The sequence below is a fragment of the Bradyrhizobium sp. CSA112 genome (assembly GCF_029051645.1).
Taxonomy (GTDB): Bacteria; Pseudomonadota; Alphaproteobacteria; order Rhizobiales; family Xanthobacteraceae; genus Bradyrhizobium.
Genome location: NZ_JAACFS010000001.1, coordinates 335,840 through 566,525, shown reverse-complemented (window position 1 = coordinate 566,525; position 230,686 = coordinate 335,840). Strand labels below are relative to the sequence as shown.

201 protein-coding genes and 6 pseudogenes (2 of these 207 cut by a window edge) are annotated in these 230,686 nt (G+C 61.6%); 87 read left to right on the top strand and 120 right to left on the bottom strand.

The annotated features are described in order from the left end of the window. The 7 genes from GWE18_RS02825 to GWE18_RS02795 all read left to right on the top strand — a co-directional run. Nucleotides 1-1,353, top strand: the 3' portion of a protein-coding gene (locus tag GWE18_RS02825) for a formate dehydrogenase subunit alpha (RefSeq protein WP_275184268.1). Its footprint begins 1,608 nt before the window's first position; the window shows 1,353 of its 2,961 coding nt (coding positions 1,609-2,961); its start codon lies off the left edge, out of view; its stop codon occupies nt 1,351-1,353. A 12-nt stretch (nt 1,354-1,365) separates the two neighbouring features. Then, the gene (fdh3B, locus tag GWE18_RS02820) at nt 1,366-1,962 is read left to right on the top strand and encodes a formate dehydrogenase FDH3 subunit beta (protein WP_275184267.1); all 597 of its coding nucleotides are present in this window, start codon (nt 1,366-1,368) and stop codon (nt 1,960-1,962) included. 33 nt (nt 1,963-1,995) lie between these two features. Continuing rightward, nucleotides 1,996-3,015, top strand: a complete 1,020-nt coding sequence (locus GWE18_RS02815; protein WP_275184266.1) for a formate dehydrogenase subunit gamma — start codon at nt 1,996-1,998, stop codon at nt 3,013-3,015. 77 nt (nt 3,016-3,092) lie between these two features. After that, on the top strand, nt 3,093-4,328 hold the full coding sequence (locus GWE18_RS02810) for a cupin domain-containing protein (protein WP_275184265.1): 1,236 nt from the start codon (nt 3,093-3,095) through the stop codon (nt 4,326-4,328). 47 nt (nt 4,329-4,375) lie between these two features. Then, nucleotides 4,376-4,897 carry a DUF3305 domain-containing protein gene (locus tag GWE18_RS02805; protein ID WP_275184264.1) on the top strand — a complete coding sequence of 174 codons (522 nt, stop codon included), beginning with the start codon at nt 4,376-4,378 and terminating at the stop codon, nt 4,895-4,897. Continuing rightward, on the top strand, nt 4,894-5,991 hold the full coding sequence (locus tag GWE18_RS02800) for a DUF3306 domain-containing protein (RefSeq protein ID WP_275184263.1): 1,098 nt from the start codon (nt 4,894-4,896) through the stop codon (nt 5,989-5,991). Before GWE18_RS02805 ends, GWE18_RS02800 begins: the two co-directional genes overlap by 4 nt. Nucleotides 5,992-6,314: 323 nt before the next feature. After that, nucleotides 6,315-7,814 (top strand): porin, encoded by a 1,500-nt coding sequence (locus GWE18_RS02795; RefSeq protein ID WP_275184262.1) that lies wholly within the window; start codon nt 6,315-6,317, stop codon nt 7,812-7,814. Between the two features lie 466 nt (nt 7,815-8,280). On the opposite strand, the gene GWE18_RS02790 is transcribed toward GWE18_RS02795, so the two are convergent. The 3 genes from GWE18_RS02790 to GWE18_RS02780 form a co-directional block, all read right to left on the bottom strand. Further along, on the bottom strand, nt 8,281-9,633 hold the full coding sequence (locus tag GWE18_RS02790) for an ATP-binding protein (protein WP_275184261.1): 1,353 nt from the start codon (nt 9,631-9,633) through the stop codon (nt 8,281-8,283). A gap of 561 nt (nt 9,634-10,194) precedes the next feature. Then, nucleotides 10,195-10,398 (bottom strand): hypothetical protein, encoded by a 204-nt coding sequence (locus GWE18_RS02785; protein ID WP_275184260.1) that lies wholly within the window; start codon nt 10,396-10,398, stop codon nt 10,195-10,197. Nucleotides 10,399-10,620: 222 nt separating this feature from the next. Beyond that, the gene (locus tag GWE18_RS02780) at nt 10,621-10,929 is read right to left on the bottom strand and encodes a BA14K family protein (protein WP_275184259.1); all 309 of its coding nucleotides are present in this window, start codon (nt 10,927-10,929) and stop codon (nt 10,621-10,623) included. A gap of 267 nt (nt 10,930-11,196) precedes the next feature. Between GWE18_RS02780 and GWE18_RS02775 the strand changes: the two genes are divergently transcribed. Continuing rightward, complete coding sequence (locus tag GWE18_RS02775) at nt 11,197-11,448, top strand: hypothetical protein (RefSeq protein WP_275184258.1); 252 nt, start codon at nt 11,197-11,199, stop codon at nt 11,446-11,448. Between the two features lie 241 nt (nt 11,449-11,689). Continuing rightward, the gene (locus tag GWE18_RS02770) at nt 11,690-11,869 is read left to right on the top strand and encodes a hypothetical protein (RefSeq protein ID WP_275184257.1); all 180 of its coding nucleotides are present in this window, start codon (nt 11,690-11,692) and stop codon (nt 11,867-11,869) included. Between the two features lie 292 nt (nt 11,870-12,161). Here the strand turns inward: GWE18_RS02770 and GWE18_RS02765 are convergent, their stop codons facing one another. Then, nucleotides 12,162-12,839, bottom strand: a complete 678-nt coding sequence (locus GWE18_RS02765; RefSeq protein WP_275184256.1) for a response regulator transcription factor — start codon at nt 12,837-12,839, stop codon at nt 12,162-12,164. A 393-nt stretch (nt 12,840-13,232) separates the two neighbouring features. Here GWE18_RS02765 and GWE18_RS02760 point away from each other — a divergent pair, with 393 nt between their 5' ends. After that, nucleotides 13,233-13,736: a hypothetical protein gene (locus GWE18_RS02760; protein ID WP_275184255.1), complete on the top strand. Its 504-nt coding sequence runs from the start codon at nt 13,233-13,235 to the stop codon at nt 13,734-13,736. 60 nt (nt 13,737-13,796) lie between these two features. After that, nucleotides 13,797-13,970, top strand: a complete 174-nt coding sequence (locus GWE18_RS02755; protein WP_275184254.1) for a hypothetical protein — start codon at nt 13,797-13,799, stop codon at nt 13,968-13,970. A 276-nt stretch (nt 13,971-14,246) separates the two neighbouring features. Here the strand turns inward: GWE18_RS02755 and GWE18_RS02750 are convergent, their stop codons facing one another. The 5 genes from GWE18_RS02750 to GWE18_RS02730 form a co-directional block, all read right to left on the bottom strand. Further along, nucleotides 14,247-15,521 (bottom strand): efflux RND transporter periplasmic adaptor subunit, encoded by a 1,275-nt coding sequence (locus GWE18_RS02750; RefSeq protein ID WP_275184253.1) that lies wholly within the window; start codon nt 15,519-15,521, stop codon nt 14,247-14,249. Further along, nucleotides 15,518-18,700, bottom strand: a complete 3,183-nt coding sequence (locus GWE18_RS02745; protein ID WP_275184252.1) for an efflux RND transporter permease subunit — start codon at nt 18,698-18,700, stop codon at nt 15,518-15,520. The genes GWE18_RS02750 and GWE18_RS02745 overlap by 4 nt, the downstream gene beginning before the upstream one ends. Nucleotides 18,701-18,851: 151 nt before the next feature. Then, entirely contained in the window at nt 18,852-19,715 is an 864-nt protein-coding gene (locus GWE18_RS02740; RefSeq protein WP_275184659.1) for an RNA polymerase factor sigma-32, read from the bottom strand. A gap of 481 nt (nt 19,716-20,196) precedes the next feature. Further along, on the bottom strand, nt 20,197-23,055 hold the full coding sequence (locus GWE18_RS02735; RefSeq protein WP_275184251.1) for a winged helix-turn-helix domain-containing protein: 2,859 nt from the start codon (nt 23,053-23,055) through the stop codon (nt 20,197-20,199). Nucleotides 23,056-23,471: 416 nt separating this feature from the next. Further along, nucleotides 23,472-23,642 (bottom strand): hypothetical protein, encoded by a 171-nt coding sequence (locus GWE18_RS02730; protein ID WP_275184250.1) that lies wholly within the window; start codon nt 23,640-23,642, stop codon nt 23,472-23,474. Between the two features lie 568 nt (nt 23,643-24,210). On the opposite strand from GWE18_RS02730, the gene GWE18_RS02725 reads away from it, so the two are divergent. Beyond that, entirely contained in the window at nt 24,211-25,221 is a 1,011-nt protein-coding gene (locus tag GWE18_RS02725; protein ID WP_275184249.1) for an AraC family transcriptional regulator, read from the top strand. 204 nt (nt 25,222-25,425) lie between these two features. Here the strand turns inward: GWE18_RS02725 and GWE18_RS02720 are convergent, their stop codons facing one another. From GWE18_RS02720 to GWE18_RS02680, 9 genes are all read right to left on the bottom strand, one after another. Then, on the bottom strand, nt 25,426-26,394 hold the full coding sequence (locus tag GWE18_RS02720) for an acyltransferase domain-containing protein (RefSeq protein ID WP_275184248.1): 969 nt from the start codon (nt 26,392-26,394) through the stop codon (nt 25,426-25,428). A 9-nt stretch (nt 26,395-26,403) separates the two neighbouring features. Beyond that, nucleotides 26,404-27,354, bottom strand: a complete 951-nt coding sequence (locus GWE18_RS02715) for an AEC family transporter (RefSeq protein ID WP_275184247.1) — start codon at nt 27,352-27,354, stop codon at nt 26,404-26,406. Further along, nucleotides 27,351-28,232 carry a triphosphoribosyl-dephospho-CoA synthase MdcB gene (mdcB, locus tag GWE18_RS02710; RefSeq protein WP_275184246.1) on the bottom strand — a complete coding sequence of 294 codons (882 nt, stop codon included), beginning with the start codon at nt 28,230-28,232 and terminating at the stop codon, nt 27,351-27,353. Before mdcB ends, GWE18_RS02715 begins: the two co-directional genes overlap by 4 nt. After that, entirely contained in the window at nt 28,229-28,909 is a 681-nt protein-coding gene (gene mdcG / locus GWE18_RS02705; protein WP_275184245.1) for a malonate decarboxylase holo-[acyl-carrier-protein] synthase, read from the bottom strand. Before mdcG ends, mdcB begins: the two co-directional genes overlap by 4 nt. Beyond that, complete coding sequence (gene mdcE / locus GWE18_RS02700; protein WP_275184244.1) at nt 28,884-29,606, bottom strand: biotin-independent malonate decarboxylase subunit gamma; 723 nt, start codon at nt 29,604-29,606, stop codon at nt 28,884-28,886. The genes mdcG and mdcE overlap by 26 nt, the downstream gene beginning before the upstream one ends. Continuing rightward, nucleotides 29,593-30,531, bottom strand: coding sequence for a biotin-independent malonate decarboxylase subunit beta (locus tag GWE18_RS02695; RefSeq protein ID WP_275184243.1), 939 nt, complete (start codon nt 30,529-30,531; stop codon nt 29,593-29,595). Before GWE18_RS02695 ends, mdcE begins: the two co-directional genes overlap by 14 nt. Further along, nucleotides 30,528-30,845 carry a malonate decarboxylase acyl carrier protein gene (gene mdcC / locus GWE18_RS02690; protein ID WP_275184242.1) on the bottom strand — a complete coding sequence of 106 codons (318 nt, stop codon included), beginning with the start codon at nt 30,843-30,845 and terminating at the stop codon, nt 30,528-30,530. Before mdcC ends, GWE18_RS02695 begins: the two co-directional genes overlap by 4 nt. A gap of 12 nt (nt 30,846-30,857) precedes the next feature. After that, a complete protein-coding gene (gene mdcA / locus GWE18_RS02685) occupies nt 30,858-32,528 on the bottom strand; it encodes a malonate decarboxylase subunit alpha (protein WP_275184658.1) in 1,671 nt (556 codons plus the stop codon). Between the two features lie 94 nt (nt 32,529-32,622). Beyond that, complete coding sequence (locus GWE18_RS02680; protein WP_275184241.1) at nt 32,623-33,408, bottom strand: alpha/beta hydrolase; 786 nt, start codon at nt 33,406-33,408, stop codon at nt 32,623-32,625. A 406-nt stretch (nt 33,409-33,814) separates the two neighbouring features. Between GWE18_RS02680 and GWE18_RS02675 the strand changes: the two genes are divergently transcribed. Continuing rightward, nucleotides 33,815-34,603, top strand: a complete 789-nt coding sequence (locus tag GWE18_RS02675; protein WP_275184240.1) for an SDR family oxidoreductase — start codon at nt 33,815-33,817, stop codon at nt 34,601-34,603. Nucleotides 34,604-34,751: 148 nt separating this feature from the next. Here GWE18_RS02675 and GWE18_RS02670 read toward each other — a convergent pair whose 3' ends face one another. From GWE18_RS02670 to GWE18_RS02655, 4 genes are all read right to left on the bottom strand, one after another. Then, the gene (locus tag GWE18_RS02670) at nt 34,752-35,489 is read right to left on the bottom strand and encodes a YoaK family protein (protein ID WP_275184239.1); all 738 of its coding nucleotides are present in this window, start codon (nt 35,487-35,489) and stop codon (nt 34,752-34,754) included. A gap of 36 nt (nt 35,490-35,525) precedes the next feature. Further along, nucleotides 35,526-36,026, bottom strand: a complete 501-nt coding sequence (locus GWE18_RS02665; RefSeq protein ID WP_275184657.1) for a DNA starvation/stationary phase protection protein — start codon at nt 36,024-36,026, stop codon at nt 35,526-35,528. Nucleotides 36,027-36,144: 118 nt separating this feature from the next. Continuing rightward, entirely contained in the window at nt 36,145-36,708 is a 564-nt protein-coding gene (locus GWE18_RS02660) for a cytochrome b/b6 domain-containing protein (RefSeq protein WP_275184238.1), read from the bottom strand. Next, complete coding sequence (locus GWE18_RS02655; RefSeq protein WP_275184237.1) at nt 36,705-37,760, bottom strand: catalase family peroxidase; 1,056 nt, start codon at nt 37,758-37,760, stop codon at nt 36,705-36,707. The genes GWE18_RS02660 and GWE18_RS02655 overlap by 4 nt, the downstream gene beginning before the upstream one ends. Nucleotides 37,761-38,218: 458 nt before the next feature. Between GWE18_RS02655 and GWE18_RS02650 the strand changes: the two genes are divergently transcribed. From GWE18_RS02650 to GWE18_RS02640, 3 genes are all read left to right on the top strand, one after another. Next, nucleotides 38,219-39,112: an SDR family oxidoreductase gene (locus GWE18_RS02650; protein WP_275184656.1), complete on the top strand. Its 894-nt coding sequence runs from the start codon at nt 38,219-38,221 to the stop codon at nt 39,110-39,112. Nucleotides 39,113-39,224: 112 nt separating this feature from the next. Continuing rightward, a complete protein-coding gene (locus GWE18_RS02645; RefSeq protein WP_275184236.1) occupies nt 39,225-39,566 on the top strand; it encodes an AraC family transcriptional regulator in 342 nt (113 codons plus the stop codon). A 159-nt stretch (nt 39,567-39,725) separates the two neighbouring features. Next, entirely contained in the window at nt 39,726-42,800 is a 3,075-nt protein-coding gene (locus GWE18_RS02640) for a winged helix-turn-helix domain-containing protein (protein ID WP_275184235.1), read from the top strand. Nucleotides 42,801-42,890: 90 nt separating this feature from the next. Here the strand turns inward: GWE18_RS02640 and GWE18_RS02635 are convergent, their stop codons facing one another. From GWE18_RS02635 to GWE18_RS02600, 8 genes are all read right to left on the bottom strand, one after another. Then, nucleotides 42,891-43,886 carry a tripartite tricarboxylate transporter substrate binding protein gene (locus GWE18_RS02635; RefSeq protein ID WP_275184234.1) on the bottom strand — a complete coding sequence of 332 codons (996 nt, stop codon included), beginning with the start codon at nt 43,884-43,886 and terminating at the stop codon, nt 42,891-42,893. 215 nt (nt 43,887-44,101) lie between these two features. Continuing rightward, nucleotides 44,102-46,876: a winged helix-turn-helix domain-containing protein gene (locus tag GWE18_RS02630; RefSeq protein ID WP_275184233.1), complete on the bottom strand. Its 2,775-nt coding sequence runs from the start codon at nt 46,874-46,876 to the stop codon at nt 44,102-44,104. Between the two features lie 357 nt (nt 46,877-47,233). Further along, complete coding sequence (locus tag GWE18_RS02625) at nt 47,234-47,515, bottom strand: hypothetical protein (protein ID WP_275184232.1); 282 nt, start codon at nt 47,513-47,515, stop codon at nt 47,234-47,236. A 449-nt stretch (nt 47,516-47,964) separates the two neighbouring features. Beyond that, complete coding sequence (locus GWE18_RS02620) at nt 47,965-49,530, bottom strand: ABC transporter substrate-binding protein (protein ID WP_275184231.1); 1,566 nt, start codon at nt 49,528-49,530, stop codon at nt 47,965-47,967. A gap of 18 nt (nt 49,531-49,548) precedes the next feature. After that, on the bottom strand, nt 49,549-50,583 hold the full coding sequence (locus tag GWE18_RS02615; protein WP_275184230.1) for an ABC transporter ATP-binding protein: 1,035 nt from the start codon (nt 50,581-50,583) through the stop codon (nt 49,549-49,551). After that, nucleotides 50,580-51,569, bottom strand: a complete 990-nt coding sequence (locus GWE18_RS02610) for an ABC transporter ATP-binding protein (RefSeq protein WP_275184229.1) — start codon at nt 51,567-51,569, stop codon at nt 50,580-50,582. Before GWE18_RS02610 ends, GWE18_RS02615 begins: the two co-directional genes overlap by 4 nt. Continuing rightward, the gene (locus GWE18_RS02605) at nt 51,566-52,459 is read right to left on the bottom strand and encodes an ABC transporter permease (protein WP_275184228.1); all 894 of its coding nucleotides are present in this window, start codon (nt 52,457-52,459) and stop codon (nt 51,566-51,568) included. The genes GWE18_RS02610 and GWE18_RS02605 overlap by 4 nt, the downstream gene beginning before the upstream one ends. Nucleotides 52,460-52,473: 14 nt before the next feature. Then, nucleotides 52,474-53,415, bottom strand: a complete 942-nt coding sequence (locus tag GWE18_RS02600; protein WP_275184227.1) for an ABC transporter permease — start codon at nt 53,413-53,415, stop codon at nt 52,474-52,476. A gap of 203 nt (nt 53,416-53,618) precedes the next feature. Here GWE18_RS02600 and GWE18_RS02595 point away from each other — a divergent pair, with 203 nt between their 5' ends. Genes GWE18_RS02595 through GWE18_RS02585 form a run of 3 tightly spaced genes read left to right on the top strand, consistent with a single transcriptional unit; the run spans nt 53,619 to nt 56,330 of the window. Beyond that, nucleotides 53,619-54,665, top strand: a complete 1,047-nt coding sequence (locus GWE18_RS02595) for a LacI family DNA-binding transcriptional regulator (RefSeq protein WP_275184226.1) — start codon at nt 53,619-53,621, stop codon at nt 54,663-54,665. Then, nucleotides 54,662-56,077 carry an amidase family protein gene (locus tag GWE18_RS02590; RefSeq protein ID WP_275184225.1) on the top strand — a complete coding sequence of 472 codons (1,416 nt, stop codon included), beginning with the start codon at nt 54,662-54,664 and terminating at the stop codon, nt 56,075-56,077. Before GWE18_RS02595 ends, GWE18_RS02590 begins: the two co-directional genes overlap by 4 nt. Before the next feature lie 43 nt (nt 56,078-56,120). Next, nucleotides 56,121-56,330, top strand: a complete 210-nt coding sequence (locus tag GWE18_RS02585) for an FGGY family carbohydrate kinase (RefSeq protein WP_275184224.1) — start codon at nt 56,121-56,123, stop codon at nt 56,328-56,330. A gap of 20 nt (nt 56,331-56,350) precedes the next feature. Here the strand turns inward: GWE18_RS02585 and GWE18_RS02580 are convergent, their stop codons facing one another. Further along, the gene (locus GWE18_RS02580; RefSeq protein WP_275184223.1) at nt 56,351-57,232 is read right to left on the bottom strand and encodes a LysR substrate-binding domain-containing protein; all 882 of its coding nucleotides are present in this window, start codon (nt 57,230-57,232) and stop codon (nt 56,351-56,353) included. 227 nt (nt 57,233-57,459) lie between these two features. Here GWE18_RS02580 and GWE18_RS02575 point away from each other — a divergent pair, with 227 nt between their 5' ends. From GWE18_RS02575 to GWE18_RS02565, 3 genes and pseudogenes are all read left to right on the top strand, one after another. Further along, the gene (locus GWE18_RS02575) at nt 57,460-57,987 is read left to right on the top strand and encodes a nuclear transport factor 2 family protein (protein WP_275184222.1); all 528 of its coding nucleotides are present in this window, start codon (nt 57,460-57,462) and stop codon (nt 57,985-57,987) included. Between the two features lie 51 nt (nt 57,988-58,038). Then, the gene (locus GWE18_RS02570; RefSeq protein WP_275184221.1) at nt 58,039-58,848 is read left to right on the top strand and encodes an MBL fold metallo-hydrolase; all 810 of its coding nucleotides are present in this window, start codon (nt 58,039-58,041) and stop codon (nt 58,846-58,848) included. A 525-nt stretch (nt 58,849-59,373) separates the two neighbouring features. Then, nucleotides 59,374-60,204, top strand: a pseudogene (locus tag GWE18_RS02565) (LysR substrate-binding domain-containing protein); the annotation flags it as partial. A gap of 87 nt (nt 60,205-60,291) precedes the next feature. On the opposite strand, the gene GWE18_RS02560 reads toward GWE18_RS02565, so the two are convergent. The 8 genes from GWE18_RS02560 to GWE18_RS02525 all read right to left on the bottom strand — a co-directional run bounded on the left by GWE18_RS02560 (nt 60,292) and on the right by GWE18_RS02525 (nt 69,771). Then, nucleotides 60,292-61,749, bottom strand: a complete 1,458-nt coding sequence (locus GWE18_RS02560; protein ID WP_275184220.1) for an amidase family protein — start codon at nt 61,747-61,749, stop codon at nt 60,292-60,294. An 8-nt stretch (nt 61,750-61,757) separates the two neighbouring features. Continuing rightward, nucleotides 61,758-62,561 (bottom strand): xanthine dehydrogenase family protein subunit M, encoded by an 804-nt coding sequence (locus GWE18_RS02555; protein ID WP_275184219.1) that lies wholly within the window; start codon nt 62,559-62,561, stop codon nt 61,758-61,760. Between the two features lie 12 nt (nt 62,562-62,573). Beyond that, nucleotides 62,574-64,961, bottom strand: a complete 2,388-nt coding sequence (locus GWE18_RS02550) for a xanthine dehydrogenase family protein molybdopterin-binding subunit (RefSeq protein ID WP_275184218.1) — start codon at nt 64,959-64,961, stop codon at nt 62,574-62,576. A 2-nt stretch (nt 64,962-64,963) separates the two neighbouring features. Continuing rightward, nucleotides 64,964-65,452, bottom strand: coding sequence for a (2Fe-2S)-binding protein (locus GWE18_RS02545; protein ID WP_275184217.1), 489 nt, complete (start codon nt 65,450-65,452; stop codon nt 64,964-64,966). Nucleotides 65,453-65,477: 25 nt separating this feature from the next. Then, entirely contained in the window at nt 65,478-66,584 is a 1,107-nt protein-coding gene (locus GWE18_RS02540; RefSeq protein WP_275184216.1) for an ABC transporter ATP-binding protein, read from the bottom strand. Between the two features lie 9 nt (nt 66,585-66,593). Next, on the bottom strand, nt 66,594-67,487 hold the full coding sequence (locus tag GWE18_RS02535; RefSeq protein WP_275184215.1) for an ABC transporter permease: 894 nt from the start codon (nt 67,485-67,487) through the stop codon (nt 66,594-66,596). Continuing rightward, complete coding sequence (locus GWE18_RS02530) at nt 67,484-68,344, bottom strand: ABC transporter permease (protein WP_275184214.1); 861 nt, start codon at nt 68,342-68,344, stop codon at nt 67,484-67,486. Before GWE18_RS02530 ends, GWE18_RS02535 begins: the two co-directional genes overlap by 4 nt. A gap of 80 nt (nt 68,345-68,424) precedes the next feature. After that, entirely contained in the window at nt 68,425-69,771 is a 1,347-nt protein-coding gene (locus tag GWE18_RS02525; protein WP_275184213.1) for a PotD/PotF family extracellular solute-binding protein, read from the bottom strand. Between the two features lie 283 nt (nt 69,772-70,054). Here GWE18_RS02525 and GWE18_RS02520 point away from each other — a divergent pair. Then, a pseudogene (locus tag GWE18_RS02520) lies at nt 70,055-70,156 on the top strand (uracil phosphoribosyltransferase); the annotation flags it as partial. Nucleotides 70,157-70,182: 26 nt separating this feature from the next. On the opposite strand, the gene GWE18_RS02515 reads toward GWE18_RS02520, so the two are convergent. The 14 genes from GWE18_RS02515 to GWE18_RS02450 all read right to left on the bottom strand — a co-directional run bounded on the left by GWE18_RS02515 (nt 70,183) and on the right by GWE18_RS02450 (nt 85,259). After that, a complete protein-coding gene (locus GWE18_RS02515; protein ID WP_275184212.1) occupies nt 70,183-71,181 on the bottom strand; it encodes an oligopeptide/dipeptide ABC transporter ATP-binding protein in 999 nt (332 codons plus the stop codon). Then, nucleotides 71,178-72,167 carry an ABC transporter ATP-binding protein gene (locus GWE18_RS02510; RefSeq protein WP_275184211.1) on the bottom strand — a complete coding sequence of 330 codons (990 nt, stop codon included), beginning with the start codon at nt 72,165-72,167 and terminating at the stop codon, nt 71,178-71,180. Before GWE18_RS02510 ends, GWE18_RS02515 begins: the two co-directional genes overlap by 4 nt. A gap of 50 nt (nt 72,168-72,217) precedes the next feature. Then, entirely contained in the window at nt 72,218-73,138 is a 921-nt protein-coding gene (locus GWE18_RS02505; RefSeq protein WP_275184655.1) for an ABC transporter permease, read from the bottom strand. Further along, entirely contained in the window at nt 73,138-74,079 is a 942-nt protein-coding gene (locus tag GWE18_RS02500; protein WP_275184210.1) for an ABC transporter permease, read from the bottom strand. The genes GWE18_RS02505 and GWE18_RS02500 overlap by 1 nt, the downstream gene beginning before the upstream one ends. Nucleotides 74,080-74,095: 16 nt before the next feature. Then, a complete protein-coding gene (locus GWE18_RS02495) occupies nt 74,096-75,700 on the bottom strand; it encodes an ABC transporter substrate-binding protein (RefSeq protein WP_275184209.1) in 1,605 nt (534 codons plus the stop codon). 193 nt (nt 75,701-75,893) lie between these two features. Next, on the bottom strand, nt 75,894-77,063 hold the full coding sequence (locus GWE18_RS02490; RefSeq protein ID WP_275184208.1) for an amidohydrolase/deacetylase family metallohydrolase: 1,170 nt from the start codon (nt 77,061-77,063) through the stop codon (nt 75,894-75,896). A 75-nt stretch (nt 77,064-77,138) separates the two neighbouring features. Next, the gene (locus GWE18_RS02485) at nt 77,139-78,512 is read right to left on the bottom strand and encodes an amidohydrolase family protein (RefSeq protein WP_275184207.1); all 1,374 of its coding nucleotides are present in this window, start codon (nt 78,510-78,512) and stop codon (nt 77,139-77,141) included. After that, nucleotides 78,509-80,092: an ABC transporter substrate-binding protein gene (locus GWE18_RS02480; RefSeq protein WP_275184206.1), complete on the bottom strand. Its 1,584-nt coding sequence runs from the start codon at nt 80,090-80,092 to the stop codon at nt 78,509-78,511. The genes GWE18_RS02485 and GWE18_RS02480 overlap by 4 nt, the downstream gene beginning before the upstream one ends. A 34-nt stretch (nt 80,093-80,126) precedes the next feature. Further along, complete coding sequence (locus tag GWE18_RS02475; protein WP_275184205.1) at nt 80,127-81,008, bottom strand: polysaccharide deacetylase; 882 nt, start codon at nt 81,006-81,008, stop codon at nt 80,127-80,129. Beyond that, a complete protein-coding gene (locus tag GWE18_RS02470) occupies nt 80,995-81,810 on the bottom strand; it encodes an ABC transporter substrate-binding protein (RefSeq protein WP_275184204.1) in 816 nt (271 codons plus the stop codon). The genes GWE18_RS02475 and GWE18_RS02470 overlap by 14 nt, the downstream gene beginning before the upstream one ends. A gap of 14 nt (nt 81,811-81,824) precedes the next feature. Beyond that, on the bottom strand, nt 81,825-82,589 hold the full coding sequence (locus GWE18_RS02465) for an amino acid ABC transporter ATP-binding protein (protein WP_275184203.1): 765 nt from the start codon (nt 82,587-82,589) through the stop codon (nt 81,825-81,827). After that, the gene (locus GWE18_RS02460; protein ID WP_275184202.1) at nt 82,586-83,443 is read right to left on the bottom strand and encodes an amino acid ABC transporter permease; all 858 of its coding nucleotides are present in this window, start codon (nt 83,441-83,443) and stop codon (nt 82,586-82,588) included. Before GWE18_RS02460 ends, GWE18_RS02465 begins: the two co-directional genes overlap by 4 nt. Continuing rightward, complete coding sequence (locus GWE18_RS02455) at nt 83,440-84,264, bottom strand: ABC transporter substrate-binding protein (RefSeq protein ID WP_275184201.1); 825 nt, start codon at nt 84,262-84,264, stop codon at nt 83,440-83,442. The genes GWE18_RS02460 and GWE18_RS02455 overlap by 4 nt, the downstream gene beginning before the upstream one ends. Beyond that, nucleotides 84,261-85,259 (bottom strand): N-carbamoyl-D-amino-acid hydrolase, encoded by a 999-nt coding sequence (locus tag GWE18_RS02450; protein ID WP_275184200.1) that lies wholly within the window; start codon nt 85,257-85,259, stop codon nt 84,261-84,263. Before GWE18_RS02450 ends, GWE18_RS02455 begins: the two co-directional genes overlap by 4 nt. Before the next feature lie 149 nt (nt 85,260-85,408). Here GWE18_RS02450 and GWE18_RS02445 point away from each other — a divergent pair, with 149 nt between their 5' ends. Beyond that, nucleotides 85,409-86,308, top strand: a complete 900-nt coding sequence (locus tag GWE18_RS02445) for a LysR family transcriptional regulator (RefSeq protein WP_275184199.1) — start codon at nt 85,409-85,411, stop codon at nt 86,306-86,308. 121 nt (nt 86,309-86,429) lie between these two features. Here GWE18_RS02445 and GWE18_RS02440 read toward each other — a convergent pair whose 3' ends face one another. The 6 genes from GWE18_RS02440 to GWE18_RS02415 are packed head-to-tail and all read right to left on the bottom strand — an operon-like array spanning nt 86,430 to nt 92,551. Further along, nucleotides 86,430-87,434 carry a nitronate monooxygenase family protein gene (locus GWE18_RS02440; protein ID WP_275184198.1) on the bottom strand — a complete coding sequence of 335 codons (1,005 nt, stop codon included), beginning with the start codon at nt 87,432-87,434 and terminating at the stop codon, nt 86,430-86,432. A 50-nt stretch (nt 87,435-87,484) separates the two neighbouring features. Further along, nucleotides 87,485-88,672: an acetyl-CoA C-acyltransferase gene (locus GWE18_RS02435; protein WP_275184197.1), complete on the bottom strand. Its 1,188-nt coding sequence runs from the start codon at nt 88,670-88,672 to the stop codon at nt 87,485-87,487. A 50-nt stretch (nt 88,673-88,722) separates the two neighbouring features. Continuing rightward, complete coding sequence (locus GWE18_RS02430) at nt 88,723-89,853, bottom strand: acyl-CoA dehydrogenase family protein (protein WP_275184196.1); 1,131 nt, start codon at nt 89,851-89,853, stop codon at nt 88,723-88,725. Nucleotides 89,854-89,874: 21 nt separating this feature from the next. Then, nucleotides 89,875-91,056, bottom strand: coding sequence for an acyl-CoA dehydrogenase family protein (locus GWE18_RS02425; RefSeq protein ID WP_275184195.1), 1,182 nt, complete (start codon nt 91,054-91,056; stop codon nt 89,875-89,877). 14 nt (nt 91,057-91,070) lie between these two features. Next, complete coding sequence (locus GWE18_RS02420; RefSeq protein WP_212423389.1) at nt 91,071-91,808, bottom strand: SDR family oxidoreductase; 738 nt, start codon at nt 91,806-91,808, stop codon at nt 91,071-91,073. A gap of 14 nt (nt 91,809-91,822) precedes the next feature. Beyond that, nucleotides 91,823-92,551 carry an AMP-binding protein gene (locus tag GWE18_RS02415; RefSeq protein WP_275184194.1) on the bottom strand — a complete coding sequence of 243 codons (729 nt, stop codon included), beginning with the start codon at nt 92,549-92,551 and terminating at the stop codon, nt 91,823-91,825. Nucleotides 92,552-92,786: 235 nt separating this feature from the next. Here GWE18_RS02415 and GWE18_RS02410 point away from each other — a divergent pair, with 235 nt between their 5' ends. Both GWE18_RS02410 and GWE18_RS02405 read left to right on the top strand, forming a co-directional pair. Then, on the top strand, nt 92,787-93,530 hold the full coding sequence (locus GWE18_RS02410) for an SDR family NAD(P)-dependent oxidoreductase (RefSeq protein ID WP_275184193.1): 744 nt from the start codon (nt 92,787-92,789) through the stop codon (nt 93,528-93,530). Nucleotide 93,531: 1 nt separating this feature from the next. Then, a complete protein-coding gene (locus GWE18_RS02405; protein ID WP_275184192.1) occupies nt 93,532-94,206 on the top strand; it encodes a glutathione S-transferase family protein in 675 nt (224 codons plus the stop codon). Between the two features lie 32 nt (nt 94,207-94,238). Here the strand turns inward: GWE18_RS02405 and GWE18_RS02400 are convergent, their stop codons facing one another. Both GWE18_RS02400 and GWE18_RS02395 read right to left on the bottom strand, forming a co-directional pair. After that, complete coding sequence (locus GWE18_RS02400) at nt 94,239-95,438, bottom strand: CaiB/BaiF CoA-transferase family protein (RefSeq protein WP_275184191.1); 1,200 nt, start codon at nt 95,436-95,438, stop codon at nt 94,239-94,241. 77 nt (nt 95,439-95,515) lie between these two features. After that, on the bottom strand, nt 95,516-96,148 hold the full coding sequence (locus tag GWE18_RS02395) for a 2-hydroxychromene-2-carboxylate isomerase (protein WP_275184190.1): 633 nt from the start codon (nt 96,146-96,148) through the stop codon (nt 95,516-95,518). A gap of 242 nt (nt 96,149-96,390) precedes the next feature. On the opposite strand from GWE18_RS02395, the gene GWE18_RS02390 reads away from it, so the two are divergent. Further along, nucleotides 96,391-96,903, top strand: coding sequence for a helix-turn-helix domain-containing protein (locus GWE18_RS02390; RefSeq protein ID WP_057852115.1), 513 nt, complete (start codon nt 96,391-96,393; stop codon nt 96,901-96,903). 49 nt (nt 96,904-96,952) lie between these two features. On the opposite strand, the gene GWE18_RS02385 is transcribed toward GWE18_RS02390, so the two are convergent. From GWE18_RS02385 to GWE18_RS02360, 6 genes are all read right to left on the bottom strand, one after another. Further along, on the bottom strand, nt 96,953-98,755 hold the full coding sequence (locus GWE18_RS02385; protein WP_275184189.1) for an AMP-binding protein: 1,803 nt from the start codon (nt 98,753-98,755) through the stop codon (nt 96,953-96,955). A gap of 104 nt (nt 98,756-98,859) precedes the next feature. After that, entirely contained in the window at nt 98,860-100,059 is a 1,200-nt protein-coding gene (locus tag GWE18_RS02380; RefSeq protein WP_275184188.1) for an ABC transporter substrate-binding protein, read from the bottom strand. Between the two features lie 449 nt (nt 100,060-100,508). Next, nucleotides 100,509-101,105: a TetR family transcriptional regulator gene (locus GWE18_RS02375; RefSeq protein ID WP_275184654.1), complete on the bottom strand. Its 597-nt coding sequence runs from the start codon at nt 101,103-101,105 to the stop codon at nt 100,509-100,511. 14 nt (nt 101,106-101,119) lie between these two features. After that, nucleotides 101,120-104,230, bottom strand: a complete 3,111-nt coding sequence (locus GWE18_RS02370) for an efflux RND transporter permease subunit (RefSeq protein ID WP_275184187.1) — start codon at nt 104,228-104,230, stop codon at nt 101,120-101,122. Nucleotides 104,231-104,340: 110 nt separating this feature from the next. Next, nucleotides 104,341-104,799 carry a nuclear transport factor 2 family protein gene (locus tag GWE18_RS02365; RefSeq protein ID WP_275184186.1) on the bottom strand — a complete coding sequence of 153 codons (459 nt, stop codon included), beginning with the start codon at nt 104,797-104,799 and terminating at the stop codon, nt 104,341-104,343. 41 nt (nt 104,800-104,840) lie between these two features. After that, on the bottom strand, nt 104,841-105,950 hold the full coding sequence (locus tag GWE18_RS02360; RefSeq protein ID WP_275184185.1) for an efflux RND transporter periplasmic adaptor subunit: 1,110 nt from the start codon (nt 105,948-105,950) through the stop codon (nt 104,841-104,843). Nucleotides 105,951-106,035: 85 nt separating this feature from the next. On the opposite strand from GWE18_RS02360, the gene GWE18_RS02355 reads away from it, so the two are divergent. From GWE18_RS02355 to GWE18_RS02340, 4 genes are all read left to right on the top strand, one after another. Beyond that, complete coding sequence (locus GWE18_RS02355) at nt 106,036-106,614, top strand: TetR/AcrR family transcriptional regulator (RefSeq protein ID WP_275184184.1); 579 nt, start codon at nt 106,036-106,038, stop codon at nt 106,612-106,614. Nucleotides 106,615-106,648: 34 nt separating this feature from the next. Continuing rightward, nucleotides 106,649-107,464, top strand: coding sequence for an alpha/beta hydrolase (locus GWE18_RS02350; protein ID WP_275184183.1), 816 nt, complete (start codon nt 106,649-106,651; stop codon nt 107,462-107,464). 371 nt (nt 107,465-107,835) lie between these two features. Next, the gene (locus tag GWE18_RS02345) at nt 107,836-108,024 is read left to right on the top strand and encodes a hypothetical protein (RefSeq protein ID WP_275184182.1); all 189 of its coding nucleotides are present in this window, start codon (nt 107,836-107,838) and stop codon (nt 108,022-108,024) included. 88 nt (nt 108,025-108,112) lie between these two features. Beyond that, nucleotides 108,113-109,273 (top strand): iron-containing alcohol dehydrogenase, encoded by a 1,161-nt coding sequence (locus GWE18_RS02340; protein WP_275184181.1) that lies wholly within the window; start codon nt 108,113-108,115, stop codon nt 109,271-109,273. Nucleotides 109,274-109,372: 99 nt separating this feature from the next. Here the strand turns inward: GWE18_RS02340 and GWE18_RS02335 are convergent, their stop codons facing one another. Next, nucleotides 109,373-109,975, bottom strand: a complete 603-nt coding sequence (locus tag GWE18_RS02335) for a TetR/AcrR family transcriptional regulator (protein ID WP_275184180.1) — start codon at nt 109,973-109,975, stop codon at nt 109,373-109,375. Nucleotides 109,976-110,122: 147 nt separating this feature from the next. Here GWE18_RS02335 and GWE18_RS02330 point away from each other — a divergent pair, with 147 nt between their 5' ends. The 4 genes from GWE18_RS02330 to fabF all read left to right on the top strand — a co-directional run bounded on the left by GWE18_RS02330 (nt 110,123) and on the right by fabF (nt 113,581). Beyond that, the gene (locus GWE18_RS02330; RefSeq protein WP_275184179.1) at nt 110,123-110,563 is read left to right on the top strand and encodes a tautomerase family protein; all 441 of its coding nucleotides are present in this window, start codon (nt 110,123-110,125) and stop codon (nt 110,561-110,563) included. A gap of 31 nt (nt 110,564-110,594) precedes the next feature. Beyond that, nucleotides 110,595-111,398: an SDR family oxidoreductase gene (locus GWE18_RS02325; RefSeq protein WP_275184178.1), complete on the top strand. Its 804-nt coding sequence runs from the start codon at nt 110,595-110,597 to the stop codon at nt 111,396-111,398. 70 nt (nt 111,399-111,468) lie between these two features. Beyond that, entirely contained in the window at nt 111,469-112,281 is an 813-nt protein-coding gene (locus tag GWE18_RS02320; protein ID WP_275184177.1) for an oxidoreductase, read from the top strand. A 37-nt stretch (nt 112,282-112,318) separates the two neighbouring features. Beyond that, nucleotides 112,319-113,581 (top strand): beta-ketoacyl-ACP synthase II, encoded by a 1,263-nt coding sequence (gene fabF, locus GWE18_RS02315; protein WP_275184176.1) that lies wholly within the window; start codon nt 112,319-112,321, stop codon nt 113,579-113,581. A 166-nt stretch (nt 113,582-113,747) separates the two neighbouring features. Here fabF and GWE18_RS02310 read toward each other — a convergent pair. Further along, nucleotides 113,748-113,915: pseudogene (locus tag GWE18_RS02310) on the bottom strand (HlyD family type I secretion periplasmic adaptor subunit); the annotation flags it as partial. A gap of 136 nt (nt 113,916-114,051) precedes the next feature. Between GWE18_RS02310 and GWE18_RS02305 the strand changes: the two are divergent. The 3 genes from GWE18_RS02305 to GWE18_RS02295 all read left to right on the top strand — a co-directional run bounded on the left by GWE18_RS02305 (nt 114,052) and on the right by GWE18_RS02295 (nt 116,713). After that, complete coding sequence (locus tag GWE18_RS02305; protein ID WP_275184175.1) at nt 114,052-115,527, top strand: PLP-dependent aminotransferase family protein; 1,476 nt, start codon at nt 114,052-114,054, stop codon at nt 115,525-115,527. Between the two features lie 326 nt (nt 115,528-115,853). After that, a complete protein-coding gene (locus tag GWE18_RS02300; protein ID WP_275184174.1) occupies nt 115,854-116,087 on the top strand; it encodes a DUF1127 domain-containing protein in 234 nt (77 codons plus the stop codon). A 17-nt stretch (nt 116,088-116,104) separates the two neighbouring features. Continuing rightward, nucleotides 116,105-116,713: a LysE family transporter gene (locus GWE18_RS02295; RefSeq protein ID WP_275184173.1), complete on the top strand. Its 609-nt coding sequence runs from the start codon at nt 116,105-116,107 to the stop codon at nt 116,711-116,713. A gap of 409 nt (nt 116,714-117,122) precedes the next feature. Here GWE18_RS02295 and GWE18_RS02290 read toward each other — a convergent pair whose 3' ends face one another. After that, a complete protein-coding gene (locus tag GWE18_RS02290) occupies nt 117,123-118,286 on the bottom strand; it encodes a trypsin-like peptidase domain-containing protein (protein ID WP_275184172.1) in 1,164 nt (387 codons plus the stop codon). Between the two features lie 396 nt (nt 118,287-118,682). Between GWE18_RS02290 and GWE18_RS02285 the strand changes: the two genes are divergently transcribed. Continuing rightward, complete coding sequence (locus tag GWE18_RS02285) at nt 118,683-118,967, top strand: hypothetical protein (RefSeq protein ID WP_275184171.1); 285 nt, start codon at nt 118,683-118,685, stop codon at nt 118,965-118,967. 176 nt (nt 118,968-119,143) lie between these two features. After that, nucleotides 119,144-119,701: a DUF892 family protein gene (locus GWE18_RS02280; protein WP_275184170.1), complete on the top strand. Its 558-nt coding sequence runs from the start codon at nt 119,144-119,146 to the stop codon at nt 119,699-119,701. Between the two features lie 250 nt (nt 119,702-119,951). On the opposite strand, the gene GWE18_RS02275 is transcribed toward GWE18_RS02280, so the two are convergent. Continuing rightward, nucleotides 119,952-120,389: a CBS domain-containing protein gene (locus GWE18_RS02275; RefSeq protein WP_275184169.1), complete on the bottom strand. Its 438-nt coding sequence runs from the start codon at nt 120,387-120,389 to the stop codon at nt 119,952-119,954. A 393-nt stretch (nt 120,390-120,782) separates the two neighbouring features. Between GWE18_RS02275 and GWE18_RS02270 the strand changes: the two genes are divergently transcribed. Further along, the gene (locus tag GWE18_RS02270; RefSeq protein ID WP_275184168.1) at nt 120,783-121,172 is read left to right on the top strand and encodes an HIT domain-containing protein; all 390 of its coding nucleotides are present in this window, start codon (nt 120,783-120,785) and stop codon (nt 121,170-121,172) included. Nucleotides 121,173-121,267: 95 nt separating this feature from the next. Here GWE18_RS02270 and GWE18_RS02265 read toward each other — a convergent pair whose 3' ends face one another. The 5 genes from GWE18_RS02265 to GWE18_RS02245 all read right to left on the bottom strand — a co-directional run bounded on the left by GWE18_RS02265 (nt 121,268) and on the right by GWE18_RS02245 (nt 126,286). After that, nucleotides 121,268-122,908, bottom strand: coding sequence for an acetolactate synthase large subunit (locus GWE18_RS02265; protein ID WP_275184167.1), 1,641 nt, complete (start codon nt 122,906-122,908; stop codon nt 121,268-121,270). After that, on the bottom strand, nt 122,905-123,450 hold the full coding sequence (msrA, locus tag GWE18_RS02260; protein ID WP_275184166.1) for a peptide-methionine (S)-S-oxide reductase MsrA: 546 nt from the start codon (nt 123,448-123,450) through the stop codon (nt 122,905-122,907). The genes GWE18_RS02265 and msrA overlap by 4 nt, the downstream gene beginning before the upstream one ends. 172 nt (nt 123,451-123,622) lie before the next feature. After that, on the bottom strand, nt 123,623-124,780 hold the full coding sequence (locus GWE18_RS02255) for an MFS transporter (protein WP_275184165.1): 1,158 nt from the start codon (nt 124,778-124,780) through the stop codon (nt 123,623-123,625). A gap of 6 nt (nt 124,781-124,786) precedes the next feature. Beyond that, the gene (locus tag GWE18_RS02250; RefSeq protein WP_275184164.1) at nt 124,787-125,698 is read right to left on the bottom strand and encodes an alpha/beta fold hydrolase; all 912 of its coding nucleotides are present in this window, start codon (nt 125,696-125,698) and stop codon (nt 124,787-124,789) included. A gap of 183 nt (nt 125,699-125,881) precedes the next feature. Further along, on the bottom strand, nt 125,882-126,286 hold the full coding sequence (locus tag GWE18_RS02245) for a hypothetical protein (RefSeq protein WP_275184163.1): 405 nt from the start codon (nt 126,284-126,286) through the stop codon (nt 125,882-125,884). A gap of 301 nt (nt 126,287-126,587) precedes the next feature. On the opposite strand from GWE18_RS02245, the gene GWE18_RS02240 reads away from it, so the two are divergent. The 3 genes and pseudogenes from GWE18_RS02240 (at nt 126,588) to GWE18_RS02230 (ending at nt 129,558) form a co-directional block, all read left to right on the top strand. Beyond that, entirely contained in the window at nt 126,588-127,061 is a 474-nt protein-coding gene (locus GWE18_RS02240; protein WP_275184162.1) for a VOC family protein, read from the top strand. Nucleotides 127,062-127,336: 275 nt separating this feature from the next. Next, nucleotides 127,337-128,620 carry a cystathionine gamma-synthase family protein gene (locus tag GWE18_RS02235; protein ID WP_275184161.1) on the top strand — a complete coding sequence of 428 codons (1,284 nt, stop codon included), beginning with the start codon at nt 127,337-127,339 and terminating at the stop codon, nt 128,618-128,620. An 84-nt stretch (nt 128,621-128,704) separates the two neighbouring features. Beyond that, nucleotides 128,705-129,558, top strand: a pseudogene (locus GWE18_RS02230) (alpha/beta hydrolase). Here the strand turns inward: GWE18_RS02230 and GWE18_RS02225 are convergent. From GWE18_RS02225 to GWE18_RS02180, 10 genes are all read right to left on the bottom strand, one after another. Beyond that, a complete protein-coding gene (locus GWE18_RS02225) occupies nt 129,555-129,926 on the bottom strand; it encodes a Rieske (2Fe-2S) protein (RefSeq protein ID WP_275184160.1) in 372 nt (123 codons plus the stop codon). The pseudogene GWE18_RS02230 and the gene GWE18_RS02225 sit on opposite strands and share 4 nt — an antisense overlap. Then, nucleotides 129,916-130,620, bottom strand: a complete 705-nt coding sequence (locus GWE18_RS02220; RefSeq protein ID WP_275184159.1) for an ABC transporter ATP-binding protein — start codon at nt 130,618-130,620, stop codon at nt 129,916-129,918. Before GWE18_RS02220 ends, GWE18_RS02225 begins: the two co-directional genes overlap by 11 nt. Then, nucleotides 130,613-131,389: an ABC transporter ATP-binding protein gene (locus tag GWE18_RS02215; RefSeq protein ID WP_275184158.1), complete on the bottom strand. Its 777-nt coding sequence runs from the start codon at nt 131,387-131,389 to the stop codon at nt 130,613-130,615. The genes GWE18_RS02220 and GWE18_RS02215 overlap by 8 nt, the downstream gene beginning before the upstream one ends. Then, nucleotides 131,389-132,435 (bottom strand): branched-chain amino acid ABC transporter permease, encoded by a 1,047-nt coding sequence (locus tag GWE18_RS02210; RefSeq protein WP_275184157.1) that lies wholly within the window; start codon nt 132,433-132,435, stop codon nt 131,389-131,391. Before GWE18_RS02210 ends, GWE18_RS02215 begins: the two co-directional genes overlap by 1 nt. After that, nucleotides 132,432-133,304: a branched-chain amino acid ABC transporter permease gene (locus GWE18_RS02205; RefSeq protein WP_275184156.1), complete on the bottom strand. Its 873-nt coding sequence runs from the start codon at nt 133,302-133,304 to the stop codon at nt 132,432-132,434. The genes GWE18_RS02210 and GWE18_RS02205 overlap by 4 nt, the downstream gene beginning before the upstream one ends. A gap of 72 nt (nt 133,305-133,376) precedes the next feature. Beyond that, nucleotides 133,377-134,531 (bottom strand): ABC transporter substrate-binding protein, encoded by a 1,155-nt coding sequence (locus GWE18_RS02200; protein ID WP_275184155.1) that lies wholly within the window; start codon nt 134,529-134,531, stop codon nt 133,377-133,379. An 80-nt stretch (nt 134,532-134,611) separates the two neighbouring features. Continuing rightward, entirely contained in the window at nt 134,612-135,817 is a 1,206-nt protein-coding gene (locus GWE18_RS02195; RefSeq protein WP_275184154.1) for a 2Fe-2S iron-sulfur cluster-binding protein, read from the bottom strand. Beyond that, nucleotides 135,814-136,662, bottom strand: a complete 849-nt coding sequence (locus GWE18_RS02190) for an FAD binding domain-containing protein (protein WP_275184153.1) — start codon at nt 136,660-136,662, stop codon at nt 135,814-135,816. Before GWE18_RS02190 ends, GWE18_RS02195 begins: the two co-directional genes overlap by 4 nt. Further along, the gene (locus GWE18_RS02185) at nt 136,659-138,950 is read right to left on the bottom strand and encodes a xanthine dehydrogenase family protein molybdopterin-binding subunit (protein ID WP_275184653.1); all 2,292 of its coding nucleotides are present in this window, start codon (nt 138,948-138,950) and stop codon (nt 136,659-136,661) included. Before GWE18_RS02185 ends, GWE18_RS02190 begins: the two co-directional genes overlap by 4 nt. 130 nt (nt 138,951-139,080) lie before the next feature. Continuing rightward, a complete protein-coding gene (locus GWE18_RS02180) occupies nt 139,081-140,358 on the bottom strand; it encodes an amidohydrolase/deacetylase family metallohydrolase (RefSeq protein ID WP_275184152.1) in 1,278 nt (425 codons plus the stop codon). A 309-nt stretch (nt 140,359-140,667) separates the two neighbouring features. On the opposite strand from GWE18_RS02180, the gene GWE18_RS02175 reads away from it, so the two are divergent. Beyond that, nucleotides 140,668-141,018 carry a MarR family transcriptional regulator gene (locus tag GWE18_RS02175; RefSeq protein WP_156438564.1) on the top strand — a complete coding sequence of 117 codons (351 nt, stop codon included), beginning with the start codon at nt 140,668-140,670 and terminating at the stop codon, nt 141,016-141,018. Between the two features lie 107 nt (nt 141,019-141,125). Here the strand turns inward: GWE18_RS02175 and GWE18_RS02170 are convergent, their stop codons facing one another. From GWE18_RS02170 to GWE18_RS02155, 4 genes are read right to left on the bottom strand one after another with little or no spacing between them, the layout of a single operon-like run. Then, nucleotides 141,126-142,793 (bottom strand): ABC transporter ATP-binding protein, encoded by a 1,668-nt coding sequence (locus GWE18_RS02170; protein WP_275184151.1) that lies wholly within the window; start codon nt 142,791-142,793, stop codon nt 141,126-141,128. Then, nucleotides 142,790-143,638 (bottom strand): ABC transporter permease, encoded by an 849-nt coding sequence (locus GWE18_RS02165; RefSeq protein WP_057852157.1) that lies wholly within the window; start codon nt 143,636-143,638, stop codon nt 142,790-142,792. The genes GWE18_RS02170 and GWE18_RS02165 overlap by 4 nt, the downstream gene beginning before the upstream one ends. Then, nucleotides 143,635-144,666: an ABC transporter permease gene (locus GWE18_RS02160; RefSeq protein ID WP_275184150.1), complete on the bottom strand. Its 1,032-nt coding sequence runs from the start codon at nt 144,664-144,666 to the stop codon at nt 143,635-143,637. The genes GWE18_RS02165 and GWE18_RS02160 overlap by 4 nt, the downstream gene beginning before the upstream one ends. A gap of 12 nt (nt 144,667-144,678) precedes the next feature. After that, nucleotides 144,679-146,265, bottom strand: a complete 1,587-nt coding sequence (locus GWE18_RS02155) for an ABC transporter substrate-binding protein (RefSeq protein WP_275184652.1) — start codon at nt 146,263-146,265, stop codon at nt 144,679-144,681. Nucleotides 146,266-146,588: 323 nt separating this feature from the next. On the opposite strand from GWE18_RS02155, the gene GWE18_RS02150 reads away from it, so the two are divergent. From GWE18_RS02150 to GWE18_RS02125, 6 genes are all read left to right on the top strand, one after another. Further along, the gene (locus tag GWE18_RS02150) at nt 146,589-147,176 is read left to right on the top strand and encodes a cupin domain-containing protein (RefSeq protein WP_275184149.1); all 588 of its coding nucleotides are present in this window, start codon (nt 146,589-146,591) and stop codon (nt 147,174-147,176) included. 314 nt (nt 147,177-147,490) lie between these two features. Next, nucleotides 147,491-148,798, top strand: a complete 1,308-nt coding sequence (locus GWE18_RS02145; RefSeq protein ID WP_275184148.1) for an MFS transporter — start codon at nt 147,491-147,493, stop codon at nt 148,796-148,798. A gap of 17 nt (nt 148,799-148,815) precedes the next feature. Beyond that, complete coding sequence (locus GWE18_RS02140) at nt 148,816-149,457, top strand: DJ-1/PfpI family protein (RefSeq protein ID WP_275184147.1); 642 nt, start codon at nt 148,816-148,818, stop codon at nt 149,455-149,457. Nucleotides 149,458-149,465: 8 nt separating this feature from the next. Next, entirely contained in the window at nt 149,466-149,855 is a 390-nt protein-coding gene (locus tag GWE18_RS02135) for a Rid family detoxifying hydrolase (RefSeq protein WP_275184146.1), read from the top strand. A gap of 40 nt (nt 149,856-149,895) precedes the next feature. After that, entirely contained in the window at nt 149,896-150,444 is a 549-nt protein-coding gene (locus tag GWE18_RS02130) for an MOSC domain-containing protein (protein ID WP_275184651.1), read from the top strand. Then, entirely contained in the window at nt 150,441-151,382 is a 942-nt protein-coding gene (locus GWE18_RS02125; protein ID WP_275184145.1) for a PDR/VanB family oxidoreductase, read from the top strand. The genes GWE18_RS02130 and GWE18_RS02125 overlap by 4 nt, the downstream gene beginning before the upstream one ends. A 19-nt stretch (nt 151,383-151,401) precedes the next feature. On the opposite strand, the gene GWE18_RS02120 is transcribed toward GWE18_RS02125, so the two are convergent. Genes GWE18_RS02120 through hydA form a run of 4 tightly spaced genes read right to left on the bottom strand, consistent with a single transcriptional unit; the run spans nt 151,402 to nt 156,049 of the window. Beyond that, nucleotides 151,402-152,814 carry an NAD(P)/FAD-dependent oxidoreductase gene (locus tag GWE18_RS02120; RefSeq protein ID WP_275184144.1) on the bottom strand — a complete coding sequence of 471 codons (1,413 nt, stop codon included), beginning with the start codon at nt 152,812-152,814 and terminating at the stop codon, nt 151,402-151,404. Continuing rightward, nucleotides 152,811-153,572, bottom strand: a complete 762-nt coding sequence (locus tag GWE18_RS02115) for an SDR family oxidoreductase (protein WP_275184143.1) — start codon at nt 153,570-153,572, stop codon at nt 152,811-152,813. The genes GWE18_RS02120 and GWE18_RS02115 overlap by 4 nt, the downstream gene beginning before the upstream one ends. 1 nt (nt 153,573) lies before the next feature. After that, nucleotides 153,574-154,551, bottom strand: a complete 978-nt coding sequence (locus GWE18_RS02110; protein ID WP_275184142.1) for an NAD(P)-dependent oxidoreductase — start codon at nt 154,549-154,551, stop codon at nt 153,574-153,576. Between the two features lie 28 nt (nt 154,552-154,579). Then, nucleotides 154,580-156,049: a dihydropyrimidinase gene (gene hydA, locus GWE18_RS02105; RefSeq protein ID WP_275184141.1), complete on the bottom strand. Its 1,470-nt coding sequence runs from the start codon at nt 156,047-156,049 to the stop codon at nt 154,580-154,582. 206 nt (nt 156,050-156,255) lie between these two features. Here hydA and GWE18_RS02100 point away from each other — a divergent pair, with 206 nt between their 5' ends. After that, nucleotides 156,256-156,918: an aspartate/glutamate racemase family protein gene (locus GWE18_RS02100; RefSeq protein ID WP_275184140.1), complete on the top strand. Its 663-nt coding sequence runs from the start codon at nt 156,256-156,258 to the stop codon at nt 156,916-156,918. On the opposite strand, the gene GWE18_RS02095 is transcribed toward GWE18_RS02100, so the two are convergent. Beyond that, nucleotides 156,912-157,862, bottom strand: coding sequence for an N-carbamoyl-D-amino-acid hydrolase (locus tag GWE18_RS02095; RefSeq protein ID WP_275184139.1), 951 nt, complete (start codon nt 157,860-157,862; stop codon nt 156,912-156,914). The two genes, GWE18_RS02100 and GWE18_RS02095, sit on opposite strands and share 7 nt — an antisense overlap. Nucleotides 157,863-158,379: 517 nt before the next feature. On the opposite strand from GWE18_RS02095, the gene GWE18_RS02090 reads away from it, so the two are divergent. Genes GWE18_RS02090 through upp form a run of 3 tightly spaced genes read left to right on the top strand, consistent with a single transcriptional unit; the run spans nt 158,380 to nt 161,539 of the window. After that, nucleotides 158,380-159,633 carry a GTP cyclohydrolase II gene (locus tag GWE18_RS02090; protein ID WP_275184138.1) on the top strand — a complete coding sequence of 418 codons (1,254 nt, stop codon included), beginning with the start codon at nt 158,380-158,382 and terminating at the stop codon, nt 159,631-159,633. Nucleotides 159,634-159,647: 14 nt separating this feature from the next. Beyond that, nucleotides 159,648-160,892 carry a URC4/urg3 family protein gene (locus tag GWE18_RS02085; RefSeq protein ID WP_275184137.1) on the top strand — a complete coding sequence of 415 codons (1,245 nt, stop codon included), beginning with the start codon at nt 159,648-159,650 and terminating at the stop codon, nt 160,890-160,892. 17 nt (nt 160,893-160,909) lie between these two features. Then, a complete protein-coding gene (gene upp / locus GWE18_RS02080; RefSeq protein WP_275184136.1) occupies nt 160,910-161,539 on the top strand; it encodes a uracil phosphoribosyltransferase in 630 nt (209 codons plus the stop codon). Between the two features lie 9 nt (nt 161,540-161,548). Here the strand turns inward: upp and hutU are convergent, their stop codons facing one another. From hutU to hutI, 3 genes and pseudogenes are all read right to left on the bottom strand, one after another. Further along, the gene (gene hutU, locus GWE18_RS02075) at nt 161,549-163,219 is read right to left on the bottom strand and encodes a urocanate hydratase (protein WP_275184135.1); all 1,671 of its coding nucleotides are present in this window, start codon (nt 163,217-163,219) and stop codon (nt 161,549-161,551) included. Between the two features lie 65 nt (nt 163,220-163,284). Beyond that, nucleotides 163,285-164,838: pseudogene (gene hutH, locus GWE18_RS02070) on the bottom strand (histidine ammonia-lyase); the annotation flags it as partial. After that, nucleotides 164,835-166,049, bottom strand: a complete 1,215-nt coding sequence (gene hutI / locus GWE18_RS02065; protein ID WP_275184133.1) for an imidazolonepropionase — start codon at nt 166,047-166,049, stop codon at nt 164,835-164,837. The gene hutI and the pseudogene hutH, both read right to left, overlap by 4 nt. A 94-nt stretch (nt 166,050-166,143) precedes the next feature. Between hutI and GWE18_RS02060 the strand changes: the two genes are divergently transcribed. The 5 genes from GWE18_RS02060 (at nt 166,144) to GWE18_RS02040 (ending at nt 170,940) form a co-directional block, all read left to right on the top strand. Beyond that, the gene (locus tag GWE18_RS02060) at nt 166,144-167,502 is read left to right on the top strand and encodes a formimidoylglutamate deiminase (protein ID WP_275184132.1); all 1,359 of its coding nucleotides are present in this window, start codon (nt 166,144-166,146) and stop codon (nt 167,500-167,502) included. Beyond that, nucleotides 167,499-168,242 (top strand): histidine utilization repressor, encoded by a 744-nt coding sequence (gene hutC, locus GWE18_RS02055; protein WP_275184131.1) that lies wholly within the window; start codon nt 167,499-167,501, stop codon nt 168,240-168,242. The genes GWE18_RS02060 and hutC overlap by 4 nt, the downstream gene beginning before the upstream one ends. A 108-nt stretch (nt 168,243-168,350) precedes the next feature. Further along, nucleotides 168,351-169,295: an ABC transporter substrate-binding protein gene (locus tag GWE18_RS02050; RefSeq protein ID WP_342804217.1), complete on the top strand. Its 945-nt coding sequence runs from the start codon at nt 168,351-168,353 to the stop codon at nt 169,293-169,295. An 89-nt stretch (nt 169,296-169,384) separates the two neighbouring features. Further along, the gene (locus GWE18_RS02045; RefSeq protein WP_275184649.1) at nt 169,385-170,158 is read left to right on the top strand and encodes an ABC transporter permease; all 774 of its coding nucleotides are present in this window, start codon (nt 169,385-169,387) and stop codon (nt 170,156-170,158) included. Further along, nucleotides 170,155-170,940 (top strand): ABC transporter ATP-binding protein, encoded by a 786-nt coding sequence (locus GWE18_RS02040; RefSeq protein ID WP_275184130.1) that lies wholly within the window; start codon nt 170,155-170,157, stop codon nt 170,938-170,940. The genes GWE18_RS02045 and GWE18_RS02040 overlap by 4 nt, the downstream gene beginning before the upstream one ends. A 56-nt stretch (nt 170,941-170,996) precedes the next feature. On the opposite strand, the gene GWE18_RS02035 is transcribed toward GWE18_RS02040, so the two are convergent. Then, nucleotides 170,997-171,686: a sigma-70 family RNA polymerase sigma factor gene (locus tag GWE18_RS02035; RefSeq protein ID WP_275184129.1), complete on the bottom strand. Its 690-nt coding sequence runs from the start codon at nt 171,684-171,686 to the stop codon at nt 170,997-170,999. Between the two features lie 439 nt (nt 171,687-172,125). On the opposite strand from GWE18_RS02035, the gene GWE18_RS02030 reads away from it, so the two are divergent. Beyond that, nucleotides 172,126-173,052: a catalase family peroxidase gene (locus GWE18_RS02030; RefSeq protein ID WP_275184128.1), complete on the top strand. Its 927-nt coding sequence runs from the start codon at nt 172,126-172,128 to the stop codon at nt 173,050-173,052. Nucleotides 173,053-173,088: 36 nt separating this feature from the next. On the opposite strand, the gene GWE18_RS02025 is transcribed toward GWE18_RS02030, so the two are convergent. Then, complete coding sequence (locus tag GWE18_RS02025; RefSeq protein WP_275184127.1) at nt 173,089-174,021, bottom strand: AraC family transcriptional regulator; 933 nt, start codon at nt 174,019-174,021, stop codon at nt 173,089-173,091. Between the two features lie 444 nt (nt 174,022-174,465). Between GWE18_RS02025 and GWE18_RS02020 the strand changes: the two genes are divergently transcribed. The 17 genes and pseudogenes from GWE18_RS02020 to GWE18_RS01940 all read left to right on the top strand — a co-directional run bounded on the left by GWE18_RS02020 (nt 174,466) and on the right by GWE18_RS01940 (nt 194,745). Continuing rightward, a complete protein-coding gene (locus tag GWE18_RS02020) occupies nt 174,466-175,116 on the top strand; it encodes a response regulator transcription factor (protein WP_275184648.1) in 651 nt (216 codons plus the stop codon). A gap of 136 nt (nt 175,117-175,252) precedes the next feature. Then, complete coding sequence (locus GWE18_RS02015) at nt 175,253-178,171, top strand: winged helix-turn-helix domain-containing protein (protein ID WP_275184126.1); 2,919 nt, start codon at nt 175,253-175,255, stop codon at nt 178,169-178,171. Between the two features lie 180 nt (nt 178,172-178,351). Beyond that, entirely contained in the window at nt 178,352-179,326 is a 975-nt protein-coding gene (locus tag GWE18_RS02010) for an alpha/beta hydrolase (protein ID WP_275184125.1), read from the top strand. 153 nt (nt 179,327-179,479) lie between these two features. Beyond that, nucleotides 179,480-180,130, top strand: coding sequence for a response regulator transcription factor (locus GWE18_RS02005; RefSeq protein WP_275184647.1), 651 nt, complete (start codon nt 179,480-179,482; stop codon nt 180,128-180,130). 61 nt (nt 180,131-180,191) lie between these two features. Continuing rightward, the gene (locus GWE18_RS02000; protein ID WP_275184124.1) at nt 180,192-180,629 is read left to right on the top strand and encodes a response regulator; all 438 of its coding nucleotides are present in this window, start codon (nt 180,192-180,194) and stop codon (nt 180,627-180,629) included. Nucleotides 180,630-180,693: 64 nt separating this feature from the next. Continuing rightward, nucleotides 180,694-182,733: an ATP-binding protein gene (locus GWE18_RS01995; RefSeq protein ID WP_275184123.1), complete on the top strand. Its 2,040-nt coding sequence runs from the start codon at nt 180,694-180,696 to the stop codon at nt 182,731-182,733. 230 nt (nt 182,734-182,963) lie between these two features. After that, a complete protein-coding gene (locus GWE18_RS01990) occupies nt 182,964-183,917 on the top strand; it encodes an AraC family transcriptional regulator (protein ID WP_275184122.1) in 954 nt (317 codons plus the stop codon). Nucleotides 183,918-184,467: 550 nt separating this feature from the next. Then, nucleotides 184,468-185,685, top strand: a complete 1,218-nt coding sequence (locus GWE18_RS01985; protein ID WP_275184121.1) for an NAD(P)/FAD-dependent oxidoreductase — start codon at nt 184,468-184,470, stop codon at nt 185,683-185,685. 77 nt (nt 185,686-185,762) lie between these two features. Beyond that, a complete protein-coding gene (locus GWE18_RS01980; RefSeq protein WP_275184120.1) occupies nt 185,763-186,710 on the top strand; it encodes an MBL fold metallo-hydrolase in 948 nt (315 codons plus the stop codon). A gap of 111 nt (nt 186,711-186,821) precedes the next feature. Continuing rightward, the gene (locus tag GWE18_RS01975) at nt 186,822-187,622 is read left to right on the top strand and encodes an acetoacetate decarboxylase (protein ID WP_275184119.1); all 801 of its coding nucleotides are present in this window, start codon (nt 186,822-186,824) and stop codon (nt 187,620-187,622) included. Between the two features lie 32 nt (nt 187,623-187,654). Beyond that, nucleotides 187,655-188,830 (top strand): patatin-like phospholipase family protein, encoded by a 1,176-nt coding sequence (locus GWE18_RS01970; RefSeq protein WP_275184118.1) that lies wholly within the window; start codon nt 187,655-187,657, stop codon nt 188,828-188,830. 39 nt (nt 188,831-188,869) lie between these two features. Continuing rightward, on the top strand, nt 188,870-189,652 hold the full coding sequence (locus GWE18_RS01965) for a 3-hydroxybutyrate dehydrogenase (RefSeq protein ID WP_275184117.1): 783 nt from the start codon (nt 188,870-188,872) through the stop codon (nt 189,650-189,652). Between the two features lie 72 nt (nt 189,653-189,724). Continuing rightward, on the top strand, nt 189,725-190,732 hold the full coding sequence (locus GWE18_RS01960) for an HlyD family secretion protein (RefSeq protein ID WP_275184646.1): 1,008 nt from the start codon (nt 189,725-189,727) through the stop codon (nt 190,730-190,732). Beyond that, nucleotides 190,729-192,306 (top strand): annotated as a pseudogene (locus GWE18_RS01955) (DHA2 family efflux MFS transporter permease subunit); the annotation flags it as partial. The gene GWE18_RS01960 and the pseudogene GWE18_RS01955, both read left to right, overlap by 4 nt. Beyond that, nucleotides 192,298-192,993 carry a TetR/AcrR family transcriptional regulator C-terminal domain-containing protein gene (locus GWE18_RS01950; protein WP_342804223.1) on the top strand — a complete coding sequence of 232 codons (696 nt, stop codon included), beginning with the start codon at nt 192,298-192,300 and terminating at the stop codon, nt 192,991-192,993. The pseudogene GWE18_RS01955 and the gene GWE18_RS01950, both read left to right, overlap by 9 nt. Further along, a complete protein-coding gene (locus tag GWE18_RS01945) occupies nt 192,990-194,009 on the top strand; it encodes a TetR/AcrR family transcriptional regulator C-terminal domain-containing protein (RefSeq protein WP_275184116.1) in 1,020 nt (339 codons plus the stop codon). Before GWE18_RS01950 ends, GWE18_RS01945 begins: the two co-directional genes overlap by 4 nt. Continuing rightward, nucleotides 193,999-194,745, top strand: a complete 747-nt coding sequence (locus GWE18_RS01940) for an SDR family oxidoreductase (RefSeq protein WP_275184115.1) — start codon at nt 193,999-194,001, stop codon at nt 194,743-194,745. The genes GWE18_RS01945 and GWE18_RS01940 overlap by 11 nt, the downstream gene beginning before the upstream one ends. 63 nt (nt 194,746-194,808) lie before the next feature. On the opposite strand, the gene GWE18_RS01935 is transcribed toward GWE18_RS01940, so the two are convergent. From GWE18_RS01935 to GWE18_RS01920, 4 genes are all read right to left on the bottom strand, one after another. After that, nucleotides 194,809-195,660, bottom strand: coding sequence for an amidohydrolase family protein (locus GWE18_RS01935; RefSeq protein WP_275184114.1), 852 nt, complete (start codon nt 195,658-195,660; stop codon nt 194,809-194,811). Further along, nucleotides 195,660-196,697, bottom strand: a complete 1,038-nt coding sequence (locus tag GWE18_RS01930; RefSeq protein ID WP_275184113.1) for an aldo/keto reductase — start codon at nt 196,695-196,697, stop codon at nt 195,660-195,662. Before GWE18_RS01930 ends, GWE18_RS01935 begins: the two co-directional genes overlap by 1 nt. 231 nt (nt 196,698-196,928) lie before the next feature. After that, a complete protein-coding gene (locus GWE18_RS01925; RefSeq protein WP_275184112.1) occupies nt 196,929-198,650 on the bottom strand; it encodes a methanol/ethanol family PQQ-dependent dehydrogenase in 1,722 nt (573 codons plus the stop codon). A 72-nt stretch (nt 198,651-198,722) separates the two neighbouring features. Then, nucleotides 198,723-199,310, bottom strand: a complete 588-nt coding sequence (locus GWE18_RS01920) for a Rieske 2Fe-2S domain-containing protein (protein WP_275184111.1) — start codon at nt 199,308-199,310, stop codon at nt 198,723-198,725. 701 nt (nt 199,311-200,011) lie between these two features. On the opposite strand from GWE18_RS01920, the gene GWE18_RS01915 reads away from it, so the two are divergent. Together GWE18_RS01915 and GWE18_RS01910 are read left to right on the top strand one after the other, a co-directional pair. Continuing rightward, nucleotides 200,012-200,464: a (2Fe-2S)-binding protein gene (locus GWE18_RS01915; RefSeq protein ID WP_275184110.1), complete on the top strand. Its 453-nt coding sequence runs from the start codon at nt 200,012-200,014 to the stop codon at nt 200,462-200,464. A gap of 2 nt (nt 200,465-200,466) precedes the next feature. Further along, on the top strand, nt 200,467-202,785 hold the full coding sequence (locus GWE18_RS01910; RefSeq protein ID WP_275184109.1) for a molybdopterin cofactor-binding domain-containing protein: 2,319 nt from the start codon (nt 200,467-200,469) through the stop codon (nt 202,783-202,785). Between the two features lie 162 nt (nt 202,786-202,947). On the opposite strand, the gene ald is transcribed toward GWE18_RS01910, so the two are convergent. After that, nucleotides 202,948-204,063, bottom strand: coding sequence for an alanine dehydrogenase (ald, locus tag GWE18_RS01905; protein WP_275184108.1), 1,116 nt, complete (start codon nt 204,061-204,063; stop codon nt 202,948-202,950). Between the two features lie 145 nt (nt 204,064-204,208). Here ald and GWE18_RS01900 point away from each other — a divergent pair, with 145 nt between their 5' ends. Further along, nucleotides 204,209-204,682, top strand: coding sequence for an Lrp/AsnC family transcriptional regulator (locus GWE18_RS01900; RefSeq protein WP_082646043.1), 474 nt, complete (start codon nt 204,209-204,211; stop codon nt 204,680-204,682). Nucleotides 204,683-204,726: 44 nt separating this feature from the next. Here GWE18_RS01900 and cbbX read toward each other — a convergent pair whose 3' ends face one another. The 7 genes from cbbX to GWE18_RS01865 form a co-directional block, all read right to left on the bottom strand. Beyond that, a complete protein-coding gene (gene cbbX, locus GWE18_RS01895) occupies nt 204,727-205,620 on the bottom strand; it encodes a CbbX protein (RefSeq protein WP_275184107.1) in 894 nt (297 codons plus the stop codon). A gap of 150 nt (nt 205,621-205,770) precedes the next feature. Next, nucleotides 205,771-206,190: a ribulose bisphosphate carboxylase small subunit gene (locus tag GWE18_RS01890; RefSeq protein ID WP_275184106.1), complete on the bottom strand. Its 420-nt coding sequence runs from the start codon at nt 206,188-206,190 to the stop codon at nt 205,771-205,773. A 12-nt stretch (nt 206,191-206,202) separates the two neighbouring features. Then, nucleotides 206,203-207,663, bottom strand: a complete 1,461-nt coding sequence (locus GWE18_RS01885) for a form I ribulose bisphosphate carboxylase large subunit (protein ID WP_275184644.1) — start codon at nt 207,661-207,663, stop codon at nt 206,203-206,205. A gap of 55 nt (nt 207,664-207,718) precedes the next feature. After that, nucleotides 207,719-208,804 carry a class II fructose-bisphosphate aldolase gene (gene fba / locus GWE18_RS01880; RefSeq protein ID WP_275184105.1) on the bottom strand — a complete coding sequence of 362 codons (1,086 nt, stop codon included), beginning with the start codon at nt 208,802-208,804 and terminating at the stop codon, nt 207,719-207,721. A gap of 37 nt (nt 208,805-208,841) precedes the next feature. Beyond that, on the bottom strand, nt 208,842-210,881 hold the full coding sequence (gene tkt / locus GWE18_RS01875) for a transketolase (RefSeq protein ID WP_275184104.1): 2,040 nt from the start codon (nt 210,879-210,881) through the stop codon (nt 208,842-208,844). Next, on the bottom strand, nt 210,878-211,753 hold the full coding sequence (locus GWE18_RS01870) for a phosphoribulokinase (RefSeq protein ID WP_275184103.1): 876 nt from the start codon (nt 211,751-211,753) through the stop codon (nt 210,878-210,880). The genes tkt and GWE18_RS01870 overlap by 4 nt, the downstream gene beginning before the upstream one ends. Before the next feature lie 11 nt (nt 211,754-211,764). After that, a complete protein-coding gene (locus GWE18_RS01865; RefSeq protein WP_275184102.1) occupies nt 211,765-212,802 on the bottom strand; it encodes a class 1 fructose-bisphosphatase in 1,038 nt (345 codons plus the stop codon). Nucleotides 212,803-212,948: 146 nt separating this feature from the next. Here GWE18_RS01865 and GWE18_RS01860 point away from each other — a divergent pair, with 146 nt between their 5' ends. Then, nucleotides 212,949-213,920 (top strand): LysR family transcriptional regulator, encoded by a 972-nt coding sequence (locus GWE18_RS01860; RefSeq protein ID WP_057902031.1) that lies wholly within the window; start codon nt 212,949-212,951, stop codon nt 213,918-213,920. A gap of 123 nt (nt 213,921-214,043) precedes the next feature. After that, nucleotides 214,044-215,354, top strand: coding sequence for an ABC transporter substrate-binding protein (locus tag GWE18_RS01855; RefSeq protein ID WP_275184101.1), 1,311 nt, complete (start codon nt 214,044-214,046; stop codon nt 215,352-215,354). A 166-nt stretch (nt 215,355-215,520) separates the two neighbouring features. Here GWE18_RS01855 and GWE18_RS01850 read toward each other — a convergent pair whose 3' ends face one another. The 6 genes from GWE18_RS01850 to xoxF5 all read right to left on the bottom strand — a co-directional run bounded on the left by GWE18_RS01850 (nt 215,521) and on the right by xoxF5 (nt 222,526). Further along, nucleotides 215,521-216,690, bottom strand: coding sequence for a Gfo/Idh/MocA family oxidoreductase (locus GWE18_RS01850; protein WP_275184100.1), 1,170 nt, complete (start codon nt 216,688-216,690; stop codon nt 215,521-215,523). 34 nt (nt 216,691-216,724) lie between these two features. Further along, nucleotides 216,725-217,915 (bottom strand): fumarylacetoacetate hydrolase family protein, encoded by a 1,191-nt coding sequence (locus GWE18_RS01845; protein WP_275184099.1) that lies wholly within the window; start codon nt 217,913-217,915, stop codon nt 216,725-216,727. A gap of 441 nt (nt 217,916-218,356) precedes the next feature. After that, on the bottom strand, nt 218,357-218,926 hold the full coding sequence (gfa, locus tag GWE18_RS01840) for an S-(hydroxymethyl)glutathione synthase (protein ID WP_275184098.1): 570 nt from the start codon (nt 218,924-218,926) through the stop codon (nt 218,357-218,359). A 33-nt stretch (nt 218,927-218,959) separates the two neighbouring features. Continuing rightward, nucleotides 218,960-220,066, bottom strand: coding sequence for an S-(hydroxymethyl)glutathione dehydrogenase/class III alcohol dehydrogenase (locus GWE18_RS01835; RefSeq protein WP_275184097.1), 1,107 nt, complete (start codon nt 220,064-220,066; stop codon nt 218,960-218,962). Nucleotides 220,067-220,139: 73 nt separating this feature from the next. Next, nucleotides 220,140-220,607 (bottom strand): c-type cytochrome, methanol metabolism-related, encoded by a 468-nt coding sequence (locus GWE18_RS01830; RefSeq protein WP_275184643.1) that lies wholly within the window; start codon nt 220,605-220,607, stop codon nt 220,140-220,142. A gap of 113 nt (nt 220,608-220,720) precedes the next feature. Continuing rightward, nucleotides 220,721-222,526 (bottom strand): lanthanide-dependent methanol dehydrogenase XoxF5, encoded by a 1,806-nt coding sequence (xoxF5, locus tag GWE18_RS01825; protein WP_275184096.1) that lies wholly within the window; start codon nt 222,524-222,526, stop codon nt 220,721-220,723. A 416-nt stretch (nt 222,527-222,942) separates the two neighbouring features. Here xoxF5 and GWE18_RS01820 point away from each other — a divergent pair, with 416 nt between their 5' ends. Further along, nucleotides 222,943-223,911 carry a helix-turn-helix domain-containing protein gene (locus tag GWE18_RS01820; RefSeq protein ID WP_275184095.1) on the top strand — a complete coding sequence of 323 codons (969 nt, stop codon included), beginning with the start codon at nt 222,943-222,945 and terminating at the stop codon, nt 223,909-223,911. A 68-nt stretch (nt 223,912-223,979) separates the two neighbouring features. Here the strand turns inward: GWE18_RS01820 and GWE18_RS01815 are convergent, their stop codons facing one another. Together GWE18_RS01815 and GWE18_RS01810 are read right to left on the bottom strand one after the other, a co-directional pair. Further along, a complete protein-coding gene (locus GWE18_RS01815) occupies nt 223,980-226,421 on the bottom strand; it encodes a TonB-dependent receptor (protein ID WP_275184094.1) in 2,442 nt (813 codons plus the stop codon). A gap of 164 nt (nt 226,422-226,585) precedes the next feature. Next, the gene (locus GWE18_RS01810; protein ID WP_275184093.1) at nt 226,586-227,938 is read right to left on the bottom strand and encodes an ATP-binding protein; all 1,353 of its coding nucleotides are present in this window, start codon (nt 227,936-227,938) and stop codon (nt 226,586-226,588) included. A gap of 187 nt (nt 227,939-228,125) precedes the next feature. Here GWE18_RS01810 and GWE18_RS01805 point away from each other — a divergent pair, with 187 nt between their 5' ends. The 3 genes from GWE18_RS01805 to GWE18_RS01795 form a co-directional block, all read left to right on the top strand. After that, nucleotides 228,126-228,746 (top strand): response regulator transcription factor, encoded by a 621-nt coding sequence (locus tag GWE18_RS01805; protein WP_275184092.1) that lies wholly within the window; start codon nt 228,126-228,128, stop codon nt 228,744-228,746. 33 nt (nt 228,747-228,779) lie between these two features. Beyond that, nucleotides 228,780-229,625: an S-formylglutathione hydrolase gene (gene fghA, locus GWE18_RS01800; protein WP_275184091.1), complete on the top strand. Its 846-nt coding sequence runs from the start codon at nt 228,780-228,782 to the stop codon at nt 229,623-229,625. 113 nt (nt 229,626-229,738) lie between these two features. Then, nucleotides 229,739-230,686: the 5' portion of an ABC transporter substrate-binding protein gene (locus GWE18_RS01795; RefSeq protein WP_275184090.1), read on the top strand. Its footprint extends 234 nt past the window's final position; 948 of the gene's 1,182 nt are visible here — the first part of the coding sequence; the start codon lies at nt 229,739-229,741; its stop codon lies beyond the right edge, outside the window.

Below are 230,686 nucleotides of genomic sequence, written 5' to 3'. Positions count from 1 at the left end.
ATGGATGGCTCCCGCACGGCATCCAACCGCTCTCTCCAGTGGGGCGAGCAGATTGTGCCGCCCGTCTTCGAATCGAAGAATGACTACGACGTGATGTACATGCTCGCGAAGAAACTGGGTTTCGCCGACAAGATGTTCAAGAACATCAAGGTGGAGAGCGGCGCGGTGTCAGCTGAAGACATTCTGCGCGAGATCAATCGCGGCGGATGGTCGACCGGGTATTGCGGCCAGTCGCCTGAGCGCCTCAAAGCCCACATGAAGAACCAGGCAAGATTCGATCTGGTCACGCTCCGCGCGCCAAAGGACGATCCCGAAGTTGGCGGCGATTATTACGGTTTGCCGTGGCCGTGCTGGGGCACGCCGGAATTCAGGCATCCCGGAACTGCGATTCTCTACAATACCAATCTGCCAGTAAAGGAAGGCGGCGGGACCTTTCGCGCGCGTTTCGGCGTCGAGCGCCTGGTTAAGCGCAAGGTCTTGGAAAACGGGCAGGAAGTCGAAAAGGAAGTGCACGACAATCTGCTCTCCGAAGGGTCCTACTCAGTCGGCTCGGTAATCAAGGATGGTTATCCGGAATTCACGCTCGGCGTTCTCAAGAAACTCGGCTGGGACAAGGACCTCACCGCCTCGGAGAGGGAAATCATCCAGAGGGTGAATGCAACCAGTCCCGATGCGGTTTCCTGGTCGCTCGATCTTTCCGGCGGCATCCAGCGCGTGGCGATCGAGCACGGCTGCAGCCCCTGCGGCAACGGCAAGGCGCGGATGATCGCCTGGAACCTGCCGGACCCGATCCCGGTGCACCGCGAAGTGATCTACACGTCGCGGCCTGACCTTGTCGGCAAGTATCCGACACGTCCGGACGCCCAACAATTTCGGGTACCGAACATCGGTTTCACCGTTCAGAAGTCCGCCGTCGACAGAGGCCTCATCAAACAATTTCCGCTTATTCTGAGTTCGGGCCGGCTGGTCGAATACGAAGGCGGCGGCGAAGAGACGCGCTCCAACAAGTGGCTCGCCGAACTGAAGCAGGACATGTACGTCGAGATCAATCCGGCGGACGCCAGCGAACGCGGCATTGAGGACGGCGGCTGGGTCTGGGTCACCGGAGCCGAGAGCAATTCTAAAACACGGATGAAAGCATGGGTGACCGAGCGTGTAGGCAAAGGTGTCGCCTGGATGCCCTACCACTTTGCTGGCTGGTACGAAGGCGCCGATCTGCGCAGCAAGTATCCGAAGGGCGCAGATCCGATCGTGCTCGGCGAGAGCGTCAACACGCTCACGACCTACGGCTACGATCCAGCGACGGGCATGCAGGAACCCAAGGCAACGCTCTGTCAGATCAGAGCTGCGTGAGGGAGAACGGCCATGGCTCGCGTCAAATTTCTTTGTGATGCCGACCGTTGCATCGAGTGCAACGCCTGCGTGACGGCCTGCAAGAACGAACATGAAGTGCCGTGGGGCATCAATCGCCGCCGCGTCGTCACCATCAATGACGGCAAGCCCGGCGAGCGCTCGGTCTCCATGGCCTGCATGCACTGCACGGACGCGCCGTGCGCCGCAGTCTGCCCGGTGTCGTGCTTCTACACCACCGCCGACGGCGTCGTGCTGCACTCCAAGGACCTCTGCATCGGCTGCGGTTACTGCTTCTACGCCTGTCCGTTCGGCGCCCCGCAATATCCGAAGGTCGGCAACTTCGGTTCGCGCGGCAAGATGGACAAGTGCACCTATTGCGCCGGCGGACCGGAAGCCGACTCCACGCCGGCCGAATACGCCAAATACGGCGCCAACCGTCTGGCCGAGGGCAAGCTGCCGATCTGCGCCGAGATGTGCTCGACCAAGTCGCTGCTGGCCGGCGACGGCGCGATCATCGCCGAGATCTACAAGGAGCGGGTGATGAAGCGCGGTTACGGGTCGGGCGCATGGGGTTGGACCACCGCCTATCACGAGGGAATTGCTGTTTGAGCGGCCCTGCGGGCGCCACCACGGAGAATCACCATGACGATGTGTCCTGCCTACATTCGCTACATCATCATTGCGTTGGCATTCCTGACGATGACCGCGGCAATGCCGGTGTTCGCACAAGAGCTCGGACCGGATGGCGCACCTAATCCCACTGCGAGCGTCGAGAGCGAGTCAAAGCTGCTCCAGCAATTGCCGCGGATCGAGGGGCGAATCGATATCCCAAACCAGAGGGAGCACGTCCTTCAGCAGCCCGCTGGTCGGCTATGGGATCATTTCCACGAAGTCACACTGCATTGGCTCGGCGCGATCGTGATTCTGGGCATGATCGCGGCTCTGGGCGCCGCCTATCTGATCATGGGGCGGATTCGGATTTCGAAGGGCCGTTCCGGGCAGAGGGTGCTTCGCTTCAATTCCTTCGAGCGCTTCTCGCACTGGTTAACCGCCATATCCTTCGTGGTCCTCGGCTTGACAGGACTGAACATCACGTTCGGCAAACTCGTGCTGCTGCCGGTGATCGGCCCCGAGTCGTTCAGCAGCGTGGCGCAATACGCCAAGTACGTGCACAATTACGTTAGCGGCGCATTCGTTATCGGCCTCGCACTCATTGTCGTGCTCTGGATAAGGGACAACCTGCCGCGAAAGGTCGACATCGACTGGATCAAGCAAGGTGGCGGCTTCATCAAATCGAAGCACGCGCCGTCGGGGCGTTTCAATGCCGGCGAGAAGCTGGTGTTCTGGTTTGCCCTTGGCGCCGGAGCGGCCGTCATCGTTTCAGGATACCTGCTGATCTTCCCGTTCTACGGGACAAATATCGCAGGGATGCAGATCGCGCAGGTCGTGCACGCCGTGATCGCGGTTCTGTTCGTCGCGGTTATCATCGCTCATATCTACATCGGCACGCTCGGTATGGAGGGCGCCTTCGAGGCCATGGCGACGGGCGAGGTCGATCTCAACTGGGCGAAGGAGCATCACGACCGCTGGCTCGAGGAGCAGTTGAGCAGGAAGCGCCTCGCCGCTCGATCCGGACAAACAACAGCGGCCCCGGCGGAATAACCATGCTGCTCCCGGATGCTCCGTATGCGCCGCCAGGTACGAATTTTCAAATAAACCATCAGACAAGGATTTTACCAATGAACCGCCAACTCACCCGCAGAGATATGCTTGCAACGGCAGCCGTTGCCGGCGGAATGCTGACCAGCGCATCGGTCGCGATGGCCCAGACGAGCGACCGGATACTCCAGCCAAGCAGAGCGCCCGGAATTGGGGGTAACGATCCCGTTCCTGGCAACCCAATCCGCGAGCGTCAAAACCCGGACATGCTCAATCCACCTGCCACGGATTCCGGCACGACGCCGAATCTCCGCTTCTCTTTTGCCGATGCGCATGTGCGGCAGACCAGCGGCGGCTGGACCCGTCAAGTGACGGCACGGGAACTCAGTGTTTCGAAAGCGATCGCAGGCGTGCAGATGCGACTGAACGCGGGCGCCGTGCGCGAACTGCATTGGCACAAGCAGGCCGAATGGGCCTACATGCTTTATGGGACCGCCCGCATCACGGCTATTGACCCCGAGGGACGAAATTTTGTCGACGACGTCGGCGTCGGCGATCTCTGGTATTTCCCCGGCGGCATTCCGCATTCGATCCAGGGGCTCGGTCCGGACGGGTGTGAATTCCTGCTGGTCTTCGACGATGGCAACTTCGACGAGGACGACACATTCCTATTGAGCGACTGGTTCAAGCACGTGCCTGCCGAAGTATTGAGCAAGAACTTTGGCGCGCCTGCATCGCTGTTCGGACATACGCCTGATCCGAGCGAACTCTATATCTTCAAGGCGCCTGTTCCTGGTCCGCTGGGTCCAGACAGACTGCTAGGTGCGTCGCCCGTGCCGCAAAGCTTCAGCCATCGCATGATGGCTCAGGACCCGATCCGCACGAAAAGCGGAACGGTCCGGATCACCGACTCCAGTGTGTTCCCGGCCTCCAAAGATATCGCAGCAGCTCTGGTAGAAATCGAGCCCGGCGGGCTTCGCGAACTGCACTGGCATCCCAACGCCGATGAATGGCAATACTACATCAGCGGTCAGGCACGCATGGGCGTGTTTGCGGCGTCGGGCCAAGCACGAACATTCGACTTTCAGGCCGGAGACGTCGGTTTCGTTCCCTTCGCCACGGGTCATTACGTGGAGAATACCGGCACCACCACTCTGCGCTTCCTGGAGATGTTCAAGAGCAGTTACTTCGCTGATGTGTCGTTGAACCAGTGGATGGCCTTGACCCCACCGGAGCTTCTGAAGGTGCATCTCAAGCTGGATCAACAGGTCACGATGGCACTGAACAAAACAAAGATCCCGGTCCGGCCGGCATAGCCGACACAATCCCGACAGGCGCACGAAGCCGGCGATGGAGATGAAGCATGAGATCAACCGCGCTCGCGACGATTGCCGTTGGTGTGGTAGTCGAACGACGCAAAGCAAGGAGCCCGTGGCTCGATTTCCTCTGGCGACCGGTTTCGGTTCTGGTTGGGACGCCATCGGCGCCAGCCTGGACGCAGATCCGTGAGGAAGACGACACGATCACATTCTATGTGGGTGAGGCTGCGATCGAATTGCATCGAACCGAGACGGCGAACTATCGGCAGAATCTCTCTTCGGGGATACCCGCGCTGTGGGTCGTTCTGCGACCTCGGCCCGCGCGTTCTGCGAGCCCTGCGTTCGACATCCTTACGGTCACGGCCGACCCCTCGGAGGGGGAGGCAATGACCGATGCCGGCAATGATCTGGTCGCGGCCGTCCCGATGCCGGCCGCGATTATCGATGCAATCGATTGTTTTGTCGCCGAGCATCACGTCGAGCGACCTTTTGGCAAACGGCAACGGGACCGGGGTGATCAGCAGATGCCGCAGCACCGCGGAGAGGACACCGGGAGCGGAAAATGACCGAGCCAGAAAATATCATGTCGCGCTGGTCGCGGATGAAACAGGAAGCCGCCAAGCAGGTCGAGCCCGACGTTCTATCCCCGGAACCCAAACCGGCCGACGCAGAGCCTGGCGACTTGAAAGCAACGGTTGCGACTGCCGCAGCCGGCACGCCCACCTCTCCGAGCTTCGATCCAGCGAGCTTGCCGCCGCTTCAATCGATCACTGCGGGCACCGACATCCGATCGTTTCTTGGATCAGGCGTCCCGGTCGAACTCACAAAGGCCGGGCTGCGCCGCGCCTGGGTCACCGATCCGGCAATCCGCGATTTTATCGGGATCGCTGAGAGCCAATGGGATTTCAACGACCCAGCCGCGATGCCCGGCTTTGGACCGCTGATCGCCGGCAACGATATCCAGGCTCTTGCCGGCCTCGGAGACACCGGGCAAACCAGCGTACTGACGACCGAAGATGTCCGCGTCGAGGCCATCTCAGCCACACGACAAATCGACGAGATCGATCATGCACGGGCGCTGGAGTATTCGCTGCTCGCAGCACTGCTGTCGCACAGTCCCGATCCGCAAACGATCAAGGATTTGGCTGGCCTCAGCGGCGATGCAACGCCGTTGGGCGCCGCTCACGCGACCCTCGCTGCTGCAGCCGCGAGTGAGAGCCCGGAAAGGATCGAGCGCGAGTATTTCGATCTGTTCGTCGGGTTTGGCCGTGGTGAACTTTTCCCCTACGCGTCATATTATCTGACTGGTTATCTCTATGGTCGTCCCCTCGCCCGGGTCCGCGAAACCCTGAAGCAACTTGGTATTGAGAGGACTGAGGGACGATCCGAACCCGAGGATCACGTTGCGGTGCTTTTCGAAGTCATGGCCGGTCTCGCCAGCGGCCGGATCGTTGCACCCGCCGGGACCGAACGTAACACCTTCGAGAACCATCTGAAGCCGTGGATCGCGCGGTTTTTTTCTGACCTCGAGCGCGCCGAGTCCGCGACATTCTATGCTCGCGTCGGAACGCTCGGCCGCACTTTCATGGAAATCGAGACCGAAGCGTTCTCGCTTTCGAATGCAGCCGGTTCGGCAAATGTCGCCGACACACGCGCATAAATCCTTATTTAATCGAACTTCTGCCAAGGCAACGCTATCTAGATCGCAAGCCATCGAACACGGTGGCGCGCTAGATCGGTCGCGCCGCCATGAGCAGGAGTTGAACAATGAGCTGCATTCAATGCGCCGGCAGCGCAGCGTCGGCGCCGAATGATCGAGGATCGCTGCAGCGGTCGCCGCTCGACCTGCTTCCTCTTGAGACTGTGGCTAACCGGCCACTCGGATCGGAATCTTCTGACATCGCTGCATATGGAGCTGACTCGGTCTTGCCGACCAACTTTGTCCCGGGTCATAATCGTGGCTGCTGAGCCAGGGAGGCTCGTGTGGCAAAGCTAGGCATTCCGACGGCAATAGTTCTCGCTGTTGCTGGCGCCCCGTGTGCGGTAGATGCATGGGCGGCCGACATCATTCCCAAGAAGAGCCCGGCGGCTTCGGCGCCCAAGCAGTGCACGGACGCTTGGGACTTTATTTCCACAGACTGCCAGCTGACTTGGCAAGGCATTACGGTCTACGGCACGCTTGACGCGGGCGTCGGCTGGCAGAGCCACGGCGCGCCGTTTGACCCACGATCCGCTGTCGGAGCTTCATACTTAATCCAGAAACAGAACAGGTCGCCGCTTTGGAGTCTTGCGCCCAACGCGTTGAGCAATTCAACCATCGGAATCAAGGGAACCAGGCCGATCGCTGAGGACGTCTCTGTCGTCTTTGCTCTGGACGCGGGCTTCGATCCGTATTCCCTGCGGTTTTCCAACGGACCGGGATCGCTGGCCGCGAACGCCGGCATCCCCCAAAATCAGCAAACCGCCTTCTCCGATTCAAGCCGCGCGGGCCAGTGGTACAATGGCGTAGGTTATGTCGGCGTCAGTTCTCCGACCTACGGCACGCTGACCGTTTTCCGACAGAACTCGCTGACCCTGGACGCGGTCTTGGACTACGATCCGTTCGGCGCCTCTTACGCCTTCTCGCCGATCGGCTTTCAGGGAATAACCTGCGGTGGCGGCAACACCGAAAACTGCAGAAACTCGACGTCCTTGAAATACCGGGTCGACGTCGGCCAGTTCCGGGCAGCGGCGCTGTGGCAGTTCGGTGGCTACGCCCAGAACAATGCCTCCAATGGAGCATACCAGCTACAAGCCGGTGCCGATATCAAAACGGGAGGCAAAGGTGTGTTCTCGGTCGACGCTATTTACAGCCATGTCAGAGATTCCGTATCACTCGGACTTGCACCGGGAAGCAATGATGCCAATGGGGTGCCGATCCCCCCGTTCTTGCCGCAGACGCTGACGGCGACGATCTCCAACAATAGCGCCGTGATGCTTGTGGCCAAATACACCAACGGCCCGCTCAAACTATACGCCGGCTACGAACATATTCGATACATGGCGCCGAGCGATCCGCAGAGCGCGTTTACCGACATCGCGGGAAATTTTCTTTGCCAGGGCTGTGAGGCCTTCAACAACACGAATATTACCAATACGGCCTTCGGCATGAACGGTCTCGGCAACAAGACTTTGCAAGTCATGTGGATCGGGACCAAATACGCGGTTACCGAAAATCTGGATGTGATCGCCGCTTATTACCACTATATCCAAAACTCCTTCTTCGGCACCGCCGCCGGCGGACGCGCCCCGTGCTTCGGCACCGAACATGCGCAATGCGCCGGGACATTCGACGGGATTTCTGCCGCTATCGATTGGCGGTTTGCACCAAAGTGGGATCTCTATTCCGGGGTCATGTTCACTCAAGTGAACGGCGGACTGGCGTCGGGCTTTCTTCGGCGCAACAATATCGCTCCCACGGTCGGGCTACGGTTCCGCTTCTGAAAAGCGGGATACCGATCGGTGGGCTGTAGTTCGGACGGCGGCGCTCACCCAAAATACTCAGCGAACCAAGCATGACGGCCAAGAAGGCTTGTGCCGATCCGGGCCGCAGCGGGATTGACGGTGAACCAAGAACGGGACCGACAGCACCCGCAGTGGCGGCTGGAGCAAGTATGAGTCGGCGGTTGGCAAATTTTTTTGCGAGGTGCCGCCGAACGTGGCACTCGTTTCCGGCATGACGGTGACGGTCCGCAGCGACCAATCACCGAAGCCGCGGCAACAGCGGCGGCGTCGCTCAATGCCAACTTCATCTTGGTCTCCTTGGATGATGTAGGCGGGCGCAGGCTCCATCGGAATGGAGTTGTTATTCGCCAGTAACTTCTGTTTGAGAAAGCTTCGGGCGTACGTTTTGCACGTTGATCTCATTCAAACGATTTAACGATCTCGAGGGTCACGCCAGCGTCGGCGCCTATGAGCATGCAATCTCAACGACGCACCCGGCCCCTGGATGGATCGTGAATCGAAAACCGTGCAACTTAACAATGGCCGCTACCAGGTTAAGGCCAAGACCCAAGCCCGACGTATGTCTTACTTTATCCGACCGGTAGAAACGTCTTAGGACCGCGTCACGCTCGTGTTCGCTTATGCCGGAACCGGTATCGCTCACGCGCACAATATCCTGGCCGTTGCAGCGAAATATTCCAATCTCCACCTGCCCGCCGACCGGTGTAAATTTGATGGCGTTGTCGACGAGGTTGGCGACCGCCTCGATCAGCAAGTCCCGGTCACCCTGCACGTTCAGTTCGTGCAGCGAGTGGATCACGAGAGCAATTCCTTTGTCTTCCGCTATCGGTTGGTACATATCCGCCACTTCGCGTATCAGATCCGCAAACGCGACGTTGCCAAATCCTGATAATCGCTGGCTTCTCTCGATTTCTGCAAGCCGCAAAATAGCGGTGACTATCGAAAGCCCCTGATCGAGTGCCTCTATGGTTTTGTCTGCAACCGCCTGCAGTTGCTCGAGCGTCTGGGCGCCCGTGCGCCCGCGCTCAAGCATCAGCCGCGCCCGAGTGAGTGGTGTACGCAAATCATGCGCTATGTCATTGCCGATGCCTGCGAGGGATTGGATAAGGGCTTCCATCTCGTCGAGCATGCCGTTGACTACTATGGCAAGTCTGGAGAAGGGATCGTCGGTCTTGCGATGAGGGAGTCGTTCACGCAGGTTGCCGGCAACGATGCGCTCGACCCGCTCGTTGACCTCAACGATACGACGCCGGGCGCGAGCGTTCAGCGCCACACCGACGGCAAGGCAAAGAAGCACGGCGGGAAGCAGACCAAGCGCGATCGCTATACCCTCCACGAGGGCGATCTCCCCGACTTCATCGACGTTTCGCCCGATCACCAGTACGTCGCCGTTCGGCAAGTTTCGCGCGATCAGGCGGACGGCCTGTTTCTCCCGGCCAGCTTCGTCGACCCTGTCGACGATGACGCCTTGTACTTCATCATCGATCTTCAGGATAGGCGGCAGCGCGTCGAGGTTGCCCGCCAACCTGCGGCGGTCTGAATCAAACAATCCTGCGAGCCGAACGCGGCCCGGATCCTGCTTCAGAAGCTCATCAATCGCCTCCAATCTCCGCGCGGGCGACAAGTCCGCAAAAAGGCTCAGTTGCGAGGCAATCATACGATCCGATCGCGTCGTCAGATCATGCTTTGTTTTCAGGTAGACGAACCCGAGCATCGCAATCGTAAGAGTGGTGAATATGGCGGCCACCAGCACGGCCCACCGCAGCGTGGTCGAGCGCGCGAAGTCAGGCAATCGCATAAGATTCGTCCCCCGAGAGACCACAGCGGCATTCCGGTTTTCTGCTTGCCTTGGGGAGTACCTGCGAGGCTTGGAATGAAGCGCCCACGTTCCATCAATATGACTGGCTTGCATTCGTCGGTAACTGACGTCGTTCAGCGAGTTGCCATTTTCTCGACCTTGCGGGCGGCGTTTGTAATCACGGACGCCCCCTCTTTCGGATGAGACTCGAACAAGGAGTGGCTGGCACCCTTGATCGCGGCCCTCGCGGCTCGGCACCGGCCGGGGCCAATGTCGAGGCAAGAGAAAGAGCGGCCGCAAAGGTCAAGTAGGCTTTGGTGTATTTCATGGGAGATTACTCCAGGTTAGGTTTTGCAACCCTAAGCCCCGGAGGAACTTGCGTATTCCTTCGATCATGTGCGTTTTCAACTTCGCACGCCGTCGAGAGATCAGCGACACGAGCCCCCTGTTGCCTCGCGGTCGACCGTCTTCGACAAGTTGCGAGGTTCCGGCCGTGCATTCGTGGAAGACGGCGGACATTGGCTCTGCCACTCAGCGGTCCACGCCAAACTCGGCCGCACGTCAGCGTTGCAGGATCAGCCCATGAACTAAGTTCTGAGACTCCAAGTCGCGATGCTCGCGCTTATCGGCGCAGCATCGCCTGCTTCCGCAAGCCCCTGCACGCATTTGGTTGCTCGCGTACAGGTTCAGGTTGACGCGGCGGTCGAAAGACGGGCGGGCTTTGATTCTTGGAAACCGGAAAGCCTCGATGCGTTGCGTGGTCATCAGCCGACTCCCCGTTCGATCGCGGCAGCCGAGACTGGCGCCGCTTGCCGGGCATCGCTGCGCCTGTTTCAAAGCTTGCCAATCCAGGGCCCTTGACTGGATCCCGTCCGCCAAGGTCATCGCTTGAGGAGCAGCTCATGGAGAAGGCCGCATCGTTGCCGATACGACCTCTTCCATCTGTCGCTGCCGGTCCCGGCCGCCAGCATTGATGCTGCATGCCAGTTACTGGCAGACGTGCCGTCGACCGTCATGTCCAAGGAACGTCCCGGAAGCCGGATCGAACGAACGGTACCGCTCGCACGATGAGCCGTTCGCGCTACTGTTCATGAGCGGGCCACCGCTTTCGAATATCTCCGGTGTCAGAGCGTTCGGGCCCGCCGCCGGCGTGGGGCGGCCGCCGTTGAGGACGTCATTGTTGGGGTAGTAGAACGCGAAGGCACCCGGCTCCTGGATCGCGGCCTGCGCGAATACCGGTGTTGCGAACGCCAGCGACAGAAGGGCTGCCGCGCTAAATATCCTGAATTTGGTCATGACCTGTCTTCTCCGTGAATGTGGGCGAACTTCTGAATTCTCGCCTTCGCCCTGAATGTTCAGATGCGTCATCACGGAGGTAGGCCGAAGCTCGACCAGTCCCACTAAATTCGGCTTCAGCAAGCTAAAACGATTTTTACATGATCGCTTGCACTTCGATTTGCGAGAACGCTGATCCCGGGCTGCATTAAGCTCGAATTTAGTGGTGCGCACGGACGGACAGACCTATGTCTCATTCAGGGCTCTCAAGAAGTAGGAGTTTCGTCCATGTCCAGAACCTCGACCAAGATCATTGGTGCACTGCTCGTGCTGTTGGTGGCGCCTGCGGCTGCGTATGCGAGAATGGCGGGTGAAGCGGGCATGGGAAACATACCCATCAGTGGAATCCCTCCGGGGCCCGCAAATCTCGGTGGAATGAACAATGTGTTTGCCGATCCAAGCGGCATCGCCAACGCTTCAAGGATGGCTCCGCTGCCGCCGCCGCGCATAACCATCCCGACAATTCCGCAGTTCAAGTGACAGAAGCAACCGCGCTACGTCCCAACAAAGCCCTGGCCTGGTCGGGGCTTTGCTGCGCTCCTTGTCTGGCGCGAACGCACCCGGTATCCAATTCGGATGACTGAACGCGAATTTAGTCGAGAGCATGAGTAAGCATCCCCATCTCGCACCTATCGCGACGTTGGCGGTTGGCCCTACTCGTACATGCCAGCGTCTGACCAGGCTCTGCAACGGAAAGCCCGCCGATCCCAAGGAGAATGTCATGAGAGGACGAGTAATGATGATTTTGGCAAGCGCGGTACTGGCCGGCAGCCTTCTCGCCACCGGTGCACAAGCACGCGGCGGCGGTGGCGGCCATATGGGCGGCGGCTTCGGCGGGGGCCACATGGATGGCGGCTTCGGTGGCGGTCACATGGGCGGCAGCTGGCGAATGCGCGGATGACGCGAGTATCCCGTCCTGTCGGAAGCATCCGAACGACCGACACGTCATGGACGATATCATTCGTCCTGAGTTCGGACGGAAGCTGCTCCATGTTGCCTGGTTATCCTACGGCCGTCCGCACCCAACAAACCGGCGTGCTTTACCCCGACGAAAACGGCGAGTACGCCCACCACCGCCAGGGTCCACTGAAAAGTACTCGAACGTATGAATTTCGGTTGCCCGCATTAGATCTCGCCACCCGGATATCCCGCTAGACGTCAACGACGGCACATTGCTCCCGGCCATTAGACGCTTATGGTCCAGTGCGAAGAATAAAGCCGGCGCCGCGGACATTGTGGATCATAGGGACGTCGCCAGGCCCGTCCACCTTATGGCGCAAGCGGCCCATATGCACGTCGACAAGATTGGTCGCTGGAACGAACTTGTAATTCCAGACTTCCTCCAGAAGCATGGCGCGTGTCAGAAGCTGGTCGCTACGTTGCATCATATATTCGAGCAGACGAAACTCGCGCGGCAACAAATCGATGACGCGATCACCGCGTTTGGCGGTGCGTTCGATCAGGTCGAGCTCGAGCGGCCCTGCCCGCAGTGTCGTTTCGCGCGATTCCGCCGGACGGCGTAGCAACGCCTCCAGCCTCGCTACAAGTTCGACGATCGCAAAGGGTTTGGTGAGATAATCATCGCCACCCATCCGCAGTCCACGCACGCGGTCGTCCACAGCGCCGAGCGCGCTCAGCACGAGCACCGGGGAACGCACCTGGTCCTTCCGCAGCGCCTCGATCACCGTAAGTCCATCCATTCCGGGCAACAGTCGATCGACGATCATGGCGTCCGGCCGCGACGATCGCGCCTTGTCGAGGCCATCAATGCCGTTAGCCGACCATTCGACTTCAAAACCGCGGTCGGCCAGCTCGGCGGTGATTTCCTCGGCCGTCTCGCTATCATCCTCGATCAACAGCACTTTTGTCATCAATCGATTCCCAATTGCAGCGAAAGCTTTCGCAGATCCCAAAGTTTCGGCCGCCACGACCGCACGCTTGCCGAGACCAGTGCCATGTCAACGACCTGCAAATGCCATAGGTTTCTCCTCAAGAGAGCCGGACAACGCCGCCACGCCTCATTCGTGGCAAAAGGCGTGGCGTGCGTCGCCCGGTCGGCGGCCATCTGCCCACCGCTTGAGGGGACAATCGCGGTGGGGCCGCTGTTAGTGAATCTAGGTCGGGTTGATCGGGTTTACCATTAAACTGGGTTTTAGAGTTCGGTACTGTCGCGTGGCGCGCGGGCGTCAGGACTTCCGTGATTTCCCTGGCCGGCTCTGCGGCTTACTGCCTTCGGCCATCGTCGGCCGATGCGCGAAGGCTAATTGCCCTCTCAGCAGCCTGACGGCCACGAAGACGATACGCCCGGCGTGGCGGCGGCACCCGTGGCATTGGCCGGGGCCATCGTGGCAGGTGTCATCAAATTCATCGTCGTGCTCTCGGCGCAGACCGACGTGTTCGGCGTCGGCACCACCGCCGTCGTCGGATCGAGGCTGGTGGTGGCAAGCGGCGTCATGTCGGGCTGGATCGTACCGGGCGGCGGACTTGCCGTAATTTCCGGCGTCGAGAGGGGCAAGGCGGCACCGTTGGTCGGGGGACCTCCCGGCGAAGAGCTGCATAGGATGGTCGACGAGCTGCCTAGCGGCGGCACCGGCGATATCGTTCCGGTCGTGCTGGCGACGAGGGACGTGGGAATGGTTCCCAAGGCGCTGGATGACGTCGTCGCCGCCGACGGCGTCATCGCATTTGTGCCCCGCGCCATGGCTGTGGAAACCGTGCCTGAAGCCCTCGATAGAATCGGTACCGGCGGAGCGACGATGGAAGGCTGAGGCAGAGCCGGCACCGTGGGCGGCTGCGGCGCCGGTATTGTCGAGCCGAAAATATCCGTCATGAACGACGTAGCCGGTTGTGCGGACAACGGCAGCAATGGCGCAAGACCGTCAGCCGTTGTGGATGCGGAAGGCTCCGCTGGTATCGTCGGCACCGATAGCAGCGATCCGGTTACGCCGCCGGTTGTCGGCATCGATGTAACCGGCACCGCCGGGGTCCCGGGCGCGATCTGACCTATTGGTATGGCGCAGGCCACGACCGTCCCGGGCGTTGTGGGGTCGGATGCCAACGGCACCGGCGCCAGCGTCGTGCCGGGAGTGCCCGGCTGTGTGACCGCCGAGAACGGGCCGGGGCCATTGAGTGGAGAAATAAGGATAGTCCCCGGCGTCGTTGCAAGACCCATGGCCGTGGTGCCCATGGTGGAGACCTGTGCGAAGCCGGCGTTGCAGCCCAACAGCAAAATGCCCGCCGTGAACAGCAAGCATCGCGTCTGCTTCCCCGGCATCATTCTAGCCTGTCTTCGTTTCATGGCGCACCGCGACCTTGCTGCCTTCCGTTAGATTCACCATCGGATTGAGAACGACTTGATCACCCGGATTTACGCCATCGTGCACCTCGACTGCCGTACCGAAGTCGCGCGCGATCGTGATCTTCTGCAAATGCACGGCACCATTGCGGACCACGGCGACATGCAGGCCATTTTGATCGAATACGACAGCGTCGGCCGGTATGATCATCGCCGGCGTCTTGCGCGGGATGAACAGCTCGACGGTGCAGTAGATTCCAGGACTCAGCGCGCTGTCCGGATTGGGAACATCGATCTCGGTCAGAAGCGTCCGGCTTCCGGGCTGCAACGCGTCCGCGATCCGCGTCACTTTGCCCGGAAAATTGCGATCCGGAATCTCGGGAACACGAACCACCGCGTCAACGCCGGGTCCAAGCCCAAACGCCTCATCCTGCGGCACGAACACCTGGGTGCGGATAACGTTGGAATGCATCAACGTGAACATGAAGGTCGACCCAGATGTCACCAGGCTGCCGTTGTCGATATTGCGCTGTGTGATAACGCCGTCGAACGGCGCCACGACGCGCTGATAGGCCTTCTCCTGCTCGAGTATTCGAATTTGGGCTTCCTGGGCTGCAATATTCGCCTGAGCCACTTCAACCGCAGCCTTCTGTGCCTCCAGGGTGAGACGGTCGTTGTCGCCTTGCTGAAGCGTGAGCCATCCCTGCTTGACCAGGTTGCTGTCGCGCGCATTGGTGACCTGGGCCAGATCGCGGCTTGCTTGTGTCTGCTGCAATGTGGCCCGGTTCTGAGCCAGTGTCGCCTTGGCTTGGGTAATCTGATGGTCGAGTTCAGGAGCGACAATGCTGGCCAGCAGGTCTCCCGCCTTGACGTGATCGCCGATATCGACATAGCGCTTTTCGATGTAGCCGCTGGTGCGCGCGAAAATATTCGCGGCCTCAAACGCCGTTGTGGTCGCCGGCAATGTGACGGTGGTCGTGCTACCGGCGGCACGCACTGCGGCGACGCGAACGTTCGGGACAAACGCCGTGCTCTGTTGCGAAGTGGCCGCCACCCCGAGGTCGGCCTCGTGGTGGCGCCAGGCGCCCTCTGCAAGGCCGCCCACGAGCAGTAACAGCGCCGTTCCGCCGAGTAGCGCCGCTCCGTAACGACGACCTCGCTTCCGCGGTAGCGCCACACGATCGGACCCGGCATCGAGCCGATCCTCGACATTCTCATTCCTAGGCTCATTTTCGGGTCGGACACCAATGTCGGTCATGCCGGTACTTCCTCAAATACGCCATGGTGGGGTTTTCCGTCGTTGCCCTTGCGCAGCATGGCGAACAGGTAGGGCACGATCAGCAGCGTTGTCGGGGTTGCAAACAGCAGTCCGCCGATGACGGCGCGTGCGAGCGCAGCATTCTGTTCCTCGCCTGCGCCGCCGATCGCCATCGGGATCATGCCGACGATCATCGCTGCCGCCGTCATCAGCACCGGACGGATCCGGGTGTAGCCGGCGCTCAGCGCGGCCTCCAGGGCCGAGTGCCCTTTCAGTTGTTGCTCGCGCGCGAACGTCACGAGCAGGATGGAGTTCGCCGAAGCGACACCAACCGCCATGATGGCTCCCATCAACGACGGAACGTTCAGCGTGGTCCCGGTGATGAACAGCATCGTGACGATGCCGCACAGTGTCGCCGGCAGCGCCAGGATCACGACGAATGGATCGCCGAAGTTCTGATAGTTCACCACCATCAGCAGATAGACGAAGACCGCGGCGAACAGCAGCCCGATACCCAGGTTTCGGAACGAGTCGTTCATGCTCTGGATCTGTCCGACCACCTGAATCGAGTTGCCGGGTTTGAGCTGCTTCTGCAACTCGGCCGTGACCTTGTTGATGTCGGCCGCGACGCTGCCGAGATCGCGGCCTTGCACGCTGGCGTACACGTCAAAGACAGGCTGGATGTTGCTCTGGTTCGTGTTGGTCGCGACTTTATCGCGCTTGAACGTCGCGACATTGCTGAGCATGCCCGGGATCGTCTGGCCGCTCACCGCCAGCAAGGTGGAGACCGGTGTATTCTGCAGCGCATTCAGCGAGTTGACTTTGTACTCCGGCGTCTGCACGGCCAGATAATACGGGATCCCAGACTTCGGATCGGTCCAGAAATTGGGCGATACCTGCGCGGACGAGCTCAGGCTGACATTGATGTTGGTCGCGATCGTGCTGGCATTGAGGCCAAGCTGCGCGGCACGGGTCCGGTCGATCTGGGCGTAGAAGGCCGGCGCATCGACTTCCTGCTGCAGATGCGCGTCCACGATGCCGGGAATCGCGGCCAGGCGCTGACGGAGTTGCTTTGCGACCGCAAGGTTTCCCGGATCAACGCCCACGGTTCGGACATCGATCTGCGCCGGCAGTCCGAAGTTCAAGATCTGCGTGACGATATCGGCCGCCTGGAAATAGAAGACATCCTCCGGGAATGCGGCGGGCAGCACCTGGCGCAATTTCTTGACATAGTCTGCCGTCGGCTTGTGACCCTCCTTGAGCGCCACCTGGATCACGCCATCGTTGACTCCGATCGTCGACCCGTCAGCAAATGCCAGATTGTAGGACCGAGCGGGTAATCCGATATTGTCGACAATCAAAGAGCGGTCCTTTTCGGGAATGACTTCCCGGATCTTGTCCTCGACCGCCTGGAAGATCGCCTCCGTGGCTTCGATGCGCGTTCCCGCAGGCGCGCGAACGTGAAGCTGGATCTGCCCGCCGTCGATCAGCGGGAAAAAGTCGCGCCCGACAAACGTGGCCATCACCGCGCCAAGGCCGAGTATCAACACGGCGACGAAGGGAATGATGGCCTTCCGCCGAAGCAGCGTCGTCAGGAGATTCGAGTATCCATCGCGCAGCCGCTCGAAGCTGCGATTGAATGCGGCGGAGAGCCGCGAGAACAGACCTGCAGGCGTCCCTTTGTCTGTGTGACGGCGTTCGCCCTTGAGCAGCAAGCCGATCGTGATCGGCGTCAGCGTCCGCGACAATCCGTAGGAAGCCAGCATCGCGAACACGACGGCCAGTCCCAGCGGCGTGAACAGGTACTTGGCTGGCCCATCGAGGAACAGGACCGATGTGAAGACGCAGCTGATGGCAAGCGTCGACACCAGCGTGGGCCCCGCGATTTCGGCGGCGCCATGCAACGTCGCCTCGGAGAGCGGCATACCCTCTTCGGTCCACAGCCGGTGGGTATTCTCGATCGTCACCGTCGAATCATCGACCAGTATGCCGACCGCCAAAGCAAGGCCGCCGAGCGTCATCGTGTTCAGCGTTTCGCCGAGGAAATACAGCACGGTGAGCGATGACAGGATCGCCAGCGGGATTGAAATCATAACGACCAGCGTTGATCGCCAGGAGCCAAGAAAGATCAGAATCATCAGTGCCGTGAGGCCAGCCGCGATCGCGCCTTCGCGCAATACGCCATTGACGGAGTTTGTCACGAACACCGACTGATCGAACAACTCGTTGACCTTGAGTCCCGCCGGCGCGGCCGCCCGGATGGCCGTCAGCGCATGCTTCACGCTGTTGACGACCGCGAGCGTAGAAGCATTGCCGTTCTTGATTACGCTGAGCATAACCGATCGGCGGCCGTCTTGACGCACGATATTCTGCTGCACCAGCGAGCCGTCGCGGACCTGAGCCACGTCCTTCAAAAAGACGGTGGCGCCGTTGACGAACTTGACCGGCATCATGTTGAGATCGTCGATCGACGCCGGGGTCGCGTTGGTTCGCACCGTGTATTGCGTGTCTCCGATCTTCGCAGTTCCCGACGGCAGCGTCAGGTTCTGCGTATTGACCGCATTCACGATGTCGAGCGGCGTCAATCCCCGGGACAGAAGCTTGTCCGGGTCGATATCCACCATGATCTGACGATATTTGCCGCCGGCCGGCGTCGGCAGCGTGACGCCGGCAACCGGCGCCAATTCCTGCCGGACCCGATAGATACCGAAATCATAGAGCTGCTGCTCATTCAGGCTCTCCGAATTGAGGCTGAGCTGCAGCACAGGAACGCTCGACGCATTGAACTGCACGACGACGGGCGGCTGAATGCCGGGTGGCATCAGGGCGCGAATGGAATTGGTGGCCGAGACGATCTGCGCGATGGCGAGGTCGAGGTTGACGTCTGGCTGGAAGTAGATCTTCTGGATCGACAGACCGTTGAGGGTCTGCGCTTCCATGCTCTTGATGCCGTTGACGTTCGCGCTGATGGAATATTGGCTGTAGGTGGTGACGCGCTGCTCCATTTCCGGCGTCGTGAGGCCGGTGTATTGCCAGATCACGGTGACCACCGGGATGCGGATTTCCGGAAATATGTCGGTCGGCATCGACCAAATGGCGGCGACACCGAGAAACAGGATCAGGGCTGCCACCACGTAGAAGGTGTGCGGAAACCTTAGCGCAAATCGAACGATCCCCATCGTCTGTCCTTACTGCGTTCCGCGCCGACGGCGTTGCAAGCCGGCCAACAAATCTACGGGAGGTAGCCAACACATGACGACAGGACGCAGTGTTCTCAATTAAAAACCGATTTAGAATTTGCATTGGTCCTGACGTGCAGCTCGCCGCCTCTCACGCCAAGAGGAGAGCAGGTCTCAAATTCCTGGTGGCAGCGCGCCTGACCTTTTCGAAGGCCACGGTTTCGATCTGCCGAACGCGCTCGCCGGAAATGGACAGCTCACGCCCGAGCTCCTCCAGGCTCGGCGGATCCTCGCTGAGCCGCCGCGCCTCGAACACACGTCGCTCCCGCGCCGTCAGTACATCAAGGGCCGAACGAAGCGCTTTCGCCTTTTGCGCACTCTCATCCTGTTCGACGGCGATCGCCTCGGCGTTCGGCGAATGATCGACCAGCATCGCTTCCCATTCGGTCGGCCCGTCATCGCTGACGGTCGCATTGAGGGAAACGTCTCCCGTCAGACGGCTGCTCATCTCGATCACCTCGCGAAGCGGAACCACGAGCTCCCGCGCGACGGCCTCGGCGACCTCCTGCGTGAGCCCTACCCTGTCGCCTCCGAACTTGCTCATGGCGCGCCGGAAGCCAAAGAACAGCTTTCGTTGTGCGGCCGTCGTCCCGATCTTGACCAGCGACCGCGACCGCAGAATGTAATCGTGGATGGCGGCCTTGATCCACCACAGGGCATAGGTAGAAAACCGTGCGCCGCGGCCGGGCTCAAAATGCGAAGCCGCGATGACGAGGCCGAGATTGGCTTCGCCGATCAGATCGGCAAGCGGAAGGTCGTATCTCTGGTAGCGCCGCGCGACCTTTGCTGCGAGCCTGAGATGGCTGGTGACGAGCGCATCGGTCGCCCTGCGGTCCCGATGCTCCTGCCAGCGCCGCGCAAGCTGCTGCTCCCGCGCCGGTTCAAGCAAACCGTATCGCTTGATGAGAGTAGCGTATTCGCCGACGAGATCCCGCGACCTGTCTCCGGTCAACATCTCTCGCCTATCTATGGTCGTGCTGTGCGCGTTCATTGGTGGCTCCAATCATCAGGTCCGGCAGGCAAACCCTAGGAGGGGACACCACAGCGCATCTATTAAATTGGAATTGAGGAATCTAAATTCGCCGTTAGCGTTGCGCAAATTCCGATATCGAATTTCAAGAGCGCACGATCCGCTCTGGACGGTGACCTCGAAGGCACTTGTTTCTCGTGCGACGCTTCTAGACAAGGCTTAAGATTAGCTGAGCCTTGTAAAGGGCGGCACGATGGGTCCGCGCTGCTCGATGTCGTCAGTGCTCGCCGGGAACTCGTGATGCCACGACAACCTTCGACGAGGTGCTCGAGTTAGGCAAGGCATGATCAGGCAGTCCTCTATGGACGAGCCCTTTGATCTGGCCGACGTCAACTTGCGGCGTTAACCGCACTCGGTAGATGTCTCGTCAGGCAATAGAAATGGCCCGAAGCAACGGCAGGCGAGGTCACTCAGCCGCCGTCTGGAGATGCTCAATTTCGTCGAGTAGCGACCTGGCCGCCCTCAGATCGCAACTACCGAAGCCTTCGGTGAACCTGTCGTAGACGTGTGTCAGAAGGCTCCGCGCCTCGTCGAGCCGGTTCTGCCGGACGCGGGATCGAGCCAGGCTTGTTGCAGCACGCAGCTCCCACGACAGAACGCCTTGCCGGCTTGCCTCCTCGATCGCATGAAGGAAACAGCCATCTGCCGCTGATACGTTCGAGGCTGATGCTGACAGGAGGATTTCTCCCTTGATGCGCCAGAACTCCGCAAGGCTGAAGAACGATTCCTTGTTTTGCTCAGCCTTGGCGATCGCTTCGTCGATGATAGCCAACGCTTCATCGAAGCGTTTCGACATCGCCAGGCCTTCCGCCAAACCGCCCAACAGCACCGGAACTTGCAATTCCTGGCGATTGGCACGCAATGCTTCCACGCCTCTCCGCAGAGTCGCAATACCCGCCTCAACCTGGCCGCGGCTAATCGACAGCATGCCGCTGAAGCCGATACCGGCGGCCTCATAGGGTGCAAACGAATAGCTCCTCGCATTGGCGATCAGGCGCTCTATCACCTCCTCCGCATCGGATCTGTTTCCGATCCGCAGAAGGGTGGCCCCGGCAAACAGGAGACAGATGCAGAGCGTAGACGGATCCTTGAAAGTAGCTCCTTCCGCCATCGCCTCTTTGGCAATCTTCGTGGCCTGCTCCGGAAAACCGCGGAGCCAGCGGATCGCCGCGAACCCACAACGCGCACGCGCGCGCGTATCGCGGTCCACGCTTCGGCTATCCGGATCGACGCCGGACAGGGAGCTTTCAGGCAGGCAGGCCTTCCAGTTCTCCTCGGCAGTGAGCAAATCTCCACTATAATAGTTGAAGAAACCGAGATTCCAGTTTGCCTCGGCGATACATGCCGGATCGCCTATCCGCACAGCCACGGCCGCACTGCGCGTCGCAAGCAGGAACGCGTTGGAAATGTCTCCGGTTCTGTGGTCGAACAAGCCCAACCTTCCGAGAAGTCGTAGCTGGGTGCGCAGGTCTTGGAGGTCCTCGGCAAGTTTGAGACCTCTCGCAAGCGAGCGTCGGGCACGGTCGTCATTTCCTCTGGCGAACATCAGCGATTGCCCAAGCGCAGCCTGGAGTTTCATCTCTCGCCAGCTGCCGTGGTCAACTTCCTCAAACGCCGAAATAGCTCGTTCAGCCCATTGCTGGCACTCGGCCAATAATAACATTTCAAGAAAAAGCAGGCTCGAGGCTGCGGCAAGGGCGATGCCGATCCTGGTATCGCCGCACTCGGAAAAGCTCCATTCCAGCGCAGCGCGCACGTTGTCGAGATGGTCGGCACATCCCGCGGAGCCGGCATCGAACAACTCACGATAACAGTCCGCGTGGCGGCGTCTAATGAAGCCCGCTTCTCCACTTTCGGCGAGCTTGGTCGCGGCATAGTGGCGGGTCGTGTCAAGCAACCGGTATGGAGAACGTGACGTCGCGCTCTCGGTGCTGACGGCAAGCAGCGACTTCTCGACCAGGCTTGCAAGCCCGTTCATCGCTTGTGCGCGGTCAATCTGATCGTCCACCACCACTGAAAGGGCGACTTCCAGTCCGAAAGGGCCTGCAAAAACGGCGAGGCGGCGCAGGATCAGCCGCTCCGCCGGGGAAAGAAGGTCATAACTCCAGTCCAGCGTGGCGCGAAGGGTTTGGTGGCGGGGCAGCGCAGTACGCCGGCCTCCCTGTATGACGTTGAATCGGTCGGCAAGAAGATCCAGGGTTCCTTGCAGGCCGTAGGTATTGACGTGGCCGGCGGCAAGCTCAATGGCCAGGGCCAGGCCGTCGAGCCGGTGGCAGATTTCACAGACGATGGCGGCACCGCTATTGTTCAATTCGATAGGGCGACCGCCCGCACTTATGCGATCCACGAATAGTCGTACCGCCGGAAAGTCCAATGCGCTTGCTGCCGAGTATGCGGTCGAAGTCGGGGCGCTCAACGGCGGCAATCGATAGACCTGTTCGCCGCCGACGCGCAGTGACTCTCGGCTCGTTGCGAGGATGTGTACGGTCGGCGCTTCGGCGTAGATGCGTTCGGCCAATGCCGCCGTTACATCGATAACGTGCTCGCAGCTATCCAGGACCAGCAGTGCCCGCCGGTCTTGCAGAAAACTGATGATGGCCGGCACCGGATCGCTTGATCGAACCGAGAGACCCAGTGTCGAAGCCACCACGCTGGGTACGAGCATAGGGTCGTTTAGCGGCCCGAGATCGAAGAAACAGGCGGCGCCCGCAAAGTTTTCGAGCAGATGACGAGCCACTGCGACAGCGACGGTGGTCTTGCCAATCCCGCCCGGTCCGGCGACGGTGACGAAACGGTCGGATTCCAGCCGCTGCGATATCTCGTGGACAATTTCATCGCGACCCACCATTCGCGTCAAACAGGCCGGTAGCTTCTGGAGTTGTTCGGGCATTTGAACAGCCCGGGCCACCGGCTCGGACTCGTTCGAGAGAAAAACCGGCGCAACAAAGGAATAGCCCCGTCCTGTCAGCGTCGTCAGATATCTCGCGTCCCCCTCCCCATCCCCGAGCGCCTTGCGAAGGGCAGCAACGTGAACCCGGAGAGATCCCTCACCGACGTTTATGTTCGGCCAGACACGGTTGAGCAGTTCGTCCTTGGTCACGATCTCATTTGCGTGCTCAACCAGAACGATGAGAATATCGAGGGCCCGACCACCCAAAGGAATCGGGGTACCGTCGCGCTCAAGCAGCCGCTGCGCCATGGACAATTTGAAAGGACCAAACGACACGACAGCGTTGGGCTGACGACCTCCTTCGGCAGGCATCATGATCGGAGTCAGCTATCCAGTTACGCCAATTCGGAGCAATTACGAGCAAGTTCACCTTGGCTGTCCGCCTGAAGAACGCTCCGGTCTTGAGCTGGGATACTAGAAAGCCTGCTCGGACTCCAGTCTAAGTTGATCACAGGCGCGTCAGCCAGGCCTGCCGTTAAGCGCCCTGCTCTAAGCTGATGAAAACTCGGAACGACGCGCTGGTCGCCCCTCACTGCCGCAAACGGGAGCATCCCCATGACTGACGACGGATAAGCCCGTTGCGCCTGCGCATGACAGAAACATGACAAAGACATGACAGTCCGCAAGTTCGCGCTGAAGCGGCCAGCGCGCGACTCAATGGCCGCCTTGCGCCAAGGCGGCCATTGCTCTGCGAGAGATCGTCCGTTTCTGATTCAATACCGATGCGTCCGTCACCAGCTCGCATCTAATGGGCGTGGCGTTTCTTCAAGGATGGGTTGCACGCCGGAGCAGCCACGATACGAATTGCCGAAAATACGGAGGAGCTCGAGTGCCCCCGCAAGTTCACTATGTGTCAGCGTCGAACCAGCGGCAGCAACAAAGTCTGGAGCAGGATCGATCATGACGGGTCTCCCCTGCGCGCGCCAGCGGCGTGGATTGCGCGAGATAAGCGTTCCTTCACTGATGGGGCGTGTCGCCCGCGAAACGCTTGAAATCCCATATCCGATTTGTTGAGAGAATCCGCCGCGTCCGAACTGCCTGCAGGACACACCTACAGCGCCCTGAAGCTGAAGTGCTCCCCATTCGCGCGAGCCTGCGGTCCCTCCGGCGGAGAAAGTCGAGCCAGACCTCACCCTCGGCATCGACGCCTCTCCGCTCATCCGCCTAAATCCGGCGCGATCAGATGAGAGGCGCCGCGCTCTGCCTGTCATCGTATTTGCGTCATGCCGCATTTTAACAACCCGGCAAGGGCGGATCTAGAGCCGCAAGCATCTGATTCATTTGATCTAATTGTCAATTTTTGACATGCGGCCACGCCCTGTGCATTTGCAAAATCTAACAGTCCTTTAGCATCGATAACGAGCTTTGCGGCGGGGCCAGACATATCGTCCAGACATCGACTTGTTGCATTCGGCAGTTCGGCAGTCGTCACGACGGCAGCAGGACTCAAGAAAAAAGGACGAACAAATAATGCTCACCGACATGCAAACGGCCGGCGCCTGGGTGGACTATCACGCCAGCCGCTGCGAACCGGATTCCGCCCAGGAGACGTACGCGTTTCCCCAGGAACGAAAATGGCGCCGGCTGGAGCAAAGCGTCGGCGCGGCGGCCGAGGACATCACGATCTCGCGCTGGAGCTATGCGGGAACTACCGTCCGGCAGGAGGAAGCGACAACGCCTCCCGACCGATACTTCTTCTCGGTCGCCTTGAAGACGACACGCCTCAAGCTGACCAGAGGCAATCAAACCGTTTTCGACGGCATCATGCCGGCGGGCACGCTATATGTCGGCGCACCGTCGAAGCAGCTCAGTGCTCAGTTCCATGCGCCGTGCGATTTCCTGCACTTTCATGTGCCTGCCAATTGCTTTCCATCGGCGCAATCGGGAACGGAGTCTCCCACGGCCGAAGGCCTGAACGACCTTGTCCTGTTGCGCGATCCGTTCGCCGATCAGCTTGCAAAGGCGCTGACTGAATACGGCAACTCGGCTGACCAGGAATTTGCGCGTTGCATCGGTCAGACACTCGCAATGCATGTTGCCCGGCGCGAATTACCGCTCACGAAAGTCAATGCGTTGCCGAAATGGCGGCTCCGGCGCGTCGAGGAGTATGTCAAGACGCATTTCGACCGCTGCATCAGCCTTTCCGATCTTGCCAAGGTCGCGGGACTGTCCCGCATGCACTTTGCGGCGCAGTTTCGCGCTGCGACGGGATATCGGCCGCGCGAATATCTCCTCCATCAGCGCATCGAACACGCGAAATCGCTGTTGTCGAATACCGAGACGCCTTTGGCCGAGGTCGCGCTCGCCGTGGGCTTCTGCACGCAGGCGCATTTCTCGACCGTCTTCAAGCGCATCACGGGCGATACGCCCGCGCGCTGGCGATGCGCCAAGCGGAACGAACTGCCTTCGGTCCCGAACCTTCCGCGACCAGGCTTCGGCAAGCAAAGCGTCGACTCGTACGGTGCCGGCAGACCGACGTGAATCATGCGAAATGAGAAACAAGCTCCGTTCGTGAAATACTTTGTCCGCCCGATCGGCGATACTGCAGATGTAAGCGATTGAGACCACCGGTTACGGCTCCAGCCTCCCCCCTCCCGGGCATGCGAGCCTCTTGGGGCCGTCCTCCCCCGAAGGACGGCCCCTTTTTTGCGACAGGGTTGCACGCGATCGACAGCAGCCCGGCTTTCAAGATCGGAACAGATCTGTCGCGCGGCCCTGTCTGCTGAGATGATGCGCAAGCCAGGAGCGCACGCCCTGAAGGCTCCTGAAATCGTCCAGCGATCGCGCCGGAAGGTCGCGCCAGGTGTCCGCGACCATCGCGCTCAGCGCATGCCCCGGCCCCAGCTCCAGGAAGACCGTGGCGCCTGCTTCGACGCAGCCTTGCAGGCAATTTGCCCACTGCACCGTTTGCGATATCTGCGCTGCCAGTTTGTCGAGGCCGGCCTCAACCGAGATGACCGGCGCGCCGTCGATGCCGCTTAGGATGCGTGCACCGGCGGCCGGTGGGAATGTCGGAGATACCAGGCGCAAGCTCTTCCGAAACGCCGCCGACGCGGCAGCGAGTTGCCTGGTATGGGAGGCAACCTCGACCGACAAATGGACGACCCTCGCAGCGCGCACCGATCTGGCTTCTCCAGCGATCGCCTGCAGCGCCTCACGGCCTCCGCCGATCACAAAAGCATCGCCCGGATTGACGATGGCGACCGCTGCGCCGTAGTGCTCGCACAGGCGATCGACGTCGTCACGGGAGAGCCCGCGGACGAATATCAGCCCGTCGCCGGCTCGCGTGGTGGCATCCATGGCCTCCGCCCGCCTTGCCACGAGATCGAGGGTGTCGGTCGCTTCGAAAAGCCCTCCGACGCCCCAGGCCGCGACCTCGCCGACGCTGTAGCCGGCGACGATGGCACCGCGAGGCAAGGCAACTCCCAGCGCGGCGGCAGCGGCCAGCGCCTGCAAGGTGCACAGAATCTGGCCGGCACGGTTGCGATGCAGGGCCTCATCGGATCCGCTGCGAACCAAATCGCGGGGATCCTTGCCACCAAGCAATTTCGTCGCATGTGCAAACAGGCCCGCAGCCTCGGGCGCATCGGCCGTCAGCGCGAACATGTCCGCATGTTGCCGGCCTTGCCCCGAGCACAGGATTGCAAGCGCCATTGACGTTGCCTAGTGGGAAAAGAGGACGGCGATGGCGATCGCCATGGTCACGATGCTGAATCCGGTGCTCGCGATGACCATGGAACCCACCGTCGCCGAATCCAGCCGGTAGTTGACAGCAAACAGAATGCCGAAGAAGCCCGACGGCACCGCGGCGAGCAGAATTGTCGTCTTCGCCGTATCCGGGGCGATTCGAAGGACGTAGACGACCACAACGGCCAGCAGCGGCCGAATGAGGTCCGACGCCGCCGTTGCGGCGACGACTTTCCAATCGAGCCGGAACGATTGCGCCGACCGAATCAAGCCGGTCAGGAACAGAGCTACACCGGCGGCCGCGTTCCCGATCAGCGCGAGGCACGCATGTGCAAGTGCGTCAGGGTTCAAGTCCGACAACGAAAGCAGAATCCCGAGCGCGGGCGCCAGAACGACAGGCTTGGTGAGCGCGCGCCGGACTGCCGTCAGAACTTGCCGTCCCGATACTTCCGCGCCATGCGCCTTGCTGGCGTTCATCTCCACCATGATCAAGGTGAGCGGACTAATGAGGATGGAGCCTGAGGCCAGTGCGACGGCAACCGGGACGGTGCCGCCCGGCCCCAGTATGGCCGACAGGACCGGCAGACCGACACCGGCAAGGTTTGGGAAGCCGATCGTCAGAGCCTGTAGCGACGCATTGGACCTGGACACGCCGGAGAAGCTGCGCACCAACCAGTACCAGGCGACATAGAGCAGCAGCATCGTCAGACCGAACGCCAGAAAGAGCGGGGCCTGCTCAATCATCTGACTGCGCGAAGCCGACGCGGTCGCGGCGAACAGGGATGCTGGCAGCGCAAAATCCATCACGAGCGCGTTGAGACCATCGACATGATAGCCGTCGACGATACGGAATCTGCCGGCGGCAAATCCAAGCAACAGGACAAAGAAGACCGGCACCAGTGCCATCACGATTGCATTGGACATCACGGACTTGATCTTTCATGAACATCGACGAAGAGCGTCATGGCAAGAAGGTCGGCTGACCCGCCCGGGCTGAGACGCCGGGCGATGAATCTTTCGTGGACCGATTGCGCCCGTGGGCGCCAGCCAGGCCTGCGCACACCGCCGCTGTCGAGGAAGTGCCGGGTGGCGCTGCGCGCAAAGCGAAGGCCCTCGAGGCCGCCGCGGTGAAGCAGATTTGTATCCTCGACCGCGGCAATCAGGGCGAAGCACGCTTCGACGCGGGCGGCTTCCGCGTCGTCGGGATTGACGCGCGCCGCCCTCCGCAGGGCCGGCAAGCCGATCCGATAAACGCTTGGAAATCCTTTGACAGCCTCGAGGCGTGCACCGCCCGCATGAAAACGGCGACGGGCCTCGCTGCCATGGCTGCGCAGCAACACCGGACCATCGAGTATGCTGGCGCCCCAGAGCTGTACGACGACATCGCCCAGCGGCAGTTCGGGATTGACCAGTCCGCCCGCTCTCGCACCGGCCGCTGCGCACAACAAGCCGAGCCCGAAGATCGCGCCGCGATGCGTGTTGACCCCGGACGTCGCTGCGAGCATGGCACCTTCGGCCTCGAGGCCGATGATCCTCAGCCGCCCCATGCCGCAACCATGCGCAGCCGCATCGGCGAGAAGCTGGAAATAGGGCTTGATGGCCGCGGCGCTGCGGCGAAACGTGCCGGCAACCATGTCATCATGGCTGCCGCTATCGACATGGCTGACGAGCCCCGGCTTCGGCCAGGTTTCCAATTCCATGACAAGGCATCGGGCAGCGCCGTCGCCGATCGTGGAGACATCGCAAGGTATTTGCGCCTGGCGCAGAAGAGCCCGCTCCATGCCTCGCGCGAGCGCGGTGGTCATGGTCTCGTCCTTCCCGAAATGAACAGTTCCCTGTCCTGCAGGCGGATGCCTTCGATGTCCTTGACCAGGACCTCTCCGGCACCAGAGTGGAACTCGCGCCAGTTCACCGCAGCGCCATCCTCGCGCATCAGCTCGCCGTCGAGCCGCATCGGCGCGTCGGTCTCAATCGCCGCCACATTGGTAACGAGGCGATCGAGATCGGTATCACGATCGACAGCCAGCAAGAGATCGAGGTCGGACCGGTCGGTCAGGTAGTCGAGTCCGGTCAGCGCCCGCCACGCCAGGCTTCCAAATACCCGCGCTTCCACCGAATGGCACGAGCCGAGTTCGTCGAGACGATCAAGCGCAGGCCACCAGGCGCGCGGCGCCGACGCACGTGCGTCATTCAGCAAGGGAGGCCTCGCAATCGAAGTGATATCGTCGGACTGCAGGAGAAGGCAGAGCCGCTTCTTGCCGGCAGAGGGCGGCAACGGCAGGCCCAAGGCCACGCCGGATGCCTCGCCTGGCACGGCGCGCCGCCTGATCGTAGGCCATCCCCTGTCCGACCAGCGCGCGACGAGAGGATCGGCTGCGAGATCGCCGCGCGTGGCGAGCATCGCGCGCCAGCCCCCCGGACTGACGAAGACCAGGTCGTGACGACCGATCGGACGTTCACCGGGTTTGCAGGGCCAGCTCACGAACGCGCTCCGCGATATCGGCGGCCTTCAAGCGGCCGCCACGCTCCTTGCCGAGCGCATCCCGCCGATCGTGCACAGCCGGCATGTCGGCCAACAGCGCCTCCATCTGGTCGGCGAGTGGGGCGGCATTGTTCCAGACCACGTGAACGGCGCCCATCCGGGCGAGATTGGACAGGCCCGGGGCGAACACCGGTGTCGACTTCGCCTTCTCTTGCAGTGTCTCTATCGACAGCTTGGTAACCTTCGCCATCGACGGCAAATCCATCACCGCAGGATCGGCGCCAGGCAGCCCCACCAGCACGCGCGTTGCGAGCCCGGTCGCAAGCAGAGCGCCAGCAGCCGAGTGCCCGTACAGTAGGCCGATGGTCGGGCGGCCATTAATATCCGCATAGATCAACACCTTCGCGAGATGCGACAGGAATTCGTTCAAGCCGAGCAACTCGTCACGCTTGCTCATCCGCTGGCTGTCGCTATCCACGAGGATCAGGATCGGCCCGCTTCCCTGATCGAGGGAATCCAGCACGTGTCCGGAAAGTCTGATGGCCTCGTCGACGCCGACGGCGGTCCGATCCGCAACGCCAATGACCAGCGTCCTGGCGCCGGATCGCAACATCGCCGAGCCGAAAATGACACCGTTAACGTTTCTGACGTCATGACCGTCGGGGAAGAGCGAGGCGAGAATGTTATCGAGCGTCACGGCTGGTCCTCCCGATCCTGTTGGCGAGCGCGATAAACTGGTCGGCCGACAATTCAGGAACCGTTTCTGCATGGGCAATGCCATCCGCCGTCCAGATGTCGACGGCATCTTCGCAAGCGCCGAAGCGTCGCAACCTGTCGCCAAGGCGCATCTGCTCGGCCTTCAGTTTGTCGAGACCAAACGTCCCGACGAGGCCGAGCAGGTCGAGCGCAGCCTCGCGAAAATCCTGCATGGTATCGTCGGTGAAGACGTCGGCGGCACCGAGGAGTCGACGGTGCTTGCCTCCCATGGTGCGCCAAACCAGGGCGCGATCGCGGGAGTCGAATTCCTCGACGCCGCGATTGGTCTCGATGACCTCGGGGCCCGACACCGCGATGCGCCCGGGCTCGGACACCGCGAGCGCGGAGCAACAGCCCGCGATCAAGCCGCCGCCGCCGTAGCATCCGGAGCGCCCGCCGATCAGGCCGATAACCTTCACGCCGGCGGTGCGCGCTTCCATCAACGCGCGCATGATCTCGGCGATGGCAAGTTCGCCGGCATTGGCTTCTTGCAATCGGACGCCACCGGTATCGAACAGGACCAATACCGGGGTTGACCTGATCTGGCGCGCAGCGCGCAGCAGCCCTGTCAACTTGGCGCCGTGCACCTCGCCGAAGGCGCCGCCCATGAAACGCCCTTCCTGTGCGGCGATGAAAACCGGCGAACCGTCGAGGCGGCCATGCCCGACGACGATGCCGTCATCGAATTGCTCGGGAAGATCGAATATCCTCAGGTGCGGACTGATTTCGCGCTTTTCCGGCCCGATGAACTCGACAAAGCTGCCGGGATCGAGCAGCAGTTCCACCCTTGTGCGCGCCGATGCTTCACTGAAGCTGGTTGAGCTGATACGTTCGGCCGGAGCAACGTGCCTGAGCAGAGCGGTCATTGGCCGTCCTCCTCGATCAACCGAACTGCCTGCGCCAGGCGAAGCGACACCGTGTCCGGGCGCGCACCGCCGTCATTGATCGAGAACCGGAGACCGCCGGGCGAATAGCGCTCGACGAAATCGCCGATGACGGCGGTCCAGACCTCTCCGAACCCCACGGCCGCAGTCTTGATTTCCAGCCGGCATTCCGCATCCGGCAAGGTGCGCTCGACAAGCACTTCGAGATTTCCCGAGGCGACCACGCCGACAAGCGCATTCTGCCTGCTGCCGCCGGCACGTCCGCGAACCCGGTGTTGAAAACTGAGATCTTCCATGGCGCTCCGTCCTCACCAGTTCCTGAATTTCGACGGCGGCGCATAGAGCCCGCCCGACCAGCGCACGAGATCCTTGATCGAGCGCGCCGCCAGCATGCTGCGATCCGCATCGAGCGGGTTGATGCCGAGATCCTCGGGGCGACGGATCACGCCGCGCTGGCGCAGGCGCTCGACCATGTTTCGGTCTCGCCCGCGGCCGACCTCGGTGTAGCCGGCCACGCCACGGATCGCCTGCTCGCGCTCCCCGGCATTGCGGCACAACAGCAGATTCGCAACGCCTTCTTCGGTAACGATGTGCGTGACGTCGTCGCCGTAGATCATGATGGGCGCGAGTTCGAGGTTCAGCTTCTCCGCGAGTTCGATCGCGTCGAGCTTCTCGACGAACAGCGGCACGTTCCTATCGCCGAAGGTCTCGCCGATCTGCACGACCAGCTTGCGGCCGCGGCGCAACAGGGCCGGACTGTCCGGGTCGGCCTCTCCCCCGGCCTTCAGCCAAGGCTCGCTCGGATGACGCCGCCCGCGGGCATCCGCCCCCATGTTCGGCGCGCCGCCGAAACCGGCGATACGCGAGGTGGTGACGGTCGATGAATTTCCCTGCAAGTCGATCTGCAGCGTGGAGCCGATGAACATGTCGCAGGCATAAAGCCCCGCGGTCTGGCAGAACGCGCGATTGGACCGGAGCGAGCCGTCCGGCCCGGTGAAATAGACGTCGGACCGGGCCCGAATGTACTCCTCCATGCCGACCTCGGAGCCGAAGGAATGGATCTGCTGCACCCAGCCGGATTCGATCGCGGGGATCAGCGCTGGATGCGGGTTCAATGCGAAATGGGTGGCAATTCTGCCCTTCAGGCCCAGCCTGTCGCCGAACGTCGGCAACAGAAGCTCAATCGCGGCCGTGCTGAAGCCGATCCCATGATTGAGCCGCCGCACGCCATAGGGCGCATAGATGCCCTTGATCGCAAGCATCGCGGTCAGGATCTGCCCTTCGGTGATCGCGGCAGGATCACGCGTGAAGAGAGGCTCGACGAAGAACGGCTTGTCAGCCTTGACGACGAAATGGACGCGGTCCGCTGGAATGTCGACGCGCGGCACTTGGTCGACAATCTCATTGACCTGGGCGATCAACACCCCGTCCTTGAACGCGGTCGCCTCCACCACGGTGGGCGTGTCCTCGGTGTTCGGGCCGGTGTAGAGATTTCCTTCGCGGTCGGCGCTGACCGCAGCGATCAGCGCGACGTGCGGAGTCAGGTCGATGAAGTAGCGGGCGAACAGTTCGAGATAGGTGTGGACCGCCCCCAGCTCGATCTTGCCGCCGAACAGCATATGCGCAATGCGCGCCGATTGCGGGCCCGAATAGGCATAGTCCAGCTTCCTGGCGACACCGCGGTCGAACAGATCGAGATGCTCGGGCAGCACGACGCCCGACTGCACCATGTGCAGATCGTTCACCTTGGAAAGATCGACAGCAAGAAGAGCACGGCTGAGCAGATCCGCCTGTTTTTGGTTGTCGCCTTCCAGGCAGACGCGGTCACCCGGCCGAATGACGGCCTCCAGCAGACGGGTCGCATCCCGCGCTTCCACGGTCTTGCCGCGCGCCAGCCTGGCACCGGCCTCGAGCCTGCTATCGCGCGCCTCGCGGTGATGCTGCCAGGTCGTCGTACTTTTTTCAGCGTTCGTCGACATCAACATGTGGAGTATCCTGGTCTGGCAGATTTGGTCATTCTGGCGGACGAGCCCTTCAGCAGATCCGCCAGAACTCGCGCATCGGTCCGATGCGTCAGCGGGCCGCCAATTTCTCGACGTTGCGGGCGGCGTTGGTGATGACGGCCGCGACTTCCTTGGGATGCGACTCGTAGACCGAGTGGCTGGCGCCCGGGACGACGGTTGTGTGGCTCTTGGCGCGCTCGTAGTACCAGCGCTCGAGATCGGGATTGATGATCTGGTCACCGCCGGCGACGATGCCCCAGCTCGGCTTTGTCTTCCATGCAGCCGCGGTCAGCGGCGTGCTGAACACTTGAGCGGCGGCGAGAACCTGGGACCGCGCGACGAACTCCGCCCGCTCGCGCGGCAGATCCGGCGCGAACAGCTTCGGGAATTCGACCGGGTTGAGATAGGTGAACTTGTCCGGCGTGACCTTGATAGCGCCCTCGGTCTTCGCGAGCACACTCGGCGTCTTCTTGCCCAGCGTCGATTCATCTTCACCGACATCGGGCGCGTGCGCGGCGACGTAGACGAGGCCTACGACTTTGGGGTGGACCCCGGCCTCGGTGATGATCGATCCGCCATAGCTGTGCCCGACCAGGAGCGTGGGACCGTCCTGGAGATCCAGAACCCGCTTCGCTGCCGTGACATCATCGGCAAACGACGTCTCCGGCTCCTGCACCATGCTGACGTGGAAGCCTTCCCTGGTCAGGATTTCGTAGACCGGCTTCCATCCGGATGCGTCCACCCAGGCGCCGTGCACCAGAACGATATTCTTCAGGGGCTCCGCGCTCGCCGGGACAGCGGCCGAGAGCAACGAAAAGGCGGCCGCAAAGGCCAGGCAGGCGGTGAGGCGTTTCATGTCAGATCACTCCAGGTTGGAATGATGCGACCCTAGTTTCGACGGTTGCCGGCGTATTTCCTCAAACAACCGTTCTTGCCACTTCGCACGCCCGCAAACGCTGGCGACGTGGATGGCTACTCGCGCCTCTTCCTCTCCTGCTCTATCTAAGGCGTGCACTTCAACGGATCGAGAGCCCACCATGCACACAGATAGTCACGACGTCCCGAAAGCCCGGATCGCTATCGTCACCGGCGGCAGCCGGCACGCCGACGATGATTCTGCATATGGAGATGGCTGCGGCAGTGTCGGGATGATGGTCATCCCGAAGTAGCAATGGCTTGAGTGCTGATCAGTCTTGCTTGTCAAGCAGCGTTCCCGTTGATCCAATGAGCGTCTGCCAACACCCTCATATATGGAGAGACGCATGAAGATCGATCTTTCGGGCAAAACGGCGCTAGTGACAGGTTCAACGTCCGGCATCGGATACGCCATTGCCAAAGGGTTGGCGGCGTCTGGCGCGAACGTCTTTATCAACGGGCGCAACCAGGACACGGTCGATGTATCCGTCCGCAAGCTGGACGGTGTCGGCGGCAAGGTGTGCGGCATTGCCGCCGATGTATCGACCGCGGGCGGCTGCAAGGCACTGGTGGCTGCGCTTCCCGAGGTGGACATCCTCATCAACAATGCCGGCATATTCGAGCCGAAAGGCTTTTTCGACATCCCTGACGAGGACTGGACCCGCTTCTTCGAGGTCAACGTCATGTCCGGCGTGCGCCTATCTCGCGCCTACCTGCGGAGCATGATGACACGCAACTGGGGACGCATCATCTTCATCTCGTCCGAGTCGGCGCTGAATATCCCAACCGAGATGATCCACTACGGCATGACCAAGACAGCGCAACTCGCGGTCGCGCGCGGCCTCGCGCAGATCGCCTGCGGCACCGGCGTCACCGTCAACTCCGTCCTGCCCGGACCGACCATGTCCGAGGGCGTCGAGACCTTCGTGAAAGATCTCGCCAGGCAGAACGGCCAATCGGTAGATGAGGCGGCGGCAAACTTCGTCAAGCAGCACCGCCCAAGTTCGCTGCTGCAGCGCTTCGCCAGCGTCGAGGAGATCGCCAACATGGTTGTCTATGTTGCTTCAAAGGAGGCTTCTGCTACTGACGGCGCGGCACTGCGGGCTGAAGGCGGCATTGTCAGCACCATCGCCTGAACCGTTGCGGCCGGCGGACGGCCCCGTTGCGCCGCGATCGACAAGGATCACGGCGCGGCGTCATGCGTTTTCATTGACGAGCCGCCGAATGCTTCAGGCCTCCTGAAACGAATGCCCGGGTCCGAATGCGTATGATCTGGGAGATGACTCAGCTCTGGCGGCGGCCGCGATACCGGCAGCAGAACCAGAGCACGGACGCCAACAAGCCAATCGGAACGGCAAGACCGCTTGCCCCCAGCCGTGTTGTCACCAGCCCGCCGACAGTGGCACCCAGCAGAAACATCAGGCAAATTGCAAGCATGGTTCTCGCGCCATGCAAGGCCTCGCGATCCGGCGCCGGAGCCAGTTGGTCGATGGCACGAAGCATGTTTCCGGTTACGGTGACCGAGAGGTACTTCCAGCGTTCGACCTGTCTGAAGCTCGCCGTTTGCAGCGCGACCCCAAAGGAGATCGCCACGATCGGAAGCGGTTCGGCAAATCGATGCAGCAACAGCGTCACCAGCGCCAGGCAGGCGATCTCGCCTACCAGACAAAGCAGTGGCGCCCGAATAAAAGTTGCTGCCGATGCGCCCGCGAGAAAGGCCAGTATCGGAGGAAAGTGATGCGCGGCCTGGTGCCATTGTCCCGACGCCGCATATAGTCCGAGGAACACGACATTTCCGGTCTGCGAATTCGCAAAGACGCCGCCGAGCGAAAGCCAGGTGAAGGCATCGAGGAAGCCCCCCGACATGCTTAGAAGGCATGCGACCGGAAGCGACTGTTCTGGCGCATAGGTGCCGGCCTGTCCTTCGGACAATCCCGAAGATGTCGCTTCCACAGCCATTTGCGCGATCTCACGCCGATCCACGATGTCGTCATCAGCTCGATCGATGTGGCCGTTGGCCACACCTCTCATTCCCCTGCCGGATGGCGCGCCTTGCACTCACGAATTCGGGCCCGTTCGGCCAGACTCGTACAGGAACCAGATGCGCCGTTCCGCCTCGTCTATCCAGTTCTCCAGGAGGCTTGCCGTTGCGACGTCGTCATATTCATCGCAGAGTTCGTGGACCCGCCGCATTTCCCGCGTCAGCTGCTGATTGTCGCTGCGCAGTTCCGCCAGCATGTCCTGTGGGTCGACGTATTCCGCATCGTTGTCGAGAATACGCTGTTCGCGTGCAATATGGCCTATCGACCGGATCGTTGTCCCGCCGATCTTGCGCGCGCGCTCGGCAATGTCGTCAGTCATGGCAAATATCTGGTCGGACTGCTCGTCCATCATGAGATGATAGTCGCGAAAGTGGCTGCCCGACACATGCCAGTGGAAATTCTTGGTTTTCAGATACAGCGCGAAAACGTCGGCCAGCAGCGCTCTCAGCGCGGCCGGGATGTCCCGATTCGCATTGGCTCCAAGATCTGTCGGGCTTTGGAGTTCTACTCTGCTCATCGTCGGTATCCTTGTTGCAGGTTGGGAAGTTCTGGTAGCGCGCCACACGATGTGGTCTTTCTGGCCCAAACGCGTTTTCAAATTACGTGCGCGCGATGCCGCCGAGCGCGCAGCGCCTTCACTCTGCGGGCGTCGTCCTGTCCAGGAGCGGCAGGGGTGCGATCGTCTCGAATACGCCGTCGCGCCGGATCAATGCGTGGAACAGCCCTGCGGCCAGATGCAGCAGCGCCAGTGCGAAGAATGCAAATCCCAGATAGACGTGGGCATTCCAGAGCAGCGTGTGCATGCCATCGCTCCGCGGCAGCAGCGCCGGAATTTGAACCCCGCCATACAGGACGATCGGATAGTCCGCTGCCCAAAGCATCCCGAGGCCCAGCAGCGGCATGACGATCATCAGCGCATACAGCATCTGGTGCGACAATCTTGCGCCGAGCTTCATTACTTTCGGCAGATCGGCCGGCAAGGGCGGTGCGCCATAGTACAGCCGCAGCGCCAGCCGGATCAGAACCAGCGCCAGGAGAACGAGGCCCAGCGTCTTGTGGATGAGGACGAGCGCCAGATATTTCGGCGTAACCGTAGACACCATGCCCACGCCGATGAAAAGCATGGCGAAGATGCAAGCCGCCATCAGCCAGTGCAGCAGCCGTTGAAGCAGGGCAAAACGATGGGGAGGATTGGTCATGGCTTGCCGCCCTCGGTTCGCGGATAGTCCTTGGCTTCGGCCGCGCGCAAATCATAGGATTTGCGATAGACCGATGAGCGCGCGGCGGGGAAAGGATCGTCCGAGACTCGGATGCCCGGCGGCAGGACAGTCGGATCGAAGTTGATGTCACGGCAAGGACCATCCCGCTCCGGCTCGATCCGGTGCACGACCAGGGTTCCGACCTGAACCGTGCGACGGCCCTTCGGCCAGGCCTTGCTCGGATCGGCAGTGGGATCGCCCGGATCGGCCACGGTGATGACCAGGGTCCACGTTTGCGGACCGGCGGCCCAAACCCGTTCCTTGATCTCTTGCTCGAGAAAATCCGGGCCGCGCTTGTCGAGGTCGGCTTGTGAAATCAGAATCGGCTGTGCCGACGGCAGGAGCGACCATCGCACCGCGTGATCGCTGCCGTTCGCATCCGTGAAGATGAAGCTGTTAAGGCTGTTGTACGCCTCTTCCGCATAACTGTCGGTCCAGGGCGCCGTCTTGGCCCAGGCCGCGAACGCTGCAAACTCCGGATTTGCACTGGCAAATGCCTTCACCGCCTCAGGATCCTTGCTGGCCGATGCAAGCAGCATTTCGTGAAATGCCTGGGGCGTGGAAACCGGGAAGACCGGCAGGTTGATCATCGCGGTGCGCCACTCCTCGCCGTCCGCCGTCGAGATCAGCAGCCCCATGCCGCGGACGCGCACGGTCGCATCCACCGCATTCGGATCGGCCGTGCCAAGATTGAAGCGGCCCATGGCGGGGTATCTACCTTGCGCGAGGACATTGGCTTTAGAGAGCTCTACGCCGTTGCCGTTCGCCTCGAACACGCCGGTGAAACAGATTCCCTTGGCATGGTTTCGCCGGTGCCCTAGCGGCGCGCCGCTCGGTGGCGTCAGCGCCTCGATCATCCGCTCCGGCGTGAGACGTCCGGGCGAGAGCCAGCCTGCGGTGTATGCGAAGGCGGCGGCGACGCCTCCGAGAAGGGCCGCGATCAGGACGAGCGATCCAAGGCCCGAGCGCGGTAGTTTGCCTGGCTGGTTCATTCCGTCTCCTTGTGATGCGCGAGCCGCTTTGGTGATTGGATGTCTGCGATCCGTCTGTCGAAAGGCATGGCTTCCTTGTAGCGGGCCACCGCAGCATCGATCTTCTCAACCGCACCTGCAATTTCGAGAAGGCACGTCGGGCAGACTCGGGATCTGCATCCCATCATGTGGGTTTGTCGGATCGCGCGGGGCGTGCCCAATTCAGTGGACAAGCGCCACATCGACGAATCTGCCTGGATAACCCTCCATCGAGACTGTCCCGTCACCGGAGCCGGGCCTTTTCGAAAACTTTCGTGCTTTTTGGGAATCGCTCTCAACGATCGAAAGACCCACCCAGCGCGGCACTCTATTTCCAGATGCTCTTCGCTCAAAAGGCGGCGAGTCGCATCACGAAACGATACGGCTATGCCTTGAGGGGGCTGCCTATGGCGGAGACTTTGGATGCGATTGGGGATCGAATGAGTAAAGTGATCATCATCACGGGAGCCGCAAACGAAATCGGAAGAAGCATCTGCGAGGAGCTGGCGCAGGCGGGGCACACGGTCTATGTTTCAACGCGAGAAACCAACGACCGCAACGCACGTCGCGCTGAGGAAATCAGAGCAGACGCCCGCCAGCATGGCGTCGATTTACGCACGATCGAGTTCGACGTTTCTTCGGAAGCCTCCGTGAGTTTGGCCATCGAGACCATCATTGCCGAAAATGGCCGCCTGGACGTCATCGTGCACAACGCCGGGCAAGTGGTTTACGGACCGGCGGAGTCCTTCACGCCGGAGCAACTCGCCGAGCTTTACGATGCCAACGTGCTGAGCACGCAGCGTGTCAATCGAGCGGCATTGCCTCAATTGCGTAAACAGGGACAGGGCCTGCTCATATGGATCACGTCGAGTAGCGCGCGAGGCGGCTCGGTGCCTTTCCTCGGTGCCTATGCTTCGTCAAAAGCGGCGCTGGATGCGCTGGCATTGGGCTACGCCGGCGAGCTCGCACGTTGGGGCATCGAGACGACGATCGTCGTTCCCGGCGCGCTCGGGCCCGGCCACTATGTGCGCTCTGGCAGGCCGGCCGACACCATTCGGGCGGAAGAGTACGCGGATGGTCCGACCGCCGACGTGAGCGAAATCGCACTTTCCGGCCTCGCAGAGCTTTCGCCCAGGGATACGGCCCCGCAAGACGTCGCGAGTGCAATCGTGAACGTCGTCGACACGCCGTTCGGACAGCGTCCGCTTCGGATTCATTTCGGGCTGGACGATGATGGGGCTGCTGTCGTCGACGCAGTCGCCGATCGCATTCGGGCAGAACTGCTTCGCCGGATCGGTCTTCCAGACATTCTCAAGCCGACGATTATCGGATAGACTAAGCCTGTCTCTCAAATATGCGGCGTCGGCCTGGATGAGCAACCCGTCTGGAGCATCGAGATCGCGGCGATCTCGCGCATATGGCGCGGAGTTTTCCGATTGCTTTGGGATGCCCTCTCCGCCGACACATCAACGAACCCTGCGCCGCGGGCTTCTTGCCGTCACCGAACTGCAGTTCGACAAACCGATCGAGCAGAGCGCCTCGCTGGGATATGATGACGCGTTCCTCGTGTCGGTGTTTCTCAAGGACATCGTTGATCACGAGTGCTGGTATAACGGCCGCCCCGTCCCTGTCGAGACCTGGGATGCGGGCAAGACCTACGTTTTCGATCTGAGCAAGGCGAAGGAGCTCCTCGAACGATCGAACCTCACATTGGCGGAAGTCGCCGCACTCTGCGGCTTCTCGAGCCAGAGCCATCTCAACGCTGCGCTCAAGCAGTACGCCGGCTGAGCCCCGGACGCTGGCGCCGCACATTCAGCCATCGTCCGATGATCCCGGGAATTAGCCGCCAGGCTCGACGTCTCGCGAACATTGAATGGCGGCGGTTTTGGTCCTTTTCCGTAATCCGGGACTGTTTTCTGAAAAATTGGGACATTTGTCCGAACTGGCATGTCCACCGGGGCGAAAGTGACGCACGAGTCATGCGCTAGCGATCCTTTACCCAGATACTGTCGGATGTTACGTTTGAGGCTGCCGCTACGTTCACAAGCCTTGGTGCGCTCCCAGGCTTTGGTCGCTCCCAAGTCATGGAACGTAACAAGTCGGCTGTCGGGTCGAGATCCCCCAAAAATGGACTCCCGCTGGCGAAGCAGTAACACGACGACCATTGCTGGACATTCGGCCCAAGATATCTTCGTCTTTGGGCCGTTTCGCCTGCATGCCGCACAGAGGCGGATCGAAAGAGATGGCAGCCCGATCCAGCTGTCGGATCGTGCGTTCGACATTCTGCTGACGCTGGTCCTCCAGGCAGGCACCGTCGTCAGCAAGAGCGATCTGATGGCCAAGGCGTGGCCTGACGCCAGCGTTGATGAAGGCAGCCTGCGCGTCCACGTCGCGGCACTTCGCAAGGCGCTCGGGGACGGCAACGCCGGCGCCAAATATCTGAGCACGGTCTCCGGACAGGGCTACTGCTTCGTCGGCCCGGTGTCGCGCACGGAAAGCGCAGAGCCCGCGCCGGTCAAGTCCACCCTCGCTCACGGCCACAACCTGCCAGCACATTCGCGACGGATGACCGGACGGGAGCAGGCCATCGGAGACATATCCGAAAAGCTGAAGACCCAGCGTTTCGTTACCATCGTTGGCCCTGGCGGCATCGGCAAGACGACGGTCGCTGTTTCCACAGGCCATGCCCTGCTCGCGGAGTTTGCCGGTCAGGTCCACTTTCTCAGCCTCGGCGAGATCGGCGACGCCGCTCTCGTACCCAGCATCGCCGCATCCGCGCTTGGGCTGCCGGCTCAATCAAACGATCTCTCCGGCAGCCTGGCGGCATTCCTGCGCGACAGGCGAATGCTGCTGATTCTGGACTGCTGTGAGCATGTCATCGAGACGGCGGCGGCACTGGCCGAACGGCTTTACAAAGAGGCGCCGGAGCTGCACATCCTGGCCACGAGCCGCGAGTTGCTGCGTGTCGAAGGCGAGCACCTACATCGTCTGCCGCCCCTGACAAGCCCGCCGGAAGACGCCGGTCTGACGGCTGCGAACGCGCTCGCCTACCCTGCCGTCGAACTCTTCGTGGAGCGCGCGACTGCCGGGGGTGGCGAGTTCGAGTTGACAGATGCGAATGCGTCGGATGTCGGCAACCTCTGCCGCCGGCTCGACGGCATCCCGCTTGCAATCGAGCTCACCGCAGGTCACGTCTGCACATACGGCGTCAAATCCATGCTCGAACTGCTCGACAAGCATTTCAATCTGCTGTGGGAGGGCCGACGCACCGCACTGCCCCGACACCGGACGCTGCGGGCAACGATCGAATGGAGTTACAATCTCCTCTCCGAGCCGGAGCGTGTGATCCTCAGCCGGCTGTCCGTGTTCGTCGGCAACTTTACCCTGGAAGCCGCCCGATCGATCGCCGCCTCCGAAGAGACCGACGATGACGCGATCATGGCAACCCTCCCCAGCCTGGTCGCCAAGTCGATGCTGGCGCTGAACACAGGCGCGCCATCGACGCGCTACAGGCTTCTGGACACGACCCGGGCCTACGCGCAGGAGAAACTTGCCGCCGGGGCGGACGGCCGGATGATGTCGCAACGCCACGCCTCCTACTTTCTTGGTCTGCTTGAAAGCATAGGTGGCGAGACGGACCAACATCTATCGACGATCGCTGATCAGGTCGCCAACATACGCGGCGCGCTGACATGGTGCTTCTCGGATCAAGGAGACCGCAGAACCGGCGTGGCCCTCGCTGCGGCATCGATACCTCTGTTCTTCAAGCTGTCGCTTTTGGCTGAATGCCAGCTCTGGGTCATGCGCGCCATTGAAGCGCTCGATGAAACGGCCGGGAACGTCAGGCAAGACCTCGCACTTCACGCCGCGCTGGGATCGGCCCGCCTGCTCACGGGACAGATCGACGATTTCGGTGTTGCCTGCCTCAACCGGGCGCTTGGGCTGGCCGAGAAGACCGGCGACGTGCCCAGTCAGATCGGCCTGATCGACCGGCTCCATCTGCTCCAATTGTTCGCCGGCAACTTCGACGACTCATTGAAGACCGCCAAACGAGGCGAGGTCGTTGCCATCGCCAGCGAAGACCCCGCCGCCGTGGCGCGCATGCGCGTATCGCTGAGCATTTCCTGCCACTATCTTGGCGACGTTGCCGCCTCGCGCTCGTACATCGAAGCCGCCTTGTCGCATCCGAGCCTGGAAGCCAAAATCCATGGCGGCCTGCCTCTCGACTATACCGGGCGTGCTCACATCACCCTTGCCCGCATTCTCTGGCTTCAGGGATATCCCGATCAGGCCACGGAAACGGCGCGCAGAACCATCTCCCACGTGATCACCATGAACCATCCGATCATGCTCTGCAGAGCGCTGCTCTCGGCATTCGATGTCTTCTATTGGAACGAGGAGCTGGAGAACTACGAAGAGCACATTGACAGGATCGTTGTTGAGACCCGCAGACACAGCCTCCTTACCCTCCAAATCGTCGGCGAGGCCATGAAAGGAATCGCGCTGTTGGCGCGGGGCGAGGCCGGTCTTGGGCTCGCCATGCTGAAAGATTCGGTCGAGAAGCTGCAGAGCCAACGTTTCGGCGCAGTAGCCGGGCTTTGCGTACCGCTCGCGGCAGCTTTGGCGGCGACCGATCACGACAATGAAGCACTGGACACGATTGATCGGGCGATTGCCCAGGCCCGACATTGTAACTTCATGATGGAAATGCCCGACATGATGCGGGCAAGGGCGGAAGTGCTGATGCGCAAGCGCAACCCGGATTTCCCGCAAGCGGAGCGGAGCCTGAAGCAATCGCTTGAGCTGGCCCGATGTCAGGGTACGCTGGGTTATGAACTGCGTACCGCGATCAGCCTCGCGAGGCTGTGGCTGCGGCAAGGCCGCCGCGAAGAAGCGCTGGACATGCTCGCGCCGATCCATGGGCGATTTACCGAGGGATTCCACACACGCGGCCTGAGGGCGGCCGGCGAATTGCTCGCGGAACTGGGCTCTCCACGTTCGGGCTCGTTCGCGGCCCATTGATCCGCGGCAGGCGCGCATGCGGCACCTTCGCCGTCGACGATTACACCGGCGCACGTTCGATCGTCGCACACGGCGCAAACCATTCCTGCCTCAATCCCGTTTGAGCCCGATCGATTTGATGACGGGAGCCAAACGGCCCAGCTCGTCTTCGACCAACTGCTGAAATTTGTCCGGGCTTGAATTGATGTCCGGCTCCAATCCTTGCGAACGGTAGGTTTCCTGCAGAGCCGGAGCGGCCATAGCCGTGCGGGTTGCCGCGGCGATCCGATCCACGATTGCATCCGGAGTTGCTTTGGGCGCAAATAAGCCAAACCAGCCGGCATATTTGAGGTCCGGCATGCCGGATTCGATGACAGTCGGAATCTCCGGCGCGCTGTTCAACCGCTCCTCGCTCGTCACGGCGAGTATTCGCAGCGTGCCCGCCTCGTGCAATTGCAGGAGCTGGCTCGAGACAACGGCGATGATCGACGAGATCTGGCCACCGATCAGGTCGTTGGTTGCGGGCCCCATGCCCCGATAGGGGACATGGACGAAGTCCGCCGCGATACCGAACTGTAGTTTGAACATCTCGCCGACAAGATGATTGCCGGTGCCGACTCCCGGCGTCCCATAGGAAAGTTTGCCGGGATTGGCCTTCGCGTAAGCGACCAGCTCCTGCAGGTTCTTGACCGGCAGTGAAGGATGAACTGCGACAGCAAGCGTGCTGGTGATCAGGCGATAAATCGCCCGGAAATCGCGGACCGTGTCGTAGGCAGGATGCGCCGAGGACAACGGAATCATCACCTGGGTGCTGCCGTTGCCAAGCAGAAGCGAATAGCCGTCGGCCGCACTTTGCGCCACGACGGACGAACCGATCGCGCCGCCGGCGCCGCCAATATTCTCGATGTAGGTTGGGCCCAGCAACGGCGCGATCGCGTTGGCCCACGGCCGGCCGATCTGGTCACCAGCGGCGCCGGCCGTATAAGGGATTACCAGCCTGATAGGGCGAGAGGGGTAATCATCGGCGGTTGCGCAGCCCGGCCATGCGACCAACGCGGCGACACACGCAGCCGTTTCAAGGAGTTCTCGCCGTGACAAAAGGTACATTCTTCCCTTCAGAGACCTGCGTTGATCACCTTACAATAGCGAAGCACGAGAAAACACCGCTCATGGAGTCCGCTGCCCTGCATCGACAACATGGCAAGCGCCGCTGAGAGACGGCTCGCGTGTCGCCACGGCTGCCGTGGGATGCGGCGCTCCGCGAAGCCTCACGCACCCGATTGTATAGGTCGGGCGCTGCCTCCGGGCACCGCCGTTCGAACCTACCCGGTCGAAAGCTGCCCCATCATCGTTCTCGCGCATCTCATATCCGATGTCTCGAAACCCTCGGTGAATTTCCCGTATGCGGAAGCGAGAATGTGACGTGCGTCGGCGGGACGGTCCTGACTGATCCTCAATCGCGCAAGGCTGATCGCCGTTCTTAGCTCCCAAAACAGCGCGCCCTGGCTGCGTGCCACCGCGAACGCTTTGTCGAAGGCCTGTTCGGCCGAAGCAACAGAGCGATACTCGCCAGCGTGCAGCAATAGTTCACCTCTGATGCGCAGGAGCTCGGCCTCGTACCACCGTTCGTCCCTCGCCTCGCATCGCGCAAGCGCCTCGTCGACCGTGACAAGCCCCTGCGACACCTCGCCGGCCTCGCCAAGGCATGCCGCCAGTTCGCCCAGCGGAAGCAGGAAGCGCGGCAAGAATCGTGCATCGCCCGCCAGCTCAAGCGCCTTGCGCAGCACAGGCAGTCCGGCAGTGACGGAGCCGCGTCGCGCCATCACCACGCCTCTGAAGGCACGCGCCCACACGTTCCACAGGCGGATCGGGTGACGTTCGGTGTGCTCGATCAGCAATGTGCAGTAGCGCTCCGCAGCGTCGAGATCACCGGCAAAGAAAGTGATTGGGCAGGCGCCCTGCCCCAGCACGCTGCAGAATGTCAGGGCGTGACCGCTCGCACGGCCTTCCTCGATGTTGTGCTCGACGACGCTCAATGCCTGATCCGCCAATCCAAGCAGCCACAGGATGCGGGCGTGGAAATAGTGCGCCGAGGCCCGCAGGTCGAACCGAAAACGGATGAGCTGCGGCTTCGGCGACAGATCCGCAAGGGACGACAAGGTCCGCGTAATGTGGTGATGCGCCAGCCTCTGATCACCGAGATAATGAAGCGTGGTGGCGAAAAGCCGGTCGGCCATCATCCGGTCGACGGAATTGCTGGAATCCGCCACGACCGCAGCGAAGCGGTGCGCGAATTCAAGCGCCTTGCGAAACTCGCCATTGTTGAATTGATCGATGCACAGCCCCCAAAGAGCACGCAACCGATAATCGCTGTCACCGAGTTGCTCGGCGAGTTGCAGGGTCGCAGCCCAGGCAGGACCGGCTTCCCGAGCCCTTCCAACACCGTACATCAGCGACCAGCCACGTGCGGCCGACAATTGCATGCGCAGCCGCATTGCGTTCGTGGCGGTCTCATCAAGGTTTGCCAGCGCCAGCTCGGTCCACTCGCGGCATTCTGCGAGCAGCGACAATTGCGCCCATAGCGGCACCGCCGCGGCGGTCAACGCCGCGCCGATCTGCGCGCCTCCGCCGCGCGAGAATGCCCAATCAAGACTGGTGCGTACGTTGTCGATGTGCCGGCCATAGATAGCAAGCCACTCCGCCTGCGGTTTCAGCTCGCTATCGGCTTCTGCACTGGCGAAGAAACCGCAATAATATTCCGCGTGACGGCGGGCCGCGTCGGGATATTCGCCGCTCGCATGCAGCTTCTCCAACGCATAAGCGCGCGTCGAATCCAGCAGGCGATAATAAGGGTGGTCCCCGCGAATGTCGGCAACAACGAGCGACTTGGCCACCAGATTGGTAAGCTGACCGGTGACATCACTCCTGTGATCGCCGGCGACCGCAATCACCGCATCGAGCAGGAAATCTCCGGCGAATATGCCGAGCTGCCGCAGAACCCACGCCTCGGCTTCCGGGAGCAGGTCGTAACTCCAGTCGAGCGTCGCGCGAAGCGTCTGCTGTCTGGGCACCGCAGTGCGCCGACCGGTCGTCAGGAATTTGAACCTGTCGTCGAGAAGTGCCGCGATTTTCGGCGGACTGAGCATCACGGTACGCGCGGCGGCAAACTCGATCGCGAGCGGAATGCCGTCCAGCCGCCGGCAAATCGCCGCGACGGCCCCCAGGTTTTCTTCGTTGCGCGCGAAATTGGAACCGAGCGCTTGCGCCCTGGTCATGAACAATTCTACCGCGGTGTGCTCAAATACGGCGTCGGGCGCAAGCCGGGCTTCGGGCGGCACGCCCAGCGCAGGAACGCGATAGACGTGCTCGCCATCGATACGCAGCGCTTCGCGGCTGGTTGCAATGATGGTCGTCTCGGGACAGCGGCCGACGATCGTTTCCGTCAGCCTGGCCACAGCATCGACGACATGCTCGCAATTGTCGAGGATAAGCAGCAGTTGCCGGGCGCCGATGGCGCGCGCGACGGATTCCGGTGAAATCTCCTCGCCTTCCAGTTTGATGCCGAGCACACCGGCGGCGGCCGACGGAACGAGTTCGGGATTGGACAGGGAGGCCAGTTCGATCAGCAATCGATCAGCCGCAAAGTCGGCCGGCGGCGATCTGGCGGCCTGTAGCGCTAGCGCTGTCTTGCCGATTCCCCCCGGCCCGACGAGGCTCACGATCCGATAGGCTGACAGTAGCTCCCACAGATGCGCGATCGCGGCGGTGCGGCCGATGAGATCGAACCTCGCCATGGGAATGTTGGTCGACGGCGGCAACTCGGGCGCGGCAGATTGAAGCGGCGCCTCCACATGGCGGATCCGCCATGCCCCCAGCAGGCGATAGCCACGGCCGACCATCGTGCCCAGCATGTCGCGATCGGGGCCGAAGGCCTTGCGGATCGCCGCGATATGCACCCGAAGCGCGCTCTCCTCGACGAAGACCCCCCGCCACACCCGCTCCGCCAGGTCGTTCTTGGATACCAGATCGCCCCCCGCCTGGACTAATTCCGCAAGAATTTCAAAGGCCCGTCCTCCCAACGGAACGGGCTTCCCCATGGAGCGCAATTCTCGTCTGGCAAGATCGATTGCCCATTCCGCGCATACGTAGACAGGGCGCTGGCCTTGCCCAGCCATCATTGGGATAACCCTAAGCAATTTCTAAGTTTCTGCCCGTACCATCAGCCCTCAAACAGAAAAAGCAATTCGCCCAAAGACAGAGGTGACCTGCAATCCGGCACCGATTTGCCGGACGACATGCCGAGCCAAGAAGTGTGGCCAAGAGCCGAGCCAGTAACCACCCTGCAGGCCTTCGCTTCGCGCCCACGATGCGCAGCGACAGCGCTGCATTCATGATCGATAGCTGGAAGGTCGCCCAGCGTCGAGCCCCGGTCAACGCGGCACAATCCGCTTCCCTCAACAGCCGCGGCAGATAGATCCTTCGAGCATCTTCTCAAGCCGTGCGTCGTCCTTGTCGATGGTAGGATCCGTGCCGAGCAGCGGCCCCTTCATGGCGTGACCGCCGAAGCCGGATGACGGCAGTGCGGTGCCCAGGGAATTCGTTCCCGGCGCAGCGGCGCTCGTACCGAGCGCACCGCCGCTCGCCATCGACATATGCGATCCCCCGCCACCGCGGGCAGACGCCGCGCCCGAGAGCGCAAGGCAGGCGACGATGCAAAGAAACGAAAGCGGTCTCACGGGCCATACTCCATGTGTTGCAGTTACCTGGACCTTGAGTTGGGTGCCGCGCGCGGTTTGACCATGCACGATCACGCGAGCGGATCATTACAACGGAGACAGGATTCCGTTTTCACCGTCGATGACGACAACTATTGGTGCGATCCTGAAGAAGATCGTCTCACGGTCTCAGGGTCTTTCATGCGGAAGGAAGGAAGAATGAGCTTCTCTGGGCCGGTCTCGACGGATAGGCGCGTGATCCGGTTGTCGGAAATCGTGTACATGAAGCTGCCGTTGCCATCCGAACCTACGGCCGCGGTGGGTACGGTAAGCGCATGGGGTGCCGGTTCATCTCGAGTGAGACCTCCGCATACATACCCGGATAAAGCCGCTCCTTGGGATTGGCGCGCAAAGGCGACGAAGCCGAGCAAGCTGAGCGTCGCGAAACTCGACGCTCAGGTCCGCAAGCATCACTTCTTGGCGATGTTCCAATAGACCGGGACGGCCGCCTTCACGATGCCGTCGACGTTGCTGCGCACGGCCCGCACCAGGTAAAGCTGCGCCGCCGGCCAGTAGGGCACATACTCCACCGCCCGGAGTTGGAGCTCGGTCGCGATCTTCTTCTTCTGCTCGGCGTCGGTCGCCAGCGCGAAGTCGCTGCGCAGCTTCTCGATCTTCTCGTCGCAGGGCCAGCCGAACCATGCCTTCGCACAGTTAGCGCGAAGGCCGAGATGTCCCACCGGCTCGAACATGTCCGCGCCCGTCGGCCCTGACATGAAAACCGACCAGCCTCCCTTGTCGACAGTCTCCTTCGAGGCGCGGCGTCCGACCAGCGTGCCCCAGTCCATCGCCTGCGGTTCGACCTTGAGACCAATCTGCCGCATCAATTGCTCGGCGACGAGGCTGAACGTGTTGGTCGGGCCGCTTTCGGTGGCATGCAGCACCACGACCGGCGTACCATCATATCCACTCTCGGCGATCAGCTTCTTGGCCCTTTCGATATCCGGCTTCACCCAGCCGTCTGCCGTGAAGTAGGGTGAGGAGCACATGAAGAAGCTCGGGCAGTTCTTGTAGAGTTTTGGATCGCTGACGTAGGCGCGCGCGAACTTCTCCTGATCGATCATGTAGCTGATCGCCTGACGGACCTTCTGGTTGTTGAAGGGCGGCACCGCCGTATTCATGCGGAATACCATCTGCATGCCCAGGGTATCCTGCGGCATCGTCTTGATGTCGGGGTTGCCCGCGAGCGTCGGCAAGAAGTCCGGCGGAACTTCCTCGAAGAGGTCGATCTCACCGGCCTGCAGTGCGTTGAGCGCGGTCTGCGCATCCGGAATATAGTGCCATTCGACGCGATCGACCTTGGCTATCTTGCCACCGGCCAGGCCGCTCGCCGGCTCCTGACGCGGCTTGTAAGTCGGGTTCTTCACATAGACCACCTTGGAGCCCGGGACCCACTCGTCCTTCTTCATGATGAAGGGACCTGAGCCGGTCGCATCGGTGATCGCGGTATCAGCCGGCGTTGCGGCGATTGCTTTCGGCATGATGAACGGCACGTTGGAGCTCGGCTTGCTGAGCGCCTCGATCACCAGGCCCCACGGACGCTTGAGATTCAGCTCGAAAGTCTTGTCGTTCTTGACGGTCAGGCTGTCGCTGACGGAGGCAAGCTGCTGGCCAAGGCCGTCGCGCTGCCACCAACGCTTCAACGAAGCGACCGCATCTTCCGACGTCACCGGCTGACCGTTGCTGAAGGTCAAGCCACCGCGTAGCGTGAATATGTAGGTGAGCTGATCATTGCTGACTGACCAGGCTTCAAGCATCTGCGGCTGTGCGGCGAGTTGCTCGTCCAGCGAGAATAGCGTGTCGTAGACCATGTAGCCGTGGTTGCGGACCATGTAGTCGGACGTGATGACGGGATCGATCTGCTTGAGATCACCGAACGGCCGGATCTTCAGAACCGTCTCGGCAAAGGCGGGTGACACGGCACCCAACAAGCCTGCCGCAACAACGACGGCAAACAGTCTATTCGACGGTTTCATTTTGGTACTCCTCCCGTTTCACTGTTTTTTAACGACTGCGATGTCTTCGGCCGCGCCGGAGCGCGTGACGTTCGGTGGCGGCAGTGATTGCGAATGATGGCAGGCGACGAAGTGGTTGGCCGCGATCTCGGTCATCGGCGGCGCCTGCTGCGCGCAGATGTCCGTGGCGAAGGGACAGCGCGTCCGGAAACGGCAGCCCGAAGGCAACGCAGCAGCGCTCGGTACCTCCCCTTCGAGCGGCGAACGGCGGCGGCGATTGCGCGGATGGGTCACAGGTACTGAGTCGATCAGTGCGCGCGTATAAGGATGCGCGGGAGCACCGAACATCGCCTCTGCCGGCGCCTGCTCAACGATGGCGCCGAGATACATTACCGCGACGTCGTCGGCGAGATAACGCACCACGGACAGATCGTGCGAGATGAAGAGATAGGAAATTCCGATCTCCCGCTGCACCTCCTTCAACAGATTGAGGATCTGCGAGCGGATCGACACGTCGAGCGCGGCGACGGCCTCGTCGGCGACGATCAGCGACGGCTCTGCCGCAAGCGCCCGGGCGATGCCGAGGCGCTGGCGTTGCCCGCCCGATAGATGATGGGGCAGACGGGAATGGAAATACTGCGGCAGACCGACCCGATCGAACAGGCGCAAGACCTTGCGTTGGCGCGAGGCGGCATCGCCAATGCCGAAGTTCAGGAGCGGCTCCTCGACGATCTCGGCGGCCGTCATGCGCGAATTGAGACAGGCGAGCGGATCCTGGAATACCATCTGGATCTGCTGGCGTTTGCGCCGCAGCGTCTCGCCGGCCAAGTTACCAAAATCCTCCCCGTTGACGCGGACAGAGCCGGCGGTCGGTTTCAAGAGACGCACGACCATCCGGCCGATCGTCGTCTTGCCGCAGCCGCTCTCACCGACGAGACAGAACGTGCGGCCGCGTTCGACCCCGAAGCTGACGTCGTCGACAGCCCGCAGTTCGCGTCGGCCGAAGAGTCCGAACGGACCTTTCTGCGATGTGAAGACCTGCGTCAGGCCGGAGACTTCCAGCACCGCGCTCATACCGTCATCTCCTCCTCGATCCTGCCAAGCCAGCAGGCCGCTTGATGCGGGCCTGCGCCAGACAGCGGCGGCATTTCGGAATGACAGACCGGCATGGCCGAGGCGCAGCGTTGGCGGAAGGAGCAACCCGTTCCAAGCGACGCCGGGCTCGGGACATTGCCCGGAATTTCCGCGAGACGATCCCGACTGCCGCTGTTGAGCTGCCGGATCGCGCCGAGCAGGCCGCGCGTATAGGGATGCGCCGCGCTGTCGAAGAGATCGTTGACGCTTGCCTGCTCCACGATGCTGCCGGCGTAAAGCACGACGACCCGATCGGCCATTTCCGCAACCACGCCCAGATCGTGCGTAATTAGCAGCACCGACGTACCGAACTCGCGCCGAAGATCGTCGATCAGCGTCAGGACCTGCGCCTGGATGGTGACGTCGAGCGCTGTCGTGGGTTCGTCGGCGATCAGCAAGGCCGGACGAAGCGCGAGCGCCATGGCGATCATTACCCGCTGTCGCATGCCGCCGGAGAGCTGGTGTGGGAACTCCTCCGCCCGCCGCCGCGCATCCGGAATGCGTACGAGGTCGAGGAGCTGCAGCGCCTGCCGCAGCCCGTGGGCTTCGGAGACGCCGCGGTGTTCGACGATCACCTCGGCGATCTGCTGACCTATCCGCTGTAGCGGATTGAGCGATGTCATAGGCTCCTGGAACACCATGGCGACGCGGTCACCACGCAGCCGCCGCATTTCTTCGGCGCGAAGCGAGACGAGATCACGCCCCTCGAAAAGGATTCGGCCGGAGGAGATCTGCATGACTTTGCGGTTGAGCAGGCCGATGATGGACAGCGCCGTTAGACTTTTGCCACAGCCGCTTTCACCGACCAGGCATAGCGTTTCGCCCGGATCGATTGAGAAGGAGACATTGCGGACCAATGAAATCGGAATGGCTCCCGCATTGAGTGTGACCCCGAGATCCTCGACGGAGAGAAGCGGAGCGCTCATCGCACCTCACCTCCCTGCAGGCTCGGGTCAAGCAGGTCGCGTAGCGCGTCGCCAAGCAGATTGGCGGCAAGCACGGTGGCGGCAAGCATCAGTGCGGGAAAGCCGAGGATCCATGGCGCAATCTGCAGGAACTGCCGACCCTCCGACATCATGTTGCCCCAGCTCGGCACATCAGGCGGCGTGCCCGCGCCGAGGAAGGACAGGATCGATTCCAGGATCATCGCGGACGCAAAGACGTAGGTCGTCTGCACCATGATCGGCCCCGCGGCACCGGGCAGGATGTGCCGGCGAAGGATCGTCGTCGTGCGCCCGCCGCAGGTGATCGCTGCCTCGACAAAGACGCGTTCGCGCAATGTCAGGACGCTCGCGCGTACCACGCGCGCCATGCGCGGGATTTCCGGCACGCTGATCGCGGTAATGATCACGAACGGCGAGGCTCCGATCAATGCGACGAGCGCGATTGCGAGCAGGATCGCAGGGATCGCCATGACGGCATCCATGGCCCGCATAGCGACCGTATCAACCGCGCGGAAATAGCCGGCGATGACGCCGATGGTTACGCCGACGAGGGTCGCGACCACGGCAACGGCAATCCCGATCCAAAGCGACACGCGCGTTCCCCACAGCGCGCGGGCGATGACCGAGCGGCCGACCTGGTCGGTGCCGAACGGCTGATCGAGCGATGGGGGGGTCAGCCGATTCAGCGGATCGAGCGCGGCCGGATCCGGAGATATCCAGGGGCTTGCCAGGGCGAGCACGCCGAATGCGAGAAGCAGGCCGCAGCTCGCGGTCAGCATCGGCTGGCGCAGCGGGAAGCTTGCGATGCGGCCGAGCCGGTTGCCGCCGAGATCCGGCTTCTCGAGCCCGCCTGCCGTCGAGGTGATCGTCATCGGCCGCGGCTCCATCAGTACCGGATCCGTGGATCGACGACGGCATAGAGGATGTCGACCGCGAGATTCACGACGACATAGACCCCGGCGAAAAGCAGGATGAGCGCCTGCACCACAGGATAGTCGCGCCGAAGGATCGAGTCGGCTGTAAGCCGGCCGAGGCCCGGAATGCTGAACACCGTTTCAGTGACGACGACGCCGCCGAGCAGCGCCGCGAACCCGATGCCTACGACGGTGATGATCGGCACGGCAGCGTTGCTGAGCACGTACCGTGAAATGATCTTGCGTCCCGCGAGCCCTTTGGCATGTGCGGTGCGCACATAGTCCTCGCGCAGCACTTCCAGCACCGCCGCGCGTGTAACCCGCGCGATCAACGCGATATAGAGGAAAGACAGGGAGATCGCCGGCAGCACGAGCGAGTGGAGCGAACCCAGGACGCCGTGGGACAGCGGCTTGTAACCCTGCACCGGAAACCAGTGCAGGCCGAGTGCCAGCGTGTAGACGAGAGCAAACGCGACCACAAAGACGGGCACCGAGAAGCCGAGCACCGCGCCGGCCATTGTCAAGCGTGCAACAAAACCCCTGGGACGATAGGCAGCTACCAGACCGAGCGGGACCGCGACGAAAACCGCGATCGTGATCGTCATCAGCGAGAGGATCAGCGTCGGCTCGACGCGCTGTGCGATGAGCTGCGAAACCGGGATGCGGCTGAACAGCGACAGGCCGAAATCACCGCTCAGCATGCGCCCCATCCAGGTCAGGAACCGCGGCAGCAACGGCAAATTGAGCCCGAGCGCCTGGCGCACCGCCTCCACCTGCTGCGGCGAGGCGAAGTCACCGGCGATAAGCACGGCCGGGTCGCCGGGCGCCAGACTCAGCAACAGGAAGACGAACACCGCGACCGCGAGCAGCACGGGAGCGGCTGCGAGCAGGCGGCCCAGGACATAACTTGTCATGCGGTCCCCTCAGGCCCGCAAGTACGGCCGAGCCGCCTCAAGACGCAGAGCCCGCTCCCCACCCTTTCCTCCGCTGTTAAACGTTTTTTCTAGTAAGCACGATCTCATATTATTCGCAATACCCCTCAAAGCAACCTACAAGATCAGACTTGTCCGCCATGGCTCGACTCGCTAAGAAAACGTTTAACAAATGAGAGGGACCGATGTCTGCAGGGCCTTTGCCCACCATCCACGAGGTCGCGCGGCTGGCCGGCGTTTCAGTCGCCACAGTATCGAAGACGCTTAACCGTTCGGGCAAAGTCAGCGAAGTTCTGCAGGAACGCGTCAACGCCGCGGCGCAGAAGCTCGGCTATGCACCGCATGCCAGTGCGCGCAGCTTGCGGAGCGGCGCAACGCGCATCCTCGGCCTGCTCGTTGCAGACCTCACCAATCCCTACTTCCTGAGGCTGGTCGAGAATATCGAACGGCTTTCGAGTGCCGCCGGTTATTCGGTCATTCTCTGCAACAGCGCCGAAGATCCGGAACGGGAGGAGCGGCATCTGGCGATGCTGCTGTCGCAGCGTGCTGATGGCGCCATCGTCATTCCGACGCGCCGTGGCTGGAGCGGCCGCCTCGCTGCGCTATCCAGCCTGCCGATGCCCGGCATCCTGGTCGACCGGCGGATCGAAGGCCTCGATCTTGATTCCGTCACCACGGACAATCTGACGCTCGGGCGGCTGGCGGCGGAACATCTCGACGATCTCGGCCATCGGCGCGTCGGCGTGATCATGGGTTCACCCGAGCATCAGATCGCACGCCATCGGTTGGATGGCTTTCGGACAGGGTTCGCCGAACGCGGCGTGACGCTTGACGAACGGCTGATCGAGAAGAACAACTTTTCGGAAATGGCTGGTCATGCGGCTGCTCTTCGGCTGCTGTCGCGCTCCACACGGCCGACGGCGATCTTCGCGACGAACAACCATCTGGCTCTCGGGCTGCTGCGCGCCGTCGGCGAACGCGGCCTGTCCATTCCCGACGAGCTCTCCGTCATCGCTGTCGATGAGTTGCCGTGGGCCGGCCTCGTGCGCCCCGGCATGACCGTCGTGACCCAGCCGTCCGAGGCAATCGCCGAGACAACCGTTTCAACCCTCCTGAGACGCATCTCCGAAGGCCGGTCCGGCATGGACGAGGATGACAACGAGCGATCCATCCAGTTGCCGCCGGCGCTCGTGGTGCGCGGCTCCACCGCCGCCATCCGGAAGCAGCCATGAACGATCTGTCTATTCCCGCGCCGTCCGCCGGCATTCTCGAACTGTCAGCCGTCGAGGCGATCTCAGAGATCCGCAAGCGCCATCTGTCGCCGCTCGACGTCGTCGATGCCGCTATCGACAGGATCGAGGCGACGGATGCTGCGATCAACGCGATCCCCGTCCGCTGCTTCGACGCTGCCCGCAGCGCGGCGCGCCGCCTGATGGACAGGGCGGCTGTCGGCGAAGGCTGGCCTCTGCTTTGCGGCCTGCCGCTTGCGGTCAAGGACAATACGGATGTTGCAGGCGTGCCTACCAGCGGCGGCAGCGCACTGACCGCAGGTCGCGTGCCCGACGTCTCGGATCCGACCATCAGCCGCCTGCAGCGCAACGGCGCGATCGTCATCGGCAAGAGCAATCTGTCCGAACTCGGCGGCGCCAACACGACCAACGCCCTGTTCGGCGCGACCCGCAATCCGTTTTTTCCCGCGCTGACGTCGGGTGGTTCCTCCGGCGGCTCGGCGGCAGCACTTGCGGCACATCAGGTTTATCTCGGCCACGGCAATGATGTCGGCGGCAGCCTGCGCACGCCGGCCGCCTTCTGCGGTGTGGCAGGTCTGAGGCCCACGCCCGGCCTTGTAGCGCGCAAGCCGCTGTCCGATCCCTTCGATACCGTCTTCGTCGAGGGACCGATGGCCCGGACGATCCCCGATCTCGCATTGATGCTGGATGCGATGACCGGCTTCCATGCCGCCGACCTCATATCGCGCGAGAAGAAGCCTATGTCGTTCCAGAACGCGGCAGCGCGGCCTAACTGGACCACACGGGTCGCGGTCTCCGAGGACCTTGACCTCCTCCCTGTCGCCGGTGGCATCCGTTCCGGCTTCGGCCGTGCGATCGACCGGCTGCGACGCGGCGGTTGTGCGATGATCGAGGCGGCTCCCGATCTCTCCGGTGTGCCCGCTGTCATCCGCGCGCTCCGCGGCCTCGCCTATCTTGCGACCTGGGGCAAGCACTGGCCGCAATCGCGCGAGCGCTTCACGCCTGAAGTTGCCGGCGACATCGGCTATGGCGAAAACCTCTCCGCCGCTGACATCGCAGGCGCGATGGCGCACCGGGCGGCGCTGTATCGCCGCGCCATGAGCTTCTTTGCGGATTTCGATATCCTGATCTGTCCGACCACGCAGGTCACGCCATTTCCCGTCGACGTCCGCTGGCCGACCGAGATCGATGGCCAGGCATCCGACACTTATATCGACTGGATCATGATCACTTACGTCTGGTCTATCCTCGGTTGCCCCGCGCTTGCAGTTCCGGCCGGCCGCGACCTGGATGGCATGCCGGTTTCGTTGCAGATCGTCGGACCTCCGCACAGCGAGGAGCGACTTCTCTCCTTTGCCGCTCGCATCGAGCAGGAGTTCGGCGCTCGATCATGACGATGACGATCGTTTTCCGCCATCTATTTCAGATGCGGCGAGCATGACCTGTTTCATAGGGGTTGACGTCGGTACGGGAAGTGCGCGGGCTGGCATTTTCGATGCAGCCGGACGATTGCTGGCTTCGGCATCGAAGCCGATCGCGACGCTGAAGCCAAAAGAGGATTTCGCCGAACAGTCGTCGCGGGATATCTGGGACGCGGTCTGCGACTGCGTGCGGCGCGCCGGTCGGGAGGCCGCTATCGATGTGTGAGTGCCGTCGCGGATATCGGCTTAGGAGGCTCGCAGCGCGTTCATTAGTGCAGACAGCGCAGCCGGCTGATGCTGGCGACTGGGATAATACATGAAGAATCCAGGAATTGGCGGCGTCCAGTCCTCCAGCACACGAATAAGGCGACGCTTCGCAACATACTCTGCGACCTGCTCTTCGAATGCGAGTCCTAGGCCGGCGCCAGCGAGTGCCGCCTGAATCACGAGGTGGGTATCATCGATTATAAGCGGACCATTCACACCGACCGTGACCGCCTTTCGTCCTTTCTCGAATTCCCACCGATAAGGACCGCCCGGAAGACGCAGTCCTATGCATCGATGATCATTTAGATCCTTGGGCTTCCGAGGAATGTTTCGCGATGCAAAATAACCAGGAGATCCGACCACCGCCAATCGCAGCTCCTGGGTGACCCGCACCGCGATCATGTCCTTTTGAATGTACTCACCGAGTTGAATACCGGCGTCGAACTCGCCCGCAACGAGGTCTACAGGGCCAGTGACAGTAACAACGTCAAGAACGATGTCAGGGTAGGCTTCCGCGAATGCCGTGAGCCGCGGCAACAATACCATCACAGCAGCCGACCGGGACATTACAATTCGAAGGCGCCCTGCAGGTCGGTGCCGAACGCTTCGGGCTTCATTGATAGCACGAGCAATTTGCTCAAGTGCCGGAGCCAATTCTTTCAAGAGAGCGGCCCCTGCAGCGGTTGGTGCGACGCTCTTGGTTGTTCGAGCAAGAAGCTGCAACTCGAGCCGCTGCTCAAGTCCCCGGATCGTGTGGCTCAGGGCAGACTGAGACACACCAATCTTTGCCGCAGCCCGCGTAAAGCTTCGTTCTGTGGCAACGACTGCAAACGTCGCAAGTTCGTTCAGTTCGTTTCTCATGATTTATGAATATCACTCATAACCCCATATTGTGCAACATGCCTAGTCTCATAAGTTGCTTTGTCCTATGTTCGGCTAACAAGGAGACTTGAGGCAACCTTCCGCAGGTTTCGGCCGGCTTGACGCTCAGCACGTGTAGCTGGGCCTATGAAAATTTGGGATGGCTATACCCGGCGATTTTAATCTCATAACGCAACTTAAACCCACAGGGACTTTTGGAGGGCAGAATGTTCAAAATGGATCGACGAGCATTTCTGAGTCGATCTGCCAGCGCAGCTTTTGGCGCCGCGCTCGTCAGCGCTCCTGGTTTGATGCCTGGAGATCGGTCGATCAGCTATGCGCAATCTCCTACCGTTCCAAATAACAATCTCATGGATAACAACCTTATGGATACCGATGCTCGTGCCTTGCGCGCTCTAGCGCAGACCTATTTCGACGGGGCCTATGAAATGGATGCAGACAAATTTGCTACGATATTTCACCCATCCAGTTCCGTGACCAAGGTCGGCGACGACGGCAATGTGAGCGTGACGGCAATTGCGACCTGGCTGGCAGCCGTCCGCAATATGAAGGCTCCGAAACAACAGGGCCTGGAGCGCCAAGATCAGATCCTGTCAATAGACGTTGAAGGAGAGCTCGCGCTTTTGAAGCTGAAATTGCAGATTCCGCCGCGTTACTTCACCGACATGTTGTCATGCTTGAAGGTCAACGGAACCTGGAAGATCGCTCAGAAAGTGATGACTTCGAAAACTTGACGGCTTCGGCGCCGTTTTTAGAAAGTGAATCGTACGCTTGGCAGGTTATCCGTGGAATTTCTGTCACAAAGCCCCAATGCCCTGGGCTGCGCTTCGGGATCATGGAAGATTTGGTCACTCTCTGATGGACATGTCGACCTGCCCGCCGAATCCCTCAGATATCCGAACAACAAAATATGCAGTCAGACCGAAGCGCCTCAGCGGGAAGATTCGCTGGTTCGATTGTCGGTCAACTGCTTCCTATTTGATCGCTCTGGCATCGACCGCGTTTTGATTGATTGTGGAGCGGGCGGGAGTTGGGAGCCCTCCATGGGCCATCTCGGGGAGGCGATGGCGGAGGCAGGCATCGACACGTCATCAATCACGGTGGTCGCCCTCACTCATGCTCATGGCGACCACATCAATGGTCTTCTGACGCCTGACGGTCGACGAGTATTTAACAACCTGAGCAAGATCGTGATAGGGGAGGACGCCGTTGAGGGGTTCCTTGCCGAGCCAAATCTAGCTGAGTTTCGTCCGCTCCTTGCCCCAATCAACGGAGGAGACCGGCTGGCCGATCATTTGCTGGCGGTGGCAATACCTGGGCATGCTCCGGGCCATATGGGTTATCTCCTCAGCACTGACGAGGACGAGATCTTATTCTGCGGCGACCTGATCCACGTTCCTGGTGCACAGTTTGCCCGTCCCGAGCTCACTTGGGCCTATGACGATGACGAGTCTATAGCGAGAGCTAGCCGGATCAAGCTGCTCCAAAACGCAGCGGATGCACATACGTGGCTAGCCGGCGCTCACCTAGATCGACCAGGCATCGGTAGAATTGTCAAAGATGGGCAAGGATATGCGTTTATTCCGGCCGCGTAGCCACCAGTGAGCCGTCACTTATGCGGATTCGACAACGGCCCTTGCCGCCATGTGCATGATCAGGCCGGATTTGACTTTTGTGGCCGAAGGGGCTGGGCCGCAGGTACCGGGACTTCCGCGCGGTGCACCTGCGCACTCTGCCGACGTTACGCATTCCCTTGAGCCGAAACCTTCAACTGAAGCGGTGGTTGCCCCCGGTAGAGGCCTTCCGAAACATGCCGGACCATGGGAGGAGTTACGACGCCGCCGTCCTCGAGGTAGGCAACGAGGCCCGTCGTCGTCAGCCGCGCCGCACGTGAAACGTTCACGGGGCTCAGGCAGCTGTGTCAAGATCTTATTGACGAAGGCTCCTGGTTGCCAAACCGTCTCGCTGACGAATTAAACCCTTAGGACAAATACGCGGTTTGCGGAAAATCCCACGCCGGTCGCGGACGCCGCGCCTCTTTTTTTGGCACCGGCGCCGCACTCACGTTTCCAAGCACGAAAATTGCATAGTACCGGTTTGCCTACACAGCGAGCAACATCATGAACCTGATCAATTTGGACATCCGCATGCTGCGCTCGCTGATGTCGGTCGTCGAAACCGGAAGCATCACCGAGACCGCGCGGCGGCTTGGTCGTACCCAACCTGCGATTACCCTTCAGCTACAGCGCTTGGAGGAACTCACTGGAAAAGCGATCTTCATCCACGAGGGCCGCCGGTTGTTTCTGACGGCGGAAGGCGAGACAGTTCTGAGTTACGCGCGATCGATCGTCGGATTTCACGACGAAATGTTGTCGCAACTAGCTTCTCCGGACATCGAAGGTCACGTCGTGCTCGGCACCCCCGACCTCTATGCCGCCTTCATGCTGCCGTCGATCCTCAGGATCTTTCGCAAGGCCTTTCCGCGCGTTCAGCTCGAGCTGAACTGCTCGCTTTCAACGCCGCTGGTCGGATGCGTGAAGCGCGGCGAGGTCGATATCGCGCTGGTGACCCGCATGAACGACTTCACCGGCGGACAGGTGGTGCGACAGGAGCAATTGATCTGGATGACCGGGGAGCAATCCACGGCGCATAACGAAAAGCCGATCCCCCTGGCGCTGCTGCCGCCGGGCAATATCTTTCGCGATCATGCGATCGAGCGGCTGGAAGCCTCAAGGCTCCGATGGCGCATTGCCTGCGTCAGTCCGAGCGTCGGTGGTTTGCAGGCCGCCGCTTTCGCCGGCATGGCGGTCACCGTCCTCGGTCGCTCCGCACTGGTACGCAACATGCGCGAGATCGGCGACAACGAGGGGCTGCCGCCGCTGCCGAAGGTCGATCTTCTGCTGTACAAATCGCCGACGGCGACATCAAAGGCCGCGAGCGCCCTGCACGACTATCTTGCGCACTATCTCAATCTGGATGACGAACTCCTGCTGGGCAAGGAACTGCCTTTGTCCACCGTTGACAGCGACGAGCCGCGGTCAGGACATGCGGGGACGAAACTGGCTCCAGGGCCGCGCGCACTCGAACGCGGCAGCGATACGCACAATCAAGCCCTCGTCGAGCCACGGCGCAATAATCTGAAGCCCGATCGGAAGCCCATCGGCGTCGAAGCCACAGGGAATCGTGGCAGCCGGCAACCCGGTCAGATTTATCGGCCAAGAGAACGGCGACCAACCTAGATGGCGGTCGACGGTGACGCCGTCGATTTCGTCAACGCCCAGGGCGCCCGCAGGAAACGCCGTCACCGCAACCGTTGGGGTGACGATCGCATCGACCTTCCCGAATATTTCCAGGAACGACATGCGCAGGCTGTTTCGGCGATAGCCGGCCTCGACATATTGGATGCCGCTGTAGGAAGCGCCCTTCGCCACCACGTCACGGTAGTCGCTGTCGGAGGCCATCAGTGCATCGGCACCGCGGGCCGCGACGGCTGCCGCCTGCTCGGTATAGGCGATCGGCTTCAGTATCCGCTCGAGCATATCAGGTTCAAATTGAACGCAGTCGGGAACGATGCTGGCGCCGAGTGAACCTAGCGTCTCAAGCGCCGACCGAAATGCCTTGTGAATATCGGGCGCCACCGCCGCATAGCCGAAGTCGGCACTGCTGCCAATCCTGATCCCGTCGAGCTTCACCGGTGTCGCGTCAAAGCTCCGCGCCGGCACCGGCAGACTGGCGGCATCGCGCAGATCGTGGACTGCAACCGCTTCCAGAAGAAGGGCGGCGTCGGCAACCGTACGCGCGATTGGGCCGGTATGCGCCAGCGACGCCCACGACGGCGGCGCAAAGCCGGGCGATCTCGGGACCAGTCCAAAGGTCGGCTTGATACCAACCACGCCACAGAACGCGGACGGGACGCGGATCGAGCCGACACCATCGGTGCCGATCGCAAGCGGGCCACATCCGGCGGCAATCGAAGCCGCGGCACCTCCGCTCGATCCGCCGCTGGTCCGATCGCGGTTCCAGGGGTTGCGGGTGATGCCGGACACCGGGCTGTCGGCGGTCAATTTGTAACCGGACTCGCAGGTGGTGGTCTTGCATGTGACGATCGCGCCGGCCGATCTGAGCGCCGAAACCACCGCCGCATCGACACTCGGCACCAGATCCTTGTTGGCGGGCGCGCCGCCCAGCGCCGGTAGCCCGGCGACGTAGACGAGATCCTTGATGCTGACGGGCACTCCGGTCAATTTGCGCTGCGGTTGTCCGGAGGACCAGGCCAGCGTGGCGCGGTCGGCGTCGGCGCGCGCCTGTTCATATGCCGGCGTCACGACCACATTGCAGGCGGCATTGGTCACTTCCAGCGCTGATATCACGTCCTCGATGACGTCGCGCGGCGTGAACCGTTTCGTGCGATAGCCTTCCAGCAATTCAACGGCCGAGAGTCTGGCCAACTCATTCGCCTCAACGACACCATCGGCGCGGACGCTTTCTGCTTTCACCGCGCCCCTCACGATGTTTGAAGGGCGGACATCACGGCCTTTTTCGCCATGACGGTCACGAGATGGGCGCGGTATTCCGCATCCGCGTGGATATCGGAACTCAGATTTTCGGCGTCCAGCTTGATCGCCGCGATCGCTTCAGGCGTAAACGTGCGCTCCAGCGCGGCTTCCATTGCGGCGACACGAAATACGCCTGGTCCAGCCCCGGTTACCGCGACCCGAACCTTTCCGGCTTTCTTCGCCACACACACACCGACCACCGCATAGCGTGACGCCGGCGATTTGAATTTGGCGTAGCCCCCGGCGGACGGCACCGGAAAGCGCAAGGCGGTGATGATCTCGCCCGGGTCGAGCGCCGTTTCGAACAGCCCCCGGAAGAACGCGTCGGCGGCGATCTCCCGACGGTCGGTCACAACCATCGCATCGAGCGCGAGCACCGCGGCCGGATAGTCGGCCGAAGGATCGTTATTGGCAACCGAGCCACCGATCGTGCCGCGGTTGCGAACCGCAGGATCACCGATGCCGGCCGCGAGGCTGGCAAGCAGCGGTATCTTGCTGCGAGCCAGTTCCGACTCCGCGACATCGACATGGCGGGTCATCGCACCGACCGTCAGGACGTCGGCTTGAGCCGAAATCCCGGATAGCTGCGGGATCTTCGATAGGTCGATCAGCGCCGCGGGCGCCGCCAACCGCTGCTTGATGGTCGGCAGCAACGTCATCCCGCCGGCCAGCGGCATGCTGTCGGCAACACCGCCAAGCAGCGCCGACATTTCATAGAGGGTGGTCGGCCTGTGAAACGCAAATGACCTCATTTTCGCCTCCTCCTACTCTGCGGCGAGCGGCATCGTGGCGTTCTGAATGATCCGCCAGATCCGGTTCGGCGTCGCCGGCATGTCGACGTGAAGAACGCCGAGATGCGACAGCGCATCGACGACGGAGTTGATAACGGCCGCAGGCGATCCGATGGTGCCGACCTCGCCACATCCTTTCACGCCCATCGGTGTGTGCGTGCAGAGCGTGGAGTGGGTCTTGATCGTCATATTCGGCAGGTGATCGGCACGCGGCATGGTGTAATCCATAAACGACCCCGACAGCAGTTGCCCCGAGACGTCGTCATAGACGGCGTTTTCATACAAAGCCTGGCCCACGCCCTGAACGATGCCGCCATGCAACTGTCCTTCGACAATCATCGGGTTGATGACGGTGCCGACGTCGTCGACCGCGGTGTATTTCTCCAGCGCCACGATCCCCGTCTCGGGATCGATTTCAACTTCGGCGATGTGGCAGCCGCCAGGATAGGTGAAATTGACCGGATCGTAATAGGCCTGCTCCTCCAGTCCAGGCTCGAGGATTTCAAGCGGATAGTCGTGCGGCACATAGGCGGCGCCGGCGATTTCCTGGAATGTCTTGCTGCGGTCAGTACCCGCAACCGAAAAGACCCCGGCCTCGAACTGAATATCGTGTTCGCTGGCCTCGAGCAGGTGCGCCGCGATCTTCTTGCCCTTCAGGACCACCTTATCACTCGCCTTCGAGAGCGCAGCGCCGCCGACAACCAGCGATCGCGAGCCGTAGGTGCCCATGCCGAACTGCACGCGGTCGGTATCGCCGAACACGATGTCGACGTTGTCGAAAGCGACACCGAGCTTCTCCGACACGATCTGCGCGAAGGTGGTTTCGTGCCCCTGCCCGTGATTGTGGGTACCGATCAGCACCGTCACCTGTCCGGTCGGATGCACCCGGACAGTGGCGCTTTCGTAGAGGCCGCCGCGGGCGCCGAGGCGCCCGGCAAAGCGCGACGGCGCGAGGCCGCAGGCTTCGACGTAGGTCGAATAGCCGAGGCCGCGGAACTTGCCGTCGCGTTCCGACGCCGCCTTGCGTTCCGCGAAGCCTGCGACATCCGCTTCTGCAAGCGCGCCCTCGAGGCAGCCCATCGGATCGCCGGAATCATATTCGACGAGCACCGGCGTCTGATACGGATAGGATTCCTTGGCAATGATATTGCGACGGCGCAATTCGACGCGATCGATGCCCATTTCTTTGGCCGCCACATCCACCAGCCGTTCGACCACGAACGTCGCCTCCGGCCGCCCGGCGCCGCGATAGGCATCGACCGGCACCGTGTTGGTGAAGACCACCTTCACGTTGCAATAGATCGCAGGCGTCGTGTAGACGCCACTCAACAATGGCCCATAGAGATTGGTCGGGATGTTGGGGCCGAAGGTGGAGAGATAGCCGCCCATATTGGCCAATGTGACGACCTTCAGCGCAAGGAATTTTCCATTCTGGTCCAGCGCCAGTTCGGCCTCAGTGACGTGATCCCGGCCGTGCCGGTCGGAGATGAACCCCTCCGAACGGTCCGCCACCCATTTAATCGGACGGCCGACCCGCTTCGCCGCCCAAGTGATCACGGCCTCCTCGCCGTAGTGGAATTGCTTGACACCGAAGCCACCGCCCACATCGGGCGCCACCACGCGCATTTTCTGCTCGGGAATCTTGAGCACCAGGGCGCTCATCAGGAACCGCACCACATGCGGAAACTGGCTCGTGGTCCACAGCGTATAATGGCCGGTCCCGCCATTAGACTCGGCGACTGCCGCGCGCGGCTCCATCGGATTGCCGATCAGCCGATTGTTGACGAGGCTGAGACGCGCCACATGCGCGGCCTTCTTGAACGCCGTCGCGACGGCGACCTTGTCGCCGAGCTCCCAGTCGCAGCAGAGATTGTTCGGCACGTCGTCGAACAGTTGCGGCGCGCCCGGACGAACGGCCTCGAGCACGCCGACGACGGATGGCAGCACTTCATAATCGATTACCACCGCTTCTGCGGCCGCGCGCGCGAGCTCCAGCGTATCGGCAATCACAAAGGCCACCATGTCGCCGACGAAGCGCACCTTGCCCTGCGCCAGCATCGGGAACGGCGGCTCCTTCATCGGCAGGCCATCCGAGCCATGAATGCCCCAGCCGCAAGGCAGCGAACCAAGCCCGTCGGCCGCGACGTCGTCACCGGTCAGCACGGCATGGACGCCCGGCAGCGCCAGCGCGGGCACCTTGTCGATGCCACGGATCACCGCGTGGCCATGCTGAGAGCGAATGAACACGCCGAACGTCATGTCGACCCGCTTGATGTCGGCGACGTAATTGCCCCGGCCGGTCAGAAAGCGGAAGTCTTCCTTGCGGCGCGGTGCAGCGCCAATCCCGATCACGTTCGACATGACTATTCTCCGCTTCCCGGCGCATGCATGGCGGCTGCACCGGCCAACACTGACGCCACGATGTTCTGATAGCCGGTACACCGGCAGATATTACCCTCGAGGCCGCGGCGGACCTCGGCTTCGGTGGGCGTCGGATTTTTCGTCGCCAGCGCCACCGCTGTCATCAACATGCCCGGGGTACAGAAGCCACATTGCAGGCCGTGATTTTGATGAAACGCTTCCTGCATCGGGTGCAGCGCGTTGGAACCACCCGGCCCGGACAGGCCTTCGATCGTCGTCAGCGTGCCCCCGTCGAGTATCGGCGCGAGCAAGGTGCAGCTCTTGACCGCCTCACCATCGAACAGCACGACACAGGCACCGCACTGGCTGGTATCGCACCCGACATGGGTCCCCGTCAGGTTTAGGTTCTCGCGCAGCAGATCGGCGACCAGCGTCGATGGCTCGATCTCAACCGTCCGCGACCGGCCGTTGAGTGTGAAACTGACTATCATGGGTGACCTCCCGTCATGAACGACATCAGGCGAGAACACGGGCGCGGCCCGCCGACCAGGTGGCCAGCAGGACGTCGCCAACATTGAAGGGATCGCGGAAAAAGATTCGTTCCGGAACGTAGGCGACAAAATCCTCGTCCGGCACCGTGTCGAGCATCACCTTGACGAACGAGCCCTGATATTCGATCGCTGTGACCCGACTCGGCAGCGCTGTCGCGCCGTCGTCGGGGCTGCCAGCATCGGCGCGCACCAATTCAATATCGTCGCGCCGCACCGCCAGGTCGATGCGGTCGCCCACGGCCACTCGTGCCTCGGTGCCCAACCGGACCTGGATTCCGCTGCGGTTCGGCTGAGAGAGCACGACAAACCTGTCGCCGACCTTCTCGACCTTACCCGAAAGCACATTCTGCCCGCCCAAAAATTCCGCAACATAGCGATCGCGCGGATAGGCATAGACATCGCGTGCCGGCCCCGATTGTTTGATCTTGCCTTTTTCCATCACCACGACGATGTCGGCGAGCGCAATCGCCTCGAGCTGAGTGTGAGTGACGTGAATGAAGGTGATCCCGAGCTCGCGCTGCATGCGCCGCAGCTCCTGCCGCATCTGCACCCGAAGCTGCTCGTCCAATGCAGACAGCGGCTCGTCCAGCAGCAGCACCCGCGGCTCGGTGATCGCCGCGCGCGCGAGCGCGACGCGCTGCTGCTGGCCGCCCGATAGATTGGCCGGCAAGCGATCCGCCAGCTCAGTCAGGCGCACCTTCTCCATCATCACGTCGGCGGCCTTGTAGCGCTCGGCCTTCGACTGCCCGCGCACCCGCAGCGCAAATGCGATGTTGTCGCGGACGGTGAGATGCGGAAACAGCGCGTATGACTGGAACATCATCGCGGTGCGCCGCTCGACCGGCGCCAGTCCGGCGACATTCCCGCCGCCGATCACGATCTCGCCTGCGGTAGGCTCCTCGTGCCCGGCAATCATCCGCAGAATCGTCGTCTTGCCGCAGCCGGAAGGCCCGAGAAAGCAGCAATAGGCGCCGTCGGGAATCCTGAGATTGACGCCGTCGACCACGTTGGTGACGCCGTCATAGCTCTTGCAGAGACCTGCCAATTCGATATCGCCGGCGCCTGCGCGCATTCCAAGACCTCAATGACCTGTCGCGCGTACACCACGGCGCTTGTTGATGACGATGATGGCGCCGATGCAAGCGCCGATGATCACGAACGATACAATCGTAGTGACGGTACCGAGCGCGTATAGCGACGGCGAAGTCACGTTGAGCGTCATGCTCCATATCTCGAGCGGCAGGGTATTGAGCGAGCCGGAGGTCTGCAGCGTGCGGGCGAATTCGTCGTAGGAGAGCGTGAAGCCGAACAGCGCGACCGCGACGAGGCCCGGCGCCAGTACGGGAATCACCACCAACCTGATGGTTTGCCAGCGGCTGGCGCCTAGATCCCGCGCTGCCTCTTCCCACACGCTGTTGAAGCGGGACATTACGGCGAACATCACCAGCACGCCAAACGGCAGCGTCCAGGACAGCTGCGCGCCGAGCGCCGACGTGTACCAGCTCGGGCTGATGCCGACCCACTGGAACAACAGGCCTATGCCGAGGCCGAGCACCAGCCCGGGCGCCACAAGGCTGCCGATCATCAGGTAGAACACCGCCGTGTCGCCGAAAAAGCGGCGGCGAAACGCCAGTCCCGCCATTAGTGAAACAACGAGCGTGATTACCGTTACCAGCGCCGCAAGCTTGATCGAGCGATCGAACGACCCCTTGACGTCGCCGGTGCGGACCTGCGTGAACAGATCGATGAACCAGTGTAGCGAATGACCCTTCATCGGAAATACCAGGCCGCCGCGGATATCCTGAAACGACAGGATATAGATGCAGATCATCGGCCCGTAGAGGGCGGCGACGTAGAGCGTGAAAACAACCGCGAGTGCGTAGAAGGTCCAGGGGCGGCGGTCGCCGCGCGCGACAGCGGAAATGCGCCGGGTTCTGATCATGGGCAAATCAGCCTCGCCTAGAGCGACCGTCATTGCGTGATCTCCCGGCGGATATCGACGACGCGCAGGATCAGGGCGATCATGGCAATGAGAACCAGGGTCAGCAACATGGCGCTCGCCGCCGCAATCGGATACTGCAGCACGCCGACATTTTCGTAGAACGCGCTGACAACCGAGGCGGAACCGCCGCCGGACATCACCTTGACCACGAAGAAGTCGCCCATCACGATGGAGATAACGAAGGTCGATCCGAGCGCGATGCCGCTCTTCGACATCGGAATGATGATGTATCGCATCACGTCGAGCCGGCTGGCACCGGCGTCGAGCGCCGCCTCCACCACCCGCTTGTCGATGCGCGCCAGCGAATTGAAGATCGGCACCACCATGAAGATTGTTAGCTGGTGCACATAGGCGATCACGACCGCGAGCCCGGAATAGAGCAATACTTCAAAGGGCTCACGGATCACGCCGATTCCGAGCAGCGTCGAGTTGACCAGCCCTTCCTTTCCCAGCAGCGGAATCCAGGAAATCATCCGGATGATGTTCGAGGTCCAGAACGGGATCGTGCAGACCAGAAACAGGCCGATCGCGAGCAGCTGGTTCTTGACGTGGAAGACGAGAAAATATGCGACCAGGAAGCCGATGATCAGCGTGAAAAGCCAGGTCAGGATCGCAAATTTTAGCGTCGTCACATACAGCAGGAATGTCTGCGCCGATGTGAGCACGTCGACGTAGTTCGCTAGCGTAAACGCCGGAAGCAATCCACCGAAGCCATCGGTCTCGAAGAAGCTCGCGACCAGCACGACAAGTGTCGGTAGCAGGAAAAACGGGACCAGCACCAGCATCAGCGGCGTCACGTACAGCCATGCACTCAAATTTGGTCGCTGCATTACCTGGCCTGACTGGACTTCATTCTGGATCTTTCGGAACGGCAGTTTGCGGCCTGCCGACGCCGGCAGGCCAGTTCGCCTCAGGCGATCTTGAAGTCGTTCCAGCGCTTGTTCATGTAGGCCGCTTCATCCATCAGCGTGTTCCAGCAAGAGATGTTCTTGACCCGATCGAGGAATGAACCACCGTCACGTCTGGTGCCGGCCTTTTCCATCGGCACGCCATAGGGATCGTTGATGACCGAGGGCGCAGGCTTGCCGTCGTACCAGAAGTCCCACTCCGCCGCGGTCAGGAACTTCCTGGCTGTCGACGGCACCGGGCTGTAATAGCCGTAACGACCGACGAAGCCGCCCTGCCAGCCTGACAGGTACCAGTTGAGATATTCGTAGGCCGCATCGAGCTTCTTGCCCGACAGGTGCTTCATCAGGCCCATGCCGTTGCACCAGCCGCGATAGCCTTCCTTGCCGTTCTTGACGTTGACCGGCGCGTAGACGCAGGGAATTTCCTTGACGCGGACGGCAGCGACGGCTGGTGACCACATCGACTGGATCACGACCTCGCCTGCGGCCATCAACTGCACCGACTGGTCGAAGGTGGTCCAGGTCGCGCGGAACTGGCCCGCCTTCTTAAGTTCGATCAGCTTGTCGCAGGTGAAATCGATCTCCTGCTTGGTCATGTTGCCCTTGTTGCCGTACTTGATCAGGCCGGCGCTTTCGAAGCAGAGCGCGGCGTCCATGATGCCGATCGCCGGGACATCGAGGATCGCCGCCTTGCCCTTGAACTTAGGATCGATCAGATCCTTCCATTCGGTCACCTCGTGACCGACGAGATCGGGGCGATAGCCGATCGAGTCTGCATTGTAGACTTGTGGCAGGAAGGTCGCCCATTCGGTGACGCCATCATGCAGCTCGGTTGCGTTGGGCTTTGCGATATACATCGCCTCATACGGAGAAATGCCCTGCCGCGGAATTTTGTGGCCGTCGATCTCGCCCTTGGTGAAGATCGGCAGGATGTTGTCGAATTCCTTGATCTTCTTGACCTCGATACCCTGGATCACGCCGCGCTTGGCAGCGAGCTTGGCCTGCCATCCCTCGAGGTCGGCGATATCGACCGAGTCGGGCTGGCTGATGAAGCGGTTGATTGCGGCCGACGTGTCGAGGTTCTGCATAGTGACCTTAAAGCCGAGGTCCTTTGCGGCCTGGTCTCCGATCGCCTTGACCACCGAGTATGAAACGCCGACATGCCTCAATTCGATGTTCTTGATTTCCTGCGCCCAGATGGTCGGAAATCCGCTGATTGCCTCGGAGCCGATTGCTGCTCCGGTTACCGCCGCGCCAGCCTTGAGAACGGCGCGTCTTGAAATGCCGTTATTCTTCGCCGGAGGCCCGGGCAAAGCGCCTTTCGCATCACCATTGTCATCACTAGACATCGTTCTCTCCGTCCGCGGGTTGATGGACCAGCCTGCTCATCCAACCGGCTCGTTTCGCGGCCGTGTTGATGATGAAACGTAGCGACGGAGAAATCGGATTGTAAAATCGGAAGTTAAAATGCCACGTATAAGGCCGACTAATGGAAATAGCGGCCTGCTCAATGTGGCAGCACGCCCATCTACAATTTGATCTTTACTTTGGAAGAACGACCGACGGCAAGCTCCCACCTGACTGCCGTCTGCCCGCCACTCGTTGAATATCTGGAGGCGCTCTTAGTCGCTCGTTCCGATCTGGCTCGCGGCGATCGACCAGGGGCTGGACGGCAACGCCTATATTCTGCCGGGTCTCGGCGAAGCAGGCGACCGTGATAACGGCATCAAGTAGGTCGGCGAGCGCCGCGAGCCAGGGGATCAGTGAGAGGGTCCGCGCGCTTCCGGCAGGGCCTTGAGATGGCATGCCACCCATTGACCGTCTTCCGTCGACCGCAGCTCCGGCTCTTCCGTCCGGCAGCGATCGAACACGAATGGACACCTGGTGTGGAAGCGGCAACCGCTGGGCGGATTGATCGGGCTCGGCACGTCGCCTTTCAGGATGATCGGATTACGAATGGCACCGGGCTCCGGCACCGGAACGGCTGACAGCAGAGCTTTGGTGTAGGGATGCCTCGGCGCGGTAAAGATTTGCTGCCTTCCCGCCATCTCGACGATCTTGCCGAGATACATGACGGCAACGCGGTGTGTCATGTGCTCGACAACAGCCAGATCGTGGCTGATGAAGAGCAGTGCGAGACCGAACTCCCGCTGCAGATCCTGCAACAGATTGACGATCTGCGCCTTGACGGAGACGTCGAGCGCCGAGACCGCCTCGTCGCAGACGATCAGTTCGGGTTCCGCGGCGAGTGCCCTAGCGATGCCGATGCGCTGGCGCTGGCCGCCTGAGAATTCGTGAGGCCGGCGGCCCAGCGCGTCGCGCGGCAGGCGCACGATGTCAACCAACGCCGCGACCTTCGCATCGAGTTCGGCGGCAGATTTGGCGAGCCCGAAATTGCGGATCGGCTCGGCCAGGATATCGCGGACACGCATCCGCGGATTGAGGCTGGAGAACGGATCCTGGAACACCACCTGCACGCGGCGGCGCATGCCGCGCAAGCCCCCAGGCGAAAGATCGTCGATCCGCTGGCCAGCCAGCACTACCTGGCCGGCGGTGATGTCGAACAGCCGGAGGATCGCCCGGCCGACCGTCGACTTGCCGCAGCCGGATTCGCCGACGAGAGACAGGGTCTCACCACGCTCGACCTCAAAGGACACGCCATCCACGGCGTAGACCCAGTTGGACTTGCGGCTGAGCAAGCCGCCGCGGACCGGAAAATGCTTCTTGAGGTCGTTGACCTGGAGCAGTGGGGCCCTCATGCCGCGGCCGCCTCCTTGCGCGCATAGTGGCAGGCCGCGATGTGACGGGGTCCCTTCTCTTCGAGACCCGGCGCAAACTGCCGACAGAGATCGGTCGCCAGCGAACATCGCCCGGCGAAGACGCAGCCCTCGATCCGCCCCTTGAGACTGGGTACCTGGCCGGGGATTTCGGCGAGCCGCCGCGCCGCGCCTGTCAGTGAGGAGCCGAGCTTGGGCACCGCGCCGAGCAGGCCTTGCGTATAGGGATGACGGGGCGAACGGAACAGCTCGGCCACCGGCGCTTCCTCAACCTTGCGGCCGGCATACATCACCATGACGCGCTCGGCGATCTCAGCGACCACGCCGAGATCGTGGGTGATCAGAACGATCGCCGCGCCGACACGGCGCTTGAGGTCCAGCATCAGTTGCAGGATCTGCGCCTGGATCGTGACGTCAAGCGCTGTGGTCGGCTCGTCGGCAATCAGCAGTTTGGGATTGCAGGCGAGCGCCATGGCGATCATCACCCGCTGCCGCATGCCGCCGGAGAGCTGATGCGGATATTCGCGCACGCGACGCACAGGCTCGGGGATGCCGACCAATGTCAGCATCTCGATGGCGCGCGCCTCGGCGGCCTGCTTGTCCAGCCCCTGATGCATCCGCAGCGTCTCGCCGATCTGACGGCCGACCGTCAGCACCGGGTTCAGGCTTGTCATCGGCTCCTGGAAAATCATCGAAATGTCGTTGCCGCGAATGGCGCGCATCTCTCGTTCGGAGAGTTGCAGCAGCTCCTTGCCCTGGAAACGGATAGAACCGGCGATCTTGCCGGGGGGCTCCGCGATGAGCCGCATTAGCGACATCGAGGTAACCGACTTGCCGCAGCCGGATTCGCCGACGATGGCCAGCGTCTCGCCTTCGTTGACATGGAAGGAGACGCCGTCGACCGCCCGGTTGATACCCTCGGGGGTGCGAAAATGGGTCTGCAGATCATGCACTTCGAGCAGCGCCATCAGGTCAAAACCTCATCGGAAAGCCGGTACGCACTTTTCCGGATCATGCTCTACAAGCTCTTGGCCATTCGCGGATCTAGCGCATCACGCAGGCCGTCGCCGAGCAGGTTGACGGCGAGCACGGTGACGGACAGAAACACGGCGGGAAAGAACACGATGTAGGGCTTGACCTGCCACAGCGCCCTGCCCTCGGCCATGATGTTGCCCCACGACGGAATGGTAGGCGGCGTGCCGGCACCGATGAAGGAGAGGATCGACTCTACGATCATGGCGCTGGCGCAGATATAGGTTGCCTGGACCAGCATCGGCGCCAGCGTGTTGGGCAGGATGTGGCGCAGGATGACCATCGGCGTTCGCGTTCCGGAGGCCGTGGCGGCATCCACATAGGGCTGCTCGCGCAGCGACAACACGACACTGCGCACCAGCCGCGAGACGCGCGGGACTTCGGCAATCGTGATGGCCAGGATAACGTTGCCGACGCTCGCGCGTGTCAGCGCCATCAACGCGACGGCGAGCAGGATCGGCGGGATCGACATCAGCCCGTCCATGAACCGCATCAAAATGCTGTCCGCCCATCGCACGAAGCCCGAGACGAGACCGATGGCCAGACCGGCGAGCGAGGCCAGTACCGCGACCGACAGGCCCACGGTGAGCGAGACCCGTGCGCCGTAAAGCACGCGCGAATAGATGTCGCGGCCCAGCAGGTCGGTGCCGAACCAAAAATCCGCGGAAGGCAGGCGCGTACGCTTGGCGGGCGCGAGCGCAGTCGGGTCGACGGTTCCGAGCCAGGGCGCGAAGATCCCGACCAGGACGAGGCTGAGCAGCAAGGCGCCGCCGATCGCAACCGTTGGATGACTGCGCAGGAAGCCGAATATACCGCGTCGGATGGCCACCGGCAGCAGTAGGTCTGGCAGTTGCGGCGCAATGACAAGGCCCGGCGGCACCGGTGCCGTGCTTGAGGTGGAAATGATCAATAGCGGATCCTCGGATCGACCAGGGTGTAGGTGACGTCGACCATCAGGTTGACGAGCACATAGAGGAAGCTGAACAGCAGGACGATGCCCTGGATGACCGGGTAATCGCGGCGCAGGATCGCGTCGATCGTGAGCCGGCCAAGGCCCGGAATGGCGAATACACTTTCGGTCACCACCGCGCCCCCGATCAAAAGGGCGATGCCGATACCGATCACCGTCACGATCGGAACGGCCGCGTTTTTCAGCGCGTGAACGAACAGAATGTTGCGCTGGCCGAGACCTTTGGCGCGGGCGGTGCGGACATAATCCTGCTGCAGAACCTCGAGCATGGAGGCGCGGGTAATGCGCGCGATCAGCGCAATGTAGACGGAGCCGAGAGCCAGGGCGGGAAGAATGAGGTTCTGCAGCCACGGCCAAAGGCCTGCTGCCAACGGCGTGTAGCCTTGAACGGGAAGCCATTCGAACTGCAGCGCGAACACGTAAGCAAGAACGTATCCGACGACAAAGACCGGAAGCGAGAAGGCGAACACGGCGAACGCCATGATGGTGCGGTCCACCCAACTTCCTGCCTTCCACGCTGCCGCCACGCCAAGCGGCACCGCGACAAGGATGGTCAGGACGAGCGTAATCGCCATCAGCGAGAACGTCGGCTCGATGCGTTGCGCGATCATCGAGGCGACCGGCAGGTTGGTGAAGATCGAGGTGCCGAGATCGCCATGCAGGATATGCCAGAGCCAAGTCCCGAACTGGACCAGAAACGGCCGGTCGAGGCCGAGGCCCTGGCGAATGCGCTCGACGTCGGCGGGGCTCGCCTGGTCGCCTGCGATCACCGCCGCCGGATCGCCCGGTGCGATGTAGAGAAGACTGAAGACGAACAGCGCGACGATCCCCATCACGGGCAAGGTCGAGAGAATGCGCCGGAGGATATACGAGACCATGTGGGTTACTGCACCGTCATGCGGTCTTCGATACGCCCCAGAAGAAGGGCAGCGGTCCCTTTGCGATACCGGCGACGTTCTTGCGCCACGCCGTGTAGCTCAGGAAGAAGCCGGTCGGCGCATAGACAACATCCTCCATCGCCGCTTTGTTGAGGCGCTTGGCCGCAGCCTTCTCCTCGTCGAGATTTTTGGCATCGAACCATGCCGTGACTTCCTTTTCCACGACCTCGCTCGTGGGCCAGCCAAACCATGCCTTGTCGCCATTGGCGCGAATGGCGTTGTAGGCGGCGGGACTGATACAGTCCGCGCCGGCGTGCCAGGTGTGAAACATCCCCCAGCCGCCCTGGCCCGGCGGCGTCTTCTGGGCGCGGCGAGAACCGACCGTGCCCCAATCGGTCGCAACGAAGTCGACATTCATTCCGATTTGCTTCAACAGATCAGCGGTGACATCGCCCTGCGCCTTGGTGATCGGTTGATCCTGCGCCACGACGCAGGTGACCGGCTGGCCTGAATAGCCGCTCTCGGCCAGCAGCTTCTTGGCCATTGCGAGATCGCGTTTACCCTTCAGGATCTCGCCACCCTCCTCCGTGTAAAGCGGCGTCTCCGGCGTAAAGAAGCCCGGCAGCGGCTTCCAGAGCGCGGTATCGTCACCGACCAGCGCGCGCATGTAGTCTTCCTGGCTCAGCGCCGCGAGCACGGCACGTCGCACTTTCACATCGTTGAAGGGCGGATGCAGATGGTTCATCCGGAATGAGCCGATGTTGCCGAGCGGATCGGCGATGTCGACGTTGATGTTGCGGTTCTTCTTGAGCGACGGCACGAGATCGGTGATGGGACTCTCCCACCAATCGACCTCGCCATTCTGAAGTGCTGCCGCCGCCGTGGCAGGATCCGGGATCACCACCCACTCGATGCGGTCAACCAGCATCTGCTTGCCGCCGGCGAGCCAGGACGTCTTCTCCTGCCGCGGCGTGTAATCGGCAAACTTCTCGAACACTGCCTTGGCGCCGGGCACCCACTCTCCCTTTGCGAACTTCATGGGGCCCGAGCCGATATATTCGGGGATCTGCTTGAACGGGTCGGTCTGGGCGATGCGCTCCGGCATGATGAACGCGCAGGGCGTGCTGTTCTTACCCAATGCCAGCAGCATCTTCGGATAAGGCGCCTTCAACGCCCATTTGAAGGTCCGATCGTCGACGGCGGTCAGTTCGTTCTGGATTGCCTTAAGCATCAGGCCCATCGGATCGCGGGCCGACCAGCGTGCGAGGCTCGCGACCACATCCTTGCTGCGCACCGGCTCGCCGTCGTGAAACTTGAGCCCCGGCCGGAGCCGAAAGGTCCAGACCAGCCCGTCGTCGGACACCTCCTCGGACTCAACCATCTGGCGCTGCGGCTGCAGCGTGGCGTCGAGGCCATAGAGGGTGTCCCAGACCAACGCGGCGGCGTTGCGCACCACGTACTGGGTCCCCCAGATCGGATCGAAATTCGCGAGGTTGGCCTGCGGCACAAAGCGCAGGGTGCGCGCGGCGGCACCTTGGGCAAGCGCCGGCATCGAAAGGCCGCCCGTCGCCGCCAGGCTGCCTACCCCGGCCAATCCCTTCAACACAGTCCTGCGATCCATGGAGTTCTCCCAGTCTCGGGTTGTCATGGCGGTTCCGGCCAATTCATTGGCCGATGGTTCGATGCCGCGTGAGGTGAAACGGGCCAGTCAAACCGATGCCAATCAGTCTCCTGTTTCTTGCAAGCCGTATGCCAGCACGGCCCGCTCGCGCGGCTGCCAATTTCCGGCTGCCCACATTCATTTGCGGCTCTGCCTAGCCTGCAAGCCGTTCGAACTTCGACGATTGCTTCGGGTGCCACCAACGGCCGGCAATCACGACGCCGTCGGACACGATCTTGCGGTCGCCGATCATCTGCTCGCCAACGGCGTCGACATAATCGAACTGGCCCTGCTGAACCGAGATGAGCGTGGCGTCTCCCGCGCTTCCCGGCTTGAGGCTGCCGAGTTCGGGACGCCGCAGCGCCATAGCCGCATTCACCGTCGACGCCGCGACCACATCGGAGAGCGGCATGCCCATGCACAGAAATTTGGACATGGTCGTCGCCTGATCAAAGGCCGGCCCGTCGATGCACAGGGTGTGGACATCAGATGAAATGGTGTCGGGATAGAAGCCGTTGGCAAGCATCGCGCGGGCGGTCTTGAAGGCGAATGAGCCTTTACCGTGGCCGATGTCGAACAGCACGCCGCGTTCGCGCGCCTCCAGCACCACCCGCTTCACCGTGCCCTGGGCGGTGGCGGGCGTATTGGGAAACGGCCGGAACGCGTGCGTGAGAACGTCGCCCGGACGCAGGCGGGCAAGCACCTCCTCGTAGCTCGGGGGCGGATGGTCGATATGCGCCATCAGCGGCATGCCGACCTCTTCGGCGACCTCGAGCGCAATGTCGAGCGGCACGATCCCCGAGGTGCCCGAAGCATGGAGCCCGACCCGCACCTTGATGCCGACGATGAGGTCGCGGTTGGCCTCCGCCACCTTGACGGCGTCGACCGGATTCATCAGGCGCATCTCCTCGCTCTCGCCGACCATGACCCGGTGCGAGAAGCCATAGATGCCGGCGTGGGAGACATGTAGATAGGCCAGAATGCGGACCTGGCTCTGCTCGATCACATGCTTTCGGAAGCCCGCGAAATTACCCGGCCCGGCGCTGCCGGTGTCGACCGCCGTGGTGACGCCGGAGGTGCGGCAGAACTCCTCGGCGTCGATACCGAGCGAGGTGCCGCCCCAATAGACGTGAGTGTGCAGATCGATCAGGCCGGGGGTGACGATGTAGTCAGACACATCGCGCACATCGGTTCCTGGATCGGCCTTGAGTTCGTTTCCAATCATGGCCACCTTGCCGCCCGCGAAGGCAACGTCCGTCCTGGCGTCGAGCTTCTGGGACGGGTCGATCACCCGGCCGCCGCGCAGGATCAAATCGAAAGGCATTGTTATCTCCTGAAATGAAGGAAGCAGCGCGAGGCCGCCTCGCCCATCCACGAAAGCGTGGGCACCGATGAGCCGTCAACCATTGAAGGCCGCCTGGGCTTCCGGCAAATCCCAGATCTTGCCGATCGCGGCTGACGCAGCCGACATCATTGCGGTCTCGTCGCCGTGAATGTATCGGCCCGCATCGATCAGCATACGCCCGTCGACGATGACCTGATCGATGTTGGCGCGGTTGCCGAGCGCGACCAGCCCGCGCCGCGGATCGAACAGCGGCTGCAAATGGGGATGGGTCAGGTCGACGACGGTGAGGTCGGCGGTTGCGCCCGGCGCGATCGTCCCGAGGTCCGGCCGCTTGATGACCGCCGCCGCAGTTGCGGTGACTGACTCGATCAGGTCAGGTGCGTTGGCTACATCAGCGCGAGCGGACGCAATCTTCGAAATCATCGACGCGGCGTTGAGTTCGCCGAGCAGGTCCATGTTGTAGCCGTCGGTTCCGATCACCGTCCGGACGCCGTGCTCTGCGAACCGGCTGAACGCCGCGGTAACGCCTGAGCGCGCAAAGACGCGCGGACAGTTCAGCACCGTAGCGCCCCTCGCCGCCATCAGCTTCAGATCGCCATCGGTGCTCGCGATGCAGTGCGCGGCCATGAGATCAGGCGCCAGAAGGCCAAGCCAGTCGAGATATTCGGCCGGCGTGCGACCGCCGTGACGGCTCCCGATGGTTGCGACTTCGGCCTGGCTTTGTGCGAGATGGGTGGTGATGGGAATGTCGAGTTCGCGCGCACGGGTGGCACACGCCCGCAGCAAATCCGGCCCGCAGGTGTCGGTCGCGTGCGGGCTCATCGCAAGGCCAATCCGGCCGTCGCCACGCCCGTTCCAGCGCTGATAGAGTGCGTTCCAGGTGTCCATATCGGCTTGGCCGTCATCGCCCGCGTAATGCACCTCGCCGTCCGGCCCCGCCTTGGCATCCGAGGTCGAAAACAAATACGGCGCGCCAAAGAAGCGGATGCCCATTTCCTCGGCGGCGTCGAACATCTCAGGGATGGTGTTGCGGAACGGTTCCATCACCGTGGTCGCGCCGCCCTTCAGCAATTGCAGAATGCCGAGCCGCGCGACCGCGAGCCGTTCTTGCGGTGACAGCAGGTCGGCGCCGCGCTTGGTTAGCGGCAGCAATACTGTATAGACGATGCTCTGATTGTTCCTCCGACCATTGCCGTCCTCGGTGTGCGTCCGGGCGACAGCTTCGCTGAAGCAGTGATTATGCAAGTTCATGAGGCCGGGCAGCACGAAACGGCCCGGTCTGTCGAAGACCTCCGCGGCGGACGGCCGGTCGTGCGTGACGGCGGCGATCCGCCTGCCCTCCAGCAGTACCCAATGATCGCGCAGCACCTCCTGCGCGCCATCCCTGCGCGACAACACATAGCTGCCAAAGATCGCAATGGTGCTCATGCTGGCTTCACATTCCAGAACACGGCCGTACCGTCGAGGATGCCGGTGATGTTCGAGCGGTACGCGGTCGGCTGTTTGTATTGACCGATCGGGAAGTAAGGAATCTCCTCGAACGACAACGCCTGGATATCGCGGCAGATACTCTGTTGTTCGGCAAGGTTGACGGCGGCGAGCCACTGGCTTCGCAGTGCGCCCATCTTCTCACTTTTATACCAGCCGGCCGTCTTGCTGTCGCCGCGCAGGTTAGAATTGCCGGCGGGGTTCAGCCAATCGATGCCTTGCCAGTTGCCGACGCCGGCGCTCCAGCCGCCCTGGGCGACGGGATCCTTTTTCAACTGCCGCTGCAACACTACGCCGAAATCCATTCCGGCATATTCGACATTCATGCCGGCCTGCTGCAGCATGTCGGCTGCGATATCGCCGAGCGGCTTTTGTGCAACCGAGTTGGTGGGAACGAGCAGCACCACCTTCTCGCCATTGTAACCGGCGGCTTTCAGATCGGCCTTGACCTTGGCCATGTCGCGCGGCCCGCGGAACACATTGAGGCCGACATCGCTCGCCATCGGCGTACCCGGCGCAAAGAAGCCGATCGGCGAGGACTGATGGGCGGGATCGTCGCCCGCGACCGCCGTCATGAAAGCGGACTGGTCGATTGCACCCAACACCGCGCGGCGAATGGCGGGATTATCGAACGGAGGCTGCAGATGGTTCACGCGCAGCATGCAGGTGTAACCCCGTGGATCGAGAATCCGCGTGGTGATGCCGCTGGTACGCTTCAGCACCGGCAGCAAATCGTGCGGCGTTGTTTCCTGCCAATCCTGCTCGCGGGTTTGCAGCGCAGCCACCCCTGTCGCCGCATCCGGCATCGTCGTCCAGACCACGCGGTCGTAATGAACGATCTTGGGACCGGCAGTCCAATCGGGCTTGCCGTCCTGCCTGGGCAGATAGCGATCGAAGCGGGCGTACACGTTGCGCGCGCCCTGCACGCGCTCATCCGCCACAAAGCGGAACGGACCGCTGCCCACGACCTCGGCCAGCGGCTTGAACGGATCCTGGCTCGCCAGCCGCTCCGGCATCATGAACGGTGCCTGGATCGCGGCCTTGCCGAGCGCTGCAGACAGCAGAGGGAAAGGCCTGCTCAGCCGAAAGCGGATGGTGCGGTCATCAGGCGCCGACAGTTCGTCCGCTGCGGCCATCAACTCGGCGCCAAAGCCGTCGCGAGCCGCCCAGCGGCGAATGCTCGCGACGCAATCGCGCGCCAGCACCCGCTCGCCGTCATGCCATAGCAGACCGTCGCGCAGCGTAAGATCCCACTGCCGCTCATCGTTGGACACGACATGACCGGACACCATCTGAGGCGAGACCTCGAGTGCCGAATTCATGCCATAGAGCGTGTCGTAGACCATGAACCCGTGATTCCGGGAAACCTGCGCCGTTGAGTAGATCGGGTCGACAAAGGTCAGATCGATCACCGGAATAAAGCGCAGCGTGGTCTGCGACTGCGCCCGCAGGATTCCCGGCAGCGACAACGCCGGCGCTGCGGCGGCAGCCTTCAACAGTGAACGACGGGAAACGAGCATCGATGGCTCCTGGGATATTTGATCGGCGCGGTTCTCAGAGGGCAGCTTCGTGACTGCTGAAATTCGCCGCGATCGCCTCTCCGGTCGTGATCCACAGATCGGGGCAGGATTTGGCATAGGTGAGAAATTCCCGCAGCAGCCGAAGCCGCATCGGACGGCCGCTGCATTGCGGATGCAGTACGGTCGTCACCATCGCGCCCCAATCCCTGACCTCATCGAGCTCATCCTTCCAGATCGAGAGCACATGCTCCTTCGGAAAGATCGGCCGCGGGCTGAATCGGGCGGACAATCCGTGCATCCAGTCGTCGTAGCTTGCGGTCACCGGAAGCTCGATCGTGCCCGGCCGGCCATCTGCGAGGCGATGGCGGTAAGGTCGCACGTCGTCGCGAAATGACGAGGTGTAGACGATACCGTGGCGCACCAGCGCCACCCGCAACTCTTCGGTGAATTCGCCGTAAGGTGCCCGATAGCCGGTCGGCTTGACGCCAAGCCTCCGCTTCAGCGCCTCAAAGCCCCGCTCCAGTTCCTCCTCGATCCAGGGATCGCCCGGATCCGGCAGCAAATGGTGGTAGCCATGATGGCCGATTTCATGGCCCGCCTTGAGGATGGCCTCCGCCATGGCGGGATGCGCATCCACCGACCAGCCGGTGACGAAGAACGTCGCCTTCAGGTCAAGCTGATCGAGCAACTCAAGGAGTTTCGGCGTGCCGACGCGCGCCTCGTAGCCGCCATAGCTCATCGTGATGAGACGCTGGGCGTGAGCTGCGTCCTTGCTGGTCCAGGCGCTCTCCGCGTCCACGTCGAAGGAGAGGAACATCGCTGATGTATAGGGCTTGGGCCACGGATAGTCCGGGGCCGGCGGCGCGGTGTTCGCCGGAATGAGCGGAATGCTCGCAAGCGCTTTACTGTCCAGCATTGATGGTCGCCTTCTCTACGCCGTAGTCGGTCAATTTCCATTTCGCCAGCAAAGCACGGTAGGTGCCGTCCGAGATCAAGGAGTCCAGCGCCTCTACGACCGCTTGCTGCAGCACCTTCTCCTTCACGCCCAACGCAAGCCCGGTGAACTGGGCGGCGAAGACGTCGCCGACCGGGAGATAGACGCCCGGTTCGAGGTCCATCATGTAGGGAAGCGTCTCGCCACCCTGGACGGCCGCGTCGATCCGTCCCTGCCTTAGCTGGGTCCGGGCATCGGCCGATCCTTCAGTGCCAACGAATTGAATAGGATTGCCGCCGCAATGGACATCGCTCCAGGCAGCGATCAGCTTCGGAAAGGACGTGCGCCGGCTGGCACCGACCTTTTTTCCGCAAAATGCGAGCATGTCCTTGAACTCGGCGGCGCGCGATTGCTGCACGAAGAATCGGGGCCCATTGCGAAGGTAGTCGACAAAAGTCGCCGTGTCCTGCCGGCTCGCCATATCCGTCATGCCGGACAGGATCGCATCCACCCTCCCCGTCGAAATCGCAGGCATCATCTGGTCGAAACTGGTTTGCTGCCAGTCGATCTTGACACCGAGCTTCTTGCCGAGCGCTTCGCCAAGCTCGACGTCGAAACCGGTCAGCGTGTTGGTAGCGGGATCGCGGAATTCCATCGGCGGATAGTTCGGCACGACGGCGACCTTGATACTGCCCTGTTTGGCGATTTCCGGAGGCAGTTCGATCGCCATCGCCGAAGTGATAGCGGCGCTGGTGAGCGCGGCAGCGAGAAACAGTTTCATCATTAAAATCACCCTCATCAGATCACCGCGGAAAGAAAGGATTGAGTGCGGACTTCACGGGGCTTGCCCAAAACCTCCGCCGCAGGCCCGGACTCCACGATTGCGCCATGGTCCATATAGACGACCGTATCCGCCACCTCGCGTGCAAAGCCGAGTTCGTGCGTCACCACCATCATCGTCATGCCGCTGCGGGCGAGCTCCTTCATGACGGTGAGCACCTCGCCGACCAGTTCGGGATCGAGGGCACTCGTCGGCTCGTCGAACAGCATCAGCATCGGTTTCATGGCGAGCGCGCGGGCAATCGCCACGCGCTGCTGCTGCCCGCCGGAAAGCTGTGAGGGATAGGCATCGGCTTTCGCCGCCAGCCCGACACGTGCGAGAAGCTCCATGGCCTCCTCCCGCGCATCCTCGCGGCTGCGGCGCTGCACCTGCACCGGGCCTTCGGTGATATTTTCAAGCGCGGTCCTGTGCGGGAACAAATTGAAACGCTGAAACACCATGCCGGTCTTCAGGCGCTGCCGTGCGATATGCCGCTCGGTGAGACGATGCAATCGCCCACCCTCTTCCCGCACGCCCAGCAACTCGCCATCCAGCCAGATGCCGCCGCTGTCGACCTGCGTAAGCTGATTGATGCAACGCAGGAGCGTCGTCTTGCCCGATCCCGACGCTCCGATCAGGCAAAGCACCTCGCCGGCCCAAACGTCCAGCGAGACATGATTCAGGGCCTGAAACTCCCCGAAATTCTTGCTGACCGAACGGATAGCGACGAGGGGCTGGGTCATCGGGTGATCTGCAACGTGCCACGCGCGAAACGTCGCTCGAGAAGCATTTGCAGCGGCGTCAGGATCGACACGACGAGCAGATACCAGGAGCCGGCGACGATCAGGAGTTCGATTACACGTGAGTTCGCGTAATAGATATTCTCGGCGTTATGCAGCACCTCCGGATACTGGATGACGCTGGCCAGCGACGTGGCCTTCACCATGCCGATGAACTCGTTGCCAAGCGGTGGGATCACCACCCGCATCGCCTGCGGCAGGATGATCCTGCGCAGCGCGCGCAACCGTCCCATCCCTATCGCCTGCGCAGCCTCATATTGTCCAACGTCGACCGACAGCATGCCCGCCCGCATCACTTCGGACGTGTAGGCGCCCTGATTGATGCCCAGGCCGAGCAGTGCGGACAGAAACGGTGTCATGACATCGACAGCCCGGGCCGACCACAGGCCCGGAATGCCGATCGTTGGAAACACCAGCGCGAGGTTGAACCACAGCAGTAACTGCAGGATCAGCGGCGTGCCGCGGAACAGCCAAGTATAGCCGGCGGCGACGGACGCCAGAACCGGATTGGACGAGAGTCTCATGATTGCGACAACGACGCCCAGGACGATCCCGAGCGCCATCGCGAGTACCGCCATCACCATGGTGTTGGTGATGCCCTCGAGGATCACCTTCGCGGTGAGGAAGCGGCTGACATAAGTCCATTCGATCTGGCCGTTGACGAAGGCGCGACCGATCGCAGCCAGTACGACGAGAATCGCTGCCGCGGCGAGCCATCGCTGCCAATGAACCTGACGCGCGACCGTCATCTCCGAAATATCGGGGAAGCCTCCCGCAAGTGTGGGCGCCGCTCTCATTGCGTGGACGCATTCATCATCGGCTGGGCCACCGCGTTCGCGCCCAATCCGTATTTGTCGAGAATGGCCTTGTAGGAGCCGTCGGCGATCATGGCTGCGAGGTGTTGCGTCACCACCTCTCGTAGCGCCGCGTCGTCTTTCCGGAACATGATGCCTTGATAGCCGGTGGCGAACGGCTCTCCGATGACACGGTATTTCTCCACCTCCTGCTGCTGGGCGTAGGGCAGCGTCTCGGTGCCCTGCACCGCAGCGTCGATGCGACCCTGCTTGAGCTGGTTACGGACGTCGATGCTGTTCTCGCCAGGGACATACTGCACGGGGGGCTTGCCGTTCGCCTCGCAGTTCTGTTTGCTCCATTTCTCGATCTCGACCGGGAAGCTCGTGCTGCGTGTCGTTCCAACCTTCTTGCCGCAGAGATCTATGGGAGACTTCGCCGCATTTTCCGTCAGAACGAAGAACTGCGGGCCCGTCGCCAGATAGTCGATAAAATCCGCGGTCTCACGCCGCGAGCTGCGGTCCGAAATGCCGCTGATGATGAAATCAGCACGCTTGGTCTGCAATGAGGGGATGAGCTCGGCGAACGGCGTTTCGCTCCAGATAATCTTCACGCCCAGCCGCTTCGCAAGTTCGTTGGCGAGATCGATATCGAGCCCGACGAGCTGGCTGGTCGTCGGATCGCGATATTCCATGGGGGCATAGGTCGAGTTGACCGTCAGGCGCAACGTGCCCGCCTGTTTGATCGATTCCGGCAGTTCGGCGGCTTGTGCAGATGTAATGGCGAGGAGCGCGGCGACCCCAAGAAAGAACGAGAGACGTGTCATATCAGCTCCTGCGGCCCGCGACCGGCCGCTTGATGTTTAACCGCATCGAGCGTGGCCGGCTCGACGACGCCGGCACGCTCTGTGATCGCTGTGTATTGCTGCGGCCGCCGGTGCGCGGCGAAATTGAACATCTTGTCCTTGCCCTGGCGGCAGAGATCGAGGTCGAGATCGGCTACGACAATTTCGTCTGCGAGCGTTTGTGCTTCGGCGACGATCCGGCCATTGGGATCCACGATGCAGGAGCCTCCGATCAGCCCGGAACCATCCTCGTTCCCTGCCTTGGCGACCGCGATCGCCCAGGTGGCGTTCATGTAGGCGTTGGCCTGAGTCACGAGCTTGGAATGGAAGGTGCGCAGCGCGGCATCTTCGGAGATACCGCCGTTTGGATCGTAAGCTGCGGAGTTGTAGCCGACGCAAACCAGCTCGACGCCTTGCAGGCCCAGCACGCGCCAGGCTTCCGGCCAGCGGCGATCGTTGCAGATCATCATGCCCATGATCGCGTGGTGCCAGTCAGGTCCCGCTCTGAAGGCAGGAAATCCCAGATCGCCATATTGGAAATAGCGCTTTTCGAGTTGCTGATAGGCTGCATCGGCACGCGGCTTGACCGAGCCCGGCAAGTGCACCTTGCGATAGCGCCCGAGAATTTCACCATTGCTATCGACCAGAATCGAACAGTTGAAGCGCTGACCGTCCGGTGTCAGTTCGGCGTAGCCGACATAGAAGCCGATGCCGAGCGCCCGGGCGCGATCGAACAAGGACCGCACGGCCGGATTTGGCATGCCACGCTCGAAATAATGATCGAGTGCTTCGCCTTCGATAAGCCATCGCGGAAAGAAGGTCGTGAACGCCAATTCGGGAAAAACGACCAGAGTTGCGCCGCGCGCAGCCGCCTCCTCCAGCAACTTCAGCATCCGGCCAAGCGTATGCTCTCGCGAGTCCGCTTTCTGCGTCGGCCCCATCTGAGCGGCTGCGGTGCGGAACACTCGAACCAACATTGCCTCCAATCTGAGCGGACTGCTTACTCAAGAGGCGGATAATCCCGCTCCGACTGCGTTCCGGTGCAGAGGTGATTACGCGGAAGAGCAGCCCTAAACGCAATCACCCGTGCTATGATATTTTCGGTGAGACAATAACCGGTAGTTATATGAACCTGCGCCAATTGGAGATCCTGCGTGCGGTTATCCGCCATCGGACCACGGTCGCGGCGGCGGACGAACTGGCGCTATCGCAACCGGCGATCAGCAATGCGCTGAAGGCGATGGAGGCGCAGGCTGGTTTCGCGTTGTTCGAGCGTGTCAACAACCGGCTCTTCCCGACATCAGAGGCGATGGCGCTCTACAAGGAAAGCGAAGCGATCTTTGCGCTCCACGCCAAACTCGAAAATCGCGTGCGCGACTTGAGGGAGTGCCGCGCGGGCCTTCTATCAATCGTGGCGACGCCGCCGCTGGCCTACAGCATCATTCCGCGCGCTTTATCGGATTTTCTGCGCCGCCGGCAGCAGACGCGTGTCTTCTTCGATGTACGACGCTACGAAGGAATCATCGACGGCGTGTCGAGCAGAGTCGCAGAGCTCGGCTTCGCGCTTGGGCTGTCGCATCATCCGGGCATTGCGCATGAGGTGGTACATACCGGCGAAATGGTCTGCGTCCTGCCGCCGAACCATCCGCTGGCCGAACGGCCAGTCATTTCCGCTTCCGACCTTGTCGGCCGGCCCTTCATCGGGCTGGAGCGCGGCACGCGGTTGGGCGAAGCCGTGCGCGAGAGCTTTGCGCAGGCCGGCGCGCCGTTTCAGCCAACCGTCGAGGTGCGATACTGCAATACGGCTTGCGTGCTCGCGGCGGCCGGCGTCGGCGCGGCGGTCGTCGATCCGTTTTCACCGCGCCAGAGCGGAGGGCAGGATCTCGTCGTCCGGCCTTTCACGCCCAAGACGGTGGCGGTGGCCTATATGCTGTGGTCCGAGGCGGAGCCGCTATCGCGCCTGGCCAAGGCATTCCTGAATCAGGTCCGGCAGGCGAGCCGCTCGCTGGACCACGATGCCTTTTGAGCGTTGAAGCGCGTGCAACAGGGCGCGGCATCGTCAAGATTGTCCTTCATGCCGGCGAAAGCTTGCGAGGGCCTTCGGCCAAGGCCCTTGCAAGCGCGAATGCACTGTTTCCGTCGCGCCTTCACGCGACCTTCAGGGCTTCCTTGCTGTCGGCGTCCAGGAATCCCGTAAGCCGTCCCCTGATCAGCCGCTCGGCATCCGCCATGATGCGGTCGATCAATTCCTTCACCGTCGGGATGTCGCGAATGAGCCCTGCGACCATGCCGCAGCTCCAGGCGCCCGCGTCCATATCGCCGTCGATCATCACCTTGGGATAGACGCCCGCCACCTGGTCGTGAATGTCGTCAATCTTGAGGCCTTTGCCCTTCTCTCGCTCGATCTCGAGCAGGTGCTCGACGCCCTTGTTGTTCAGGACCCGCTCGGTATTCCGGAGCGCCCGCATGACTAACCGGGTATCCAGCTCTGATGCCTTGACGAGCGCATTCTTGACGTTCTCGTGCACCGGCGCTTCCTTGGTGGCGATAAAGCGCGTGCCCATGTTCATGCCGGCGGCCCCCATCGCCAGAGCCGCAACCAGGCTGCGCGCATCCGCCATGCCGCCGGAGGCGACGAACGGTATTTTCAGTTCCTCGGCCGCACGCGGCAACAGGATCATGTTGGGCATGTCGTCTTCGCCGGGGTGGCCGCCGCACTCAAAACCGTCGACGCTGACGGCATCGCAGCCGATCTGCTCGGCCTTCAGCGAATGCCGGACCGACGTGCATTTGTGGATCACCTTGATGCCGCCCGCCTTCAAGGCCGGCATGTATTGCTCGGGGCTGCGCCCGGCAGTTTCGACGATCCTGACGCCGCCCTCCCGGATGGCGGCGATGTATTCCGGATAGGGCGGCGCGGTGAAGGTCGGCAGAAAGGTCAGGTTCACGCCGAACGGCTTGTCGGTCATGTCGCGGCAGCGTGCGATCTCCTTGGCCAACAGTTCCGGCGTCCGTTGCGTCAGGCCGGTGATGATTCCGAGCCCGCCGGCATTCGACACCGCGGCAGCGAGCTCGGCGAATCCCACATAGTGCATTCCGCCCTGGATGATCGGATGTTCGATGCCGAGCATCTCGGTAATTGCAGTCTTCACGCGTGCCTCCGATAGGTTAGAGATGTACGGCCTTGACGGCCCGTCGCTCGTCAGTGGACAATTTCAAGGAGGCCCGCGGCGCCCATGCCGCCGCCGATACACATGGTAACAACAGCAAACTTGGCCTGGCGCCGGCGGCCCTCGATCAGGGCATGGCCGGTCAGCCGTGCTCCGGTCATGCCGTAGGGATGACCGACTGCGATCGATCCGCCATTGACGTTGAGCTTTTCCGGATCAATCCCGAGCTTGTCGCGGCAATAGATCACCTGCACCGCAAATGCCTCATTCAATTCCCAGAGATCGATATCATCGATCCTAAGTCCGTGACGCTTGAGTAGCCGGGGCACGGCGTAGACCGGCCCCACTCCCATCTCGTCAGGCTCGCAGCCCGCTGCGACAAAGCCGCGGAAGATACCGAGTGGCTTTAGTCCTTTCTGTGCAGCCAGCTTGTCGCTCATGATGACGGCGGCACTGGCGCCGTCCGAGAGCTGGCTCGCATTGCCGCCGGTAACAGTGAAACCCGGCCCCTTTGCCGGCTTGACGCCAGAAAGACCCTCGGCTGTGGTATCGGGACGCGGCCCTTCGTCGGCCGACAGCGTCACTTGTTGATACGATACGGCGCCGGTCGCCTTGTCCGTGACAGCCATCGTGGTCTTGATCGGTGCGAGTTCGTCGTTGAAGCGGCCGCCCTGCTGCGCTGCCGCCGTCCGGCGCTGGCTCTCGAGGCTGTATTCGTCCTGACGTTCGCGCGAGATGTCGTAGCGCTTCGCGACGATCTCGGCCGTATCCAGCATCGCGATGTAGGCGTCCCCCTTCATCGCGAGCAGTTCGGGATCGACGGCATGAAAGCTGTTGAACTGGTTGTTCTGGACCAGGCTGATAGATTCGCCGCCGCCGCCAATGGCAACCTCCGCGCCATCGAAGATGACCGAGCGCGCAGCTAAGGCAATCGCCTGCAGGCCAGACGCGCATTGCCGGTCGATGGTGGTTCCGGCCACGCTGACCGGGAGTCCGGCGCGCAGCAGCGCCTTGCGGGCAATGTTGGTACCTGTGGTGCCCTGTTGCATGGCGCAACCCATCACGACATCCTCGACTTCGGCACCCTCCACGTTGGCGCGTGATAATGCAGCGGAAATAGCATGACCCAGCAACGTCGCGCCTTCGGTATTGTTTAGGGCGCCCTTGTAGGCCTTGCCAATGGGGGTGCGAGCAGTCGAGACTATTACGGCTTCAGTCATTGTTACCTCCGGTCGGGGGCGGCAGTCGATTTGCTGCGTTGGAAGGAGATTCAGCTCTGCTGCGCGTACCGCGTCAGGTGATAGGCAGGATCGCCGAACTGGACGTTGATGGAGCTTATTCGCTTGAAGTAGTGGCCGACGTTCAACTCGTCGCTCATGCCCATGCCGCCGTGTAGCTGCACGGCTTGCTCCGCGACAAAGCGTGCGGCGTACCCGACCTTCGACTTCGCGCCGGACGCCAGTTTCGATCCATTTGGCTCATGGGCGGAAAGGCTGAGGTTCAGATGCTGGGTGAGCGAGATCGCCTCTTCGAGCGCGATGAACATGTCGACCATGCGGTGCTGCAAGACCTGAAAAGTCCCGAGAGCGACACCGAACTGCTTGCGCGTTTTACTATACTCCAGCGTCGCGGAATTCAGCACAGACATGGCACCGACTGCTTCGGCGCAAAGGGCTGCGATGGCGCGATCGCGGGTCGCCTCCAGGGCAACCACGCCCGCGCCCTCGCTGCCCAGCATCTGGTCGGCAGACACCTCGACGTTCATCAGCGTGAGTTCAGCGGCGCGCCGGCCGTCGATGGTCTTGTAGCTCTGCAGGTGAAGATTGGCTGCATGGCGATCCACGACAAACAGACTGACGCCGTCGCGATCGCGTGGTCCACCCGACGTGCGAGCCGAGACGATCAGCTTATCGGCCCACGGCGCACCGACCACCGCAGCTTTGGTTCCGCTCAGAACAAATTTGTCCCCTTGGCAGCGCGCGGTGGTGGTGACGTTGTTGAAATCATAACGTGACCGTCCTTCCGCCCAGGCCAGCGCCCATGTCGCCTCGCCCTCCATAATCTTCGGAAGGAACGCCTGGCGCTGCTCGGGCGAGCCGACGTCCTCGATCAGGCCACCGGCGAGGACAACCGTCTCAAAATACGGCTCGACAACGAGGTTGCGGCCGAACTCCTGCATCACGATCATCGTCGCAAGCGAGCCGCCGCCAAGGCCGCCTGAACTTTCCTGGAATGGCGCGGCGCAGAGCCCGAGTTCGGCAAAGGATTTCCAGTGCCTGCGGCTCCAGCCTTCATCGGTCGCAACGATCTTGCGGCGCTCGTCAAAATCGTACTGCTCGCGCAGGAAGCGTTGAATGCTGGAGCGGAGCAATTCCTGTTCTTCGGTCAACTGAATATCCATCGGATGCCTCGTGCGATGTGGTCAGAGACCCAAAACCGCTTTCGCGATGATGTTGCGCTGGATCTCGTTCGATCCCCCGTAAATGCTGAGTTTGCGAGAGTTCAGATACTTTTCCGTCGCGGTGTGTCCGTAGTCCGGCCCCGGCATGAAGCGATTCGCGGTTACCGGGTGCTCGCGTATAGCCAGACCGTAGTTGCCGATCGCCTGATGTGTCAGGTCGGTGATGCGCTGGAATATCTCGGTGCCCCTGATCTTGAACAGCGATGCGGCTGGTCCCGGGTCGATGCCTCGCGACATCTGCGCAACGATGCGCAGTTCCGTCGCCTCCAGCGCGAGCACATCGAGCTCGACGCGTGCGATCTCCCTAATGAACTCCCCGAACGCCGCATCGTCCTCTCCGACTTCGGTTCTCACGATCTGCTTGAGACGCGCGAGATAACGTGTCGACCGGCCGATCCCGGCCATGCTGGTACGCTCGTTGCCGAGCAGGAATTTCGCGTAGGTCCAGCCCTTGTTTTCCTCGCCGATCAAATTTTCGGCCGGGACCCGCACATCCTCGAGGAACACATCGTTGACCTCGTGCGATCCGTCGATGGTGATGATCGGCCGCACGGTGACGCCGGGCGATTTCATGTCGATCAGGAGGAAGGAGATGCCGGCCTGGGGCTTCGCTGCAGGATCCGTCCGCACCAGGCAAAATATCCAGTCGGCATGCTGGGCCAGCGTTGTCCAGGTCTTGTGGCCGTTGACGATGTAGTGGTCGCCGTCGCGCACCGCCTTGGTGCGGACCGAGGCGAGGTCTGAGCCGGAGCCCGGCTCCGAATAACCCTGGCACCACCAGTCCTCCCCCGAGAGAATCCCTGGCAGAAACTTCTTTTTCTGCGCATCGTTGCCGAAGGTGTAGATGACCGGGCCGACCATCGTGACACTGAACGCCAGCGGCGGCAGCGTTCCGGCGCGTGAGGTCTCTTGTTCAAAGATGAAGCGCTGCGTGACCGACCAGCCCGGGCCGCCGTACTCCTTGGGCCAGAGCGGCGCGATCCACCCCTTCTTGTGGAGGATCCGGTGCCAGAGCAGCGACTGCTCCCTGGTCAAATCGGTCTCGGGGTTTGCAACGCGCATTTCCTGCGGATAGTTCTCCGCAATAAAGGCGCGCACCTCGTCACGAAACGCTGCGTCCTCGCTTGAAAGCTCGAGTTCCATCGCGCGAGGCCCCGTTACCACTTCTCGCCGAAAGGACGAATCTCCAACTCAAAGGTCCAGGCGCTTTTGGGCTGCTGATAAAGCAGCCAATAGGATTCCGCGACTGAGGATGGCGGCATCAAAGCGTCGGGATCATCCAGCGCATTCGGACCGAGTGCCTCGATCCGTCGCTGGCGCACCCATTCGGTGTCGACGCCGGAATCGATGATGAGGTGGGCGACGTGGATATTCTTGGGCCCCAACTCACGTGCCGTCGCCTGTGCCACGGCCCGCAGACCGAACTTGGCGCTGGCGAACGCCGCATAACCCGCCCCGCCGCGGAGACTCGCGGTCGCGCCGGTGAAGAAGATATTGCCCTTGCCGCGCGGCAGCATCAGCCGCGCCGCTTCGCGGCCGGCGAGGAAGCCGGAATAGCAAGCCATCTCCCATACCTTGCGGAACACGCGCTCGGTGGTTTCCAGGATCGGAAAATTGACATTGGCCCCGATATTGAAGATGCAAACCTCGAGCGGCGCGTGCTTGTCGGCATCACCGAGGAAGGAAATGATTTCCTCCTCCTTGCGTGCGTCGAGGGAGCGCGCGTGAATTTCGCCGCCGGCTTTCTCGATCTCCTTGACGAGCGGTTCGAGCTTGGCGCCGTTGCGGCGTCCGGCGAATACGGTGAAGCCCTCTGAGGCGAATTTCTTTGCGATCTCGCCGCCAATAAAGTCACCGGCGCCGATCACGGCCACGGTTGCGTTTCTCTTTTGCAAAGGCGTTCTCCCGGTCAAGTTAACTGAGTTCGTCGTTGGAATTTCAACGCGTGGCTGGCAGCAGCTCGGTCGCGATGCAAACAGGCCGCGAGCTTATGCTCGCGGCTCTTGCCAGTTGAGCTTCCCGGCAAGACGTCGACCACGACGATTTTCGGCGGCGGAATATAGGCAGTGAGCCAAGGCTTGATGGAATCCATCAGATCCATCGCCTTGACCCGCGCTCCTGGTGAAGGTTGCACGAACGCGACAAGCTCCCCATCACCACTAAGGCCTCGTCCAATGACGGTGGATTGGACATCCTCGTGTGAACTGAGAAGTGCCTCGACCTTGGCTGAGACGGCGCCAATCATTTCTTTGGTACGACCGAGAATGTACAGGCAATTGCCGTCAAAGCGGGCAATATTGCCGGTATTGAACCAGCCTTCGCTGTCGATCGCTTCGCCTGTCAGCTCGGGAGCGAGATAATAGCCGCGCATCACGTTGCGTCCGCGCACGTGGAGTTCTCCGACTTGTTCCTTTGATAGTGGTATGCCGTCGAGTGTTCTGATGCGCCCTTCTACTCCCGGCGGCAACGTGCCAACAACGCCCTGCCCCAGATCGCGGTAGCTCCAGTACGCCCCGTTTTCGACCAGCGCGATCCGGTCGGGGGCTTCGGCAACCTGGCTGGCCGTTACTTTATGGATGCGGCGCGGCAAGCCGACAGCAATCTCGTCGAGATTGATCGCCTCCGAAAGCTCCGCCACGACCGACCTCCCGACCAAAGCATGCCCATTTCTGCAACGCGGCACATTCGTCCTTACCTAACGTTCTTTTTTAGAACTCGTCAATCGCTAATTCATCATCCCTGTTTGATGAGGTCCCGAAAGGGGCAACCTGGCTGCCGTATTCAACTGAGCATGATTGAAAACCGTCGTTTACAAGCCATCAACCCGACGCTACGCTAAAAGTATCAAATAGGAACTTAATGGGAGGAATGTGATGCGGGAAGCCCGCGGCGTGGCGATACTTGTGGGCGCAGGCGACGCCATCGGAGCGGCCGTGGCCCGGCGTTTTGCGAAGGGCGGCTATACGGTTTGCATCTGCAGGCGTGATGCGTCCAAGTCGCAGGGGCTTGTGGGCGAGTTGAGGGCTGCGGGACACAACATTCACGCGTTCAGTGTCGATGCCCGCCAGGAAGCAGAGGTCCAAGGCATATTTGCGCGAATCGAGAAGGAATTCGGACCCATCGAGGTCTGCCTCTTCAATGCGGGATCGAACGTCAACAAGCCATTGCTGGAGACAACCGAGAAGCTGTTCTTCAAGGCTTGGGAATTGGCCTGCTATGGCGGCTTCCTGGTCGGACGTGAGGCTGCGCGCGTCATGGTTCCGCGCAAGCGCGGCACCATCTTCTTTACCGGTGCGACCGCCAGTGTGCGTGGCGGCCCGGGGTTTGCGGCATTTTCATCAGCGAAGTTCGGACTTCGAGCAGTGGCGCAGGCGATGGCGCGCGAGCTCGGACCGAACAACATTCACGTCGTGCATCTCCTGATCGACGCCGGCGTCGACAGCGAGGCGATTCACCAGCGCATGAAAGCGGCGAAGGGGATCGAGGCAAGCGAAATTCCCCCAGATAGCCTGACCAAGACGTCTTCCATTGCCGAAGCCTACTGGTTCACCCACCAGCAAAGCCGGGATGGCTGGACCCACGAACTCGATCTCCGCCCCTCTGTGGAGAAGTGGTGACATGAACGCAACGCCAAACCTGACCCTGTGGGGTGTTGGGACCAGCCGCACCATTCGTGCGCACTGGGCCATGCACGAACTTGGCTTGTCCTACAAGGCGAAGCCAATCGGACCGCGGACAGGCGAGACCAAAACCGCCGAATACACCAGGCTCAATCCCCGCCAGAAGATTCCACTGTTGCAGGACGGCGACTTCTGCATCGGCGAAAGCGCCGCAATCGTTGCCTATCTGTCGCGAACGTATTCGACGCCCGACCGTTCGCTGATTCCCGTAACCCAGCGCGAGTTCGCCGCCTGGCTGGAATGGTGCTTCTTTATCGTGGCCGAGCTCGACTCCACCAGCCTCTACGTGATGCGCCGCCATCGCGCGGATGCACTGGGACACATCTATGGAGTTGCGCCCGAAGTCGTCGCTCAAGCCGGCGAGTATTTTCGGCAACAGTTGCGACACGTTGAGGTCGCGCTGGCAGATGGGCGGACGTTCTTGATGGGTGACCAGTTTACCAGCGCTGACATCCTGCTTACGACGTGCCTGGATTGGGCCATCGCTTACGGCGTCGGTATTTGCGACAACGCGCAACCCTATCTTGAACGCATCCAGATGCGGGAGGCCTATCAGCGAGCCGTCGCGGCGAATGTTCCGGCGGCGCCGATTACGCCGGCGGCGAACGCCTGAGAACCGTTCGCCGATCGCGGGAGCGGTTCGGTTCAGATCGCCACGCGCACGGCGCGTTCGGCTACCATCCTGTCGATGGCGCTATCGTCGTAACCCAATTCCCGCAATACGTCGCGCGAGTGCTCGCCGACCCGCGGAGCAGGCCCGCCGATCGCGGCCTCATTGATTTCGAAGCGGGCCGCCGGCTTGGGCTGCCGCACCCGCCCGACCTTCGGCTGATCGAACTCCGCAATGATACCGCGCGCGATCACCTGTTCATTGTGGATGATTTCGCCTCGGCGCAGGATCGGCGCGCAAGGCACGTCGGCGGCGTCGAGGCGCTCCAGCCATTCAGCCGTCGTGTGCAGGCCGATATATTCCGCCATCTTGTTGATGCGCGCCGTGGCGTTGACCGAACGCGCCGCCGGAGTCGCAAAGCGGGGATCGTTGGCAAGCTCGGGATCGCCGGAAGCCCGGCAGAAACCCTGCCATTCGGAATCCGAAATGGTACCGGCCGTGATGTAGCCGTCGCTGGTCTTGAACACGAGATCCGGCCGGTCGTTGGGATCGGCGGCTGTGGCCTCGGCGCCTACCACCGTGTACTGCATCATGCCTTCGGGCCACAGGTAGGAAATCATCGCATCCAGCATCGCGACCTGAATATGATCGCCCTGCCCGGTTTTCTCCCGGGCGTAGAGCGCCGCCGCCACCGCCTGCGCGGTGAACACCGCGGTGGTCTTGTCACACACGATGGTGCGGATCATCTGCGGACGGTTCGTGACCGGCTGCGACTGAATATCGGCGAAGCCGGACAGGCCCTGAACAATCGGATCGTAGACGCGCTTCTTCACATACGGGCCGGTATCGCCGACGCCGCTGATCGAGACGTAGATCAGGCGCGGATGGCGCTGGCGCAACTCATCGACGCCGAGACCGAGGCGCTCCATAGTGCCGGGCCGGAAGTTCTGCACCAGCACATCAGTCTGCGCGACCAGTTTGGCGAGCACCTCGCGGCCGGCCGCGCTCTTGACGTCGATTGACAGCGAACGCTTGCCGCGGTTCGAAGAGATGAACAGCGCGGAGAACTCGCCGTCCTTGTCGATCGTGGCACGGCTGCGGCGGGTGATGTCGCCGCCGATCGGCTCGATCTTCAGGACGTCGGCGCCCTGATCCGCCAGAAACATAGTCGCGAACGGGCCCGACACAACGCCAGTCAGATCGAGGACACGAACACCGCTAAGCGGGCCAGGCATGGGCATTCTCCCGAGTTAACTTTTTGCTTTAGGTCCGGGAGTTTGGCTTCGCCACTCATCCCGAACATTCGCCGCAGTCAGGCCGTCTTGGGAACAGGCTGTCTGGTCTGTTCGACGATCGATTCCTCTACGTCACGAACCTGATCCTTGCCAAAGAACATTTCCTTTCCAACGAAGAAAGTCGGTGAGCCGAATGCTCCCCGGCTGACGGCGTCGTTGGTCAGGTCGATCAGCCTCTTCTTGACGTCATCCTGTTGTGCGCGGGCAATCAACCGGTCGATCTCGACGCCTGAGGAGATGAATGCGTTCCGGAAGATTTCGAGGTCGTCCATCTTCTTCGGCTCTTCCCACATATGATGGTAGGCGGCGCGGAAATAGGACTCGAACACGCCTTCGAATTGGGCGGCGACGGCGCCGCGCATCAACATCAGCGTATTGACCGGAAAGAAGGGATTCTGACGGAACTTCGTGATGTTGTGGCGCCGGATAAACCGTTGGGTCTCGAGTGCCTGGTATTCCGGCTTGTTCTTGATTCCGCGAAGCGAGTCGAACGGCGACATGTTGCCCGTGGCCTTGTAGATGCCGCCAAGCAGAACCGGGACGTACTCGAATTTGACGCCGGTACGCCGCTCAATCCCCGGAATGGCTACTTCCGCCAGATAAGCGTTCGGACTGCCGAAATCGAACTGGAATTCAACCTTCAGGGGCATGTCGGCTCCTCCCGCGAGTGTATTGGATGATCAGGTTTGGTGTCCAATAGCCGAACTCCGGCTACCAATTGTCTTTACAGTTCTAAAAACGAACTGTAAATTTTCGCGAATTTCAGCTGATTTTACTCAATCCATGGGGGGATTGTTTGGAGCTGAGTACCTATCTAGAATGGTAGGGAAAGCCGAGGTTCCCTGGACGATTCGAGCGGAGTCTGGGTGCCGGATGGACTGGAGAGCAGGAAATGCGATGGGATGCCCTTGAAGAAGAACCGTGTTCGATGGCCCGCACGATCGGCGTGATCGGCGACCGTTGGACCCTTCTTATCCTGCGCGAATGCTTCCTGCGCACGCGCCGCTTCGAAGGATTTCAGTCCGCGCTCGGAATAACACGCCATTTGCTCGCCGAGCGGCTGAAGAAGCTGGTCCGGCAAGGCGTGCTGCGCCGCATTCCCTATCAGGAGTCGCCCAAGCGGCACGAATACATCCTTACCCAGAAGGGACTCGATCTCTATCCGATCATGATGGCGATCGTGCATTGGGGCGACACGCACATGGTCGACGAACGCGGTCGGCCGTTGCTGCACCAGCACCGCAAATGCGGCAAGAACTTCGATCCGGTCATGGTGTGCTCCGAATGCGGCGAGCCGCTTTCGGCCAAGGAGGTTCATACCCACCCCGGCCCCGGTGCCCGAAGCACCCCGGCCATAAAGGCGCCGGAGAAACCGAAGGCAAAGGCGCGCCGCAGCGCCGCTTGAGGTGACCGCTCACCCTGGACGACCTCAGAGGCGAACGGCTGAACCGCCCTTAGACCCGTATCACATCTCGATTTGTTTCGTTGCAGTAGAGGCGCTCTGCCTGTTCAGAGCGATGTTTCAGCACGGCACGTTGATTGACATAGGCCTTATCGGTGATTTCTCCTGCGGCCAATGACGGCGGATCCGTCAGCAGGGAGAACGAACAGATTCGTTCGCTGCTTCCAACGGTCTCGTTGTACTCCCGAAAACGATCTTTCAGAAATTGAACCACGAGAGGGTCGCAGGTTAAATCCGAGGCTGGCGTCTTCGAAATTCGCGCCGCCTCGGTCGGATTCAACCAGCAAAGCAGCGCGCACCATTCACGGTTCTCCCCCGCAACGACAATGTCCAGCAATACGCCGCGCGTGGCAGCCAAAATCGCCGCGCGCATATTCCCGATCGAGACCCACGTGCCGTTCGCCAGTTTGAAGTTCTCGGAAATTCTGCCTGTAAAACGCAGCCCAAGCTCCGGCTTCTGAGGATCCAGAAACGAGACGGTATCGCCGATGCGATAGAACCCCTCCTCATCGAAGGCCTTTTCCGTCAAATCCGGCCGTCCGAGATAACCTGGCGTAACGTTGGGTCCCTTGACCCTTGCCTCGTAAGTATCGGAGACCGGGATCAGTTTTAGCTGCAGACCCGGCGCGGGTAGACCAATCTCTCCCGGCTGATCCGTCGCCCAATGGGTCGTACTGATTGTCGGGGCCGTTTCGGTGGTGCCGTAGCCCGACATGACCGGAATTCGCCGGCCGGTGATCGACGATGTCAGCCGATAGAGTTTTTCAAGCGTGCCCTGCGAGATTGCAGCCCCGGCATAACTCAATCGATCCATCCGCTTGAACACGCTGGCGCCAAGATCGAGGTCGTTCTCGATCGCGTCACATAAGAGATTATAGCCGGCAGGTACGTTGAACATGGCGGTGGGCGAAATCTCCTTGAGGTTCGCGACCGTCTTGTGGAAGAGCTGAGGCAGCGGCCGGCCATCGTCGATGTAGAGGGTCCCGCCATTCTTGAGAATGCCGTGAAGAATAACGTTACTGCCCATCGTATGGTGCCAGGGCAGCCACTCGACCTGCACCGGCGCGTCCGGAGGAGACACCAGCAGACTGCCCATTTGCAGGGAGCTCGCCATCATGCGGTGGGTATTGAGCACGCCTTTGGGGAAACCCGTCGAACCGGATGTGAATAGAATCTTTGCGACAGCGTCGCAAGAAACCGAACGTGAAGCATCCGCGAATCCTTCACTCGCCGTTCGGGATGTCAGTACGCCGAAAGGCACGGTGTCCGGCGCCCCATCGACGCTGATCCAGGTTGCGGCTGCCAACTCGGGAATGGAGCGCCCAGCCGAAAAGTCGCGCCCGCTCTGGACGAAAACGAAACTCGGGCGGAGCGCTTCCGCTATATCACTGAGGCGAGCCAGGCCGCCGGGCATCAGCGTGTAGTTTGGCGATATCGGCGCCAGGATTACCCCTATCGACATTGCGGCAAACGAGATCACCGCGTTCTCGATGGAGTTTCCTGAAAGTATCGCAAGCTTGTCAGCCGGCTTTGCGCCCATATCGATCAGGCTTTGGCCGACCGCCTGAACCTGCAACCATGCCTCGCGGTACGTGATCTCGTCCCAACTCCCATCCGCATTGCGTTGCGCAAGAAAGATTCTATCCGGAACAGAATTTGCCCAGGTCGGAAGAAAATCCGTGATGCGCCAGTCACAGTTCCCCAGTTCAAGCGGCGAGCTCAACATGAGCGTGCCGTCGGTTCGACGCTCGATGGAAAGTGCTCTCGGCGCAAACGTCAGTGCCTTTGTCGACATCGAAAAAGATCTCCTGAATTGCTGTGATGGTCCGACGAGCAACTGGTCGGCGGTTCGCACCCAAACCGCCAACTGCCGCGCCCGTCACTTCGCCGGTGCGCGGTTCACTCGGACCTGGCGTCCAGCACTTCCCCGAAAGCTTGCCAGCTCGTGCCGCTCCACCGCTGCAATCGCATCTGCGTCCAGATCATGTTTTCGGTGTCGGTGGTGTTGACCTTGATGCCAGGCAGCGCAGTCGGAACGACGAAGTCTTTCAGGTTCTTGGCCTGCGCAAGAATATTCTTGCGTGAAAGATCATTGCCGCATTGCTTTAGAATCTGCTCGAGCAGGACACCTTGCTGATAGCCGGTCAGATAGCTGCCGTTGGTGATGTCCGCGCCCGGCAAATACTTGTCAAAGAACACCCGAAAGGCCTGCATGCCCGGGTCGTCTTTCCATGCCGAATCCAGAACATCCTTGTTGGTCGTACCGACGATCACGCCGACCGATTTGTCGAGACCGGCGGGCGCTAGCGTGCCTCCGACCGAGCCCGAAGGAAAATTAATGATCACGGTCGCCTTCCAGCCGATCACCGAGGCTTGCCGGATGGCCTGCGCCGCGAACTTCGGCGTGCCGGCGATCACGAGGGCATCCGCACCGGAGCTCTTCAAGTTTACGACCTGTGAATCAACCGTCGGTTCGGTGACCTCATAGGAAGCGCTCACGACCTTTCGGTCGAAGTCCTTACCCAGAAACGACTTGAAGGCGTTGACATAGTCTTTGCCGAGGTCGTCGTTCTGATAGAGGATGGCATACTTGGTGTTTGGCAGTGCCCTCGTCAGATATTTGGCGTAGATCTTTCCTTCGGTGTCGTAGCTGACAAGACCCGTCGTGGTGAGCGGGTAATTGGCAACGTCCGTGAACTTGGATGACCCGCTGATGATTGCGATGCTGGGCACCCCCTTCGACCGCAGGTATTTTGCCGTAGCCGAGATGCCGGGAGTGCCGAGCTGGCCGAACATGAACGACACTTCGTCGCTCTCAACCAGTTTGCGGACGTGCTCCACCGCTTTGGGAGGGCTGTATGCGTCGTCATACGCGATGTAGTTGATCTTGCGACCGTTAATGCCGCCGCGATCGTTGAGCGACTGAATGTAGGCCATAACTCCCTTGCCCACGAGACCGATCGATGAGGCCGGTCCGCTGAAGGGAAAAACGCCGCCGATCTTGATCTCGGTAGCAGAGATTCCCGGCTCGTCGGCCGCGAGTGCCGGACCGCTCAAAAGCAGAGCCAGAGCCGCAACAGCCTTCCATTTCACCAACATTGCTCATCCTCCCGAACGCGCACCCTTCCGGGGTACGTCGTCTTCGCGAGACTACAGTTCTTTTTTAGAACCCGTCAAGCGCTTAGATGATCGTCCGCCGGCCGGCCGGCGACAGGCCTCGCGGCGCTGGCGGAAACTTACGAGTTCAATCTTTGCAGCGACGCTCTGATCTGGAAGCCATTATCTCGTGGAGAGCCACGCGCGATCGCACTCCAAATACCAGCCAGGAGAGTGACGGGCGTTGCTTCTTCCGGCCCGGCTCGTCCATTCCATTATAAGACCAACGTTGGACCGATGTTTCCAGCGCCGATGATTCCGATCTTCGTGGGATGTTCTTTTGTGAATGTGGAAGAGCGCCCGCCTCAGCCGCGGCGGGACGAGCGAATGCATCATGGATGGCATCAACAGTTGGCTTAATCCGAAACCACAGACCTGAATGCGGCAGACTGTTAACCGGATTTGCCGAGAGCTTTCAGGATAAAGCGAATCTGGTCGCGCAGGCCTGCTTCGGTATCTTCGCCGTGTTGAACGCAGTGCTCGATCAGAATCGGATGGAAGAACGGCATGAACGCTGACTTGACCGCTCGCGCGGCTTCCGCGGCATCTTCGACCTCGAACTCTCCGGCTTCGATGCCCTCGCGTATGATCGCCTCGAAGATCGTCACCATCCGTTCGATGTGCGCCCTGATGATCGCCCAGTTCTCCTGCATGGCGGCGACAATCAGACCATGCATGTGCTTTTGCTTGACCAACGTCATCTTGTTGTGGCGGTGAACGGCGGTCAGGAGCTGATCGAGTTTCTCCATGGCCGGCGCGTTCGTGCGTGCGATCGCAAAGGCGATGTCAGCAACCTCGTTCAAAACCCGCCCGCAGATCGACTCGTTGATCGCATCCCTGGAGGGAAAGAAACGGTAGACATTCGCCGGGCTCATGCCGAGTTCGGAGGCGATATCAGCCACCGACGTCTTATGGTAACCGATGCGACGAAAGCGCTCCTCCGCTACCTCCAGGATGCGCGCGCGCGTCTCGTCGCGGTCTGTTCCCATTCCGAAACAGAGCCCTACTCGGCAGCCATTGCTGTTCGCCATTCCGGTTCTTCGGTCGTATCCTGGTGGACCTCATCTGCAGTCGGCTTGATCCGAAACCACGCGGCATAAAGCGCAGGAAGGAACAGCAGGATCAGCACCGTGCCGACCGCCGTGCCGCCGATCAGCGTATAGGCCATCGATCCCCAGAAGACGGAGTGAGTGAGAGGGATGAAGGCCAGCACCGCGGCAAGCGCGGTCAGGATCACTGGCCTCGTGCGTTGCACCGTGGCCTCGATGACGGCGTGATAGTCATCAAGGCCGGCCGCACGGTTCTCCTTGATTTGTTCGGTCAGGATCAGAGTATTGCGCATCAGGATGCCCGCCAGTCCTATCAGGCCCAGGATGGCGTTGAATCCGAAGGGCTGATTAAAAGCGAGCAACATCGGCACGACACCGACGAGGCCAAGCGGTGCCGTCAGCATGACCATGGCCATCGTCGAGAAGGATCGCACCTGCAGCATGATGACGATCAGCATGGCGGCGATCATGGCGGGAAAGACCGTCGCCAACGCGTCATTGGCCTTGGTTGCCTCCTCGATCGATCCGCCCAATTCGATGCGATAGCCGGCCGGAAGCGATGCGATCAGCGGCTGAAGGGCCGTCCTGATCTCCTTGGAGACCTCCGGAGGCTGGGTCGCCTCATTGATATCAGAGCGAATCGTGACGACGGGTGTGCGATCGCGGCGCTTCATAATCGGCTCTTCCAGACGGATTTCCGAATGGCCGATCTGGTCGAGCGGAATCGGGCGGCCGTCCCGGCTCATCAGTGAGAAATCCGCCAGACGCGCCGGATCCAGTCGCTCGCCGCCGGCGCTGCGTGCCACGATGGGGACATTGCGGATGTCCTCGCGGACCTGCGTAACGGCGACGCCGGTGAGAAGAAACTGCAGCTGTCGGCCCACTTCCGCTGGCGAGAGGCCGATGAGGTTCAGTCGATCCTGATCCGGTATGAAGCGGAGCACGGGTGTGCGATTACCCCAATCGCGGTTCGCTTGCCGCACATCGGGAACGCCACGCATGATATCGAGGGCTTTGTCAGAGATAGCGTACAATTGCGCGGGATCAGGCCCCATGACCCGAAACTCGACCGGGAACGGCGTATAGGGTCCGAACACAAGCTGAGTGACGCGCACATTGGCCTCAGGTGCAAGCCCGTCTGACACCGCCTGTCGGAGCCGGTGCTTCAAAGCTTCGCGCGCCTCCTCATCCGGTGTAAGCACGACGATCTTGGCGAAGGCCGTATCAGGCAGCTCCGGCGCCATCGCGAAGAAGAAGCGGGGAGCGCCCTGACCGACATAGCTCGTGACGATCTTGGCCTCCGACTGGTGGTCCAGCCAGTGTTCGAGCTTCTCGACTGTAGCGGTCGTCGTCTCAATGCTGGTGCCTTCCGGCAGGCGAACCTCCACCAGCACTTCGGGGCGGTCGGACGTCGGGAAGAACTGCTGCTTGAGCGAGCCCATGCCGACAACGGAAAGCGCGAAGGCGATGGCGACGATGCCGCTGGTTACGAACTTGTGGCGCACGGCGAAGGTGATGAGCCCTCGCAGGCGCCGATAGTTCGGTGTGCCGTAAATCGCGTGGTGACCGCCTTCGATCGGCTTGATCGCGGGCAGCATCTTGACGCCAAGATAGGGCGTGAAGATCACCGCGACGATCCAGGAGACGATGAGAGCGAACCCCACGACCCAGAAGATGTTGCCGGCGTATTCGCCGGCCGTCGAGCGCGCGAATCCCACCGGGAGGAACCCGGCGACCGTCACGAGTGTGCCCGACAACATTGGCGCCGCAGTGTGGCTCCACGCATAGGCCGCCGCCTTGATGCGGTCCATGCCCTCTTCCATTTTCACCACCATCACCTCGATGGCGATGATGGCATCGTCCACCAGAAGACCAAGCGCCAGGATGAGGGCGCCGAGCGTGATGCGGTCGAAGAACCGACCGGTTTCCAGCATGATGAGGAACACGACGGCAAGCGTCAGAGGGACGGCAGCCGCCACGACGATGCCGACGCGCCAGCCGAGGCTGAGCAGGCTCACCAGCAGCACCACGCCGAGCGCCATCGCAAACTTCATCATGAATTCGTCAACCGCCGAGGTGATGTTGACGGCCTGGTCGCTGACTTTGGCCAGACTCATCCCGAGTGGCAGCGTCCGAGCGATAGCTGCGGACCTCTCCTCCAGCGCCTTGCCGAGCGCGAGGCCATCCCAGCCCTCTTGCATAACCGCCGCGAGCATGATGGAGGGCTCACCCTGATGTCGGATGAGGTAGGTGGGAGGATCCTCGTAGCCGCGGCGGACTTCGGCGATGTCGGAGAGTTTCAGCGTCCGCCCCGCAGCGACGATCGGCGTGTCGGCGATCGCCTGGACACTGTCATAAGCGCCGTCGACCCGGATAAAGACCTGCGGCCCCTTGGTATCGATCGAGCCTGCCGGTGTGACGGTGTTCTGCCGCTGCAAGGCGGCAACAACATCCTGTGCCGACACGCCGAGCGTTGCCAGTTTGGCATAGGAAAACTCGATGAATATCTGTTCGGGACGTTCACCGAGGATGTTGATCTTCTTGACGCCGGGCACGTGCAGGAGGTCCTGCCGAATGGTCTCGGCTTGCCTGGCGAGTTCCCGCATCGGCATGCCCTTCGCCTTGAGGGCATAAAGGGCGAAGCTCACGTCCGAATATTCATCGTTGACGAAGGGACCGAGCACACCAGAAGGCAGCTTGCGCGCTTCATCCCCAAGCTTCTTGCGGGCCTGGTAGAACTCCTCCTGCACGCTGGATGGCGGTGTGCTGTCCTTCAGCGTAACCGTCATGTACGCATAACCTGGCCGTGTGGTCGTCTCCACCCGGTCGTACCAGGTCAGCTCTTGAAGCCGCTTCTCCAACGGTTCGGCGACCTGATCCTGCATCTCGCGCGCCGTCGCGCCCGGCCATACCGTCGTGACCGTCAGGGTCTTGATGGTGAAGGACGGATCCTCCGCCCGCCCGAGCATGAGGAAGGCGTAGGCGCCTGCGGCCGCCAGCAGGACAATGAAGAACAGGGTTACGGCCCGTTCGCGGACGGCGATCGCGGAGAGATTGAAATTCATCGTTTGGCCACTCCAATTTCCTCGATGTTCGTCCTGACGCTCGCGCCGTCCTGCAGGTGAGCGCCGAGTGAACCGCGCTTACCTAAGAGAACGCGGGCCTCTGACTTCTGCTAGGTTACAATTGGTTCGGCGACAGCTTCTTTGAGGCCAGCTGCCGCTTGGGCGGCAAGCCCACGGGCCGCTTCCTGTGAATCTTGAAATTCCTCGAGTGCATAGACTTTCCCCCACCGCAGCGTGAACACGTGAAGACCACGGTTGACGTACGACGCGTCGCCGTGGAGCAGTGTTGCGGTGCCGTCCCACTGGACAAACACGGTGGTATTCCACGGCCAGCCCTTCACCCAGATCTTGTTGACCGTGAGATGGAGAGTGGGCTGGACGCGGCCGAGGCGCTCAAACCAGCGGCGCAGGGCTTCTTTGTCGTGGCGCTCACCAGCAAGCGCGTGGGCGCCGGAAACGCGGTGATGGACATCCGGCGCGACCGCTTTCACCGCGTCATCCCAGCGATGGTTGTTGACGTGGTCGAAGGTCTTTCGGATTTCTTTCTTGACAATGTAGCTGTATAGCATTTGCCGTCCTCCGACGGTGATCGCGGAAAGATTGAAGCTCGTTAGCTTCCCTTGTTTTCAGACGCAGTCCTGACGCGAGCGCCGTCCTGGAGAAGGTGAGCGCCGAGGGAAACGACAGGATCACCAGAACTCAATCCGGAGATCACGGCGGTTTCGCTGCTCACTCGAACAAGCTTGACTGGCCGAAAGCGTACGGTTGAGGTGGCGCTATCCAAGACCCACACACCGGTCTTCCGGCCGTCATCGAGCACGGCTCCCAACGGCACCTGGACTTCCGGCTGACTCGACTGGCTTGCGAGCCGAATGGTTACCGTCGCGCCAAGCGGTGCTGCCGCGGCCTCGCCGTCGAGCACATAACGAGCCTCATAGGTACGGGTCTGGGCATCGGCGGAATCCGACAACTGCCGCAGATGCGCCGTATAGCGCCGCCCATCGGCCCCATACACGCGGGCCTCGGCCGCGGAGCCGATGGCGGGCCGGATCGTTTCGGGAAGCGCGACCACCGCTTCGCGGGGGCCGGCCTTTGCGATTCGAACGACTGTCTGGCCGGCAGAGACGACCTGCCCGGGCTCGCCAAGCGTTTCGACCACCGTTCCGTCCGCGTCCGCAACCAGGATCGAATAGGTCGCCTCATTCTCGGAGACTCGCGCATCGGCTTCAGCGGTGGCAAGTTGCGCCTCGGCCGTATCTAACGCAGCCTTCGCTTGCTCGTAGCGCTGCCGGGAAGCCCATCCGTTGCTCACCAATCTGGCGTATCGCTGTTCATCCGCTTCGGCCTGAACGAAAGATGCACGCGCTGCGGCAACGGCGTTACGCTTTGCCGTGACCGCAAGGCGAAGGTCGGTTTCGTCGATCCGCATCAGGGGCTGACCGGCTTTGACCTGCTGACCGGTATTCACAAGCCGTTCCACAATCTTGCCGGCGACGCGAAAACCGAGGCTGCTCTGCACCCTCGCTCCTATGATGCCCGTGAACCCGCGTTCGGATCCGGCCACCCGCGCTGCCGTCGCCAGCCTGACGATCGGTGGTTCCTGCCTCGGGTCGCTCACGGCGGGGGCTGCCTGCGTGCGAATGGAAAGCGCAACGACCGCGGCCACGCCGGATATGGCGATTAGGACGCTCCCCAGCACAATAACGGGTCTCTTTTTCATGGTCTGCAGCCTCACCAAATAGATTGCGTTCGAACTCTATATCTGATATAGATTTCAAACGCAATCTAAAAAGTGGAGGTCAACAATGCGAGTGAGTCGCATTCAGGCCGCGGAAAACCGCGAAACTGTAATCAATGTGGCAAGTCGCCTTTTTCGGAAGTGCGGCTTTGACGGCATCGGCCTTAAGGATCTGATGAAGGGTGCCGGCCTGACCCAAGGCGCCTTTTACAAGCAGTTCGCGTCAAAAGAAGATTTGGCGGTAGAGGCGTCCAGGCGGGCATTGGAGAGCGCTTCCCGCCGATGGTCGGACGCGGCCGCGGAGAATCCTGAGGATCCGCTTGGCGCGGTGATCGCGTTCTACCTCAGTGCCGACCATCGCGAAGAAAAGATGGACGGCTGCCCGATCGTGGCGCTCGGCTCAGATGCCGCCAGACAGGGGGCCGACGTGAAAGCGGCATTCGAAGCGGGGATCAAGGCGCATCTCGAAGTCCTCGGCCGCTTCATTGCTGAGACCGATGGCCAGGAGTCCCGTGGCAAGGCCATGGCCATTCTCACGACGATGGTCGGTGCGGTAACGCTATCGCGCGTCGTCAACGACCCTGATCTGGCTCAGGCCTTTCTGGATGCGGCGGTCGAACAAGTTCGCAAACGCGCCGCCGCTTGAAAGATCGCACCCTTCAGAGCACAGGAGAGATCGAATGCTTAGCGTGACAAAGCCAAGTTTGCTCAAAATATCGGATACGCTTAGCCTACGTTTTCAAAAGACCGGCAGCGGGCCTCCGTTACTCCTCATACATACGATCCGGACGCAGCTCGAATATTTCCGCAGTCTGGCGCCCCTCCTCGCGACATCGCACACGGTGTACGCCATTGATCTCCCAGGCCACGGACACTCACCAATAGATCCAAGCGCGAGCTTCGACGAACCCTACTTCAGGCAGGCCGTCATTCGCTTCATCGAGGAGCTAAACCTCTCGGCCGTCACGGTTGTTGGCGAGTCGATCGGCGGGGCATTGGCCCTTACAGTGGCGGCGGCGCTCCCGCAGCGGGTGGAGCGGGTCTATGCGATCAACCCCTACGACTACGAGACCCGCTACGGGGACGGTATTCGACGCGGCAACTGGTTCGCGAATTTTATCATCGGAAGTTTGCAGATCCCGGTACTTGGCGCGATGAATGCATCGCTCGAAAACAAGATGGTTCTCGGCAAGATCATGGGCGGCGGATATCACGACCCGCGCAAACTGCCGGCCGATTTGCTTGCTGAGTTCGATGAAGTAGCCCACCGCCCGGGATACAAGCGGATCGCACGCAAGGTGCTGGCAGGCTGGCGATCCTGGAGCAAGGCACGCGATTACTATCGGCAGATCTCGGCGCCTGTAACGCTCATTTATGGCGATAGCGATTGGTCTAGGCCAAATGAACGCAAACGCACACGGTCGCTGATTCCTGCCTCGCAGATGGTGACGCTCAAAAGTACCGGCCACTTCTCAGCTGTTGAGAATCCGTCGTAGCTGGCTCGCGTGATAACGAGGACAGAATGGCCGCAATGATCAAACACAGGAGTGTGCACTATGTTCAAGCGGTTCTGGGAAAGCTTGAACTACTGGGCTGAGGTCCTAGGGTGGACGATCCGCGCGGCGAGTACATGTTTAGGCTGGAAGCGCGTGTTGCGAACCTTGAACGCGAAGTTGAAAGTCTTCAGATGTGAACGCCGCTAATTTCGCGAAGACGGCTGTCACGAGTTATTTATTTCTTCGTTACCGCCTGCAGAGCTTGAAAGTTCGTGCGGAGATCCTAGATCCAGATAGAATGATGACCATCATATCTTGATGGAGCGTTTCGCTAACTGCGGATTCGTTCTCATAAGTTGCCTGGAGCAAATATGGGCGAAGTTATTCGATTTGTGCCAAAGTCTGAGCGCGAGCGAGACCGTCTCATTCGAGAGGCGCGCGCGATTTATGACAGCATCTTCCCGCCAGCCGACCCAGTCAGCGAGAAGCGGAATGCACCGGTGAGTCATACTGTCAGCGGCGCTAATACCTATCGTAGCGACCAGTTTCTCCTGTCTTGATCAAGATCATTGCGTAGTCCTCGACTGCACCTTGCCGTCACTATTGATAACGTAGTCACTTGCTCTTTTAAGGTAGGGAGGACAAAAAATGCGCAAGACTGGTGTACACAACTTTCCAGCAATTGATCGTGTCATCTATGGCAAAGCTGCGTCTGAAGCTCTGAACGAAGAGGCAGAGCGACTGAACGCAAAGCGCGTCTTCCTTCTCGCCAGTCGAACGTTGAATACCAAGACCGATGAGATCGAGAAGATTCGGCGTACGCTCGGCGACAAACATGTGGCGACCTTTGACGGAATTGCACAGCACACGACGCGCAAGCAAGCTGCCGAGGTTGCCCATCAAGCCAAAGACTCAAGAGCTGATCTGATTGTCGCTGTTGGTGGAGGTTCTGCCATCGATCTCGCAAAAATAGTCATCATGGCGATGGAACATGATATCCGCGGTGAAGCGGGCTTCGATCCATTCCCCATGGGCCCGGGCGTAAATTTCTCTCCGTTCCGTTCGCCCGCAGTCCGACAGATCGCGGTCCCATCGACGCTGAATGGTGGCGAATACAATGCAGCAGCGCTCGTCACCGATGAACGCCATAAGTTGAAGCAGATTTTCTTCCACCCTCAAATGTCGCCGGTGGCGATTATTCTCGACCCTGCCCTCACCCTTCATACGCCTTCGAAACTTTGGATGGGATCGGGAACGCGCTCGATGGATCACGGTATCGAAGCATTGTGCTCGCCCGCCGGCACCCCGTTAGCTGACGAAGTCGTCTTGGCAGGCATCCGTATCCTGCGCGAGGCAATGCTCCGGACCTTGGATTATCCTGACGACCTTGAGGCACGCCGTCTTGCACAATATGGCTCATGGCTCGCCTCTTTTGGCCTCCAGGCACGCATCCCGATGGGAGCAAGCCATGGAATTGGCCATGTGTTAGGAGGCACCTTCGGCGTTCCCCATTACTACTGCACCCCCGTCATCATGCCGAGCCTGCTTCGTTACAACAAGCCATTCACCGAGGACGCGCAGTCGCGTTTGGCGACGGCCCTTGGCGCCCCGGGTACCGAAGCTGCAGACGCCTTTGCAGAATTCACCAATAAACTTGGACTACCTGGCCACCTCGCTGATGTCGGTATCGGCGAAGACAAATTCGATCAGATCAGCAAGATTGCAATCAATCATCGCTTCGTCCAAGCCAATCCGCGGCCTTTCAAAAGTGAAGCCGATATCGTCGGTCTGCTGCAAATGGCCGCTTAGTTGCGGCGGATGTGAGGAAAAGTCCGATGGTGGAAAGCTAACCAGCGATGGCCCCGCGTATCCGGTCAGACGAGCGACCGCACAAGTTGATGCTGCGCATTAGCTTTGACGTCTGGGATTGCGCCCGCCTCGCCGCAGCCTGTTTGAAGTCATCACAGTCTTCCGACAGCGTTCCGTTGCCGTCGAGAGCAATTCACGGCCAAGATTGCTCGACGCCGGCAGCGCTCTGGCCAGGACCAACGCTCCGACCATACGACAGACCAGATCTACCGCCTCCTCGCGCGCGGACGGCGTCTCAGGCAACGAATCCGCAATCGACAAGATCATCCGCTCGACGCCCTCGGCGAAAACACTTTTGATGCTATCCGGCTGTCGCGCGACCTCGCCGGCTAGCGCCGCCGCCGGACATGTAGCGCCAGGCGCCTTCCGAGCCTCTTCCGACAGATAAGACGTAACGAACTCGTCAAGGCTCGGCATTTGTTCTCGCACGCCGTCCATCTGGCGGAACGCGTAGTCGAGAGCCTCGCATGCCAACGCGCTCTTCGATTCGAAATGATTGTAGAATCCGCCATGCGTGAAGCCCGCAGCTTTCATCAGATCGTTGACCGAAATGCCGTCGAAGCCGCCCTCGCGAAAGAGCTTTGATGCCCTTGCGACAACTTTTTGCCGGTTCTTCTGGGCCTGACTCTCCGTAATCCGCACGCACAATCTCCCAAAATCTCACGATATTACGATGATACATGTCATTATTAGTGATTGACAAGGTTTGCGGAGAATGATGATCATCATCAAAATAATGATGATGATCATCATCTATAAATCCCGACGCATCTCGATTCAGGAGGGAAAATGCCGTTTTGGAAAATCTATCATCCGGTCGGCGCCTTCACCGCTGAGGAAAAACGCGCCTTGTCACAGCGCATTACCGAGCTTTATCGCGCGCTGCCGAAGTTCTACGTCATCGTCGTGTTTCAAGAGGTTGCACCCGATTCCTTCTACATGGGTGGCGAGCCGGCGCACAATTTCGTTCGCATCTGGGTAGATCATATCGCGCGATCATTCCCGCCTGACGCCAGGAAGCTGAAAGCCAAATGGATGGGTTGGGTGGAAACGGCCTTGGCGCCATACATCAAGGATCGCGGCAGGGATTGGGAAATCCATATCGACGAAACGCCTTTTGATCTCTGGCAGATTCAAGGCATGCCCGCGCCACCGCCAAATTCCGAATATGAGAAGCTGTGGCTCGAGCAAAACAAGCCGGTGCCATACCCGATTCAAGAACCGGTCTAGATCCATGCCGATAGTGGAGGCTTAGATTAAAATGGGAAACCACCGCCGTTTTGCAGTTGTCACCGGAGCGTCGTCGGGGATTGGCGTTGCTTATGCCGAACGAATGGCGGAACGCGGCTACGACTTGATTCTCGTTGCCCGCCGTCGAGACCGGCTTGAGGACGTCGCCAAAAGAATTACAACCAAGGCAAAGCGCGCGGTCGAGATCGTGACTGCCGACCTCGCCGATGCGAAGGACCTGTTGCGCATTGAAGCGCTACTAACCGAGCGGGAGGACATCGACGTCCTGATCAACAATGCCGGCTTGGGCGCACTTGGGCCGACCTCGAAAGTAACCGCGGACGCGCTGGAGAACCTGATAAAGATCAATATCCTCGCGTTGACGCGACTGACGCATGCCGCCCTGCCGGGCTTCCTGCGGCGCAATTCCGGTACCATCATCAACATCGCCTCCATGATCGCGGTCATGCCGACGCCCTCCGGCGCGGGTTATTCCGGCTCCAAGGCATATGTTTTGAATTTCACGCGCTCGCTCCAGATGGAGCTTGCCAAGACAAGCATCATCGTTCAGGCGGTCCTTCCCGGTCCGGTTCGCACCGAGTTTTTTGAAGCATCCGGTCTTGCGGCAGCCCCCTTCCCCAACGAACTCTTCATGTCCGCGGAGCAACTAGTCGACACTGCTCTCCAGGCATTGGACCAGGGCGAGCTTGTCTGCCTTCCGTCTTTGGAGAATGCATCGCTCTGGACGGGCTTTGAGGACGCTCGCATTGATTTGAGCCGTGCTCTCATGCAGTCGGGTAAGCCGGCGACGAGGTATTCAGAAAACGCTCGGTAACAAACAATCGGCTGTTATCGCCGTGGCGGGGCGGATGCGCGGCGCTGATCAATTCCATCGAGGAGGCTTTATGCGACGAGACGGCAAAGTGGCGATTGTGACCGGGGCTTCTACAGGAATCGGGCAGGCCTCCGCAAAGGCGCTGCACCAAGCTGGATTCCGCGTGTTCGGCACCAGCCGGCGCGCCGTCGCGAGTACCCTCGAGGGGATTACCATGGTCACCTGCGATGTGACGGACGACGCATCGGTGAAGACAGCCGTCGACAAGGTGTTCGATACGACAGGCAGGGTCGACGTTCTCGTGAACAACGCGGGGACCGGTCTGCTTGCCGGAGCCGAAGAATCTTCGATGAACCAAGCCGAAGCGTTGTTCGACGTAAACCTTTTCGGAGTGATCCGCACGACCAACGCAGTCCTACCGATCATGCGACGACAAAAGGCGGGACGGATCGTCAATATAAGTTCAGTCCTCGGCTTGATACCTGCGCCGTTCTCGGCCCTCTACTCCTCCACGAAGCATGCTCTTGAAGGCTATTCTGAGTCCCTCGATCATGAGGTGCGGACCTTCGGCATTCGAATTTGCCTGCTTGAGCCGGCGTATACCCGCACTTCATTCGAACAAAACATGGCGCTTCCGGATCGGAGCCTGGACGCATACGCCTCGGCGCGAATGCGCTCCATTGCGGTTATGCAAGACGTCATGAAGACAGCCGATAGTCCCGAGGTTGTTGCCGATAGGGTCGTGGAAGCCGCGACTACCGCATCGCCCCGTCTGCGATACACCTGCGGTAAGATGGCGCGGCAGGTGAGCATCCTGCGCCGTTTCGTCCCCGAACGGATGTTCGACAAGAGCCTTCGCAAGCAGATGGGATTGCCCGCGTAAGCCCTACTGGCCAATCGGATCTCGAAAGTCACTCATCATGCGTCGCGTCGTCGTTACGGGATTGGGACTGGTATCCCCGCTGGGTTGCGGCAGTGAGTTGGCATGGTCCCGGCTGCTCGCGGGCCGTTCAGGGCTGGCTGCCCTTCCCGAATGGGCAACTGCCCTCCCCGCACGGGTCGCTGGAATCGTGCCGACAAAGGCCGACGATCCGGATGGAGGCTTCGATCCGGATCTGGCCGTTCCTCCCAAGGATCAGCGGAAAATGGATCGCTTCATCCTGTTCGCGCTTGTCGCAACGGCCGAGGCCGTTGCACAAGCGGCGTGGACTCCTTCCGACGCACACTCGCTGGAGCGCACGGCGACGGTGATCGCATCGGGAATTGGAGGCTTTCCGGCAATCGTCGAAGCGGTTCGCACCACCGATCAGCGCGGAATCAGACGCCTCTCGCCCTTCACCGTGCCGTCCTTTCTCGCAAACCTCGCGGCCGGTCATATCTCCATCCGTTACGGCTTCAAGGGCCCCATCGGTACGCCGGTCACCGCCTGCGCCGCGAGCGTGCAGGCGATCGGCGACGCCGCACGTCTCATTCGAACCGGGGAAGCGGACGTTGCGATCTGCGGTGGCTCAGAAGCCTGTATCGATCTCGTGAGCCTCGGCGGCTTCGCCGCCGCTCGGGCCCTTTCGACCGGCTTCAACGAAACGCCAGCGCGCGCGTCCCGCCCCTTCGACCGCGACCGCGACGGCTTCGTCATGGGCGAAGGCGCCGGCGTCCTCGTCATCGAAGAGTTGGAACACGCACTCCGCCGGGGCGCCCAACCGATCGCCGAAATCGCCGGCTATGGGACGACGGCTGATGCCTACCACATCACGTCAGGCCCCGAGGACGGCGACGGCGCGCGCCGCGCCATGGAAGGCGCCTTGCGGCAGGCCGGCCTCAAGCCCGGTGATATCCAGCATCTCAACGCCCATTCCACTTCGACGCCGGTTGGCGACGTTTCCGAACTGGAAGCGATCAAAGCCGTGTTCGGCCGCGACGGAAAAATTGCCGTGAGCGCCACCAAATCGGCGACCGGTCACCTGCTCGGCGCAGCCGGGGGAGCGGAAGCGATCTTCACGATCCTCGCATTACGCGACCAGCTCGCGCCGCCCACTCTCAATCTCGAAAATGGCGACCCGGCTGCGGAAGGCGTCGACCTCGTCTCCGGTGAAGCCAGGCGCATGACGATAGAGCATGCGATTTCGAATGGATTCGGCTTCGGAGGCGTCAATGCCAGTGTCATCTTTCGACGTTGGCAATGAAGAACTGGCTCTCGGCCATTTGGTAACGACGACCTGGAGCTCGCAGCCACCACGTCGATAAAAACACTGAGCGTCGCCATAAATCGAAGGCCAATCGCGCACATTCGTGAAAGCACGCCGTGATGCGCAGTGGCCGTGAAACGCGATACTCTCTTACTATTCCTCCGAGATCGATGCGCTTCAACTGATCCTCAGCCGAAACCTTGTGTTCGACGTATTCGGCGGTTTGCGCTTCGATCTCGCGCAGGCTGTTCGCCACTTCGCTGCGAAGGTCCTGATCGATCTGAATGATCTGCAGTTGCGTCTCCGCGATCTTGCCGCCGGACTGGGCCTGCGCGATGACGTGTTCCACGCTCCGCGACGCTTGCTTCCCGGAACCTGCGGTTGTGATCGCCACATCTGCGAAGCGGTGTGATGGAACATTCACCTTTGTGCAAGGTTGCCAGTCCAATTCGAAGGGTAGAGAGCCCATGACTATGGCCTTTCATATCAGTCTTGTTGGTCGAAGTGACCTCAGTGGCGAGATCTACCGTCAGATCCGGCAGGCAATTCTGGACGGGCGCCTTCGGCCTGGAGAGCGCCTGTCATCTACGCGAGAACTGGCCGCCGCGCTGATGGTTGCACGATCGACGGTGACGGTCGCTTATGAAAGCCTTCTCGCGGAAGGATTCGCGACATCCCATACCGGCGCCGGGACGTTCGTCAGCCATCAGCTTGAGGCAAAACGTCCGGCCTCGAAAACAAGGCGATCGACGGTCCGCGCGCCTCAGGTGCGTGGAGTTTGGGAGACGATAACGCTTCCGCCGCCGGCATTTTTCCACGGGGCGCCTTTCGACTTCAGAACCGGATTTACAGACGCTTCGCTGTTTCCACACCGGGCCTGGCGGCGGGTCGTCGCCCGTGCGCTTCGCTCGCGCGAGATGGCGGCAAGCGGCTACGAGCCTCCTGCGGGCAATTGGGAGCTGCGCGCGGCGATCTCTCGCCACATCGGCATCTCACGCAGCGTTTCCGGATCGCCCGACGACGTCATCGTGACCAATGGCACCCAGCAGGCACTCGACATCATCGCTCGCGTGCTTCTCGAGCCCGGCGATGTCATTGCGGTGGAGGATCCGGGCTATCGGCCTCCCAGGTACTTGTTCAAGGCGCTGGGCGCGCGCGTGATCGGTGTGCCGGTCGATAGCGAAGGTCTGGTCGTGGAGGCGCTGCCGGCCGAGGCAAAAGCCGTCTACGTGACGCCGTCGCATCAGTATCCCCTCGGCGTGGCCATGAGCCTGTCGCGTCGACGTGCGCTGCTTGCCTGGGCCGAGCGCCACAACGCGGTAGTCATTGAGGACGACTATGACAGCGAGTTTCGCTTCGGCGGACGCCCGCTCGAGCCGCTTCAGACCCTCGATTCGACCGGTCGCGTTGTGTATGTCGGCACGTTTTCAAAGACGTTGCTGCCGACTCTCCGGCTGGGCTTCATGGTTGTGCCGCCGTCGCTGCGAGAGGCGGCGCACAAGGCGAAGCACGTCACCGATTGGCATACAGCGACAATAGCGCAGAGCGCGCTGGCGCGGTTTATCGACGAGGGCGCGTTTGCGCGCCACATTCGGAAGGTGAGCCGCACCTATAGCGAGCGGCATGAGGTGCTGACCGCGGCGATCAAGAGGAACTTCGTCGATGACCTCGACCTTGTTCCATCGAGCACCGGGCTGCATGTCGCCGCCTACGCGCGAGGAGCGTCGGTTGATCATATCGATGCGATTGCATCACGAGCCTTTGATCTCGGCGTCGCCATTCAAACGATCTCGCGGGTGGACGGAACGCCTCAGGCCGCCGCCATCGTCCTGGGATATGGGGCGATCGAGACGGCGCGGATTGGCGAAGGGCTGAGGCGGCTGCGCAGATGCTTCGATGAAGGCGTGCCTCGACTCCCAAAGCGGCGTGATCGACGTCGCTAGAGGTGGCGGCGTGCCTGAATTGGACTGCTTGATCGTGCGCAAATTGGACCTTCCGTCATACCGCTTCGCTTTCTAACGTTGAGCCGCTGACGCGCGCGGCGTCAGACAGCTACGCCGATATTGACCAGACGGCGCGGAGCGCGAGGCGATCGTGCGCGGGTACGCGGACCCGCCGCGACGATTGCCGCTCGCATTGAGACCGCAAGCGCACCCTGACCATGGCTCGTCATCGCACGAACGCGTGAGAGGTGAACAAGCTCACACGCCAGCGACACGCATGCCGATAGTTTTATCCGCGCAACACCTGCGTATCAGGAGGACTTATCATGTCAGTTGTTGCCAATTTGCTCACGAATTGGAAGGAAGCCGCGAACGGAGCCGCGGCGTCCAGCCATCACCGACTCGAGTGGGGACTACGGTTCCTAAACTGGTGTGTCCGGTGTTCGGAGCGGTCGCGGCAGCGGCAAGCCCTGGCGGAGCTCGATGACCACCATCTCAAGGACATCGGCAAGACGCGGCCAGAGGCCATGGCCGAAGCATCCAAGCCGTTCTGGAAATGACGCCATTCATCGCGGACTTGCTGCCGGCGATGGCCCTAGGCTTGTGCGTCGCCATCCCGTTCGGCCCGATCGGCTTGATGTGCGTGCAGCGGACGCTGGCATTCGGAATCTGGTTTGGGATCGCGAGCGGCATGGGTGCGGCAACAGCTCACGGCATGTTCAGTTGCCTGGCCGCGGTGGGCGGGACCGTGTTGACGCAGAAGATGCTCGCCCTGCACACGCCGCTGCGCATCACTGCAGGGATCGTGCTGGTCTTGATGGGCCTCAGGACCATTCTCGCGTCTACGCGCGCGGCGCACGGCGCGACATGCGACGAAGCGACATGCGGAGATTTGCTTTCGGCCTATACGTCGACCCTGTTGATCGCCGCCGCCAATCCGATGACGATACTGGCGTACCTGGGCATCACGTCTGCGCTGGAAACCGCCAACCCGCTGATCATGGATCGCGCGCTGGTGACGTCCATCGGTGTGATGCTGGGCAGCGCATCCTGGTATCTCTTCCTCGCCCTCAGCGCGAACGCCATGCTTCGGAGCTTGCAGAAAACCGTGCTGGATTGGCTCAACAGGCTCGCCGGGATCCTCCTGATGGGCCTGGGCGTTTCGCTATGCGCCCGCATCGTCTGACGGCGACAGCAGCGAAAGAACTGACGCCATTCACAGTACGCCGGTCGCGCCGCGCACCGGACATAGCGAACAGAGGATGGCAGGAGGCCGCGCTCCCAACTACAAAATATGGAAAACAACCCCATGCAAAGTAGCAATAGTTGCCGGCATGATACCTTGAGCGACCCCGCGAACGCTTGACACGTCGGGCAAATCAGCGGCACTACTCCATCATCGCGCAGATTACCTATGGGCCTGCTGTAGCGCCGCCCCTCGTCGCGATTGCGCACAAGATCCTTTTGATAATTGAACGAAGGCGGATTCGGGCCTTGCTGGGCTAAGCGCGGAAGTTGTTGCAAGCGATGACGTGATTGGCTTTCGCAAAGATTGGACGCCGCGAATATCTGGCGCGAGCTGCTCCGAACGCCGGCTATCTTGGATTTTCTCTTGGCTTTGCCGCGGGCGCGTTGGGTTCATTCGGCTGCTGCCCCAAGGTCACGCTCAATGAGCTCTCTTTTCCTTGCCGAAGCACCGTGAGCTGGGTCGAAGCGCCCGGCGCCATCGCGCCGACTTTCCTGATTAACTCGTTGGCGTTCTTCACTGACTCACCCCCCACCGAGGTGACCACGTCTCCGCTTCTCAATCCGGCTTTCGCAGCGGGACCATTGTCTTGAACCATTGCCACGATCGCACCGCGGACATTGCTCAGTCCGAGGCCGTCGGCAAGTTCAGGAGTGACCGATTGAACTTTAGTCCCGATCCATCCGCGCGTGACCGCGCCCTTCTCCTTTAGCTGCGGTATCACTGCCTTGACCGTATCGGCCGGGACCGCAAAAGCAACGCCCACTGAGCCTTGGGAGGGTGAAAAGATCATGCTGTTGACGCCGATGACATCGCCTCGGGCATTGAAGCTCGGACCGCCGGCATCGCCGCTGTTGATGGCCGCATCGATCTGGATGAAATCTTTCCCTGAACCAACCTCGATGTCGCGTTCGCGCGCTGAAATAATACCGGCCGTCACGGTACCTCCGACCGCAAGCGGATTTCCGGCGGTAAGCACCCAATCGCCCACGCGCGGCGGCTGGTCAGCGAGCTTTACGTAGCTGAAGTCCGTGCGTCCGTCGACCTTGATCAAGGCGATATCGCTCCACGAGTCCCTTCCTATGATTCTTGCCGAATAGGCCGTGTTGTCGCTGGTTCGGATCTCGGCCGTGTCGTTGCCTTCCACGACGTGACTGCTGGTCACGGCATAGCCGTCCGGAGAGATGAAGAAGCCTGATCCAGCACTGATCAATTCGAGTGTTTTCGGTGCCTTCCCTCGATCGGGCGCATGCGGATCCGCCCCTTTGGAACGCACCCCAATCACGGCCGGCTGAATCTTTTCGGCGAGATCGGCGAAATCGCCAGGTCCACCACCAACTTCAGTATCAGCAACCCGCTCGATCAATGTCGCCGGCCTGCCCGCGAAGGAAGCCTGGCCCGGAGAATTTGCCGTTGCCTGCGCGATATCAGCGATCACCGGAATCGCGAAAGCGACCGTCCCGGCCATCATCGACGCCCGGCGCCAGTTGAAAACCAAATCTACACGAGCCATAGCCTGTGATCACCTCACCGCGGTTTTGACATCAGACGCCCGCACGTTTGGCTCGCCGTCAGTCCTGTGAGAGCGGCCAGACGCTCGCGGCAACTGTGAGCTCAACAATCTGCTGCGCCAGCAGTTCCTTTCCAGCTCAAGGTGGACAAGGAAGATCATCCAAATGCCGGAAAGCCATGCCGACTGATCGCCTCGTCAGCGACAATTCCGCATAATTCTCAACGTGATCTTTGCAGTTCCACCGGGACGCACACGCCCGCCTCACTTACATCCGTTCGCTGGGGCGCCCGCTGAACTTGCGGCGAGCCTCCGCAGCTTTCTTTGAACCGTCGGCCCTTGTGTTAGGATGGATCTGCCACGACAACCACATTGAGCCGATTTCGGTGAAGGCAGGCTGTGATCAAGGTCGAGCGAGTCGGCGAAGGCGATCCATTCGAATTCGAGGTTATCGTCCGTGCGGGAAACGGCGAGACGCGCCATCACGTCACGATGGCAAGAGATACCTGGGAACGGCTGACGACGGGCACACACACGCCCGAGGGTTGCATCGAGGCGGCGTTCCAGTTCCTGCTCGATCGCGAGCCCCAGGGATCGATCCTGCGGCGTTTCGACATCACTGTGATCTCCCGTTACTTTCCCGAGTTCGAGCGCGAGCTGCCACGCTACCTCTCTCAATCCTGATTCTAGAGATCGGGCTTCCGCGCGTCCCATCAAACCGAACCGGGGCGATAGCAGGCTCGCCGGCCTGTTAGCGCTCATCGGAACCGGCGGCAGCCATCGGTGGCCCCGATATCACGAAACGAGGCGCAACCAACCGCTCACCATTTCGTTTAGTTTAGAGTGGCTTAGGCGCGTGTTTGGACGCGGAGATCGTCTTCCGGGCGCTGTCAGGCCCGATCGCAAATGAAAAGGCAACCATGATGCAGATTAACAACTTCAAGGACATGTACATTGCCGAGTTGCAGGAACTGGCGAGCGTGGAAGGACAGCTCGCAGGCGCATTGAAACGGATGGCCGCAGCCGCATCTCATCCGTCTCTGAAGGAAGCTTTAATGCTCCATCAGGAAGAAACGCTGGTTCAGCGGCAACGACTTGAGTCGATCTTGCAAAAGCATGACGCAAGTGCGTCGGCACATATCGACCAGTCGATGCAGGCCCTCATACAAGAAACCAAGAAGATGTTGGCAATGCTGAAAGGCGACGAGCTACGCGATGCGGGGCTTATCGCATCGGTCCAAAAGCTTGAACATTACGAGATTGCAGCCTATGGCTCCGCAGCGGCTTTGGCGGGCCAACTCGACCTGCGCGACGATCAGAAGATCTTGCATGAGAGCCTGGAAGAGGAAAAGGAGACCGATGCTCTGCTGACGAAACTCGCCAAGAGCGAGGTGAACCAGCAGGCGCTTGCGGCTTAGCGTTGACCCGGACTCTTCGCCGGCGCTGCACGCTGGAGGGCCGGGTCTGCTCCAAACGGTCCTCCGCCTTCGCCGACTGTCAACTCTCCTCCTCTGAATTTCCTCCTCCGGATTGGGTCCGCGCGTATCCGTGCGACACGACACTGAGCGAGGCAACTGCAACAAGCCGAATCAAGCACCCGCGAAGCCTGATCGAGGGCTCGCGAAGTCTGCCCATTGCGTGCTCCGCACCTGCGTCACAACGTCCGACTCAAGCGGCAGCAGAACGCTGGTTGTGCTGCATGCTCGGCTGCGCAATGCCGCGTAGCGCCTTGGCAGTCGCCGGCGCCTTGGATGCCAGGTCGCCGAGCGAAACGATGCCAACGAGACGCTTGTTTCGGTCCATGACTGGCAGCCGCCGCACCTGGATTTCGCTCATGTTCTCACAAACGTGAGACACATTCTCGTCCTCGAAACAATACTTCACCTCTTCCGTCATCGCGTCACGAACTTTGGTATTCGGGCCCTTGCCCTCAGCGACGCATCGCACCGCAATATCGCGATCTGTTATCATGCCGACGAGGCGGTCACCTTCGGCCACGGGCAATATTCCGCAATCATACTCATTCATGAGCTTCGCTGCGTGCCGGAGCGTGTCGTCTGGAGCTGCAAGTTTGGTATCTCGTGTCATCACCTCACGGATCTTCATGGGCACCTCCTATGTGCACCACCGAAGCGGCTCGGAAATAGGCTTGGGTGGGCCGTCTCGATGCTGTGTGAACACACAATCTCAACGGACCTGATGCCCGCGCGTTCGCCACTCCGGGAGCGTTTGGTTCCGCCTGCTTGCGGTGATATCGACGCAGGGTGTTCTGGACGCGTGGTCAGCCGCACTACCGCCCGCTCCTGCACGGGCCTGAGCCACTCGATTGTCCGGCGTGCCGTCCGCCGGCATAGATCGACTGGCGTCACGAGGGCCAGATGCCCGTCACTGCCTGGTTTCGTCGGGCTCACCAACGTGAACCTGTGACAGAAACGCGCGTTGATTCCGCATCGAAATTCTCGTCCGCTCCTCGGTTTCGCGGCGCGGGAAAGGACCTGAATGATGGTCGATTGTCCGTTTTGCAAAATCGCCCGTGGCGAGATTCCGTCTACGAAAGTGTACGAGGACGATGAGCATCTCGCCTTTCTCGACATTCGCCCGCAATCTCCCGGTCACACGCTTGTGATCCCAAGAAGGCACGTCCGCTGGGTCTGGGACGTGCCGGATGCCGGTGCGTACTTTGAAGTCGTACGGACGATTGCACGGGCAATGCAGAAGGCCTTCTGCGAGGAAATACATTCCCGCATCATGGGCGAAGAAGTGCCGCATGCGCATATTTGGCTGTATCCTGCTCCAGGCAGGGCAATCGGCGATCCGGGAGATTTTGAGCGGAATGCGAAAGCAATCCGCGACGCACTTGTGCGATCTCCGACCTATCCGGCCGCATAGCGATTGAGCCGTTGCGAGCGTGCCGCGTAAGCGGCCGATCTCGCGCGGTCGCCCGCGCGGTGACGGGCGATCCTCAAGGCGCTAACAGAATCCGTTCACCTGGCCTCGACTATCGGGGATAGCTCGTTGACAAGTACGCGCATGTTCTCGCTGTAATCGACGGGCACTACGACGAGATGGACACCGCCTTCACTGAAAGCAGCTTCCAGCATTGTAGAGAGCTCCGAGACTTTGCCTACGCGGGAGCCCTTGGCGCCATATGACTTGGCATAGGCGACGAAATCAGGATTGCCGAAGTCGAGACCGAAGTCGGAATATCTGTCGACTTCCTGTTTCCATCGGATCATACCGTAGGCACGATCCTCGAGCACGAGCACGACGAGATTCAGTTTGAGCCGCACGGCCGTCTCAAGCTCCTGCGAATTCATCATAAAGCCGCCATCGCCGCAGACGGCGAGCACGCGCCTGTCCGGATAAATCAGCGACGCTGCGATCGCCGAAGGAAGACCCGCCCCCATGGTCGCGAGCGCGTTGTCGAGCAGCAGCGTGTTGGCGACGCTGGTGCGATAGTTGCGGGCGAACCAGATCTTGTACATGCCGTTGTCGAGGGCAACGATGCCGTCCGGCGGGATGACCTGGCGGACGTCGTGCACGATGCGTTGCGGCGTCAGAGGAAACCGATCCTCCGTCGACCGCTCGGCGAGGCGGGCGAGGATCCCTTCCCGCAAACCCAGCAATGTCTGACCATTGGGGAGCTTGCCTTCGAGGCGATCGGCCAGGCTTGTGAGGCTCGCGCCGACGTCGCCGACGATCTCCGCCTGCGGGAAGTATACCTGTTCCACCGTCGCCGGCGTGGCGCCGACATGGATAACCTGCGGTCCATCATGGCCCATCAGGAATGGCGGCTTCTCGACGGTGTCGTGGCCAATCGAAATAATCAGATCGGCCTGGTCGATGGCCTTGTGGACCCAATCCCGCTCCGACAGCGCGGCCGTGCCCATATAGAGGTTGGAGCCGGCATTGACCGCGCCCTTCCCCATCTGGGTATTGAAGAACGGAATCCTGCATCGTTGCACGAACGCCGACAGCGGCTCGGCGAGATGCGGGCGGCTCGCCGCGGCGCCCAGCATGACGAGCGGTCTGCTGGCGCCCATGATCATGGCTGCGGCGCGCTCGATGGCCGCTGCAGGCGCGACCGGAAGCTCGACGACATGCGGGGGAATGATGTCGGCCGCGGCTTCGTCGGCCGCGATATCCTCGGGAAGTTCGAGATGCACGGGGCCCGGCCGCTCCTGTTGCGCGACCCGGAAGGCGTCGCGAACCAGGGTCGGAATACTCTGCGCGGAGACGATCTGCGTCGCCATCTTGGTGAGCGGCCGCATGGTCGCGACCATGTCGACGATTTGGAAGCGCGCCTGGCGGCTGCTCCGGATCGCCTTCTGTCCTGTGATCATGACCATCGGCATCGCGCCCAAATGCGCGTAGGCCGCGGCCGTCGTCAAATTGAGCGCACCGGGACCCAGCGTCGTCAGGCAGACGCCGGCGCGCCCGGTGAGACGCCCATGTGTGGCCGCCATGAAGCCGGCAGCCTGCTCGTGGCGCGTCAACACCAGCTTGATCCTCGAGCGGCGCAGCGACTCCAGCACGTCGAGATTCTCCTCGCCGGGAATGGCGAAGATGTACCCCACGCCCTCGTTCTCAAGGGCGGTAACCAGCAGATCGGAAGCTTTTGTCATGCGGCCGAAACTCCGCCCGCGCCGGGTTCGGCTTTCTCGGCCCGATGCGGCAGCGTCCATTCCGGCCGAATGAAGTGACAGGTGTAGCCGTCAGGATACTTTTCAAGATAATCCTGATGCTCGGGCTCGGCCTGCCAGAACGGTCCGGCGGGGGCCACCTCGGTGACAACCTTGCCCGGCCAAAGGCCGGAAGCATCGACATCGGCGATGGTGTCTTCAGCGATCCGCTTCTGCGCGTCGCTGGTATAGAAGATGGCCGACCGGTAGCTCGCGCCGCGGTCGTTGCCCTGGCGGTTCAGCGTCGAGGGATCATGGATCTGGAAAAAGAATTCCAGCAGCCTGCGATAGCTGATGGTTTGCGGATCGAAGGTGATCTCAATGGCCTCGGCGTGATTGCCGTGGTTGCGATAGGTCGCGTTTGGCACCTCGCCGCCGGTGTAGCCGACCCTGGTTGAAATCACGCCGGGATAGCGGCGTATCAGATCCTGCATGCCCCAGAAGCAGCCGCCGGCCAGGACCGCGCGTTCCGTCGAAACCGTCATGTCTATCCTCCCTGGATACGCCGCGGGCGTCGTTCCCGCAACGCTATCAGGGACGCATAATGCCGCCGAACGATGCAGAAACGCAATGATCCACGAAGGTGCGATTTGTGCCTGCCACAAGCCGACATTCCCCCTCGCGCGGGTGCACAGTTCACGTGGTGAGAACCGGCACTCAGCATGACATTCTGGGGGCTTGCGATCGGCCTGCGGCAAATGCGGTTCCACTTGCTGCCAGAAGCAACACAGCTCCTCCCCACGCGAGCGCGTTCGTGCTGAACCCGCTGGTCAGCCCGCCTCCCAGGACACTGCCGAGCATCTGTCCGAGATATGTGCCGGACGAATTTAGGGCGGCAGTAGCTGAAGCCAAATTCGGCGCGATTGCCACCAGTCGCGCTTGCTGAGACGGATGAATAGCAAAGCCGCCGAGCCCCCATATCAGGATCGCCAGCATCGTTAGCTTCATCGATCCTTCTGCCAGGGGCCATGCCACGAACGCCGCAATGATCAGCGCCAGACACACAGCGACGACACGTGCCGCACCAGCGCGATCGATAATGCGACTTGCAATGAAGTTGCCGATGAGCCCCGACAACCCGAACCACCCGAACAGAAGGCCAATTTCTCTTGCGTTGACTTCCAGGCTGTCCCGAAGTGCTGGTGCAAGGTAAGTATAAAGGGTAAATTGACCCGCACACTGAAGAACCGTGGTCAGCAACAACCAAAGAAGTGCCGCATTACGCACCAAGGACCGCCACGCATTCCAGTCTACCGGCATGTTCGGAAGTTCCGCTGAAACGGCGAGTCCGATCCAGATCGCGCTCATGAACGCCATTGCGCCCACAAGGCCCAACGTTGCACGCCAACCGAGAACTGCTCCCAACGCATTTCCTGCGGGTATCCCAATCACAATGGAAAGGGTAAAGCCTAGAAACATCGTGGCGATGGCTCTGCCACCCTGTCCAGACGGTGCTGCCAGCCCAGCGGCGGCGATCGAATGCGGGGTGACGATCGCCGCAGCGAACCCAGCAAAGACGCGCACCGCCATGAGCGTACCGTAGGTCGGCGCAATGGCCGCGGCAAACTGCATGGCTCCAAATAACACCAGTCCCGCAGTAATCAGCGCGCGCCGCTGAAGTCGCTTGGTGAGAGGTGTGAGCAGCGGCGCCCCAATCGCGAGGGCAGCCGAATAGGTGGACATCAATTGTCCGGCGCCTGCGACTGACGTTCCGAGGTCTTTCGCAATCTCGTTAAGCAGACCGCTCACCGCGAAGGCGCCGATCCCCACAACGAAATAGCCGAATGCGAGCGCGACGAGCTGCGTTCTATGCACGCAAACTCACCTGAGCTGAACGAATTGTTTGATCAGCGCAATCAGAATTTCCGGTACGTCCTCCTGGCAGTAGTGACCCGCATTTTCCAATTCGATCACGGCTCCATCCGGAAATGCTGTCCGAAAATGAGTAAGCGCAGTTTCAGGCAGCACGGCCTTGTCCCGCATACCCTCGGCAAGCATTGCCGGCTTCCGTCTGACTGCCTCGGCCTGATCCGGCCTCCCGGTCTGAAATTGCGCTTTGCCAAGTGCAAAATCGAGGGGAAAGTTGATCGCACCAACACAGTCCTCCTTGGTTCGGAAATGGGCGCCGTATGCCTGAATCCACGTTTGGTCGACGGCTGCGCTGTTCTCGAATCCAAGAAGCTTCATGACGCTTAAGACTGTCACATCGAGATGACCAAGTACGTTCTCCAGCGATCCATCGTCGTGCGATTTTCGTATCCAGCGAAACCACTCCGATTCCATGTTCTTGGGAAAGAGGGCCGGCTCCAGTGGAAGGCCGAGCGGCACGATTGTATTCAGCAGACAGAGCCGCTTGACACGATCGGGATGACGGCAGGCGAACCCTCCTCCGATCGGCCCACCCCAATCCTGCATGACCAGCGTGATATCGGCGAGGTTAAGTCCGAGGAGGAGCGCCTCGAGATTATCAACATGGGTTCGGAGCGTGTACTCGCGATCAGCCGGGGTCTCGCTCTTCCCAAATCCCATGTGGTCGGGAACGATGACGCGATGTGATCTGCTGAGCGACGGGATGAATTTTCGATATATGTAACCCCAGGTCGGCTCACCATGGAGACATACGATCGGCTCTCCATGACCTTCATCGACGTAGTGCATACGGAATCCTGGAGCGCTGGTGAAGTTAGGCTTGAATGGATAGGTGCCATTGAAGGTTTCGTTTGCCGGTATCATTGGAGCCTCCGGTTCGAACAGGGCAACTGCTCCTTTGGATATGTGGTGGCGTGGGCTCCCGCTTGGTAAAAATTGCTAAAGTTGCCGGGATGATCGGAGCAACGGGCAGCTATGTTGCTTGAGGAACCCGCGGCCAAATTTTTCGTTGTGGGGCATGGTGCCAGCAGCCGCTTCGAATTGAGACTAACCCGACCCTTCGGTCTCCAGGCCGGCGCGACGGCGGTTTGGCACTTCGTTCAATAGCCCGGCAAGTCGCAAGCCTTCCAGAATTCCTTCCAGCCGCTGCTCACGGATCATCGCGGCAACCATCGAAACGGCGTCCTGCTGCTGGATCGTGAAGTGCACGTCGGGCAGTTGCTCGGACATCGCCTCGAAGAATGTCTGCGGATTTGTGACGTGATCCCGGAGCGCATACGCCGCGTCCTGCGCAAGGTAAGTCGCGAGATCGCTGTCGACCATCCCCTCGAAATTGGACTCATAGCGGGTGCGGTCCGTTATCGATCGCCGAATCAGCTCGCTCTGCTGCTTTGCCTCCATGAAAAGCAAGAACACCGTATCCGGCAGATTTTCGCGCGGCACTTTCTTCAAGTCAGCGATCGCTGCGTAGATAGCCTTGCCGGCACGCTTGTTCCGCTCGAATCGCGCCTAAGCCTCCTCGGCTTCATGCTCGCGCAGAATCTTCTCTCGCCGCCTTTTCCCAAACATCGTAGCGTCCTCCGGACCGCGATATAGGTCGGTTCTCGCACCATAGGAAAGATCAAAATCACCTCAGCGAGCGCGAAGAGCTCCGCTGGATGCAGAATGAGCAGCTAGACAAAAAAACAAGTCTGGAGCATATCGACAGGACTGCGAATGAGCGTGATCTGGAGTGGAACCAAAAGGACTCGCAATGGCAAAGAACACGATTTGCGTCTGGTATGACAAGGACGCCGAGGCTGCTGCTCGCTTCTACGCCGAGACCTTTCCCGACAGCGTAGTGGGCGCCGTCCACCGTGCACCCAGTGCCTATCCATCCGGCAAGGCGGGTGATGTGCTGACGGTCGAATTCACGGTTGCCGGCGTCCCTTGTATCGGCCTCAACGGCGGCCCCGCGTTCAAACATAACGAAGCCTTCTCGTTTCAGATCGCTACCGACGATCAGGATGAGACCGACCGCTACTGGAACGCCATCGTCGGCAATGGCGGGCAGGAAAGCGCGTGCGGCTGGTGCAAAGACAAATGGGGCGTTTCCTGGCAAATCACGCCGCGCGTGCTAACCGAGGCGTTAGCGGCCGGCGGTGATGAAGCAAAACGCGCGTTTGATGCGATGCTGGGAATGAAGAAGATCGACGTCGCCGCGATCAAGGCGGCGCGTCGCGGTTGACGTTGCGGTTGCAGGCGCCTGCGATCCTCTATTGAAGGCAGTGGCGAGATCAAGCCACGCGGGAAGACGATTCCGGTCTGGTGGCTTGCGTCTGCGGCCGGACCTGAATTACGAACTCCGCTTCTGGCGCAGTGAAATCAGTCCCAAAAGTTGCTACGCTATCTGCAAGATTAGCTGGAGCCGTTGGATGCCGTCGCATCCAACCCTCCTGATCGCCTCGCCATTGCGGACCTCCAACGCAGTGCGACGCTCCGAATCCCGACAGCGAGACAGCCATGGTAAAACCGTTTCCGTCGAAGACCCACATCGGCAACCACATGCTGCATCCCGAAACGCTGATGCTGAACTACGGCTACGATCCGCAACTGTCGGAAGGAGCCGTCAAACCACCGGTGTTCCTGACCTCGACCTTCGTCTTCAGGACCGCCGAAGACGGACAGGACTACTTCGATTTCGTCTCAGGCCGGCGCGAGCCCCCCGAGGGGATGGGCGCCGGCCTGGTGTACTCACGCTTCAATCACCCAAACAGCGAGATCGTCGAGGACAGGCTTTCGGTCTACGAGCGCGCCGAGAATTGCGCGCTGTTCTCTTCGGGCATGGCCGCGATTTCGACCACAATACTGGCTTTCGTCCGCCCCGGCGACGTCGTTCTGCACTCTCAGCCGCTATATGGCGGGACGGAGACTCTGTTCGCGAAGACGCTTGCGCGTCTCTCCATCGGCGCTGTGGGCTTTTCCGACGGCATCGACGAAACCGCGGTCAGAGCCGCAGCGGAGGAAGCCATGCGCAAAGGCCGGGTTGCGATGATTTTCATCGAGACGCCGGCCAATCCCACCAACGGCCTGGTCGACATAGTGATGGTCCGCCGCGTCGCCGAGATGATTGGCCAGGCCCAGGGGAATACGCCGATCATCGCATGCGACAATACTTTGCTCGGACCGGTGTTTCAGAGACCGATCGAGCACGGCGCGGATCTTTCGTTGTACTCGCTGACCAAATATATCGGCGGACATTCCGACTTGATCGCAGGCGCTGCGCTCGGCTCAAAAGCGCTCATGAAAGAAGTCAAAGCGTTGCGAGGCGCGATTGGCACTCAATTGGACCCCCATTCCTGCTGGATGATCAGCCGGTCGCTCGAAACACTGAGCATCCGCATGGAGAAAGCTGACGGAAACGCGCGGCTCGTCGCAGATTACCTGCGCGACCACGCCAAAGTGGCTAAAGTCCATTACCTTGGTCACCACGATGAGCTGTCCCCTGCCGGCCGACTGTTTGCAAGGCAATGCACTGGTGCAGGCTCCACATTCTCGTTCGACATTGTCGGTGGCCAAGCTGCCGCATTCAAATTCTTGAACGCGCTGCAGATCTTTAAGCTGGCCGTGAGCCTGGGCGGCACCGAATCGCTCGCCAGCCTGCCTGCAAGCATGACCCACTCCGGCGTTCCCGCTGACATCAGGCAAAAAATCGGCGTACTCGACTGCACGATCCGGCTGTCGATCGGCATCGAACACCCGTCCGATCTGATCGCAGACCTCGGGCAGGCCTTGAACGAGGCATAGCTGCATGCCACGCGTGATACTGGTGGTCGTCGCTGAGCGACTTGAACAACAACGAATGCTTTGGTTTCCGCAGGAGTGACGCGCGTGACTGATACCTCGGCGACGACGACGGATAGGCCCCTCGATCCGCGGCTGAACTGGGCAACCCTTTCCCAGGCGGAGCGCGACGCTGCCTATGACAACAATGCGGCGGTAAAGAACAGCGCAGCGCTGATCGCGGAAAGAAACCGGATGTCCGAAACGCTGCGCGCCAGCCGCAACTCGCTTCTTGATGTTCCCTATGGCGACCGCGAAAGGACGAAGATCGATCTCTATCCGGCAGCAGACAAGATGGCGCCCTGCCTGATATTCCTGCATGGCGGTTACTGGCAGCGGAATTCGCGCGAAGTGTTTGCCATGCTGGTCGAGGGCGTAGCTGCCCATGGCTGGTCGGTCGCCATTCCCGGATATTCGCTGGCCCCAGACGCGTCGCTGACGGAGATCGTGACGGAGATATCCCAGTCGCTCGACTGGCTGGCCCAAAACGGAGCGTCATACGGTATCTCCGGGCCCGTCGTGCTGTCGGGCTGGTCGGCCGGCGCTCACCTTGTTGCAATGGCACTCGATCATCCGCGGGACTGGCGATTTCCGGCGTGTACGATCTTGCGCCCATCCGCGACACCGGGCTCAACAATGCGCTGAAGCTGACCAGCGCGGAAGTCGCGGCATTATCGCCGCTTCGCCTACCCGCCGTCCACAAGCGGCTCGACATCGCCTATGGCACGGCCGAACTGCCGGCGCAGGTTTTCGACTCAATCAAGCTTCATGAAATGCGCGCCGCCGCTGGCGCGCCGGGCAAGCTCTTCCCGATCGAAGGTGCAGACCATTTCAGCATCCTCAGCGAACTGCGGCGCCCAGACGGCGCGCTTGTCGATATCGCCCGAAAGCTCGTCGGCTAATTCGCCGGCGACTTGATCGCGCCGGCGTCGATCCAGACCTGATCGTCTCTGATCCGAACCGGGTACAGCCGCAACGGCCGGCTCGGCCAGCCATAGGAAATCCGGCCATTACGGAGATCGAATGACGCCGCGTGACGGGGACAGAACAAGCGTTCTCCCGACAGGTGCCCAAGACTGAGGTCAGCCTGTTCGTGCGGGCACGTCCGCTCGCAGGCGACCGCGCGCCCTTCGCTCCAGACCAGGATCAAGTCGATGCCGGTCACGCGGACACAGACGATCGTTTGTGAAATCAGCCGGCTGAGCCCGCAGACCGGCATCCATTTCCCGTCGCCTGACAACGCCGCCGTTTCGAGCCGCTCATCCGCCAAGATAGGCCTTTCGCACGTGCTCGTTCTCGATCATGTCGGCGCCCGGTCCGGACAGAACGATGCGGCCAGCTTCCAGCAGATAGGCATAGTCGCACATCTCGAGCGCCGCAAACGCGTTCTGCTCCACCAGCAGGACCGTCGTTCCGGCATCGCGGATGCCGCGGATGATCGCAAAAGTCCGCTCGACGATGTTGGGCGCGAGCCCGAGGGAAGGCTCGTCGAACATGATCAGGCGTGGACGTGACATCAGCGCCCGGCCGATCGCCAGCATTTGTTGTTCGCCGCCCGACAACGTGCCGGCGGCCTGCCGCTTGCGGTCGGCCAGGCGCGGAAACTCGGCATAGATCCGGTCGCGGTCCGCCGCGATCTCGGCGGCACTGCTGCGCAGATAGGCCCCCATGCCGAGATTTTCCTCCACCGTCATATGCGGAAATACCCGCCGTCCTTCCGGACAATGCGCGATCCCGCTGGCCACCACGCGCGGCGGCCTGGCGCCCGCAATGTCCTTGCCCTCGAACAGCATCGACCCCGAGCGCGGCGCAACGAGCCCGGAGATCGCGCGCAGCGTGGTGCTCTTGCCGGCGCCGTTGGCGCCGATTAAGGCGACGAGCTGCCCGGCCTTGACCTCCAGCGAAATGCCGCGCAATGCCGTGACGCCGCCGTAGCCACACACCATGTCTCGGATCTCAAGCACGTGTCGCTCCCTGCCCGAGATAGGCCTCGATGACGGCCGGATCGTTCCGGATCACGTTCGGCGTCCCCTCGGCAATGATCCGGCCGTAGTTCAGCACCACTATCCTATCGGAGACACTCATCACCATCGGCATGTCGTGCTCGACGAGCAGGATGGTGACGCCGCGATCCCGGATGTTGCGGACCAACTGCACGAAGGTGTGCGTTTCCGAGGCGTTCATGCCGGAGACCGGCTCATCGAGCAGCAGCATCGACGGCTCGGCGGCCAGCGCCAGCGCCACGCCGACAAGCCGCTGCTCGCCGTAGGACAGCGAGCCCGCAAGATCGTGGGCGCGGCGTTCGAGGCCGACCCATTCGACCAGTTCGCTGGCCCGCTCCCGCAAACGCCGCTGCGACGACCGGGCGCGCGGCAGGCCCATAATGGCCTCGAGCAGGCTCACCCTGCCCTGGCGATGCAGCCCGACCAGCAGATTGTCGTAAACGGTGTCGTTCGGAAACACACTGGTGCGCTGGAAGGTGCGGATCAAGCCGAGATCGGCGATCTGATGCGGCTTCAATCCGTTGAGCGACGTCCCGCGATAGCTCACGGCGCCGTGGGTCGGATCCAGAAAGCCGGTAACGACGTTGAACGCCGTCGTCTTGCCAGCGCCGTTTGGCCCGATCAGGCTGACGATCTCGCCCTCGCCGACCGTGAAGTTCATGTCCGAGAGTGCGACGAGCCCGCCGAAGTGCACAGCGACCTTCTCGACCTCCAAGGCGATCGCCGTCATCACGCGTGCTCCTTGGCGTCGCGTTCGGAAAAGGCGACCGGGGCAAGCGTCTCGGCCCGGCTCTTCGGTTTCCGAAATCGGAGCGCCAGCGACGGTACGATGCCGCGCGGCAATACGAACAGGATGACGATCAGCACGCCGCCATAGGCGATCCATTGCGCCTCCGGCGCCATGATCGGACGCAGAAACACAGGCAACAGCCCGAAGATCATGCCGCCGACGACAGGCCCGGCGAGCGATCCCTTGCCGCCGGTGATGACCATGATCACCATCGTCACCGTGTTGATGAAGGCGAACACCTCGGGATCGATGATCCGGATGTAGTGTGCATAAAGACTGCCGGCTGCGCCTGCGATCCCGGCCGAGATCACGGCCGCCAGCGTGAGCGTCCTTGTCACGTCGATGCCGACGGATACCGCCAGTGTTTCGTTTTCCATCAGCCCGCGCATGGCGCGGCCGAAATGCGAATGGACCAGGCGCGAGATCAGCACATAGGTGACAACAGCGACGGCAAGCACGAGGTAGTAGTTCTGCAGCTTGGTGCGGAGGGTCAGATCTCCAAGACCTGGCAATCCGATTGTAATCGAGGGAATGTTGGTCAGCGCCAACGGTCCCTGCGTCAGCTCGACCCAGTTCAGCGCCACCAGCCGTACCACTTCGGCAAAGGAAATCGTCACGATCACGAAATAGGCGCCGCGGACCCGAAACGAGAGCAGCCCCACGAGGTATCCGCATAATCCCGCAACGACGATGGCCAATACAAAGCCCACGATCGGCGGCCAGGGCACATGAACAATGCGGAAGCCGAAGGGCAAGCCGACGTCAAAGCCAAGCGACGTCAATGCGCTGACATAGGCGCCGATGCCGAAGAACGCGATGTGACCGAGGCTGAGCTGGCCGGTGAACCCGAGCAGCAGATTGAGGCTCATCGCACCGATGATGAAGATGCCCGTCGTGATCAGCGCATTCATGAGATATGGATCGCGCAGCCAGAGCGGCACCGATGCGAACGCGACGACTGTGAGAATGGCGATCGCTGACTTCATCCGACGCGCTCCGAGCGCGCGAAAAGTCCGGTCGGCTTGAAGATCAGAACCGCGATAATGATCAAAAAGCCCATGGCGTCGCGGTACCCCGACGAAACATAGCCGGCGCCCAGTTCCTCCGCCAAAGCCAGGACGAAGCCGCCGATCACCGCGCCGGTGATGTTGCCGAGCCCGCCGAGGATCACGATCGCGAATGCCTTGACGGCGGCGAGATCGCCCATCTGCGGGAAGATCACGTAGACGGGACCGAGCAGCGCGCCTGCCGCGGCGGCAAGGCTCGAACCGATCGCGAAGGTCGAGGTGTAGATCAGGTCGACATTGACGCCCATCAGCGAGGCGGTGTCCTGATCCTGAAACGTCGCCCGCATCGCACAGCCGAGCTTTGTCCTGTTGATCAGGAGATAGGTGACGACGATCAGCATCGCCGCCGCCGCAAGCACGAACAGCCGCAGCCAGGACACCGAGACCGGCCCCAGTACCAGCGGCGCCTCGGGGAACGGCGTGGTCACCGATTTCGCCACGCCGCCCCATATCCACAGAGCGCCGGACTGCATCGCGATCCAGGCGCCGATCATGACAAGCATGGTCGTGTCGATATCGGAGCCGCGCAGCGGGCGCAGCAAGGTCAGCTCGATCACCGCCCCAAGAAGCCAGCCGGCCACGACGGCAAGCGGCAGCGCCAGGAAGAAGTTAACTCCGAGCTGATGCACCACGATGAACATGATGTAGGCGCCGAACGTATACAGCACCCCATGCGTGAAGTTCACGACGTTCATGATGCCGAAGATCAAGGTGAGACCGATGCCCAGCAGCGCATAGGTGCCGCCGAGCACCAGCATGTTGATCAGATGTTGCAGAAACTCGCTCAAGGTGGCTCCCAGATATCCTGATGCCGTCGAGGGCCGCCGTCTGCCGCGGCCCTCGCCGTCAGTAACGTGACGTCAGAGCGTCTTCATGCCGATCTTGCCGTCGGTGATTTCGATCAGATAAACGTTGGGCTGGCTCTGACCGCTTTCCTTGCCTTGCGGACCGGACTTGCGGAACACGATGTCGCCGTTGAGGCCCTTCACCTTGATGTCCCAAAGTGCCGCCTTGATCGCCGCAGGCTCCGCCTTGCCTGCCTTTTCGATCGCCGCCGCCGCGGTGCGGATACCGTCATAGCCACGGAAGCTTTCGGTGCAGCCGGCGAAGTCGTAGCCGCGCTTCTTCCATTCCGCGATAAAATAGCTGGTCGCCTCCGGGTTCGGCGTCTTCTCGGGGAACCAGGGCAGGAAGGTCGTCAGATGCATGGTGCCGTTGGCGGCGGCACCCGCCTGCGCGATGATCTGATCCGGGTTCTGCGAACCGCCGGTGGTGATGATGCGCTTCTTGAGGCCGAGTGCTGCGGCCTGTTTGAAGATCAGCGTGAGCTGGTCCACCGCTGTGGTCACGATGATGGTCTCGGAATCGGTGCCCTTCAGCTTGGAAAGCTGCGCGCTCATGTCCTGGGCGCCCTGATCCATGGTCTCGATGGCCCCGACCGTGATCCCCTTTTCCTTCATCATCTTGCTGAAGTCTTCAGCGGTACCGCGACCCCAGTCATTGTTGATGACCAGGAAATCGACCTTCTTCAATTCGAGTTTGTCGACGATCCCCTTGAACGCCGCAGCCTCGATCGCCGACGGCGGCGAGATGCGGAAGATATAGGGGTTGCCGGTCGTGGTGATCTTGCCCGATGAGGAGGTCTCGACCACCATCGGCGTTTCGTATTCCATCAGCTTGGGCATCACGGCAAGCGTCAGGCTCGAGCCCCATGCTCCCATCAGCACCGGCACCTTGTCGCTCGTGATCAGCTTTTCGGCGACGGCGGCTGCTTCGGTCGGATTGCTCTTGTTGTCCTCGATGACGAGTTCGAGCTTCTTGCCGAGAATGCCGCCCTTTGCGTTGATCTCATCGGCCGCGATCCTGGCGCCGTTGACGACGTAGGTACCGGACGCCGCGAATGCACCCGTTAGAGGTTCATTGACGCCGATTTTGATGGTCTGAGCCTCGGCGGCACCACCCAGCAAGCCGACCGCCAGCGCAATCGCCGGAATAGTTTTGAAAGTCCGTGTCATGTGGTTCTCCAATCTCCGCTGTTCATCTATCCGCAGTCCAAACCTCGTCGTTTCCGCAGTCTGGCGGAGACTTCGATCCATCAAGTCGCTCCGTCCTTGTTGGACGAGAAACGACCAACCCAGCCCGCGACCCTCGCGCGCAAAAGACTGAAAAGCAGCGCCATTCCGTTGAGCTCGACCGCCGTAGCATCACCCGGTGACGTACCCGACAGGCGGCGGTCGAGACTACCGGCAAACTCCGCGATCAATCGTGCCGCTAGATCGCGCACCAGCCCCGGCCTTCCGACCTGCGCCAGCATGCCCGTCAGCGAGTATCCGATGGAGAGATCGACAAGCGTCCCCTGCCCGGTCGGCACCAGCCGATAACGAATTTCGCCCTGCGTCGAAGACCGGCTGCGCCGGTCATTGCCGATGCCGACGATGCGGCCTGACATATCGGCAGGGCTTCGCTCGACGCGTGCGGCGCCCTGGAACGTCGCGGCAATCGGACCGATCCTGACACGGATCGCTCCTTCGACACGCTCCGGCTTCGGCGGCGCCGTCAACGATACGCCGGGAAGGCAGGCCGCGACGGCTTCGATGTCATCGAACAGCGCAAACACCTGCTCGGGCGGATGGGCAACGCTGAACTGCTGCTCCAGGACCGTGGCCGGAATGAAATCCGGAATCGAAGGGACCGCATTGGCTGTTTCAGGCAACGCCTGTTCGCTTGCTGGCGGCCGAATGCGCTCGACCCGATCGGCACCGTCATGCATGCTTCGACCTGAGCCGACGGGACCCAGGATCTTTCGGCCTCCGTCCGGCTCGGGCGCGATATCGCGGGCGCGCCGCGCTTCGATCACCGAATGCACCGCCCGCACGATGCCGACATAGCCGGTGCACCGACACAGATTGCCGCTCAATCCGACGCGTATCAGGCGCTCGTCGGCTTGTGGCAGCCGGAGCACGAGATCACGCGCCGAGACCAGCATTCCCGGCGTGCAATAGCCGCATTGCAACGCATGTTCGCGGGTGAAGGCCGCGCGAAGTTCTGTCGTAACGTCGTCCTCGTCGAGCCCTTCGATCGTGGTGACCTCAGCCCCTTCGCAGGCAACGGCATAGGTGATGCACGAACGTGCCGGCACGCCGTCGAGCAGAACGGTGCACGCCCCGCAGACGCCATGCTCACAGCCAAGGTGCGTACCGGTCAGGTCCAGCTTCTCGCGGACGAAGTCCGCAAGATTGGTGCGCGGTTCCGCTGATATCCGCACCGCGCGTTGGTTGACGGTGAGTGCGATCATGCTCATGCGCCGGCCTCCCGGACCGCACGCTTGAGCACGCTCACATGAATGTGGCGATGTGCCGCGTTCGAGACGCCCGCGTTTGCCAGCAGGACATCGGCTGCACGCGCGTCGAAGCGATCCTTGTAGTCGCCGGCAATGCGCCCGCCGAACAATTCCGCCGCATTCGTGATGACGATCGGCGCGGAATCGATCGCACCAATCACGACGCGGGCGGTTGCGGCGCTCGGATCGATCAGGATTGCGCCGATCGCATGCGCGAACTCGCCAGTCTTGCGGCAACTCTTGGCATAGCCCCAGTGCGCCGATGCCGGCATCGCCGGGACGTGAATGGTCTCGACGATCTCGCCATCGCGCAGCGCAGATTCGAGCGCACCGACGATGAAGTCCTCCATCGCCACCGTGCGCGCGCCTGAAAGGTTTCGCAGTGTCAATCGCGCACCGAGCGCCGAGAGCGCGGACAGCCAATCTGCCGCGGGATCAGCATGGCTGAGCGATCCACCGACCGTGCCGCGATTGCGCACCGCGCGGTAGGCGATGTTGCCGGCGACGCTCTGCATGGCGCCGCGCGTGACGTCCGGAATGCGTCCGTCTTCGATGTCGGCGTGGGTGATACAGGCCCCCAGTACGAGTTCATCGCCACGACGCTCGGCCTGCTTGAGCTCGGCAAGACCGGTGATGTCGACGATCAACTGCGGCTCCACCAGCCGCAGATTGAGCATGGGACCAAGCGACTGGCCGCCAGCAATGATCTTGGCGGCAGTCTTGGCCTCGCTCTTGGCCTCGCCGAGCACGGCAAGTGCCGCCTGCAAGTCGCGTGGACGTTCGTAGCCGAAAGGCGCCGGTTTCATGCCGCCGGCCTTTCTGCGTCGCGCGCGGCCAGAACCGCCTCGACGACGCGGTAGGGCGTAATCGGCGACTGCATCAGTTCCACGCCAAGCGGCCGCAACGCGTCGTTGACGGCGTTGGCGATCGCGGCCGGCGGAGCGATGGCACCGCCCTCGCCGATGCCCTTCACGCCGAACTGCGTATAAGGCGACGGCGTCTCCATGTGATCGAGACGCGGCGCCGGCACTTCGGTGGGCCCCGGCAGCAGATAGTCTGCGAGCGTCGTTGCCAGCGGCTGACCGGCCGCGTCGAACGGCATCTCCTCATACAGCGCGGTGCCGATGCCCTGGGCCAGACCGCCGTAGATCTGGCCGTCCACGACCATCGGATTGACGAGAACGCCGCCGTCCTCGACGATCACGTAATCAAGGATCTCGACCTCTCCCAAATCAGGATCGACGGCGACGACCGCGGCATGCGCGGCATAGCTGAAGGTCCCGGTATCGCGCCGCGGCTTGTAGCCCGCCGTTACCTCCAGTCCGCCGGGATCGACGTCAGCAGGCAGATCCTGCGGCCGGCGATACCAGGTATGGGCGATCTCCTTCAAGGTAACGCTGCCGTTGACGCCGCGAACCTCGCCGTACTGCAGCACGACCGCAGCCAGGTCATGCTGGAGCAGCTTGGCACCGATGCGTCTGGCGCGCTCGCCCAACTCTCGGCAGGCGGCTGCGACCGCGCCGCCCGCCATCACCATCGAGCGCGAGCCCCAGGTGCCGGTCGAATACGGCGTCATCGCCGTGTCGCCGTGAATCAAGCGTACCCTGGCGACGTCGACACCCAGCATCTCGTGCGCGACCTGCGCGAGCGTTGTTTCCATCCCCTGGCCGTGGGAATGCACACCGACCCGCAACTCGAGGCCGCCGTCCGGCGTCAGACGCGCGGAAGCCTGTTCGTGGCCGGGCACCATCGGAATGCCCCATCCGGAATAGACCGAAGTCCCATGCGCGGCCTGCTCGCAATAGATGGAGACGCCGACGCCGATCCGGCGCCCGTCCGCCTCGCCCTTGCGCTGGCGTGCCCGTACGCCTTCGACGTCGATGGACGCCAGAGCGCGTCGCATCGCCTCGGGATAATCGCCGCTGTCGAAGTGCTTGTTGGTGATATTGTCGAACGGCATCTGCTCCGGCCGCACCAGATTACGCAGACGCACTTCGCCCGGCTCCAGCCCGGCTTCCGCCGCGACCAGATCCAGCATCAGTTCCAGCGCGAAGCAGACGCCGGTGCGGGCCACACCGCGATAAGGCAGGATCGGACACTTGTTGGTCGCGACCGAAAACGTCCGGCAGCGATAGGCCGGCATCAAATACGGTCCCGGCAGGATGCTGGCGACCTGCGCCGCCTCAAGGCATGCCGAGAACGGATAGGACGAGTAAGCGCCGGAATCGACGGTCGCTTCGCAGTCGATGCCGCGCAGCCGCCCGTCGCGATCGGCATAGACGGTGATCTTGTAGTGATGTTCGCGGCAGTTGGAGCTCGCGGTGAGATGCTCGCGGCGATCCTCGGTCCAGCGCACCGGATGGCCGCGATGCATCGTCAGCCAGGAAAGGCAGACTTCTTCCGGCAGCAGGATGCCCTTGTGCCCGAAGCCGCCGCCGACGTCGGGCGAAACGATACGGATTCGGCCCTGCTCCATGCCGAGGCATTCGGCGAGCCCGCTGCGCGTGATGTGCGGCATCTGGGCCGAGGAATAGAGCGTCAGTTGATCGAGACGATGATCGAAAGTTGCAACCACGCTGCGCCCCTCGAGCGGCGACATGCACTGCCGCGCGGTCGATATCTCACGCGACACCTTGATCGGCGCATCGAGCGCCCCGGAGATGTCGACCTCGAAACTGGTTTCGAGAAAGATGTTGTCGCCCCAGTGCTCATGCACCAGCGCCGAGCCCGGCTCGCGCGCCTTCCGCATGTCATACACGGCAGGAAGCTCTTCGAGATCGAGCGTCACCGCCGCCGCAATGTCCTCGGCCTCGGCACGCGTCGGCGCCACGCACATGGCGACGAGTTCGCCGACCTGACGCACCTTGCCGGTGGCAAGCACCGGCTGCTCGGAAATCTTGAATCCCGGCAGCCCTGACACTGCGCGGATCGGATTGACGCCGATGAGATCCGCCGCAGTGAAGACGCTGCCGCGAAAACGCTCCGGCACGTGGATGCCGCGGATCAGCGCATGCGCCAAAGGGCTGCGCACAAACGCAACGTCCTGCAACCCAGCCAGGCGAATATCGGCCACGAACTGGCCGCGGCCGCGCATCAGCCGATCGTCTTCCTTCCGCGGCAGACGCGCGCCGACGCCTTGTCCGGCGCCCGCTCCGCCTGCGGAAGGAAACTCGCGCTCATTGCGCACGGTGACGCTCTCCCCGATCGAGTTGACCCTGATCTCCCTACGCTGCAACTGCCTGGGGCAGAATTGGCGCTACTGCATCGTATCGCGCACCGGCACGCAGGCAGAACTCAGGCTGCAGCAGACGCTCGGCGATGACTTCGTTGTTCTCATTGTCGCGAAGGACAAATCGTCCGCTCTGCTGCGTGAGGACCGAGACGTCGGCCTCCCTGCCGATCTTGAGGGCGCCGATTTCGTCGGCACGGCCGAGCATTTTCGCCGGGTTCGACGTCACCATCGGCACGACCTGTTCGAGCGCGAGGCCTAGCGCCATCATCGAGCTCATCGCCTGGACAAGGCTGAATTTGGCCTGACCGGCGAAGGGATGATTTTCGTCGTCCTCGTGCTGGTCCGGAGTGCCGGCAGGCGCCGGCACGTGGGTGTTGTAACCGTGAATGTCCGCGCCGAGCGTGGTGGGAATAATTCCGGCGGCGAGCGCTTTTTTGGCGAGACGATAGGAGAAATGACTGCCGTGACCGACGTCGACCTTCAAGCCGCGATCGAGCGCCGCCTGAATCACCGGATGCACTTCCCCCTCACGGTTGACGAAACCGCCGGGATGCCGCGTGAACGGATGCGCCAGCACATCGCCCTCTCGCAGCAAGGGAATCACACGCGCTAAAATCGTATCGACGTCTTCGCCGTTGGTGCCGCTTTCGGGCAGGCCCCAGAGCTGACCGAAATGCACATAGACCGGCAGATCGGCGCGGCGTCCGATCTCGGCTGCCATTTCGATGACACGAATGCCCCAGCGCGCGAAACCGCCGATCTCCGCATGGGCCTTGATGCCGCGAACAATGTCGAGATTGGCCGTCGCCGCCTTCACCGTGGCGTCGATATCGACACCTTCAGGACTATAGAGCTGCGGATAGTAGTGGCCCTCCAGCCCACCGACCAGGTAAGCCGACAGGAAGGCAAAAACGCGCGACTTCGAAGGCTCGGCGACAAAGTGCCGGAAGCCAGGCAGCGTCATGCAGGACGGACCGCCCTGATCGACCAGTGTCGTCACGCCGGACTGAACGCCCACCATGTCGGCATTCATGCCGAAGCGGCCGGTGACATACTGATAGACATGCGCGTGGGTATCGATGAGGCCCGGCAATACCAGCTTGCCGGTCACGTCGATCACCTCTCTGGCGCTGGTCGGCAAAATGTCGCTCTGCACCGCCGCGATCTTGCCATTGCGAATGGCGACATCCCTGATCCCATCGATGCCCGAAGCCGGGCAGATCACGCGGCCGCCGCGCAGAAGCTGATCGAAGCTGGCGCTGATAGACATGGTGATCTCCTCTATTTCCGCCGACGGGGTTCACTCCCCCGCTCCTGTCGAGATACGAAGCATACTTCGTATTTTACAAAAGCAAAGCTCGTGCCATGATCTAATCGTGGCGCTGGCGGTCCGAATCGGGCTACTCGCGCCGGGTTCCGAGGCTGGGAGAGTGCGTTGCGGAAGGCAAAAAATCGTCGCGGCGAGACCAGGCACCGCCCCTGGCCGCTGTCACAACGGCCGGGATTTCTGATCCGGCGGCTGCATCAGATCCATGTCGCCCTGTTCCAGGAAGCATGCGGCGAATTCGAAATTACGCCATTGCAATACAGCCTTCTTTCCGCGCTTGCGGTGCGAAAAACCGCTGATCAGACCACATTGGCGGCCGATATTGCACTGGACAGGACGACGACGACCGGAGCGCTCAAGCGGCTGGCCGCCCGCAATTTCGTCGAGAGAGCCGTAGATGATGAGGACCGCCGCGCGCGGCTCTGTAAATTGACCCCGGCGGGAGCGGCGCTTCTGGCAAAAATCGAGGCCTCAGCGCGGGCCGCGCACCGCGCCACGCTCGACAATTTAAGCGAAAGGGAGCAAGCCGCATTCGTCGACATGATGCAGCGCATCGTCGCGGCACACTCCAATCGCGACAGCGCTACTGCCATATTCGATTGAGCGGCTCGATGCGATCTGCTGCTTTTTTGGTTCGATCTGCATAATTTGTAATCATCGACGCTTACGCTGTATTTCGTTGGACGCAACGGCGGCGTCGCGCCCGTCAATCAGCTCGCAGTCGCAGCCAATTTTGGCTCGATGTGCGGCACGGCTTCGACCAACTCGCGTGTGTAAGCGGTTTTCGGATTGTCGAACATCGCCCGGCTCTCGCCCTGTTCGACGATGTGGCCGTTTTGCAGCACGATGGTCCGATCGCACATCATGCGAACGACGTTGAGGTCGTGGCTGACAAACAGGAAGGCCAGGTCATCCTCGCGCCGCAACCGGTCGAGCAGTTGCAGCACCACCGCCTGCACCGAGACGTCGAGCGCAGCTGTCGGCTCGTCCAGCACCAGAAGGCGCGGCCGGCAGGCGATGGCGCGGGCGATGCCGACACGAGCCTTCTGGCCGCCCGAAAGCTGATGCGGGAAGCGCGTCAACAATTCGATCCCCAGTCCCACGCGCTGCGCGCACTCCTCCACCCGCTGCCGCAGCGCGTCGCCCGGGCGCATGCCTCCCAGCCGCAGCAGCGGATGGGCGATGCAGTCAAAGGCCGTGAAACGCGGGTTGAGGCTGTCGTTCGGATCCTGAAAGACGATCTGGATATCCTTGCGAAACAGTGACCGGTGAAAATCGCGTGCCGGGATATGGCCGATCGACTGTCCCTCGAATGCGATCTCCCCCTCGCTCGGATCGATCAGTCGGCAGATGATGCGCGATGTCGTGCTCTTGCCGGAACCGGATTCGCCGACCAGACCGACGCTCTCGCCGGTGCTGATCGTCATCGAAAAATTCGCTACCGCGGCGGCGCCTTGATCGAACCGCTTTGTGAGCTTCTGTACTTCCAGCAGCGGCGGCGTACCTGGCGCAGGCTGAGGCTTGAGCGCGACGTGCATCGCAGCGTGCCGCCCCCTCTCCTCTTCCGGCACCAGGTCCGCGATCCGCGAACTCGCCGTCGGTGAAGCCGCCACCAGACGCCTGGTGTAGGGATGCTGCGGTGCGCGGAAGAGAGTCTTCGGCTCGGCCTCCTCGACCAGGCGGCCCTGCTCCATCACCACGACGCGGCGACAGTAACGGGCGGCGAGACCGAGGTCATGGGTGATCAGGATCGTCGCCATGCCGCGCTCGGCCGCAATGCCGGTCAGAAGGTCCATCACGACCTTTTGCGTGGTGACGTCGAGGCCGGTGGTCGGCTCGTCGGCGATCAGCAGCGCGGGGTTGCAGGAAATCGCCATGGCGATCATCACGCGCTGGCACATGCCGCCGGAGAGTTCGTGCGGGTAAGCGGCCATCCGCTTTTCGGGATCGCGAATTTGCACCGCGCGCAATAGCCCCAGCGCCTGCGCGCGCGCTTCATCCCGGGGCATTCGCTTATGGGCCGTAATCGCATCGGCGATCTGGTCCCCGACGGCACGGATCGGATTGAGCGCTGCACGCGGGTTCTGGAAGATCATCGCCATGGCCGCGCCATGCAGATGGCGGAAATCACCCGCCGATATCCGTGTGATGTCCTGCCCGCGAAACCGGATGTCGCCTGCGGTGATCCGCCCGGCCGCATCGAGCAGCCGCGTGATCGCAAAACCGGTGACGGACTTGCCCGAACCGCTCTCGCCGACGAGGCCGAGCATCTCGCCCTCGCCGAGCGACAGCGTGACACCGCGCACCGCCTCGACAAGGCCACGCCGTGTCGAGAAGGTGACGTGCAGGTCACTCAATGCCAGCAGCGACTTGGTCATGTTCGCATGCGGGGGTCGAGAATATCGCGCACCCCGTCGCCGAGCAGGTTGAAACATAGCACCGTCAGCATCAACGCCAGGCCAGGAAAGGCGACCAGCCACCATTTGCCGGTGGAAATGAAGCGCGCGCCCTCCGCAACCATGATGCCCCATTCCGGCGTCGGTGGCTTGACGCCGAGGCCGATAAAGGAAAGTCCGGCGGCATTGAGGATCGCCCAGCCGAGATTGAGCGAGATCTGCACCGCCATGGCCGGCAGCACGTTCGGTAGCAAGAAGCGCAGCACCACGGAGAGGTGGCTATCGCCGCAGGCCCGCGCCGCTTCGACCCAGCCGACATTGCGGCGGACATTCACCTCCGCCCGCGCAAAGCGGATGTAGAACGGCAGATTGATGATGGCGGTCGCGATGACGATGTTCTCGACCCGGTTGCCGAGCGCCGCGACCATCGCCATTGCCAGCACGAAAAGCGGAAAGGCCATCACGACATCGACGAAGCGGCCGACGCCGCGATCGAGCCGGCCGCCGGCATAGCCGCAGATCGCGCCGATCACGGCGCCGATGGCAAAGGAGATTCCGACCGCCGAGACGGCGATGGCGAGATCGAGCCGTGCCGCGACGATAAGGCGGCTGAACACGTCGCGGCCGAGCTGATCGGTGCCGGCGATGTGTGCCGCACTCGGCGGCATCAGGGCTTGCGACACGTTCGAGACGATCGGGTCATACGGCACGATCCACGGCCCGAAAATCGCGATCAGCGCGAGCAGGAAGACGCCGGCAGCGGCAACGGCGGTGAGCGGGTTGCCGCGCAGAATCCAGCCGGCATGGCGAAGCGTCGCTGAGGTCATCCGATTGTCACCCGTGGATCGGCGACACCGTAAAGGATATCCACCAGCAGATTGACGATCACAAACACGGTGGCCATCAGCAGTACAAATCCCTGCACCGGCGCATAATCGGACGACAGCAACGCGTCGAGCGCGTAGGAGGCAACACCCGGCCAGGAGAACACCTTCTCCACCAGGACATTGGCGCCGAGCATGGTCGAGAACACGATGCCTGCGATGGTGATGACCGGCAGGATGGCGTTGCGCAGCGCATAGGTGACGACGACCTGCCACCAGGGAAGACCAAGGGAATGCGCGGTGCGAACGAAATCGCTGCCAAGCGAGACCAGCATCGAGGCCCGCGTGATGCGCGCCAGTGGCGCCACCACGAACAGTGCCATGCTCAGCGCCGGCAAGATCAGTTGCCTGAAGGCGGCCCACCATCCATCGAAATCGCCTGCGAGCAGGAAATCAATCAACAGGAAGCCCGTCTGCCTTGGCGGCAGTGACGCGAAGATATCGACCCGGCCGGTCGGGTCGGGCGCGAGCCCGAGCAGGTAATAGAAGACATAGATCAGCAACAGGCCCGAGACGAACGTCGGTACGCAGACGCCGAGCGCGCAGAAAAACCGCACGCCATGGTCGATGATGGAGCCCGGTCTCAGTGCCGCCAGCACCCCGAGCGGCACCGCCGACAGCAACGCGATCAGCAGTGCCGTCAAGGTGAGCTCCAGCGAAGCCGGCAGCCGCTCGCGGAGATCCTTGGTAACCAACTGGCCGGTCATCATCGATCTGCCGAGATTGCCGCTGCCGACGTCATAGAGATACAGCATCAATTGTTCCGGCACTGGCTTGTTGAGGCCCATCTGCTTGCGGATGACCTCGATCTCCTCCTTGCCGGCATTCGGGCCCGAAGCGAAGAACACCGCGGGATCGCCCGGCAACACCCGCATCAGCAGGAAGGTGAAGACGAGCACGCCAAAGAGCGCCGGCAGCGAGGACAGGAAGCGCCTGCCCGCCCGTATCACCGTTGCTCCAAGGGCAGCCATCGGACCTACCGGTTACTTGCGATTGAGATCGCGATAATCGACCTGGCGGTGGAACTGGTAAGTGTAGCCTTCGACCGAGGACGCCATCACGGCGTCCTGGCTGGGCTGCCAGAGCGGTATCTGCGGTATCTCGCTGAAATGGATGGCGTTGAGCTTGATGCCGTCTTCCTCGTACTTGGCCGCATCGGGTTCGAAACGGGCTTTCTGCGCGATCTCCACCAGTTCCGGATTGTTGATCGATGAGTAGTTCCAGCGCTGATTGCCGGTATAGAAGTTGCGGTAGAAGTAATCGGTCGACGGCAGCCAGGCGACGATGCCCTCGGTGAAGAAGGGAAGCTTCTTCTCATTGATCTGCGTCGACATCTGGGCGTCCGGAAGCTTCTGGATATCGACCTTGATGCCGATCTTGGCCAGCGATTCCTTCACCAGGGCCGCCATCGGTTCAGCGGTCGAAGCCTGGCCGACATTGAAGCTGAACGTGGTTGAGAAGCCGTCAGGCATGCCTGCCGCCTTCAGATATTCCCTGGCCTTCTCAAGGTCGAGCTTCACCGGCTGCGGGATCGGATAGGCGCCGCTCGATGGCTTGCCATCCGCCCAAGTCGCGCCGAACAGCGGCGATCCGCGGCCAAACAACGCCGCCTTGAACATGTCTTCGTAGGGCAACGCAAAGGCGACGGCGCGACGCACATTGGCGTTGTCGAACGGCGGAATCTGGTTGTTCATCGAGACGAACGTGACGGCGTTATATTGGGGCGTCGATGTCACCTTCAGCTTGCCCTTTGCCTCGAGCGACTGGACGTCACTCGCCTGCAGATCGATGACGAGATCGGCATCGCCGCGCTCGACAAGGTTGGCGCGAGTCGCAGGCTCCGGCACCGACTGCACGATGACGCGCTTGAAGAACGCCGACTTGTCGGCGGTGCCGCGATTCCATGCCGTGTTGCGGGCCATGATCACCTGCTCGCCCGGCTTGAACGTTTCGATTCTATAGGCGCCGCTACCGGCCGTGTTCTCTTTCAACCATGCCAATGCCCAGGGATCGTCTGCAGTCGCATGGGCCTTGGCGACCTTGGAGTTGATGATGATCGGGTAGACGGTGGCGAGATTGGGCAGGGCAAGCTTGTCCGGCTTCGGCAGCGTCACCTCGATGGTCAGGGGATCGATCACCTTGAACTGGTCGGCCGATGTCATCGATCCCGTGAGGAGCTGTGCCTTGCCGAGGACCGGCGCCGTGACGACCCGGTCGAGCGACCATTTGACGTCTTCCGCCGTGACCGGCGTGCCGTCCTGGAACTTGGCGTCCTTGCGCAGGCGGAATGTCATCTTCAACCCGTCCGGGCTGACGTCGTAGGATTCCGCCAACTCCCCTGTGATCTTGCCGAGATCAAACACCCATTTACCATTGAGTTGTTTGCGGCCGAAGGAAACCAGCCGGTCGTAGGTACTGAGACTTACCGCAAACGCTTCGCGGGTCGAACCCGGAATATTCGGGTCAAGAGTGTTGACCGATGCCCCGGTCACATAGCGCAACGTTTCGGCGCGCGTTTGTGCCTGCACCGATCCAGCAGCCAGTGAAAACGCGATGGAGGCAACCACCATAAGCAGACGCCTGGATCCTGTAACGCTCATCGGACTTTCCCTGTTTTGCCAAGTTGTTTTCTGAATGAGAACATCAACTTAAAGCAAGGGATATGCCAACCGGCTATGATAATTCGAACTGGCAACCACGCGCTTTCTTGCGATGCGTTCATCGCTCTGACCCCCACGGAGTGAACGGCCATAAATCGGCGCAACTGGCAATCGCCATCGCTCGCAGCTCCGCGCGAGCCTCTCGCCGTAGATCGCAAGTCGTCTACAGCGATTGCTCGAACGCCTCAAAACCTTCTAAAAAGGGGCTACATAGGCGCAAGGGATTCGCGACTTTGAACACTGATAATGGCCCCGACAATTCTCAGCTTTCGGTCTTGGCCGACGAGATTCGTCATTTTCGTAAAAAGAACCATTTCTCACTCGAAATGCTCGCTGACGCATCCGGCGTGAGCCGGTCGATGATATCCAAAATCGAACGCTGCGAGACGGTCCCTTCGACCGTAATCCTGTCAAAGCTGGCGGAGGCGCTGGGCGTCACGTTTTCCCAGTTGATGGCCCCGGCGGTTGAACGCGAGATCGTTCACATACCGGCCGGGCGCCAGCCCGTTCTGCGAGACGATGAAACCGGCTTTCTGCGCAGATGTATTTCGCCGGTGCTACCGGGACGTGGCATCGACTGGGTGCTCAATACGCTTCCACCGGAGGCCGAAACCGGGAATTTCGTTGCTCATCGCCGCGGTGTCGAGGAATACATCTACGTTCTGCGCGGCCGCATACGCGTAACGATCGGTGATCAGCGTGTAACGCTGAATCAGGGAGATTCGCTGTACTTCCAGGCAGACGCCGACCACTCGTTCCTGAACCTGGGCAAAACCCAGTGTGAGTATTTCCTGGTGATCGACACCTCGAAGGTGCGATAGCAATCCACTCCAGTAGAAATTGCTCCACTATAAGGTCGGAAGCACGCCTCGATCTGGCGCGACGTCGGCGCCGCACGCTCGGCAAAGCCCACCACATTCATCGCTAGGGCCGCTGCGGCCGGCTTCGGGAGCCGGGTCCGAATCATGCGCCATTTTTAAGCATTCGTAGCATCAAAACTGATCATCGGACCGGCCGCCGTGAAAAAGCCCGGCTGGTTTTCCCGGAAATCCCGGCACGCGGCTTGCATCCACTATTTTGGAAAAGCTTCCTCTTAAGAGGAATTGTTCCTCTGGCTTTTAACCAGGAGTGGGAAATGAGCATAGCTGCGACCATGACTGACACGCGGACGGCCGGCTCGAAAATGCGATCGATCGTATTTGCGAGCAGCGTCGGCACCATCATCGAGTGGTACGATTTCCTGATTTACGCGACCGCAGCAGCGCTCGTATTCAACAAGGCGTTCTTTCCGACCATCGATCCGCTGGCCGGGACGTTGGCGGCGCTCGGCACCTATGCTGTGGGCTTTCTGGCACGTCCGCTCGGCGGCGCATTGTTCGGGCATTTCGGCGATCGCCTCGGGCGCAAATCCATGCTCGTGTTGACCATGTTCATCATGGGGCTGAGTACATTCTGCATAGGTCTGCTTCCCAACTACGCATCCATCGGTGTGCTCGCTCCCATCCTTCTCATTCTGTTGCGCATTATTCAGGGCATCGGCCTTGGAGGCGAATGGGGCGGCGCTTCCCTGATGGTTATCGAGCACTCCCCGGCCGACAAACGCGGATTCTACGGCAGCTTCGTTCAGATCGGATTTCCGATCGGATTGGTGCTTGCAACACTGGTCTTCGCGCTTGCGACGAAACTTCCTGAAGCCGACTTTCAGTCGTGGGGCTGGCGTATTCCATTCCTTGCCAGCATCGTTCTGCTGGCGCTCGGTACATTCATTCGTTCCAGGGTCCCGGAGACACCGGTCTTCGAGCAAATGAAGGCCACTGAATCGTTCTCGAAGAACCCAGTTGGGGAAGCCGTCGGCAAGAACTTCAAGACGTTCCTGATCGCCGTGGGCCTGAAGCTATCGGAAGTGTCGTGGGTTTACATGCTGACGGTCTTCGTCGTCGTATACGCGACCACGAAGCTGGCTCTGCCCAAGCAATTGCTGCTCGATTCCGTCATGTATGCTGCGCTGTTCGAACTAATCACATTGCCGATGTTTGGCTGGCTATCGGACAAGATCGGCCGTCGCCTGCTCTTCATATTGGGTGCGATCTTCACGATGGCCTTTGCATTCCCCCTGTTCTGGATGCTGGAGACGAAAAGCGTTGCCATGGTGACAACTGCAATCATCATCGCGATGAATTTCGGCCACGGCATGATGTTCGGATTGGAGTCTACCTATTTCCCTGAATTGTTTGGTCCGCGCGTGCGCTATAGCGGCGCTTCCTTCGGATTCCAGGTCGCGGCGGCGATTGGCGGCGGCTTCTCGCCGATCATCGCAACGGCACTCGTCGGGTATTTCGGTGGAACAGCGGGCGTCTCGGTCATGATGATCGGGATTGCACTCATTACGCTGGGGGCCGCGCTTGCCGCCCGGGAAACGAAGGACGAAGCCCTTATCGGCTGAAGCAAAATCGGTTCAATATGCTGTTCGGAATATTCATCTACGACGGTGTTGAACCGATCGATCTTGCAACTTTCGGCGTGCTTTCCATGGCACGTCGAATAGCTCCGCAGATTGAAATCTGCACCATCGCGCCAAAGGCGGGGGTCGTCCGATTGTCAAATGGGCTCAACGTCGTCGCGCAGTTCGGAGTGGAGGATGCGCCGGTCTGCGACATTGTCATCGTGACAGGCGGTCCGGGCTGGGAGGATCAGTCGCGATCTTTCGCAACGCTTGAGTACATTCGGCGCATCCACGCGTCGGGCAAGGTGGCGTCGGTATGTACGGGCGCCATGATCCTGGCGGCGAGTGGCGTTCTCGACGATGCGACGGCCACGACCAAACGATCCGTTGTCCCTCCCGAGGTTTCGCCGCTCGCGCGAATGCGCGACATGTATCCACGGATCGATGTCCGCGAAGCGCCGATCGTCGATACAGGCGCAGTTGTGACCGGAGGCGGCGTCGCGCTCTGTATCGATACGACACTTCATATCCTGGGAAGCATGCTCGGCGAACAGGTAGCTAATGAGACCGCTCGCATTCTGGAGTATCAGCGCGCCCGGGAAGCCAACAGGAACGCTGAAGCATTCCTCGCAGGACAAACCACATTCACCAGTCAATAGGAGACACGATGAGCGCGAAATCTATCGTCAGCACCGCCAAAGCGGCACCGGCGGCCGGTCCCTACTCGCAGGCAACGCATACAGAACAATTCGTGTTTGCGTCCGGGCAATTGCCGATCGACGCGGTTTCCGGAAGTATTCCTGACGGTATCGAGCAGCAGACGCGGCAGTCGCTCGCGAACCTGTCGGCCGTTCTGGAAGCCGGCGGCGCCTCTTTCGAAAGTGTCCTGAAGACGACCGTATTCCTCAAAAACATGAGCGACTTCGCCGTTATGAACGGAATCTACGCCGAGTTCTTCAGCGATATGCCGCCTGCGCGCTCGACCATCGAAGTCGCACGTTTGCCAAAAGACGCGCTGGTTGAAGTCGAAGCGATAGCGCTGCGCACGAAAGGATAATCACGTGAATGTCCATCCGATCGATCGGCCGCCACCCAGTATGGTCGAGGCATTTGAGCATCCCGCCGGGTCCGTTGCTGCCAGGAAAGCTGGCGGCGCAACCCAATGGCGGGGAAAGCTGCTTCACATCCATATCGCGCCCAGCGCCAGCTACGAGATGGAGGAATTGCAAGAGGCCGAATGCGTCGCCGGTCGCGGGATCGTTGGCGATCGCTATTACGAGCGAACCGGAACTTACTCGCCGAAGCCTGACGTCCGCGAAGTGACACTCATCGAACAGGAGGCGCTTGACGCACTTTCGCGCAACGATCCCCCGTTGCAGAGCGGGGCGATTACGCTCGAGCCAGGCGATCACCGGAGGAATCTGACGGTGACAGGCGTTCCGCTCAATCACCTGGTTGGACGTCGATTTAGAGTTGGAGACGTCATTTTGCGGGGCGGCCGGTTGAATTTTCCCTGCAAATATCTCGAAGAACTGTTAGGGCTTCCGGTATTCCTTCCGCTCTACAATCGCTCTGGCCTGAATTGCGGCATCGAGCGCGGCGGCATCATTCGGCGTGGCGACGCCATAGAGTTGCTGGGCCAATGACCGCACGTCTCATCATGAAGCTGCGTGTCGAGAAGATGCGGTTCACAACGCCAGATGTTCTGCATATGCAACTGGTTCATCCACTTCGACCAGTTCTTCCGGAATGGTCCGCCGGCGCACATGTGGATCTGCGCGTGCCGGACGGCCGTGTGCGGCAATACTCGTTGTGCGGCGATCCCGACGACCGCTCCAGGTACGAGATTGCCATTAAACGCGAGGCGACGGGTCGCGGAGGATCGGTTTGGGCCCACGAGAACCTGCGTGAAGGCAGTGAAGTGCATATCTCCACGCCGCGAAATAATCTTCCGCTGAACGGCAAAGGTGAGCGCTATGTTCTCATCGCCGGCGGCATTGGCATCACGCCTTTGCTGCCGATGGCCCGAACCTTGAAGCGCTGGGGCAAGGATTTTACCCTGCATTATTGCGCACGGTCGGCATCCGAGGCACCGCTGCTCGTCGAACTCAGGGACATTTGCGGGCCGAGCCTGCAATGCTGGTTCTCCGCAAGTGGGCCCCGTTTTGATCCGGCAGCCATCGGCCCCTACGACGAGGATACGCATGCCTACATCTGCGGGCCGCAAAGGCTTCTGGATGCCGTGCACTCGGCTTTGAGCGCGTGGCCTGAAGATCACGTTCACGGCGAAGTCTTTCAAATGACGGTCGACGAGAACTTCAAGCCCGAGCCGTTCGAAGTGACGGTTGCGTCGACGGGCCACCGATTTCTCGTGCCTGCCGACAAGTCACTGCTCGACGTCTTGCGTGACAACGATTTCGCAATGCCGTCATCCTGCGAAATGGGCGTCTGCGGTTCCTGCGAGTGCGGATATCGCGATGGCCTGGTTCTGCATCGCGACAAGGTGCTGCCGACATCAAAGCGGCAGGATCGACTGATGCTGTGCGTGTCGCGCGCCCGCGTCAGCGTTACGCTCGATCTGTGATCGCGGACTTGGGCGCGGGTTAACGCCGCGCGACGACTGCCTGAGGCACATCGTACGCCTTGAACGAAGCCCAATGCCGCTCGATGTCCGCGCGAAACAGACCGCGCGTCAACCCATGCACCAGCTTCGGCACCGCCGTGGTCATCGCGTTGATCGACGAACCCGAAGCACCGAAGCTCATGGTGGAGGCAATCGCGAAGACATGAATGTTGGCGGTCCACGGTGTTTCACCGGCGACGCGCTCCATCAGCGCGTAGTCATCAGCGAGATAGGGAAAACGCCCAAGCCGCGGGCTGCGCTCGTTCGGCGGCGGCTGGTAACGGTCGGCCCATACAGCAATGTTGGCGGCGCAGTTTCGCAGTTCGGGCCGGCTCGCAAAATTCATGTCGATCCCTGTGCCGCAAATCACGAAATCCGCGGCGAACACACCCCTTGGCGTCTGCAATTCGACGCCACGAGCCGTTTCACTGGCGGCTTCGATCGGCGCACCCTCTTGCAGATAAAAATTGGGATGGCGGCCACAGCGATCGTAGGTCGCCTGCGGAAAGCCTTCCCGCATCTCCAGAACGGCGCGCATGAAGCGCCAGCGCCAGGCATCGTCGAGATCACAGAAGTGACGCAGGAAGCCGCGGAAGGTGAGCCAACGGTAGGGCTGGATCACCTGAATCTCCGCCCTGCGGCAAAGCAGATGAACTTCGGCCGCGCCTGCCTCCAGTGCGGCTGCGGCATTGTCGAAGGCAGAGGCGCCGGCGCCGATCACGGCAACCCGTTTGCCGCGCAAGGACACGAAGTCGATCGGCTGCGCCGCATGCACGCAAAGCGACGGCGGCAGATGGCGCACCGGCTCCGGCACGGTCCAGTGGCCCATGCCTTCCTGCCCTGTCGCCAGCACGATCTTGCGCGCAAGGACGATGTCGACGCCATCAGCAGTCTGCACCTTGGCCGCGAGCAATCCGCCAGCCGCGGGCGATATCTCGATGACCTCGCAACCATTGCGCACCGGCAGGTCCAGGATGCGCCTGAACCAGAGCAGATATTCTGCCCAAAGCTCGCGCGAAATCAGGTCGAGATTTTGCCAATCCTCCTCGCCGAAGCGCGCCTCGTGCCAGGATTGGTAGGTCAGGCTGGGAATATCAAGATCGGGCCCGGTGAAATGCTTCGGACTGCGCAGCGTATGCATGCGGGCATAGGTGAGCCACGGTCCTTCCCGCCCCTCCTCGGCCTTGTCGAGCACAAGGATATTGGTCACTTGCGAGCGCATCAGCCCAAACGCCGTCGCAAGACCCGATTGCCCGGCGCCCACCACGAGCACGTCCAGTGCCGGACTGCCGTCCGGCCCGAGCCTGGGCGTAAGCCACGCGGCATTCGGATGCGCGATCTTGGCAAGATCGGCGCGAACCTGGGCTTCGAGAGCGATAAGACGGCTGTTCATGCCGCGAGCCAACCGCCGTCGACCACCATCACGGTGCCGGTCGTAAAGGAAGACGCATCGCTGGCAAGATGGAGCGCGGCCTCGGCCACCTCCTCGGCTTTGCCAAACCGTTTCATGGCATGGCGGCTGCGCGACGCTTCGCGCACCGGCTCGGGATCGGCATGACGGGCAAAACTGCGCCGCAACATCGGTGTGTCGATGGCGCCGGGCGCGATCGCATTGACGCGGATGCCGTCGGTCGCGAAATCGAGCGCCATCGTCCGCGTCAGGCTGATGATCGCTCCCTTCGCAGCGATATAGGCGCTGTTGCCCTTGCCGCCGGCGATCGCAAGCTGCGATGCCAGCGTGATGATCGAGCCGCTGCCCTGCCGCTGCATCTCGGGCACCGCCGCGCGCGACCAAAGCCAGGTGCCGCCGACATTGGTGCGAAACACCGCGTCCCAATCGGCGGGATCGGTGGTCAGCACCGTACCGCCGCAGGAAAAACCTGCAGCGGCCATCAGCACATCGAGGCGGCCGCGCCGCGCCATGACATCGGCCACGGTATCTTTCGCGAAATCGGCCTCGCTGACATCGCCGACATGCATCGACGCTTCGCCCTTCACGCCGTCGATCGCCGCCAGCGTCTCCTGCAAGCCTGCACGGTCACGATCGACCAGCGCAACAAAGGCGCCTTCCTTCGCGAAAAGCGCTGCGCTGGCCCGGCCGATGCCGGAGCCGGCGCCGGTCACGATCGCGGTCCGTCCTGCCAATCTCATGTTAGATTCCCCCTCGACGCTCGCTCCACCAACGGCTCAGATCGGCCGCGGAATCGGCGCAGCCGAACCGCGCGCGCCAGCCGAACTCTTCTGCCAGGCGCGCCACCGAGAGCGGTGCCCGGTCGGCTGGACTATGCAGGTCGATCGTTGCCACCTCACCGGCATCAGTCAGCCGACAAATCAAGCCGGGATGCAACGCAGCCAACTCCTGCCCCCATTGCAACGCCGACCATTCCACGCCGGTTGAAACGTTATAGAGCTGATATTTCGGCTTCGCGGCCTCGATCAGCAATGTCACGGCTTCCGCGAGATCCACGGCATAGATCCAGTCCCTGACGCCCGGGCGCGATAGAACGGCCTCGTACTCCTCATGCATCGCAGCCAAAATCTGCGCCTGCGGGCTTGGCGTGTCGCGCACGTCGTTGCTCCGCTCCCACGGCCCGAACGCGGCGCTCAGCCGCACGCTGATGATCTCGCGTTGCCAGAGACCGGCCAGACGCGCCGCAACCTTCTCCGAAGCGAATTTGGTGATGGCATAGAGCGAAGCCGGATCGCAGGGCGTTTCTTCATCGAGCAGCACGTTCCGGAATGCGCTCGCGCCGTAGGCTGCCGCGGACGACAGATTGATGATGCGTCTCACGCCGCTGCTTCGCGCTGCAATCAGGATCGGCGTCTGAGCCAGCAGGTTTACCCGCAAGATGGTCTCGGGATCGCTCGCCTCGCGCGCCGGTCCGGCTGTGATCGCGGCTCCCAGGACGATGGCCTCATACCCCGCGGCGATCACCTGTTCCACGGCTCTATCATCCCTGATATCGCCCTGGATAGCCGTCAGCCGATCGCCATGGGAGGCAAGATACTTCCGTGCGTCAGGGGGCAAGCCCGCGCGGTCGAACAACGTCACCGCATGACCGCGCGCCAGCAGTGCCGAGGCGATATTGAGCCCGACGAAACCGGTGCCGCCGAAAATGAGGATTCTCATCGCTCAATCCGACATTGCGGCGGATGGATCACAGCAGGGTCGCGCCAAAGTTCTGCTCGGGATCCATGTCCGGCATCAGGCGCCCGGTCGGCTTCGCCGCCTCGCCTCCGGTTCGCGGAAGGAAGCGGCCCGAGCCTGCTTCGACCGAACGTTTGCCGTCTGCCACGATGATGCGCCCGCGCGATAGCACCGTGACCGGCCAGCCGCGCAGCTTGCGGCCGGCAAACGGCGTGTAACCGGCGAGGTCGTGCATCATCGCGTCGCTCAGCGTGACCTCTCGCGCTGGGTCCCAGATCGCGATATCGGCATCGGCGCCAACCGCGATCGAGCCCTTGCGCGGATGCAAATTGTAGATCTTTGCTGGTGAGGTCGCGGTCAGTTCGACGAATTTTTCGAGGCCCAATCGGCCCTTCGAAACCATCGCGTCGAACAGCAGCGGCAAGCGGACTTCGAGGCCCGGCAAACCATTCGCCACTTGCTTGAAATTGGGATTGGGGCCGGCGCGCAGTTTACCTGATACGTCGAACCGGTACGGCGCGTGGTCGGATGAAACGGTCTGGAGATCGCCAAGCGCCAGCGCCTGCCACAGCGCTTCCTGGTCGGCAGCGCGGCGCGGCGGCGGGCTGCACATCCATTTGGTGCCTTCCACGCCGGGCTTGTCGAGATCATCGGCGGTGAGAAAAAGATATTGCGGGCAGGTCTCTGCGAACACTTTCAGCCCCTGCCCGCGGGCATCGCGGATCACCTTGGCGCCTTCGGCCGTCGACACGTGAAAGATCATGATCGGCTGGTCGATTAATGCCGCCATGCCGATCAGCCGGGTGAAGGCCTCCGCTTCGGAGACGCGAGCATGGCTGATGGCGTGATATTTTGGATCGGTATAGCCGCGCGCCAGCAGCCGCTTCACCATCCAGGAGATGATGCCGTGGTTCTCGGCATGCGCACAGAGCATCGCGCCGCCGTCGCGCGCCGCAAGCAAGATGTCGAGAAGCGGTTCGTCGTCGATTTTCAGGCGGTCATAGGTCATGAAGATCTTGATCGAGCCATGGCCCTGCTTGATCAGCGCGGGCAGATCCACTTCCAGCGTTTCCCTGGTCGGATCGGCGATGATCATGTGAAAGGCATAATCAATGACGGCGCCCTTTCTCGCGAGCGCGTGATACTCCTCCAACACCTGGGGCAGCTTCATGCCGACATGCTGGGCCGCGAACGGGATCACGGTGGTGGTGCCGCCGAAGGCCGCCGAGACGGTCGCGCTCTCGAACGTATCGGCGTTCACGATGCCTGCAGCCGAAAGCTGCTCGATATGGGCGTGACTGTCGACGCCGCCGGGCAGCACCAGCTTGCCTCGCGCGTCGATCTCCCGCCGAGCGCCCGGCAGGCCGCGGCCGATGGCGGCGATCGTCTCACCGGAAATGGCGACGTCGGCCTCGAACACGTCACTTACAGTCGCGACGCGTCCGCCGCGAATGAGAAGGTCATAGGCGGGCTCGGTCATGGCAAACTCCTCAACTATTGAGTCCTGAATCCTAAGTCCTGCATTCACCGGATGAAAGCACAGATCGTGCCGTTACCCTCCCTTGCGCTTTCGCGGCAGACAGTGGACCATGCATCGCTGGATGGCATGGTCATTGCTTCCATTGCCGTCTTGTTGCGCGCCAGTCTCGCCGTATCGACCGACGCGTCATACCGCAGGAAAATGCCATGTCCCGGCCACGGATACTCGTCATCAACCCCAACTCCAACCAGCTCGTGACGCAGGGGCTGGCGCAAGCCTTAAAGCCGCTCGACTTTGAAGGCGGACCCGAGATCATCTGCGAAACGCTGACCGAGGGTCCCTACGGGATCGAGAGCCAGGCCGATGTCGATGGCGTTGCGATGCCGCTGCGCCGCCTCGTCGAAGGCGACAACCATTCTGCCGCCTTCGTCATTGCCTGCTACAGCGATCCGGGCCTGCATGTCTGCCGCGAAGCAACCGACCGACCCGTGTTCGGTATCGCCGAATGCGGCGTGCTGACAGCGCTGGCGCGCGCTGAAACCTTCGGCGTCATTGCGATCGCGCAGCGTTCGATTCGCCGCCATGTCCGTTACCTCAGGCAGATGGGCCTGACGGATCGCCTGACCAGGGAGCGGCCGCTCAACATGAGCGTGGCGGAGACCGCGTCGGGCGAAGGCACGCTCGCAAAGATGATCGAGGTCGGACGCGCACTCAAGGACGAAGACGGATCCGGCGCCATCGTGATGGGCTGTGCCGGCATGGCGCGTCACCGCCGGCCGCTGGAACAGGCGCTCGGGATTCCCGTGATCGATCCGACCCAGGCGGCCGTGACCATGGCGCTGGGCACGGTGCAGTTCTCGCATCACTGACTTTGGTCGGACGTTTCGTCCGGAGGCGGCACCGCGCCGGTGCGGCCGGTAATCAGGCCGTAATGCTCGATGCGGCGGTGGCGCGCAAAATTGAAGATCGTGTTCTTGCCGAAGACGGTAGCGTCGAGATCGCATGGGTGAACCAGGAGCTCGTCCTCCTCGGTCTTGGCCTCGACGACGATCTCGCCGTCCGGATCGACAATCAGGCTGCCGCCGATCAGGGGATGGCCGTCCTCGACGCCGGCCTTTGCAACGCATACGACCCAGGTCGAGTTCTGGTAGGCGCCGGCCTGCGCGGAGAGCCGGTTGTGGAACAAACGCTTCTCGGGCCCCTCCTCGGGCTTCTCGGCATTGACCGAGGGCGTGTTGTAACCGATCAGCACCATCTCGACGCCTTGCAGGGCCATCACGCGATAGGTCTCCGGCCAGCGCCGATCATTGCAGACGGCCATGCCGAAGATGCCGCCGAGCGCGCGCCAGACGTTGAACCCGAGATCGCCCGGCTCGAAGTAGCGCTTCTCCAGATGCTGGAACGCGCGTTTCGTGTCGAACTCCGAATGCCCGGGCAGATGAACCTTGCGGTACTTGCCGACAATTTTTCCGGATTTGTCGGTGAGGATGCAGGTGTTGAAATGATGCCCGTCCGGCGTCAGTTCGGCATAGCCAAAATTCATTGCGATCTTGTGATGCGCGGCCCGCTCGAACAGCGGCCTTGTCGCCGCATTCGGCATCTCGCGTTCGAACCATTTGTCGACCTCGGCCTGATCTTCCATGTACCAGCGCGGAAAGAACGTGGTGAGTGCGAGCTCCGGATAGACGATCAGATCAGCGCCCCTCGCCTTGGCTTCATCCATCAGCGCGACCATGCGCTTGACGACAGCTTCGCGGCTGTCGGCTTTCTGGATCGGACCCAACTGGGCGGCGGCAACATTGATGACGCGCATGGATAACTTTCCGGATGCTTCCATTTGAGGCGGCGCTTGCATGAAAATAAAGCAGTGTGAGGAGCTCGGATTCTTACCGGCTCAACCGAAGTCAGCAGTTAAAATTTTGGTTCACACGAAGTCAATTCCGGAGACAGTTCGCGTGACGCACGTCAGTTCTGCGTTTCTGCTCGCCACCCGCGGGCGGCAGTTCTGATGCGGCGACGATCGCCTGCACAACGAAACGACGGGTTGTCGAGCGTGCCCGATCGCACACGTCAGGCGCGCGACGAAGGTGGCCCCCGCGTCTTGATCTCGTTTCAGCTATCACCCACGGCGGCGCCAGACCCTTCAGCCCCCCTCTGCGCTGAAGGGTTAACGGCCGAAATGGCCCCACGGTGCCGCGTTCAAATCGCCGTTGTGCTCGCTCGAAATCTGATTATACTACTGTCTCAGCCGCAACCGCTGCTGAGATTTAATTATTGGTGACAAGGCCCGTCTGTTTAGGCGGGCCGTCGCCGTTTCAGGGTTCGTGGCGATGACTCGTTCCAATCGGATTGATCATATTCGCATTACGTCGCACCCGGCACCGGGTGCCAAGCTTAAATTTCCGATCGCCTGGGGCGCACCCAGCGCACGCGAACGCGGGCCGGTAATTGGCACGGTGTCACGCCCGGCGGACCGCAACGTGATCGGTACGCATGGCGGCTCCTATTCGGTCTACCGCGCGCTCGCCGTCTCGTCCGGCGCACTCGACCCGCTCAGGCGCCCGGATCTGACCAATACCCACCCTGCCGAGACGATCGGACCGTTTCCGCAATGGACCGAGCCGCAGCGGATCGTCTCGCTCGATCCATGGGGACATCTCGCCGCGGAAGACTTCGCGAGCGAGATCGCCGAAGGCATCGATATCCGTCCAAGCATTGCCATCACGCGCGCCCGACTTGATCTGCCTGAACTGCAAGCCGCGGTCGAAGCCGGACGGCTCAAGCAGGATGGCGAGGTCGTGCACAAGAGTGGCAGCGTCTCCGTGGTCAAGATTGCGATCGATCCGGTCTGGCATCTGCCCGGCCTGGCGGCGCGCTTCGCCACCACCGAGAACAATCTGCGCCGGCAACTGTTCGAGCAGACCGCAGGCATGTTTCCGGAACTGGTGACACGGCCCGACCTGCAGGTCTTTCTGCCGCCGATCGGCGGCACGACAGCCTATCTGTTCGGCGACGTTACCAAGCTGCCGGACCACTCCACCAGGATAACCTGCCGAGTGCATGACGAATGCAACGGCTCCGACGTGTTCGGTTCTGATATCTGCACCTGCCGTCCGTACCTGATTCACGGCATCGAGGAATGTGCGCGCGCAGGCCAGGGCGGCGGGCTCGGCATCATCATCTACAATCGCAAGGAAGGCCGCGCGCTCGGCGAGGTCACCAAATTTCTGGTCTATAACGCCCGCAAGCGCCAGGAAGGCGGCGATGCCGCGGCCCAGTATTTCGAGCGCACCGAATGTGTCGCCGGCGTGCAGGACGCCCGATTCCAGCAGCTTATGCCGGATGTCGTGCACTGGCTCGGCCTGAAGCGTATCGACCGCTTCGTTTCCATGAGCGACATGAAGCACGATGCGCTGACCGGTCAGGGTATCGAAATCATCGAGCGCGTTCCGATTCCCGATGATCTTGTGCCTGCCGACGCGCATGTGGAAATCGCCGCAAAGAAGGCCGCGGGTTACTACACGCCCGAACCGCTGCAGGAGGACTTGATCAACTCGGTCGGCCGTCCGCTCGAAAAATATTGAGAGAGGCGGCGGCCGTGCCCCTTGCAAATCCGGAGACGTCAGCGGCTTTGACGCTGTTAAGCGCAAAGGCGGTCCGCGAGCGCGCGCACCGCATGCTCGCGATCGGCCTCGAAGGCAAGCTTCCGAACTTCCGCATCGATCTCGATCGAATGGACGGCGCCATCGATCTGGTGCTGGAAACGACGCGCAAGGCTTATCCGTCGTTCGACGTGCCGTTTCATTCGCGCTGGCGGCACTTCGTCACCGACGGGGATAATCGATGGGCTGCTGTTGCCGACCGGACCGATTGGCCCGATCGCGCGGCCCGCGCCCGGGCTGAACTCGACCTGGCCATCGTCAGCGTCTTCCTCGATGCCGGCGCCGGTCCATCGTGGCGCTACCACGATCCGAAAACCGGATCAGCCATCGGCCGCTCGGAAGGATTGGGGCTGGCGAGCCTTGCGATGTTTACGGGCGGCGCATTCTCGTCTGCGCCCCTTGAGCCCTTGCGCGTCGATGCCGATGCGCTCGCGAATCTTGCCGTTGCCGACCTCGAGCGCGGCATGCAGGTCTCGGATGTCAATCCGCTGGTCGGGATGGACGGACGCGCCGACCTGTTGCGTGGCCTGGGCCGGCTGGTGGCCTCGAAACCGGAAATATTCGGCAGCCGCGACTCGCCGCGGCCCGGCGGCCTGTTCGACCGGCTCGCGATGCTGGCAGACGATGGAAAGCTGCCCGCGCCGACGATCTTAGCGGAATTGCTGCAACAACTCGGGCCGATCTGGCCATCGCGGCTGACGCTAGGCGGAATCGCGCTCGGCGACTGCTGGCAGCATCCGGCGCTGACGACCGCGGATGCGACCAATGGCCTGGTGCCGCTGCACAAGCTCTCGCAATGGCTGGCCTATTCGCTCATCGAGCCGCTGCAAACATCCGGCATCAGCGTGACCGATATCGATGGCCTGACCGGCCTTGCCGAATATCGCAATGGCGGGCTGTTTATCGATACCGGCGTGCTGGCGTTTCGCGAAGCAGAGGCTGTGCAGCAAGAACACGAGGTATCGTCACCACTTGTCGTCGAATGGCGAGCGCTGACGGTGGCGCTGCTCGACCGCGTTGCTGATGGTCTGCGGCACCGGCTTGGTCGCGATGCCACATCGATGCCGCTGGCGAAAATTCTCGAGGGCGGCACGTGGGCTGCGGGCCGACGGCTGGCACGCGAACGCCGCGCCAACGCATCACCTCCGGTGAAGGTCGTCAGCGACGGCACGGTTTTCTAGATCCGAGGTCAGAGAAAATGGATGGCGTTACGATCGTTAGTCACCCGCTGGTGCAGCACAAGCTGACGCTTTTGCGGAAGAAAGAGATTTCAACCAAGTCGTTTCGCGAACTCCTCAAGGAGATCGGGATGCTGCTTTGTTACGAGGTCACCCGTGACCTGCCGCTGGCCGATATCGAAATCGAAACGCCGCTTGCGCATATGAAGTCGCCGCAGATCGCGGGCAAGAAACTGGTGTTCGCGCCGGTGCTGCGTGCCGGCGTAACCTTCGCGGACGGCATGCTCGATCTGGTGCCGACCGCGCGGATCGCGCATATCGGCCTTTACCGCGAACCGGAAACCTTCACGGCGGTGGAATATTTCTTCAAGGCGCCGAGCGATCTGCACGAGCGGCTGGTGATCGTGATCTCGCCGGTACTGGCAACGGCGAACTCCGCCGTTGCCGCAGTCGACCGGCTAAAGGAGCGCGGGGCGAACGACATTCGATTGGTCTGCCTGATCGGCGCGCCGGAAGGCGTTGAGCGGATGCGTGGCATTCATCCTGATGTTCCGATCTGGCTCGCGGCGATCGACCAGGGGCTGGACGCCAACGCCTACATTGTGCCGGGTCTCGGCGACGCCGGCGACCGCACCTACGGCACGAAGTAGGTTGGCGCGCTACAGCGCCAGACTGGGCAGATCGAGGCCGTTGGCCCGGGCGCACTCGACCGCAGTTTCGTAGCCCGCGTCGGCATGACGCATGACCCCTGTCGCCGGATCGTTCCAAAGCACCCGCTCGATGCGGCGCGCAGCCTCCGGCGTTCCGTCGGCGACAATCACCATGCCGGCGTGCTGCGAATAGCCGATCCCGACGCCTCCGCCGTGATGCAGCGAAACCCACGTCGCCCCGCTGGCACAGTTGATCAGCGCATTGAGCAGTGGCCAGTCGGACACCGCATCCGAACCATCGCGCATCGCTTCGGTTTCGCGGTTCGGGCTCGCAACCGAGCCGCTGTCAAGATGATCGCGACCAATGACGATCGGCGCCTTAAGTTCGCCGCTCGCCACCATTTCATTGAACGCCAGGCCCAGCCGGTGGCGATCGCCAAGGCCGACCCAGCAGATCCGCGCCGGCAGTCCCTGGAACTTGATCCGCGCCTTCGCCATGTCGAGCCAATTGTGAAGATGCTTGTCGTCCGGCATCAGCTCCTTGACCTTGGCGTCGGTGCGGAAAATGTCTTCGGGATCCCCTGAGAGCGCCGCCCACCGGAATGGTCCGACACCGCGGCAGAACAGTGGACGGATGTAGGCCGGAACGAAGCCTGGGAAGTCGAACGCGTTTTTCAATCCCATGTCCTTCGCCATCTGGCGAATGTTGTTGCCATAGTCGAGCGTGGGAATGCCTTGGGCGTGGAAATCCAGCATGGCCTGGACGTGGCCGACCATGGAGGTCTTGGCCGCGACTTCAACCGCTTTCGGATCGGCGTTGCGTCTTAACTCCCACTCCGCGAGCGTCCATCCCTTCGGCAGGTAACCGTTGATTGGATCGTGCGCGCTGGTCTGGTCGGTGACAATGTCCGGCCTGACGCCGCGGCGCACCAGCTCGGGAAAAATATCCGCGGCATTGCCGAGCAGGCCGACCGAGACGGGTTTCCTATCCTGCGCCGCCTGCGCCATGATCGCGAGCGCCTCATCCAGCGTACTTGCCTGCCGGTCGAGATAGCCGGTGCGCAGCCGCATCTCGATGCGGCTCGGCTGACACTCGATCGCAAGCATCGACGCTCCGGCCATCGTCGCAGCAAGGGGCTGGGCGCCACCCATGCCGCCGAGACCCGCGGTCAGGATCCACTTGCCCGCGAGGCTTCCGCCGTAATGACGCCGCCCCACTTCGACGAACGTTTCATACGTCCCCTGCACGATGCCCTGGCTGCCGATGTAGATCCATGATCCGGCCGTCATCTGCCCGAACATCATCAACCCCTGCTTGTCCAGTTCGTTGAAGTGATCGAGCGTCGCCCAATGCGGCACCAGGTTCGAATTTGCGATCAGCACGCGCGGCGCATCGGGATGGGTGCGGAAAATTCCGACCGGCTTGCCTGACTGCACGACCAGCGTCTGGTCGGCCTCGAGCTTGCGCAATGAGGCAACGATCCGGTCAAAGCTGTCCCAGTCGCGGGCTGCGCGGCCAATTCCGCCATAGACGACAAGCTCGCTCGGCCGTTCGGCAACATCGGGATCGAGATTATTCATCAGCATCCGGAGCGGCGCTTCCGTCAACCAGCTCTTGGCGCTGATCTCGGATCCGCGGGGCGCGCGGATCGTACGGTCGTTGTCCAGTCGGCGGTTCATGACAGGTGACCTCTCTCGGCAAGTCTTGTCTCGGTAAGTCTTGTCTCAGCAAGTCTTGTCTCGGCAAGTCTTGGAAACGGGTTTTTCTTGAGCACCGAAATCGCCGCAGCCGGCAACGTGCCGGCTGCGACCAGCGCCGTGGCCTTTGCGATATCGTCGGCCATATAGCGATCGCCACCCAGCGCAGGCACCTGCTCGCGCAACACGGCAATGACCGTCGCAAGCGCAGGGCTGGTCGTATGCGGCGCGCGCAACCCGATGCCTTGCGCCGCAACCAGCAGCTCGATGCCGAGAATGGCGGCAAGGTTGTCCGCCATATCAGACAAGCGGCGCGCCGCGTGCGCGGCCATCGACACGTGATCTTCCTGGTTGGCACTGGTCGGCGTCGAATCGATCGAGCAGGCCGCGGCGCGTTGCTTGTTCTCGGCATAGAGGGCTGCCGCCGTCACCTCCGCAATCATGAAGCCGGAGTTGAGGCCGGGATCAGGCGTCAGGAACGGCGGCAGGCCAAAATTCAGCGCGGGGTCGACGAGGGTAGCAATGCGCCGCTCGCTGATCGCGCCGATCTCTGACAACGCCAATGCGATCTGGTCGGCAGCGAATGCGACCGGCTCGGCGTGAAAATTTCCACCCGAAACGATCTCGCCGCTCTCGACCAGCACCAAGGGGTTATCCGTGACGGCGTTGGCCTCGATGGTCAGTGTGCGGGCGGCTTGCATCAACAGGTCGAGCGCGGCGCCGGCCACCTGCGGCTGACAGCGCAGGCAATAGGGATCCTGCACGCGCTCGTCGCCTTCGAGATGCGACATGCGGATGTCGCTGCCTTCCAGCAACGCCGTCAGGGCGACGCCGGCCGCGACTTGTCCATCATGCCCCCGCAGTTGCTGGATCTCCGGGCGGAACGGGGCTGTCGAAGCCATGGCCGCGTCCACCGACAAGGCGCCTGTCACCAGCGTCGCGCAGAGAAGGCCATGGGCACGCAACAAGCCGGAAATGGCATAGGCCGTCGAAAACTGCGTACCGTTGATCAGTGCGAGGCCTTCCTTCGGCCCGAGGGTGACCGGCGCGAGACTGGCCGCGGCCAGTGCATCGCGGCCCGGCACAATTTTTCCGCCGACTAGCGCCTGCCCCTCGCCGATCATGACGGCGGTCATATGCGCTAGCGGTGCCAGATCACCGGATGCCCCGACCGATCCTTGCTGCGGCACCAGCGGACAAACGCCATGCACCAGCATGGCCTGGAGTTGTTCGATGATTTCGCGGCGAACGCCCGAAGCACCTCGCCCCAACGAGATGATCTTCAGCGCCATCATCAGACGTACGATCGGTTCGGGCGTCGGTTCCCCTACCCCGCAGCAATGCGACACAATGAGGTTGCGCTGCAGCAGCGCGGTCTGGTCGGGAGGAATTCGTTTCGACGCCAGTTTTCCGAACCCGGTATTGATACCGTAAACCGGCGCTTGCGCATCTGCTGCCTGCGCAACGATGGCCGATGCCGCCTCGACGCGCGGCCAGAACGTTGGATCGAGCACGACGGCCGCGCCGGCAAGCACCTGCGCCAGATCGTCGAGGTTGACCCTCCCGGGCGAAACAACGATGGATGTGTCCGGGCCGCTCATTGTCCCCTCCACACCCGGCGGTGCAGCGGGTTGAAGCCCATCCGGTAAATCAGCTCGGCGGGCCGGTCGATATCCCAGATCGCGAGATCGCAATATTTGCCGGCCTCGAGCGTGCCGGTCTCATCGAGAACACCCAGCGCACGCGCGCCTTCCCGCGTCACACCGGCGAGGCATTCGGCAACCGTCATCCGGAACAGCGTCGCGCCCATGTTCATGGCCAGCAGAACCGACGTCAGGGGCGAACTGCCGGGGTTGCAGTCGGTTGCGAGCGCCATGTTCACGCCGTGGGTACGGAACAGCTCGACCGGCGGCTTGGTCGTCTCGCGAATGAAATAGAATGCGCCCGGCAACAGCACGGCCACCGTGCCCGCCCGCGCCATCGCCGCGACGCCGGCCTCATCCGTGTGCTCCAGATGATCGGCAGACAAAGCGGAGAACTCCGAAGCAAGCGCGGCGCCGCCGAGGTTCGACAGCTGGTCCGCGTGCAATCTGACCGGCAGTCCGAGCGTCTTTGCCGCACGAAACACCCGCGCCGTTTGATCTGCCGAAAAAGCGATGCCTTCCATGAAGGCGTCGACTGCGTCTGCAAGGCCGGCCTGCGCCACCGCCGGGAGCATCTCGCGGCAAACAAGGTCGATGTATCGATCCTTGTCGCCATCGGCCTCTGGCGGCAGCGCGTGCGCGCCAAGAAAGGTCGTCCGGATGCTGACCGGCCGGTTGCGGCCCAGCGCGCGTGCAGCCGATAGCTGGCGCAGCTCGGTTTCCGTGTTGAGCCCGTAGCCGGATTTGATCTCGATCGTGGTCACGCCCTCGCCGATCAAGGCGTCGAGCCGCGGCAGCGCCCCGGCAACAAGTTCAGCCTCACTGGATGCCCGCGTCGCAGCGACCGTCGAGACAATGCCCCCGCCCGCGCGCGCGATCTCCTCGTAGCTTGCTCCCTGCAGCCGCAACTCGAACTCATGGGCGCGGTTTCCGCCGAAAACCAAATGGGTATGACAATCGATCAGTCCGGGCGTGATCCACCGCCCGCCGCAATCGATCCGTTCGGCCGCATCGGCGTCAGATGGAAAGTCGAGACCGCTGCCGGCAAAGGCGATGCGGCCATCCCGCGCGGCTATCACGCCACGCTCAATCACGCCGAGGTCGGGCAGATCACCCCGAACGGTGGCGAGCCGGGCATTGTGCCAGATTCGATCGAAGCGCTCGGCCATGCAGCATTTCCCTCAAGGGCAGAAACTTGACGGGGGTATCAATATGTCTATACATATTCCTGTGTTGGTGTTCTGTCCACCCGGTTTGGAAAACATGTCCACTCTGCATTTCGGATCGGCGCTGCTTCCCTCCGGATGGGCTGACGATGTGCAGGTGGTTGTGACCGATGGAACCATTACGAAGGTGACGGTCGGCGCAGCGCCGGGCGCGCACGATGAACGCCACCAGTTGGCCATCCCGGGAATAGCGAGCCTGCATAGTCACGCGTTTCAGCGTGGCATGGCCGGCCTCGCCGAAACGCGCGGCAACACCGCGGATACGTTCTGGACATGGCGCGAGACGATGTATCGCTTCGCGCTGGACATGACCCCCGAAGACACGGAAGCCGTCGCAACGCTGCTCTATGTCGAGATGCTCGAGCAAGGCTACACGCGCGTCGGGGAATTCCATTATCTTCATCACGACCACGATGGCAGGCCCTATGCCAATCCTGCCGAGATGGCGACGCGAATTGCGCGGGCCGCCGAGGATACCGGTATCGGGCTCACCCTGCTGCCGAGTTTTTACGCGCACAGCTCCTTTGGTGGGGCCGCACCGCATGCCGGCCAGCGCCGGTTCATCTGCTCGGTCGACCAGTTTGCCAGGCTGATTGCCGCGACGGAGGTGGCCATCCGCGAATTGCCCGGGGCCAATCTCGGTATTGCCCCGCACAGCCTGCGGGCCGTAACGCCGGACGAATTAACGGCGATCGTACCACTCGCCGAAGGCAGGCCGGTTCATATTCACGCCGCCGAACAGATCAGGGAAGTCGAGGAATGCATCGCCTGGTCCGGCCGGCGGCCGGTTGAGTGGCTGCTCGAACATGCGCCCGTCGACCGGCGCTGGTGCCTGATCCATGCGACCCATACCACCGCGACGGAGGTCGCCGCGCTTGCCAGGAGCGGCGCCGTTGCAGGCCTCTGCCCGATTACCGAGGCGAGCCTCGGCGACGGCATTTTCCCGACCCGCGAATTCCTTGACGCAGGCGGCCGGTTCGGCGTCGGCACAGACTCCAATGTCCTGGTCGGCGTGGCCGACGAACTGCGTCAGCTCGAATATGGCCAGCGGTTAAAGCACCGGGAGCGCAACGTGTTGTCCGGCGGTCCCGGCATTTCGACCGGCCGAGCGCTATTCGACGCTGCGCTGGCCGGCGGCGCGCAGGCGCTGGTGCAGCCGTTCGTCGGGCTCCAGCCAGGCGCACGCGCTGATATCGTGACCCTCGACACCACGCATCCCTCGCTCGCCGGGCGTCGCGGGGATACCGTCCTCGACGGCTGGATTTTTGCAGCGGGCCCGGGTGCCGTCGCATGTGTGTGGGCGGGCGGAAACAAAGTCGTCGAGGGTGGACGCCACCGGCTCCGCCAGAAAGCGCGCGACGCTTTCAACGCAAGCGTACGGAGGCTCGTGGCATGAGCCTCTCGGTCGATCGCGACAAATTCCAGGCAGCCGACAAGCCGACGCTGTACAAGCAGATCCGGCTCGACATCGAGCGCCGCATCCTGACCGGTGAGTGGCCGCCGGGCCATCGCATCCCGTTCGAGCACGAGCTGATGACGCGCTATGGCTGCTCGCGAATGACTGTGAGCAAGGCGCTGTCGGAACTGGCGCAAGCCGATCTCATCGAGCGGCGGCGGCGGGCCGGCACATTTGTGCGGCGTCCCAAATTCCTGTCAGCAGTCCTGACGATTCCGGACATCCGCGCGGAGATCACCGCGCTCGGCCGCAGCTACGGTTACCAGTTGATCCGGTGCGCGCGCCGCGCCGCAAACGACGCCGACCGTGCGCGTCTTGGAGTACGGAAAACCGGCAAGGTGATCGCGATCTCATGCCGTCACAGCGCCGACGGCGTGCCGTTCGCGATCGAGGACAGGCTCATCGATCTTGACGCGGTGCCCGAAGCCGCCACGGCGGATTTTGCGATCGAACCGCCCGGCACGTGGCTGCTCCACCATGTCCCGTGGACGGAGGCCGAACATTCAATCAGCGCGATCGTGGCCGATGATCAGACCGCAGCGGCGCTGGATATCGCGAGCGGCGCACCCTGCCTCGTGATCGACCGGCACACCTGGCGTAGCGCACGGACGCTGACCGCCGTGCACCTCGTCTATCCGGGCGAGTCTCACAAACTGGTTGCCCGCTTCAAGGGCGGCTGAAGAGGAATATCGATGCAGATAAGTCCGGCACAGTTTATGCAGCTATAATTCATGCAGCAATAGGACGAACAGGACCAAATCCATACACCCGGCAGAAGGAAGACAATCATGCTTAGTTATAGAATATTCGCCGCAACCGCCGCTCTTCTAGTGTCCGTGCCAGCCGTCGCACAAGACGTGAAGGTCGGCATCGGCATCTCGGGATGGACCGGCTTTGCACCGCTCACGCTCGCAAACCAGGCGGGCATCTTCAAGAAGAACGGCCTCGATGTGACGATCAAGAAGATCCCGCAAAAGGACCGGCATCTGGCCGTTGCATCAGGCGACATCCAGTGTGCGGCGACCACGGTCGAAACCTGGATATCCTGGAATGCCAATGGTGTTGCGACCAAGCAGATCTTCCAGCTCGACAAGAGCTACGGCGCCGACGGCATGGCCACGCGAAACGATGTCGCGTCGATCAAGGATCTGAAGGGCAAGACGGTCGCGGCGTCCGCGCCCGGCACCGCGCCCTATTTCACCCTGGCATGGATGCTCAAGAAGAACGGCCTCTCGGTCAAGGACGTCACCGTCGTGAATCTGGAGCCCGCCGCAGCCGCGCAGGCATTCGTGGCCGGCCAGAACGATGCCGCCATGACCTATGAGCCTTATCTCTCGACGGTGCGCGCGGCGCCGGACAAGGGAAAGATCATCGCCACCACGCTCGACTACCCGATGATCATGGACACGTTCGGCTGCACGCCGAAATTCCTGACCGAGAATCCGAAGGCCGCGAAAGCGCTGGCTGACAGCTATTTCGAGGCTGTCGCCCTGATCGAAAAGGACCAGGCAAAATCCTACGAGATCATGGGTTCCGACGTGAAGCAGTCCGCCGAGCAGTTCGGCAATTCGGCAAAATATCTGCGCTGGCAGGACAAGGCCGCGAATCAGAAGTTCTTCGCGGGCGAGTTCCAGGCCTTTACAAAGGAAGCCGCAGACCTGCTGCTCGAGATCGGCATCATCAAATCGATTCCGAAAATCGACGACCTCGTTGACACGAGCTTCATCAAGTAGGTTCGTTCGGCGCTGCGCTGGTCCCTCTTCCACAGATGTGGAAGCGGGCTTTCGCGATCAGCGCACCGCTTTGAGGAACATGCCCTGTGATGCGTCCCCTGGATCCCGTGACGTCGAAGCAACGCGCAGTCTATGGCTTTGCGTTCTTCGTCCTGTTCGTAGCCCTGTGGGCATGGGCAACTTTTGGCGGCTATGTTTCCAAAACGTTTCTCGCGAACCCGCTGACCATGCTGCAGGAGGGCTTTGAACTCCTGACCAAGCACGGCTTCCTGTTCGACATCGGCATGACGATCTGGCGGGTTGTCGGCGGCTTTGCGCTGGCGGCCGTTATCGCGGTGCCCCTCGGCGTTCTGATGGGCGCCTACAAGCCGATCGAGGCGTTCCTTGAGCCGTTCGTGTCGTTTGCCCGTTACCTGCCCGCTTCGGCCTTCATCCCGTTGTTGATCCTGTGGGCGGGCATCGGAGAGCTGCAGAAGCTGCTGGTCATTTTCATCGGATCGGTGTTCCAGATTATCCTGATGATCGCCGTCAACGTCGGGAATACCAGGCGCGACCTCGTTGAAGCAGCCTACACGCTGGGAGCCGGCGACAGCGGCATCATCCGCCGCGTGCTGCTGCCCTCCTCTGCCCCCGAGATCGCGGAAATCCTTCGGCTCGTTCTCGGGTGGGCTTGGACCTACGTCATCGTCGCCGAGCTCATCGGTTCATCGTCGGGCATTGGCCACATGATCACCGACAGCCAGGCGCTGCTCAACACCGGCCAGATCATCTTCGGCATCATCGTCATTGGGCTCATCGGGCTGGTGTCGGACTTCCTGTTCAAGGCCTTCAACGCCTGGCTGTTTCCGTGGAAATTGGCATGACCGAGCTGAAGATCGATCAGGTCTCCCGCATTTTCCCTGCGCGCCAGGGCAATGCGCCGACGCGGGCGCTGGAGCCGACCAATCTCAGCGTCGGCAACAACGACTTCGTCACCATTCTCGGCCCGTCGGGCTGCGGAAAATCCACGCTGCTTCGGATCATCGCCGGGCTTGACCGGCCGACCAGCGGCCGCGTCATTCTGGACGGGCACGAGGTCGCGGGACCCGGCGCGGATCGCGGCATGGTGTTTCAATCGTACACGCTGTTCCCGTGGCTAACGGTGCGTGAAAACATCGCGTTCGGCCTGCGCGAGCGCGGGATATCCGAGGCGGATCGCGGCAAGATCGCCGATGGGTACATTCATCGGGTCGGCTTATCCGGCTTTGAGAATCACTGGCCGAAGCAGCTCTCCGGCGGCATGCAGCAACGCACGGCGATCGCCCGCGCGCTTGCCAACGATCCGAAGATCCTGTTGCTGGACGAGCCGTTCGGGGCGTTGGATAATCAAACCCGTGTGCTGATGCAGGAAATGCTGCTCGGCATCTGGGAACGCGACCAGAAGACCGTGCTGTTCGTCACTCATGATATCGAGGAAGCGATTTTCCTCGGCAGCCGCGTCATCGTCATGAGCGCCCGTCCCGGTCGCATCAAGGCCGAGATCGCGATCGATCTGCCTCACCCGCGATCCTACAAGATCAAAACCGCGCCTGAATTCGTCAGGCTGAAGGAACGGCTCGTCGAGGAAATCCGGGCCGAGGCATTGAAGGTTGCGGTTGACGCCTAAAACAGTCGTTCGCGTGTCGATGGTGCGCGGACTGCGATTGTGGCGTCAAGCCGCTATCAAATTGCCGATGACTCTGCCTGCAGTTTGAGATGCAATCCGCCAGATGGTCTTGCTTCTCTCCCCTCATCAACGGCTGTCCGGACCGCTGCGGCCTCGAAACCGGCGCTCACAAGCATTCCCGCAAGTCGCTTACGCGCGTAAAACATCCGGCTCTTCACGGTGGCATGGGGAATGCCGACAATCTCGCTTACCTCAGCGACTGACTTCTCGTGATAGTAGATCAAATCGATGATTTCGCGGTGAGCAGGAGGCAGCCTGTTAATGCATGCTCGCAGGACGGCACTGGTTTTCTTGCGATCGAGCGCCACTTCCGGCGTGTCTGCGGCATCGGCGATGCCGACCACATCTTCCTGATCGATATTCTCATACGATCGCGCTCGGAAAGAGCTCAACGCCTTGATGCGGGCAATCGAGAGCAACCAGGTGGAGACTCGCGAGCGGCCTTCAAAGCTATCTGCGGAACGCCAGACATCAAGAAACACCTGACTGACGATATCTTCTGCAATTGCCGTATTGCGGACTATCCTTTGGATGAAGCGAAACACCCTTACACGGTGACGAGCGAACATGATGTGCATTGCGGCTTTATCTCCCTCCGCAATGTTTTTTAGCAGCATCTCGTCAGAGGCACTTTCCTCCGTATCCGTCATATGGCGGGCGGCATAGACCAGTTTGTCGCGGTTCATCCCATCGGACTGTCCAGATATGGACACCCGATTCGGCAAGACCATCGTTGCGAGATTCGACCGCGATCCGAACGAAAGAATCTCTTCCCGAGACCTGCCTGGCAAAGGCCTCTCCGCCCGTTCTCGCCGCTTGCTTATGCGCATCGTCCTCACCCATTTTGTTTTGACGAGATTGCGCAAGGATGCGTTGCGTGGAGTTGCTCGCGCTACCGTGCGCTGGGCTCGTACTTCTAATCTCCTGGTCTAGGGTGAATTAGCCCGAAAGCTGGATGGCTGACGGGCGGAAGAGAACCGGTGCACGGGCATGCCGGCCAGACGCAAGGTGCCTCGCGATGGCGTACCTGGAGCGGAATCGGACAAGGCATGGCCGTTTTGGGAAAGACGCGGCACCTGTCCGGTGCCTAAACAAGCATCAAACGCTCACGCCCAAGATTTCACCATGTCCAGGTTCCCGACCGGCGCCGCCACGCCCGCCGCCATCATAGACGCCTTGAAAGCGGTAGCCGGCGATCCACCGAAGGTGCGGGCCAGTTTCGCCAAGGGCCGATGCGTTCGCGGAACCTATGCCGCGTCTGACCGGGCGGTGGAGATTACGAAATCCCGCAGCTTCACAAGACCATCACGCGTGCTGGCCCGCTTCTCGGTGGGTGGCGGCGATCCCGAAATGGCGGATACCGACAACTTCGTGCTGCGCGGCTTCAGCTTCAGGCTCGGCGGTGATGGCCATCGTTCGGACATTCTCGTGCAAAGCGCGCCGGTGCATTTTGCGCGGACACTTGACCAGATGCTGGCTTACCTCAGGGTGCGCATGCCGGGGCCGGGCGGCAAGCCGGACATGAGGAAAGTCAGGCCATTCTCCGCCACCAATCCGGAAACACTGCATCAGGCTAGCTATATCGCCGCGCACCCGCCACCCCGGAGTTTTGCCGACATCGTCTATTGGGGAGTGCACGCCTTTCCCGCAACGAATGCGAAAGGCGAAACGCGGTTCATCAAGTTCAAGGTCGTTCCGGTTGGCGCGGAAGTCGCGCAGACCAAGGACGAGGTCAAAGCGAAATCTGTCGATTTCCTGCACGATGATCTCGAAACCCGGATCGCTGCAGGCGATGTCCGGTTCAACGTGATGGCACTGCTCGACTGTCCCGGCGATCCCACAATGGACGTGACTGTCCGGTGGCCGGATGAGGATCATCGTGAAGCGATACGGCTGGGAACGATCGTCATCACCGGTATTGAAGCAGACGAGGTGTGCGACGTGTCCATCTTCGATCCGGCCAATCTTGCCGACGGCATCGGTCATCCACCGGACGAGATCTTTGCGGCGCGCAGCGAAGCCTACGCCATCTCGCTGGCGAAGCGTCGCTAATCATCCGGCATTGCCTAGATCAGGTCTCGGCCTGGATCAGGTCTCGGTTTCCGAAATGCCCTGCGCTTCGCGGCGCCAAACGCCCGGGCTGACGCCGACCATGGCAGAAAACACCCGCGTAAAGTGGCTTTGATTGGCGAAGCCGGCCGACATCGCGATCTCGGACAGCGGCAGGTCGCGGACGGTCAACAATTGCTTGGCCGCCTTCACGCGCTGCTGAAGAAGCCACTGATGGGGCGGCAGGCCGGTGGAAACGCGAAATGCGCGTGAGAAATGGCTGACCGAGAGGTCGAACTCAGCCGCGATCTGTTGCAGTGAAAGTTTTCCGCCGAGGTCGGACTCGAGTCTTTCGCAGGCGCGCCTCGCCTGCCACGGCGCGAGACCGCCGCGGGTCGGTTCGGTGCCGGGCCGAAACCCGCCATAGGCCTGGGCGACATGCGCGGTGAGCGCGAGCATCATGTGATCGATGAAAAGCTGGTTGGCCTCGTCCGGCCGACGCAGCCCGGCCTGCAGCGATGCCCCGATATGACGGACGATCGCATCGTCATGGCCAACGCCGAGTTCGCAGGCAAGCTCTCCCACGCGTGGCTTGCGGGACTGTTCGGTGAGGCCGTCGAGCGCCGAGCGCGGCAGATAGAAAAACAGGGAGTGGAACGGCTTGTCGATCACATAGCGCGGATCGCGCTTGAGATCGTACAGATATGTTGCGCCCGCCGGGACATCCGCCTTCATCACGCACTTGCCGTTCTCCCAGAGCTCGCAGTCCGGGAACTCGCGGAGTTTCAGGCTGACGATAAAGGCATCCTCGGCGGTGAATGAGCCGGATAGACTCGGCACAGGATTATCATCGCGCGTTTCGGTAACCGCGAGTTCGACGCCGCGCAGTGAACGCGTGATCAGCGACGGCGGTGCATCCTTCAGGTGCAGGAATTTTCCGAGCCTCTGTCCGAAGGCGCCAGCCTGTGTCATCTGGGTTGGTCTCATGATTGGAATCGGGCGAGGCGGATCATCGTCGCCCTGTGAGGTCACCGCACATTATCGGAAATCGGCGAGCGACCGTCCAGACTTGCTCGTGATACGCGAAGCTGTTGTGACAGCAATCGAGCCAATCGCATCACAACGATTTTCGTAGCGATTTCAAAACGATCTGGCCGCTGGATCGCTCGGTCGCGCGTCCGCGGCGACCGGGCAGTTGGTTCACAATTGCGAGCTCGGAGCAGGTTCCGGCAAAGCACAGCGGCTTTAGGAAAGACGCCGGAACCCCGCAGCCCCTAGAACGCACACCGAACGCTCGAACCTAGCCGAGCGACCGCGACAGAGACGGGACAGAAGCGATCAGAAGGAGGCTACGCAATGCTTGGTATCACTGCACTCGCCGACTCATCTGCCTTACCGCCCTTACACCGCTTTCCCATGAACATCGCTGCCGACAATATGGAACGCCCTCTCGTCTTGATCGTGGACGATGACGAGGAGGTGCGATCCGCACTTGAAGAGCTTCTTCACTCGGTGGGGATCGACGCATGCTGCTTCGGATCGACGCAAGAGCTATTGCACGCCGACCTTCCGGATCGCCCGGGCTGCCTCATTCTCGATGTCCGTATGCCCGGAGCAAGCGGCCTGGATCTGCAGCAACATCTCGCCTCGAACGGCAATACGCGGCCGATCATCTTCCTTACCGGTCACGGCGACATCGCCATGACGGTGCAAGCGATGAAGGCTGGAGCCGCAGATTTCCTGACAAAGCCGGTGAGAGACCAGACGCTCCTTGATGCGGTTACGGCGGCAATCGAGAAAGATATTTCGCTGAGAACCGCGGCCCGGCATATCAAGCAGCATCTCGACCGCTACGCGAAGTTGACGCCGCGTGAACGCGAGGTCCTGCGCGAAGTGGCAAAAGGCCGCCTCAACAAGCAGATCGCGTTCGATCTCGGCATCAGCGAGATTACCGTCAAGCTTCACCGCGGCAATGTGACGAAGAAGATGCAGGCGACATCCGTCGGTCAACTCATCCGCATCTGGGAGCTGCTGCCCGCGGAAGTTCGACAGGAGAACTCAGCCTAGATCGAAGGATGGACCAATGCGGAGGATGCTTGAACCGCCGATAGTACTGCCCGGCTTGAGATGGACAGCGACATTGACCGGTTCCATCACGGCGTGCTAATTGATCTTCCTTCGCTCTCAACGAGGCGAGCCAAAAATGGCACCCGCTATCAGAGGCGACCGTGATCACCCTTTATCCGCGGCGGGAGCCGACATACGTGATGACGCAAGCGCGTCCGTCGAGCTTACATTCACCTTTGGCCCATTCCGCCTCGTCCCGCGCCAGCAGCTACTCCTTCGCGGCGACAATCCGGTTTCGCTTGGAAGTCGAGCTTTTGAAATCCTCGTAGCTTTGGTTGAGCACGCCGGCGAAGTGGTCGACAAAGATGACCTCATTGCCCGCGTGTGGCCTGGCCTCACAGTCGAGGACTCGAACGTTCGGGCTCAGATCAATGCTGTGCGGCGTACGCTAGCGGAAGGTAGGACCGGCGAGAATTATATCGTTACGGTGCCTGGTCGGGGATATCGCTTCGTTGCAACGGTTTCACGGTCCACCGGCGATGCAGCCCAAGCCTTCCCCGCCCCCCATAAAGGGCACAACTTGCCCGACCGCCTCACCCGACCGATCGGCCGCGCTGACATCGTTGCCATGGTGAGCAGCAGGCTACAGCGAGGCCGCTTCGTCACGATCGTCGGACCGGGCGGAATCGGCAAGACCACAGTTGCTCTGGCGGTCGCCGACCAGTTGATAGCCTCTTACAAAGATGGTGGACGGTTTGTCGATCTTGCTCCGCTCAACGATCCCCAGCTTGTGCCGAGCGCGCTCGCGTCCGTGCTTGGTGTTCCGATCCGCTCGGAGAATCCATATCCCGCGCTGACTTCCTTTCTGAAGGGCAAGCAGATGCTGCTCCTGCTCGACAACTGCGAGCATGTCTTGCTGGCGGCCGCGGAGTTGGCTGAAGAACTTTTGAAAGGCGCACCGGCTGTTCACATCCTTGCCACCAGTCGAGAACCTCTACGTGCCGAAGATGAGCGCGTGCAGCGCCTCCCGCCACTGGAAACTGCTCCTGTCGAGGCAGGATTAACAGCCATGGAAGCGCTTAGCTACCCGGCGGTACAACTCTTTGTCGAGCGCGCGTCAGCGAGCGCCGGCGGATACGAACTCAGGGATGAAGATGTCCCGGTTGTCGCGCAAATCTGCCGTCGGCTCGATGGAATTGCGCTGGCCATCGAGCTTGCGGCGTGTCGCGTTGACGCCTTTGGGGTTCGCGGAGTGGCCAGTCGCCTGGACGATCGATTTCATCTGTTGACACGCGGTCGGCGCACTGCCCTGCCACGGCATCAGACGCTTCGTGCAGCGTTCGATTGGAGCTACGATTTGCTCTCCGAAGTCGAACGCGTCGTCATGCGCCGGTTGGGTGTTTTTGCCGGACGCTTCACGATGGAGGCTGCCATCGCCATCGCCGGAGACGACAAAATAATCGCGTCCGAGGTCGACGGGATCGTTGCCGACCTTGTCGAGAAGTCGCTGGTCATAGCGGATGTGGCAGGCGCGACCGTATACTATCGCTTGACTGATACAGCGCGAGCCTACGCCCAGAAGCGGCTGAGTGAAGTAGGTGAGACGCAAGCTGTGAGGGGGCGACACGCGCTCTACCAACTTGACCTGTTCGAGCGCGCCCTTGCCGAGTGGGAGACGTGGCCCACCACCGAATGGTTGTCCGCGTATGCTCCACAGATCGACGACCTCCGCGGCGCGCTTGATTGGGCATTTTCGCCGAGCGGCGATCCGGGCGTCGGTGTAGAGTTGACGGTCGCGGCGGTGCCTGTTTGGTTCGAGATGTCGCTGATGGAGGAATGTCGCACCCGGGCCGAGCGTGCGCTGACTACGCTCGACGAAAGCACAAAGGACGAACGGCGCCGGATGCATCTCTATGCTGCGGTTGCCTGGTCGCAGATGTATACGACAGCATCGGCCCGGGACACGGGAGCGGCGTGGGCGACCGCGTTCGAAATCGCGGAAGGTCTGGACGACACTGATTACCGCTTACGAGCGCTGTGGGGAATGTGGGCTTCGCGAGTCAACCGCGGAGAGTTCGTCGAAGCTCTGGCGCTCGCGAAGCGCTTTTCTTCGGTTGCCGAGAAGACGGCGGATATCAACGATCGATTGCTCGGCGATCGATTGACAGGTGCGTCGCTGCACTTCCTGGGCAACCAGTCAAGTGCAAGACAGCACATTGAGCGGATGCTTGCGCACTACGTAGCTCCCGTCCGTCGATCACATGCGGTGCGCTTCCAGTTCGACCAAGGGGTGACAGCACGCATCACGCTCGCACGAGTGCTATGGCTGCAGGGGTTCGCGACTGAGGCGCTACGCTGTGTCGAGAATAACGTCAGCGACGCTCTTTCGATCAATCACAGGCTCTCGCTCTGCAACGCGCTTGCTCAGGCAGCGTGTCCGATTGCCCTCATGGCTGGCGATCTGTTGGCCGCGGAACGTTACACAAGGATGCTGCTCTATCAGACCGCCAGCGATGAGCTTGATATCTGGCGCGCTTATGGGCGCTGCTTCGAAGGAGAACTGCAGGTCAAGCGCGGCAATCTCGCCGCCGGCTTGCAGCAGCTAAAAGTTGGTATCGATGAACTTCGCCGAGCCAGATTCGTCCAGTATCTCACGACCTTCCTGGGCGCTCTGGCCGAGGGGCTGGCGGTCGCCGGAGACGCCCTACTGGCAAAGGCCGCGATCGATGAAGCGATCGGACGAAACGAGCAGAGCGAGGAGCGCTGGTGCAGTCCGGAGCTGTTGCGGATCAAGGGTGTAGTCGCCTTGCAGCGAGACGCTGGTCAGGCCGAGGAAGATTTTCTGGCGTCGATTGAGTTGGCCCGAACGCAGGAGGCTCTCGCATGGGAACTGCGCACCACGACTAGCCTGGCGCGACTGCGGCGGGATCAGGGGAGGGTCGGCGAAGCGTACGAGTTGCTCTCTCCGCTCTATAGCCGCTTCAGCGAGGGCTACGAAACCGACGATCTTAAGATCGCGAAGGGTCTGCTGGATGAACTCTCGGGCCAGCGCTAGCCCAGACCAACGCAGGCCGTTTCACATCCGCTGCTGAGATTTCACGGAAATTCACAATGCTTCATGGGGAGGCTTCACGCCTCGTTCCCGGATTTTGCGAGAATTCACAAGGTTTGTTTAGGGTTTAATCGCACGGGCGCGCATGATCTCTGTCGAGCGGTCCCGTTCGGATGGATATCGATGCTTGAGAAAGCTGCACCAGCAAATATTCGCGACGTAGCGTTGCTTGAGCCTTTGACGCAGCAGTTTGTCGACGCGATCGCAGACGGCCCGATGATGGGTAAACTGTCTCCCGAAGAAGCACGAAGATTTCTGGCGGATATCCAATCAGGCATCATCGGCAAGCCAGCCGTGCGCTATGAGGATATAGTAGCCGCTACCGGCCCCACCGGAGCGGTGCCAGTTCGCATCATTCGACCGGAGAGGGCAAGTGAAACGCTGCCCGCATTGATATATGTCCATGGCGGCTGGACTGTCGGCGATAAAGAGACACACGACCGCTTGATTCGCGAAATCGCGGTCGGTGCACACGTTGCGTTGTTTTTCGTGGATTACGACCGCTCGCTGGAAGCCAGGTATCCGGTAGCAATCGAACAAGTCTATGCCGTCGCCAAGTACCTGGTAGAGCATGCTGAACATCTAGGGATCGATCCCACGCGCCTGGCCATCGCCGGCGACGGCGTCGGCGGCAACATGGCCGCCGCTGTCACGCTCATGGCGAAGGAACGGCGCGGCCCCAAGATCGATGCGCAGGTGCTGTTCTATCCCGCCGTCAGCTCGATGTTCGACACCGAGTCTTATGCCTCGTTCGCAAATGGCCCGTGGCTGACAAAGCGGGCGATGGAATCGTTCTGGAACGCTTATCTTCCGGACGCCGCCGCGCGCAAGCAGATCACCGCGGCACCACTCAATGCCTCGATCGACCAACTGACTGGCCTTCCGGATACGCTTATCATCGTCGCCGAGAACGATGTGCTCCGTGATGAGGGTGAGTGCTACGCGCGCAAACTGGTTCGTGCGGGGGTGCGCGTCACCTCCACAAGATACAACGGTACCATTCATGATTTCGTCATGCTCAACGCACTGGCCGATACCCCTGCGGCCAGAGGCGCTATCGCGCAGACTAACGCCCTTCTCCGGTCCATTCTTGAATGACGGATTTAGCCACGCAGGCGGCAAACTTGTCAGAGGCCCATGCGAACCACCGCGACAGACAACGGAGCAGAATCGATCAGAAGGAGGCTAGCAATGGTTGGTACAACTGGATTCGCCGGCTTATTTGCTTTACCACCCTCACCCCGCATTCCCATGAGCGTAGCTGCCGACAATATGGAACGCCCTCTCGTCCTGATCGTGGACGATGACGAGGAGGTGCGGTCCGCACTTGAAGAGCTTCTTCTCTCGGTGGGGATCGACGCGTGCTGTTTTGGGTCTACGCAAGAGCTATTGCACGCCGACCTTCCGGATCGTCCGGGCTGCCTGATTCTCGATGTCCGTATGCCCGGAGCAAGCGGGCTGGATCTGCAGCAGCATCTCGCCTCGAACGGCAATACGCGGCCGATCATCTTCCTTACCGGTCACGGCGACATCGCGATGACGGTGCAAGCGATGAAGGCGGGAGCCGTCGATTTCCTGACAAAGCCGGTGAGAGACCAGACGCTCCTTGATGCGGTTACGGCGGCAATCGAGAAAGATATTTCGCTGAGAACCGCGGCCCGGCATATCAAGCAACATCTCGACCGCTACGCCAAGTTGACGCCGCGTGAACGCGAGGTCCTGCGCGAAGTGGCAAAAGGCCGCCTCAACAAGCAGATCGCATTCGATCTCGGCATCAGCGAGATCACCGTCAAGCTGCACCGCGGCAGCATAACGAAGAAGATGCAGGCGACGTCGGTCGGTCAGCTCATTCGCATCTGGGAACTGCTGCCTGCGGGGATCCGGGAGGAAAAATCACCCTAGACCAAAGGATGGTTACGATCAGGCCAGCAATGGGTCAGACGAGGGAGACGGCCATCCGGCCGTGCAAGCGAAGAGTCATCCGTTGTCCAAAGCGCCCTTAGTCGCGGTCGTAGATGACGATGAAGCTGTGCGAGAGGCCCTTTCCGATCTCCTTCTGGTGCTGGAACTATCGTGTCGCACTTTCGATCGAGCGGAGGCCTTCATGGCGGAGTACGTCCCGGGCAGGTTCGACTGCCTGATCACCGATGTAAGCATGCCGGGCCATAGCGGGCTCGACCTGTTGCAGCGGCTGCGGACCATCGGTTCCCCGATGCCGGTGATCATCGTCACGGCCGACACCGCTCCGGCGACCCGATTGCGTGCCATGAGATGCGGCGCTCATGCCTTTCTGACCAAGCCGGTGAGCAGCGAAGCACTCCTTCGTCATCTGCGGTCCGCGCTGAGACACGCGGGCTCCTGCCCCGGCGCAGATGGATGGGAGACGCCCCACGATGGCTAGTCCCGTCCACAAGACCGTGACGGGTGGACACGAACACCCCTCCGTGTCTCCTCCCGGAATGGAGTTGTCCGATTTCGCATCCGAAAGCGTGATTGTCAGCGACGAGCACGGCGTCGTGAAATACTGGAATGCGGCTTCGGAAGCCCTTTATGGATGGCCCGCCATGGCCATGATCGGGCAGAATCTTGCCGCGCTCCGCACACCCGGCCAGCACGACCCCGAACACGCTGGCGCGCTACTGCGGGAAGGCCGATGGGAGGGCTTAGTCCGCCGGCGCAACCAGGCCGGAGCGGGCGTTACAGTTGCCATCAGGCAAATCGTAAGGCGGGATGCAGCCGGCATACTCCTCGATATCGTTGAATTCGGACGAGACGCTGGAGGGATGTCCGAAGCGGCAACCATACGCGTCGATGCCGAGCTGCAGGGCTATCTGGCCGCTTGCTGGGAACTCGATACCTCAGGCGCCCGCTCTGTGCTCCAAACAATCGCCGAGCTCAGAAGTCGTAGCGTAATCGACGATCTCGATGAACACCCGGAATGGGTTGAAAAGCTTCTGACCGCCACCCGCATCTCGGCCGTCAATGATCGCGCGGTACGGATGTTCGGCGCCCATGCCGGTCTGGAGCAGATGATCGGCAAGCCCGTCGGCGCATTCTGGCCGGCCGAAAGTCGCTCAGTACTCGCTGCCCTCCTCGAAAAGGTGGCAACCGATCCCTCGCGCCTCGAAATGCGCAGAATTGTCTCCAGTGGAACCATACGCAACCCCATCATCAGGGCTTGGCACTCCGCCGAGCCGAAGCCCCCCGGAACGGTGTTCGTAACCATCAACGGCGAGGCGAATGACGATCGCACGTCCTGGGAACTGCAGGCCAGCGAGGAACGCTATCGTAAACTGATTCAGTATCTGCCGACCGCGCTCTGGCAGGTCGATTCCCGTCGCGCGGGCGAAGTGTTTGATCAGCTCAAGGCAAACGGCATCCGCGATATCGGAGCCTACCTCGACCGGAATCCGGACCTCATCGAACACGCCAAGGATTTTGTGCGGGTTACGGAAGTGAACCGGGATGCGGTGTTGCTGTTTCGGGCCAAGAATGCCGCCGATCTCATAAATCCCGTTCGATACATTTTTGCCGCCGCCCCCGGGCTTGCCAAGCGGGTCATGGTTGCTCACTTTGAAGGCCGGCGAAATTTCTTTGAAGAAACGAAGATCCTCGCCTTCGATGGCACGATTATCGATGTTCTGTTCACGGTCACATATCCGGTATTGCCCGAGCAACTGGATACGACCTTCATCACCATGCAGGACATCAGCGAACGATTGAATACGGAACAGCAGCTTCGAAAGCTGCAGGCCGACTTCACGCATGCAGGACGCATCGCAACGCTCGGCGAACTGGCAACCTCGATCGCGCATGAGGTCAACCAGCCGCTTTCGGCGATCGTCACCAACGCAGAGACGAGCCTGAGATGGCTGGCGCGCGCCGATCAAAACACTGAAAAAGTCACGCAGCTCGTCTCACGAATCGCATCAAGCGCGCGCCGCGCGGGTGAAATCATTCACCGCATACGAGGCATGGCGGCGAAGAATGAGCCGGAGAAACGTCTCATCGACCTCAACGAGGTCGTTGAAGAAGCGCTCCTGTTCATCCGCCATGAGATCGATTCGAAGTCGATTGCTCTGTCGGCAGTACTAGAAGCTGGACTTCCGAACGTGATGGGCGATCGGATTCAGTTGCAGCAAGTGATCATCAATTTGCTGGTGAACAGCGTCCAGGCAGTCGCACAGTCGGGGCAGCCAACACGCCGAATCGACATCGAGACGTCGATCGACGAAAGCGGCTCGGTCGCCTTTTCCGCCTTCGATAATGGTCCAGGCATCGCCGACGGCAACATGAAGCATATTTTCGAAAGCTTCTTCAGCACCAAGGACGCAGGGATCGGTATCGGGCTGGCAATTTGCCATTCGATCATTATCGCGCATGGCGGCCGTATCGCGGGTTCAAACCGTCCGAGCGGCGGCGCACACTTTCGCTTCACACTGCCAGTGCCAACGGCTGCCGAAATCGATTCCGCGGTTGTCGGCTTTATTCGGCCCGCTCAATGAGCTTCGTTTCATGGCGGGAATGTCTGCCCGCTTGCACCCATCGCATCCATCCTATCCCAAGGTGCAGGTTGATCTATCCACCGAACCAGCGCCACTAGACTCGCTGCACGATACCGTCGCGCGGCGTTTGCCATCATTGTTGCGAGCACACAGGAAGCGGCGCTCCGACTCTTTGGCCCCGCGCGGTCCGCGGAGCGGGCGCGTGACCTCTCCAATGCGAGCACAAACCGATGAGCAAACCGGTCTTGCACAATTCTTCGGCAGGCCTGCCGGCCGCAGCCGAGGCACCACGCCCGAACGATCAGCCAAATGCCGAGCGCCGTCCTGCCGACGTGGAGATGGCACGCGTGCTTCACACCAAACCAGTCAGCATGGCTTTGGACCCCTCCGGGAGCGCGATCGCCCACTGGAAACATGAGCCATTGCACGACGTCGTCGAGCCTATGAGCCACCACGTCATTATGGCTTACAACGGCTCGATGCAGCGCATGGAGCGCCGGACAGGCAGATCGGTTGCGATCGGAACGTTTCGTCCCGGGGTTTTGATAATCATTCCGGAAGGATCAAGCTCACGATGGGATATTCCGAAACCTGTTGATGTCGTTCAGCTCTATCTTCCTCACACAGTGCTCAAGCGCGTTGCTGACGAAGCCGACGTCGCCACACCGCTCGATCTCCTGGAGCGAACGGCGCATCCCGACCCCATTACATCCCGATTGATCTTGAGCGCGACGGATGTGCTGGAGAGCAATGAGGCGCTGGATACGCTGTTCAGGCACCAATTGATAGACCTCCTGGCCACGCGTCTTCTGGCTGCGCACACCGGCTCGCCAGCCCCGTTCCAGCCAACCCTCGGCGGCCTTCCGCCGAAGACACTGCGCCGCGCCATCGAACGCCTCCGTTCGGACAGCGATGCGGACGTCTCGCTCGTGGCGCTGGCTTCGGAGGCCGGCCTGTCGCGCTTCCACTTCTGCCGTGCCTTCAAGCACAGCACCGGGCTTTCACCTCATGCCTGGCTGCGCCAGCACCGGCTTGAGCAGGCCATGAACATGCTGCGCGACACCGACGCTTCGGTCGTCTCAGTCGCAGCGGAGCTTGGCTATGCGTCCCAGACCGCCTTCGCCGCGGCGTTCAGGAAGCTGACTGGCGAAACGCCGAGCGATTGGCGGCGACGCATGCGCTAGCAGCAATCTCTCTACAGGTACGGCAATCGCTCTGGGGCAGTCGCAAATCGGTTCGTTATCGTGGTGCCTACGTTGACAATGGAGGAGACAGCGATGACCTGGAAGAAATTCGTCATCCCCCTGGCAATCGCACCGCGACGAAGAGCCGTTGCGACCGCGCTCATATACGGACTTTCGCTGGCCGTTCGCTTTACTTCAGCGGCAGGCGAAGAAACAGAGGTTCCGGCACCGGCCGCTCGAAGCGCCAATCCCATGGCTTCCATCATGATCAACGATGGCGCCCAGCTCTTGTACAGGAATTGGCCGCCAAAGCCCGCTCTGCCGATTGCCCTTAACCGCAGCTGGCCGCTGGGCCCCAGAAGCTGTCATGCGGCATGTGAAAGCCGCGTGCCGATCTCGCTAGTGCCGAGCTGCCCGCCATAGGGTCAGCCGGACTTCGTTTCACATCTTCGCGTCCTCGTCGATCGCAGGAGGCCTTGCCGCCAATGAACAGCGGCGGCGGTGACGTGCCTTTGCCTGAACCACAACTCAACCCACAGGAGCAAATCACATGCGACTCATCATCATTGGCGCCGGCTTCGCCGGCATGTACGCCGCACTTTCCGCCGCCCGCCTGCGCGACATCCAGGGCGTCTCACCCGAAGAGCTCGAGATCGCGCTGGTCGCACCAGAGCCGACGCTGGTGGTTCGCCCGCGGCTTTACGAGCAGAAGCCCGAGACCCTCACGGCGCCCCTGCTGGATGTCCTGAACGCCATCGACGTCGTCTACGTGCAGGGCAGCGCCGAGAGCATCGACACCAAATCCCGCGTGGTGCAGGTCGCGACCGCCAAGGGTACGCGAAAGACGCTGTCCTATGACCGGCTGGTCGTGGCGACCGGCAGCAGGCTGTTCCGCCCCAACATTCCCGGCCTTGCCGAACACGGCTTCAGCGTCGACCAGCTCGACGATGCGATTGCCCTCGACCGGCACCTGCACAGCCTTCCTGACCGGCCGGCAATGAACGGGCGCGACACGGTCGTCGTTGCCGGCGGCGGCTTCACCGGCATCGAGGCGGCGACGGAAATGCCGGCGCGGCTTCGCAAAATCCTTGGCAAGGATGCCAAGCCCCGCGTCATCATCGTCGACCGGAACAGCGCGATTGCCCCCGATATGGGCGAAGGTCCTCGCCCCGTCATTGAGGAGGCCCTGCGCAAGATCGGTGTGGAGACCCGGCTCGGCGCCGGCGTCGCCTCGCTGGACAAATCCGGCGTCACTCTCTCCAATGGCGAGCATATCGAAACCGAAACCGTGATCTGGGCGGCGGGTATTCGCGCCGCGCCGTTGACCCAGCAGATCCCGGCCGAACGCGACAATTTCGGCCGGCTGCTGGTCGACCGCGACTTGCGCGTGCCGGGGGTGGCCGGCGTCTTCGCCACCGGCGATGCGGCTCGCGCGGCATGTGACGATGTCGGCAACTACGCGCTGATGTCGTGCCAACACGCCACGCGGATGGGCGCCTTTGCCGGCAACAATGCCGCGGCCGAACTGCTGGGCGTTCCGACCAAGCCGTATCACCAGAAGGGCTACGTCACCTGCCTGGATCTCGGCGAGGCCGGTGCGCTGTTCACCGTTGGCTGGGAACGCCAGGTCAAGATGGTCGGCGACGTCGGCAAGAAGACCAAGCAGGAGATCAACACCGTCTGGATCTATCCGCCGAAGGCCGAGCGTGCTGCCGCGCTGGCCTCGGCCGATCCGGAGCGTGTGACTGATGTGACTGGCTTCTTCTAGACCCTTCACGCGAAACGGGCCGCGCTTCTCGCTGGCTGCGCGGCCCGCTCAACCGAGACCAGCCAGTAGCTTTGAACATGAAACAGGAGACGAACATGGACGTAGACACGAGCCTAGCCAACACCTCACATCCCGGTGGACCGGGGTCCAACGAATTGGTTCCGTCGCGCTACGCGGTGCAGGTCGGCGACATTGACGTGCTGGTGGTCAGCGATGGCGTGCTGCCGCTCCCAACCGCAATGTTGGCACACAACATCGACCCGGCCGTCCGGGCGACCTGGCTGAAAGACATGTTCCTGCCGCCGGACGCTTACGATTGGGCGCTGAACGTGGTCGTGGTGCGTAGCGGCGACCGGACCATACTCGTCGATGCTGGGCTTGGGCTCGACCCGGACTTGCACTTGCCGCGGGCCGGGCAATTGATCAAGCGACTGGAGGCCGCCGGCATCGATCTTGCGTCCGTGACCGACGTGGTGCTGACCCACATGCACATGGACCACATTGGCGGGCTGCTCGTCGACGGGGTCAAGGAACGGCTACGTCCGGATCTGCGGATCCACGTGGCGGCCGCCGAGGTCAAGTTCTGGGAGGCGCCCGATTTCTCCCACGTCTCCATGCCGCCGGGGTTCCCGGACGCGCTTCGATCGACCGCCAAGCGGTTCGTGAAAGAGTACCGCAGCCAGCTGCGGCCGTTCGAGGAGGAGTACGAGGTGGCGCCGGGAGTGGTCGTCACTCGCACCGGCGGCCACACCCCCGGGCACAGCGTGGTCCGCGTGGCGTCCGGCGGCGACCGGCTGACGTTCGCCGGAGACCTCGTGTTCGCGGTCGGGTTCGAGCACCCCGAGTGGTACAACGGCTTCGAACACGACCCCGAGGAGTCGGCACGCGTTCGTATCAGTCTTTTGCGGGAGCTGGCTGAGACCGGTGGGCTGCTGGTGGCTACTCACCTGCCGTTCCCGTCCGTCGGCCATGTGGCAGTCGACGGCGACGCCTTTCGTTGGGTGCCGGTCTTCTGGGACTACTGACCGCACGGTCCGAACGAGAGGCGCCTCGTAAGCGCTTCATTCGATACGGGCCGCGTTTCCAGCGCGGGAGCGCGGCCCGCTCACCCAAAATCCTCTTGGAGCTCGACCTCGATGAAACACGAGACCGTGCGCGCGAGCGCGTTCGCCATGCCGCTGACGAACCCGGCCTTTCCCGCCGGCCCCTACCGGTTCGTCAACCGCGAATACTTCATCATCCAGTACCGGACCGATCTCGAAGCGTTGCGCCGCATCGTGCCGGAGCCGCTGGCGATCACCGAGCCGGTGGTGAACTACGAATTCATCCGCATGCCCGACTCCACCGGCTTCGGCGACTACACCGAAAGCGGCCAGGTCATTCCGGTAAGCTACCAGGGCCAGGCCGGCAGCTTCGTCCACCAGATGTTCCTCAATGATCATCCGCCGATCGCCGGCGGACGCGAGCTGTGGGGCTTTCCCAAGAAGCTGGCGCAGCCAAAATTGGCCGTCGAGATCGACACGCTGGTCGGCACCCTGAACTACGGCTCGGTCCGCATCGCCACCGGCACCATGGGCTACAAGCACCGCGCCCTCGACACGTCAGTCGAAGCCAAAAAGCTCGCCGGCCCCAATTTCCTGCTCAAGATCATCCCGCATGTCGACGGCACCGCCCGCATCTGCGAGCTGGTGCGCTTCCATTGCGAGGATATCACCGTGAAGGGCGCCTGGACGGGGCCGGCTGCGCTCGACCTTTACTCGCATGCCTTGGCGCCCGTCGCCGAGCTGCCGGTCCTTCAAGTCTTGTCGGCCAAGCACATCGTAGCTGACCTCACGCTCGGGCTTGGCACGGTGATCCATGACTACCTCTCCTCGGGCAAGGCCGCGCGGCGCCGCGAGACCGAGTCCGGAATCTTGATCGAAGCGAATGCCGGCTGATCGGATCAATCGCAATGCAAGGAGTATTGGCAATGTTGAACGTGATACGCGAGCAAACCGGTCCTGTGGTGCAGCAAACCAAGCCGCTGCCCTACGATGTCGTCGCTTTGGTGCTGCAGGGCGGCGGGGCGCTTGGAGCTTACCAGGCCGGCGTCTATGAGGGCCTGCACGAGGCCGGCATCCGGCCGAACTGGCTGGCCGGCATTTCGATCGGCGCGCTCAACGCCGCCATCATCGCGGGCTCGCCCGAAGCCGAACGCGTGCAACGGCTGCGCGAGTTCTGGGAGACCATCTGTGCCTTTTCGATAGAATGGCCGGCCGGCGAAGGGCTGGCCAATGCCCTGCCCTTTGCGTTCGACATCAACTCGGTACGCAACGCGATGGCGGCGGCGAGGGCCCTGGTGCAGGGCCAGCCCGGCTTCTTCAAGCCGCGCTTCCCGTCGCCGCTTTGGTCGCCGTTCTCGGGCGATGCCGCGACCAGCTTCTACGATACGGCACCGTTGCAGCGGACGCTGGAGCGGCTCGTCGACTTCGATCGGCTGAACTCGGGCGAGGTGCGCGTCAGCGTCGGCGCGGTCAACGTGCGCACCGGCAACCTGACCTATTTCGACACTGCCGAACGCCGGCTCGGACCGAAGCATTTTATGGCTTCCGGCGCGCTGCCGCCGGGATTCCCCGCCGTCGAAATCGAAGGCGAGCACTATTGGGATGGCGGCATGGTTTCGAACACGCCTCTTTCCCGCGTGCTGTCCGGCGAGCCGCGCGACACCCTGACATTCCAGATCGATCTCTGGTCCGCCAGGGGCCGCGTACCCTATGACATGATGGAAGTGTCGAGCCGGCAGAAGGACATCCAGTATTCGAGCCGGACGCGCGCCATTACGGATCACATGACGCGGATGCAGAAAATGCGTCAGGCGCTGCAGCGGACGATGGAGGAACTGCCGGAAAGCGCCAAGGCTAAGCCGGAAATCCGCGCCATCGCCGATATGGCGCGCCATCGCTCCTACAACATCATCCACCTGATTTATCAGACCAAGATCCACGAGGGCCATTCGAGGGATTACGAGTTCGGGCTGAGCGCGATGCGTGCACATTGGCAGAGCGGGCTCGACGACATCCGCCGCACGCTGGCCGACCCGCGGCGCCTCGACCCGCCGGCGCCGGAGCTCGGCATGGTGACCCACGACGTCCATCGCCGCGATTGAGCTTTGGCTAATTCATCTCAAACATCGAAAGGAATTCCCATGTTGAAAGGCAAGGTAGCCATCGTCACCGGGTCGACCAGCGGCATTGGGCTCGGGATCGCCAAGGAGCTCGCCAAGCTCGGCGCCGACCTGGTGTTGAACGGCTTCGGCGATGCCGGTGAGATCGAGGCGATCCGCAGCGGGATCGAGCGCGAGCACGGCGTGCGCGTCGTCTACGACGGCGCCGATATGTCAAAGGGAGAAGCCGTGCGCGGATTGATCGCCGCGACCGTCGAGAAGTTCGGGCGTCTCGACATTCTGGTGAACAATGCCGGCATCCAGTTCACCGCGCCGGTCGACGAATTCCCGCCCGCCAAATGGAACGCCATCCTGGAGATCAACCTGTCGGCAGCGTTCCACGGCATAGCAGCGGCGATACCCCAGATGAAGAGGCAGCGCTGGGGACGCATCGTCAACATCGCCTCCGCGCACGGTCTCGTCGCTTCAACGCACAAGGCAGCCTACGTCGCAGCCAAGCACGGGCTGGTCGGCCTCACCAAGGTGGTCGGCCTCGAGACAGCCGGAAGCGGCGTGACCTGCAACGCGGTCTGTCCTGGCTGGGTGCGAACGCCGCTGGTCGAAAAGCAGATCAGCGACATCGCTGCGCAACGCGGCATCAGTCAAAAGCAAGCCGTCGAGGAGCTTTTGTCCGAGAAACAACCGTCTCTGGATTTTGCCTCTCCCGAGCAGCTTGGCGGCACTGTCGCGTTCCTTTGCTCCGCTGCTGCAGACCAGATCACGGGCACCGCAATCTCCGTCGATGGCGGCTGGACCGCGCGGTAACCGCGAGTGAATGGTGCGAGCGATAATAACCATTGCAAGGAGGGCGTCGTGGCGCATCTCAACAAGAAAAAGATGGTCGGCTTGGTGCTGTGCCTCGGCGCCGTCGTGGTCGTGGCCGGCGGATGGGTCTATGCCCGTTCAAACGAGACGTTTACCGACAACGCCTACATTCGCGGCGACATGACGTCGCTCGCGCCAAAGGTTGCGGGCTACGTCACGGCCGTGGAGGTTCAGGACAACCAGTCCGTTCGCGCGGGTGACGTCCTGTTCCGGATCGACGACCGGGACTACCGCGCGCGGCTTGCGCAAGCAGAAGCCAATGTCGAAGCCGCACGAGCCCGCCTCGCCAATGTCGATGCCGAGACCCAACTCCAGCACGCCCTGATAAGGCAGGCCGAAGCTCAAAGACTTGCGAGCGTGGCCGAGATGAATCTGGCTCGCAAGGCCTCCGATCGTCGCCGCGAGCTGATCCGCACCAATGCCGTCAGCCAGGCCCAGGTCGACGAAAGCGATGCGGCGCTGTCGAGAACCGAGGCCGGCGTGTCGGCGGCATCGGCGACGGTAGAGGCCCAGCGGCAACGCATCAAAGTCCTTGCCAGTCAGCGCGAAGCTGCCGTGGCGGCCGTGGCGCAGGCACAGGCCGCGCGCGATCTAGCCCAGATCGATCTCGACCACACCGTCGTGCATGCACCGATCGATGGCGTCATCGGCAATCGCCAGGTCCGCGTCGGCCGGCTTGTTGCACCAGGCACCTCCTTGCTCGACATCGTTCCGGTCAAGGACGTGTGGGTCGTTGCGAACTTCAAGGAAAGCCAGATCGAACATATCCGGACTGGTCAGCGCGCTCGCATCACCGTGGACGGCTACCCGGACCAAACGATTGAAGGCGTGGTGGACAGCTTTGCGCCCGGCAGCGGGTCTGCGTTCACCCTGCTCCCCACCGACAATGCGACCGGGAACTTCATTCGTGTCGTTCAACGCGTGCCTGTGAAGATCCGGTTCGCCAGGAATCCATTGCCCGGCCGCGTCGTGCCTGGCCTATCCGCACGTGTCGAGATCGATCGAGGAATTGGCAGATGACCGTGATCGCCGACGCCACGCCAGGCTACGACAGGCGCGCGGCAGGAAGCATTCTTGTCGCAGGCATCGTGCTCGCCACTCTGACGGAGGCAGTCGCAAGCACCGTCCTGTCGCTCGGACGCAACGATATCATCGGCGACACCCATGCAACTCCCGATGAGTTCGCCTGGCTCGACGTCGGATACACCGCTACGAAGCTTATCGGGTTCATGGCCGCCTCCTGGCTCATGACCTGTATCAATCCGCGCAGCCTGATCATCGGCTCGACAGTAGTCATGGCAACGGCCTGCGGCATCGCCGCCATCACAGATCGGCTGGACCTGCTGATCGCACTCCGCATCGTGCAAGGCTTCTCCGGCGGCACCTTGCTTGTCGCCGGGCAGTCGATCATTTTTCTTGCCTATCCGCGATCCTGCCAGCCGATCCTGCAGGCACTGTTTGCGATGGGGTCTGTCGTGGCTCCCGGGACCATCGCCCCGGCACTGCAGGGGTGGTTGATCGACAGCCATTCGTGGGCATGGATTTTCTTCAGCGTTGTTCCGGTAGCCCTCGCCGCCATCGGACTTCTGCTGATCGCGGACGGCCCGCGGCCCGTTACAACTGCGCGCCTTCCGTTCGACTGGATCGGCTTCTTGTTGATGTCACTTGCATTTTTCTGCTTCACTTATGTGCTCAATCAGGGCAGCCGATGGCGCTGGTTCGAGGAGCCTCGCATCGTGTGGCTAACCGTGATCGGCGCAGCAGCCCTGCTGGCACTTCTCGGCCAACAGGTGATGGCCAAAAGCCAAGGCCTGCTGGATTTCACCCTGTTCCGGTCGAGCGATTTTTCATTCGCATTCATCGTCAGTTTTGTCGCCGGTGCCGCCTTGTTCGGCAGCGCGTATCTGATCCCGTCCTTTGCCGTGTCCGTTCTCGCGTTCACGCCTACCGATGCAGGCCAGCTCCTGTTGCCAAGCGGCGCGCTTTTCGTTGGCGCGCTCCTCATTGCTGCCTTTCTCATGCAGGTCAGAGGCGCTCCCCCGATCGCCACGGTGCCGTTCGGAATCCTGATGATCATGGCCGCGATGTGGATGCTGTCCGGCTCGACCAGCGAGAGTGGCACCGACGACATGATGGCAGCCATCCTGCTGCGCGGATTTGGACTTGGCTTCCTCTTCCTGTCGATCACTCTCATCGCCTTCAGCGAGCTGAACAACCGCAATCGTGCGTCTGGCATCGGCCTCTTCAATGCGGGCCGCCAGATCGGCGGCCTCATGGGGGTAGCCGGGCTCCAGACCATGATCGACCACAATGTGACCGCCAATGCTGCGGTGCTTGGCGCCAGCGTCACCGCAGGCGTCCCTGCGGTCAGCGAGCGGCTGACGACGATGAGCGCCGTGCTCGCGGCACGAGGGATGGACAGCGTGGCGTCCGGCCGGGCTGCGATGGGCCTCTTGGCCCGATCCGTTACCGGTCAGTCCACCGTGATCGCTTTCGATACGGCGTTCGCTGCGGTCGCCCTCCTTTTCGTCATCGCCGCGCCCGTGCTGGTCACCATCAAGGTCGCCTTCGCCCTGCACGCGAAGATGCGCGCGGCGCAGTTACCCCGGACCGAGGAGCCGTACATGAGACATCCCGCGACGAAGCCCGTTCGACAAGACAATGCTGCACCGAAGCCAGACGCTCGCGCCGACATCGTGCTGGCTATGAGCGAGGCTCTCGCTCATCCGAGCGGCGCGCCCGCTGGTCTCAACGGTATCTTGGATCGAAGCGGATACTCGAAAGAAGATATTCTTTCGGCGTTCGAGAGCGTCGACGATCTCATCGTCGCGATCGCCGAACACAAAGCCTCCCTCATATCGCAGCCATTGGTGAGAAGAGCGAGCCCTGGCACCGTAGACGATGCACGCGAAACCCTCATCGCGTTCGGACGCGTTGCCTGGAAGGAATATTCAACCACCCTGGTCGGGTTCATTCGGATGGTGATGACCGAAGGTGCACGCAATCCTGCGCTCAAGAAGCGGGTGCACGAGGCGGGGCAAGCGACTGTCACGCTCAGGCTGCGGGAGTTTCTGGCGGCAGCAAATGAAAGGGGGATCCTGTCGATATCGGACGCTCAGCTATACGCCGAGCAATTGATGGGACTGCTAAGGGAACCGCTCTACCAGGCACTCATGCTGAGTCCAGCAACGAGATCGGAGGGAGTAGCCGCCGACCGCGTCAGAGCCAGCATCGAAAGGTTCATTCAAGGATGCGCGAGCACGAGGAGCATCACGCGATGAGCGCAGCTAATGATATTGCCCGGTTAAGACGGTCTGGCCCGAGAGAGAGCCCTTCAAGACTGAAAGTCGTCGGCGATGTCCCGCCAGACCTGGCAAACAACATCGACGAGAATGGATCCCTGGTGACCGTCGATCCAGCCGACTGGATCGTCTGTTTCGTACCCGGCCTTCGACGGCAGTGGTGGCATCGGTTCGTCCACCACAGGCATAAGCACGTCTTTGCCATGCGACCCACGGGCACGGGGAGTTGGTTACTCGTGGAGCCGTGGTGGACGCGCATGATGGTGACGATCTTGCCGCCGGCCGATGCAGTCAGATTTCTCCGGTGGGGTGCGACGGGCGATATCCTTCGCGTCCGCGAAGCGGTCCCGGGTAAAGCGAGCCAGATTCGCGGCTGGTCCAACTGCGCGGTTCTCTCGGCGTTCTTGCTGGGGCGATCGAGCTGGGCATGGACGCCGCACGGTCTCTACCGGCAATTGGTCCGGGAAAAGTCGACACGACGCGAGAATGTTCAGCAACTTCTCGTCGACCAATTCACCAAAGTCGTCGGCCATCACTCGTCCAACGCATTGAGTGTCAGCGCCGACCAGCTTTCCCTGCCACTACGGGAGTTGCTCGTCATCATTGGACGCAATCTTCTCGAGACGATGATGACACCGTCGTTGCTGGAGGTTTGCTACACAGCCATCCTTGAAGCGGATCGCTACCCCGATGCGACACAGGCCTACGCGCAACACGGCCCTACGCCGGCCATCGCGGTCCTTACGAAAATTCTCGCGAAAGCGAAGCAGGCCGGCGAAATCGATCTCGCGGATTGCGAAGCCGGCGCCCGCCAGTTTCTTGGAATGCTCCACGGAAACGTTCACCTGGAAGCTGTGCTTCAGCTCGGCGAGATACCAACGCTTTCCGAAATCGATTTGCGCGCCCGCACCGCGGTGAGATTGTTTCTCGACGGTGCCGCGCCCAACAAGACGGCAATCATCGCACCACAGAAGGAGATCGAACATGCACAGTGAAAAGGTCATTATAGTCACGGGCGGCAGTTCCGGCATCGGTCGGGCCGCGGCGCTCCGCTTCGCCAGACAAGGCGACAAGGTGCTAGTAACCGGCCGCCGTCCCGGCCCCATCGAAGAAACAGTTGCCGAGCATGCAAACATCACGGGCCTGGTTGCGGATGTCGCCTCCGCCGAGGACGCCAGCCGCACGATCACCAAGGCAGTCGATCTCTGGGGCAGAGTGGATGCTTTGGTCAACAACGCCGGCGCAGGTGCAATCCTTCCGCTGGCGGATACGACGGCCGATCGGATCACGGACATCTTCTCCGTCAACGTCATCGGCCCAAGTTTGCTCGCTGCTGCTGCTCTTCCTCACCTGAGAGCAACACGGGGCGCGATCGTCAATGTCTCAAGTACTTTCGGTCACAAACCGGCGGCTGGACTGTCCCATTACGCAGCCAGCAAGGCTGCATTGGAGCACTTGACCCGCTGCTGGGCGCTGGAGCTTGCACCGCTCGGCATCCGAGTGAACGCCGTCGCGGCTGGTCCCACTGAATCAGGCGCGCTAACAGGCATGATGGGGCTCTCCCTCGAACAGGCTGCGGCAATTAAGGAACAGGAGCGCGGGCGCATACCGCTCGGACGACGCGGCGTTCCGGACGATGTCGCAGAATGGATCGTGCGACTTGCCGGTCCCGCTTCGGAATGGATGACGGGCCAGGTGGTCGCTGTCGATGGCGGCTTGGGACTGGCTTAGCCGCATCGCGGTTGAGCCCGGCGGGACCGCGCAGCAGGGAGCGCGGTCGGAGTTACCGGGCGATCAACTGGCTTCAACGTTCCATCTCCTGCCCGAGAGATAGATGCGCGCCGCGTTACCGCCAAAGATAGCTGCGTTTTCATCAAGTGACAGACCGGCCAGCATGGTTTCGGCGGCGGCAAGCCATTTTTCATAACCGCCCGCCAAATTGACCACCGGCCAGTCGCTTCCCCATAGCAGGCGATGCGGCCCGAAGCACGCAACGACGTGATCCACGGCATTCCGTAGATCCCCTACTTGCCAGTCTGGTGCGGCCTCGGTTGCCAAACCTGATAGCTTGCAGACGATGTTGGGGCGTTCGGCGAGCGACGCGATATCATCGTGCCAGACCGCGAGCTCGCCGGTTGCAAGCCGCGGCTTGGCGCAATGGTCCAGCACGAACTGCAGCTCAGGATGATCATCAACGACCCGCAGCAGCCGCGGCAAATGGCGCGGCAGCACCAGCGCGTCGAACACCAGGCAGTTTCGAGCCATTGCCGCCAATAGCGGCGCCAAGGCGGGGCGGAGCAGCCAATCGTCATCGGCAATGTCCTGCACCATCGGCCGCAAGCCAACCAGGAGTTTGCGCGCAGCGAGCGCATCAATGCGCGCCTCGCCGTCGGCTGCATCGAAATCCGTCCAGCCGACCACTCCCCGCACCACCTGCCCCTTCGCCGCGATGTCGAGCAGAAACATGGTCTCCGCCTCGGTCGGTGCGGCCTGCACCAAAATCGTCCCCTTGATGTCAGCGGCAGCGAGGTGCGGCGCCAGATCCGAAAGGGAAAAGTCACGATGGATCGGTGCGAGCGCGGGCGTCAGCCAACCATAATCGCCCCGGGCGAGACTCCACACATGGTGGTGCGCATCGATCCGCATCAGCCGGCTGCAGCCTGCGGAACAGGCGCTTCCGCATCCAGCAGACCCTCGGCCTTCAGATCGGCCCAAAGCGCGGCTGGTACCTCGCTGGACAGCGCGGCTACGTTGCGCTCGACCTCCTGCGGACTCTGGCCCCCCAGCACAACGCTCGCCACCGCCGGATGGCCCAGAGCGAAATGCAATGCCGCGGTTGGCAGGGCGACGCCATGCGCATCACATACACGTTCGATCTGCGTCACCTTTGCCAGGATCTCAGGTGGCGCATCCCTATAATTGTATTTGGCGCCGCTCACCGCGCCGGTCGCCAAAATACCTGAGTTGAATACGCCGCCGAGCAACACACCGATTCCCTGTTGCTGCGCAAGCGGCAGAAATTCCGCCAGCGCCGGTTGCTCGAGCAGGGAATAGCGCCCGGCGAGCAGCATGGTGTCGAATGATCCGGCTTGCGCGAAACGCACGCACATCTCGGCCTCGTTCACGCCGATCCCGATGCCCGCAACAACGCCCTCTCCGCGAAGCCGGTCCAGCGCGACGTACGCCCCAGCCATCGCTTCGCGAAACCGCTCCTCGATCGCGTCGATGCCATGAGTCCAGACGTCGACGTCGTGGATCAGCAACAGGTCCAGCCGGTCGGTCCCTAGCCGCAACAGCGACTGTTCCACCGAACGCATGGTACCGTCATAGGAATAGTCGAACGCTGCCCGGTGCGGCAGCCCACCCATAAAGCCGGAGCCGTCGGCTCGCGCTTGAAACGGGTCCATCCAGCGACCGACCTTGGTACAAACGACGATGCCCTGGCGCGGCACGCACCTGATCGCCGTGCCGCAACGATGTTCGGCAAGGCCGTTGCCGTAGTGCGGAGAAGTATCGAGGAGATTGATGCCGAGCTCGAACGCGCGTTTCACCGTATCGATGGCCGTGCCGTCATCCAGTTGCACGTAGAGGTCACCAAGCGGCGCGGTTCCGAATCCTAGAACCGAAACCTGAAGCCGCGTCCGACCAAGGACACGGCGCGGCAATCCCAGCACCGGATTCATGTCGATTGGCCCTTTTTGGGCCCGTTGCCGGTGATGCGCCTTTCCTTCATCTGTTTGCCCCTAGCCATTTCCGCTTACTGTAAACCCCAGGCGCCAAAACTGCATTTAGCGGCGGACATTGGGGCAATCGTTCTCTGTTGATGTAAATACGGGTCAGCTACTTATAGATGGTCGCAGCGGTGCCTGGCCGCGGCCTGCAGCGGCCAGACACCGGAATCTGCCTTCTCGCCGTCACTTCTTGACGGCGAACACCCAAACGACGCCGCCCTGCGGCACGTTATTTTCCAAGCCAGGGACCTTGCCCACCAATGCGTCCTGGATGCGCTGCGCGTCCACGCCCCAGCCCGACTGCACGGCGATATACTGCGTGCCGTCCACCTCATAGGCGATCGGCATGCCCATGATGCCGGAGTTGGTCTTTTGCTCCCAAAGCAGTTCGCCGGTCTTGGCGTGGAAGGCGCGGAACATCCGGTCATTGGTGCCGCCGACAAGGATGAGATCGCCCGCGGTTGCCGTCACCGAGCCGAACAGGTGCGACTTGGGAAAATTGTGCGACCAGACCTTTTTGCCCGTGGCCGGATCCCACGCCTGCAGCTCGCCAAAGTGGGTGGCGCCTGGACGAGGCGTCAAGCCGATGTCCTCGGGCTTCGTTCCGAGCCAAAGCTGGCCGGCAACCAGCGGCACCTTCTCACCGGTGAAGCCGCCGCAGAAATTCTCGTTGGCGGGAACGTAGACCAGTTTGGTGTTCTGACTATATGCCGCCGACGGCCAATCCTTGCCGCCCCACAATGACGGACAGAACTCGACCCGCTTGCCAATGCCTGGCTTGTGGGCGGGATCGGGAATTGGCTTGCCGCTCGGATCGATGCTCTTCCAGACATCGGTATAAACGAACGGCCAGCCCGCCACGTATTTGATGCCCTCCGGCTTGCGCTCGAGCACCCAGAAAATCGCGTTGCGTCCCGGATGGATCAGACTCTTGATGGTGCGGCCGTCCCTTTGCAGGTCGATCAGCATGGGGGCGTCCACCTCGTCCCAGTCCCAGGAATCGTTTTGATGGTACTGGAAGTATGATTTCATCTTGCCGCTGTCGGGATCGAGCGCGAGCACCGATGTCGAATAGAGATTGTCGCCGGGGTGAGTTTCGCCCGGCCAGGGGGCAGCGTTGCCGGTGCCCCAGTAGATTGTCCTGGTATCGACATCGTACGTGCCGGTCATCCAGGCAGGCGCGCCGCCTGTTTTCCAGTCGTCGCCTTTCCACGTTTCATTGCCGGGTTCTCCCTCGCCCGGAATGGTGAAGGTTCGCCACAACTCCTTGCCGGTATTGGCATCGTAGGCAACGATGTAACCGCGCACGCCGAATTCGCCGCCTGAACCGCCGACGATCACCTTGCCGTCGACGACCAGCGGCATCAGGGTCAAATACTGCCCCTTCTTGTAGTCCTGAACCTTGGTATCCCAGACCACCTTTCCGGTCTTGGCATCGAGCGCGACCAGATGGTCGTCCGTCGTGGCGAGGTACAGCTTGTCCTGCCACAGGCCGACGCCGCGGTTGGTCGGGTGCAATTGGAAGAGGTCGTCGGGGAGCTGGCGCTTATATCGCCAGTACTCGTCGCCGGTCTTGGCATTGAGCGCTATCACCTGCCCCATCGGGGTCGCGATGAACATGACGCCATTGTTGATGATCGGCGGGGCCTCGTGTCCCTCGACCACACCGGTCGAGAACGTCCACACCGGTACCAGGTTTTTCACATTCGAGGTGTTGATCTGGTCGAGCGGGCTGTATCCGTGGCCGTCATAGGTCCGGCGATAATGCATCCAGTTGCCAGGCTCAGGATTTTTGAGTCGCTCGGCCGTCACCGGGCTGTAGTTTTCGATCGGGCCGGCGGCAGCGATCGAAACGAAGCATGTGGACGCGACAAAGCTCGACAAAAGCCATTGCTTCAAGGCCATAGCGCAACCTCCCCTTTGTTTTCATCTCACGAATTCTGTTTTTTCATTGTCGTGGATCGACGGCGCCCGCCGTCACCTGGCCTGCTGCGCACCTACCTTTCCAACAAATGCCGCGGCCACCGTCAGCGGACCGTCTTCTGCCGCCAACGGAAGCGCCGGCAGACGCCGGGGCGCCGGCCCAAAGACAACCTGCGCGCTTTGCCTGGGGTCAAATTCCGAATTATGGCAAACGCATTTGAACACGTCCTTGTCGCCGCTTGCCGCCTTTACCCATGCAGTGATTGGACAGCCGGTGTGGACGCAAATTACCGAATAGGCCACGACGCCGCCGGCCGCGCGTGCGCGCGTCTCTTCATCCAACTCGGCCGGGTCCAGTTTGACGACGAGCACCTCGTTCAGGCGCGAGCCCTTGCGGACAACCGCCGTCTTGGGATCCTTTGGCCAGGCCCGCACCGGCGGTCCACCGGCTTGCAGATCCTGCGGCTTGATCACCTCGCCCGCACGGTCCCCTTCGGCGAAAACTAGAACATCGTCTTTCTGCGGTCGCTCGTTGCTGCCCGGCTGATCTTCTTCGGCGACGGAGGACCTGGACGATGCCAAGCAGGCGCCCGTGGCAAGCGCCGTCAGGATGAGTGCACGCCGCGTCGGATCCTGACGCATCGCTGTTGCGAGCTCTGCGTCTGTGCTTGTGATCGACGTTGTGGCCTGATCGGATTTGCACATGACACAAACTGAAGGACGGAGTCGGTCAAAAAAATGGCGACGGACAGATTGGTGTTTTGACTACTCTTGCTTCTAGCATCGTCAGCGATTGCAATAAAAGCAAGCAATAGTAAGCGTCCATCGCACTTCATGCGATCATCACTGCATCATGCATATTTCGCAGGACAGCTCAGCTTTCTGCCGTGTGCGCTGCGTTATGGCCGCGTGGATGAAGATCGAGAGTGGGAAGCGTCGGCACAAAGCACTCGGCCAGCCGATATTGATCGCGCTCAATTGATCGCGCGCACAGAAGTTCGCGCTGTGCCGAACTCTGTTCTCCTGACAACAATGTTCAAGGTTGTCGCGAGTTACTTTCGGCTAGTGCCCCACTGCGTCAGCGTTGCTGACCAAATGTAATCTTTTTCCCGATGCCCCGTTTTCGCCAAACATGCGGAAGCAAATGTACAACGCTTTGTGGCGGCGATCCGCAAAGCGCTGCCTACTGAACAACAGCAAATAATAACGATCAGGAGGATGGCTCGAAGAAATCCCAGCCAGACGATACAGCAAGGAATTTCGAACAGCGGCGTTGAGCGGTCAGCAAGAACGTTTTCGCACGCGTCGCAGCGACCATCAGCAGCTTACGAAGGGGATCGATCATGATTACGATGAAGATTAACGGCCAGCAGAAGAACTGGGATGGCGATCCCGATCTTCCGCTGCTCTGGTTCCTCCGCGACGAAAGCGGATTGACGGGTACGAAATACGGCTGCGGCCAGGCGCTGTGCGGCGCCTGCACGGTGATCGTCGACAAGCAGGCGACACGCGCCTGCATTACCTCGGTTTCCGACGTGGTCGGTCGGGAAGTCACGACGATCGAAGGCCTGCATCCGACCGGCGACCATGCGGTTCAGAAGGCTTGGCGCCAGCTCAATGTTCCGCAATGCGGCTTTTGCCAGGTCGGCCAGATCATGCAGGCGGCCGCCCTATTGATGGAAAATCCGAAGCCCACCCACGACCAGATACGCGAGGCCATGGCGGGCAATATCTGCCGTTGCGGCACTTACCAGCGCGTCGAAAACGCCGTGCGTCTCGCATCGACGGGGGTGTGATCATGAATATCCTCACCAATCCCAAAAAGCTCCGTGGTTTTGAACGCCATATCAAGGTCGACAACGTCTCACGTCGCAGTATCCTCAAGGGGCTCGGGCTGGCCGGCGGCTTTGTGCTCGCCGCGCCTGTGATGTCACGCCCAGGATTTGCCGCGTACCAGACCGGCGCGGACAAGATGCCGCACGGTGTTGTGGTGGACCCGCGCGTCTTCGTTTCCGTTGCATCCGACGGAACAGTGACGATCCTCGCGCATCGCGCCGAGATGGGAACGGGTGTCCGCACCAGCCTGCCGATGATCGTCGCCGAAGAGATGGAAGCCGACTGGTCGCGCGTTCGCGTCCAGCAGGCGCCGGGCGACGAGGTCAAATTCGGCAACCAAGATACCGATGGATCGCGCAGCACGCGGCATTACTTGATGCCAATGCGCCAGATCGGCGCCTCGGCCCGCACCATGCTCGAGACAGCCGCGGCGAAACGCTGGGGCGTGCCGGCAACCGAAGTGAAGGCCGTCAATCACGAGGTCGTCCATAATGCAAGCGGACGCCGCATTGGCTTCGGAGACTTGGCGGCCGATGCCGCCAAGGGGGCGGTGCCGAGTGTCGAAGGCCTGAAGCTGAAAGATCCGAAGGACTTCCGCTATCTCGGCAAGGGCGCGATCGGCATTGTCGATCTTCGCGACATCACGGTGGGCACCGCGCGTTACGGCGCCGACGTCCGGCTACCAGGCATGAAATATGCCGTCATTGCCCGGCCGCCGGTGACCGGCGGCAAGGTCGTATCGTTCGAGGGGTCGGAAGCGATGAAGGTCTCCGGCGTCGAGAAGGTTATGGAGGTCAAGGGCTGGCCGTGGCCCTCAAAATTCCAGCCGCTCGGCGGGGTCGCCGTAATCGCGCGCAACACCGGCGCGGCCATCAAGGGACGTGACGCGTTGAAGATCGTTTGGGATGACGGGCCAAACGGCAAATACGACTCGGTCGCCTACCGGGCTGAGCTCGAGGGAGCAGCGCGCAAGCCCGGCCTGGTCGTGCGTAAGGAAGGCGACGTGGACGCCGCCTTGAAGAGCGCCGACAAGGTGATCGTGGGTGAGTACTACCTGCCGCATCATGCCCACGTCGCCATGGAGCCGCCGGTCGCGGTCGCGGACGTCAAGGGCGACAGGGCCGAGATCTGGGCGCCGGTGCAAAGCGCGGGCGGAACGCGCGAGGACGTCGCCACGACGCTTGGCATTCCCCAGGAGAACGTCACCGTCAATGTCACGCTGCTCGGCGGCGGATTCGGGCGCAAGTCGAAATGTGATTTCGCCCTCGAAGCCGCCCTGCTTTCCAAGGAGCTCGGCGCGCCGGTCAAGGTGCAATGGACGCGGGAAGACGACATTCGCAATGGCTTCCTGCACACCGTTTCCGTGGAACGCATCGAAGCCGGCATCGACAAGAACGGCAAGGTGACCGCCTGGCGGCATCGCAGCGTCGCGCCGAGCATCGCCTCGACATTTGCCGCCGGTGCGCTGCATCAGGCGCCGTTCGAACTCGGCATGGGGCTGGTCGACATGCCCTTCGAGATCGCCAACGTCCAGTGCGAGAATCCGGAAGCGGCCGCGCATACCCGCATCGGCTGGTTCCGCTCGGTGTCGAATATCCCGCGCGCCTTTGCGGTGCAGTCCATGGTCGGCGAAATCGCCCATGCCACCAAACGCGACCAAAAGGACATGCTGCTGGAGCTGATCGGCGCGCCGCGGATCGTCAAGCTCGATTCCGTGAAAGACCTCTGGAATTATGGCGAGCCCTACGACAGTTATCCGATCGATAGAGCTCGTCTTCGGAAAGTGGTCGAGTTCGTCGCGGACAAGGGCGGCTGGGGACGGTCCGTGCCCAAGGGCCACGGGCTGGGCATTGCCGTGCACCGCAGTTTCGTCAGCTATATCGCGACCATTGTCGAGGTAGCCGTCGACGAAAAGGGCAAGCTCACCGTGCCCCGCGTGGATACCGCGATCGATTGCGGAACCTACGTCAATCCGGAGCGGATCCAGGCGCAGATGGAAGGCGCTGTGATCATGGGCATGAGCTTCGCCAAAACTGGCGAGATCACTTTCAAGGACGGCAAGGTACAACAGGGCAATTTCGACGATTTCCCGGTGCTCCGGATCGACGAATCTCCTGCCGTGACCAACGTCTATATCGTGCCTCCCGGACCCGACACCCCGCCCAGCGGCGTCGGTGAACCGGGCGTACCGCCCGTTGCGCCGGCGCTGATCAACGCGATCTTCGCCGCGACCGGTAAGCGCATCCGCGCACTGCCGATCGGCAAGCAATTGGAGGCGTAAGGGGAACGTTGGCCGGACGGAAAGACGACTGCGCGGGATGCTCAAGGCTCCGGCGCTGCCGTCCTGGAATGTCGAGAAGCTCGAATAGGCTCACCCGCCGATTGACCGGTTGCGCAAGCGCGCGTTCGTCGCATGCCTTGACGGATCATCAGCCGGCGGGCTTTACGCCGCCAGAATTTTCTCGGGCGCCGCCGCGGGCAAATTCTGGCTGTCGGCGACTGCACGGTTGGTGATCTGCCCGCGATGCACGTTGAGCCCGGCGCGCAGATGCGGATCTTCGATCAGCGCGCGGATGCCTTTCCCGGCCAACGCAAGGCCGAACGGCAGCGTGGCATTGTTGAGCGCGTGGCTCGACGTCACCGGCACGGCGCCGGGCATGTTGGCGACGCAATAATGCACGATCTCGTCGACCAGATAGGTCGGCGCCTGATGGGTCGTCGGCCGCGACGTCTCGAAGCAGCCCCCTTGGTCGATCGCAACATCGACCAGCACGGCGCGGCGCTTCATGCGGGCGAGATGCGCGCGGGAGACGAGTTTCGGCGCGCTGGCGCCCGGCACCAGCACCGCGCCAATGACGACGTCAGCGCCGATGATCTCCTCCTCGATCGCCTCCAGCGTTGCGTAGCGCGTCCGAACGCGGCCGAGGAACATCTCGTCAAGGACGCGAAGCCGCGGCAGCGAGCGGTCAAGGATGACGATATCGGCGCCGAGACCTGCGGCCATCCGCGCGGCATGCGTGCCGACCACGCCGCCGCCGATCACGGCGATCCTGCTCGGAGCGACGCCGGGCACGCCGCCGATCAGCTTGCCCATGCCATCCGCCGATTTTCGCAAGGCGGCACCCGCCGCCTCGATCGCCAACCGTCCCGCCACCTCGCTCATCGGCGCCAGCAGCGGGAGCCCGCCATGGGCATCCGTCACCGTCTCGTAGGCGATCGCGGTGCAGCCGGATGCGAGAAGCCCCTTGGTCTGCGCGGTGTCCGGCGCAAGGTGCAGATAGGTGAAGAGGATCTGGTTCTCGCGAAGCTGGCGCCATTCCGCCGGCTGCGGCTCCTTGACCTTGACCACCATGTCGGCGGTCGCGAAGATCTCGGCTGCCGTGTCCACGATCGCTGCGCCGGCCGAACGGTAGATATCATCGCTGGCGCCAATGCCGAGCCCGGCACCTTGCTCGACGATCACTTCGTGTCCATCCGCCACATATTCCCGCACCGACGCCGGCGTCAGACCGACGCGGTACTCCTCGACCTTGATTTCCCTGGGCACACCGATCCGCATCGCCTTGGCTCCTGCATTGGAGTCTGCTGTCCGATGCCAAGAAATTACTCCTGAACGAGCAACGCTTCTCTGCGAATTGCGGCTTGCCGGGCTTCATTTGCGCAGATATTCTGCTCAATAGCATCGCTTATTAGAGAATAATGGCATGATCGAGCTGGATCGTATTGATCTTCGGATTCTGACCGAATTGCTCTCCGATGCGAGGGCGAGCCAAATCGAGCTCGCCGAAAAAGTCGGGCTGTCGCCGACTGCCTGCGCGCGCCGTATTCGTCAGCTCGAGGAAACCGGCATCATTCGCGGCTATCGGGCCGATCTCGAACCGACTGCGCTCGGGCTCGTCACCACGGTTGTCGTCACCATCACGCTGGAAAAACAGAGCGAGGAATATCTCGCCGCGTTCGAAGCGGCGATCGCCCGTTGTCCCGACGTGGTGTCCTGCCACCTGATGTCGGGCAGCGATGACTATCATCTGCAGGTGATCGCGCGCGACATCGCGGACTTCGAGCGGATTCACAAGCAGCATCTTTCGCGGATGCCCGGCGTCGCGCGAATCCATTCGAGCTTTGCGATGCGCGAAGTGGTTCGCAGGGCAATCCCTGAAACGGCGCTACAGCGTTAGCTCCGCCGATCGTCGTCTATCCCCGTACCCACAGAAGGTACAAGCTAACTCGCTTCGGCGGATTTTCCGGCCTTCCTGAACACGCGGCTCGCAAGCACGTCCGACGCCTCAATCGACCGGATATCGTCCACTGTCAGGACATGATCGAGATCTGCGACGAGGCGATTGGCCTGGCGCAGCCGCAGGCGGTCCAAAGCGTTGCGGATCGAGCGGGCGTTGGAGAACAGCGGCTGCTTCTTGCGCAATGCAATGTAGCGAACGAACTCCGCACGCGCATCCGGCGTGAAACCGTAGTTCATGTCGCGCAGCATCAGCTCTGCGATATCGAGCAACTCATCGTCGGAATAATCCGGAAAGTCGATGTGGTGCGCGATACGTGAACGGAAGCCGGGGTTGCTGGCGAAAAACTTGTCCATGCGATCGCCGTATCCGGCGAGGATCACGACCAGATCCTCGCGCTGCGTTTCCATCACCTGCAGCAGGATCTCGATCGCCTCCTGGCCGTAGTCGCGCTCGTTGTCGGGCCGGTGCAGATAATAGGCCTCGTCGATGAACAGCACGCCGCCCATCGCCTTCTTCAGGATCTCCTTGGTCTTCGGCGCGGTGTGACCGATATATTGCCCGACCAGTTCGTCGCGCGTCACCGAGACCACCTGGCCGCGGCGCACGAAACCGAGCCGGTGCAGGATGCTGGCGATCCGTAGCGCAACCGTGGTCTTTCCGGTGCCGGGATTTCCTGTAAATGACATGTGCAGCGTCGGCGCGTCCGACGTCAGTCCCATGCGCTTGCGAATGCGTTCAATCAGAAGCAGCGACGCAATCTCGCGGATGCGCGTCTTTACCGGCTTCAGCCCGATCAGTTCGCGGTCGAGCTGCGAAAGGATCTCCTCGATGCCGACGGCTTCGAGTTCATCGCGGAGGTTGACCGCATCAGTCATTGGGGCGGTATCCAGGTCCATCTGCCAAACCTCAATGCGCTGCACTCGTACTTTGAAAAAACTCCGTCGCCGCTCTGCAGCGACGGAGCAGTGCATCCTGCAGACGAAGGCACGATCAGGGAGAACGCGTCTGCCGGACAGAACGCGAGCCTAACCGTAGCGCCGGCCCTCCGGGCGATCGGTGGCGTATGACGAGGTCGTGTAGCGGATGTTGCGGCCGGCCATTTCATGCCGCTCGAGGCGGAAGCCGGGCTCGTCCTTCGGCCGGTTGACGATGAAGGACAGCCGCACCGATTCCCAGCCGTGACTGGAATCGAACGCCGACAGGCGGATGTAGCTGTTACCATACACCTTGCGGCACTCATTCAGCTCCATCATGACACCGGCAGCGTCGCGGAGATCGAACATCGGCAATCCCCACATTTCCCAGAAATTATTACGGGGATGCGGATCGTCGGTAAATTCGATGTTCACCGCCCACCCCTGCTCCAGGCAATACTGGACCTGGCGGGAAATCTGCTCGTCGGTGAGATCGGGCAGGAACGAGAAGCAGCCTTGGGTAACACGCATGATTTACTCTCCTTACATCGCGACAGAGGGCGTGGGGACGTAGTCCGGCATGTCGGTCGATTCATAGTTGAAGGTGACGTCCTTCCAGACCTCGAGCGCCGACTTCAGCGGCGTGCAGGTCTCCGCCGCCTTGGCCAGAATCTCGGGGCCCTCGCGCAGATAGTCGCGGCCTTCATTGCGGGCGAGGATCATCGCTTCCAGCGCCACGCGGTTGGCGGTGGCGCCGGCCTGAATGCCCATGGGATGACCGATGGTGCCGCCACCGAACTGCAGGATCACGTCTTCGCCGAGATGATCGAGCAGTTGGTGCATCTGCCCGGCATGAATGCCACCCGACGCCACCGGCATCAGCTTGTTGAGGCTCGCCCAGTGCTGATCGAAGAACACGCCGTGCTCCAGCCGCGCCGGATTGTAATCCTCGCGGCAGATATCGTAATAGCCGCGCGTCGTCGCCGGATCGCCCTCGAGCTTGCCAACCACGGTGCCGGCATGGATGTGATCGACGCCCGCAAGCCGCATCCACTTGGCGATGACGCGGAACGAGACGCCGTGACTGCGCTGCCTCGTATAGGTCGAATGCCCTGCCCGATGCAGATGCAGGATCATATCGTTACGGCGCGCCCATTTGGCCATCGACTGGATCGCGGTATAGCCGATCACGAGATCGATCATGATGATGACCGAGCCAAGTTCCTTGGCGAACTCGGCACGCTCGTACATGTCCTCCATGGTGCCGGCGGTGACGTTGAGATAGGTGCCCTTGATCTCGCCGGACGCAGCCTGCGCCTTGTTGACGGCCTCCATGCAATAGAGGAACCGCTCCCGCCAGTGCATGAAGGGCTGCGAGTTGATGTTCTCGTCGTCCTTGGTGAAGTCGAGCCCGCCCTTCAGCGCCTCATAAACCACGCGTCCATAGTTGCGGCCTGACAGCCCGAGCTTCGGCTTCACGGTGGCGCCGAGCAGCGGGCGGCCGAACTTGTCCATCCGCTCGCGCTCGACCACGATACCGGTCGCCGGGCCCTGGAATGTCTTCACATAGGCCACCGGCAGCCGCATGTCCTCGAGCCGCAGCGCCTTCAAGGGCTTGAAGCCGAACACGTTGCCGATGATCGAGGCCGAGAGGTTGGCGATCGATCCGGACTCGAACAGGTCGAGGTCATAGGCGATGTAGGCAAAATACTGCCCCGGCGAGTTCGGAACGGGATCGACCCGGAAGCATTTCGCGCGGTACTTTTCTGCAGCCGTCAGCCGGTCGGTCCAGACCACCGTCCACGTCGCGGTCGAGGATTCGCCGGCCACCGCCGCGGAGGCTTCGACCGGATCGACGCCATCCTGCGGCGTCACCCGGAACAGTGCGATGATGTCGGTGTCCTTTGGCTGGTAGTCGGGCTCCCAGTAGCCCATCTTCTTGTATTCGAGGACGCCGGATTTGTAGCGATCCTTGCCGCGAACGGTCATCGAGTGCATGTTCATGTTGCTCTCCTCAGGTGGTGTGCGGCGACTGGTCGGGATCGTGGTGGTCATCAGTTCATTCGGCGGCATCGGCCATTCCTCCCATACGTGGATCGAGCGCGCCCGAGCGGTAGCGCTTTGCCATCTCGGCCAACGGAATGACCTTGATCTCGGAAGCATGGCCCGCGGTGCCGAACTGTTCGAAGCGCTCGCGGCAGAGGTCGCGTAAGCCATCCATCGCCGGTTTGAGGAATTTGCGCGGATCGAATTCGCTTCTGCTTTGCGTCGCCACCTTGCGGAACGCCGCGGTCATCGCCAACCGGCAGTCGGTGTCGATATTGACCTTGCGGACGCCATGCCTGATGCCACGGACGATTTCCTCGACCGGAACGCCCCAGGTCTGCGGCATCTCGCCGCCGAATGCATTGAAGGCGTCCTGCAGCGGCTGCGGCACCGACGACGAGCCGTGCATCACCAGATGCGTGTTCGGCAGCCGGCGATGGATTTCCTCCACCACCCGCATCGCAAGAATGTCGCCGTCCGGTTTGCGCGAGAATTTATACGCGCCGTGCGAGGTGCCCATCGCAATTGCCAGCGCATCGACCTTGGTGGCACGAACGAAATCGACCGCCTGATCGGGATCGGTCAGCAGTTGATCGTGGCTGACCTCGCCTTCGACGCCATGGCCGTCTTCCTGTTCGCCGCCGCCATGTTCGAGCGAGCCGAGCACGCCCAACTCGCCTTCGACCGAGGCGCCGATCCAGTGCGCCATGTCGACCACGCGGCGGGTGATGTCGACATTGTATTCATAGCTTGCCGGGCTCTTGGCGTCGGCTTTCAGCGAACCGTCCATCATGACGGAAGTGAAGCCGTGCTGCAGCGCGGTGGCACAGGTCGATTCCTCGTTGCCGTGGTCCTGATGCAGGCAGAGCGGAATCTGCGGATGCATCTCTTCCAGCGCGTCGATCATCTTCGAGAGCATGATGTCGTTGGCATAGGAGCGCGCGCCCCGCGAAGCCTGGATGATCACGGGCGCATCGACAGAAGCCGCCGCATCCATGATCGCGAGACCCTGCTCCATATTGTTGATGTTGAATGCCGGCACGCCGTAACCATGCTCGGCGGCATGATCCAGCAGTTGCCTCAGCGTGATTCTGGCCATCGGCGCCTCCTTTCGTCTTCCAGTGTTTTATTCGCCATCATGAATAGGTCGTCGCCATTCTCGTTCGGGCGAGGCAACGCGTGGCGGCCGCCGCGACAGCCTCCGGCGTGATGCCAAACTCCCGATAGAGAATTTCAGCCGGAGCGGATGCCCCGAAGCCCGTCATGCCGACGAACTCGCCGCCATCGCCAAGCCAGCGCGCCCAGTCGCCCTCGACCGCTGCCTCGACGCCGACCCTCGGAACGCGCCCGAGAACGGCGGTCCGGTATTCCAGGGATTGCTGACGAAACAGCTCGAAGCACGGCGCCGAGACGACCGCGGCGCGGACGTTGTCTTTCTCGAGCAATCTGGCCGCCTCGAACGCGATCGATAATTCGGAGCCGGTTGCGATCAAGGTGACGTCACGGCCGTTCTCGGGTTCGACGACGACGTAGGCGCCGAACCCGACCAGATTGGTTTCGCCAGCGGTCTCGCGGAACGTCGGGAGCGCCTGGCGTGACAGGCACAGCACCGAAGGACTTGTGTCTGCCCGCAGCGCGCAATCCCACGCCTCCGCCGTCTCGACCGCGTCGCCCGGGCGGAATACCAGCAGATTCGGTATCGCCCGCAGCGATGCCAGATGCTCGACCGGCTGATGCGTCGGACCGTCTTCGCCCAGCCCGATCGAGTCATGCGTCATCACATGGATAACGCGGATCTTCATCAACGCGGCTAACCTGATCGCAGGGCGGCTGTAATCGGCAAAGCTGAGAAACGTGCCGCCATAGGGGATGAAGCCGCCATGCAGTGCGATACCGTTCATCGCAGCCGCCATGGCATGCTCACGGACACCGTAATGGATATAGCTGCCATCGAGGGCATCAGGCCGCACCGGTTGCTGCGTCTTCGCCCGCGTCAGGTTCGAATGGGTAAGGTCGGCCGAGCCGCCGAGCAGATTGGGTAGCGCTTCCGCGATCACGTCGATCACCAATTGCGACGCTTGCCGGGTAGCGATTTTCGGCCGCTCGGTACCGAACCGGATCCGTATCTGCGCCATCGCGTCGGCATATCCGCAGGGCAACCTTCGATTCAGTGCATCGTGAAACGGTGACCGTGCCGTCGAGCCGGGGCGCCTGCTTCGCTCGATCCACGCCCGCCGTGCCGCACGTCCTTGTGCACCGACTTCGCGCCAGGCATCGATGACAGCTCCTGGAACGTGAAACGGCGCATGCGGCCAGTTCAACCTGCCGCGCGTCTTCTCGACTTCATCCGCGCCGAGCGGGGCGCCATGGACCTTCTCCGTCCCCTGCCGGTTGGGCGCACCGAAACCGATCACCGTGCGGCAGGCAATCAGGGATGGCCGGCTATCGTGCCGGGCGTGCCGGATCGCTGCAGCGATCGCTTCGGGGTCATGGCCATCGATCCGGCTTGCCGACCAGCCCGACGCCTTGAAGCGCGCGAGTTGGTCATCCGAGCATGACAGCGAAGTCGATCCGTCGATCGAGATTTCGTTGTCGTCATACAGCACGATCAGCCGGCCGAGCTTCAGATGTCCCGCCAGCGAAATAGCTTCCTGGCTGAGGCCCTCCATCAGGCAGCCGTCGCCGGCGATCACATAGGTGTAGTGATCGACCAGATCGTCGCCGAAGCGTGCATTCATGAGGCGCTCGGCCAGCGCCATGCCGACCGCGGTCGCGATCCCCTGCCCCAGCGGCCCCGTGGTGGTCTCCACGCCGGGCGTGTGCCCGTACTCCGGATGGCCGGGGGTCTTCGATCCCCACTGCCTGAACGCCCTCAACTCGTCCGTCGTCACGCCCTCATAGCCGGTCAAATGCAGCAGCGCATACAGCAGCATCGAGCCGTGACCGGCCGACAATACGAACCGGTCGCGATCCGGCCACGCCGGATCGGCGGCATCGAATTTGAGGAACCGCGAGAACAGCACTGTGGCCACATCGGCCATCCCCATCGGCATGCCCGGATGGCCCGACTTCGCCTTTTCGACGGCATCGATTGCCAGAAAGCGGATCGCGTTTGCCATTTCCGCATGCGAAACAATCGGGCGGGTGGCGATACGGGACAGAGCGAGATCGGTCATAGCATGCGCCTCTTGCGTTCCATCAGTTGCAGGATCAACGGAGTGAGGATGAGCTGCATCGCGAGATCGAGCTTCGAGCCGTGGATCACGATCGAGTTGGCCCGCGACATGAAGCTGTTCGGAATCATCGACAGCAGGTAGGGAAAGTCGATGCCGCGCGGATTCTTGAGCCGGATCACCACCATCGATTCATCTGGCGTCGGTATCCAGCGCGCAATGAACGGGTTCGACGTGTCGACCGTCGGCACACGCTGGAAGTTGATGTCGGTCTCGGTGAATTGCGGGCAGATGTAATTTACGTAATCCGGCATCCGCCGCAGGATGGTGTCGGTTACCGCCTCCGCGGTGTAGCCGCGGTCGCTGCGGTCGCGATGCAGCTTCTGGATCCACTCCAGATTGATGACGGGAACGACGCCGATCTTGAGATCGGCATGCTGCGCGATATTGACCTTGTCGGTCACAACAGCGCCATGCAGACCTTCATAGAACAACAGATCCGACTTTTCGGGCAACGGCTCCCATTTCGTGAATGTGCCCGGATCTGCGCCATAGAGCTTGGCCTCTTCATGATCGTGCACGTAATGCCTGGTGGTCCCGGTCCCGGACTCGCCGTAGTCGCGGAACAGTTTCTCCAGCTCCTCGAACAGGTTCGTTTCCGGGCTGAAATGGCTGAAGTGCTTGTTGCCGCGTTCGGCTTCTTCCGCCATTTTGGTGCGCATCTCAAAGCGGTTGTAGCGGTGGAAGGCATCGCCCTCGACATAGGCGGCCGCGACCTTTTCGCGGCGGAAGATATTTTCAAACGTCTTCTTCACCGAGCTCGTGCCGGCGCCGGACGATCCCGTAATCGATATGATGGGATAGCTACGTGACATCTGGTTTCCGATCAGAGAAACAGGCCGCGCCGCGCGAACAGCGGCGCGTCGCTATTGTCGAACATCGGTTCGATACGTTCGTGAATGGCGGTAACGTCGCGGACGCCGCGCGTTGAGCCCATGATCAGCGGCACCCGCTGGTGCGGCGTTCTCGCCGAAAGTTCGAGAATGCGCCGGCGACCGGTGGACGCGGCGCCCCCCGCCCACTCCATCACGAGCGCCATCGGATGCGCCTCGTAGAGCAGGCGAAGACGCCCCTCCCGATATCCCGGACGCGCGTCCGCCGGGTACAGGAACACGCCGCCGCGAACGAGAATGCGAAGCGACTCCGCAACCAGCGAGCCGATCCATCGCATGTTGAAATCGAATGCACCGTTGCCGTTGGTGCCAGCAAGGCATTCGTCAATATAGGTCCGCACCGGCCCGTGCCAGTGCCGCTGGTTCGACGCGTTGATGGCGAACTCAGGCGTGTTGGGCGCAATCCTTACGCGGCGCGCGACCAGCAGGAATTCCCTGTTACGCCGGTCCAGAATGAAGATGTCGACACGCTCGTCGAACGCCAGAACCAGCGTGGTTTGAGGGCCGTAGACCACGAAACCTGCGGCGCACTGCGCCGTGCCGGGCTCGAAGAAGGTCGAGATGATATCGTTGCCGCGCAAGCGAATCGAAAAGATGGTTCCGACCGAAATGTTGTTTTCGAGGTTGGCCGATCCATCCAGCGGATCGATCGCGACGCAGAGAGACGCCTCGGCATTGAGCACCTCAGGCCCATCCTGTTCCTCGGACAGGACGGCGGCGACTGGGGTGGCACGTAACGCCGCGCGCATCATCGCGTCGGCTGCGAGGTCGATGTCCTTCTGATGGTCGCCATCGGAATTGACGCCATGGGTTCGTCCGGTAATGCCCGCCAGCGGTCCATCGGCGATGAGATCGGAAAGGCCGATCGCCGCAGCGGCAATCGCCTCGATCACGGCGGCCACGGCGGGGCCGGCCGGGGTCTCCGACCCCGCATGATCGAGATGCGAGCATAGGGTTATACGTGTGTCCATGGCCGTCCCCGATTGGCGCTCTCTGCGGAGCCACTCCAACGTCATGCCATCAGGCACGCCGCGCTTCACACAACAACCCAGTTTGCAAAATTAGTGAAATTTTCTTATCTTTGGCTTTGGCAAAGTTTTTCTTATATAGGTGCCCCATGGCAGGCAGATTTCCGCGGGAATTGACCATTCGCCAGTTGCGCGCGCTCGCAGCCGTTCACAGGGACCGGTCGGTTACTGCAGCCGCCAAACATCTGCATCTTACGCAGCCAGCCGTCACACTGCAGATCCGCAATCTGCAGGAGCTTGCGGGCCTGCCGTTGATTCAGCGTACCAATGACGGAATGCTGTTGACCGATGCCGGGCGGGAGGTGCTCTCGCTCTCTGAGCGTATCGAAGCTGCGATTGCGGACTGCGAGACCTCGCTCGAGATGATGGCGGGAAAGACCGCGGGCCGCATCTCAATCGGCGCCGTCAGCACCGCGAAATACTTCGTGCCGTTCATGATCTCCGGATTTTCGAAACGGCACCCGAACATCGATGTCACGCTCTCGATCGGAAACCGGCAGGAGATCGGCACGGCGCTACGCGGCTACGATCTCGATTTCGCAATCATGGGCCGCCCGCCGGTGGACATCGACATGGACGTTCACCCGATCGGCGATCACCCCCACGTCATCATCGCGCCGACGAGCCATCGCCTGGTGCGCAAATCCCGCATCCCGCTGAGCGATCTTGCCGACGAGACGTTTCTGACGCGCGAACCCGGTTCGGGCACGCGCGGCCTAATGGAGCAGCTATTCGAAACGGCGCGCATTCGACCGAAAATCGGCATGGCGATGAGCAGCAACGAGACGATCAAGCAGGCCGTGATCGCGGGTCTCGGAATTGCGTTTATTTCGGCACACACGGTCGCGACCGAACTCGACGAGCGGCGACTGGTCACGCTCGATGTGGTTGGCCTTCCCATTGTCAGGCAATGGTTCGCCCTGTCCCGAAAGGACAAGATCCTGCTGCCCCCGGCACGCGCCATGCTGGAGTTCCTCAGCGCCCGCGGCGCACAATTCCTGCCGCGAACCCATGGCAGGATCCGCATCACCCGGACGTCGACGCGGGGCAAGCGCAGATAGCGCGTTTCCGCAGTCATGAGCAACCCGTGACGCGCGCGCACGTTGACTTCTTGCCGTATTGTCCAAATACTTGACCGAGAACTGGAAGAACCAGTCTAGGCGACAATTCAGTGGGAGGACACGATGCCAACTTCGCGCAGAATGCTGCTGAAGAACACGGCTGCTGCCGCCGCCGTAATCAGCCTCGATTGGACACGCGCGATGGCGCAAGCCGAGACGGTGCGCATCGGCCTGATCTACGACTTGACTGGTCCCTTTGCCGCCGGCGGGTCGGTCGCATCCTCGATCGGCGCGCAGATTGCCATCGATCTCGTCAACGAGAAGGGCGGCATCGGCGGCAAGTACAAGGTTTCGCCTGTCGCCGCCGATTCCCAGAGCAAGCCCGACGTTGCGATCAATGAGTCCAATCGGCTGATCGACCAGGAGAAGATCGACATCATCAACGGCGTCTATGCGAGCTCGCACGCGGTCCCGCTCGCCGCCAAGGTCGAGCAGCAAAAAAAGATCCTCTGGATCACCACCGCAGTTTCGACCGCCGTGTTCAAGGACAAGAACCTGCAATACGTCTTCCGCGCGCAAATCCATTCCGACCAGTATGGCCAAGCCTTTGCGAGCTTCATCAGCGAGCATGCCAAAACCAAGCTCGGCATGGAGCCCAAGGACGTCAAGGTCGCTTTGATTCACGAGGACGGCCCCTACGGGGTCGGCGTCGCCGTCGCCGACGAGGCATACGCCAAGCAGGCCGGCCTCCAGGTCGTGCTCAAGGAAGGTTATTCCGCCTCCGCCCCCGACCTTTCGGTGCTGGTGACCAAGATCAAGCGCGCCAGAGCGGACGTGATCTCGCATGCGGGATACAATCCCGATATCACCCTGTTCCTGCGCCAGGCGCGCGAGAACGGCCTCAAGTTCAAGATGCTGTTCGGCGCCGGCGCGGGCTACAGCCAGCTCGACAAGTTGCGCGCGACATTCGGCGCGGACATCGACAACTTCTGCAATATCGATCCGGTGCCGGCGCAGTTGCTCGATCCTGCGAAACTCGCGCCCGGGATCGGCGATCTCACCAAAATCATGGTCGCGCGCTACAAGGAGAAAACCGGCGCGACCGACGTTCCGCCGCACTGCTCGATGGGATTCAACCAGACCTGGATCCTGCTCAACCATGTGCTGCCCGTGGCAAAAGACAAATACGGCGGCTTCGATCCCGAGGCGGTTCGCAAGGCGGCGCTCGACGTGGATATCCCGCCGGGCGGCACCATCCAGGGCTATGGCGTAAAATTCTACCCGCCCGGCACGCCGCTCTCCGGCCAGAACGAGCGCTCGACCCCGGTCGTGATGCAAAATGCCGGCGAGCACATCTCGGTGGTCTGGCCGACCAATATCCGGACACGGGACCCGGTATTTCCGCTGCCGAAATCCTCGGTCTACGCGGCTTAGGGCTTTCTAGTTCGAGGCTTCATCCTTCGAGACGCGGCTAACGCCGCTCCTCAGGATGAGGTCTCGCAACCGCATGAGGTGATAGATCCTCGTGGTGAGGAGCCGCGAAGCGGCGTCTCGAACCATGTGGCCACTGGACGCGCCACAATCGGATATCACCAAACCTTTACAATATGACGCGACGGCCTTCTTCGGCGGCCCAATAGCCGGCGTAGTTGACCTTGATGGTCTCAAAAGCGAGCGTCAGATCCGACAGCGGCTGCCGGCCGGTCGCAACGCATTCCATGAAGTCCTGGATTTCCTGCGTATAGCCGCGCGTCCACTCTTCCTCGAGACAGATATATTGCCAGCCGGTCTTCCGATCGACCTTTTCGGTGATGTAGACGCTTGCTAGCTTCTCCTCACTGGTCTGATAGCTCATCATGTGCGTGTTCGGCGTGATGTTGGCGAATAGCGAGCCGCTGCTGGTATAGGTTTCGATCAGGTTGCGCACGCCGCCGAGGATCATGTCGCCGGAAAAAACCGTGGCCTTGGTGCCGTCGGAAAAGGTCGCCGTAAGCATGCCCCAATCTTCGACATCGACCGGATTGGCTTTGAGCACGGCCCGTTCATCCGGACGGAGGCACGCCGTGACGTTGCCGACGTCACATGTAACACTCGCGACGCCGATCGCCTCGCCGCGCGCCTTCGCCTCGACCTGCTTGAGATAGAGCACTGCCGAAAGCGGATGGCATCCCATCCGGATCAGCGAGCCGCCGCCGGTCATCGCCCATTGCGCGGCGTGCGCGGCATGCGAGCCAGAGTGACTCTCCTCCCCCTTCATGAACAGGATCTTGTCTTTGGTGGCCTTGAGGATCTCCACGGTCTTGGTCACCGCCGGCGCGTAGATCCAGTCCTCGGCATACATGAAGAGCCTGCCGGTCTTGTCGATCGCCGCGCGGGTCGCGGCCATTTCTTCCAGCACCCGCTCATACATCAGCGCTTTGGGCACATGTTTGCCGATCGGCAGCTTGTCGCCCTCGCGGCCAAAATAGCCTGCGAATGGCTTTTCGCAGATCACATGTTTACCTGCCCGCATCGCGTCGACGATCATCGACGTATGCAGATTGGGTGGCGTGCAGATGTCGATGACATCGATGTCGGCGTCGGCGATCAAGTCGCGAAAGCTGCGATACGCCGTCGGGATCTGGTGGCGACGGGCAAACTCGACGACATGATCGCCTCTCGCCGCAACGGCCCTGACTTCGATATCCACGCCGTAAACGCGCCTGTAGGCATGCATGTGCAGCTCGGACACGAAGCCGCAGCCGGCCAGACCGATCCTGATTTTCGCCATAGCGAAGGGGCCTCCCTGCTAGCGCGGCTCGAGGCTAGTTGCTGCTTCGGCCAACACCCTTACGACGCATTAATGCCGCGAACAGCTCGGTCAGGCCGAACTGCCAAGGTTCGCAGTCGCCGCTGTGGCGCATGCGATTGGTCAGCCGGCCGAGCTTCGGCGCGGCGACCGTCACCAGATCGCCTTCCACGTGGGTAAACCCCTGCCCCTTCGCGGCACGGTCCTGGATCGGCGCGAACATGGTGCCCAGGAAGAGCACGAAGCCGTCGGGATATTGATGGTTTTCGTTGATCGTCTGCCCGACGATGTCGGCGGGGTCGCGGCTGATCTGGGTCAGCGAGGATGCGCCGTGCAGGACAAAACCTTCCGGGCCCTTCACCTCCAGCGTGATCTCCATCTTCCTGATGTCGTCGAGCGTGAACTTCGCGTCGAAGAACCGGACGAACGGTCCGATGGCGCAGGAGGCGTTGTTGTCCTTGGCCTTGGACAAGAGCAGCGCCGAGCGTCCCTCGAAGTCGCGCAAATTGACGTCGTTGCCAAGCGTGGCGCCGACGATGCGCCCGTCGCGTGCCACCACCAGCACCACCTCCGGCTCCGGATTATTCCAGGTCGATTTCGGATGCAGGCCCGCATCCACGCATGTGCCGACCGCCGACAGGACGGGCGCCTTGGTAAACACCTCGGCGTCCGGCCCGATGCCGACTTCGAGATACTGGCTCCAGGCATTCTGGGAAACCAGCACGTCCTTTACGTGCTGAGCTTCGGCCGAGCCCGGCTTCAACCGCGACAGGTCGGTGCCGACGATCCGCGTCACCTCGGCCCGGATCGCCTCAGCCGAATCCGGATTGCCGCGCGCCCGCTCCTCGATCACCCGCTCCAGCATCGACACCGCGAAGGTGACGCCGGCGGCCTTGATCACCTGCAGGTCGATCGGGGCAAGCAGCCATGGCCTGGTTGGATCGCGGGTGTCGGGCGGCGTGTTGTTCAAGAGATCCTGCAGCGTGCCTACCCGCTCGCCGGGCGTGGCGCGCATCGCCCGGGCCGGATCGGCGACGGCGGCAAGCTGGCTGGCGGTGGGGAAATCGTCGGTGATGTCGAACACGCCGTCCTGGCGGATCGCGACCACGGACGGGCCGGCAAGGTCGGGACGCCAGATCCGCCCCATCAGCGCTGCATCGGCAAAATCCTCGGGCAGAATGAATGCGGCGTCCGTGATGATCGGCATTGTGGGAATCCTCGCAGGGTAACGTCTGTGCGGTCGGGGCAGCATCGTCCATAGAGGGGAACCGCTCTTGGGGTCAACTCCTTCGGAGCTGCCCGCGCTCAGCATTGCGGCCGCCGCGACAAAGCTCATCGCGGCGCAGCATGCAAAATCAGACGATCGGTCAAGCGCAGCCGATGGCTCGCGCCGCCATGAACGGCATGGCGATTAAGCAAGGAACTCGAGGGGCGAGGAGAATTGTGTGCAGGACGCTCGCGCCAGCCGTCCGCCAAGAATGGCTGCGAATGGCTGCGCGACCTTGTTGGCCGGCAGCTTTCACCCGCCGGCATCACCGAACGAGTTGCTCGCCCGTACGCGGTGTCCGGCTCCGCTGATGGCGGCGGCCATCAGCGCGAGCTCGGAATCGAGAATCAGGCCGGCGCCTGCTTCATCAAGGTGCCTGGTTCAGGCCGCTCTGGCCTTGGCTTTCGCCACATGGCTCGAGATCGCATCCATCAACGGCGGCGACAGGCAATCATAGGGTTCGAGCCCGAGCTCCTTTAGCCGTGCCCTAATTCCATCCATCTCGCCCGGCTGAACGCCGGACTCCAGCACGGAGGACACGAACGCGGCGAACCCCGGAGCTGCCCATCCACCTTCCTGGAACAGTTCGGGATGAATGAAGTCGAGGCCGTAGAATGGATGCCCGGTGTTCTCGATCCGGCCGTACATATGCGTACCGCAACCCTTGCAGGCATAGCGCTGGATGGTCGCCGACGTGTCGACAATCTGCAACTTGTCGCCGTTCTCGAGCACGTTCACATTGTCGCGCGGAACGACGGCGACGACGGAGAAGGTTGCACCTTCCGGCTTCCAGCATTTGGTGCAGCCGCAGGCGTGATTGTGGGCCACATCGCCCTTGATGGCGACCTTCACCGGCCTGTCCGCGCATTTGCAGACCAGGGTCCCGCCGGCGAAATTGCCCGTCCCCTTCTTTACGCCGCTGTCAATCGATGGGTGGATATGAACAGTCATGGGCCTATCCTCCTTGTGTTTGAAGTTATCCAATCAGAACACGACAACCGAGCGGATCGACTTGCCCTGGTGCATGAGATCGAATCCATGGTTGATCTCCTCCAGCTTGAGGACATGTGTGATCATCGGGTCGATCTCGATCTTTCCGTTCATGTACCAGTCAACGATTTTCGGTACATCCGTTCGGCCGCGCGCGCCGCCAAATGCCGTTCCCTTCCAGACACGGCCGGTCACGAGCTGGAACGGCCGGGTGGCGATTTCCTTGCCGGACTCCGCGACCCCGATAACGACCGAGACGCCCCAGCCGCGGTGGCAGGCTTCGAGAGCCTGCCGCATGACGTTGGTGTTTCCGGTGCAGTCGAAGGTGTAGTCGGCACCGCCATCGGTGAGCCCGACCAGATGCTGGACGATGTCGCTCACCTTCGTCGGGTTGACGAAATGGGTCATGCCGAAACGGCGGCCCCAGTCTTCCTTGGAATCGTTGATGTCAACGCCGACAATCTTGTCGGCGCCCACCATCTTCGCGCCCTGGATGACGTTCAGCCCGATGCCGCCGAGCCCAAAGACGACGACGTTGGCGCCCGGTGTCACCTTGGCGGTATTGACCACGGCGCCAACGCCCGTCGTCACCCCACAACCGATGTAGCAGCTCTTGTCGAAGGGCGCGTCTTCGCGGATCTTTGCTACCGCTATCTCCGGCAGCACGGTAAAATTCGAAAACGTCGAGCAGCCCATATAGTGGTAGATCGGCTTACCCTGATAGCTGAAGCGCGAGGTACCATCAGGCATCACCCCCTTGCCCTGGGTGGCACGAATGGCGGTGCAAAGATTGGTCTTGCCGCTCAGGCAGCTTTTGCATTGACGGCATTCCGGCGTGTAGAGCGGAATCACGTGATCGCCGGCCTTGACCGACGTCACGCCCGGCCCAACTTCCCGGACGATGCCTGCACCTTCATGACCGAGAATCGAAGGAAAGATTCCTTCGCTGTCGAATCCATCAAGCGTGTAAGCGTCGGTGTGGCAGATTCCGGTCGCCTTTATCTCGACGAGGACTTCACCGGCCTTCGGGCCTTCCAGATCGACCTCAACGATTTCAAGAGGCTTTTTGGCCTCGAATGCGACAGCAGCGCGGGTCTTCATCTTAAGCTCCACATTTTCTTTTCAAGTCGCTGCACGGGCCTGCCGGAACGCGCGCCTCGCATGTTCGGCATGATCATTTGGCTCCCATGCAGGACTTTTCTGTCTCGGTATACGCGTCGGGTTTGTCTTCCTTCTTCGCAGGTCGGACGCGCCCGACGGCATCATGGGCGCGGGCACGCAGATACACATAAAGATCGTCCATGTAGCAGGCGACATTCGGATTGTCGCCGAGGGCTGGCATGACGGAGTTACCGTTCTGGCGGCCGCTCGCGACGACCCCGACGAAGTCGCCGTAGCTCATCGTCTTCAGCGAGTCCTTAAGCGCCGGCGCGTAGGTCGACCCCATCCCGTCAGGGCCATGGCAGACATGGCATTCCGAATGATAGCGGCGAAATCCCGAATAAGTGTACCAATCGACGGTACCGTCGGCTCCGACATTGAAGGTAGGACTGCCTTCCTTGTCGAAATACTTTCCGTCCTCGGATTTGACGGCCTTCGGATCGACCGCGTCATCGGCTAGAACGAGCTTTCCGGAGGCCATCAAAACGAGAGTGGCCGCCAACAACCAGATTATACGCAAGAGATTGTCCTCAATATTCGATGGCAGACGAACCGACGCGTGGCACGAGCCACGCGTCGGAACGAAGGTAGCACTTACTGCGGCAGCGCGAACACCGTGAGCGTGCCGCCGAGCGCGGTGTAGTTGGCCAGCGCGGCGTAGCCACCGACTGCGCCGAGGCCTTCAGTTGGCTCGGTCAGACCTGCGGCAAGGCCGATACCCGCCCAGCCGCCAACACCGGACAGCACTGCAACATACTGCCTGCCGCCCTGCTCATAGGTCGTGACGTTGCCGATGATGCCGGACGGGGTCTTGAACTTGTAGAGCTCCTTGCCCGTCTTGGCATCGACTGCCTTCAGATAGCCTTCGAGCGTTCCGTAGAACACTACGCCGCCAGCCGTCGCGAGCGCTCCCGACCACACCGAGAACTGCTCCTTGTTCGACCAGACAATCTTGCCGGTCTTGTTGTCCCAGGCGATGAAGTTGCCCATGTGGCTCTCGCCCTGGGGCGGATACATCGACAGGGTCGCGCCGACATAGGGCTGGCCCGCGGTGTAGCTTACCTTGAACGGCTCGTAGTCCATGCAGACGTGGTTGGTCGGCACGTAGAACAGTTGCGTATCGGGCGAATAGGCTGCCGGCTGCTCGTCCTTGGTGCCGAGCGCGGCCGGGCAGATGCCCTTGGTGTTCTTGTCTTCGCCGCCCTTTTCGGTCGAATACTGATCGACAACCTTGGGACGCCCGTAGGTCGGCGAACTCTTGTTCATGTCGACGCCGGTGGTCCAGTTCACCTTCGGATCATACTTCTCGGCGACCAGAAGCTCGCCCGTGACACGGTCCATCGTGTAGGCCAAACCGTTGCGGTCGAAATGGGTCAGCAGCTTGCGCTCCTGGCCGTTGACGCTCTGGTCGCTCAGGATCATTTCGTTGACGCCGTCATAGTCCCACTCGTCATGGGGCGTCATCTGATAGACCCACTTGGCCTTTCCGTCGTCAGGGTTGCGCGCGAAGACGGTCATTGACCACTTGTTGTCGCCCGGACGCTGCTTCGGGTTCCAGGTCGAGGGGTTGCCCGAGCCGTAATAGACGAGGTTCAGACTGGGGTCATAGGACATCCAGCCCCATGTGCAGCCGCCACCAATCTTCCACTGGTCGCCCTGCCAGGTCTTGATGCTCGAGTCCTTGCCGACAGGCTTGCCGAGCTCTGTCGTCTTGTCCGGGTCGAACAGGATCTGATCGTCCGGTCCTTCGGAGTAGGCGCGCCAAACCTGCTTGCCGCTCTTGAGGTCGTAAGCCGTGACGTGACATTGCACGCCAAACTCGCCGCCGGAAATGCCGACCAGAACCTTGTCCTTGACGACCAGCGGCGCGGAGGTGCCGGTGGCGCCCTTGCCCGGATCGCCGTTCTTCATGCTCCACGCGACCTGCCCTGTTTTGGCATCGAGCGCGACCAGCGTGGTGTCTGCCTGGTGCAGGAAGATCTTGCCGTCGCCATAAGCCACGCCGCGATTGACCGTATCGCAGCACATCACCGGAATGACGTTCGGATCCTGTTTCGGCTCGTACTTCCAGACGATCTTGTTCTCCTGCGAAAGGTCAAGAGCATAGACCTTGTTGGGGAACGGCGTGTGGACGTACATCATGTTTCCGATGATGAGCGGCCCGCCTTCATGGCCGCGCAGCACGCCGGTCGAGAACGTCCAGGCGACCTGAAGCTTGCCGACATTGGATGCGTTGATCTGGTTAAGCTTCGAGTAGCGCGTATTGGCGTAGTCGCCGGCCGGCTGCACCCAGTCCTTTGGGTTCTGCGACATCTTGATCAGTTCTTCGTTGGCGTATGCGACGTCGACAACGAATGTCGCCATAGCGCCAAGACAGGCTGCGGATAGCACCTTGCGCATAGTGGTTTCCTCCCAGATTAAAGAGTTTTGGGTTTCCGCCGAGACGGCCCATTTTCCATTCTTGGTCCCTATTCCTATCCCGGTCGGACATAGGAAACTTGCCCAAGAGCGAAGCGCGTTTGCTCAATAGCGAAACTTAATTGATTTTTTTAGGTTCGGACCGGCGCGACGTTCCGGCTCTGCCGTGATGCTGCGAAGCATCATTCCGTGGGCGTGTTCCCACGACTTCCCTGCGCGGCTTCCGGTCGAGGTTTCCCTTGACGCCGCCGAAACTAAGTTGGAGGATTGTCAACGGGATATTGGGAAGAATCCGCGCAACTTCCCGGACGACTGCCTAAATTGGGGCCAAATGTCACGACCATCTGACCGACGCCGAGGCGGAGGTCGCGGCCTGTTCTCAAATCGGTGGCTGGGCAATGTCTGATACAGTTCGTTCACTCAGCACCTCCGGATTGGCGCCGAAGAAGCAGCTCCAAACTTGGTCAGATGCACTGACAGATCTGTGCGGCCAGTTTGACGTCGATCCGCTGGAAGGTTCGTCGCTCGAGGGGCGGATAAATTACACAACCGTTTCGCAGCTAAAATTGTGTCAGATCGAGGCAAGCCAGCATCGCATCGCGCATACAGTCTCAGGCACGAAACTGAGCGAGCACCCCTACGTCAAGATATTGTTCCAGACCTACGGCATCTCTCATTTCGAACAGGCTGGCCGTCGCATCGACATCATGCCCGGCGACTGCCTCGCCTATGACGTCTCCTGCCCGCACACGATCGTCAGCCCCTCGTTGACCCGGCACGAGGTCGTGATCGTCCCAAAGGCGCTGCTTCACGAACGCGGCTTCCGCACGGCGAAGATGCTGCCGTGCAAGCTCTCGGCGCGGAACGGCACCGGCCGCATCGCCTACGACTTCGTGCACACCGCGTTTGACGAAGCGAACAGGCTGTCGCCTTACAACGCCATCGGCGTTGCCGATTCGCTCATCGATCTGCTGCTGTTGCCGCTGCGCGAGGCCGATACGATGTTCGATCGCGTCGGCCCCGAGGCGATGTACATTCGGGCTCAAGCATTCATCCGCGAACATCTGCGCGACCCTGAACTTTGCATCGACCAGATTTCGGCGGCATTGGGCTGCACCAAGCGCTATCTGCACATGCTGTTCAGCGACAAGGGCATGACCGTAAGCGATTATATCTGGCGGGCGAGACTGCTGCATTGCCGCCAGGAGCTGGAGACCCAGCACGGAAAGACGATTACGGATGTCGCATTTTCGTGGGGCTTCTCGAGTTCGTCGCACTTCAGCCGTGTGTTCCGGAAGCATTTTGGGTTCGTTCCCTCCGCCATCCACAAGGCGCACTGCGCCGATCCGGTGCCGGATGTTTCCTGACGAGAACGTCCGGCAGGCTGATATTTTGCCGCAGAGATGCCGCACACTCTCCCGCGTTATATCCGGGCCTAGAAGGTAGCCTTCAGGCCGGCGTAGAAGGCCCGGGGCCGCGCCGGGCTGACCGAACGCGGGTCGGTGAACTCAGCGCCGCCATTGGCGAAATTGGGCACGTCGCCTCTTTCGAAGAACGTCCCGTAGACCGCATAGCGATTGTCGAGGATGTTGTCCACGCGCCCATAGATCTGGAGGTTCTTGTTGATCTGATACGAGGTGTGGAGATTGAAAACAGCATACCCTGGCAGCCTCGCGAACTGATTGGATTCATCGCCGACAAAATACTGGCTGCCGACGAACAACGCATCGCCGCCAACCTTGAAGGCGTCGGTGATCGAGTAGTCGATGCCAAACTTGACCCGGTTGCGGGGTATCGCCGGAATTCGGTTGCCCGGCAGGATCTGGACATTGCCGTCAACTGCGAGCGGGCTGGGGGAGCCTATCTGCAGCGCGTCGAGGAAGCGCGCATCCACGAGGGCATAGCTGGCATATAGCTGCAGTGTCTTCGACGTCAGATTGACCTGGGCCTCGATGCCTTGGCGGCGCGTTCGGCCTACATTCTGGAAGTAGCCAAACCCCTGCAGCTCCGGGCTTGGGATCGCCAGGATGTCATCGGCATTGGTCGCGCGGAACGCGCCAACTTTCCACCCGAGCGTTCCGATATTCAGCTCCCTGGTACCACGCAGACCGGCCTCAACGGTGCGGGACACAACCTGTTTGAGCGGCGGGTCGGCAATGAGAAATGCCGCAGCGATACAGGGGCGTGCAGGGTCGGCGCATGCGAGTTCCAGCGGGGTCGGTGCGCGATTGGCTTCGGAATAACCGGCATAGGCCGTCAAGCCCGGCGTGATCTTGTAGGTGCCGCCGATCATGGGATTGAAGCGGCTGAATGTGTGATTGCCGTTGAGATCAGTGCCAATCAGATCCTGAAGGACGATGTTTGCATAGTTGAAGCGGCCGCCGCCCGAAATCGAGAACGCGTCGGTCACGTCGAACGTGTCGAGCGCATAGATGCCGGTGTACCGGTTGGTGGCGCGAAGCGAGACTGGGCCGATAGATACGGGCTCGCCGGACCGGCCGAGGAATATGCCGCTGCCGCTGACGACGTAATTTGGACCGATCGTGCCCAGTTCCGCGCTGGCGCCGAAGCGCGTGACGCCCGAGTCGAAACTGGCGCCAACCATGAACTGGTTGTTGTGTCCGAACAACTGGTCGGTATTGGTTGCCTGCAAGGTCGCCCCGGTCGTCGTCGAACGGGTCGTTGTCCGGTCGATCTGGCCCAGCACCGCAGTGTCGGGGAAGGGATTTGCAAGCTGGACTCCGTTGAGCCCGTTCGCCGGTGCTCCCGGCGTGGTGTCGTCTTCGTTGAAGCAAAGCAGCGTTGAATCGGCGTCACACGGCTCCGTCTCGGTCGGGTTTCCGTCCACCGTCTTCTGCCGGAATGCCCGGACGCGCGCCGAACCTTCGATGGTCCAGGTCGGCGTCGCCTCGACCTTTCCGGTCAGATTGGCGTAGGCAACGCGGTTGTCGGTGGTCTGCGGCGTTGTATAGGTCGCGCCCCAATACCTCTGCAGCAGTTCGACCGGCACCGCCGCCGCCGCGCCGAAATTGTTCTTGGCAAGGCCGACGTTGAGGTGAAACTCGCTGCTATCGGTCCGATAGCCGACATCCCCGTAAAAGCGGCGAATCGCCGACTCCGAAAAATTGCGATAGCCGTTGTCACGCACGCCTTCGAGCGCGCCATAGACGGAAACATTGTCAATCTGCTTGCCGTACTGCGCCGAACTCTGGATGCGTCCGAACGAGCCGCCCATCGTGTTGATTTCGGCACCCTTATAGTTGAATCCGTCCTTCATCTGCACGTTGACGGCTCCGCCCAGTGCATTGAGACCGAATGCGGGATTGTTGGTTACGACGGTGACCGATCTGATTGCGGCGGTCGGGATCAAGTCCCAATTGACAGTGTCGCCGAACGCTTCGTTGATGCGCATCCCGTTCTGGTAAACCGCCAGTCCCTGAGGCGTACCGGAGACCGGAGATGCAACGAAACCTCGAAATTGTACGTCGGGCATAAACGGATTTCCGGTCGTGTCGCTGAGGACGATACCCGGTACCTGTTGCTGCAATGCATCCGCGATGTTCGGCGAGCTGGTGCGCGCGATCTGCCCGGCACCGACGGCGTTGACCGCCGCCGGCACCTTGTCGACATCCATTCCCGAGCCGACCGTCGGCGTGGGCGCGGTCGGATAGACAAGAACCCTGCGCACATTTCGGGTGGGTCGAGGTGCCGCACTGCCGCGGGTTGGCCTGGCAGCCGGTCGTGCTGATGTCGTCGGGGGAGCAACTACCTCGATGGCGGGCAACACCTCGCTATCGCTGGTTTGGGCCTCGGCACGGTCGATCCCGGGAACGAGGCAGAGCGAGATTGTCCCGATCACCAGTACGCGTGCACCCATGTCCCCACCCCACTACACTCCGGCCACATTGGCGACAGCCGGTTCGATGCGGACGATACTAGTGAGGAGACAACGACACACGCTAGCCGCAAAAGGTCTGGTTCCCGAAATGCATTCCTCCCGAATAGACCGGGAAAAATTCCCGCACAGCGATTCGCAATCTATCAGTGGCGCGATCCGTGGGGAACGACCGCCTCCACTGTGACGCCCCCTTTTCCGGAGACGACATTCAGCGTACCGCCCAGCGCCAGTATTCGCTCGCGCATGCCGATCAGGCCGAATCCGAACTTGTGATCCGGCGCCAAACCGCGACCGTTGTCGCTGACCCGCACCAGGGCGCAGCCGCGGCTTCCATTTATGCCTGCAGCCTGTTCGACCGTGACGCTGACGGCGGTCGCGTCGGCGTGGCGGAAGGCGTTCGTCAAGGCTTCCTGCACGATACGGTAAACCGTCAAGTCCGTAACTTCTCCGGTCTCATCCGACGCGCTCGCAATGTTGGCGTCGATGGTTACGTCGGGACGGGACTCGCGCCACAAACGCAAGAGCACGCCGAGCGCCTCGCGCAATCCAAGTTCCGCCAGTCCGACGGGCCGCAGCTTTTCCAGTATCCTGCGATTGAACTGCTGAAGCGCGTTGATCTGCTCCATGATGGCGGTGCCATGCTTGCGCAATGCATCTGCCGCGGGCGCACGCCCGTCTTCCGAAAGCCGCATCAGGGCGCCGACGTGGGCGCGCAGCGTAAAGAGATACGGCCCAAACTCGTCATGCAATTCGCGCGCAATCTCCTTGCGCTCCAGATCCTGCAGCGAGACCGTGCGTTCGGCGAGGCGGCGCTTGTCCTCGACCGCTTCGCCGAGTGCGCCCGCCAGGTGGTTCAGCTTGGCACAGATCGCCGCCAGTTCGGGCGCGCCGCCGGGCTCGACACGTGAACCATATTGCCCGGCCTCGATATTCGCCATGGTCTGGGAAAGCGCCTGCAGCGGCGCCAGCGCGCGGCCAACCACCGTCATCGTCACCAGAAAGAGCGCGATGGCGAGGGCGGAACTGACCGCAAGCTGGGTGATGATTCCATCCCAGATCTCGGCCATTTCATCGTTCGGATGCGAGGTGATCACCAGCGACTGCGGCTTTCCATGGATGGTGATCGGCACGCTCACGGCGGTCGTTTCCGGATGAACGAGCGCGATGAACCACGCCGGCGGCGACCGTTCGTCGTCGCCGTTGCCGGCGCGCTCGCCGGCGGAGGCATCGCCCTGTCGCGTGATGCTGACGTGCCGGAGCCGGCTGAGGTCGCGAACGATCTGGTCGAGCCGCGCATCCGGGTCCGGCGCCTCGTTCAGGCTGGGGATGATCGTCTCCACGAATTCGCGCGCCAGCTTTATGACGCTTTGATCCTCGGCTCGAACGCGGGGCCCCGCCTCTGCCACGAGCCGCGCGATATTGATTGCCAAGGCGAGGGTCAGACCCAACGCCAGCAGCAAATTAATCCGGGCACGCAACGATAATTTCTGCCACATGAGGTTTGCCCCAATCGCGTCGCAATCCGTTCCTCCATCGAGAGGACCGTTGACAGTAGAAAAACCGACGATCAGATTGAAGCGTACAGCAATCTCGCGGGCGATGCATGGCCGGCCTCGCGCCGGCACCGCTACAGCCTGACGCGATGCAGCAACGGAATCGAAGCGGCTATCGGGGATCGATGCAATGCGTGTTCTGATCGTCGACGATCATCCCATCGTTGCTTCGGGCTGCCGTACCGTATTTGCCGACGAACCGGAGGTCGTGCTGCTGGAGGCCGCCGATGCGGAGAGCGGCGAACGCGTGTTCGTCACTGAGCGCCCCGACATCTGCGTCATCGACATCAACCTGCCGACGGTGTCGGGGTTCGAACTGGCGCGGCGCATTCTTGCGCGCGCCGCTTCCGCTCGGATCATCATGTTCAGCATGAACGACGATCCGGTCTTCGCCGCGCGCGCCATCGAAATCGGCGCCAAGGGCTATGTCGCCAAGACGGGCGATCCGCAGGATCTGGTCGAGGCCATTCGTGAAGTCGGCAAAGGCGGGGTCTACCTGCCCTCCGCGATCGCGCGCAGCATCGCGTTCGCCGGCCCCATATTCGCCCGCAGCCCGCTTGCCAAACTCACCTCGCGGGAAATGGAGATCTTGCGCCTGCTTAGCGCCGGCAAGAGCCTTTCCGAGATCGCGTGGCTGGTTCATTCCTCGTACAAAACAGTCGCCAATACATCGTCGATCATGCGCCAAAAGCTCGGCGTACGAACTTCGGCCGAGCTGGTGCGGCTGGCAATCGAAAGCGGCGTAGCCTAAGGGCATGCCGCGCCGTACAGGAGTCCAGAGATCATGACCATGCAGACCGTTTCACTCAACACGTCATACGGCGGAACGCAGGGCGTCTATCGACACGCCAGCCGCGAAACCCGGACCGACATGACTTTCTCGGTCTATGTCCCTCCGCATGCCGGTGGCGCCAGGCTGCCGGTGGTCTGGTATCTCTCCGGCCTGACCTGTACCCACGCCAACGTGACGGAAAAGGGCGAATTCCGCAGCGCCTGCGCCGCACTTGGATTGATCTTCGTTGCGCCCGACACCAGCCCGCGCGGCGAAGGCGTGCCCGGCGATCCCGCCAATGCCTATGATTTCGGGCTTGGCGCCGGCTTCTATGTCGATGCGACGCGGGAGCCGTTCGCCCGCAATTACCGCATGTGGAGCTATATCACGGAAGAGCTGCCGAAGCTGGTCGCCGAAAATTTTCCCATCGACCCTAATCGACAATCCATTCTTGGCCACTCCATGGGCGGTCATGGCGCGCTGACGGTCGCGCTGCGCCATCCCGACCGCTATCGCGCGGCAAGCGCGTTTTCGCCGATCGTCGCTCCGTCGCAAGTGCCGTGGGGCATCAAGGCGCTCGGCGGCTATCTCGGCGACGACAGGCAAGCGTGGCGCAAGCACGACGCGGTGGCGCTGATCGAGGACGGCGCCAGATTGTCCGATCTGCTGGTCGACTACGGCGATGCCGATCAGTTTCTGACGGAACAGCTCCGCCCGGAACTGCTGCAAGGCGCATGCGAGAAGGCCAACATCCCCCTCACCCTGCGCCGGCAGCCCGGCTATGACCACAGTTACTACTTCATCTCCACGTTCATGGCCGATCATCTGCGCTGGCACGCCGAGCGCCTGAAGGGCTGAAGCGGCGTGAAGCCGTCCCAACAAAATTGAGTTGCAAGCCAAGACAATTCGGTCATGGTTCAAGGCAAAGGTCTTCGTGCGGCGAAGTCGAGAGGACCTGTCAGGGAGGAGCCATGATCCGATGGTTGGTTGCTGCGATCGGCTTGAGCATCGCGGCTACCCCCGTGCTGGCGGCAGACCCCATCGAGATCGGCGTCGGCTATCTCGGCCGCGCCGGCGTCAAGCCGAAATTGTCGCTCGTCGAACTGCCGGCCGAGAACGACGGCCTTGCCGGCGCACGCCTTGCCATCGAGGACAACAACACCACGGGAAAGTTCCTCAATCAACACTTCAAGTTGGAGGAAGTTCGGCTCAAGGACAATGAGGACGTCGCGAAGGCAGCAGCAACGCTTGCCGAACGCACCGGCTTCATCATTGCCGACCTTCCGGCGGACGATTTATTGAAGGCGGCCGACGCGCTTCGCGATCGCGGAACGCTGCTACTAAATGCCGGCGCGATCGACGACCGGCTGCGCGAGCAGGACTGTCGCGCCAACGTGATCCATGTCGCGCCGACGCGCTCGATGCTCGCGGATGCACTCGCCCAGTACCTGGTATGGAAGCAATGGAAGCGCTGGCTGTTCGTCGTCGGTTCGCATGATCGGGACAAACTGTACGCCGACGCATTGCGACGCGCAGCGACGCGCTTCGGCGCCAGGATCGTTCAGGAACGAATTTTCGAGGATACCGGCGGCGCCCGTCGTACCGACAGCGGGGTCACCTTGATCCAGCGGCAAATGCCGGTATTCACCCAGCAAGCGCCTGCCTACGACGTCCTCGTCGCTGCGGACGAAAGCGAGGTATTCGCGTCCTATCTGCCCTACCGCACCTGGGACCCGCGGCCGGTTGCGGGCTCGGCGGGGCTGGTTCCATCCAGTTGGCACGCCGCGCAGGATCAATGGGGCGCGATCCAGATCCAGAACCGGTTTGCAAAACTGAATTCGCGACACATGACCGCACTGGACATGCAGGCATGGACGGCAGCGCGTATGATCGGTGAAGCAGCGTCGCGCACCAAATCT

Coding starts and splice junctions, on each gene's coding strand:
- fdh3B (WP_275184267.1), top strand. CDS start 1,366: ATGGCTCGCGTCAAATTTCTTTGTGATGCCGACCGTTGCATCGAGTGC.
- GWE18_RS02815 (WP_275184266.1), top strand. CDS start 1,996: ATGACGATGTGTCCTGCCTACATTCGCTACATCATCATTGCGTTGGCA.
- GWE18_RS02810 (WP_275184265.1), top strand. CDS start 3,093: ATGAACCGCCAACTCACCCGCAGAGATATGCTTGCAACGGCAGCCGTT.
- GWE18_RS02805 (WP_275184264.1), top strand. CDS start 4,376: ATGAGATCAACCGCGCTCGCGACGATTGCCGTTGGTGTGGTAGTCGAA.
- GWE18_RS02800 (WP_275184263.1), top strand. CDS start 4,894: ATGACCGAGCCAGAAAATATCATGTCGCGCTGGTCGCGGATGAAACAG.
- GWE18_RS02790 (WP_275184261.1), bottom strand. CDS start 9,633: ATGCGATTGCCTGACTTCGCGCGCTCGACCACGCTGCGGTGGGCCGTG.
- GWE18_RS02785 (WP_275184260.1), bottom strand. CDS start 10,398: ATGACCACGCAACGCATCGAGGCTTTCCGGTTTCCAAGAATCAAAGCC.
- GWE18_RS02780 (WP_275184259.1), bottom strand. CDS start 10,929: ATGACCAAATTCAGGATATTTAGCGCGGCAGCCCTTCTGTCGCTGGCG.
- GWE18_RS02775 (WP_275184258.1), top strand. CDS start 11,197: ATGTCCAGAACCTCGACCAAGATCATTGGTGCACTGCTCGTGCTGTTG.
- GWE18_RS02770 (WP_275184257.1), top strand. CDS start 11,690: ATGAGAGGACGAGTAATGATGATTTTGGCAAGCGCGGTACTGGCCGGC.
- GWE18_RS02765 (WP_275184256.1), bottom strand. CDS start 12,839: ATGACAAAAGTGCTGTTGATCGAGGATGATAGCGAGACGGCCGAGGAA.
- GWE18_RS02755 (WP_275184254.1), top strand. CDS start 13,797: ATGAACGACGTAGCCGGTTGTGCGGACAACGGCAGCAATGGCGCAAGA.
- GWE18_RS02750 (WP_275184253.1), bottom strand. CDS start 15,521: ATGACCGACATTGGTGTCCGACCCGAAAATGAGCCTAGGAATGAGAAT.
- GWE18_RS02745 (WP_275184252.1), bottom strand. CDS start 18,700: ATGGGGATCGTTCGATTTGCGCTAAGGTTTCCGCACACCTTCTACGTG.
- GWE18_RS02740 (WP_275184659.1), bottom strand. CDS start 19,715: ATGTTGACCGGAGACAGGTCGCGGGATCTCGTCGGCGAATACGCTACT.
- GWE18_RS02735 (WP_275184251.1), bottom strand. CDS start 23,055: ATGATGCCTGCCGAAGGAGGTCGTCAGCCCAACGCTGTCGTGTCGTTT.
- GWE18_RS02730 (WP_275184250.1), bottom strand. CDS start 23,642: ATGATCGATCCTGCTCCAGACTTTGTTGCTGCCGCTGGTTCGACGCTG.
- GWE18_RS02725 (WP_275184249.1), top strand. CDS start 24,211: ATGCTCACCGACATGCAAACGGCCGGCGCCTGGGTGGACTATCACGCC.
- GWE18_RS02720 (WP_275184248.1), bottom strand. CDS start 26,394: ATGGCGCTTGCAATCCTGTGCTCGGGGCAAGGCCGGCAACATGCGGAC.
- mdcB (WP_275184246.1), bottom strand. CDS start 28,232: ATGACCACCGCGCTCGCGCGAGGCATGGAGCGGGCTCTTCTGCGCCAG.
- GWE18_RS02695 (WP_275184243.1), bottom strand. CDS start 30,531: ATGACCGCTCTGCTCAGGCACGTTGCTCCGGCCGAACGTATCAGCTCA.
- mdcC (WP_275184242.1), bottom strand. CDS start 30,845: ATGGAAGATCTCAGTTTTCAACACCGGGTTCGCGGACGTGCCGGCGGC.
- mdcA (WP_275184658.1), bottom strand. CDS start 32,528: ATGTCGACGAACGCTGAAAAAAGTACGACGACCTGGCAGCATCACCGC.
- GWE18_RS02680 (WP_275184241.1), bottom strand. CDS start 33,408: ATGAAACGCCTCACCGCCTGCCTGGCCTTTGCGGCCGCCTTTTCGTTG.
- GWE18_RS02675 (WP_275184240.1), top strand. CDS start 33,815: ATGAAGATCGATCTTTCGGGCAAAACGGCGCTAGTGACAGGTTCAACG.
- GWE18_RS02665 (WP_275184657.1), bottom strand. CDS start 36,026: ATGAGCAGAGTAGAACTCCAAAGCCCGACAGATCTTGGAGCCAATGCG.
- GWE18_RS02660 (WP_275184238.1), bottom strand. CDS start 36,708: ATGACCAATCCTCCCCATCGTTTTGCCCTGCTTCAACGGCTGCTGCAC.
- GWE18_RS02655 (WP_275184237.1), bottom strand. CDS start 37,760: ATGAACCAGCCAGGCAAACTACCGCGCTCGGGCCTTGGATCGCTCGTC.
- GWE18_RS02650 (WP_275184656.1), top strand. CDS start 38,219: ATGAGTAAAGTGATCATCATCACGGGAGCCGCAAACGAAATCGGAAGA.
- GWE18_RS02645 (WP_275184236.1), top strand. CDS start 39,225: ATGCCCTCTCCGCCGACACATCAACGAACCCTGCGCCGCGGGCTTCTT.
- GWE18_RS02640 (WP_275184235.1), top strand. CDS start 39,726: ATGTCCACCGGGGCGAAAGTGACGCACGAGTCATGCGCTAGCGATCCT.
- GWE18_RS02635 (WP_275184234.1), bottom strand. CDS start 43,886: ATGTACCTTTTGTCACGGCGAGAACTCCTTGAAACGGCTGCGTGTGTC.
- GWE18_RS02630 (WP_275184233.1), bottom strand. CDS start 46,876: ATGGGGAAGCCCGTTCCGTTGGGAGGACGGGCCTTTGAAATTCTTGCG.
- GWE18_RS02620 (WP_275184231.1), bottom strand. CDS start 49,530: ATGAAACCGTCGAATAGACTGTTTGCCGTCGTTGTTGCGGCAGGCTTG.
- GWE18_RS02615 (WP_275184230.1), bottom strand. CDS start 50,583: ATGAGCGCGGTGCTGGAAGTCTCCGGCCTGACGCAGGTCTTCACATCG.
- GWE18_RS02610 (WP_275184229.1), bottom strand. CDS start 51,569: ATGAGCGCTCCGCTTCTCTCCGTCGAGGATCTCGGGGTCACACTCAAT.
- GWE18_RS02605 (WP_275184228.1), bottom strand. CDS start 52,459: ATGACGATCACCTCGACGGCAGGCGGGCTCGAGAAGCCGGATCTCGGC.
- GWE18_RS02600 (WP_275184227.1), bottom strand. CDS start 53,415: ATGACAAGTTATGTCCTGGGCCGCCTGCTCGCAGCCGCTCCCGTGCTG.
- GWE18_RS02595 (WP_275184226.1), top strand. CDS start 53,619: ATGTCTGCAGGGCCTTTGCCCACCATCCACGAGGTCGCGCGGCTGGCC.
- GWE18_RS02590 (WP_275184225.1), top strand. CDS start 54,662: ATGAACGATCTGTCTATTCCCGCGCCGTCCGCCGGCATTCTCGAACTG.
- GWE18_RS02585 (WP_275184224.1), top strand. CDS start 56,121: ATGACCTGTTTCATAGGGGTTGACGTCGGTACGGGAAGTGCGCGGGCT.
- GWE18_RS02580 (WP_275184223.1), bottom strand. CDS start 57,232: ATGAGAAACGAACTGAACGAACTTGCGACGTTTGCAGTCGTTGCCACA.
- GWE18_RS02575 (WP_275184222.1), top strand. CDS start 57,460: ATGTTCAAAATGGATCGACGAGCATTTCTGAGTCGATCTGCCAGCGCA.
- GWE18_RS02555 (WP_275184219.1), bottom strand. CDS start 62,561: ATGAGGTCATTTGCGTTTCACAGGCCGACCACCCTCTATGAAATGTCG.
- GWE18_RS02550 (WP_275184218.1), bottom strand. CDS start 64,961: ATGTCGAACGTGATCGGGATTGGCGCTGCACCGCGCCGCAAGGAAGAC.
- GWE18_RS02545 (WP_275184217.1), bottom strand. CDS start 65,452: ATGATAGTCAGTTTCACACTCAACGGCCGGTCGCGGACGGTTGAGATC.
- GWE18_RS02540 (WP_275184216.1), bottom strand. CDS start 66,584: ATGCGCGCAGGCGCCGGCGATATCGAATTGGCAGGTCTCTGCAAGAGC.
- GWE18_RS02535 (WP_275184215.1), bottom strand. CDS start 67,487: ATGACGGTCGCTCTAGGCGAGGCTGATTTGCCCATGATCAGAACCCGG.
- GWE18_RS02530 (WP_275184214.1), bottom strand. CDS start 68,344: ATGCAGCGACCAAATTTGAGTGCATGGCTGTACGTGACGCCGCTGATG.
- GWE18_RS02525 (WP_275184213.1), bottom strand. CDS start 69,771: ATGTCTAGTGATGACAATGGTGATGCGAAAGGCGCTTTGCCCGGGCCT.
- GWE18_RS02515 (WP_275184212.1), bottom strand. CDS start 71,181: ATGAGGGCCCCACTGCTCCAGGTCAACGACCTCAAGAAGCATTTTCCG.
- GWE18_RS02510 (WP_275184211.1), bottom strand. CDS start 72,167: ATGGCGCTGCTCGAAGTGCATGATCTGCAGACCCATTTTCGCACCCCC.
- GWE18_RS02500 (WP_275184210.1), bottom strand. CDS start 74,079: ATGGTCTCGTATATCCTCCGGCGCATTCTCTCGACCTTGCCCGTGATG.
- GWE18_RS02495 (WP_275184209.1), bottom strand. CDS start 75,700: ATGGATCGCAGGACTGTGTTGAAGGGATTGGCCGGGGTAGGCAGCCTG.
- GWE18_RS02490 (WP_275184208.1), bottom strand. CDS start 77,063: ATGCCTTTCGATTTGATCCTGCGCGGCGGCCGGGTGATCGACCCGTCC.
- GWE18_RS02485 (WP_275184207.1), bottom strand. CDS start 78,512: ATGAGCACCATTGCGATCTTTGGCAGCTATGTGTTGTCGCGCAGGGAT.
- GWE18_RS02480 (WP_275184206.1), bottom strand. CDS start 80,092: ATGCTCGTTTCCCGTCGTTCACTGTTGAAGGCTGCCGCCGCAGCGCCG.
- GWE18_RS02475 (WP_275184205.1), bottom strand. CDS start 81,008: ATGCTGGACAGTAAAGCGCTTGCGAGCATTCCGCTCATTCCGGCGAAC.
- GWE18_RS02470 (WP_275184204.1), bottom strand. CDS start 81,810: ATGATGAAACTGTTTCTCGCTGCCGCGCTCACCAGCGCCGCTATCACT.
- GWE18_RS02465 (WP_275184203.1), bottom strand. CDS start 82,589: ATGACCCAGCCCCTCGTCGCTATCCGTTCGGTCAGCAAGAATTTCGGG.
- GWE18_RS02460 (WP_275184202.1), bottom strand. CDS start 83,443: ATGAGAGCGGCGCCCACACTTGCGGGAGGCTTCCCCGATATTTCGGAG.
- GWE18_RS02455 (WP_275184201.1), bottom strand. CDS start 84,264: ATGACACGTCTCTCGTTCTTTCTTGGGGTCGCCGCGCTCCTCGCCATT.
- GWE18_RS02450 (WP_275184200.1), bottom strand. CDS start 85,259: ATGTTGGTTCGAGTGTTCCGCACCGCAGCCGCTCAGATGGGGCCGACG.
- GWE18_RS02445 (WP_275184199.1), top strand. CDS start 85,409: ATGAACCTGCGCCAATTGGAGATCCTGCGTGCGGTTATCCGCCATCGG.
- GWE18_RS02435 (WP_275184197.1), bottom strand. CDS start 88,672: ATGACTGAAGCCGTAATAGTCTCGACTGCTCGCACCCCCATTGGCAAG.
- GWE18_RS02430 (WP_275184196.1), bottom strand. CDS start 89,853: ATGGATATTCAGTTGACCGAAGAACAGGAATTGCTCCGCTCCAGCATT.
- GWE18_RS02425 (WP_275184195.1), bottom strand. CDS start 91,056: ATGGAACTCGAGCTTTCAAGCGAGGACGCAGCGTTTCGTGACGAGGTG.
- GWE18_RS02410 (WP_275184193.1), top strand. CDS start 92,787: ATGCGGGAAGCCCGCGGCGTGGCGATACTTGTGGGCGCAGGCGACGCC.
- GWE18_RS02405 (WP_275184192.1), top strand. CDS start 93,532: ATGAACGCAACGCCAAACCTGACCCTGTGGGGTGTTGGGACCAGCCGC.
- GWE18_RS02400 (WP_275184191.1), bottom strand. CDS start 95,438: ATGCCTGGCCCGCTTAGCGGTGTTCGTGTCCTCGATCTGACTGGCGTT.
- GWE18_RS02395 (WP_275184190.1), bottom strand. CDS start 96,148: ATGCCCCTGAAGGTTGAATTCCAGTTCGATTTCGGCAGTCCGAACGCT.
- GWE18_RS02390 (WP_057852115.1), top strand. CDS start 96,391: ATGCGATGGGATGCCCTTGAAGAAGAACCGTGTTCGATGGCCCGCACG.
- GWE18_RS02385 (WP_275184189.1), bottom strand. CDS start 98,755: ATGTCGACAAAGGCACTGACGTTTGCGCCGAGAGCACTTTCCATCGAG.
- GWE18_RS02380 (WP_275184188.1), bottom strand. CDS start 100,059: ATGTTGGTGAAATGGAAGGCTGTTGCGGCTCTGGCTCTGCTTTTGAGC.
- GWE18_RS02375 (WP_275184654.1), bottom strand. CDS start 101,105: ATGGGAACAGACCGCGACGAGACGCGCGCGCGCATCCTGGAGGTAGCG.
- GWE18_RS02370 (WP_275184187.1), bottom strand. CDS start 104,230: ATGAATTTCAATCTCTCCGCGATCGCCGTCCGCGAACGGGCCGTAACC.
- GWE18_RS02365 (WP_275184186.1), bottom strand. CDS start 104,799: ATGCTATACAGCTACATTGTCAAGAAAGAAATCCGAAAGACCTTCGAC.
- GWE18_RS02360 (WP_275184185.1), bottom strand. CDS start 105,950: ATGAAAAAGAGACCCGTTATTGTGCTGGGGAGCGTCCTAATCGCCATA.
- GWE18_RS02355 (WP_275184184.1), top strand. CDS start 106,036: ATGCGAGTGAGTCGCATTCAGGCCGCGGAAAACCGCGAAACTGTAATC.
- GWE18_RS02350 (WP_275184183.1), top strand. CDS start 106,649: ATGCTTAGCGTGACAAAGCCAAGTTTGCTCAAAATATCGGATACGCTT.
- GWE18_RS02345 (WP_275184182.1), top strand. CDS start 107,836: ATGGGCGAAGTTATTCGATTTGTGCCAAAGTCTGAGCGCGAGCGAGAC.
- GWE18_RS02340 (WP_275184181.1), top strand. CDS start 108,113: ATGCGCAAGACTGGTGTACACAACTTTCCAGCAATTGATCGTGTCATC.
- GWE18_RS02330 (WP_275184179.1), top strand. CDS start 110,123: ATGCCGTTTTGGAAAATCTATCATCCGGTCGGCGCCTTCACCGCTGAG.
- GWE18_RS02325 (WP_275184178.1), top strand. CDS start 110,595: ATGGGAAACCACCGCCGTTTTGCAGTTGTCACCGGAGCGTCGTCGGGG.
- GWE18_RS02320 (WP_275184177.1), top strand. CDS start 111,469: ATGCGACGAGACGGCAAAGTGGCGATTGTGACCGGGGCTTCTACAGGA.
- fabF (WP_275184176.1), top strand. CDS start 112,319: ATGCGTCGCGTCGTCGTTACGGGATTGGGACTGGTATCCCCGCTGGGT.
- GWE18_RS02305 (WP_275184175.1), top strand. CDS start 114,052: ATGACTATGGCCTTTCATATCAGTCTTGTTGGTCGAAGTGACCTCAGT.
- GWE18_RS02300 (WP_275184174.1), top strand. CDS start 115,854: ATGTCAGTTGTTGCCAATTTGCTCACGAATTGGAAGGAAGCCGCGAAC.
- GWE18_RS02290 (WP_275184172.1), bottom strand. CDS start 118,286: ATGGCTCGTGTAGATTTGGTTTTCAACTGGCGCCGGGCGTCGATGATG.
- GWE18_RS02275 (WP_275184169.1), bottom strand. CDS start 120,389: ATGAAGATCCGTGAGGTGATGACACGAGATACCAAACTTGCAGCTCCA.
- GWE18_RS02270 (WP_275184168.1), top strand. CDS start 120,783: ATGATGGTCGATTGTCCGTTTTGCAAAATCGCCCGTGGCGAGATTCCG.
- GWE18_RS02265 (WP_275184167.1), bottom strand. CDS start 122,908: ATGACAAAAGCTTCCGATCTGCTGGTTACCGCCCTTGAGAACGAGGGC.
- msrA (WP_275184166.1), bottom strand. CDS start 123,450: ATGACGGTTTCGACGGAACGCGCGGTCCTGGCCGGCGGCTGCTTCTGG.
- GWE18_RS02250 (WP_275184164.1), bottom strand. CDS start 125,698: ATGATACCGGCAAACGAAACCTTCAATGGCACCTATCCATTCAAGCCT.
- GWE18_RS02240 (WP_275184162.1), top strand. CDS start 126,588: ATGGCAAAGAACACGATTTGCGTCTGGTATGACAAGGACGCCGAGGCT.
- GWE18_RS02235 (WP_275184161.1), top strand. CDS start 127,337: ATGGTAAAACCGTTTCCGTCGAAGACCCACATCGGCAACCACATGCTG.
- GWE18_RS02215 (WP_275184158.1), bottom strand. CDS start 131,389: ATGACGGCGATCGCCTTGGAGGTCGAGAAGGTCGCTGTGCACTTCGGC.
- GWE18_RS02210 (WP_275184157.1), bottom strand. CDS start 132,435: ATGAAGTCAGCGATCGCCATTCTCACAGTCGTCGCGTTCGCATCGGTG.
- GWE18_RS02200 (WP_275184155.1), bottom strand. CDS start 134,531: ATGACACGGACTTTCAAAACTATTCCGGCGATTGCGCTGGCGGTCGGC.
- GWE18_RS02195 (WP_275184154.1), bottom strand. CDS start 135,817: ATGAGCATGATCGCACTCACCGTCAACCAACGCGCGGTGCGGATATCA.
- GWE18_RS02190 (WP_275184153.1), bottom strand. CDS start 136,662: ATGAAACCGGCGCCTTTCGGCTACGAACGTCCACGCGACTTGCAGGCG.
- GWE18_RS02185 (WP_275184653.1), bottom strand. CDS start 138,950: ATGCGCGGCCGCGGCCAGTTCGTGGCCGATATTCGCCTGGCTGGGTTG.
- GWE18_RS02180 (WP_275184152.1), bottom strand. CDS start 140,358: ATGTCTATCAGCGCCAGCTTCGATCAGCTTCTGCGCGGCGGCCGCGTG.
- GWE18_RS02170 (WP_275184151.1), bottom strand. CDS start 142,793: ATGACCAAGTCGCTGCTGGCATTGAGTGACCTGCACGTCACCTTCTCG.
- GWE18_RS02165 (WP_057852157.1), bottom strand. CDS start 143,638: ATGACCTCAGCGACGCTTCGCCATGCCGGCTGGATTCTGCGCGGCAAC.
- GWE18_RS02160 (WP_275184150.1), bottom strand. CDS start 144,666: ATGGCTGCCCTTGGAGCAACGGTGATACGGGCGGGCAGGCGCTTCCTG.
- GWE18_RS02155 (WP_275184652.1), bottom strand. CDS start 146,265: ATGGTGGTTGCCTCCATCGCGTTTTCACTGGCTGCTGGATCGGTGCAG.
- GWE18_RS02145 (WP_275184148.1), top strand. CDS start 147,491: ATGAGCATAGCTGCGACCATGACTGACACGCGGACGGCCGGCTCGAAA.
- GWE18_RS02140 (WP_275184147.1), top strand. CDS start 148,816: ATGCTGTTCGGAATATTCATCTACGACGGTGTTGAACCGATCGATCTT.
- GWE18_RS02135 (WP_275184146.1), top strand. CDS start 149,466: ATGAGCGCGAAATCTATCGTCAGCACCGCCAAAGCGGCACCGGCGGCC.
- GWE18_RS02130 (WP_275184651.1), top strand. CDS start 149,896: ATGGTCGAGGCATTTGAGCATCCCGCCGGGTCCGTTGCTGCCAGGAAA.
- GWE18_RS02125 (WP_275184145.1), top strand. CDS start 150,441: ATGACCGCACGTCTCATCATGAAGCTGCGTGTCGAGAAGATGCGGTTC.
- GWE18_RS02120 (WP_275184144.1), bottom strand. CDS start 152,814: ATGAACAGCCGTCTTATCGCTCTCGAAGCCCAGGTTCGCGCCGATCTT.
- GWE18_RS02115 (WP_275184143.1), bottom strand. CDS start 153,572: ATGAGATTGGCAGGACGGACCGCGATCGTGACCGGCGCCGGCTCCGGC.
- GWE18_RS02110 (WP_275184142.1), bottom strand. CDS start 154,551: ATGAGAATCCTCATTTTCGGCGGCACCGGTTTCGTCGGGCTCAATATC.
- hydA (WP_275184141.1), bottom strand. CDS start 156,049: ATGACCGAGCCCGCCTATGACCTTCTCATTCGCGGCGGACGCGTCGCG.
- GWE18_RS02100 (WP_275184140.1), top strand. CDS start 156,256: ATGTCCCGGCCACGGATACTCGTCATCAACCCCAACTCCAACCAGCTC.
- GWE18_RS02095 (WP_275184139.1), bottom strand. CDS start 157,862: ATGCGCGTCATCAATGTTGCCGCCGCCCAGTTGGGTCCGATCCAGAAA.
- GWE18_RS02090 (WP_275184138.1), top strand. CDS start 158,380: ATGACTCGTTCCAATCGGATTGATCATATTCGCATTACGTCGCACCCG.
- upp (WP_275184136.1), top strand. CDS start 160,910: ATGGATGGCGTTACGATCGTTAGTCACCCGCTGGTGCAGCACAAGCTG.
- hutU (WP_275184135.1), bottom strand. CDS start 163,219: ATGAACCGCCGACTGGACAACGACCGTACGATCCGCGCGCCCCGCGGA.
- hutI (WP_275184133.1), bottom strand. CDS start 166,049: ATGGCCGAGCGCTTCGATCGAATCTGGCACAATGCCCGGCTCGCCACC.
- GWE18_RS02060 (WP_275184132.1), top strand. CDS start 166,144: ATGTCCACTCTGCATTTCGGATCGGCGCTGCTTCCCTCCGGATGGGCT.
- hutC (WP_275184131.1), top strand. CDS start 167,499: ATGAGCCTCTCGGTCGATCGCGACAAATTCCAGGCAGCCGACAAGCCG.
- GWE18_RS02050 (WP_342804217.1), top strand. CDS start 168,351: ATGCTTAGTTATAGAATATTCGCCGCAACCGCCGCTCTTCTAGTGTCC.
- GWE18_RS02045 (WP_275184649.1), top strand. CDS start 169,385: ATGCGTCCCCTGGATCCCGTGACGTCGAAGCAACGCGCAGTCTATGGC.
- GWE18_RS02040 (WP_275184130.1), top strand. CDS start 170,155: ATGACCGAGCTGAAGATCGATCAGGTCTCCCGCATTTTCCCTGCGCGC.
- GWE18_RS02035 (WP_275184129.1), bottom strand. CDS start 171,686: ATGAACCGCGACAAACTGGTCTATGCCGCCCGCCATATGACGGATACG.
- GWE18_RS02030 (WP_275184128.1), top strand. CDS start 172,126: ATGTCCAGGTTCCCGACCGGCGCCGCCACGCCCGCCGCCATCATAGAC.
- GWE18_RS02025 (WP_275184127.1), bottom strand. CDS start 174,021: ATGACACAGGCTGGCGCCTTCGGACAGAGGCTCGGAAAATTCCTGCAC.
- GWE18_RS02020 (WP_275184648.1), top strand. CDS start 174,466: ATGAACATCGCTGCCGACAATATGGAACGCCCTCTCGTCTTGATCGTG.
- GWE18_RS02015 (WP_275184126.1), top strand. CDS start 175,253: ATGGCACCCGCTATCAGAGGCGACCGTGATCACCCTTTATCCGCGGCG.
- GWE18_RS02010 (WP_275184125.1), top strand. CDS start 178,352: ATGCTTGAGAAAGCTGCACCAGCAAATATTCGCGACGTAGCGTTGCTT.
- GWE18_RS02005 (WP_275184647.1), top strand. CDS start 179,480: ATGAGCGTAGCTGCCGACAATATGGAACGCCCTCTCGTCCTGATCGTG.
- GWE18_RS01990 (WP_275184122.1), top strand. CDS start 182,964: ATGAGCAAACCGGTCTTGCACAATTCTTCGGCAGGCCTGCCGGCCGCA.
- GWE18_RS01985 (WP_275184121.1), top strand. CDS start 184,468: ATGCGACTCATCATCATTGGCGCCGGCTTCGCCGGCATGTACGCCGCA.
- GWE18_RS01980 (WP_275184120.1), top strand. CDS start 185,763: ATGAAACAGGAGACGAACATGGACGTAGACACGAGCCTAGCCAACACC.
- GWE18_RS01975 (WP_275184119.1), top strand. CDS start 186,822: ATGAAACACGAGACCGTGCGCGCGAGCGCGTTCGCCATGCCGCTGACG.
- GWE18_RS01970 (WP_275184118.1), top strand. CDS start 187,655: ATGTTGAACGTGATACGCGAGCAAACCGGTCCTGTGGTGCAGCAAACC.
- GWE18_RS01965 (WP_275184117.1), top strand. CDS start 188,870: ATGTTGAAAGGCAAGGTAGCCATCGTCACCGGGTCGACCAGCGGCATT.
- GWE18_RS01960 (WP_275184646.1), top strand. CDS start 189,725: ATGGTCGGCTTGGTGCTGTGCCTCGGCGCCGTCGTGGTCGTGGCCGGC.
- GWE18_RS01950 (WP_342804223.1), top strand. CDS start 192,298: ATGCGCGCGGCGCAGTTACCCCGGACCGAGGAGCCGTACATGAGACAT.
- GWE18_RS01945 (WP_275184116.1), top strand. CDS start 192,990: ATGAGCGCAGCTAATGATATTGCCCGGTTAAGACGGTCTGGCCCGAGA.
- GWE18_RS01940 (WP_275184115.1), top strand. CDS start 193,999: ATGCACAGTGAAAAGGTCATTATAGTCACGGGCGGCAGTTCCGGCATC.
- GWE18_RS01935 (WP_275184114.1), bottom strand. CDS start 195,660: ATGCGGATCGATGCGCACCACCATGTGTGGAGTCTCGCCCGGGGCGAT.
- GWE18_RS01930 (WP_275184113.1), bottom strand. CDS start 196,697: ATGAATCCGGTGCTGGGATTGCCGCGCCGTGTCCTTGGTCGGACGCGG.
- GWE18_RS01925 (WP_275184112.1), bottom strand. CDS start 198,650: ATGGCCTTGAAGCAATGGCTTTTGTCGAGCTTTGTCGCGTCCACATGC.
- GWE18_RS01920 (WP_275184111.1), bottom strand. CDS start 199,310: ATGCGTCAGGATCCGACGCGGCGTGCACTCATCCTGACGGCGCTTGCC.
- GWE18_RS01915 (WP_275184110.1), top strand. CDS start 200,012: ATGATTACGATGAAGATTAACGGCCAGCAGAAGAACTGGGATGGCGAT.
- GWE18_RS01910 (WP_275184109.1), top strand. CDS start 200,467: ATGAATATCCTCACCAATCCCAAAAAGCTCCGTGGTTTTGAACGCCAT.
- ald (WP_275184108.1), bottom strand. CDS start 204,063: ATGCGGATCGGTGTGCCCAGGGAAATCAAGGTCGAGGAGTACCGCGTC.
- GWE18_RS01900 (WP_082646043.1), top strand. CDS start 204,209: ATGATCGAGCTGGATCGTATTGATCTTCGGATTCTGACCGAATTGCTC.
- cbbX (WP_275184107.1), bottom strand. CDS start 205,620: ATGACTGATGCGGTCAACCTCCGCGATGAACTCGAAGCCGTCGGCATC.
- GWE18_RS01890 (WP_275184106.1), bottom strand. CDS start 206,190: ATGCGTGTTACCCAAGGCTGCTTCTCGTTCCTGCCCGATCTCACCGAC.
- GWE18_RS01885 (WP_275184644.1), bottom strand. CDS start 207,663: ATGAACATGCACTCGATGACCGTTCGCGGCAAGGATCGCTACAAATCC.
- fba (WP_275184105.1), bottom strand. CDS start 208,804: ATGGCCAGAATCACGCTGAGGCAACTGCTGGATCATGCCGCCGAGCAT.
- tkt (WP_275184104.1), bottom strand. CDS start 210,881: ATGACCGATCTCGCTCTGTCCCGTATCGCCACCCGCCCGATTGTTTCG.
- GWE18_RS01870 (WP_275184103.1), bottom strand. CDS start 211,753: ATGTCACGTAGCTATCCCATCATATCGATTACGGGATCGTCCGGCGCC.
- GWE18_RS01865 (WP_275184102.1), bottom strand. CDS start 212,802: ATGGACACACGTATAACCCTATGCTCGCATCTCGATCATGCGGGGTCG.
- GWE18_RS01860 (WP_057902031.1), top strand. CDS start 212,949: ATGGCAGGCAGATTTCCGCGGGAATTGACCATTCGCCAGTTGCGCGCG.
- GWE18_RS01855 (WP_275184101.1), top strand. CDS start 214,044: ATGCCAACTTCGCGCAGAATGCTGCTGAAGAACACGGCTGCTGCCGCC.
- GWE18_RS01850 (WP_275184100.1), bottom strand. CDS start 216,690: ATGGCGAAAATCAGGATCGGTCTGGCCGGCTGCGGCTTCGTGTCCGAG.
- GWE18_RS01845 (WP_275184099.1), bottom strand. CDS start 217,915: ATGCCGATCATCACGGACGCCGCATTCATTCTGCCCGAGGATTTTGCC.
- gfa (WP_275184098.1), bottom strand. CDS start 218,926: ATGACTGTTCATATCCACCCATCGATTGACAGCGGCGTAAAGAAGGGG.
- GWE18_RS01835 (WP_275184097.1), bottom strand. CDS start 220,066: ATGAAGACCCGCGCTGCTGTCGCATTCGAGGCCAAAAAGCCTCTTGAA.
- GWE18_RS01830 (WP_275184643.1), bottom strand. CDS start 220,607: ATGGCCTCCGGAAAGCTCGTTCTAGCCGATGACGCGGTCGATCCGAAG.
- xoxF5 (WP_275184096.1), bottom strand. CDS start 222,526: ATGCGCAAGGTGCTATCCGCAGCCTGTCTTGGCGCTATGGCGACATTC.
- GWE18_RS01820 (WP_275184095.1), top strand. CDS start 222,943: ATGTCTGATACAGTTCGTTCACTCAGCACCTCCGGATTGGCGCCGAAG.
- GWE18_RS01815 (WP_275184094.1), bottom strand. CDS start 226,421: ATGGGTGCACGCGTACTGGTGATCGGGACAATCTCGCTCTGCCTCGTT.
- GWE18_RS01810 (WP_275184093.1), bottom strand. CDS start 227,938: ATGTGGCAGAAATTATCGTTGCGTGCCCGGATTAATTTGCTGCTGGCG.
- GWE18_RS01805 (WP_275184092.1), top strand. CDS start 228,126: ATGCGTGTTCTGATCGTCGACGATCATCCCATCGTTGCTTCGGGCTGC.
- fghA (WP_275184091.1), top strand. CDS start 228,780: ATGACCATGCAGACCGTTTCACTCAACACGTCATACGGCGGAACGCAG.